Genomic DNA, 226941 nt, shown 5'->3' with positions numbered 1-226941 from the left:
CTCATGGGCTTCTTCGGCAAGGTGCCCCTCGCCCTCGCCGCCGGCCTCTCCGTCTCCGGAGTGCTCGCCTCGCAGGTCGCTCCCGTGATGACCTGGCCGCAGGCCATGGGCATGTGCGTGATGTACGGCGTGGTCATCATGTTGCTGGTCGTCACCGGCCTCCGCGAGATGATCATGAACGCCATCCCGCTGGCCCTCAAGCACGCGATCACCATGGGCATCGGCCTCTTCGTCGCCCTGATCGGCTTCTACAAGGCCGGCTTCGTGCACCAGGGCGAGGCGACCCCGGTCACGCTCGGCCCGGCGGGCGAACTCGCGGGCTGGCCGGTGCTGTTGTTCGCGGTGACCCTGCTCGCGATCTTCATGCTCCAGGCGCGCGGGGTCCCCGGCGCGATCCTGATCGGCATCGTCGGTGGCACGGTCCTGGCCGTGGTGCTCAACGCCCTCGACGTCATCGACCCCAAGCAGTGGGCGAGCGGCGCTCCCGAACTCCACGGCAGCGCGGTCTCGATGCCGGACTTCTCGATCTTCGGCAATGTCGAGTTCGGCGGATGGGGCGAGGTCGGCGCGATGACGGTCGGCATGATCGTCTTCACGCTCGTGCTGGCCGGCTTCTTCGACGCGATGGCCACGATCATCGGCGTCGGCACCGAGGCCAAGCTGGCCGACGAGCAGGGCCGGATGCCGGGCCTGTCGAAGGCCCTGTTCATCGACGGCGCCGGCGGCGCGATCGGCGGCGTCGCGGGAGCCTCGGGCCAGACGGTGTTCGTGGAGTCGGCGACCGGCGTGGGCGAGGGAGCCCGCACGGGCCTCTCCTCGGTCGTCACCGGCCTGTTCTTCGCGGCCTGTCTGTTCTTCACCCCGCTGACGGCGATCGTGCCGGGCGAGGTCGCGGCGGCGGCCCTGGTGGTCATCGGCGCGATGATGATGATGAACGCACGGCATGTGGACTGGGCGGACCGCGCGACCGCGATCCCGGTCTTCCTGACCGTCGTCATCATGCCGTTCACGTACTCGATCACGGCGGGTGTCGCCGCTGGTGTCATCTCGTACGTCGCGATCAAGGTCGCCCAGGGCAAGGCGCGGGAGATCGGGGCCTTCATGTGGGCCCTGACAGTGATCTTCTTCGTCTATTTCGCCCTCAATCCCCTTGAGAGCTGGATGGGCGTGCACTAGCCGCCCCCTTGCATACGACCGCTGTTGTGAAGGAGACCGAGAGATGCTGGACATCGCCGAAGAGCTGCACCGGTGGGTCGAGCAGGGACGCGACTTCGCCGTGGCCACCGTGGTGGCCGTCGGCGGCAGCGCCCCTCGCCAGCCCGGCGCCGCGCTCGCGGTGGACGCCGACGGCACGGCGATCGGCTCGGTCTCCGGCGGTTGTGTGGAGGGCGCGGTGTACGAGCTGTGCCAACAGGCGCTCCAGGACGGGGAGTCGGTCCTCGAACGCTTCGGCTACAGCGACGACGACGCCTTCGCGGTCGGTCTGACCTGCGGCGGCATCATCGACATCCTGGTCACGCCGGTACGGTCGGCAGACCCCGTCCGTGCGGCGGTGGCGGCGGCGCTGGCCGCGGGGGCCTCGGGCGAGGCGGCGGCCGTCGCGCGGATCGTGTCGGGCCCCTCGGACCTGATGGGCCGCGCGCTGCTGGTCCGTCCGGACGGTTCGTACGACGGCGGCTTCGGCGGCCACCCCGAACTGGACCGCACGGTGGCCGCCGAGGCCCGCGCCTACCTGGACGCCGGCCGCACGGGCACCCTGGAGATCGGCGAACAGGGGTCCCGCTGCGGGTCCCCGCTGACGGTCCTCGTGGAGTCCTCGGTGCCGGCTCCCCGGATGATCGTCTTCGGCGCGATCGACTTCGCGTCGGCGCTCGTGCGGGTGGGGAAGTTCCTGGGCTACCACGTGACGGTGTGCGACGCCCGGCCCGTGTTCGCGACGAAGGCCCGCTTCCCGGAGGCGGACGAGATAGTCGTCGAGTGGCCCCACGAGTACCTGGAGCGCACGGAGGTCGACGCCCGCACGGTCCTGTGCGTCCTCACCCACGACGCGAAGTTCGACATCCCCCTGCTCCGGCTGGCCCTCCGCCTCCCGGTCGCCTACATCGGCGCGATGGGCTCCCGCCGCACCCACCTCGACCGCAACGAACGCCTCCGCGAAGTCGGCGTGACAGAACTGGAACTGGCCCGCCTCCGCTCCCCGATCGGCCTGGACCTGGGCGCCCGCACACCGGAGGAGACGGCCCTGTCGATCGGGGCGGAGATCGTCGCCAACCGGCGTGGGGGGAGCGGGGTTTCGCTGACAGGGGCGCATACGCCGATCCATCACGACGCGACGTCTTCCGCGGTGGGGCGGATCGGGTCGGTGGCCTGAGGGGCTGTGGCGGGGGCGAAGGCCGCCTTGCGCGCCCACCCCGTCACGCCCACCGCAACAACCGGTTCACCGCCCGCCCGAACACATACCGAGCCACCCTCCGCACCACCGGATCCACCACCCCCGGCAGAAACCGGAACCCCAACTCCTCCCGCCACACCACCCGGCTGCGCCCGCCCGGCCCAGGACCCACCTCGATCTCGGCCCAGCCGGTGACCAGCCGGCCCCGTTTCTCCAGCCGGCACAGTCCGGCCGTACCGGACGCCGGCGGCCGCCACACCGTGACCTCCATGCGGTCGTCGAAGGTGAGCGGGCCGACCCCCGTGCGGGCCACGAAGACCGTGCCCACGCCCGTCGGCCCCGCGGTCTCCACCGTGACGCGGGTCAGCGGGACCACGTCGCCATGGCGGGGCCACTCCGTGAGGCGGCGCCAGGCCTCGTCGGTCGGAAGCGGTGGCGTGCGTTCGAGGAGAAAGGTGACCACGCGCCGATCTTAGGGAATCCGGCCAGCTCAGCGCCGTATTCATGGCGGGCTCACCTACGTGGCCCGGTCGGCGGTCGTCGGATGTACGGGAGGAACGGGCCGAACCCGGTGAACCGGCGACAGGCATGCCCGATGACGTCTATCGCATCCCTCCACCCGTACGGCACCATGAGCCCGACCCCGCACCACCGGCGGCCGGAGGGCGTTCCGTGGACCGTGAACTGCTGGGCAGACGCGATGAGTTGCAGCGCGACCCCTATCCGCACTACGAGCGCGCGCGGCACGCCGACGGGTTGACGTATGTCGACGAGCTGGACGCCTGGCTGGTCGCCCGGGACGCCGATGTGCGGGAAGTCCTCCGCCGGCCCGAGGACTTCTCGTCGGCCAACGCGCTCGTTCCGGACGTGCTGCCCTCGCCCGCCGCGCTCGCCGTCCTCGGCGGCGGCTTCGGCGGGCGGCCCGTCGTGGTCACCTCCGACGGCGCCCGGCACCAGGAGCTGCGCGCGCCGATCGTCCGCGGGCTCTCACCGGCACGGGTCGCCGCCGTCCTGCCGTACGCCGCCCGGCGCGCCGCCGAGCTGGTCGAGGGGTTCGCGAAGGACGGCGAGGTCGAGCTGATGTCGGCGTACGCGGGACGGCTTCCCGGCGATGTCATCGGCCGTGTCGTCGGCCTCGATCCGGAGGACGTGCCCGGCGTCGTGCACGGCGGCCACCGTGCCGAGGAGCTGCTGTTCCGTCCCCTGGAGGAGGCCGAGCAGATCGCCGCCGCCGAGGACGTCGTCGCGATGCAGCGCACGCTGGAGCGGTATGTGCGGGAACGGCACGCCGACCCTCGCGAGGACCTGTGCACGGAGCTCGTCGCCTCCGTGGCCGAACCCGGTGAACTCACCCTGGAGCACCGCCACGAACTCGTCGCCCACCTCCAGAACCTGCTGATCGCCGGGCATCTCACCACCACCGCGCTCATCGGCACGACGGTCCTGCACCTGCTGCGGCACCGGGCGCAGTGGGAGCTGTTGTGCGCCGAGCCGGAGCGGATACCGGCGGCGGTCGAGGAGGCCGCCCGTTACGACAGCGCCCTCCAGGGATTCCGCCGGGTCACCACCGGCCCCGTCGATCTCGCCGGTACGCAACTCCCGCCGGGCGCCACGGTGTTCGTGGCCTTCGGCGGCGCCAACCGGGACGCCGCCCGTCATCCGCGCGCCGACGAGTTCGACATCACCCGCACCCCGGCGCGCCACGTCGCCTTCGGGTTCGGTGTGCACGGCTGCCCCGGCTCCCAGCTCGCGCGTGAGCAACTCCGGCTCACCCTGGAGGAGTTGACCGGGCGGCTGCCGGGGCTGCGGCTGGCGGACGACCAACCGGTCGAGATGCGGCCCACGATGATCCACCGCTCCCCGTACCGCCTGCGCCTCACCTGGTAGAAGAAGCCCCGAAGGGCCTCAGCGGTACACCTTCCCCGGCTCGGCCTTCCCCGGGGCCAGCAGCTGGGGCACGGTCACGAACACATAGCCGCGCGCCTTCAGCGCGTCGACGATACCGGGCACGGCCGGGACGGTGCCGTCGTAGATGTCGTGCAGCAGGATGATCCCGTCCCGGGACACCTGGTCGAGCACGCGCTTTCGGATCAGCGCGGAGTCGTTCGTCGTGTAGTCCTTGGCGGTCACGCTCCACAGCACCTCCGCCATGCCCAGCTCACGGCAGATGCCGTGGACGGTGTCGTTCGTCCGGCCCTGCGGCGGGCGCATCAGTGTCGGTCTCTGCCCGGTGAGCCGCTCTATCTCCGTGTTGGGGCGCTCCAGCTCCTCGCGTATCTCCTCGGGCTTCAGCTTCGTCAGGATCTTGTGGTCCCAGGTGTGGCTGGCCAGCTCGTGGCCCTCGTCGGCCATCCGCTTCACCAGCTCCGGGTACTTCTCGATGTGCCGCTTGCCGAGGAGGAAGAAGGTCGCCGGGACCTGTCTCTCCTTGAGGATGTCGAGCAGCCGGGCGGAGTGCTCGCTCGGGCCCGCGTCGAAGGTGAGCGCGACGCACTTGGCCTCGCGGCAGTCGACGGTCCCGAACCGGGCCGCCTGGGCGGTGGCCGCGGCCTGGTTCCGAGCCGCGCTTGGCGCGGTCGTGTCGAGTGATCCGCAGCCGGTCAGCGACAGCGCCACAGCCGCTGCCCCCGCCATCAGCGCAGCTCGGAACCTGTTCCCCGTTTTGTTCATCTTCTTGGTCGCAGAAGGCATGCCGGGACTATACACAGCGATTATACTTGCAGTGTATAGTCTATTCGATCATGCCTTCCGGCTGCCTACTGGGCGTAGAACGTGGCGTCCGCCCGGTCCGTGGACGTGCTCGGCGTCTGCACGTTCAGCAGGTAGTTGTAGTGCCGCACATACCGGCCGGGGTAGTTGTACGACTCGTAGGAGATCCCCGCCGAGTCGGCCAGCCCGGCCCGCCGGTAGAAGCTGGCGTCCGAGGCGAAGGCCGACGTGCCGTCGTTCTTCTCCAGCCACACCTCGAAGTTCTTGTGCCGCAGGAAGTACCCGGGGAAGTTGGCCGACTCCAAGGAGACCGTGCCGGTGCCGGCCAGCCCGGTGACGACCCGGAACTGCGAGTCGGCGAGCGGCGAGACGTTCGCCTCGATACGGGCCCGGTACTCCCAGTGCCGGACGAAGCGGTCGGCGAAGTTGTACGACGAGAGGCGCTGCGGGGTGACCCCGTCGGCGACCGGGATGCCGAAGTCGGGGGTGCCGTCGGACTTCCAGTACACCTTCTGCACCCGGGTACGGCGGTTCGGGTCGTTCAGCGGGTCACCGCTGATGTCCTTGTAGCTGCGGTCGTGGTAGACGAGGATGTCCGACTTGCCGTCCTCGGAGACGGTGAAGGAGTTGTGGCCCGGACCGTACTGCGAGGTCGCCGCGCTCGACTGGAAGACCGGCGTCGAACTCTTCGTCCAGGAAGCGGGGTTGGTGAGATCGGCCGTCGCCGACGCGGTCAGCATCCCCAGGCAGTAGTTGGCGTCGGTGGCGCTCGCCGAGTACGTCATGAAGACCTTGGAGCCGTGCTGGATCAGCGCCGGCCCCTCGTTGACCTTGTACCCGATCGTCTCCCAGGACAGCGTCGGCTGCGAGAGCTCCGCCGGAGTCCCGCTGATCGTCCAGGGGTTGGACAGCTTCGCTATGAACAGACTGGTGTTGTTGTTCTCCGACGGGTTGCGCTGGGCCCACGCCAGATAGCGCACACCGTTCACGACGAAGGTCGTCGCGTCCAGCGAGAAGCTCTCCCAGGTGGTCTTGATCTGGCCCTTCTCGGCCCAGGTCGCGGTGAGCGGATTGGCGCCGGTGCCCTCCAGGACGTACATCCGGATCGCCCATATGTCACTGGTGGACCCGGCGGCGAAGTACACGTACCACTTGTCGTCGATGAAGTGGATCTCCGGCGCCCAGATGTGCGCGCCCATCACCCCGCTGGTGTGCTTGGTCCAGATGGTCACCTCGGAGGCCGTCGACAGGCCCTGGATGGTGGTGGCCCGGCGCAGCACGATGCGGTCGTACTCGGGGACCGTCGCGGTGAAGTAGTAGTAGCCGTCGGTGTGTTTGAAGATGTGCGGGTCGGCCCGCTTCTCGGCGATCGGGTTGGTGTAGGTCACGGCGGGGGAGTCGGGCACGGCGGCCTGGGCGGGGGCGGTGCCCAGGCATGCCGTGAGCGCCACCAACACAGCCAGCAGCAGACGAACGGCGTTGCGTCTCACGGGAGTTCTCCAGATGCGGGATCAGTGGGGGAAGGTCAGGTGGTCGGCACGAGGCGCCACTGCTGGCAGTTGTTGTTCAGCCAGGTCCACTGGCGTACGTCGGTGCCGTTCGCGGTGCCGCAGTCGGCCACGTCGGCGACCTTGCCGGTGGACTCGTTGACGATCCGGACGTAGTCGCCGCTGGCGGTGAACACGAGCCGGAAGCGCTGGCACTTGTTGTTCAGCCACGACCACTGGCGGATGTCCGCGCCGTCCGCACCCGAGCAGTCGGCGACATCGGCGATCTTCCCGGTGGCCACGTTGACCAGCCGGTTGGTGTCGTCGCCCAGGTCCTCCAGCCTCCACTTCTGGTTGGTCCCGCCGTTGCAGGTCCACTGGAAGATGTTGGTGCCGTCGGCGGTGCCGCCGCCGTTCACGTCCAGGCACTTGCCGCTGTTGCGGTTCACGAGGGTGTACGACGTCGGGGTCGCCGCCGTCTCCCCGGAGGGGCCGGGCAGGGTGGTGCCGAGGGCGACCGGGGTGCCGAAGTTCGGGGTGCCGTCGGCGTTCCAGGTGAACTTCTGGGCGCGGGTGGTCCGTCCGTTGCCGCAGCCGCCGGAGGAGGACGAGTTGGCGTGGTAGACGATCCAGTTCTCGGTGCCGTCGGGCGAGGTGAAGAAGCCGTTGTGGCCGGGCCCGTACACGCCGCTTGTGTCACTGCGCTGGAAGACCGGCGTCTGCTTCTTGGTCCAGGAGGCGGGGCTGAGCGGGTCGGAGCCCGTCAACTCCAGCTGGCCGAGCTTGTAGTCGGCGGTCTGGCACGAACTCGCGGAGTACGTCAGGAAGGTGCGCCCGTTCCGGTACAGCGGCTCGGGCCCCTCGTTGACGGGACTGCCGGACCGCTCCCAGTCCAGGGTCGGGCTGGAGATGATCGTGAAGGTGCTGCCGGCGAGGGTGTACGGATTGCTCATCGGCGCGATGACGAGGCTCTGTGTGCTCCCGTTGATGAACCCGCTGCCGACCAGGTACAGCTTGTCGTTGGCCTTCAGCACGCTCGCGTCGATCAGCCAGCCGCCCGGCGTGAGATTGGAGCCGGTCAGCGACCCCTTGTAGGTGTACGCCCCCATGGGATCGGTGCCGGAGCTCTCCAGCACATGCGTGCGCTGGGAGTCGCAGCAGGCGACACCGCTCTGGCCGGCCGAGTAGTACAGGTACCAGTGGCCGTCGAAGAAGTGCAGTTCCGGCGCCCAGATGTTGGTGTTGCGCGTCGACGTGGTGTCCGACCACACCTGCACGGTGGGCGCGGTGGCCAGGCCCGCCAGCGTCGGTGACTTGCGGATGCCGAGGACGCCGGTGAACGTCGTGGTGACCAGGTAGTAGTTGCCGTCGTAGTACTCCAGCCAGGGATCGGCGCCCTTGGCCGACTTCAGCGGATTGGTGTACGGGCGACCGTCCGCCGCCGACGCCGGCTGGGTCACCGACACCAGTGCGAGGAGGAGGGTCAGCACGCAGAGGAGCAGAGGTCTGCGGCGTTTCCCGAGGTGAGTCCGAACCATACGAGACCGTCCCTGTCCGTAATTTCGAACGTAGTTCGTTATGTCGGTCAGAAGATAGGAGTGGGCCATGTTCCCGTCAACGGTTTGGTCATCCGCGCCGCAGATGGTGCGGTGCACGTACGATCTTGAGCGCTGTCAGTGTCACCGGGAGGGGATCGTGTGAGCGCGCCGACCAGGCGGGTCGTGTTCGGGGCGGCCGGCGCCCGCCCCTGCACACTCGTCGTCTGCCGGGGCTGCTGCTGCGGCAGCGCGAGCAAGCACCCCGACGTCGACCATCAGTGGCAGCTCGACCGGTTGAAGGCCGCCGCCGCGGAGTCCGGCGGCCGACTCGCGGTCCGTACGACGGACTGTCTCGGCCCGTGCGACCAGGCGAACGTCCTCGTGGTCCAGCCCTCCGGCGAGGGCCGCCGCCGCGGCGGCCGCGCCACCTGGGTGGGCTGGTCCGGCGACGACGACTGCACGGACGACGTCCTGACCTGGGTGGCGGCGGGCGGGCCGGGCCTGGCGGAGCCCCCGGCCACGCTCGCGCTCCAGTTCATACGACCGCCCCGCCCCGAAGTCCGACGAGCCCGCCGCTGAACTCGCCCGGCAGGGCGGTCCGTGCCCCGCGGGCGCTCCCGAACTCCGCGCTCAGGGCGCCGGGTTCACCTCGGCCAGGGGCTCCAGGACCGGGTTGGTCAGGTGCTGGAAGATGATCGAGGTCCGGAAGCCGACGATCTCGCGCCGCTCGGTGAACCGTTCGAGCAGGAACGCGTGCAGACGCTCGATGTCCGGGGCCGTGACATGGATGAGGAAGTCGTCGCTGCCCGCCATGGTGTACACGGACAGCACCTCCGGCAGCCGGGACACCGACTGCTCGAACGCCGCCACCACCTCCCGGTTCAGCGGCCGCACCTGCGCCGAGACCATGGCCTGCACACCGCGGTTGAGCGCCGGCAGCGCGACCCGCGCGTGATAGCCGCGGATCACCCCGCGCCGCCTCAGCAGCCGGATCCGCTCCAGACAGGTGGACGGGGCGATGCCCACCTTCTGCGCGATGGCACGGTTCGATTGCCGAGCGTCCTCCTGAAGATGCCGCAGGATCGCCGTATCAAGTTCGTCCACGCTCGCCTCCACATCCCCGATTCCGAAGGAAGTTCGGCATGTTCCCCGTGACACGGAACATGAACCTAGCGTCCGGACCATGACGCAGACACTCGAACACGAAGAGGTGCGAATCCGCCGCGGCCCCCGCTCGGGGCTGGCCTTGATCGTCGCGATCCACTCCCGTGCCCTCGGCCCCGCCGTCGGCGGCTGCCGGATGCGCCACTACGACAGCTGGCGCGACGGACTCGCCGACGCGCTGCGGCTGTCCGAGGCGATGACCTACAAGTGCGCCGCGTCCGGGCTGGACTTCGGGGGCGGCAAGAGCGTGATCGTGCTCGACGGAGCCGAACGCGCCGAGCCCGCACCGGAGTTGCGTGCGGCCGCGCTGGCCGACCTGGGCGAGGTCATCGCGTCCTTCGACGGGTCGTACCGCACGGGGCCCGATGTCGGCACCTCACCCGCGGACATGGTCGCCCTGCGCCGCTCGACGCCGTACGTCCACTGCCTGCCCGAGGAGCACGGCGGCGCCGGTGACTCCGGTGTCCCCACGGCGATCGGAGTGCTGGCCGCCCTGCGCGCGGGCGCGGAGCAGGTGTTCGGGGCGGCGTCGTTCGCGGGGCGCACGGTCGTGGTGAGCGGCCTCGGTTCCGTGGGGAGCCGGGTCGCGGCGGGGCTCGCGGCGGACGGCGCCCGCGTGCTCGTCTCCGACGTGGACGGGACCAAACGGGACGCCGCCCGGCGGTCGGGGTTCGGATGGGTGGAACCCGGTGACGTGGCCGGTACGGCGGCGGACGTCCTGGTCCCGGCCGCCGTCGGGGGAGTGCTCAGCCCCGAGACGGCCGCCCGGCTCGACGTACGGCTGGTCGTGGGTCCCGCCAACAACCAGCTCACCGACGACACGGTCGCCGACGCCCTCGCGGCGCGCGGCATCGTGTGGGTGCCGGACTTCGTCGCGAGCGCGGGCGGGGTGGTGTACACGCTCGGCCGGGAGAGTGACGGCCTGGACCACGACGCCGCCGTACGACGGGTGGAGGGGATCGCCGACACCGTACGACTGCTGCTGAAGGGCGAGAACCCGCTGCGGGAGGCGAAGGCGCTCGCAGCCCGTCGGCTCCTGGCGGCGGAGCCGGCCTGACCTCTTTCGTCCGCAACGGGCGTCTGCGGGTGGGTGTGAAGGACCCCGGCGCGGACACTGCCCGCGCTGCCGGCGCGGTGTCGCCGGTCGCCGCGGGCTGGGGTCCTCAGCTCTCCACAGGGCGGCCGCGGGTCGTCAGGCCCGGCAGGACGAGGGTCAGCCAGCGGCTGCGCGCGGCGGGGCCCTGGTCGGCGGGGGCCGTCTTGAGGAGCAGGTAGAAGTCGTCGAGGGTGACATCGGGGTGCAGGTCGCCCTCGTCCCGCGCGGCGCGCAGGAGGTGCTCCAGGGCCGCCCTCGCGCGCTCCTCCTCGGCCGTCTCACCGGCCGCGCCCAGCGCGTGGGCGGCGGCCTTCACCGCCTGGTCGGTCGCCGACAGCTCCAGGAAGCGGTCGAGGAAGGAGGTCACCTCGTCCATGGCGCGGGCACCCGCGGTGAGCCGCTCGACCACGCCCTCCCCGTAGTCGGCCCACCGTCCGAGGTGATCGGTCACCACGGCCCCGACCAGGTCCGTCTTGGTCGGGAAGTGCCGGTACAGCGTGCCCACGGCCACCCCCGCCGCGGCGGCGATCTCGTCCATCCCCACGTCGGGCCCGTGCTCCGCGATCTGCTCACGGGCGGCGGCCAGGATCTTCTTCCGGTTGCGGACCGCGTCGGCGCGCGGCGCTCGGGCCTGGGACATGGGGCTCTCCGGAGGACATTTGCTGAAAGGTGAACCAGGGTTCATCATTAAGGTGAACCGAGATTCATCTTAACTCCGGGCCCTGCCCGCACGCACCGACAGGAGCACCCCATGCGCGTCATCGTCTTCGGAGCGTCCGGCATGATCGGACAGGGCGTCCTGCACGCCTGCCTCCACGAACCGGACATCACCGAGGTCCTGGCCGTCGTCCGCACCCCGCTGGCGGTCGAGCACCCCAAGCTCCGGCAGCTCGTCCACGCCGACTTCACCGACTACACCGCGATCCAGGGCGAGTTGAAGAACCTCGACGCCTGCTTCTTCTGCCTGGGCGTCACCTCGGTCGGCCGCGGCGAGAAGGAGTACACGAGGATCACGTACGACTACACGCTGGCCGCCGCCCGCGCGGTGAGCGCCGCAAGTCCCGACCTGACCTTCGCCTACGTGTCGGGCGAGGGCACCGACAGCACCGAGCGGGGCCGACTGATGTGGGCCCGGGTCAAGGGCCGTACCGAGAACGAGCTGCTGGCCATGCCGTTCGACGCCTACATGTTCCGGCCCGGCTTCATCCAGCCCCGCAACGGGGCCGTCGCCCGGGTCACCGTCTACCGCCTGCTGTACGGGCTCACGGGATGGCTGTATCCGGTGCTGCGCCGGCTGACACCGAAGCACGTGACCACGACCGAGCACCTGGGCCGCGCGATGATCGCGGTGACCCGGCTGAAGGGGCAGGGGCCGACCGTGCTGCACAGCCCCGACATCAACCGCCTCGGCGCCGAGCCGAATTGAGGTGCGCGAAGGGGCGCCGCCGACGTACCGTCCGACCGTGGATCACGATGACGGCTACTTCGCGGAACACATCGCGGCGACCTACGACGACCCCGCCTCGGACATGTTCCAGCAGGACACCATCGACCCGGCGGTCACCTTCCTCACGGACCTGGCGGGCGACGGCCCGGCGCTCGAACTCGGCATCGGGACCGGCCGGATCGCCCTCCCGCTGGCGGCCCGCGGCGTACCGGTGCACGGCATCGACCTGTCCCGCGCGATGGTCGAACGGCTGCGCGCCAAGCCCGGCGGCGACGCGATCGGCGTATCCATCGGGGACTTCGCGACGACGAAGGTGGACGGTACCTTCGCCGTCGCCTACCTGGTCTTCAACACGATCATGAACCTGACGACGCAGGAGGAGCAGGTGGCCTGCTTCCGCAACGTTGCCGCCCATCTGGCGCCCGGCGGCACGTTCGTCATCGAGGTCATGGTCCCCGAACTGCGGAAGCTGCCGCCCGGGCAGAACACCGTGCCGTTCCATGTCGGTGAGCGGCGACTGGGGTTCGACACCTACGACGTGGCCACGCAGCGGATGAGTTCGCACCATGTGAGCGTCGTCGACGGGCGCGGGACGTACGACGAGATCCCCTTCCGCTACGTCTGGCCCGCCGAACTCGACCTCATGGCACAGCTCGCCGGACTGCGGCTGCGCGAACGCTGGGAGGGGTGGACGAGGGCCCCCTTCACGAGCGACAGCTCCGGCCATGTTTCCGTATGGGAGAAACCCGCGCGCTGACCGCGGCGAATCCACCGGAACGAGAGGCCCGACGTGCGACTCCACACCCGTGAATGGGGCAACGGCGACAGAACCGCCCTGCTCGTGCACGGCATCATGTCCGACTCCCGCACCTGGCGCCGCGTAGGCCCGGCGCTCGCCGAGCGCGGCTACCGCGTCATCGCGGTCGACCTGCGCGGCCACGGCCTCTCGCCCCGCGGCGAGTACAGCCCGCGGTTCTTCGCCGACGACCTCGTCGACACGCTGCCGACGGGCGCCGACCTGGCCGTCGGGCACTCCCTGGGCGGGCTGAGCCTCTCCCTGGCCGTGGAGCGGCTACGGCCCCTGCGAGCGGTCTACTCGGACCCCGCCTGGTCCACCCGGGACCCTGAACAGCCCCTGGATCCCGAGGCGTTCGCGTCCGCCAAGAACCTCACCCGCGAGCACATAGCGCGGTTCAACCCGCACTGGGCCGCCGAGGACATCGACGTGGAGGCGGCCACACTGGCGGACTGGGACGCGGACACCTCGTACTTCCTCGACGGCCGCCCACTCACCGGCTTCGTCCCCGACCGCCCGGCCGTGCCCTCCCTGGTCCAGCTCGCCGACCCCAGTCACCTGGTCGGCGCCGACGACGTGGTGCGGCTGCGGGCGAGCGGTTTCGAGGTCCGTACGGTGACGGGGGCGGGGCACACCATTCACCGCGACGACTTCGACGGGTTCATGAAGTCCCTCGACGGCTGGATCTGACGGTCACGCGGACATCGCGGTGTCCCAGTCGAGGAGTTGGGGGAGGTCCTCCTCCCGGGGCCGGGGGACGGTACCGCCCCGGCCTCCGCGGGACAGGCTCCCGCTGACGGCCGTGTTGTGCTCCACGCGCGGCCGGCGCAGCGCCTCGTACAGGGCGAGCCCGGTGTCGGTGTCCGGTGTGTCGCGCAGCGACTTGGCGAGCACGACAGCGTCCTCCAGCGCCATCGATGCGCCCTGCCCGGTCGCGGGGGAGGCGGCGTGGGCCGCGTCGCCGACGAGCAGGGTCCGCGCGGAACGCCAGGGGGTGCCCGGGGGTATCTCGGTGGCGTTGGTGACCAGGACGTCATCGGCGGTCGCCGCCACGATGTCCGCGGCGGGGCCGGAGTCCTCGCGCAGCAGCGACAGCAGCGGGTCGCGCCAACCGCCGCGCGTCAGCTCCTCTGCGGTCAGCGGGTCGGCGGTGACGCGGGCGAACCAGTATGTCTCCCTATCGGGCGACACCGCGTATCCGAAGGCGGCCCCGCCGCACCGCACCATGGTGAACTGCTCCCCCTCGCCCGGCGGTCGGGCGTCGCGCGTGTAGCCGTAGAAGACACGCTGGGCCGCGTAGACGGGCCGTACCTCGGGTGCTATCGCCTTGCGGACGGTGGAGTTGAGGCCGTCGGCGCCGATGACGAGGTCGCCCGTCGCGCTGCTGCCGTCGGTGAAGCGGGCGGTGACGCTGTCGGAACCCTCCTCGACGGCGGCGAGCCGTACGCCGTGCCGGACGGGGACGCCCCGACGCGAAGCCTCCTTCTGGAGCGCCGCGTTGAGGTCGCCGCGGCGCAGACAGCGGAACCGCAGGAGCGGGTCGTCGGCCTCGCCGAGCGGGCCCCGGGCCACCTCGGCGCCCGTCGCGTCGAGCAGCCGCATCGAGCGCAGCGGGAAGCCGATCGCGGTGACCGCGTCGGTGGCGTCGATCTGCGCGAGCGCCCGCATGCCGTTGCTCGCCAGGGTGAGGAACGCGCCCAGATCCTCCGCCGAGTCGGGATGCGCCTCGTGCACTTCGACGTCGAAGCCCGCCTTGTGCAGGGCGAGCGCCGTCGCCGTGCCGCCTGTTCCGCCGCCGATGACCAGGATGCGCGCCATGCCACGACCGTACACGCCGGGGCCAACCGGGCGTCTGAGAGAGGTCAGGCCCGTCGTACGGGAGTTGGAGCACACCGACACCTACCCCGAGGCGCTCGTCGAGCGGATGAAACAGCTCGGCGTCCACGGGCTCGCCGTGCCTCAGTCGAGGTCGGGCTCCCGTGGGAGGACGCCACCCGCATCGAGGAACTCGCCTGTGCGCCGGTGCCGTTCGACCACCCCCTGTGGGTCGTCTTCCCAGTACCTGCTGGGCATGGCCAAGTTCGGCATCGACCCCGCCGTGCACGACCTGTCCGCGATCCGTGCCGTCGGCTGCACCGGCTCGACCCTGCCGACCTCCGCCTACCCCGAGGGGAGCCGCTACCACGACGCCTACTTCTCGGCGTACCCCGGAGTGTGGCGGCACGGCGACTGGATCACGCTCAGCTGGAGGTCCCGGTCAAGCGGCTGCTCCAGGGCGCCCCGCCCGAGCTGGTCGTCAACCCGGCCGCGGTGGACGCCCCCGAACTCATCGAGTACTACGCCCGCCTGGGCGAGCAGCGGCGCGTCGGCAGGGCCGGCGGGCATGAGGACGGCGCCCCTCGGCTGAAGCGAGACGACCCCGCCCGGGACGGGGTCAGCTCTCGCCGAACGCCTGGAGAATCCGCTCCGCGGCCAGCGTCGCCGTCAACTCGCCCTCCCTGACCTGCTGTTCGAGGACGGGGGCGAGCGCGCGTACCGACGGATCGGCGTGGAGCCGGCCGAGGAGTTCGTCGCGGACCATGTTCCACGTCCAGTCGACCTGCTGGTCACGGCGCTTGGCGGCGAGCCGTCCGGTGGAGTCCAGCAGCGTGCGGTGCTGTTCGAGGCGCTCCCACACGGTGTCCAGGCCCGTCGACTCCCGCGCACTGCAACTCAGCACCGGCGGCGTCCAGAACGCGTCCTTGCCGTGCATCAGCCGCAGCGCGCCCGCCAACTCCCGTGCCGCGGCCTGCGCGTCCCGCTGGTGCGGGCCGTCCGCCTTGTTCACGGCGATCACGTCGGCCAGCTCCAGGACGCCCTTCTTGATGCCCTGGAGCTGGTCGCCGGTGCGGGCGAGAGAGAGCAGCAGGAAGGAGTCGACCATGTTCGCCACGGCGGTCTCGGACTGCCCGACACCGACCGTCTCGACCAGGATCACGTCGTAGCCGGCCGCCTCCATCACGACCATCGACTCGCGGGTCGCCTTGGCGACCCCGCCGAGCGTGCCCGCGCTGGGGGAGGGGCGCACGAACGCCGCCGGATCCACGGCGAGGCGTTCCATCCGGGTCTTGTCGCCCAGGATGGACCCGCCCGTACGGCTCGACGACGGGTCGACGGCGAGGACGGCGACCCGATGCCCGAGCGAGGTCAGCATGGTGCCGAACGCGTCGATGAACGTCGACTTGCCCACCCCCGGCACCCCGCTGATGCCGATCCGCCGGGCCCGGCCGCTGTGCGGGAGCAGCTCGGTGAGCAACTCCTGTGCCAGCGCCCGGTGCCGGGGCCGGGTCGACTCGACGAGCGTGATGGCGCGGGCGACGAGCGCACGCTTGCCGTCGAGCACACCCTTCACATACGCGTCGACATCGATCACAGGTCGTGCCCGAGGTCGGCCGACAGTCGCTTGACCAGGTCGTACGCCGCGTCCGGGATCACCGTCCCCGGCGGGAACACGGCGGCCGCGCCCATCTCCAGGAGCGTCGGTACGTCCTGCGGCGGGATCACCCCGCCGACCACGATCATGATGTCCTCGCGCCCCTCCTCGGCCAGCTGCTCCTTGAGCGCCGGTACGAGGGTGAGATGGCCGGCGGCCAGCGAGGAGACGCCGACGATGTGCACGTCCGCCTCCACCGCCTGTCGGGCGACCTCGGCCGGCGTCTGGAACAGCGGGCCGACGTCGACGTCGAAGCCCAGGTCGGCGAAGGCGGTGGCGATGACCTTCTGGCCGCGGTCGTGGCCGTCCTGGCCCATCTTGGCGACCAGGATGCGCGGCCGGCGCCCCTCCTCCTCGGCGAACTCGGACACCAGGGCGCGGGTGCGGTCCACGGACGGGGACTCGCCGGCTTCGTTGCGGTACACGCCGGAGATCGTACGGATCTGGCTCGCGTGCCGCCCGTACACCTTCTCCAGGGCGTCCGAGATCTCCCCGACGGTGGCCTTGGCGCGGGCCGCGTTCACTGCCAGTTCCAGCAGGTTGCCCTCGCCGCCGGCGGCCCGGGTGAGCGCGTCCAGCGAGTCCTGGCACGCCCGCTCGTCGCGCTCCGCGCGCAGCCGCCGCAGCTTCTCGATCTGCTGGGTGCGCACCGAGGAGTTGTCGACCTTGAGGACGTCGATCTGCTCGTCGGTCTCCACGCGGTACTTGTTCACGCCGATCACCGGCTGCCGCCCGGAGTCGATACGGGCCTGGGTACGGGCCGCCGCCTCCTCGATCCGCAGCTTGGGGATGCCCGCGTCGATGGCCTTGGCCATGCCGCCCGCCGCCTCGACCTCCTGGATGTGCTGCCAGGCCCGGCGCGCCAGGTCGTACGTCAGCTTCTCCACGTACGCGCTGCCGCCCCACGGGTCGATGACCCGGGTCGTGCCGGACTCCTGCTGGATGAGGAGCTGGGTGTTGCGGGCGATGCGCGCCGAGAAGTCGGTGGGCAGCGCGAGCGCCTCGTCGAGGGCGTTGGTGTGCAGCGACTGGGTGTGGCCCTGGGTCGCCGCCATCGCCTCGACACAGGTGCGCGTGACGTTGTTGAAGACGTCCTGCGCGGTCAGCGACCAGCCCGAGGTCTGCGAATGGGTGCGCAGGGACAGGGACTTGGCGTTCTGCGGGTCGAACTGCTTCACCAGCTTCGCCCACAGCAGGCGTGCCGCGCGCAGCTTGGCGATCTCCATGAAGAAGTTCATGCCGATCGCCCAGAAGAAGGAGAGCCGGGGCGCGAACGCGTCCACGTCCAGCCCGGCTTCGCGGCCCGCGCGGATGTACTCCACCCCGTCCGCGAGGGTGTACGCCAGCTCCAGGTCGGCCGTGGCGCCCGCCTCTTGGATGTGGTAGCCGGAGATGGAGATGGAGTTGTAGCGCGGCATCCGCTGCGAGGTGTACGCGAAGATGTCGGAGATGATCCGCATCGACGGCGACGGCGGATAGATGTAGGTGTTGCGGACCATGAACTCCTTGAGGATGTCGTTCTGGATGGTCCCGGCCAACTTCTCGGGCGGTACGCCCTGTTCCTCCGCCGCCACGATGTACAGCGCGAGCACCGGCAGCACGGCGCCGTTCATCGTCATCGACACGGTCATCTTGTCGAGGGGGATGCCGTCGAACAGCTGCCGCATGTCGTAGATGGAGTCGATGGCCACGCCCGCCATGCCGACGTCACCGGTCACCCGCGGGTGGTCGCTGTCGTAACCGCGGTGCGTGGGCAGGTCGAAGGCGATCGACAGACCCTTCTGGCCGGCCGCGAGATTGCGGCGGTAGAAGGCGTTGGACTCCTCGGCCGTGGAGAAGCCCGCGTACTGGCGGATCGTCCAGGGCTGGTTGACGTACATCGTCGGGTAGGGGCCGCGCAGATACGGGGCCGCGCCCGGGTAGGTCGCCAGGAAGTCCAGGCCCTCCAGGTCCTGCCCGGTGTAGAGGGGCTTGACCGAGATGCCCTCGGGGGTCTCCCAGAGCAGGTCGTCGCCGCCGGCCGCCTTCTTGAGCGCCGCCTGCCACTCGTCGGTGCCGCCGGCGACAGCCGGGGTCCCCAGTTCGATCCCGGAGAAGTCGGGCACGGAGGGGGTGGTCATCGGGACACTCCCATGCGGTCGAGGGTGGCGGACAGGACGGCGACCGCGTCACAGCCCGCGAAGACGTACGAGTCGACACCGGCGTACTGCCCGGGCCGCCCCGCGAGGGACACATGCGAGGCACCGGCGGCCGTCAGCTCGGCCGCCACGCTCTCGGCCCGCTCCTCGTACAGGGCGTCGCTGGAGCACAGGCAGACCTCGCCGGCCCCGCTGTCCTCGAACGTGCCCTCGGTGACGGGCTCGATGCCGCCCGCCTGGAAGAGGTTGGCCGCGAAGGTCAGCCGGGCGGTGTGGGCGGCGGCCGGGCCGATCGTGGCCAGGAAGACACGCGGCCGGGAGCCGGTCGCCGCGAGGTGGGCGTCGGAACGGGCGCGCAGCGCCTCGTACGCCTCGTCGCGCCGGACCCGGGGCAGGCCCCCGGACGGCGGCTCGGGCGCGGGCTCGCGCACGACGGGCTTCTCGCCCAGGTGCGGGAACTCGCTGACGCCGGTGATGGGTTCACGCCGCTTGGCGAGCTTGGCGCTGCGCGCTGCCCAGGTCTCGGCGAGCCGGTCGCGCAGCAGTCCGGAACGCAGGGCGGCCGCCTGGCCGCCGGCCCGCTCGATCTCCTGGAAGAACTCCCAGCCCGCGTGGGCGAGTTCGTCGGTGAGCCGCTCCACGTACCAGGAGCCGCCCGCCGGGTCGATGACCCGGGCCAGATGCGACTCCTCGATGAGGATCGTCGAGGTGTTGCGGGCGATACGCCGCGCGAACGCGTCCGGCAGCCCGAGCGCGTCGTCGAAGGGCAGCACGGTCACGGACTCGGCGCCGCCCGCACCGGCGGCCAGCGTGGCGATGGTCGCGCGCAGCATGTTCACCCACGGGTCGCGGCGCGTCATCATCACCGGCGAGGTCACCGCGTGCTGGAGCTGCGCCCCCGCGCCCGGCGCCCCGCAGACCTCGGCGACCCGGGCCCACAGCCGGCGCGCGGCGCGCAGCTTCGCGATGGTCAGGAACTGGTCGGCGGTCGCCGAATACCGGAACTCCAGCTGCCCACAGGCCTGTTCGACGCTCAGTCCGGCCTCGGTCAGCGCCCGCAGATACGCCACCCCGGTCGCCAGCGAGGCACCCAGCTCCTGCGCGGCCGAGCCGCCGGCCTCGTGGTACGGCAGCGCGTCCACGGTCAGCGCCCGCAGGCCCGGGTACTCCTCGGCGCACTCGCGCGCGAGAGCGGCCACCGGCGCGAAGTCGTACGTCCGCCCGGTACGGGCCTCGTGGCCGAGCGGGTCGGCGCCCAGATTGCCGCGCGCCGCGTCCTTGGCGACGCCCCGCTCCTCGTACAGCCGCAGCAACTCCCGTGCGGCCGCCTCGAGTTCGGCTCCGGCGTCGAGGACGACCGGCGCCAGGTCGAGGTAGACGCCGTCGAGGACACGGCCCAGCGACGCCACCGGGATGCCGCTCTCGCCGACGCCCAGCCACAGGGAGCCGACGCCGTTCTCCAGATCGGCCAGGACCGCGGGGCCGTCGGCCGCCGTGTGCCGCTGTCGTACGTCCCAGCCGCCGACCGTGTTCCCCTCGGCGCGTCCCGCGCGGACGAAGGGGGCGAAACCGGGAAGGCCCGGCTCGGGCGCGGCATCGAGCGCGGAGTACAGAGGCCGGGTGCGCAACCCGTCCTCCAGCGCGGTGGACAGGGCTTCCTCGGCGGCGGAGCCCTCGACGTCCTTGCCCGACTTGCGCAGGACACCCGCCACGAGGCGCTGCCACTGCTCGTGGGGAACGTCAGGGAACTCACCGGCCAGCTCAAGCCCGTCGTCAGGCAGGACCGTCATGCGTCGGATGCTAGGCCAGCACACTCCAGCCGGAGCAGAGGAACGCCTGTGACGTTTCCCTCGCGGTCACTGTGACGCCGCCCACCCCTGGAAAGCGCCTGTGCCGATGTGGCGATATGGGGCGGTTCCAGAGCCGGTCCCGCCGCTCGGAAATGACGGACAAACCGCCGCAGACCGCCCCCGGGCCGGGCTGCCTACGGCTTGGGCGCTGGTTGTTCGCCCGAGCCACGGACGATCAGCCGGGTGGGCACGGTGATGGTGCGGGTCCGGGTGCGGTCGCCGTCGAGCCGGGTCAGGGCGGTGGTCGCGGCTGCCCTGCCGAGTTCTTCCGCGTCCTGGGCGACGGCGGTGAGGGCGGGTTCGAGTGCCTCGGCGAGCGATACGTCGTCGAAGGCGACGACCGCGACGTCCTTGCGCTTGCTGCGGGCGAGTTCCGCGACTATGCCCAGCGCCATGATGTTGTTGCCGGCGAACAGGGCCGTGGGGGGATCGGCCAGGCCGAGGAGTTGGGCGGTCGCGGCCTCGGCCCCTTGCTGGTCGTGGGCGTTGGCGACCAGCGAGCGGTCGTAGGGGATGTCGGCCTCCCGCAGCGCCGAGCGATAGCCCGCCAGCCGTTCGCGGCGGGTGTACAGCTTCAGCGGCAGGTCGCCGACGAAGCCGATACGGCGGTGTCCGTGGGCGATGAGGTGGGCGACGCCGTCGTGGGCGCCCGCGCGGTTGGAGCTGACGACGCTGTCCGTGGCGAGGCCCACTCCGGGACGGTCGAGGAAGATCACGGGCAGTCCCGCCGTACGGTGGGTCTTGAGATGGGTGTGGTCGGCGCCGACGGACGGAACGACGATCAGGATGCTGACGCGGCGGGCGAGGAACTTGTCCGTCAGGGCGCGTTCGCGCTCGGGGTCGTCCGCGGAGGAGCCCATGAGCAGGGTCAGTCCGCGGTCGCGGACCGTGTCCTCGATGCTGCGGGCCACGGCTCCGAAGAAGGGGTTCCCGAGGTCCGGGATGACCAGTCCGACCGTGGTGTCGGGTCCGCCGACGCGGATGTTGCGGGCCATGAGGTTCGGCTGGAAGCCGAGCTTGGCCACCGCGGCGAGCACTTGTTCCCTGGTCTGTGCGGAGGCGGGCCCGTCCTCGTTGAGGACGCGGGAGACCGTCTTGGCGCTGACGCCGACTTCTCGGGCGACGTCGGCCAGGGTGGGGCGGCGGCTGGCTGCCATGGAGGAAACCGTCTCCTGAGGGCTCTCGGTTCCGGCCGCGGCCTCGGCCGGAAACATGCGAGAGCCGGGTCGTGCTGTCAGGTGGCCTGGACTCCCGCGGCCTTCGCCGCCTCGGAATCCGCTACGACAGTATCTCCGGCCGCGTCGACGGTGAGAGCGCCGGTCATGATGGCGACGACCTCGGCCATGGAGTAGTCGGAGGGCTTGATCACGGCCGCGCGCCGGCCGAGGCGGTGGACGTGGATCCGGTCGGCGATCTCGAAGACGTGCGGCATGTTGTGGCTGATGAGGACGACCGGCATGCCCTTGTCCCGGACCCGGCGGATGAGGTCCAGTACCTGGCCGGACTCCTTGACGCCGAGCGCGGCGGTGGGTTCGTCCATGACGACGACACTGCGGGCCCAGGCGACGGACCGGGCGACCGCGACGGCCTGCCGCTGTCCGCCGGAGAGCGTCTCGACCGACTGCGTCAGCGAGCGCAGACCGATCTTCAGGTCGGCCATGTGCTCGGCGGCCTCCTGGCGCATGCGCTTCTTGTCGAGCATGCGGAAGACATTGCCGAGGACGCCGGGGCGGCGCAGTTCGCGCCCGAGGAACATGTTCGAGGCGATGTCCATGGAGGCGGCCACGGCGAGGTCCTGATAGACCGTCTCGATGCCGTGGGCGCGCGCACTTTGCGGCCCGGAGAAGGTGATGGGCTCGCCGTTGAGCCGGATTTCGCCCGCGTCGGGTGTCACCGCGCCGGTGAGGGCCTTGATCAGGCTGGTCTTGCCGGCGCCGTTGTCGCCGATGACGGCGAGGACCTCGCCGGGCAGCAGGTCGAAGTCGGCGCCGTCGATGGCGGTGACATGGCCGTAGCGCTTGACCAGACCGCGGGCCTGAAGGACGGGGGTGGGGGCGGAGGTGGCGGTCATCGGGCCTTCTTCCGGGAGAGCTGGTCGACGGTCACCGCGAGGATCACCAGGACGCCGGTGATCAGGGTCTGGTAGATGGACGCGACGCCCATCAGCTGGAGGCCGTTGCGGAAGACGCCCACGATGAGGACGCCGATGAAGGTGCCCAGGACCGAGCCGCGCCCGCCGAAGAGGCTGGTGCCACCGAGGACCACGGCGGTGATGCTGTCGAGGTTGTCGGTCTGGCCGGCCTGCGGGTCGCCGACTCCGGTGCGGGAGATGAGCAGCAGGGCGGCGATGCCGTAGAGGAGACCCGCCACGGTGTAGATGCCGATGGTGAGGCGGGAGGTGCGGATGCCGTTGAGACGCGCCGCTTCCTGGCTGTTGCCCAGGGCGTACACGTGCCGGCCCCAGCCGGTGCTGCTCAGCGCGTAGGCGAACAGCAGGAACAGGGCGATGGTGACGAGGGAGCCGTAGGTGATGTCGGTGTGGCCGAGCGGGAAGGTCTCGCCGAGGGCGGTCAGCGGGCCCGGCAGGTTGGTGACCGTCTGCTCCTCGGAGTAGATGTGGGTCAGCGCGAACGCCACATTGAGCATGCCGAGGGTGACGATGAACGGCGGCAGCGGGATCTTCTGCACCAACAGCCCGTTGAGCAGCCCGAATCCGCCGCAGACGCCGATGCCCAGAGCGATGGCGACGAGCGGGGGCAGGGAGCCCTCGGCGGCCATCTTGGCGATCATGATGCTGCCGAACGCCATCACGGCGCCGCACGACAGGTCGATGCCCGCGGTCAGGATGATCAGGGTCTGGCCGATGGCGAGCGTGCCGACGACCATGACCTGCTGCACGATCAGCGAGAAGTTCCCGCCGGTCAGGAACTGGTCGGTCGAGAAGGAGAAGAAGGCGCAGGCCAGGAGGAGGGCGACCAGGGGTCCGGTGGTCGGCGCCGTGAGCAGTCGCCGGGCCGTGGTCGGTGCTTTGAGCTCGGCGTACGGCGAGGGCGTGCCCGGGGGTGTGGTCGTGGCTGTCATGCGAAGTCCTTGTCGGAAGACAGAAGTCGTTGCCCGTCCTGGACGGAGGGCAAGAGGACGAGCGGGCGGCCGTCCCCCGGTCGGGGGGAGGACGGCCGCCCCGCTGAGAAGGGCATACGGATCAGGCGGCCGACTCAGCCCCAGCAGTTCTCCAGGCCGTAGGCCGTGTCCTTCGACGTGACGCCGTCCTGCGCCTTGTCGCTGATCAGGGTGACGCCCGTGTCGGTGTAACCGGACGCCTTCTTGCCGTCCTTGGCGTAGTCCACGACGGCCTTGACGCCCTCGGCGGCCATCTTCAGCGGGTACTGCTGCGACGTCGCGGCGATCTTGCCGTCCTTGACGGCCTGGGTGCCGGTGCAGCCGCCGTCGACGGAGACGATCAGTACGTCCTTCTCCCGGCCCTTGGCCTTCAGCGCGGTGTACGCGCCCAGCGCGGCCGGCTCGTTGATGGTGTAGACGACGTTGATGTCCGGCTCCTTCTGGAGACAGTTCTCCATCGCCGTCTGGCCCTTGGCCTGGTCGCCGCCCGTGTCCTGGGCGCACACGACGTCCTTGTCGGTGGCGCCGAAGCCCTTGAGGAACCCGTCGTGGCGCTGGATGCCGACGGAGACGCCCGGCGCGAGGTCTAGCGCGGCTATCTTCGCCGTCTTGCCCTTCATCGCGGCCTTGGCGTACTCACCGATCAGCTCACCGGCCTTGAGGTTGTCGGTGGCGAAGAGGGCGTCGACCGCGCTCTCCGGGTCGGTCGGGGTGTCCAGGGCGATGACCAGGACGCCCTTGGCGCGGGCCTTCTCGATCGCGGGCACGATCGCCTTCGAGTCGCTCGGGGTGATCAGGATGCCCTTGACGCCGGCGGCGACCATGTTCTCCATGGCCGTGACCTGACCGGCGTTGTCCCCGTCGAACTTGCCCGCCGCGGTGGACAGTTGGGCGCCGTTCTCCTTGGCGGCCTTCTCCGCGCCCTCCTTCATCTTCACGAAGAACGGGTTGGTGTCGGTCTTGGTGATCAGACCGACCTTGACCTCGCCCGAGCCGGAACTCGAAGAGCTCGATCCGGAGCCGGACCCGCAGGCCGTCAGGGTGAGGGCCGCGACGCCCGAGACCGCGGCGACTCTGAGGAGGGAGGAGGACAGGCGAGTGGTGCGAGACATGACGACTCCTGTGGGATAGCGAGCGGCACGGAGGTGGGATCAGAGCACGCCGCCCGGGGTGTCATCGTTGACTTATGTCATCGTTGACACTGCCTGGCGAGGATGATGGACTCCGTCTCCCGGAAACGTCAATGCCCCGCGCTTGTCACAAATCGGCAAACACCCGCGGCCGCCGCTCATCGTGGCTGCCCGGCAGCCGCCCTCCCGTGTGACCGGTGCGCCCGTACGTCCGTCAGACGTTCGTCAGAGGAGAGCCGCCCATGAGCCCGCGCCAGATCACCGTCCTGGGGGAGTGCGTCGCGGACGCGTTCACCGACCCCGCGAGCACCTCCGACGAACTTGCCCTCCGTGTCCTGCCGGGCGGCGGACCTGCGAATACGGCAGTCTCCCTGGCCCGTCTCGGCACCCCGGCGCGCTTCCTCGCGCGGCTGTCCGGCGACGTGTTCGGCCGCCTGTTCCGCTCCCACCTGGAGGCCTCCGGGGTGGACCTGTCGGACGCCGTCCAGGCCGCGGAACCCAGCACGCTCGCCGTGGCGGAACTGGACGCCCGGGGCCAGGCCCAGTTCTCCTTCCACGCCCAGAACACGGCCGACTGGCAGTGGACGGAGGAGGAGCTGGCGCGGGTGGACCTGTCCGGCACCGCCTGTGTGCACACCGGATCCCTGGCCCTGGTCCAGCAGCCCGGTGCGACGGTGGTCGAGGACTTCCTGGCGGCGGCCGCCCCGCACGCGACCATCAGCATCGACCCCAACGTCCGGCCGCTGCTGGTCCACCCCGACGTCTACCGCGCCCGCCTGGCGCACTGGTGCGCTCTCGCCGACGTGCTGCGGCTCAGCGAGGACGACCTGGCACTCCTGCTGCCGGGCACCCCGCCCGAGCAGGCCTGCGACATCTGGCACGCGGCCGGGGCACGGCTCGTCGTGATCACCCGCGGCGCCGACGGCGCCCTGGCCTCGCTCGACGGCGAACGGGTCCAGGTGCCCGCCGTCCCGACGAGCGTCGTCGACACGGTCGGGGCGGGCGACTCCTTCACCGCCGGGCTCCTGCACCACCTCGGCACTCATGGGTTTCTGGGCGGCCGGCTGCCGGAACTCCGTCTGGACGACGTCGCGGAAGCCTGCCGCTTCGGTGCCCGGGTCGCGGCCCTGACCTGCTCGGTCGTCGGTCCCAACCCGCCGTGGGAGAGCGAGCTGACGCAACTCGCCGAGGCCGACCGCGTGTGACGGGGGAGCGTGCCGCTCAACAGGGCATCGAGGCCGCACCGTTGACGCGTTGGCCGGATTGCCCCCATCATCGGGCCACTCGATGTCATCGATGACACAAGTCAACGATGACACGCCTTGTGGGTGCTGTGGACGACGGCATCGCCAAGGCGTCCCCTTTTCGGAGGCACCATGAGCTCTGGACGTGTATCCCGGCATGCCCGCGTACGGATGATCGCGGCGATGGCGACCGTCTGCGCCCTGTCCGCAGCCCCGCTCGCCCCGCAGGCCGTGGCCGCCGACACCCCGCCGTACTCCGAGACCTATCGGCCCCAGTTCCACTTCACCCCGGAGAAGAACTGGATGAACGACCCCAACGGTCTCGTGTACTTCAAGGGCGAGTACCACCTCTTCTACCAGTACAACCCCAGCGGCAACTCGTGGGGCGACATGTCCTGGGGCCACGCGGTCAGCAAGGACCTCGTGCACTGGAAGGAACTGCCGCTCGCCCTCTCGCACGACGACAACGAGATGGTGTTCTCCGGCAGCGCGGTCGTCGACCGGGACAACACGACCGGTTTCGGCACGAGGAAGAACCCGGCCATGGTGGCCGTGTACACCAGCTTCGACAAGGCCACGGGCGTCCAGGCGCAGTCGCTCGCCCACAGCACCGACCGCGGCCGTACCTGGACGAAGTACCAGGGCAGTCCCGTCATCGACATCGGCTCCAAGGACTTCCGCGACCCCAAGGTCCAGTGGCACGCGCCGACGAAGAGCTGGCTGATGACGGTGTCGATGTCCGCCGAGCACAAGGTGCGCTTCTACTCGTCCAAGAACCTCAAGGACTGGGAGCTGCAGAGCGAGTTCGGGCCGGCGGGCGCGACGGGCGGCGTGTGGGAGTGCCCGGATCTGTTCCCCCTCGCGGTCGACGGCGACCAGAAGAAGATCAAGTGGGTTCTGGTCGTCAACATCAACCCCGGTGGTATCGCGGGCGGTTCGGCCGCCCAGTACTTCGTCGGCGACTTCGACGGCAAGAAGTTCACCGCCGACGACAAGGGCGCCTACACCCCGCCCGCCGGCACGGTGGTGCAGGACTTCGAGGGCGCGGACTTCGGTACGTGGGCGACCACGGGCACCGCGTTCGGCACCGTGCCTGCGGCCGGGGCGGTGGACGGCCAGGGCACGGTCGACGGCTTCGACGGCAAGGGCCTCGCCAACAGCTTCCACGGCGGTGACGCGGCGACCGGCACCCTGACCTCGCCCTCCTTCACCGTCGACAGCAAGTACCTGAACTTCAAGGTCGGCGGCGGCCGGCACCCGCACGTGGACGGCACCGTCCTGGAGCAGGGCCCGCCGCCCGCGGGCACGGTCCTCGCCGACTTCGAGGGCGGTACCTACGGCGACTGGACGACGACCGGGGACGCCTTCGGCACCGCACCGGCCACCGGCACCCTCCCCAACCAGCAGGAGGTCTCCGGCTTCCTGGGCAGCGGCCTGGTCAACAGCTATCTGAACGGCGACTCCACCACCGGCACCCTCACCTCGCCCGAGTTCACCGTCGACAAGGACTACGTCAACTTCCTTGTGGGCGGTGGCAATCACCCCGCCGGCTCCGACAACCCGACCGCGATCGAACTGCTCGTCGACGGCCAGGTGGTCCGCAGCGCCACCGGACAGGACGGCGAGGCACTCAACTGGGCCTCCTGGGACGTCAAGGACCTCGCCGGCAAGAAGGCACAGATCAAGATCGTCGACGGCAACAGCGGCGGCTGGGGCCACCTCAACGTCGACCACATCATGCTCTCCGACACCCGGGCCCGGCCCGTCTCCCAGGAGACGTCCGTCAACCTGATCGTCGACGGAAAGGTCGTACGGAGCGCCACCGGCTCCAACAGCGAGACCCTGGACTGGGCCTCCTTCGACCTGCGCCCCTACGCGGGCAAGCAGGCGCGGATCCAGCTCGTCGACATGAACACCGCCGGCTGGGGCCACGTCCTGGCCGACCGGTTCACCGAAGCCGACACCGCCGCGAAGTCCGTCGTCCAGCGCGCCGACTGGGCCGACTACGGCAAGGACTACTACGCGGCGGTGTCCTGGGAGGACGCGCCCGACGGCAAGCGGTACATGATCGGCTGGATGAACAACTGGGACTACAGCGGCGCGATCCCCACGTCACCGTGGCGGGGCGCGCAGAGCATCCCCCGCGAGATGGCCCTGCGTACGGTCGACGGCCGGATCCGGCTGACCAGCAAGCCGGTCGGCGGCGTGGAGTCCCTCCGGAAGAAGCACCCGGCGACAGCGACCGGAGTCACGGTCAAGAGCGCCTCGAAGCCCCTGATCGGCCCCGCGGCCGACGGAAAGGCACTCGACATCGAGGCGACGTTCTCCCTCAAGGACGCCGAACGCTTCGGCCTGAAGGTACGCACCGGCGCCGGGGGACAGGAGACCGTCATCGGCTACGACGCCACGACCCAGGAACTGTATGTCGACCGCACCCGCTCCGGCGCCGTCGACTTCAACAGCACCTTCCCCGGCGTCCAGACCGCGCCGCTGAAGGCGAGGAACGGCAAGGTGAAGCTCCGGATCCTCGTCGACTGGTCGTCCGTCGAGGTCTTCGGCGGCACCGGCGAGGCCGTCATCACCGACCAGATCTTCCCCGACCCCGCCGGCCAGGGAGTGCGGATCTTCGCCGAGAACGGCTCGGTGAAGCTGGACAAGGCCGTCGTCTGGCATCTCGACTCCGCCCACGACTGACGCCCGCAACGGACAAGGACACGAGACCGTGAAGAAGACCCTGCTCGCCGAGTTCACCGCCCGCCAAGGGGCGGAGGACGAGGTCGCCCGCCTGATCCGGGACTACGCCCTGAAGGTGCGAGAGGAAGTAGGCAACCTCGTCTTCGACGTCTACACCAAGGCAGCCGCCCCGCGCGCCTTCTGGATCTTCGAGGTGTACCGCGACGAGGACGCCTTCCAGGCGCACCTGAAGGCACCGTACGGCGGCCCGTTCAACGCGGCGCTCGTCCCGCTGATCGAGGAAGAGGCCTCGGTGCTGACCTTCCTCGATCCGGTGACCTGACCTCACCGCTTGAAGATCGTTGGAGGCGTCGCGCTCCCCGTCGACGGCGGCCACGTCGCCCGACAGCGGCGTGGGAGCCGCCGTCACGCAACGGACGGTGGCTTCCCACGCCGGCATCGGGTATCAGCAGACGGCGAAGGGATCGACCCCGTCCCATGCCTCGCGCCGCGTGCCGGCGAGCCGGTCGTTCACCAGGCGCGGCTCGACGTCGAACGACAGGCACGTCCGGTCGCGAGGGGTGAAGGCCGGCCAGTGGGGCAGTGCCCGGGTCGCAGGCGTTCCGTGCTTGGCGAACGCGGCGAAGGAGTCGATCATTTTCGCGGACAGGGCCTTGGCGGTGGGGAGGTCGGCGGGTGCGGCGCCGGTGAAGTCGCCCTGGCCCCAGTTGCCGAAGGTGTACTGGACGTCGCTGCCGTGTGTGGGCCCGAAGGGGCCGGCCTGCGCGTAGTCGAAGGTGTACTGCCACACCTTGGCGCCGGCCCGGTGCGCGAACTCGGCCAGCCAGACCGAGGGCATCACGACGAACCAGCCGCTGAGGATGTCGTTGAGGGTGACGTGCCCGGGCAGGGCGGTGTCGTCGTAGACCTTCTGGAGGCGGTCCCAGTGCTTGCCGGTCGCCTGGCGGGCCAGGGTCTCGAAACGGGCGGAGAAGACGGGCGAGCCCATGAACGGCTCGGCTTCCATGTTGCAGGTGCCGATCAGCAGGTCGACGTCGCCGCCCACGGCTCCCAGCGGATGCTGGGGCAGCACCTGCCCGTCGATGACGTGACCGTACGGCTCCAGCAGGTGAGGGTCGTTCGCGGCCTGCACCGAGGCGTCGAGCAGTTCCGCGGTCGACACCTTCGTCAGGCGTGAGGTGTCCGTGGTCCCGAGGGAGCGCATGACCGCTTCCCGCGTCGCGGAGGCGAACTCGGTGGTGTGGCAGGGGCGCGGGCCGCCGCTCTGGATGATGGCGCGGTGGAACAGTCCGCGTGCCCGGGGGGTGCCGAGCAGCGCGCCGATGGACATGGCGCCGGCTGATTCGCCCATGACCGTGACAGCGCACGGGTCACCGCCGAAGGCGGCGATGTTGTCGCGGACCCAGCGCAGCGCGGCCATCTGGTCCAGCAGCCGAAGATTGCCCGAACCGTAGCGGTCCGGCTGGTAGAGGCTGCCGAAGGCACCCAGGCGGTAGTTGAACGTGACGACGACGCAGTCGCGCTGCGCGTAGTTCCCACCGTCGAAGGTCGGATCGTTGCCCGTCCCGGCGAGGAATCCGCCGCCGTGGATCCACACGATCACCGGCCGCTTCCCCTTGGTCGACGGGGACCAGACGTTGAGGTACAGACAGTCCTCGCTCTGGTTCGGGGTCTCCGGCAGGCCGGGCAGCAGCGGCACCTGCGGTGCGGCATGGCCGTACGCGGACGCGTCCCGCACTCCGGTCCACGACGCCACCGGCTGCGGCGGGGCGTAACGCCGTGCTCCGGTCGGAGCGGCGGCGTACGGCATGCCCTTCCAGACCAGCACGCCGTCGCCGCGCTCGACGCCGCGCACCTTGCCCGAGCGCGTGCCGACGACGACCGGCCGGGTGCCGGCGTCAGCGCGGGGACTCGCCAGGGCGTCGGCGGGGGCGACGACACCTGCCCCGAGCGCCGCGCCGACGACGCCCGCGCCTGCGATTCCCAGAAGCCCTCTACGGCCGAGATCCTGACTCAACGGGTACCCCTTCCCAGCGTGAGGCTGAGAGACGAAGACCGAGGCCGGCGGCACGACGAAGCGCGCCGACGACCCTATGATCGACGAGGCTTGCATGTCCCTCAGCCGAAAGGGAGGGAAGGATTCCTCCCCCTTTTGCCTGAATCTCAGGGCAGTCCCACGATGCTAGAGCCAGTCCCGCCGCTTGAAGATCACGTACAGGCTCACACAGACGACCCCCATCAGGCCGATCGCGAAGGTGGGTGGTGGCGGCACCGTCCGCGACGTCGGTCGTGGTCCGCCCGGTGGACCGCTGAACCCGTCTGTTCTTTCTGTTCCATTTCTCGTGCGTGATTCGGGGGCACTGTCATGAGTCCTGTCGTCGTTGCCGTGGTCGGAGTCGTCGTATTCCTCGTGCTGCTGGCACTGGTCGTGGTCACCCGCTACAAGGTGGCGGGGCCGAGTGAGGCGTTCATCGTCACCGGGCGGCGCGGCAAGAAGGCCACCGATCCGGAGACCGGCCGGGTGTGCTCCCGGCACATCCCGGTCGCGGTACGCGGCGCGGTCACGCTGCGCGGGAGGTCGGACCACGAGGTGATCGTGTGTGCCGCGGGGGCCGGACTGCCGGCGGTGGCGCGGGCGGAAGAGGCGCACGGGTGGCTCCGGGGCAGCGGCGGACGATCGCCGACCAGGCTTCCCGCACACCTGCCGGAAGGCCATCGGGCACTGGACACAAGTGCCCGTCATGTGCCGCCCTGGGTGAACTTCGGAATTCCCCTGTCTCCCTCGGCCATTGGCCGCCGGAGAACTCGTCGCGGGCGACCAGGGCGCCGCCGCCCGCCGGTGACCCTGGCCTCGATCGTGGCTCTGGGGAACCGAGTGACGGTTGCCGCGGGGGTAGGTGCAGGGCAGGTGGCCGCGCGTCACCACCCGGTGCGCAGCAGATGGTTGAGGAGCAGGGCGAGCACTGCCTGGGCGGCGAGCCAGGCGCGGGGGCGGGTCAGGAGGGCGCAGGAGGGGAGCAGCCACATGGCGAAGGGGAGCCAGATGCGTTCTGTCTCGGCCTTGCTCATGCCGGACAGGTCGGCGGTCAGGAGGGCGAGGAGGGCGGCGGTCACGAGGACGGCCAGGCGGACGTCGGTGTTGTGTCTGCGGAGCAGGGCCGCCGCCGTACGGCGCAGGGCCGCCGCCGTCGCCAGTCCCGTGATCAGGACCGTGCATGCGAGGTTGGCCCACACCCAGTAGCCGTACGGGCGTACGCCTCCCGCGCCCTGGTAGTAGCGCGTGACCAGCAGCCGGTACGCCTCCCACCAGTCGAACCCGGCGAGCGTGAACGCCGTCGGCACCACGGCCAGTCCGGCCAGGAACAGAAAGAGGAGGGCGACCGGTCGTTGCCGGACGCGGCGCCTGCCCAGCCACAGCACAGCCGCGCCGATGACAGCGATGAGTGTCAGGCCGTAGGAGAGGTAGCAGGTCAGCCCGAACAGCAGGCCCGAGCCGACCGCCCACCCGAGCGACCGCCCGGTGACCGCCAGCGCCAGCAGCGTCACCGACCACGCCGCCACGGCCGCGAAGTACGCGTCGGCCGAGGTGCCCATCCACACCGCCGCCGGAGCCAGGACCAGGAACGGCGCCGCCCGCCGCGCGGGATCCTCCCCGGCCAGCGCCCGTACCGCCACCAGCACGGCCACGCATGCCGTCGCGCCGACGACGATGCACCACATGCCGGCCCAGCCGCCGCCCCGCAGGCCGAGTCGGTCGAGGACGACGAAGGTGAGCGTGGCGGCCGGGGGGTGCCCGGCGACATGGGCGGGCCAGTTGTCGGGGGCGTCGATGAGGATGTGGTGGGTGAAGTCGCGCAGCGTGGCGGGGATGTCGTCGAAGCGGTCGATGACCTGGAGGTATTCGTTGCGGGTGGTCAGCTGCTCCGCGATGCCCCGGTGCCATCCGTCGATCAGGGCGAGGGAGAGGGTCCAGGCCATGGCCGTCGCCCAGGCGGTCGCGAGCAGACCCCGCCAGGGGAGGCGGGCGGCGAGCGCGGGGCCGTACGCCACGGTCGTCGCCGCTACGAGGACGGCCAGGGGAGTGCCGGGGCCGATGTGCGGGTCCCAGGTGGCGAGGACGGGCGGCCAGCCGACGCGCAGCCGGTCCTGGAGGGGGCGGCCGACCAGCGCGGCCACGACGACGAGCAGGGCGGCGGCCACGGCGGCGTACAGATCGCGGAGCTGGTCACGGGTCACAACGGCACGCTAGGCCGGGTGGCCGCATCCGAGCCGTCGTCAGGGCCGGACGTCAGCGTTTCGTCATGGGTCGCGGACCCGTTCACGGGGTGATCCGGACCTACGGTCGAGGCATGACACGGTCGCCCTTTTCGCCCGGCTTCTGGCGCAGCCCGCTGCGCGGTCCCCGGTTCACCTCGGTGCTCGGCCTCGTGCTGCTCGTCGGGATCACCGTGCTGTTCCTGACCGGCCTGGTCTCGTACGCCGCGTACAACCCGGATCTGTCGCCGGTGAACGACAAGACACCGGACAAGGGGATCCTCGGCTTCTACCTCTTCTCCTGGCCGACGAACCCGCACTGGCTGTACCGGCTCAACCAGGGCGTGCACGTCACGCTCGGCATCACGCTGATCCCGGTCCTGCTGGCCAAGCTGTGGTCGGTGATCCCCAGGCTGTTCGCGCTCCCGCCGGCCCGCTCGCTCGCCCACGCCCTAAAGCGGATCTCGCTGCTGTTGCTGGTCGGCGGGGCGCTGTTCGAGTTTGTGACCGGGGTGTTCAACGTTCAGCTGGAGTACGTCTTCCCCGGCTCCTTCTATCCGCTGCACTTCTACGGGGCGTGGGTGTTCTCCGCCGCGTTCGTCGCGCACACGATCCTGAAAACCCCGGCAGCCCTGCGGAACATCCGCCGACTACGGGATGGTGCCAACGACTTGACGGCCCCTCAGCCCGACCCGCCCACCGTCTCCCGACGCGGCGCCCTGTGGTTCGTCGGGGGCGGCTCGCTGCTGCTGTTCGCCACGACGGTCGGCCAGAGTTTCGACGGCCCGCTGCGACGCACTGCTCTCCTCGCCCCGCACGGCTGGGCCGAGCCCGGTAACGGCCCGAACGGCTTCCAGATCAACAAGACGGCCGCGTACGCCGGGATCGACGCGGCCGAGACGAGCGAGGACGCTTGGCGGCTGGTGGTCGTGGGGCGCGCGGGCACGGTCCGTCTCAGCCGTGCCGAGCTCCTCCAACTGCCGCTGCACAGCTCGGCGTTGCCGATCGCCTGCGTCGAAGGATGGTCGACGTCCGACCAGTGGTGGCGCGGGGTGCGGCTGCGCGACCTCGCCGCGCTCGTCGGTTACGACGACGGCGGTCCGCCGGACGTGTTCGTCGAGTCCCTCCAGCGCCACGGTGCTTTCCGCCGTGCCGCCCTGCGCGCCAACCAGGTCGCCGACCCGCGCTCCCTGCTCGCCCTGTTCGTCAACGGCGAGGCACTGTCCCCCGACCACGGCCACCCGGCGCGGATCATCGTGCCCGCCGCACCTGGCGTGCTGAACACCAAGTGGGTGGCCCGCATGACGTTCGGAGACCTGTGATGCTCCCGAGGATCCCAGTCGGCAGCCCCTTCCAGCTCTTGCTGCTCGCCGCCTCGTTCGCCCTTGCCGCCTACGCCGGTGCACGGCTCCTCGCCGACGACTGGTTCGGCGTCGCGCTGTGGTTCGTGGGGGCCGCGCTGCTGCACGACCTCGTCCTGCTGCCGCTGTACGCGGTCGCGGACCGGGCGGTCGTAGGAGGGCTCGGTGCGGCCGGGCGCCGGGAGTGGGCGCTGTACGTCCGCGTCCCGGCAGCCCTTTCCGGTCTGCTCCTGCTGGTGTGGTTCCCGCTGATCAGCGGGATGGTCGACCGGCGCTACCGCTCGGCCACCGGACTGTCGCCGGACGGCTTCCTCGCCCGCTGGCTGCTGATCACCACAGTGCTCTTCGGCGTCTCGGCGTTGCTGCTGGCCGCACGGGTGCGCAGGGCGGCGAAGCGGCGGCCGCCAACTGTCCACTGATGTACGACACTCCATCGCGCCCGGTCCGCGTACCGCAGCAGGGCCGGGGTGCCGAGGCGTGCCCATGGGAAAGCGCCCCCAGGGGCGAGGGTGATGTCGACGACCTGCACCTCGGCCCGCTCGTCGACGTCCACCGGCAGTGTCTCGGCGATCAACAAGCCGCCGGGGGGCAGGAGTTGGGCCACCCGGTCCAGCAGGGCGCGCGGATCGCCGCCGATGCCGACGTTGCCGTCCATGAGCAGGACTGTGTCCCATCGGCCCTCGCCGGGCAGTGGCTCGAAGACCGAGCGCCGCAGCGCCTGGCCGCCGAGCCGGACGGTGTTCTCGACGGCGGTCTGGCTGACGTCGATGCCGAGCACGGTGCGGCCCCGGGCGGCGAGTTCAGCGACCAGTCGCCCCGGTCCGCAGCCGACGTCCAGCACGGTGCCCTCGCAGCGGTCGAGGACGTCCAGGTCGACCGGGTCGGCGCGGGCGCACCAGCGTTCCACCTCCAGTGGCAGGAGCCAGCCGTCGGTGCGGCGCAGGAACAGGGGGCCGCGGCCGGCGCGCAGGGCGGTGGCGTAGGGGTCGGCGGTGGCCCATGCGGGCGTCGTGGTCATCGGTGGGCCGCCGCAGTGCAGCGGGCGAGCCGGGCGGCGAACCGGCCGTGCGGGGCGAGCGCGGCGACGGCCCGGGCGTCGGCGGCGGTGTCGACGTCCCGAAGCCGCGGCAGGTCCCGCACCCGCAGCCCCGCGCTCACGAGCCGCTCGCGCTGCAGGGCCCCTGTCACCGGCGTCGACATGGGCACGCCGAGCAGCAGGGCGGGATCGGGTTCGGCCAGTCCGAGGGCCCAGAAGCCGCCGTCCTCGGCCGGGCCGAAGTACGCGTCACAGTCGGCGAAGTCCACGGTCAGCAACGCCGACGTCACCTGCGGGGTGTCCATGCCGATCAGCAGGGCCGGCCCGTCGGCGCCCGCGAAGGCGTCCGCCAGCCGTTCGTCGAGACCGCCCGCGCATTGCCGTACGACATCGAAGCCGGGCGGGAGCCAGGGGCCGGGCGTGCCGTCCAGTACGAGGACCCGGCGGGAGGCGGGTGTGGCCGCCACGGTCCGCAAGGTGTCCGTGAGGGCGGCCTGAGCCAGTGCCGCCGCTTCCTGCGGGGTGAACGGCGGGGTGAGCCGGGTCTTGACCCGGCCGGGCAGTGGCTCCTTGGCGATGACGAGGAGAGTGGTCATCGTGCCGTCCCTTCGTTCAGGACCCGGCTCATGTCCCGTACCGCCTGCCAGGTGCCGCGCCAGGTGCCGGTCACCTTGGAGGCGCCGGTCCGGGGGAGATACGGGACATCGTGCTCGGCGATCCGCCAGCCCGCGTCGGCGGCGCGCACCACCATCTGCAGGGGGTAGCCGCTGCGCCGGTCGGTGAGGCCGAGGGCGAGCAGCGGCTCGCGGCGGGCGGCGCGAAGCGGGCCGAGGTCGTGCAGGCGCAGTCCGGTGCGGCGGCGCAGGAGCAGGGCGAGCGCGAGGTTCCCGGCGCGGGCGTGCGCGGGCCAGGTGCCCCGGCCGCGCGGGCGTCGGCGGCCGAGTACGAGGTCGGCGGCACCGTCTCGGATCTCCTGGACGAACGGCTCCAGCAGACCCGGGTCGAGGGAGGCGTCGCAGTCGCAGAAGCAGACGACGTCGGCGGTGGCCGCGGTGAGCCCGGCGTGGCAGGCGGCGCCGAAACCCCGCCGGGGCTCGTGCACGACGGTCGCGCCGAGCTCGCGGGCGATGTCCGCGGAGCCGTCGGTGGAGCCGTTGTCGACGACGAGGGCGCGCCAGTCTGCCGGGATGCGGGCCAGGACCCAGGGGAGGGCCTCGGCCTCGTCGAGACAGGGGAGCACGACATCCACGGTGTTCGTGTCGATGGTCACGACGTTCACCCTACGAACGCGAGCGGGACATATCGGACTCCGGCTCCTTACGAAACAGGGACGTCGAGGGCGGTGGGGGCCATCGGGGGCGGCGCGGTGCGACGCTGGACCCATGCAACAGTCGTACGAGGTCACGGGGCAGGCCGGGCGGGTCCTGGTCGTCGATGACGACCCCACGGTCGCCGAGGTCGTCGCCGGATACCTGGACCGGGCCGGGTACACGGTGGACCGGGCGGACGACGGCCCGACCGCCCTGACCCGCGCCGCGGCGCACCGGCCGGACCTGGTGGTCCTGGACCTGATGCTGCCCGGCATGGACGGCCTGGAGGTGTGCCGCCGGATGCGCGACCACGGACCCGTCCCGGTGATCATGCTCACCGCGCGCGGCGACGAGGACGACCGCATCCTCGGCCTGGAGGTCGGCGCCGACGACTACGTCACCAAGCCGTTCAGCCCGCGCGAACTCGTCCTGCGCGTGGAGTCGGTGCTGCGCCGCACCCGGCACGACACCGGCACCCGCCTGCTGAGCGCGGCCGGTCTGACCGTCGACCCGGCCGCACGTCGCGCCACCAAGAACGGCACCGAACTCGCCCTGACCCTCCGGGAGTTCGACCTGCTCGCCTTCTTCCTGCGGAATCCGGGACGGGCGTATGCCCGCGAGGACCTGATGCATCAGGTGTGGGGCTGGGACTTCGGCGACCTGTCCACCGTCACCGTCCATGTGCGCCGGCTGCGCGGCAAGGTCGAGGACGACTCGGCCCGGCCGCGGCTGATCCAGACCGTGTGGGGCGTGGGCTACCGCTTCGAGCCGGAGGGGGACTGAGGATGCGGGACACCCTGCTCATCGCCCTGTTCGCCTTCCTCGGCGCGGCCGCGGCCGGACTCCTCGGGGCCGGTGTCCTGTGGCTGCTGCGGCGCCGTTCCCTCACGGTCTCGCTGACCGTGGTGGCCGCGGTCGCCGTGACCGCGATGCTCGCCGGCACGCTGGCCGTGGCACAGGCGATGTTCCTGTCCGGACACGACCTGAGCGTGGTGACGACGGTCGTCGCGATGGCCGCGGTGGTCTCCCTGGCCACCGCACTGATACTGGGCCGCTGGGTCGTCGCCCGCAGCCGTGAACTCGCGGTCGCCGCCCGCTCGTTCGGCGACGGCGGCGATTTCGCCGCTCCCGTCGGCCCGGCCACCGCCGAACTGGAGGCGCTCAGCCGTGAGTTGGCTGCCACCAGCGCCAAACTGGCCGAATCCCGGGACCGTGAACGCGCGTTGGAGGCCTCCCGCCGTGAACTGGTCGCCTGGATCTCACATGACCTGCGCACCCCGCTCGCCGGTCTGCGCGCCATGTCCGAGGCGCTGGAGGACGGCGTCGCCACCGACCCGGACCGCTATCTCAAGCAGATCCGCACCGAGGTCGAGCGCCTCAACGGCATGGTCGGCGACCTCTTCGAACTCTCCCGCATCCATGCCGGCGCGCTGCCCCTGTCGCTCGCCCGGATGTCGCTGTACGACCTGATCGGCGACGCCCTCGCCGGCGCGCACCCGCTCGCCCGTGAGTACGGCGTTCGTCTGGTCGGCGACCATGTGGCCGCGGTTCCGGTGGAGGTCGACGGCAAGGAGATGAGCCGGGTCCTGGGAAACCTGCTGATCAACGCCATTCGCCGCACTCCTGCCGACGGCACGGTGGCCATTGCCGCCGAGCGCTCCCCGGAGGGCGTGGTGGTGTCGGTGACGGACGGCTGCGGCGGTATTCCGGAGGAGGATCTGCCGCGCGTCTTCGACACCGGCTGGCGCGGCACGGACGCCCGCACCCCGCCGGCGGGCGCGGGTCTGGGCCTGGCCATCGTGCGGGGGATCGTGGAGGCCCACGACGGGCGGGCCGCCGTACGCAACATCCCGGGCGGCTGCCGTTTCGAGGTGGTGCTGCCCGCGGCCGCTTCCTGAACGCGGGCAACACCACCGGCCCTACGCCCCCTGCATCCCGGCCCGCGCGAACTCCGCCATGCCCTCCTCGAAGCCGACCTGTGGTTTCCAGCCCAGCTCCGCCCGCAGGCGGGACGAGTCCGCGGTGATGTGCCGGACGTCGCCCAGCCGGTACTCACCGGTCACGACGGGCTCCGGCCCGCCGTACGCCGCTGCCAGGGTCCGGGCCATCTCTCCGACGGTGTGCGGATCACCGCTGCCGGTGTTGAACACCGTCAGCACACCAGCCCGCGCCTCGGCCTCCAGCGCGGCCACGTTCGCGGCGGCGACGTCCCGCACATGGACAAAGTCCCGCCGCTGCCGGCCGTCCTCGAAGACCCGCGGGGCCTCGCCGCGGGCCAGCGCGGACCGGAAGAAGGAGGCGACACCGGCGTACGGGGTGTCACGGGGCATCCGGGGCCCGTACACGTTGTGGTACCGCAGCGACACGGCCTGACCGCCCGTCACCCGGGCCCAGGCTGCCGCGAGGTGCTCCTGCGCGAGCTTGGTGGTGGCGTACACGTTGCGCGGGTCGACGGGAGCGTCCTCGCCGACCAGGCCGGGGGAGAGCTCCGACCCGCACACCGGACACGCGGGCTCGAACCGGCCCGCCTCCAGATCGGCGACGGCCCGCGGCCCCGGGCGCACGACTCCGTGCCGTCCGCACTCGTACCGGCCCTCCCCGTACACGACCATCGACCCGGCCAGCACGAGATGTCGTACGCCCGCCTCGGCCATGGCGGCGAGCAGCACGGCGGTGCCGAGGTCGTTGCGGGAGACGTACTCCGCCGCGTCGGCGACGCCGTTGCCGAGCCCCACCATGGCTGCCTGGTGGCAGACCGCGCCGACGCCGGCCAGGGCGCGGGCGACGGCGGCGGGGGCGCGGACGTCGTCGGCCGGGTCCTCCCGAACGTCGTACACGACGGGTTCGTGCCCGTGCGCCCGCAGCGCCTCGACGACATGGGACCCGATGAAACCGGCACCGCCGGTGACCAGTACTCGCATACGGCCACGCTAGGTCGGCGACCGCGCCGGACCCGGTGACCGGACCGGCACGTCATCACTCCGTAAGACGTCGGGAGCGCGTCGGAGGGGAGGCAAATCGGGCCGCCTGCGAGATGCCGCCGTACGCGCCCGTCCTCTTCGGCAAGGGAGACCGGCGTCCCGGCCCCATGGCAACCAGCGTTCCGAGTGGGCGCCGGCTGCCGCTTCGATGCGCCCAACCCGACTGGCAGTGAGGCCGGCTTCCCTCCAGGCGTAAGACTTCCGTCATCTTTCACGAGCCGTGCGAGGGCCGTCCGTTCCGTTGAATGGGCAGTGACAGGAAGCTTTAGGGAGGCGAGGCGGGGATGAGGCGGACGCAAAAGGCGCTGCGGGGGCGGCTGTTCATCGGTGGCCTGGTGGTGGCCGTCGCCGCGGTGGGGTTCGGGCTGTACTGGTTCCAGCCGTGGAAGCTGTGGCAGGACGAGACGGTGGACGAGGCGCTGCCCGGCGCCGTGGCGACCTCCGGACCTCCTGCGGCCGCGCCTTCCGCCACCGACTCCGTGGCTCCCGTGCCGCAGACGCTGGCGAGCGGTGGATTCATCACTCACGAACACGCCACGTCGGGCACGGTGAAGCTGGTACGGCTCGCCGACGGCTCTCACGTGGTCCGCCTGGAGGACCTCGACACGAGCAACGGGCCGGATCTGCGGGTGTGGTTGACCGACGCGCCGGTGAGGGAGGGGCGGGACGGCTGGCGTGTCTTCGACGACGGGGAGTACGTCAGTCTCGGTGAGCTGAAGGGCAACAAGGGCAGTCAGAACTACACCGTGCCCGATGACGTGGACCTGTCCCGCTACACCAGCGTCAGCATCTGGTGCGACCGTTTCGACGTCTCCTTCGGCGCCGCCGAACTCGCCCGAACCTGAAGGAGATTGACGGTCGTGCAGGCCCGGGGCACCTCCGGGCGTGTCCGGTGAGGCCGGCGCGAGAGCCCCTGTTGCGGTGACCGTGCACCAGGAACGCCTGGCAGTGTGGCGACCGCGGGGTGGACGTCGACGGTCCTCCCCGGCGTTCACCGACGGCCGTTCCTGGCTGTATCCGTCAAGCGCCTAGAGCCAGTCCCGCCGCTTGAAAATCACGTACAGACTAACGCAAACCACCCCCATCAGGCCGATCGCGAAGGGGTATCCGAAGCTCCAACTCAGCTCAGGCATGTCCTCGAAGTTCATCCCGTAAATAGTTCCTACGAGCGTCGGAGCAAACAAAATCGCCGCCCAGCTCGAGATCTTCTTGATCTCCTCGTTCTGCTCGAACCCCGCCTCCGCCAGCGCCCGCATCTCCGCGTTCTGCTGCTGGGTGACCAGCGTCGCGTTCACCGTGAGGATCTCGGTGAGGGCCAGGCGGAAGCCGTCGACGCGTTCGCTGGTGTGGGTGACGTGGTCGGCGACGTCGCGGAGGTAGCGCTGGAGCTCCTCGTCGGTGCCGTACTTGGAGAAGCCGGCCATCAGACCGTGCAGCATGCCGACCAGGGGGCGGGTGGCGCGCTGGAACTCGACCATCTCGCGGGAGAGTTCGTAGATACGGCGGGAGACCTCCGGGTCGCCGCGGAAGACCTCCGTCTCGATCTCGTCGACGTCGTTCTGGACCCCCGACACGACCGGCAGATAGCCGTCGACCACCGCGTCGAGGATGGCGTAAAGGACCGCCTCCGGGCCCAGCTTCAGCAGCTCCGGCGTCTCCTCCATGCGGCGGCGCACCGCCGACAGGTCGGGTGCCGCGCCGTGCCGGACCGTGATGACGAAGTCGGGGCCCACGAAGACGTGCAGCTCGCCGAAGTCGACCTCCTCGGAGGCGTCCAGATAGCGGGCGGCCCGCAGGACGACGAAGAGCGTCTCGCCGTAGCGCTCCAGCTTGGGCCGCTGATGGGCCTCCATCGCGTCCTCGACCGACAGCGGGTGGAGGTCGAACTCGGCGGCCAGGGAGAGGAGTTCGGCCTCGGTGGGGCGGGCCAGGCCGATCCACGCCATGCCCGAGGGCTGCTCGCGCAGCTCACGGAAGGTGTCGGCGAGGGTCGCGGGGGAGGAGACCCGGACCCCGTCCCGGTACAGGGCCGCCTGGACGATGCTCGCCTGCTCGGGTTCCGCCTCCGCCGCCTCGGACCGCCTCTCCGGCGGCTGCTCCGGTGCGGGAGGTGAGGTCAGGGCACGGCGCCAGGCGGACCTCCCCCGGCCCTTCGAAGTCGGACGGGCGCGGCGCTCGGACATCGCGGCTGCCTCCCGGATCGAGCCGACGGCTGGGTGATCACGGGCAGGATATACGGGGCATACGACGTCGGCGTGGCCGCGGAGGACGGGAAACGGTGAGAGTTGCGGACAGAAGGTGTCCGCAAGCCTCAGTAGCGTGGTTCCCATGACGAAGACGACGGCCCCCGTGCTCGACACCCGCGCCCTCAACCGCGCGACCCTCGACCGGCAGCTGCTGCTGCGCCGCGCGGACCTGCCCGCCAAGGCGGCCGTCGAGCATCTGCTCGGCCTCCAGGCCCAGAACGTCAAACCCCCGTACTACGCGCTCGCGGCCCGCCTCGACCACTTCACCCCCGAGGCGCTGTCCGCCCTGATGGCCGACCGCGAGGTCGTCCGCATCGTCACCATGCGCTCCACCATCCACACCCACACCGCCGACGACACCCTCGTCCTGCGCCCGCTGGTGCAGGCGGCTCGCGACCGCGAACTCACGCAGTTCCGCAAGGGACTCCAGGGGGTCGACCTCGACCGCCTCGCCGTCCTCGCCCGCGACCTCGTCGAGGCCGAGCCCCGCACCATGAAGCAGCTGCGCGAGGAACTCCTCGCCGAGTGGCCGGACGCCGACCCGCAGGCCCTCGCGATCGCCGCCCGCTGCAAGCTCCCGCTCGTCCAGGTCACCCCGCGTGGCCTCTGGGGACAGAGCGGACAGGTCGCCCTCACCACCGCCGAGCACTGGCTGGGCCGCCCCGCCGAACCGGCCCCGGCACCCGACGCGACCGTGCTGCGCTACCTCGCCGCGTTCGGTCCCGCCTCCGTCAAGGACATGCAGACCTGGGCCGGGCTGACCCGGTTGCGCGAGGCCTTCGAGCGGCTGCGCCCGCGGCTGGTGACCTTCCGCGACGAGCACGGCGTCGAGCTCTTCGACCTCCCCGACGCGCCCCGCCCCGCCGCCGACACCCCGGCCCCGCCCCGCTTCCTGCCCGAGTTCGACAACCTCCTGCTCTCCCACGCCGACCGCACCCGCGTGATCCCGCCCGAGTACTGGGGGCGCAGCTGGGTCGGGAACATGGCCTACAGCACCCTCCTCGTCGACGGCTTCCTCGCCGGGGTCTGGAAGCTGGAGGAGGACGCGCTGGTCGTCGAGCCCTTCGGCACGCTGACGAAGGCGCAGCGGGACGAGGTCACCGAGGAAGGGGCGCGGATGCTGGCCGTCATGCACCCGGGATCGTCGTACGACATCCGCTTCGGGACCGTCCTGCGGGAGCCCTAGCGGATGCGCGGACATGGATAGAGGGCGTTGCGGGCCGCTCGTGGAGGCCCGCAACGCCCCCTGGTTTTTCACCTGAGGGGTGCTCAGGAGATCTTCTGGGTCATGAGTTGACCTGCGTGGTCACCAGGCTGGAGAAGGTGGTCAGCCGGGTGTAGACACCCGGGTAACCGGCCTCCGCGCAGCCCTCTCCCCAAGAAGTGATCCCTGCCAGGACGCCCCCGATGAGCAGGGGACCGCCGCTGTCGCCCTGGCAGGTGTCTGTGCCGCCGGAGGTGTATCCGGCGCAAACCATGTCGGACGAGATGAAGTCCGAACCGTAGCTGCCGGCGCAGCTCGAGTCGGAGACGATCGGCACGGTCGCGGTGCGCAGCTGGTTGGACGAGCTGCCGCCCGACGACGTGGTGCCCCAGCCGAGGATGCGGGCCGTGGTGCCGGCCGCGTACACGCTGGTCTGGGACGAGGAGACGTACGACGCCGGGGTGTACGACATCGCCGTGGAGAGGGTCAGGACGGCCACGTCGTCACCGTTGGTGGCGTCCGTGTAGGACGGGTGGATCCAGATCCTGCTGACCCGGCTGACCGTGCCGTTCGTGCCGTTGAGGTAGGTGCGTCCGCCGACGACTCTCACGCTGCTGGTGGTCTCGCCGACCATACAGTGGGCCGCGGTCACGACCTTGGTGGCGGAGACCAGGGTGCCGCCGCAGAACTGGTTCTGCGAGGCGTCCGTGATCTGCATCATGAAGGGGTACGAGGTCGTCGTGGTGGTCGTACCGCCGACGATGGGCTGGGGAGCGGCGACGGCGGTGGGGGCGCCGAGCAGTGCTGTCGCGGCGGCGGCAGCGGTGGCCGCGATGAGCGCGGCGGTCTTCTTGGCGCGGTTGAGCCCGAACATGAGTCTCCTCAGTGGGGGGTTGCCGGTGGGGGTCGCGCGGGTGTGGGGGGTGGTGCACGGGGGTCGCGGGACCGACCCCCGTATGCCCGGGCGAGCGGCACGTTCATAACCTAGAACTCGGAAGTTCCCCTTCCCAATGAGGGAACCCCCTAAGGGAGTTGGACAGGGAAAACCCTCGATGGGAGCACGGCAAACCCACGCGGGTCAGTAAAACCCGCGGCTCCTCACTTGGTACGGCGCCCCGCCGCCAGTCGGACGATGTCCACCCGTGACCGGATCCCGAGCTTGCGGTAGACCCGGGTCAGGGTCGCCTCGACCGTCTTGACGCTGATGAACAGCCGGGCGGCTATCTCGCGGTTGGTCGCGCCCTCCATGACGAGCGCGGCGACCTGACGCTCCATCGAGGCGAGGCCCTCCAGGGCGTCCGCCGTCGGCGCGGGGGCGAGTGGCTGCGGTGCGACGGCCGGCTGGGCGGTCGCCGCGTCCACCTGGCGCAGCCAGGGCAGCGCCCGGCAGCGCCGGAACAGCCGCGCCGCCTCGTCGTACGACGTCGGCCCGGGCAGCCTGGTGCGCAGCTGGACCAGCGCGAAGGCGGTACGGGCCTCCTCCAGGCCGTAGCCCAGCTTGGCGAGCCGGTCCTGCACCGATGTCAACTGGGCGAGCGCGGCCTCGGGTTCGCCGCGCGCGGCCCGCACCAGGGCCTCCGCGCGGTCCACCACCGCGAGCACGCTCTCACGGCCGAGCCGCAGCGCCTGCTCACGGGTCACGTCGACGACGTCCTGCGCCTCGCGCAGCTCGCCGATCCGGACGAGGGCCTCGGCCAGGTCGCCCTGCCAGCGGCCGCGCGCCGGGTCGGTGATGCCGAGCCCGTGCTCCAGCTCCCGCACCCGGCGCAGCGAGCGAACCGTTCCTTCGGCGTCTCCGGCGACCAGCTGGGCGTATCCGAGGGCGGCCAGGGCGCGGGAGACGTACATCTGGTCGCCGTCCCGCTCCGCGTGCTCGACCGCCTCCCGGGCCAGCTCCAGCGCGCGCTCGACATCGCCGCCGGAGGCCTCGCAGAGCGAGGTGAGCACGGCGGAGGCCACCTCGCCGATGCCGGTGTCCCGGGCCAGCAGAAGGCTCTCCCGGGCGAGGTCGAGGGCGCGTCCGCAGTGCCCGGAGCGCAGTTCGGTCTCGGCGACCCCGCGCAGGAAGTGCACCTCGCTCTCGACCGCCCCGGTGCGCTGGACCTCGCGCAGCAGCGCGGTGACCGTCGCGCGCGCCTCGGACAGCTGGTCGCTCATGATCAGCCAGCGGAACCGCGAGTAGCCGGCCCCGTTGTGATGGCACGCCACCCTCGGGTCCTGGGGCTCCTTCAGCGCGCGTTTGATGGTCGCGGGGGCGTCCGGGTGGCCCATCAGGGTCTCGATCTGGGCCTGGACGGCGAGCGCCATCAGCTCGTTGTAGCGGTCGCCGGCCTGCTCGGCCAGCGCCGCCGAGTGCGCTGCCTCCTCACGGGCCTGGTCGAAGTCGCCGTCCACGAGCAGGGCCCGCCAGGTCAGCTGGTAGTGGATCAGGGTGAGCAGCTGCGGGTCGTCGCCCGCGTCGGCGAGGGCCTGCGGGAAGACCGAGTCGACCTCCGTCATGGCGTGGCCCGCCGTGTCGATCACGATGATCCAGGCTCGCACCCGGTCCGCGGGCACGGTCGCCCGGGTGAGCACGTCGCGGGCGATGTCCCGGGCGAGGTCCAGCTCGCCCGCGGTGATCGCGTCCTCGGCGGCCTGGAGCCGGCGTGCGTCGGGGTCCGGGGTGCCGTCGGACGGGGTGTGCCGGGCGGCGAGCAGTCCGAGGGAGGCGGCGACCGAGGGGGCTCCGCGGTCCCGGGCGAGGGCGGCGGCCTCGGCGAGGCTGTCGGCGGTCTCCTGGTCGGTGCCGGTGGTGGCCAGGGCGAGGTGCCGGGCGCGCTCGATGGGGTCGGAGGCCGCCTTGGACAGCGCGGCGTGCGCGGCCCGCCGCTCGTGCGCGGGGGCCTCCGCGTACAGCGCGGCCGAGATCAGCGGATGCGCGAACCGTACGGCGGGACCCTCGGGTTCGGTGGCCAGCAGCCCGAGCGCCGCCGCCTGGGCGGTCTCGGCCTCCGCGTTCTCGCGTCCTGCCGCGCGCAGCAGGGCGGGGGTGGGGCGGGCGCCGGCGCTGGCGACGAGGAGGGTGCGGCGGGCCTCGTCGGAGAGCATCTCCAGGCGGTTCAGGACGAGGGTGCGCAGTGAGGTGGGCACCGGCAGCGGCTCGCCCGGGCGGGGCGGGGTGGGGTTCTCGCTGAGGGCGCGGCCGAGTTCCAGGGCGAAGAGCGGGTTGCCGCCGCTGGTGCGGTGGATGTCGCGGACCGTGGAGCGGGGCAGGCCGGTGTAGCCGCGGTGGCCGAGCAGCTCGGAGACCTGGGTGCGGGTGAGCGGGTTGACGCGCAGGGCCAGGGTGTCCGGCGGGGACGCGCGTAGATGACGGTCGTACTCCTGGCCCTCGGTACGTACCGCGCACAGCATGCGCACAGGTGTCTCGCCGAGGCGGCGGGCGGCGAAGCCGAGGAGCTCGGCGCTGGCCGAGTCCAGCCACTGCACATCGTCGGCGACGATCAGCACCGGGCCCTCGGCGGCGAGCGCGCGCAGCGCGGAGAGCACCGCGAGGCGCAGGGCGAGGCCGTCGCGCTGGAGGGTGGACTCGCCGCGGCCGGTGAGCGCCGACTCCAGGGCGGTGAGCTGGGCCGCGGGCAGCTTGCCGGACACCTCGTCGAGGACCAGACCGAGCAGGTCGGCGAGGGCGAGGAAGGGGAGGTGGGATTCGGACTCGGTGGCCGAGCAGCGCAGCACGGTGCGGGCCGCGCCGCCGTTTTCCGCGGCCAATGCCCGCAGGACGGTCGACTTTCCTATTCCGGCGGGGCCGTGCAGGAGCACGCTGCCGCCCCGGGCGAGCTGCTCACGGGCCTGGCCGAACACCTCCTCCCGGCCGATGACCAGGTCGGGGCGGCATCTGGCAGGCTCCTTGAAGTCCCGTCGCACGGTCACCGCTCCCCTCGTGTGTCGTGTCCGGGCCAAATTCTAGGCAACGACTCTTTGAAATTCGGACCGCCGACGTGGTGAGGGAAATAACAACCTTGCAGCATGGAGAAATTCAAGGCGCCGCTCCATGAATCAATTGTCAACGGCGTGTTACGGCAGCATCCCCGCCCGGCGCGCCGCCACCACCGCCTCCCCACGCGTGTGCGCCCCCAGCTTCCGCATCGCCGAGCGCAGATAGCCCTTGACCGTCTCGGGCCGCAGCCCCAGCCGCTCCGCGGCCACCGCGTTCGTCGCGCCCGCGGCCACCCAGGACAGGACGTCCAGCTCACGCGGTGCGAGACCCACGTCCTCGGCCGGTGCCCCGGGCGCCAGGAGCCCGCAGGCGTCCAGCAGTTCCGCCCGGAGTGCCGGGTCGGTGATCCGCGGCGCCAGGGCCCGCAGCGCCGCGTGCGCCTCCCGCACCTGCTCCCGGCCCACCGGGTCGACCGTACGGGCCGCCCGCGAAGCCTCCACCAGCCCCCGCGCCTCGTCGCGCACCACCAGCGCCTGCTCCACGTCCCGCGCCGCGTCCACCGCCGCGCCCAGCGTGCGGTCGCCCAGCGGCTGGGCGGTCCGGAGCGCGCCGTAGAGCACGCCCCGCACCCGGCGTCGTACGACCACCGGCACCGCCACGATCGCCCGCAGCCCCTCGGCGGCGACCGGCAGGTCGTACTCGTGGCTGATCTGCCGTGAGGAGGAGTAGTCCGTCACCGCGCACGGACGGGCCAGCGCGACCGCCTTGCCGCCCAGACCGGTGCCGGAGACCACCGCGAGCGAGCGCAGCGCGGCCGTGGCCGTGCCGCTCAGTTCACTGATGCGCATCCGCGGCCGCCCCGGCTCCACCAGCCCGCCGAAGGCGACGGGCAGCCCCGTCGTCCGGCGCAGCCGCGCCAGCGCACCGCGAATCTCCACCGTCCCGCCCGTGTCCACCGCCACGCGTTCGTCCCTTCGCTGCAGCGCACACCCCCGTTCGGGGGTAGTGAGACCTGCATCACGGATTACACGATGGCAGAGAGCCGCCCGGCAATGGTCCGGCACAGAGGAGAAGACATGACGACGGCCGCCTTCCGCAGCGCGCGGGACTTCCTGTTGCAGCATCGCGAGGACTACGCGAAGGCCTACGACGGCTTCCGCTGGCCCCGCCCCGACCGCTTCAACTGGGCGCTCGACTGGTTCGACGTCATTGCCGAAGGGAACGACCGGACCGCCCTGCACATCGTCGAGGAGGACGGCGGCGAGATCCGGCTCTCCTTCGCCCAGCTGTCCGAGCGCTCGGACCGCGTGGCCAACTGGCTGCGCGCGCAGGGCGTGGGCGCCGAGGACCGCGTCCTCGTCATGCTCGGCAACCAGGCCGAACTGTGGGAGACGGCCCTCGCGGCGATGAAACTCCGCGCCGTCGTCATCCCGGCCACCCCGCTGCTGGGCCCCGCCGATCTGCGCGACCGCGTCGAGCGCGGCCGGGTCCGCCATGTGCTCGTACGGGCCGGGGACACCGACAAGTTCGACGACGTACCCGGCGGCTACACCCGGATCGCGGTCGGCGGCGCCCCTCAGGGGTGGCGGCGCTACGAGGACGCCTACACGGCGCCCGCGCAGTTCACGCCCGACGGCGAGACCCGGGCCGACGACCCGCTGATGCTCTACTTCACCTCCGGCACCACCGCCCGCCCCAAGCTGGTCGAGCACACCCACACCTCGTACCCGATCGGGCACCTGGCCACCATGTACTGGATCGGTCTGCGACCCGGCGACGTCCACCTGAACATCTCCTCGCCCGGCTGGGCCAAGCACGCCTGGTCCAACCTCTTCGCGCCGTGGAACGCGGAGGCGACCGTCTTCATCCACAACTACACGCGCTTCGACGCGGCCCGTCTGATGGCGGAGATGGACCGCGCGGGCGTCACGACCTTCTGCGCCCCGCCGACCGTCTGGCGCATGCTCATCCAGGCCGATCTGACCCAGCTGCGGACACCGCCGCGCGAGGTGGTGGCCGCGGGGGAGCCGCTCAACCCCGAGGTCATCGAGCAGGTGCGCAGGGGCTGGGGCGTCACCATCCGGGACGGCTTCGGACAGACCGAGACGGCCGTCCAGGTCTCCAACAGCCCCGGCCAGCCGCTGAAGACCGGCTCCATGGGACGGCCGAGCCCCGGATACCGGGTGGAACTGCTGGACCCGGTGAGCGGCGCGCCCGGCGCCGGCGAGGGCGAGATCGCCCTCGACCTCTCGACGCGGCCCGTCGGCCTGATGACCGGCTACCACGGCGACGCCGACCGTACGGCGGAGGCGATGGCCGGCGGCTACTACCGCACCGGGGACGTCGCCTCACGCGACGAGGACGGCTACCTGACCTACATCGGCCGCAGCGACGACGTCTTCAAGGCCTCCGACTACAAGATCAGCCCCTTCGAGCTGGAGAGCGCCCTGCTGGAGCACGAGGCGGTGGCCGAGGCGGCCGTCGTGCCCGCGCCGGACGAGCTGCGGCTGGCGGTCCCCAAGGCGTACGTCGTCCTCGCGGAAGGCTGGGAACCCGGTCCCGACACGGCGAAGGTGCTGTTCGAGCACTCCCGCCAGGTCCTCGCCCCCTACAAGCGCGTCCGCCGCCTGGAGTTCGCGCCGCTGCCCAAGACCGTCTCCGGCAAGATCCGCCGGATCGAGCTGCGCGAGGCCACGGCCGCCGGCTCGGACGCCGAGTACCGCGAGGAGGACTTCCGGTGAGCTCGTACAGCCATGGAACCAGTGAGACCGCACTGCTCGGCGACACGATCGGCGCCAACCTGGACCGGGCGGTGGCGAGTTGGCCGGACCGTGAGGCGCTCGTGGACGTGCCGTCGGGGCGGCGCTGGACGTATGCCCGATTCGCCGCCGACGTCGACCAGTTGGCGTACGCCCTGCTCGCGAGCGGTGTCGCCAAGGGCGACCGGGTGGGCATCTGGGCGATCAACTGTCCCGAGTGGGTGCTGGTCCAGTACGCCACCGCCCGTATCGGCGCGATCATGGTGAACATCAACCCGGCGTACCGCACCCATGAGGTCGAGTACGTCCTCAACCAGGCCGGGGTCTCCTTCCTGTTCGCCTCCCTCGGTCACAAGACCAGCGACTACCGGGCGATGGTGGAGGAAGTGCGGGGCAGCTGCCCGTGGTTGAGGGAGACCGTGTACATCGGGGACCCGGGGTGGGACGCGCTGATCGCACGCGGGACGCCGGCGCCGTACCCGGACCTGTCCTGCGACGACCCGATCAACATCCAGTACACCTCGGGCACGACGGGCTTCCCCAAGGGGGCGACCCTCTCCCACCACAACATCCTCAACAACGGTTATTTCGTGGGCGAGATGATCGCCTACACCGAGCAGGACCGGGTCTGCATCCCGGTGCCCTTCTACCACTGCTTCGGCATGGTCATGGGCAACCTCGCGGCCACGTCCCACGGTGCCTGCATGGTGATCCCGGCCCCCTCCTTCGACCCGAGGGCCACCCTGGAGGCGGTCCAGCGGGAGCGCTGCACCTCGCTGTACGGCGTCCCCACCATGTTCATCGCGGAGTTGAACCTCCCCGACTTCGCGACGTACGACCTCTCCTCGCTGCGCACCGGGATCATGGCGGGCTCGCCCTGTCCCGTGGAGGTCATGAAGCGAGTGGTCGGCGAGATGAACATGGCCGAGGTGTCGATCTGTTACGGCATGACGGAGACCTCGCCGGTCTCCACGCAGACCCGGCGCGACGACGACCTGGAACACCGCACGGGCACGGTCGGCCGCGTCCTGCCGCACGTCGAGGTGAAGGTCGTCGACCCGGCCGGGGTGACCCAACCCCGGGGCGTCGCCGGTGAGTTGTGCACCCGCGGCTACAGCGTGATGCTCGGCTACTGGAACGAGCCCGCAAAGACCGCCGAGGCCGTCGACGCCGGGCGCTGGATGCACACCGGGGATCTCGCGGTGATGCGCGAGGACGGGTACGTCGAGATCGTCGGCCGGATCAAGGACATGATCATCCGGGGTGGCGAGAACATCTACCCGCGCGAGATCGAGGAGTTCCTCTACGCCCATCCGAAGATCGCCGACGTCCAGGTGGTCGGCGTGCCCCACGAGCGCTACGGCGAGGAGGTGCTGGCCTGTGTCATCGCCCGCGACCCGTCGGATCCGCCCACCCTGGAGGATCTGCGCGCCTTCTGCGACGGCCGGCTGGCCCACTACAAGGTGCCGAGCCGGTTGCAGGTGCTGGAGTCCTTCCCGATGACGGTGTCCGGCAAGGTGCGGAAGATCGAGCTGCGGGAGAGGTACGCGGCGGGCTAGTCGCGCCGCATGCAGACCCTGGGCCACCGGTCGAGGCCGAGCTCCGCCTCATGGGCGCGGATCTTCCGCAGCTCTGGGGTGAGCTCGGCCTCTTCCAGTACGCGGAAGCCGAGGCGCTCGTAGTACGGGGCGTTCCACGGGACCTCGGTGAAGGTGGTCAGCGTGAGACCGCTCAGCCCCTCCTCGCGGGCGCGCTCGCCGGCGTACGAGAGGAGGGTCCGGCCGATGCGGCGGTGCGCGAAGTCGGGGTGGACCGAGATCTGCTCGATGTGCAGGGCGCCGTCGACGGGCTCGGCGATGAGGTAGCCGACGGGGCGTTCCTCGTCACCGTCGAGGGCGACCCAGGCCCGGCCGGCCCGGCGGTACCGCTCCAGGACGTCCAGGGACGGCGGCTCGGCGTCGGCGATCTCCACCATGCCGAGGCCCCGGAAGGGGGCACCGGCGGCGCGCTCGATGCCCTGGAGGGCGGGGAGTTCGGAGGCCGTGGCGGGGCGGATACGCATTCGGCGAGTATGGCGGAGGCGGTGGCTGCGGCGCGGTAGGGATTCCGGGGCGGCACCCTCCGCCCCGCCCAGCCCCCCGTCCTACGCCCCCGTGGAGTCCAACTCGTCCGCCAGACTGTTCACCGGCTGCGGCGTGCCCGTCAGGTCCAGCACGAACAGGGGGACTCTCAGAGAGTCGGCCACGGCTCGGGCCTCTGTGGCGTAGCCGGCCAGGGAGAAGTAGATGCAGGTCGCGGATTCCGTCATGGCTGTGAGCCAGAGGCATTCCACGTCTCGGAGGGACGCCGGGCGGACCGTCGGGTCGACCTGGGCCAGGAGGCCGCGGGCGGCCAGGCCGATGCCGTTCGGTGGGCGTTGGCAGGCGCGGCGGATGTCGCGGTAGCCGAGCCAGCGGAGGTACAGGGCGGCGGCCGTGACCGCGTCGCGCGCGGTGCGGATCGTCACGGGCTGGAAGGCCCGCCGCGGGGTCGGCTCGGCCCGCTCGACGGGGGCGCCCGCCGTGACCGGGATCCGCAGCACCGTCCCGCACGGGCAGCCCAGCTCCGGATGCGGCCACTCGCCCCGGCGGCCGCAGGCGGCGCACAGCACGGTGACCCAGTCGTCCTCCCAGGAGCGGTACGAGAGAGCCGTCGCCCGGGCACGCGGATCCAGCGGCGGCACCACGGGCGCGCCGCAGGCACACGGATACTCCGGCGCCGTGAAGACGTGCTCGCGCCGGCAGACCGGGCAGCGCACCGCCACGCTCTTGGACATGGAGTCATCGTCCTCCAGGAAGCCCCCGCTTGTCCGTCGCTTGACGACTCTTGACGACCTCCGCCTCCCCACCTACATTGCTTCCAGATAGTAGAAATTACTTTCCGCATTACGGAAGTACTCACGGCGGGGCGCGACGGGAGTACACGTCCGACAGCCGAAGCAGGAGTACTCAATGGCTCGTATGACCGCTGCCCGCGCGGCAGTCGAGATCCTCAAGCGCGAAGGCGTCAGCAACGCGTTCGGCGTGCCGGGCGCGGCGATCAACCCCTTCTACGCGGCGCTCAAGGCCTCCGGCGGGATCGACCACACCCTCGCCCGCCATGTCGAGGGCGCCTCGCACATGGCCGAGGGGTACACGCGGACGCACCCGGGGAACATCGGTGTCTGCATCGGCACCTCCGGCCCGGCCGGCACCGACATGATCACCGGTCTGTACTCCGCGATCGGCGACTCGATCCCGATCCTGTGCATCACCGGCCAGGCTCCGACCGCCCTGCTCCACAAAGAGGACTTCCAGGCCGTCGACATCGCCTCGATCGCGGGGCCGGTGACCAAGATGGCCGTCACCGTGCTGGAGGCCGCGCAGGTGCCCGGCGTCTTCCAGCAGGCCTTCCACCTCATGCGCTCCGGGCGTCCCGGGCCGGTCCTCATCGACCTGCCGATCGACGTCCAGCTGACCGAGATCGAGTTCGACCCGGAGACGTACGAGCCGCTCCCGGTCTACAAGCCGGCCGCGACCCGTGCCCAGATCGAGAAGGCCCTGTCCTTCCTCCTGGAGTCCGAGCGTCCGCTGATCGTCGCCGGCGGCGGCATCATCAACGCCGACGCCTCCGACCTGCTGGTCGAGTTCGCCGAGCTCACCAACACCCCGGTCGTGCCCACCCTGATGGGCTGGGGCACCATCCCGGACGACCACGAGCTGAACGCCGGCATGGTCGGCCAGCAGACCGGCCACCGCTACGGCAACGCCACGTTCCTGGAGTCGGACTTCGTCCTCGGCATCGGCAACCGCTGGGCCAACCGGCACACCGGCTACAAGCTGGACGTGTACCGCGAGGGCCGCACGTTCGTCCATGTCGACATCGAGCCGACCCAGATCGGCAAGATCTTCGCCCCGGACTACGGCATCGCCTCCGACGCCAAGGCCGCCCTCGAACTCTTCGTCGAGGTCGCCCGCGAGCTCAAGGCGGCCGGCAAGCTGCCCGACCGCTCCGCCTGGGTCGCCTCGCACCTGGAGCGCAAGGGTTCGATGCACCGCCGTACGCACTTCGACAACGTCCCGATGAAACCGCAGCGCGTCTACGAGGAGATGAACAAGGCGTTCGGGCCCGACACCCGCTACGTCACCACCATCGGCCTCTCTCAGATCGCCGGCGCGCAGATGCTGCACGTCTACAAGCCGCGCCACTGGATCAACTGCGGCCAGGCGGGACCGCTCGGCTGGACCATCCCCGCGGCCCTCGGCGTGGCCACCGCGGACCCGGAGACCCCGGTCGTCGCGCTCTCCGGTGACTACGACTTCCAGTTCATGATCGAGGAGCTGGCGGTCGGCGCGCAGCACCGCATCCCGTACGTCCACGTCCTCGTGAACAACGCCTACCTGGGTCTGATCCGGCAGGCGCAGATCGGTCTGGACATCAACTTCCAGGTCAACCTGGAGTTCGAGAACCAGAACTCGCCCGAGCTGGGCGTGTACGGCGTCGACCACGTCAAGGTCGCCGAGGGCCTCGGCTGCAAGGCCATCCGCGTCACCGAGCCCGACCAGCTGCTGCCGGCCTTCGAGGAGGCCAAGAAGCTGGCCGCGCAGTACCGGGTGCCGGTCGTCGTGGAGGCGATCCTGGAGCGCGTGACCAACATCGCGATGAGCCCCACCGCCGACATCAGCGCGGTGAAGGAGTTCGAGGACATCGCGACCGAGGACTGGCACGCGCCCACCGCGATCATCCCGATCAAGGCCTGACCGGGCGCACTGCCTCACAGCTGAAGGGGCGGACCGACCAGGAGGTCGGGCCGCCCCTTCAGCGTGTCCCCCGAGGGGCCCGCCGCCCCCGTGCCGGCGGGCCCGTGCAGAGGAGAATGTGCCCGTACCCAGGGGCGGTTGAAGCCCCCGGGGGCGGGTTCAGAGGTTGATTTGAGGGTTCCGTAGCCCGCGTACGCCCGGTGGCGTAGGCGGGCTCAGTGCTGTGGACGCTCGTGGTGTTCGGACAGGCCCGGCCAGTCGTCCGGGCCGCCGCCCTGCCATTCGACGATGTCGCTCACCTCGACCTCGACCACGTCGAGATCGGCGAGGCGCAGCAGTTCCACGACGTCGTCCAGATGGGAGGCGACGCCGAGGTTGTGGTCGTCCGCGGTGACCCGCCGGGAGCCGTCCAGGGCCGGCGAGTGCACCACGACATGCGGGTGGTGCGCGGGATGTGCCATGGCTCCAGGGTCCTGCGCGGACGCCGGGAACGCACCCCGGAGACGGCGAAGAGCGCCTGCCACGGGACCGTCCGTGATCAGGCGCTCTTCGGCTGTACTGGGACCGCGGCGGCGGCGACGGAGCCGGGGCGCCCTTCCCTCAGGTCGAGAAGGGGGTCCGGTCCTTCACCACCGCACTGGCTCGCACGCCGCCGCGGTCCGCACCCTGCCCGTGCCCCGTACCGAGGACCACCCCTCATCCGGGTCGCTCGGCCTCCGGGCGCGAGCAGGGAGCTTTTTCTGCTGGGAGGCTCAGTCCTCGCGCAGGGCGCGGACCGCCTCCTCCACGCGCTGGCCGTACTCAGGGTCGGCGGCGTGGAAGTGGGCCAGGTTCTTCTCGATCACGTCGTCGCGGGAGACCTGGGACAGGCCACCGGCGATGTTCGCGACCAGACGGGACTTCTCGTCCTCGGACATCAGGCGGTACAGCTCACCGGCCTGGAAGAAGTCGTCGTCCTTGGTGTGCTGCGGGGCCTCGTGCGTGCCCGTGTAGCCGTGGAGGGCCAGCGGCGCCGACAGCGGGCGGCCGGTCTCGGCGGGGCCGTCGTACGAGTTCGGCTCGTAGTTCTTCGCCGCGCGGCCCTGGGAGTTGGAGGCCATGAGGCCGTCACGGCCGTAGTTGCTCGCCACAGTCGCCCTGGGGGCGTTGACGGCCAGCTGGGTGTGATTGACGCCCAGGCGGTACCGGTGCGCGTCCGCGTAGGCGAACAGGCGGCCCTGGAGCATCTTGTCCGGCGACGGGCCGATGCCCGGCACGAAGTTGTTCGGGGAGAACGCGGCCTGCTCGACCTCGGCGAAGACGTTGTCCGGGTTGCGGTCCAGGACGAGGCGGCCCACGCGCTGGAGCGGGTAGTCCTTGTGCGGCCACACCTTGGTGAGGTCGAACGGGTTGAAGCGGTACTCCGCCGCCTCGGCCGCCGGCATGATCTGCACGTGCAGCGTCCAGGACGGGTTCACGCCCCGCTCGATGGCCTGGAGCAGGTCCGTCTGGTGCGAGTTGGGGTTCTTGCCCGCGAGCTCGGCACCCTGCTCGGCCGACAGCGACCGGACGCCCTGGTTCGTCTTGAAGTGGTACTTGACGAAGAAGGCCTCGCCCTCGGCGTTCGTCCACTGGTAGGTGTGCGAGCCGTAGCCGTTCATGTGGCGGTACGACGCCGGGATGCCGCGGTCGCCCATCAGCCAGGTGATCTGGTGCGTGGCCTCGGGGGCGTGCGCCCAGAAGTCCCAGACGTTGTCCGGCTCCTGCTTGCCCGTGAACGGGTCGCGCTTCTGCGAGTGGATGAAGTCGGGGAACTTGATCGGGTCCTTGATGAAGAACACCGGGGTGTTGTTGCCGACGAGGTCGTAATTGCCCTCCTCGGTATAGAACTTGACCGCGAAGCCGCGCGGGTCGCGCACCGCGTCCGCGCCGCCGAGCGAGTCGGCCACGGTCGAGAAGCGCAGGAAGACCTCGGTGCGCTTGCCGACGCTGCTCAGGAAGTCGGCGTACGTGAAGCCGGTGACGTCGTCGGTCACCTCGAAGTAGCCGTACGCGCCGGAGCCGCGGGCGTGCACCACGCGCTCCGGGATGCGCTCACGGTTGAAGCGGGCGAGCTTCTCCAGCAGGTGCTGGTCCTGGAGGAGGAGCGGACCGCCGGCGCCGGCGGAGGCGGAGTTCTGGTTGTCGGCGACCGGGGCGCCGGACTCTGTCGTGAGCACGCGCTGCGACATCAAGGACCTTCCGTACGAGAGTCAGCGGAGGCTTCGGAAAGGAACTTCCGCTTTGTGGAGCCTAGGTTTGGGACGATCTGGACGTCAACACTTTGTTGAAGATGTTCGGCCTTCTGTCGAAGGTGATTCCGGGCGGCGCCGCCGCTTGGGCGCGACAGGACAGGTGTCAGCGGCGGCGCCGCCCGGGGTCTTCGGTCAGACCTGGGCGCCGGAGAGGCGCTCCACGGCCCGGAGCAGTGCGGAGTGGTCCAGTCCGCCGTCGCCCTGTGCGCGCAGCGACGCGACCAGCTGGGCGACGACCGCGCCGACGGGCAGGGCCGCGCCGACGTTGCGGGCGGCGTCGGTGACGATGCCCATGTCCTTGTGGTGCAGGTCGATGCGGAAGCCCGGCTTGAAGTCGCGCTCCAGGAAGTTGTCCTTCTTGCGCGTCAGCACGGTCGAGCCCGCGAGGCCGCCGTTGAGGACGTCGAGGGCGGCCTTCAGGTCCACGCCGGACTTCTCCAGGAAGACCACGGCCTCGGCGCACGCCTGGATGTTCACGGCGACGATCAGCTGGTTGGCGGCCTTCACGGTCTGACCCGAGCCGTGCGGACCGCACAGCACGATGGTCTTGCCGAGCGCCTCAAGGATCGGCTTCGCGCTGTCGAAGTCGGCCTGCTCACCGCCGACCATGATGGACAGCACGGCCTCGATGGCCCCGGCCTCGCCACCGGACACCGGGGCGTCCAGGACGCGGATGCCCTTCTCCTCGGCCGCCTTCGCGAGGTCGACCGAGGTCTGCGGGGTGATCGAGGACATGTCGATCAGCAGGGCGCCGGACTTCGCGTTCTCCAGGATGCCGTTCGGGCCGTAGGCGATGGCCTCGACCTGCGGGGAGGCGGGCACCATCGTGATGACCACGTCGGCGTCCTTGACGGCCTCGGCGATCGAGGCGGCGGCCTTGCCCCCGGCGGCGGCCAGGCGGTCCAGCTTGTCCTGTTCCAGGGTGAAGCCGGTGACGTCGTAGCCCGCCTTGATCAGGTTCTCGGACATGGGGGAGCCCATGATGCCGAGGCCGATCCAGGCGATCTTGGGAAGAGTGCTCATGATGGGGTGCCTTTCGGGGAGGGGGTCAGTGGGACAGCCAGTCGAACGCCTCGGCGCTCGGGCGGTCGCCCGGCTTGTACTCGAGGCCGACCCAGCCGTCGTAACCCGCCTTCTTCAGCTGGTCGAGGAGGTCTTCGAGGGGCAGTGAGCCCGTACCGGGCGCACCGCGCCCCGGGTTGTCGGCGATCTGCACATGGCCGGTCTTCGAGGCGAACTCCTCGATCACCGCCGGCAGGTCCTCGCCGTTCATGGACAGGTGGTAGAGGTCCATGAGGAAGCGCGCGTTGTCCAGCCCCGTCGCCTCGTTGACCTTGTCGACGATCCCGACCGCGGCCGGCGCCGACACCAGGGGGTAGAGCGGCGACTCGGGCTTGTTCAGCGCCTCGATCAGCAGGATCGCGCCGATCCGGTCGGCCGCCCGCGCCGCGAGGACCAGGTTCTCCAGCGCGAGCGCGTCCTGCTCGGCCGGGTCCACGCCCTCGACGCGGTTGCCGTACAGGGCGTTGAGCGCCGTGGCGCCCAGGGACCGGGCGAAGTCCGCGGCCACGTCGATGTTGGCGCGGAACTTCTCGGACTCCTCGCCCGGGAGCGACAGGGCGCCGCGGTCCGGGCCCGGCAGCTGACCGGCGTAGAAGTTCAGGCCCGTGAGCTGGATGCCCGCGTCCTCGATCGCCTTCCTCAGGGCGTCGAGCTCGGACTGCTCGGGGGTGGGGGAGTCGACCCAGGGCCACCACAGCTCGACCGCGGTGAAGCCCGCCGCGGCGGCGGCCGCGGGGCGCTCCAGGAGCGGGAGTTCCGTGAAGAGGATCGACAGGTTGACGTTGAAGCGCTGCTCTGCGGCTGTGCTCGATTTAAAAGCAGGCATAGGGCCCGGCGCTCCCTTCCGTGTCGAGTGATTCCGTATTGCGGAAGTTCGTTTCTGCTTAATGGAAGATTGCCGTCGTGTGTCGCCGCTTGTCAAGAGGGGTCGGCACAAGTCGGTGCCGCGCGTTAGGTTGTGCGCGTGCGATTGAGAGTGGAGTTCACGACGGAGCCGTTCGACCTGGACGAGGCGCCCGCGCACGCGGTCGCGGCCCGTGAGGTGGTCGAGAGTGCCGAGCTCGACGCGGTGGACGTCGGCCCGTTCGGCAACACCGCGGAAGGCGGTGCCGACGCCGTGCTCACCGCTGTCGACACGCTGCTGCGCAAGTCCCTGGCGGCCGGCGCCACCCGGGTCTCGCTCCAGGTCAATGTGATCGGGGAGGGCGGGAAATGACCGGCACGGGGGACGAGCCCTTCATCACGGCCGTGAAGCCGCTGGTCGACGCCATGGGCGGGGAGATGGTCCCGCCCGACGAGGCCGGCCCCGACGATGTCGTGCTCGCCTGGGAGGGTGCCGACGTGGTCGCCGTACGCCTGCCGCAGCTCGCGGACTCCCTCGACCACATCCTCGCCGCCATGGAGCGCAAGCAGGGCAAGCCGCTGGCCGACCTGGACCGCAAGGCCAAGCAGGAGGTCGTACGGATATTGGAGGCGCGTGGCGCCTTCTCCGTACGGCATGGCGTGGAGACCGTGGCGAGCGCGCTCGGGGTGAGCCGCTTCACCGTCTACAACTACCTCAACCGGGACAAAGGGGTCTGACCCCGGGCTTCGCCGGTTTCGTAACCCCGAATTTTCAACAAAGTGTTGACGCGGTGTTTCGAAGGGCGTTAGCTAACGGAAGCCCGTTCAGTACGAAGGCCGTTCGCGGCCACGGAGGCTCCCGTGACTTCGACTTCCACGCCGCCGGGCCTTACCCGGTTCAACGCCCTTGAGGAGCACGCGGCCTTCGCCGTCCTCCACGAGGCGTGCGCCTCCACGGCATGGGCGAAGCGGCTGCTCGCCGCCCGTCCGTATCCCACCGTCGACGACCTCTACACCGCCAGTGACGCCGCCATGGCCGAGCTGACCACGGCGGACCTGGAGGAGGCGATGGCCGGGCACCCGCCCATCGGCCGCCCCAAGGAGGGCGACCCGACCTCGGCGCGGGAGCAGCGCGGCATGGCCGGTGCCTCCGAGGACCTCAAGGCGGAGATGCTCGAACTGAACCTGGCCTACCAGGACAGGTTCGGCCATGTCTTCCTCATCTGCGCCACCGGCCGGACCGGCGAGCAGATGCGCGACGCGGTCAAGGAGCGGATCGGCAACTCGCCGGAGCAGGAGCGGGAGATCGTCCGCACCGAGCTGGGCAAGATCAACCGTATCCGGCTCGCCCGACTCGTCGAAGAGGACTGACGCAGCATGAGCACCAGCACCACCGCCTCGGTGTCCACACACATCCTGGACACCAGCATCGGCCGCCCCGCACAGGGCGTCGCCATCCAGCTCGCGGCGCGCAGTGGCCGCGATGCCGAATGGCAGGCGCTCGGCGGCTCCGCGACCGACGCGGACGGGCGGTGCAAGGACCTCCCGGCCCTGCCGGAAGGGACGACACACGTACGGCTCGACTTCGCCGTCGAGACGTATTTCGAGAAGAAGCAAGCCGATGCGCAGCAGGACGCCCCCGCGAGTCGGGACAGCGGTGCCGTGTTCTTCCCCGAGGTGGCGATCACCTTCGCCGTGCAGCCCGGGGAGCACTACCACGTACCGCTGCTGCTCAACCCGTTCGGCTACTCCGTTTACCGAGGGAGCTAGCTAAATGCCCACGATCCTGGGACAGAACCAGTACGGCAAGGCCGAGAACCGAGTCGTAAAGATCACGCGGGACGGCGCCACCCATCACATCAAGGACCTCAACGTCTCGGTCGCGCTCTCCGGCGACATGGACGAGGTCCACTACTCCGGCTCCAACGCCAACGTCCTGCCGACCGACACCACCAAGAACACGGTGTACGCGTTCGCCAAGGAGCACGGCATCGAGTCGGCCGAGCAGTTCGGCATCCACCTCGCGCGCCACTTCGTGACCTCGCAGGAGCCGATCAAGGTCGCGCGGATCCGTATCGAGGAGTACGCCTGGGAGCGCATCGCCGCCTCCGACGCCAACTCCCAGTTCATCGGGGCGGACGAGGTCAAGCACTCCTTCGTCCGCAAGGGCCAGGAGACCCGGGTCACGCAGATCACCTACGACGGTGAGAAGTGGGAGGTCATCTCCGGCCTCAAGGACCTCGTCGTGATGAACTCGACCAACTCCGAGTTCTGGGGCTACGTCAAGGACAAGTACACGACGCTCCAGGAGGCCTACGACCGCATCCTGGCCACCCAGGTCTCCGGCCGCTGGCGGTTCAACTGGACCGACGACGAGCAGCGGATGCCCAACTGGGAGAAGTCCTACGAGCAGACCAAGAAGCACATGCTCCAGGCCTTCGCCGAGACCTACTCGCTCTCGCTCCAGCAGACCCTCTACCAAATGGGTTCGCGGATCATCAACAACCGCAGCGAGATCGACGAGGTCCGCTTCTCCCTCCCGAACAAGCACCACTTCCTCGTGGACCTGGAGCCGTTCGGGCTGAAGAACGACAACGAGGTGTACTTCGCCGCCGATCGGCCCTACGGCCTGATCGAGGCGACGATCCTGCGGGACGGCTGCGAGCCGAAGATCCCGGTGGACCTCACCAACCTCTAGCAACTCGACATCGGCACCCGCGGCCGGCGGGCTCGTGCAGCTCCCGGCCGCGGTACTCAAACTCCCGGGGTCCTGCCGTGCCCACTCCACATCAGCACACCCTCAGTACAAAGGGGCGAACCATGGCAGCAGCCCAGCGCATCGTCATCGAGAACTGTTCGATCGCGACCGTCGACGCCGACGACACCGAGTACGCGAGCGGCTATGTCGTCATCGCCGGCAACCGCATCGAGGCGCTCGGCGCGGGCAGGGCCCCCGAGGGCCTGGAGAACGTCGTACGCCGAATCGACGCCACCGGCCATCTCGTGACCCCGGGCCTGGTCAACACGCACCACCACTTCTACCAGTGGATCACCCGGGGCCTGGCCACCGACCACAACCTCTTCAACTGGCTCGTCGCGCTGTACCCGACCTGGGCGCGCATCGACGAGCCGATGGTGTACTCGGCGGCCCAGGGCTCGCTCGGCATGATGGCCCGCGGCGGCGTCACCACCGCCATGGATCACCACTACGTCTTCCCGAAGGACTCCGGCGACCTGTCCGGTGCGATCATCCGCGCCGCCCGCGAGATGGGCGTCCGCTTCACCCTCGCCCGCGGCTCCATGGACCGCAGCGAGAAGGACGGCGGCCTGCCCCCGGACTTCGCCGTGGAGAGCCTCGACGGCGCCCTCGCCGCGACCGAGGCGACCGTCAAGGAGCACCACGACGCCTCCTTCGACGCCATGACCCAGGTCGCCGTCGCCCCCTGCTCACCCTTCTCCGTCTCCACCGAACTCCTGCGTGACGGCGCCGAGTTGGCCCGCCGACTCGGTGTGCGCCTGCACACCCACGGCTCGGAGACCGTCGAGGAGGAGCAGTTCTGCAAGGAACTGTTCGGCATGGGCCCGACCGACTACTTCGAGTCCACCGGCTGGCTCGGCGAGGACGTGTGGATGGCGCACTGCGTCCACATGAACGACTCCGACATCGCCGCGTTCGCCCGTACGAAGACGGGTGTGGCCCACTGCCCGTCCTCCAACGCCCGCCTCGCCGCCGGTATCGCCCGCGTCCCGGACATGCTGAAGGCCGGCGTCCCGGTCGGCCTCGGTGTCGACGGCACCGCGTCCAACGAGTCGGGCGAGCTGCACACCGAGCTGCGCAACGCGCTGCTCATCAACCGCCTCGGTGCCCACCGCGAGGCCGCCCTGAACGCCCGCCAGGCCCTGCGCCTGGGCACGTTCGGCGGCGCCCAGGTCCTGGGCCGGGCAAGCCAGATCGGCTCCCTGGAGCCGGGCAAGCTCGCCGACCTCGTGCTGTGGAAGCTGGACACCCTCGCCCACGCCTCCATCGCCGACCCGGTCACCGCGCTGGTCTTCGGTGCGGCCGCCCCGGTCACGGCCTCCTTCGTCAACGGCCGCCAGATCGTCGAGAACAACCGTCTGCTGCACGTCGACGAGGACGCGATCGCGCGCTCCACGCGCGAGCAGGCACAGCGCCTGGCGAAGATCGCCGGTCACTGAACACCGTACTGAAGTACGGCACTTGACTCCGGCCGGGAGGGACGGCTCCTGGCCGGCAGCCGTGAACCCGAGCGGGGTTCATGGCGGCCGTGTCCGGGGCGTGCGCCACACGCGTGCGCCTCGGAACGGTCTCCGCACCTCCCGTACGTCCCCGTCCTCCGGTCCCGCACGACCGCGCACCACCTCCAAGAAACCCACGTCAGAGCCGACGTGTTAGCTGACCCGGAGGAACCGCCGTGACCGCCCACCCCGTGGACGAAAAGCTCCCCGCACTCAAAATGGCCACCACAGGCCTCCAACACGTGGCAGCCATGTACGCGGGAGTAGTCGCCCCGCCCCTGATCGTCGGCGCGGCCATCGGCCTGTCCGGCACCGAACTCACCTTCCTGACCGGCGCCTGTCTCTTCACCGCGGGCCTCGCCACCTTCCTCCAGACACTTGGCATCTGGAAGATCGGCGCCCGGCTGCCCTTCGTCAACGGCGTCACCTTCGCCGGCGTGGCCCCCATGACCGCGATCGTGGCGTCCACCGACGACAAGTCCGACGCCCTGCCGATCATCTTCGGCGCGGTGATCGTCGCCGGTCTCCTCGGCTTCCTGGCCGCCCCCTTCTTCAGCAAGATGGTCCGCTTCTTCCCGCCGGTCGTCACGGGCACGGTGATCACGCTCATAGGCGTGTCCCTGCTGCCGGTCGCCTTCGGCTGGGCGCAAGGCCCCAACCCCGCGGCGGACGACTACGGTTCGACCACCTACCTGGGCCTCGCGGGCGCGACCCTCGTCATCGTCCTGCTCCTGCGCCGCTTCACCCGGGGCTTCGTCAAGCAGATCGCCGTCCTCCTCGGCCTGGTGATCGGCACGCTGGTCGCGATCCCCTTCGGGGTCACCGACTTCGGGCCGGTCGCGGACGCGGACGTCGTCGGCTTCCCGACGCCGTTCCACTTCGGCGCCCCGCAGTTCCAGGTCGCCGCGATCGTGTCGATGATCGTGGTGATGGTCGTCTCGATGACCGAATCGACCGCCGACATGCTGGCGTTGGGCGAGATCGTCGACCGCCCGGCCGACGAGAAGACCATCGCGGCGGGCCTGCGCGCCGACACCCTCGGCTCCGCGATCAGCCCCCTGTTCAACGGCTTCATGTGCAGCGCCTTCGCCCAGAACATCGGCCTGGTCGCGATGACGAGGATCCGCAGCCGGTACGTCGTCGCCACCGGCGGCGCCTTCCTGGTGCTGATGGGCCTGTGCCCGATGGCCGCCTCGCTCATCGCCGTCGTACCGCGTCCGGTGCTCGGCGGCGCGGGCGTGGTCCTGTTCGGGTCGGTCGCGGCTAGCGGTATCCAGACCCTGGTCCGGGCCGGGCTGGACAAGGACAACAACGTCCTGATCGTGGCCGTCTCGCTGGCCGTCGGGATCATCCCGATCACCGCGCCGGAGTTCTACCACGCCTTCCCCGAGACGGCGAAGATCGTGCTCGACTCCGGAATCTCGACGGGCTGCGTGGCCGCGGTGGTGCTCAACCTGGTCTTCAACCACCTCGGCGAACAGCGCGACGCGCAGGACGTCACGCACCCGATGGAGGCGGGCGAGGAGATCGCGGCGGCGCACTAGCCGTCCGTGTGACTGTCCTCGTACACCTTCCACTTGAGCGGTGTGCCCAGGTCGAGACCGCCCTTCGTGAGAAAGACCCGTCGGGCGGTCTCGACCCGGCTCACGTCACTGTGAGTTTCTGAGGGCCGGGCCATGCCATCAGGTGGGCGAACAGCTCCGCCTGCTCGATCGCGTCGTCCAGCGCGTGGTGGGTGTGCCGCCGCTTCGAGAGCAGCTCGCGCGGCATGGCGCGCTTCGACACCGCCCGCAACGGCAGCCCGGCCTTCGTCGCATACAGCGTCTTCATGTCGACACAGCCCGAGTGCCCGAACGGGCTCGCTCCGGTGAAGCGGATCAGGTACCAGTACAGGAACATCCAGTCGTACGACGCCGGGTAGCCGCACATCACCGGCTGCGCGTCCGCGCTCACCTTCCGCACCCACCTGCTGAACTCCGCCAGCGCCACGGCCGGTTCGGCGCCCTTCGTCCGCAGCCGCTCCCGGTCGAGGCCGCTCACCGCCAGCGCCTCCGGCACGAACTCCTCGCTGATCGGCCGGAGTTCGCGGTAGAAGGTCCGGTGCCCGGGGTCGGCCGGGGTGAAGCCGTCGGCGTCCTGCACTCCGGCGACCGCGGCACCGAGGCTGAGCATGGAGTACGGGCCGGGGATCGGGCCGTCGGCCTCGATGTCGACGGAGATGTAGAGGCTGGGCTTGACGCGTCGTGCGGACATGGGACCGGAGCATCGCAGGTCGGAAGCGTCCGCCGCATCCGAATTCAGGGGCGCGGGTTCGCCTGGCAGGGGGTGGCCGCGGGAAGCCGGCCGGTGAAGTAGGAGCGGGGCGGGACGCCCATCAGGGCGCGGAAGTCGGACGTCATGTGCGACTGGTCGTAGTAGCCGGTGGCGGCGGCGAGTTCGGCCCAGGGCGCGGTCGTGGCACGGGTGAGGACCGCGTGCACCCGGTCGATACGGGCGTAGTGCTTGGGGGACAGGCCCACGCCCTCCGCGAAGAGGTTGCGCAACTGGCGCTCGCTGACGGCCAGTTCGCGGGCCACCTGGCTGACCTGCCCGGGCGCCCGGCCGATCCGTACCGACATCGCATCGACCCCGGCCCGCACCAGCTCGGTGCGGTCGGACGTCGCGGTGAGCCGGTCCGGCAGCACGTCCGCCAGATGGGCCACCGCCTCCTCGGGGGCCAGCCACCTCAGGTCACGGCCGAGTTCGCGTGCGGTGCGGCTCGGCAGCTCACCCAGCGGAACGACCTTCCCCACCAGCGCGACCGCCGGAACACCCAGCAGGGTGCGGGCCGTTCCGGGCGCGAGGCGCATCTCCACGCAGGAGGCCAGGGGCTTGCCCTCGTGGTACGAGGCCCGGACCCGGGGACCGACGGCGAGCACGTCACGGTGCCCGGTCACCCCCACGCGGACGACCACCTTCGTGACGGCGTCCGGGAGATGGACGAACGCCTTCTCGGGCGGGCCCACGGCGGCCACGGCGCTGATCCCGGCGATCCAGGGACGCAGCGCCTCGGGCAACGGAAGGGCCTGCTCGGCGCGGGAGTTCGTCACCCCTTCACCGTAGACGAGCCGCACGGCCCGGACGGCGGGCGAACCGTGCCGGAATTTCCAAGAGCCCGGGGTGCCGACGGGCTCACCGTAGGAGTCATGATCCTCGTCACCGGTGCCACGGGCACCATCGGAAGTGAACTCGTACGACAGCTCGCGGCGCGCGGCGAGAAGGTCCGCGCCCTGACCCGGGACCCGGCGAAGGCCCAGCTGCCGCCTGGGGTGGAGGTGGTACGCGGGGACTACCTCGACCCCGGCTCCCTGGAGGGGGCGACGGCTGGTGTCACGGCCGCGTTCCTGCTGGGCGCGCCCGGTCCGGGCTCGCGCCACGACCAGGCCCTGGTGGCTGCGGCCGGTGCGGCGGGCGTCGACCGGCTGGTGAAGCTCTCCGCGATCGGGACGGGCGATCCCGAGGTCGGTCCGTCCGGCGACTGGCATGTGCCCGGCGAGCAGGCGGTACGGGACAGCGGCACCGAGTGGACGATCCTGCGGCCCTCGTCCTTCGCCTCCAACACGCTGAGCTGGGCGCAGGCCGTCGGGCGGGGCGAGCCGGTGCCGAACATGACCGGTGACGGGCTCTCCGGGGTGATCGATCCGCGCGACGTGTCCGAGGTCGCCGCGCGGATCCTCGTCGACGGCGGCCACGGGGGACGGACGTACACCCTGACCGGACCTGAGGCGATCAGCGTCCCCGAGCAGGCCGCCGTGCTCGCCTCGGTCCTCGGCAGGCCGGTCGCGACCCGGGATCTCTCGCCGGACGAGACCCGCGACCACCTGCTCACCGTGTGGGGCTTCGACGAGGCGCAGGCGGCGGGGATCCTGGCGGGTACGGCCTTCGTGCGCGGGGGAGGCAACGCGGTCGTCACGGGGGATGTGGCGGAGGTGCTGGGGCGGCGGGCCCGGACGTATGGGGAGTGGGCGGAGGACCACGTGCGGGCGTTCGCAGCGGCGTGACAGGGCGGCGCGGCGGCGAGCCCCGTCAGGGGCGCGGGGAACTGCGCGACCAACCCCCACCGGCCTGCGGGCTCGCCGCCGACCTCCAATGAATCGGAGGCCGCATCGCCGGTAGCGCTTGCCCCAACCGCTCACTTCCGCCCCGGCCGCAATACCCCCGCCGTCAGCACCAGCGCCGCCACCGCAACCCCCGTCCCCACCCCGAACGCCAGCCGATACCCCTCGGCCATCGCCGCGAGGCGCCCCGTACCGCCCTCCACCAACCCCTCCGTCCGGCTCGCCGCCAGTACCGACAGCACCGCAAGACCCAGCGAACCACCCACCACCTGAGTGGTGTTGAACAGCCCCGACGCCAGCCCCGCGTCCTCCTCCCGCGCCCCCGACATGGCCAGCCCGGTCAGCGCGGGCATCGCCGCGGCGAACCCGGCGCCGAGCAGGAGCAGCGACGGGAGGACGTCGGTGACGTACGAGCCGTCGACGGGCGCCCGGCTCAGCAGGGCCATGCCGGCGACGATGAGGACGAGCCCGGCGAGCAGCACCCGGTACGCGCCGAACCGCCCGATGGTCCGCGCCGACAGTCCGAGCATCAGCGCCCCGATCACGATCGGCGCCGGCAGGAACGCGGTGCCGGTGACCAACTCGCCGTAACCCAGGACGCGTTGGAGATAGAGCGCGGCGATGAACTGGAAGCCGTACATCGTGGCGATCATCAGGATCTGCACGGCGTTCGCACCGCTCAGCATCCGGGAGCGGAACAGCCGCAGCCGCAGCAGGGGGCGGGCGGTCCGCGCCTGGCGGACGGTGAACGCCACGAAGAGCGCGACGGCGAGGGCGGCCAGCAGGAGCGTGGCGGTCAGATCGCGGTCGCCGGCGCCGACGATGGCGTAGACCGTGAGCATCAGGGCGCCGGTCACCAGCGCCGCACCGGGGTAGTCGGCGCCCTTGCCGAGTCCCTCCCCGCTGTCCGGGGCCAGGACACGGGTGGCCGCCAGCCAGGCGACGATGCCGATGGGGAGGTTGATCAGGAAGATCCAGTGCCAGTTCAGGACCTCGGTCAGCGCTCCGCCCAGGAAGGTGCCGAGGGAGGCGCCTCCGGCGCCGACCGCGCTGAACACCGCGATGGCACGGGCCTGTTCACGCGGCTCGGGGAACAGCGCGACCAGCATGCCGAGGACCACGGCCGAGGTCATCGCCCCGCCCACACCCTGCAGCGCGCGGGCCGCGATCAGCACTCCCTGGTCGGTCGCCACTCCGCACAGCACGGACGCGGCGGTGAACACGGCGAGCCCCGACGTGAACATCCGCTTGCGGCCCACGAGATCACCGAGCCGGCCGACGAGCAGCAACAGCCCGCCGAAGGCGATGAGATAGGCGTTGACGACCCACGCCAGGCCCGAGGCCGTAAAGCCGAGGTCGCTCTGGATGGCCGGCATGGCGACGGTGACGATGTTGCCGTCCAGGATCGTCATCAGTGTCCCCGCGCACAGGACGACAAGGGCCGTCCAGCGGGAGTACGTTCGCTGCGTTCGGTGCGGTGTCCGGCTACGGGACTCGATCATGGCCGTCATGGCGGCGCTGCCTCCGGTCTTCCCTTGGTGCACGACTTGTAACGGGGTTCATCGTGGGTGACCATGGAGGCCGGTCGTAAGGAGGCAGTCCGATGTCCCAGAGGAACACCGGTGTTACCGTCCAGGCAGTGAACGCGCACGCCTGCCCCGTCCGCGAAGTTCTTGACAGGGTCTCCGGCAAATGGAGCGTCCAGATCCTGGTGGCAGCCGCCCACGGCCCCATCCGCTTCACCGAGTTGGAGCGCAGCATCGAGGGCATCAGCCGCCGCATGCTGACCCTGACGCTGCGCAATCTGGAACGCGACGGCCTGGTGACGCGCACCGTCCATCCGACGGTCCCGCCCAAGGTCGAGTACGAACTGACCCCGGCGGCCCGGGAGTTGCACGAGACTCTGCAACGCCTGACCGACTGGGCCGAGCGCAACAGGGTCTACATCGCCGAGTCGCGGGCCGCCTACGACACCGAGCACCGGCCGGAGCTGGTCGACGCGTAGGCCCGTCTACGGCGTGACGCGACGGCCGGGATCCTGGTGCGCGGGCTTCACACCCGTCGTGGGGAGGCCAGCAGATACCGGGCCCTGGTCCGCGGCTCGGTGTACTCGCCGACCTGCCAGCCCGCCCCCTCCAACGTGGCCGCGCAGGCCCTGAGCGCGGCGGCGTCCGGCTCGCGCACGGCGACGGCCTCGGGCTGCGGGGTCACCCGCACCCGATACCCCTCGGCGTCCTCCCCGGTCGCCGGACGGTGCCCGGCCGCCTCCAGGGCGAGCGCGGCGGCCTGCACCAGATGGGTGCGCTCCCAGCCGCAGGGCCGGTCCGTGGCCCCGTCCGGATTCGTCATCCGGCGCAGCTCCAGCAGCCCCTGCCAGGCGCTGTGCACCTCTCGGACCCGAGCGGCACCGGCGGCCGGCGGATCCTCCTCCCCGCCGATGCGCGCGGCGAACACCCCGGTGGCCGAGGGCGCCTCGGGCTCCGGTGGGGGCGCCGCCGGTTCCGCCTCCCGTATCCGATGCCCGGCCGGGGTCAGGAAGTGGTCGTGGGGCGGCCGGGGGTGGCGGAAGGCGAGCCCGTGTCTGACGAGGGACGCGAGCTGTGCCTCCGTACCCCTGATCCGGCCCGTGACCGGGTCGGCGGCGTCGATGACACGCCGCTGTGCGGCTGTCGGCGGTCGGGTCACGGCGTGCTCCTCCCCGTCGGCAGGCTCGTGAGGCGGATGATCGCGGCGCGGCGATCACCCCACTCGAAGATTACGACGGGGGACTGACAACGCACCCGGGCGAAGCCGCGCTACGGTCCGGGCGGCCGCACATTCCACCCGGCCACCACCGGCCGACCGTGCTCGGTGCTCAGCCGGCACAGCGTCCCTGTCGCCAGCTGGAAGAGCGCCCCTCGCGACGCGGGCAGCCCGAGCCGCCGTGCCGTGAGCACCCGCAGGAAGTGCCCGTGGGCCACCAGCAGCACCACGCCCTCCGTGTTGGCGAGGGCCGCGTCCACCTTGGCCAGGACCCGGTCGGCCCGGGCGCCGACCTGTTCCGGTGTCTCCCCGGGATGGTCCGGCGGCCCCGGCGCGACCCCGTCCGTGAACAGGAACCAGTCCGGCCGGGTGCGCTGGATCTCGACGGTGGTGATCCCCTCGTAGCCGCCGTAGTCCCACTCCCGCAGGTCGACGTCGACCCGCGCGTCGGGCACCCCGATGAGCTCCGCCGTCTCGCGGGCCCGCTGGAGCGGGCTGACGAAGGCCGCGCCGATCCGGTGCGAGCGGATCAGCGGCACCAGGCCCCGCGCCTCCGCCCGTCCGTGCTCGGTCAGCGGCACGTCCGTCCATCCGGTGTGCCGTCCGGACCGCGACCACTCGGTCTCACCGTGCCGGACGAGAAACAGGTCACCCACGCCGTCCTCCTGCCATGCCTGTCAGCACGGTGTCACGCGGCGCGGGCGGCCCGCACGACGGACTCGGCCAGACGGCCGTTCTCGGGGGAGGCGCCCTCGCCGGACGGGAACGCGAAACGGCGCCGGGTGCAGGCGTACGCCACCCCGCTCCCCGGATCGGCGAAACCGAGCGAGCCGGTCGCGCCGCTGTGTCCGATCGCGTCCTCGCCGAGGAACGGGTACAGCCTGGTCAGATACTCGAAGCCGCCACCGTGCCCCGCACCTCGTACGACATCCCGCTTCCCCCAGTCGTCGATCGCGTATGGAAGCGATCAACCGGCGGCGGACGCCGGGCATTCCCTACTGCCGGTAGCCGCTCAGGAACCGCCCGATCCGGCCGATCGCCGCCTCCAGGTCGTCGGCGTGAGGGAGCGTCAGGATGCGGAAGTGGTCGGGGGTGGGCCAGTTGAAGCCGGTGCCCTGGACGACCTGGATCTTCTCCCGCAGGAGCAGGTCCAGGACGAACTTCTCGTCGTCGTGGATCTTGTACACCTTGGGGTCGAGCCGCGGGAACGCGTACAGCGAGCCCTTGGGCTTCACGCATGACACCCCGGGGATCTCGTTGAGCTTCTCCCAGGCCACGTTGCGCTGTTCGTACAGCCGCCCGCCCGGCACGGTCAGCTCGCGGATGGACTGGCGGCCGCCGAGCGCGGCCTGGATGGCGTACTGGGCGGGGGCGTTGGCGCACAACCGCATGGAGGCCAGCATGGTCAGGCCCTCCAGATAGTCCTTGGCGTGCTGCTTGGGGCCGGTGATCACCAGCCAGCCCGAGCGGAAGCCGGCCACGCGGTACGTCTTCGACAAACCGCAGAAGGTCAGCACGACCAGGTCGGGGGCGAGGGCCGCGGCCGAGTGGTGCACGGCGTCGTCGTAGAGGATCTGGTCGTAGATCTCGTCGGCGAAGACCATCAGGCCGTGCCGGCGGGCGAGGTCGAGGATGCCCTCGACGATCTCCTTCGGGTAGACGGCGCCGGTGGGGTTGTTCGGGTTGATGATCACGACGGCCCGCGTGCGGTCCGTGATCTTCGACTCCATGTCGGCCAGGTCGGGGTTCCAGTCGGCCTGTTCGTCGCAGATGTAGTGGACCGCCTTGCCGCCGGCGAGGGTCGTCACCGCCGTCCAGAGCGGGAAGTCCGGGGCGGGGATGAGGACTTCGTCGCCGTCCTCGATCAGCGCCTGCACGGCCATCGAGATCAGCTCGGAGACGCCGTTGCCGAGGAAGACGTCGTCGACGTCGACCTCCAGGCCCAGGGTCTGGTAGCGCTGGGCCACCGCGCGGCGGGCGGAGAGGACGCCCTTGGAGTCGGTGTAGCCGTGCGCCTGCGGGAGCATCCGGATCATGTCCTGGACGATCTCCTCCGGCGCCTCGAAACCGAAGAGCGCCGGGTTGCCGGTGTTCAGGCGCAGCACGCTGTGCCCCGCCTCCTCCAGTGCGTTGGCGTGCTCGATCACCGGGCCGCGGATCTCGTAACAGACCTCGCTGAGCTTGCTGGACTGCCGGAACTCCATGCGCTGCTGCCTCTCCGGTTTCTTGTGTTGCTTGGTTTTACCAAGTGGCAGCTTGGAAAGTCCAACGACTTGTCTAGACTGCGTCGCATGTCACCTCGCCGAAGCTACGACCAGTACTGCTCCGCCGCGCGTGCGCTCGACACCGTCGGCGACCGCTGGACCCTGCTGATCGTCCGTGAGCTGCTCGCCGGGCCGCGCCGCTACTCGGACCTGCACGCGGACCTGCCGGGCGTCAGCACGGACGTACTCGCCTCGCGGCTGAAGGACATGGAGCGCGACGGACTGGCCACCCGGCGCCGGCTGCCGCCGCCCGGTGCGGCGAACGTCTACGAACTCACCGGGCGGGGACGGCAGTTGCTGCCCGTGCTCCAGGCGCTGGGTGCGTGGGGCGAGGCGGAGCTCGGCGACTTGCGGCCCACCGACGCCGTACGGGCGCACTGGTTCGCGCTGCCGCTGCTGCGAGCCCTGGAAGGTGAGGGGCTTGTCGAAGTCCGGCTGGAGGAAGGGCACTTCCATCTGCACGTCGGCGCCGAGGACGGGCCGGTCTACGGCGACGGTCCGGCTCCCGGGGAGCCCGACGCGCGCCTCGTCCTGGACACCGGGACCTGTACGGCCATCAGCCGCGGGGAGTTGAGCCTGGAGGCCGCGCTCCGGGACGGTCGTATCGAGGTGACCGGCGACGGGACACTGGCGAAAGCCTTGAAGGCCCGCTGCTGAGCGGCAGCGGGCCTTCACGCACGACGTCGGGTCAGGCGCCCGGCGGCACCTGCCGCGGCCGTCCCGACCCGCGCGTCAGGGCGTAACCGCCGACCCCCGCGAGCGCGGCCAGCACACCGCCCAGCACGGTCCACACCCAGCGGTCCGACCACCAGCCCGAGGACCAGCCGTCCTCGGGCTCGATGGCGGACAGCACCGCCGACGACTCCGAGGCCTCCTCGTCGGACGCGGACGTGACCGCGATGCCCGGCACCAGCGGCTCGGCCAGCGAGCCGTCCACCGCCGCCGCGCCGCCGATGTCCTTGGAGCCGACCTGGACCGAGGTGTCGACCGGCTGGCCGAGGTCGGCCGAGGTGAGGCCGACGGCCGTCAGCCGGATGTAGTACGTCCCCGGCAGCGGGTCATTGGCCCACGGCTCCGACCACGCGCGGACCGTGCGCAGCACACAGGCCAGCTCCACGGAGGCCGCGTCCGCCGCGGCGGTGCGGGTCTGCGCGCCGTACTGGCAGGACTGGCGGCGGCGCAGTCCGTCGTACACGTCGATCTGCCAGGTCTGCGCGGCATGCGTCTCGGGCAGCTTCACCGTCGCCTCCACGGTGGGGCGCTGTCCGGCGTCCGCGGGGAACGACCAGTACTGGTAGTCGCCGGTGGAGCCGCTCGCCGTGGCCTGCTGTCCCTGTTCGATCTCGGTCGCCGTGCGGAACGACGTACCGGCCGAGGTGGGCGCGCCGTCGTCGGCGGAGGCCGAGGGGGAGGGCGACGAGTCGGCCGCCGCGGGGGCGACGGCCAGGCCGAGCATGAGCGCCGCGGCGCCCACCACACGTGTGATCCTCATCAGTTGGTCCTCCAGACCGCGACCCGCCAGCGCGACAGCCAGCCCCAGAGCACACCGGCGAGGAAGCCGGTGAGGATCAGTACGCCGAGCAGCCACCAGCCGCGTCCGAGCCCGAAGGAGGCCACGTCGCCGGCCGCCGACGGCGCGTCCACGACGTCCACGGTCAGTTCGAGCGGCAGACCGGGCGTGGTCTTCACGCCGGAGGCAGCCGAGAACGAGTTGGTGACCTGGAGGCACACGATCTCGGGGGCCGGCTTGTCGCTGTCGTCGCCGTCCCGCTCGGGCTTCGGATAGCGCAGCCCGGTGGAGATGACGTCCGTGCGCCCGTTGCCGGCGGCCTCGCCGCGCACGATCTCACGGCCGTGCACCGTGACGGCCCGCAGCAGTGTCCCGTAGTCGGGGTTCACGGCCCGGTCGGCCGCCACGCTCACCGAGGCGCGCAGCTCCTGCCCGTTGAAGACCTCGACCCGGTACCAGCGCTCCTGCCCGAACTCCTCGCGGTCCGTGTAGAGCCCGGACTTCAGGGTCGGCGCCTTCGCGCACTCGGCGGCGCCCTCGGTGGCCACCGGCGTCACCACCGGGTCGGCCGCCCGGTCCACCAACTGGTTGACCTTGTCGGTGAGTTCCTCGGTGTGCTCCACCGAGGTGTACGTCCCGCCGGTCGCCTCCGCGATGCAGCTCAGCTGCTGCCGCATCTTGGTGTTCGGGACCAGGCCGAGCGTGTCGATGGTCAGACCGATGCCCTTGGCGGCGATCTCGCGGGCCACCTCGCACGGGTCGAGCGGGGCGCAGGTGTCCTCGCCGTCGCTGATCAGGACGATCCGCTTGGAACCGGCGCCCTCGGTGAAGTCGTCGGCCGCCTTCAGCAGCGCGGGACCGATCGGCGTCCAGCCGGTGGGCGAGAGGGTCGCCACCGCCGTCTTCGCCTCGGTACGGTCCAGCGTGCTGACCGGATAGAGCTGCGCGGTGTCCTTGCAGCCGGTCTTCTGGTCGTCGCCGGGGTAGTTGGCGCCGAGGGTCCGGATGCCGAGCTGGACCTCCTCGGGCGTCGCGTCCAGCACCTCGTTGAAGGCCTGCTTCGCCGCGGCCATGCGGGTGCCGCCGTCGATGTCCGCCGTCCGCATGGAGCCGCTCACGTCGAGGACGAGGTCGACCTGGGGAGCGGCCGCGCCCGTGGGTTCGCCGGCGGCCGCCCCGGTCGGGAGGGCGATCCCGGCCGTGAGGGCGGCGAGCAGGACGCACACTCCTGCCGCCAGCCGTTTACGTGTGATCATCGGCGGATCCTATTGATCAGGAGTGCCGCGCTCCAAAACGGACCGGGTTCGGCAGCCGCGCCCACTGGTCACCGGGCGCCCCCGGAGACAGCCTCATCAGCGTCAACGCCTTCGCGGGCAGCGGGTTCCCGAGGAGCGCCGCCAGATCCGGCGTACGCGGAAGATCTGCTACGACGGTCTCCAGCGCCGCGCCCAACGCCCTACCCGAACCCGCCGTCCCCGCCAGGGCGCCGGCGACCAGCGCCCCGAACAGCTTGCGCCGCAGGGCGGTTTCGTCGTCCGTGACGATCCGGCCCGTCAACTCCGGTACCGGGAGCCCGTGCCGCGCCAGCCGTGCCGGGCTGACCCGGATGTCGGCCAGGTCGCGATAGACCAGCCGCAACGGGGCGCCCGTCGCGGACAGCACCACCAGGAGGTTCTGGCCGTGGGCCTCCAGTGCCACGCCCAGCTCCAGCAGCCGCAGCCCCGCCGTGAGCGCGAGCCGCGCGAACTCCGCCAGCCAGGCCGGGGATTCGGCGAGGCCGGTGGTGGCGAGCGCGGCCACCGGGACGACGCGCTCGCCGCTGCCGGCGTACACCTGCGGCGATTCGCGCAACACGGCGGCCAGGTCGGGGGAGTCGGCCGTCGCGGCGCCCAGGGTGCGGGTGAAGTGCAGCAGACCGTCCGTGTGCGCCGACAGGGTCTCCGCGAACGCCGACAGGGTCGCCGACAGGCCGATCGAGTAGACGGAGATGTCCCGCACGGAGGACGTCAGCCGGGCGCTCAGGGCCGTCTTCACATGCGGACCGCCGTCGGCCAGGGCCAGCGTGCGCAGGGACATCAGCGGATGCGCGGCGGGCCCCTCGTCGCCCGCCCGCTTCAGCACATGGGCCGCCTGCCAGGGATGCACCGGGACCAACAGCCGCTGCCCGTCCCGCATCCCCTCCGGCCACCCGCCGGTCACCAGACACTCGTCCGCCCTGACCGGCATCAGGCGCAACCCGACCAGCGGCCGGTGCTCGGGGCCGTACGCCAGCTGCTCGGCCACCGAGAAGCCGGGCCGGGAACGGCAGTTGGGGTGGTACGGATGCCCGTCGACCACCCGCTGCTCCCACTCCCAGTCGGACCCGGGCCAGTCGTTCGAGGGGTTCTCCTGCCCGGCCCGGGACAGCGCCAACGAGGCGACGCTGTGGCCGAGTTCCGCGGCGAAGGCCGTGGCGTGGGGTACGGCCAGATCGGTCATCAGCCGCGCCGGATCGTCGTAGGCCAGGTCGTCGAGCCGTACCTCGGTGACGTACGCGGCGGTGGCGTAGGGGTCGGGACGCGGGCCGTGCAGCCGGCGGCCGTCCGCCAGCCGCAGGGTGAGCCCCTCCCGGCCGCTCGCGCGGCCCGCGAGCCACGGCAGGGGCTCATGGGTCAGCGCCCGCCACAGGCGCGTCAGCACGGCCGCGCGGGCGCCGGGGAGCTCGGCCGTGTACCGCGGCGCGAGGTCGGGGCGCACTTCGGCCAACTCCGCGCTGACCTCGGCCTCGGCGGTGGGGGAACGGTGCACGGGCTGGCTCCTCGGGTACGAGTAGGACGTCACGGCGGGGGTGACGACATAGATACTGATCGTCTCCGCCCGCCCGTAGAGAACGAGTGAAACGCGTGGACCTCCTTCCCCCGGCCGCCGCCGACGCCTTGGCGGCGGCGCCGTTGCTCAACTGTCTGCTGCGCGAGGTCGCCGAGCCGCTCCCGGGCTCCGGCGAGCCGCGCACACACAGGTTGCCGAGCGGCCGACTGCTGCGGGTGCGCGGCGGACGGCGTCCCGCGGAGCCCGAGGTGCGGACCGGCGGCCACTGGCGCCGCATCGGCCACCCCGAACTCGTCAAGCTCGTCGCCGAGGAACTGACCCGCCACACCGGCCTGTCCAACCCCGAACTGCCCGCCGAGATGATCGACAGCCGGGACGCGGTGGCCGCGATCCTCGCCGCACGCGCGCGTGCCACGCCGCCCGCGGACCCGTACCTGCTCTCCGAGCAGTCCCTCCTCACCGGCCACCCCTACCACCCCGCCCCCAAGGCGCGCGGCGGCGGTCCGGTCGCCGGCTGGCTGCCCTACGCGCCCGAGGCGCACGCCCGCTTCCCGCTCACCCTGCTCGGCGTACGCGAGGACACGGTCGTGGACGAGGGCGACACCGCGGCCCTGGACGCGCTCGGTACGGCCCCGCCCGGCTACCGGCTGCTGCCCGCCCACCCCTGGCAGCTCGACCTCGTCGACCTCTCGGACGCCTTCGCCGACGGCCGTCTCATCCGCCTCGGCACCACCGGCTTCGACGCCTGGCCCACGGCCGCGATCCGCACCCTGTACGCCCCCGAGCGGGACCTGTTCCTGAAGTTCAGCCTGGACGTGCGCATCACCAACGACATCCGCCGCCTGTGGCGCCACGACCTGCTGAAACTCCGGGAGACCGACACAGCGGCGGCCCGGGCGTTCGCCGGTGGTCCGGCGGCCTGGCTGTCGGACCGCGGCTACCGCACCGCCGACTTCGCCTTCGAGGAGCTGGCGGTCCTGGTCCGCGACGGCTTCCACGGCCATGTCAGGCCCGGCGCCACCCCGCTGCTCGCCGCGGGCCTCGTGGAGGGCTTCGAGGGCAGCCCGGCCGGGGGCGAGGCCTGGTGGGAGGCGTATCTGCGCGCCGTCGTACCGCCCGCCCTCACGGCCTTCGCGGACCACGGCGTCGTACTCGAAGCGCATCTCCAGAACACGCTCGTCGCCGTCGACGCCGACGGAACACCCGTGCAGGCGCTGTTCCGGGACGCCGAGGGCGTGAAGCTGCTGTCGGACGTGGACCGGGCGGCCGGCTGGCAGCGGCTGGTCTACACGCTGGTCGTCAACCACCTGTGCGAGGTCGCGGCCGTCCTCGCCGAGCGCCATCCCGGTCTCGACCCCTGGCCCGCCGCCCGCCGCGAACTGGCCCGCCACGACCTCCCGGAGATCAGGGCCCTCCTCGCCTCGCCCACCCTCCCCGGCAAGACCAACCTGCTGCTGCGCTGGACCGGCGCCGACGGCGCGGACGCGCGCTACCTGCCCCTGCCGAACCCGCTGGCCGCCATCTGATCTGAATTACCCTGACCGGTGTGCTCCGCGATGTGACTGCTGTTCGATACGTGACCCCGCTGCGGTCCGGCGGCTCCGTGCCCGGAGTCGTCGAGGCCGACGACCTGGGGACGTACGTCGTGAAGTTCACCGGCTCCGCGCAGGGCTGCAAGGCACTGGTCGCCGAGGTGATCGTCGGCGAGCTGGCCCGCGCGCTCGGACTGCGCTTCCCCGAACTGGTCCTCGTGCACTTCGACCCGGCGATCGCCGACAGCGAGCCCCACCAGGAGGTGCGGGAACTCCACGGCGCCAGCGCGGGCATCAACCTCGGCATGGACTATCTGCCGGGCGCCGCCGACTTCACCCCGGAGGTCGCCAGGACCTTCCGGGTCGATCCCCTGGAAGCGGGCCGGATCGTCTGGCTCGACGCCCTGACCGTCAACGTGGACCGTACGGTCCACAGCTCCAACCTCATGGTCTGGCCCACGCTCGGCATCACGCCCCCGCGCCTGTGGCTGATCGACCACGGCGCCGCCCTCGTCTTCCACCACCGCTGGGACGCCACGGACCCGACGAAGCGGTACGACTTCCGGCACCACGCCCTCGGCCACTACGCCCCCGACGTGCGCGCCGCCGACGCGGAGCTCGCGCCAAAGGTCACCGAGGAGCTGCTGCGCGGCATCGTCGCCGAGGTCCCCGACGCCTGGCTGACCGACTTCGCGACCCCCGGCGAGGCACGCGAGGCCTACGTGACGTACCTCCACACGCGCGTGCGGGCCTCTGAGGCCTGGCTGCCCATGGACTTCCCCTCCCGGGAGGAACTCGCCGCGGAGGAGGCCCTCCGGGCGGCGAAGAACCAGCAAGGACGCCCCGCGTGGCTCAAACAGGTCCCCGACCTGCACGGCAAGCCCGCGGCCGAACAGGATTGGTCGGTGCACCTCGGATGAGTGGCCGTGTCGAGATCGAGTACTGCACCCAGTGCCGCTGGCTGCCCCGCGCGGCCTGGCTGGCGCAGGAGCTGCTCACCACCTTCGAGGCGGAGCTGACGGAACTCGCGCTGAAGCCCGGCAAGGGCGGGATCTTCGTCGTCCGGGTCGACGACGAGGTCGTCTGGGACCGCACGAAGCAGGGCTTCCCGGAGCCCACCGCGGTGAAGCAGGCCGTACGCGACCGAGTGGCCCCGGGAAGGTCCCTGGGCCACTCGGACAAGACCGCGCAGGCGGACGTCAGCCCTTGAGCTGCTCGTACGCGGGCAGCGTCAGGAAGTCCGCGTAGTCGGCGTCGAGGGAGACCTCCAGGAGCAGGTCGTGGGCCTGCTGCCAGTGGCCGGCGGCGAACGCCTCCTCGCCGAGCTCCGCGCGGATGCCGGCGAGCTCCTCGGCGGCGACCTTGCGGGCCAGCTCCGGGGTGGCCTTCTCGCCGTTCTCGAACTCGACGCCCGCGTTGATCCACTGCCAGATCTGCGAGCGGGAGATCTCGGCGGTGGCCGCGTCCTCCATGAGGTTGAAGATGGCGACCGCGCCGAGCCCGCGCAGCCAGGCCTCGATGTAACGGATGCCGACCTGGACGGCGTTGACGAGTCCGTCGTACGTCGGCCTGGCGTCCAGCGAGTCGATCGCGATCAGGTCGGCCGCCTCGACGTGGACGTCCTCGCGGAGGCGGTCCTTCTGGTTCGGCCGGTCGCCGAGGACCTTGTCGAAGGACTCCAGGGCGATCGGGACCAGGTCGGGGTGGGCGACCCAGGAGCCGTCGAAGCCGTCGCCGGCCTCGCGGTCCTTGTCGGCGCGGACCTTCTCGAAGGCCACCTTGTTGACCTCGGCGTCCCGGCGGGACGGGATGAACGCCGCCATGCCGCCGATCGCGTGCGCACCGCGCTTGTGGCAGGTGCGGACGAGGAGTTCGGTGTACGCCCGCATGAACGGGGCGGTCATCGTCACCAGGTTGCGGTCCGGCAGGACGAACTTGGCGCCGCCGTCACGGAAGTTCTTGACGATGGAGAACAGGTAGTCCCAGCGGCCCGCGTTCAACCCGGAGGCGTGGTCGCGGAGTTCGTAGAGGATCTCCTCCATCTCGTACGCCGCCGTGATCGTCTCGATCAGGACGGTGGCGCGGACGGTGCCCTGCGGGATGCCGACGTAGTCCTGCGCGAAGACGAACACGTCGTTCCACAGCCGGGCTTCGAGGTGCGACTCGGTCTTCGGGAGGTAGAAGTACGGACCCTTGCCGAGGTCGAGCAGCCGCTGGGCGTTGTGGAAGAAGTACAGACCGAAGTCCACGAAGGCGCCGGGCACTTGGGAGCCGTCGGCGGCGACGAGGTGCCGCTCGTTGAGGTGCCAGCCGCGCGGCCGCATGACGACGGTCGCGAGCTCGTCGTTCGGGCGCAGGGCGTAGGACTTGCCGGACTTCTCGTCGGTGAAGTCGATGGTGCGGGTGTACGCGTCGGCGAGGTTGACCTGGCCGAGGATCACGTTCTCCCAGGTGGGCGCCGAGGCGTCCTCGAAGTCCGCGAGCCAGATCTTCGCACCCGAGTTGAGGGCGTTGATCGTCATCTTGCGGTCGGTGGGGCCGGTGATCTCGACGCGGCGGTCGTTCAGGGCCGCGGGGGAGGGGGCCACCTTCCAGGAGTCGTCCGCGCGGATCGCGGCGGTCTCCGGAAGGAAGTCGAGCGTGGAGGTGCGGGCGATCTCGGCGCGGCGCTCCGCACGGCGGGCGAGGAGCTCGTCACGACGGGGCGTGAACCGGCGGTGCAGCTCGGCCACGAAGGCGAGGGCCGCGTCGGTGAGCACCTCCTCCTGCCGGGGCAGGGGCTCGGCGTCGACGATGGCCAGCGGGGACGGCGCTGGTGCGGACATGAGCTGTCACTTCCTTCAGCGTTGGCACCGGGTGCCACTCGAACCGGGTACGGCGAGGAACGCCCCTGGAGCGGGAGGGCGCTTCTGGTCAGTGGATACTAGTTTCCTCATTGTGGAAGTTCAATGGTTTGTTGATGTCGAGATTCTCCGAGTCGAGGCAACGTGGCGCTGAGTGCCACCTCGCTCACTCAAGGTGCTGCAGATCTTCGGCGGTGTCGATGTCGTAGGGCTGGGCGATGTCCCCGCACTCGACGAGCGAGATCCGTGCGGCGTGTTCCTTCAAGTACGCGCGTGCCCCTTGATCCCCGGTGGCAGTCGCGGCGATCCCCGCCCAGTGCGCGGACCCGAAGAGCACGGGATGCCCGCGTACGCCGTCGTAGGCGGCCGAGACCAGGGACTCCGGGGACGTGTACGCGCCGAGCACGCGCGCGTACGCCCCCGGGCCGATCCCGGGCTGGTCGACCAGCGACACGAGCGCGGCCCGCACGTCCGTGCCGGAGAACGAGTCGAGACCGGCTCGAAGCGAGGAGCCCATGCCCTGCTCCCAGTCGGGGTTGTCCACGAGCACACAGCCGTCGAGCCGCGCGGTCTCGCGGACGACGTCGGCGGCGGCGCCCAGCACCACGTGCACGCGCGTGCACCCCGCCGCGCGCAGCACGCCCACCGCGTGTTCGATCAATGGCCTGCCACGATGTCCGAGCAGGGCCTTGGGGCGCCCGCCCAGCCGCCGGCCGCCGCCCGCGGCGAGGAGCAGCCCGGCGACCTGGTGTGCGTTGTCCGTCATGCGTCCTGCATACCTGACGCCACGGGGCCCGGCCGGTTTCCGAGGGCTGAATTTCGGTCCGCGGAGTGGCGCGGCCCCTGCCGGTGGGCGTTTACTGACCCCCGTCCCCGGCGCCTGACCAACGCCACGGGGCTGTTCGGGCGGGATCACGACGTAGGGGCGCACAACGGCGTGCGAGGGGGGAGAGCTGTGTTGCGGAGCTTGGGACAGAGGCCGCCAGTGACCGGCAGCGACGAGGACCCCAGGGTGGCGGGCTTGCGGACCGCGGTGTCCCGGCTGCGCCGCGAACTCGCCGCGCATCCGGCCGAGTTCCCCGACCGGGGCATCGCCGAGGACGAGCTGGCGGCACTGGCCGCGATGACGATCGACGGCGCCCCCGAGATTCCTCGTCTGCGGCGGTCGCTGCTGCTGATCGCGGGGGCGATCGGATCGGTCAGCGCCCTGTCGCGGGGGCTGTCGGACGTACGGGACGCGGTGGAGCTGTTCGGGGAGCCGCGGCGCTAGGTCAGAGCGATCCGCGGTACGGGAACGGCCCTCGGTAGCCGCGGTCCGAGGCGCGGTGCTCGAACTCCTCGCACAGCCAGGTCTCCTGGACGAGCTCGGTCTGTGCGTGCCAGACCGCGAAGATGCCGTGCGGCCCGTGTTTGCCGTCCACCCGGCGGTACAGGTCCTTGGCGTCACGGAAGCAGGCCAGCCCCGCCATCATCGGGCTGCCGGCCGGGTTGTAGTCGGACCAGGCGCACGCGACGCAGGCGCGGAGCCGGGCCGATCGGGGCAACTCGCGCTGGAGGGCGTGCAGGACGTGCTCGAGGTCGCCCGGGCCGGCGACGCGGAACTCGTGTCCGTCCAGACGCAGGGTGGCGGTCAGCGTCTCCGTGTCCAGACCGCGTCCCGGGCCGGCGGGGCCCCCTAGCCGCAGGACGCAGCGCAGCACACCCTGTCGTACGCCGTCCCCCGCCACGTCGACGGGCATCGGAACCTCCCACTCCAGGAGGCAGGAGCACAGGCCGCCCTCGAAGAAGGAGAACGGGAACTCGGGCGGTTCACCGCCGAGGGCGCCGAGGTCGTCCATCGACTCGCCCTCGAAGCGGACGCCCCTGATCGTCGTACGGATCAGCTCCCGGCCGTCCGACTCGAAGACGATCTCCTCGCTGCCGTGCCGGTCGGTGTACCGGCCCGGCCAGGTCATTAAGCCGGTCATGCCGGGCTCTGGGTGGCCAGCGCCTGGGACAGCTCCCCGGCGACCTGCTGGAGCACCGGCACGATCTTGTCCGTGGCCGCCTCGGTGACCCGGCCCGCCGGACCGGAGATGGAGATGGCGGCGGCGGTGGGGGAGTCGGGGACCGACACCGCGAGGCAGCGGACGCCGATCTCCTGCTCGTTGTCGTCGACCGCGTAACCGAGCTGCCGTACGTCCGCCAGCGCCGCGAGGAAGCCCTCCGGTGTGGTGATCGTCTTCTCCGTCGCGGCCGGCATGCCGGTGCGGGAGAGCAGGGCGCGCACCTCGGCGTCGGGGACGTTCGCCAGGAGGGCCTTGCCCACGCCCGTGGAGTGCGGCAGGACGCGCCGGCCGACCTCGGTGAACATGCGCATCGAGTGCTTCGACGGCACCTGGGCGACGTACACGATCTCGTCGCCGTCGAGCAGCGCCATGTTCGCCGTCTCGCCGGTCTCCTCCACCAGCCGGGCCAGATAGGGGCGGGCCCAGGTGCCGAGCAGCCGGGACGCGGACTCGCCGAGGCGGATCAGACGCGGGCCAAGGGCATAGCGGCGGTTGGCCTGCTGACGGACGTATCCGCAGGCCACGAGCGTGCGCATGAGACGGTGGATGGTGGGCAGCGGCAGTCCGCTGCTCGCGGAGAGCTCGCTGAGGCCGACCTCGCCGCCCGCGTCCGCCATCCGCTCCAGCAGATCGAAGGCGCGCTCGAGGGACTGGACCCCGCCACTGGTGGACTTGGCGGAGTCGGTGGTGCTGGCGCTGGACGTCGGCACGGCGCGTTCCTTTCGGGGCGGGCGGGCGGAAAGGGCAGAAGCCTACCCGCCGGTCGGTTGACGACCCGCTGGTACGTAGCTACGTTCTGCCTGTCGGAATACTAATTCCGCTTTGTGGAAACGTCCAGAGTGTGGCGCGTCGAAGCCCTGGGGAGAAGTGTGCCCTTGACGGCGCGGAAGCGGGAGTGAAGACTCCTTCAACAGAACGTTGAATTCCGTTACGTGGAAGTAAATCCCGTTTCCCGGAAGTAACAACGGTGACAGAGAGGGGTCCGGGTGTCCGACGTAGAACTGGTGCTGCGCTCGACGCGCGTCATCACTCCGGAAGGGACGCGCGCCGCTGCGGTCGCCGTCTCCGCCGGGAGGATCACGGCCGTCCTGCCGTACGACGCCGCCGTCCCGGAGGGTGCCCGGCTGGAGGACGTCGGCGACCACGTCGTCCTGCCCGGCCTGGTCGACACCCATGTGCACGTCAACGACCCGGGCCGCACCGAGTGGGAGGGCTTCTGGACCGCCACGCGCGCGGCGGCGGCCGGCGGCATCACGACCCTCGTCGACATGCCCCTCAACTCCCTCCCGCCGACCACGACGGTCGACAACCTCCGTACGAAGAGGGACGTCGCCGCCGACAAGGCCCACATCGACGTCGGCTTCTGGGGCGGCGCCCTGCCCGACAACGTCAAGGACCTGCGCCCGCTGCACGAGTCCGGCGTCTTCGGCTTCAAGGCGTTCCTGTCCCCGTCCGGCGTGGACGAGTTCCCGCACCTGGAACAGGACCAGCTCGCCCAGTCGCTGGCCGAGATCACCTCCTTCGGCGGCCTGCTGATCGTGCACGCCGAGGACCCGCACCACCTGGAGGCCGCCCCGCAGCAGGGCGGCCCCAAGTACGCCGACTTCCTCGCCTCGCGCCCGCGCGACGCCGAGGACACCGCGATCGCCCAACTCATCGCCCAGGCCAAGCGGTTGGACGCGCGCGTGCACGTCCTGCATCTCTCGTCCAGTGACGCGCTTCCGCTCATCGCAGCCGCCAGGGCCGAGGGCGTCCGCATCACGGTCGAGACCTGCCCGCACTACCTCACGCTCACCGCCGAGGAAGTCCCCGACGGCGCCAGTGAGTTCAAGTGCTGCCCGCCGATCCGCGAGTCGGCCAACCAGGACCTGCTCTGGCAGGCGCTGGCCGACGGCACGATCGACTGTGTGGTCACGGACCACTCGCCGTCGACGGCCGACCTGAAGACGGACGACTTCGCCACGGCGTGGGGCGGCATCTCGGGTCTGCAACTGAGCCTGGCCGCGGTGTGGACGGAAGCACGCAAGAGGGGGCACTCGCTGGAGGACGTCGTCCAGTGGATGTCCGCGCGTACGGCCGCTCTCGTCGGCCTCGGCCAGAAGGGCGCCATCGAGGCCGGCCGCGACGCCGACTTCGCGATCCTCGCGCCCGACGAGACCTTCACCGTCGACCCGGCGGAACTCCAGCACCGCAACCGCGTGACGGCGTACGCGGGCAAGACCCTGTACGGCGTCGTGAAGTCGACCTGGCTGCGCGGCCGACGCATCGTCCAGGACGGCGAGTTCACGGAGCCGAAGGGGCAACTCCTCACCCGCGACCACTGATCAAGACCTCCGCACCCGCAGCGGCCGACTCCAGAAAGGCACATATCCCGTGACGGCGATTCCGAGCTTCACCGGTGACGCGAACCCGTACGGCGGTGGTGACCCGTACGCCGACTACCGCACCGCCGACTTCCCCTTCACCCAGTACGCCGACCTCGCCGCCCGGCAGCTCGGCGCCGGAGTCATCGCCGCCAACGACGAGTTCTTCGCCCAGCGCGAGAACCTGCTGCTGCCCGGGCCCGCCGAGTTCGACCCCGAGCACTTCGGGCACAAGGGCAAGATCATGGACGGCTGGGAGACCCGGCGCCGCCGCGGTGCCTCCGCCGGGCACCCGTGGCCGACGGCCGAGGACCACGACTGGGCGCTGGTCCGTCTCGGCGCGCCCGGCGTGATCCGCGGCATCGTCGTCGACACGGCCCACTTCCGCGGCAACTACCCGCAGGCGGTGTCGGTCGAGGGCACGTCGGTGGCGGGCTCGCCCTCCCCGGAGGAGCTGCTCGGCGACGACGTGAAGTGGACGACGCTGGTCCCGCGCACGGCGGTCGGCGGCCACGCCGCGAACGGCTTCGAGGTGGCGGTCGAGCAGCGCTTCACCCACCTCCGGGTCAACCAGCACCCGGACGGCGGCATCGCCCGCCTCCGCGTGTACGGCGAGGTGGTCCCCGACCCGCAGTGGCTCTCGGTGCTCGGCACCTTCGACGTGGTCGCCCTGGAGAACGGCGGCCGGGCCGAGGACGCCTCCAACCTCTTCTACTCCCCGGCCTCCAACACCATCCAGCCGGGCCGCTCCCGCAAGATGGACGACGGCTGGGAGACCCGCCGCCGCCGCGACCAGGGCAACGACTGGATCCGCTACCGCCTGGTGGCCCAGTCCCAGATCCGTGCGATCGAGATCGACACGGCGTACCTGAAGGGCAACAGCGCGGGCTGGGCGTCGGTGTCGGTGAAGGACGGCGAGACCGGCGACTGGACGGAGATCCTCCCGCGCACCCGCCTCCAGCCCGACACCAACCACCGCTTCGTCCTCCCGACCCCCGCGGTCGGCACCCACGCGCGCGTGGACATCTTCCCGGACGGCGGCATCTCCCGACTGCGCCTGTACGGCTCCCTGACGGAGTCCGGCGCGGCGGCGCTGACGGCCCGCCACCAGGAACTGGGCGGCTGACACCCGCACGCACGCGTGGGGCGCACCGGGCCCGACAGCGCCGGTGCGCCCCACGCGTGTGTCACGCCGCGTGGCCCCCGTCCACCGCGAACTCCGCGCCCGTGACGTAGTCGGCCGCCGCCAGGTACGCCACCATCGACGCCACCTCGTCGGCCGTCCCGAACCGTCCCAGCGCGGTCAGCGCCGACTGGTCGGCGGCGTACGGGCCGTCCGCCGGGTTCATGTCGGTGTCGGTCGGGCCGGGGTGGACGATGTTCGCGGTGATGCCGCGCGGGCCCAGTTCCCGGGCGAGGGCCTTCGTGAGGCCGACCAGGGCCGACTTGCTGGTCGTGTAGAGGGTCCCGCCGGGGCCCGGCACCCGCTGGGTCATACAGGTGCCGATGGTGATGATCCGGCCGCCGGGGCCCATGCGGGAGGCCGCCGCCTGGGAGGCCAGGAACACCCCGCGCACATTCACGGCCAGGACCCGGTCGACATCCACGAGGGACAGGCCCTCCAGGGGCCCCAGCACACCCACACCCACGTTGTTCACCAGCACGTCCAGCCCGCCGAGCGCTTCCACCGCACGATCCACGGCCCCCGCCGCCTCCGCCGCGTCCGCGGAGTCCGCCCGCAGGGCCACCGCACGGCGTCCCAGGGCCTCGACGGCCCGTACGACCTCCTCGGCCGCCTCCTTGCCGTTCTCGTACGTCAGAGCCACGTCCGCGCCCTCCCGGGCGAGCAGCAGAGCCGTCGCCGCTCCGATGCCGCGGCTGCCGCCGGTCACCAGGGCCACCTTGCCGTTCAGCGTCGTTGTCATGCCTCCATCCCAGCGGTCCGCACCCGCACGCGCTGGCGGCGAACGGACACCTAGCTCGGCCGGAACTCTTTCCTCCGGTTCCCGCGTTCTCCTGACGTGACCCTTCAGCAAGACATCGTCGGCAACGCCATGCAGATGGCGGTCGTCAGCCTCCAGCCCGGTCAGACCGTGTACTGCGAGGCCGGAAAGTTCCTGTTCAAGACCACGAACGTGACCATGGAGACCCGCCTGTCGGGCCCGTCGAACACCACCGGTGAGTCCCAGAGCGGCTCAGGCGTCGGCGGCATGCTCCGCCAGGCCATGGGCACCGCCATGCAGGTCGGTCAGCGCGCGCTCGCGGGCGAGTCCCTGGCGTTCCAGTACTTCACGGCGACCGGCGGCGAGGGCACCGTCGGCTTCGCGGGCGTCCTGCCCGGCGAGATGCGGGCCCTGGAGCTCGACGGCACGCGCGCGTGGTTCGCGGAGAAGGACGCCTTCGTCGCCGCCGAGTCCACCGTCGACTTCGGCATCGCCTTCCAGGGCGGCAGGACCGGCATGAAAGGCGGCGAGGGGTTCGTCCTGGAGAAGTTCACCGGCCGCGGCACCGTGATCATCGCCGGCGCCGGCAACTTCATCGACCTCGACCCCGCCGACTTCGGCGGCCGTATCGAGGTCGACACGGGCTGCGTCGTCGCCTTCGAGGAGGGCATCCGCTACGGCGTCCAGCGCGTCGGCGGCCTGAACAGGCAGGGACTCATGAACGCCGTGTTCGGCGGCGAGGGCCTCTCCCTGGCCACCCTGGAGGGCAACGGCCGCGTCATCCTCCAGTCCCTCACCATCGAGAGCCTCGCCAACGCCCTGAAGAAGGCCCAGGGCGGCGACAAGCAGGGCCCGACGGGCGGGCTGTTCTCCACCAACGTGGGCTGAAGCGATGAGTTGCGGGTGCGGGCGGGGTCTGAGCTGATGACAACAGACCCCACCCGAGAGAGAAGGCACCCGTCATGGGCAAGCTCGTCTCCCAGATCTTCGTCAGCCTCGACGGCGTCTACCAGGGCCCCGGCGGCCCCCAGGAGGACACCAGGGGCGGCTTCGAGCAGGGCGGCTGGACCGTCCCGTACGCGGAGGAGGACTTCGGCCGGTTCGTCGGCCAGGTCTTCGCCGACGTCGGCGCGTTCCTCCTCGGCCGTCGTACCTACGACATCTTCGCCGGGTACTGGCCGAAGGTGACCGACCCCGCCGACCCGGTCGCCTCGAAGCTCAACGCCCTGCCGAAGTACGTCGCCTCGTCCACCCTCAGCGACCCCGAGTGGGCCGGCACCACCGTGCTCGGCGGTGACCTCGCCAAGGAGGTCACCGCTCTCAAGGAGCGCACCGACGGCGAGATCCAGCTCCACGGCAGCGGAGCGCTCCTGCGGTCCCTGCTCAATCTCGACCTGGTCGACACCGTCCACCTGATCACCTTCCCGGTCGTGCTCGGCGCCGGCCGCCGCCTGTTCACCGAGGGCAGCCTGCCGACGGCCTTCACGCACCGAAGCGGGCTCATCACCTCCACCGGCGTCTCCATCCAGACGTACGACCAGGCGGGACGGCCGGAATACGGGTCGTACGAGCTCCCCGAAAACGCCTAGGCGAATTCCGGCCGCGCGGGTACGGTGATCGCTCCGTGTGCGAGCCACCGACGTCTCCACCTCACCGACGGAGACCGGGAGAGCCGCCCAGATGTCCTCGATCGCCGTACCGGGCGCCCTCGCGCCCCGCCGCACCTGGCTGACCGACCTGCCCGTCCTGCTCGTCGCGGTCGTGTGGGGCGCGAGTTATCTCGCCGCCAAGGACATCACCACCGCCCGCACGGTGATCGCGGTCCTGGTGCTGCGCTTCGCGATCGTGCTGCCCGCCCTCGTGGCCGTCGGACGGCGCTCGCTGCGCACCCTGAGCGTCGCGCAGTGGCGCGGGGCCGGGCTCCTCGGACTGATCCTCAGCGTGATCTTCCTGCTGGAGACGTACGGGGTCGTCCACACCTCGGCCACCAACGCGGGCCTCATCATCAGCCTCACCATGATCTTCACCCCGCTCGCCGAGGCCGCCGTCACCCGTACCCGCCCCTCACGGGCCTTCCTCGGCGCCGCCGCCCTCTCCGTGCTCGGCGTCGTCCTGCTCACCCAGGGCGGCGGCTTCACACAGCCCTCCCTCGGCGACCTGCTCATGCTGCTCGCGGCGCTGGCCCGCACGGTCCACGTCCTGGCGATGTCCCGGGTCAAGTCCGTCCAGGGCGCCGACGCGCTCTCCCTGACCACGGTCCAACTCGGCGCCGCCGTGGCGGTGTTCGCGCTCCTGGCGACCGGCGCCGACGCCACGCCCTGGCAGACGGCCGTGGACTTCGGGCCGCGCGAGTGGGCCGGGCTGCTGTTCCTGTCCGCGTTCTGCACGCTGTTCGCCTTCTTCGTACAGATGTGGGCGGTCCGCCGCACCTCCCCGTCCCGGGTCAGCCTGCTCCTCGGCACCGAGCCGTTGTGGGCCGCCCTGGCCGGCATCGCGCTCGGTGGGGAACGGCTCGGCGCGCTCGGCCTGGCGGGTGGCGCCCTGGTGCTTGTGGGGACCGCGTGGGGACGTCGGGCGGCAGGTTAACTCCGCGAAAACTCATCGGACTTGACGGGAAAAATCTCCGGAGTTGTCATTGACATGCCACTGTCTACGCGCGTCATCATGAGGGCATGAGATTCCCCCCACGAATCACCCGCATCGGCGCCACAGCCGCCGTCCTGTCCGCTCTCCTCGTCGGCGGAACCGTCGCCACGGCCTCCCCCGCGGCCGCCGCGGTCGGCAACGTCTGCTACAGCGCCCTGCCCTCACAGGCGCACGACACCCTCGACCTGATCGAGCAGGGTGGGCCCTATCCGTACTCCCAGGACGGCACCGTCTTCCAGAACCGGGAAGGTGTCCTGCCCAGCCAGTCGAGCGGCTACTACCACGAGTACACGGTCATCACGCCCGGATCGTCCACGCGCGGTGCCCGTCGTATCGTCACCGGTCAGCGGAGCCAGGAGGACTACTACACGGCGGACCACTACGTCACGTTCCGCCTGGTCAACTACAGCTGCTGAGCCGAGCCGAACCTCGTCGAAGCGCCGAGGAAAGGTGAGACCAGCCGGAGGTCCGGTCCGCGTTCAGCCGGACCTCCGGCTCTCCGCGGCGGCGAACAGCGCGATCGCCAGGACGACCAGGGCGACGCTCGCGTAGAGCTCGTAGCCGTCGAGGAAGCCGACCCGTTGTACGAGTCCCCAGTGCACATCGGTGAACTCGTGCACCAGGCCGGCGACGCCCTGCACCAGGGCGAGGAATCCGAGCAGTTCCAGCAGTTGCTTCATGTGCACACGCTCGCCCCGCGGACCCCCCACGGTCATCGGCCGCGGGGCGAGGCACGTGCGACGGAAGTCTGCGGTCCGCACGCAAGGGCCGCGCCGAAAGTAGGCGGCCCGCCGACTTTGGTCGGAGATCCCGTCCGCGCGGAGGTGACACGGGCCTCGCGTGCGTAGATTTGTCGACCGTGAGTGGAGACGAGCGCGTAGCGGTGCCCCAGGCGTTCACGGGGCGGCGCTGGCTGATGCCCTCGGCCGTCCTGAAGGAGCTCGACCCGGACGGCGAGCGCCCCGGGCGGCGGCCCCGGCGCACCGCGCGCGACTGGCTCGTCGACTTCAGCTGCTTCGCGGTGGCCGTGATCGTCGGCCTGGTCGGTGCGGAAGCGGTGACCTCCAACCCCCATGTCCCGGACGCGCTCGCCCGCCTCGACCAGGTCATCGGCGCGGTCGCCTGCGCCGCGGTGTGGCTGCGCCGCCGCTGGCCCCTCGGGCTGGCCGTCGCCTCGCTGCCCATAGGGCTTGTCTCGGACACCGCGGGCGGCTTCTGCATCATCGCCCTGTTCACGCTCGCCGTGCACCGGCCGTTCCGGTACGTCGCGTGGGTGGGCGGGGTCAACATGGCGCTGATCCCGCTCTACTTCTGGATCCGCCCCGACCCCGACCTGCCGTATCTCGTCGTGGTCCTCATCTTCGTGCTGATGACCGCGGTGGTGGTCGCCTCGGGCATGGTCGTGCGGTCCAAGCGGCAGCTCGTACTGAGCTTCCAGGACCGCGCCCGGCGCGCCGCGACGGAGGCCCGGCTGCGCGCCGAGCAGGCGCAACGGCTGGCGCGCGAGGCCATCGCCCGCGAGATGCACGACGTCCTCGCCCACCGGCTGACCCTGCTCAGCGTGCACGCGGGCGCGCTGGAGTTCCGGCCCGACGCACCCCGGGAGGAGGTCACTCGGGCGGCCGGTGTCATCCGGGAGAGCGCGCACGAGGCGCTCCAGGACCTGCGCGAGATCATCGGTGTGCTGCGGGCCGGGGACCAGGAGGACACGGGCCGTCCCCAGCCGACGCTCGCCGCGCTGGACGCGCTGGTCGCCGAGTCCCGTGAGGCCGGTATGAAGGTCGGCCTCGACACCCGTGTCACCGACCCCGCCGCCGTCCCCGCCTCCATCGGCCGCACCGCCTACCGCATCGCCCAGGAGGGCCTGACCAACGCCCGCAAACACGCCCCCGGCACCGAGGTCACCGTCTCGGTCGAGGGCGCGCCCGGCGAGGGCCTCACCGTGACCGTCCGCAACCCCGCACCCGAGGGCGAGGTGACCCCCGTACCGGGCTCCGGGCAGGGGCTCATCGGGCTGACCGAGCGGGCGTCGCTGGCCGGCGGGAGGCTGGAGCACGGTCCGGAGGACGGCGGGGGGTTCGGGGTGCGGGCGTGGCTGCCGTGGGCATGAACAGGGCCCCGCGCACCGGGTGTTCGCCCATCCGTGTGAACGTGCCGGTGAAAAGGGCGTGTTCGGCCGCTCCCATGTCCTGAACCCCTCCCGTTCCCACCCGCCGGGACGCGCCAGAGATCGCTAACCTGGTTACGCCATGCGGCCTTTGGGGCCGTTGAGCCACAGGGGCGGCGAGGCGGAGGCGTGGACGCGTGGAGGCGACACCGTACGACCTGAGCACACTGCTGTGGGAGATCCAGCAGACCATGAACACCGGCGGGCTCGACGGACAGGACCTGGGCCGGCTGAGCACCCTGGTCCTGGACAGGCTGGGCTGCCGTACGGCGACCCAGGCCTACGACCGGCTCTACGACGACTGGGCGGCCCTGCCTCCCGCCACCCTGCTGTCCGGGATGCGGGCCGGACAGGTGCTGAGCGTCCTGCCGTTGCTCCGCCTCGACCAGCCCCTCGCCGACGGTCGGCGCGAGGAGGAACTCTGGCGCGCGGCCCAGCGGCACGGACCGGCCGACGAGCAGTGGCAGGCCACCGTCCTCGCCATGAACGGCCTGTTCCCGCTCCAGCACGCCCGGGAACCCGCCGACCTGGAGGTGGCGCTCGCCCGGATCGAGACGGCACGCACGGTCCACCCCGACGGCACCCACGTACGCGCCAGGCTCGACCTCGCGCATGCCGGGATCCGCGCCCATCTCGCCCAGCTGAGCGGCGGTGAGGACGACTACGACGCCGCCGTGGACGACATGGCCCGCGTCGCCGCCTCACCGGCCCTGGACGAGGCGACCCGGCTGGCGATGGAGCCGCAGGTCGCCCTGTTCCGGGCCCAGCAGGCCGCCCGCCGCGAGGACGAACCGCTGCTCGTCGAGCAGATCCGGGTGCTGGAGGCCGCGCTCGCCCGGATGTCCCCCGACCACATGGACCGGCTCACGCTGGAGTCCAACGTGGAGGCGGCCCGCGGCTACCTGACGATCCTGCGCGGTCAGCGCAGCGGACGACTGGAACCCGCCCCGGAAGGCGCACAGCCCGCCGTGACGGTGGCCGAGGTGCGCCGGCAGATCGCCGCGCTGCCCCGCAACGCACAGGCCGACCGGCTCGGCGAGGCGGGCTTCAGCCGGGGCATGCGCGCGATGATCGCCCTGGACTACCACGGCATCCTCGAAGCCCTGGAGCTACGGGAGGCCGCCCTGGACCTCCTCGAACCCGACGACGACCGCTGGCTGCGCAACGCGGGCAGCATCGGCACCGGCCACTGCGCCGTCGTCGCCGCCGAGATCGCACCGCCGGCGCTGCGCCCCCACCACCTGGACCAGGGCATCGCCTGGCTGCGGCACACCCTGCGCCTGATGGGCGGCCCCCACCATCCCCTGTGGGGCGGCACGGCGCTGTCCCTGGCCAGGGCGTACCGCATGCGCGGCGAACTGCACCCGCCGAACTCCCGGACCCGGCACCGCAACGCCGAGGAGTCCCGCCGCGTGGGACTGGAAGCCCTGCGGGCCACCGCCCGGGGCGTGCTGCTCCAGTCCGGTACCGCACACGCCGCCGAGACCGGCCGGCGGGCGGGGGAGCAGGCCGTCGAGGTCGCCCGGTGGTGCGTGGCCGACGGAGCCCACACCGATGCCGTACGCGCCCTGGACGCGGGCCGCGGTCTGGTCCTGCACGCCGCGACCGTGGCGACGACGGTGCCCGACATGCTCGGCGAACTGGGCCGCCCGGACCTCGCGGACGAGTGGCGTGCCGCGGGGAGCGGGCCCGAGCCGGGAGAGGAGGCGCTCCTCACCGGAGGGCCGGCGGCGATGGGCCCGAGCAGCCGGTTGCGCCGCCGCGTCCTGGAGGCGCTGACCGCGTCGCCGGTCCGCCGACGGCTGCTGGAGACCCCCGAGCCCGAGGAGATCGGCCACGCCCTGCGCACCATGGGCCGGACCGCGCTGGTCTACCTGATGCCCGGCGAGGAACACGGCATCGGGGCCGCCCTGATCGTCTCCGCGGACGCCTCGGTCCAGGCACTTCCCTTGCCTCAACTCGACCTCGAAGCACCTCCGTTGGCCGACTACCGGACCGCCGGCACCCTCGGCCGCGACGCCGGTGGCCCGCCCACCACCGCCCACCCCTCGCCCCCACCCCGCCCCGACACCGGCACAGCCGCCCTGAAGCGGCTGTGCGACTGGGCCGGTACGGCGGTGATGAGGCCGCTGCTCAAGGTGCTCCCGCGCGGCTTCGGCCGGGTGCCCTCCGTGGTGCTGGTGCCCATGGCGGAACTCGGCGCCGTGCCCTGGCACGCGGCCCGCACGGGAGCACGGCGCCACGCCTGCCAGGACGCCGACATCTCCTACCTGCCGTCGGCCCGTCTGCTGTGCGAGATCGCCGCCCGCCCCGCCGTGGCGCCGCCCGCGGACCAGGCCCGCCAGGCTCTCGTCGTCGGCAACCCCACCCGCGACCTCCACCACGCCGGCGAGGAGGCCGAGGCCGTCCACCGCACCTTCCACCCGCACGGCGAACTCCTCGGCCCCGGCACCGCCACCCCCGCCGCCGTCACCGACTGGCTGCGCCGTCAGCGCGGCGGCCTGCTGCACCTCGCCTGCCACGGCGAGGTCCGCAGCGGTGAACGGCACAGCGCCGGACTCGTCCTGTCCGGCGGGCAGTTGGCCGCCGAGGAGCTGACCGAGGGGGCGAGCCGCTACGACGGACTGGACCTGGCGGTGCTCGCGGCCTGCCGTACGAACGTGTCCGGGCGGGGCTACGACGAGGCGTACAGCCTGTCCACCGCGTTCCTCGTCGCGGGCGCCCGCTCGGTCATCGGCTCCCTGTGGCCGGTGCCCGACGAGGCCACGTCCCTGCTGATGTACATGACCCACCACTACCTGAGCAGCGAGGGCCAGACGCCCGGACCGGCCCTGCGCAGCGCCCAGTTGTGGATGCTGAACGACCGCCGGGCCGTCCCGCCCGGGATGCCGTCCCGGCTGCGGGAGCGTGTCCACCGGATCAGGGCCGACGACCTGACGGCCTGGGCCGGCTTCACCCACCTCGGCTGGTGACACGCCTCCGGTTCAGGTCACCTCGGTACGCACCGCCACCTGGGCCGTACCCCAACGCCCCACACCGGGTGCGGAGTTGCCGGTATCCCGGCCGTCCGACGGTGTGGTGAACCGCAGCAGCCCGCCACCGCGGGGCATCGGTGCGCGAGCCCCGGCCTCGGGCGGCCAGGCGGGCAGCCGGAACGGGGCGAGATTGAGCTCCCTCTCGGCCACGATCACCTTGAGCCAGTCCCGCGCGAAGGCCCCCGGCACCACCGCCCGCCCCGGCGGAAGCCGCAGCCACACCGGCTCCCCGCGCCGGGCCGCCCCCGCCTTCCCGGCACCGATGAACTCACCCTCGTACAGGTGCGGCGACGAGCCGTAACCATCCGTCAGATCCAGCAGGACGCACCACAGTTGCCGGTCGGAGTCGTTGTGGACACGCACGGTCACCTGGGGCTCCCGGCCGTCCCGGGTGTATCCGCAGACGACCTCGCCGTCGGCCGCGTACCGCACGCCGCCCACCGAAGTCGGCTCGACGGTGACCCGCACCCGGGAGGACAGCCACGGATCGGGATTGGTCAGGTCCAGGATGCGATGCCAACGGGCGATGTGCGCAAGGCAGTCGACGACCCGGCCCGCGTCCGCGGCGGACCGCAGCGGCAGATCCGGCACGGGATGCCCGGCCCCGCCCGACACCCGCGCCCACCCGCCGCCCGCGTCGACCCGCAGGGGCAGCCCGTCCCCGCCGATCGCCAGCGACGGCTCACCTACCAGGGCCGTCGAGAGCAGCCGTACGGCCCCCGGTTCCCCGGCGAGCGTCACGGCGGCCGGCGTGAACGCCAGTGCGGACGGCGTCACCTCGAACACCGACTCCCGGTCGGCCGCGCTGGGTTGCCAGCCGACCGGTTCCACCAGGACGGACTCCGGCCGCAGTCGACGTACGACGACCGTGCGGGACGTGTCGTCGCCGAGCAGGGTGAACTCGGCGCCGGTCGCCCGCAGACCGTGTGCCTGGCCGCAGTCGACCTCCCAGCCGGACGCGGTGTGCCGCAGCAGGAAGGGCGAGGTCGCGAGGGCCTCGCCGACCAGGAAGCGGCCGTTCTCCGGGCCGCGCAGCTCGGGGTGCTGGCGGGGTGCGAGGGCGGCCTCGACCAGGGCGTGCACGGCGCCGTACGTCGCCGTGGGGCCCAGCCGGTCGAGGGTGCCCAGCAGGGCGTGGCTGAAGCGGCCGCGGAACCGTCCGTCGAAGTAGCCCTCGTGCGCGTACTCGTCCGGGCGGCACGCGGCGAGCAGCACATGCCGGCGCGGTCCCGGCCGTACCTCGCGCGTCACGGACGTACGCCACCACGGCCGCCAGTCCACGCCACGCCGGGTCTCCCGGGACGCGCCGCCCGAGTGACAGGAGTCGAGGACCGCGACCACATGGGCACCGCGGGCCGCGATCTCGTCGAGCAGCGGGCCGAGTTCGGCGTCCTCCAGCAGCGGCTGACCGCCCGCGTACAGGCTGTCGTGACAGACCAGCGCCTCCGACCAGCCGCTCGCCACGCGCGGATCGTCGGTGGGGCGGCGGCTGCCGTGCCCGCAGAACCACAGCAGTGCCGTGTCGCCGGGACCGCCGCGCCCGAGGTGGTCCCGGATGCCGGCCAGCACGGCCGCCCGGGTGGCCTGGGCGTCGTACAGCGTCCGTGTCTCGGTCGTCGAGCTCTGGGCACTGAGCCAACTCTCCGCCGCCCGCACGTCGTTGACGCAACCGCGCAGGGGTCTGCCGGGGTAGTCGTCGATGCCCACGAACAGGGCGTAGACGGTACGCATGAGCTGATCCTGCCTCATGACTCCGTGTGGTGACGTGAGTTGACTTGAGTGAACCGATCCGCTGACCTATGTGCAGCCAAGGCGTCACGAGTACCGGAAGGGACAGCAGCGTGAGTTTCGGGGGACCCGACAACCCTTATCAGCCGCCGTATCCGCCACCTCCGAGCACCGGGCCGTACATCCCGCCCCAGCCCTACCCGGATCCGCACCTCTATCCGAATCCGCACCCCTATCCGCCGTACGTCCCGCAGCCGCGGCCGTACGTCTCGCCGTGGGGGACGCTGAGCGGGCTGCGCGGCGCCGAATGGCCGCCCCTGCGCGACCTGTTGCGCGGTGGCCGGCCGCGGATCCACGGCTGTGTGTGGGCGTTCCTGCTGGTGCCGTGCACATGGTTCGTCGTGCCGTCCCTGATGGTCGGGTACGTGTTCGCCCGCTCCGCCCGCGTCAGGGCCCACCGCCTCTTCCCGCCGCGTGCGCACCGCCTCCACGACGACCCTCAGGTGACCCGCCTGCAGAAGGCGCGAGCCCTGAGCGCGGCCCTCATGACGCTGGCGCTGCTGGTCGTCTACGGCAAGCCGGAGGACTTCGGCGAGGCCCAGGAGCAGTACATGATGCGGCTCGTGGTCACCCCGCCGCTGCTGCTCCTGAGCGCCCCCGTGGTGATCGCGGTGCTGTTCCGGTGGGCATCGCCGCACCTGAGGCCGCACATGGGACAGCGGGTGCGCGCCGCCGGGAAGGCCGCCCTGTGGTACATCGGCGCGGTGACGGCGGTGCCCCTGATCATGGTGGGGATCATCATGCTCGAACGGGAGTCGGCGACCACCGCCGACTTCCCCTGGCCCACCGTCGCGCTCATGGTGCCCCTGGTCTGGCTGCTGTTCTTCCTCGTGTTCGCCACCGGGCCCGCCGTGCGCGGCGGGTTCAACGCCGCCGAGGTGCACGCCGCGCTGCCCGCCCTTCTCACCGGCGTCCTGGTCTGGGAGTTCGCGCTCATCAGCCTGGCCGCGGGCGGACTGCCGCCCGGTCCGCCCCTCGTGCAGTTCCTCGCGTTCCTGTGCGGCCCGGCCTCGGTGTGCGCGGTCGCCTGGTGGGAGATCCACCGGCTGCGGTCCCGGCACGGAGTGCGGCTGCGTGGCTGACGACAGCCGGTAGGACCCCGAAACCGTGATTACGTAAGCCCCATGACCGCGATCAGACTGCTCCTCGTCGACGACGACCCGCTGGTCCGAGCCGGCCTGTCCCTGATGATCGGCGGTGCCGACGGCATCGAGATCGTCGGGGAGGCCGCCGACGGCAAGGACGTCGACGCGCTCGTCGACCGCACCCGCCCGGACGTCGTCCTCATGGACATCCGGATGCCGTCCATGGACGGCATCACCGCCACCGAACGGCTGCGCACCCGGCCCGACGCGCCCCAGGTAGTGGTCCTCACCACCTTCCACGCCGACGAACAGGTCCTGCGCGCCCTGCGCGCGGGTGCCGCCGGGTTCGTCCTCAAGGACACCCCGCCCGCCCAGATCGTCGACGCGGTACGCCGGGTCGCGGCCGGCGACCCCGTCCTGTCGCCCACCGTCACCCGGCAGTTGATGCACCACGCGGCCGGCACCGCCGCCGACACCCGCCGCTCACGCGCGCGTGAGCGCATCTCCGCCCTCAACGACCGCGAACGCGAGGTGGCCGTCGCGGTCGGCCGGGGCCTGTCCAACGCCGAGATCGCCGCGGAGCTCTTCATGAGCGTGGCCACCGTCAAGACCCATGTCTCCCGCATCCTGGCCAAGCTCGACCTCAACAACCGGGTGCAGATCGCGCTGCTCGCGTACGACGCGGGGCTGCTGGACGAAGGGGCCGCGGAATCCGAGGGATCCGGGGAGGGCGGGCACTAGCGGGGCATGCCGCGCGTTCTCTGTGCGAGGGGAAGGGATCTTCATGGCTGAAGTGGTCGACTTAGGCGAGTTCGGCGAGGCGTTCCGCACGGACCCGCATCCCGTGTACGCGCGACTGCGTGAGCGCGGCCCGGTGCACCGGATCCGGCCGCCCGGCTCCGATCCCGGCTACTGGGCCTGGCTCGTCGTCGGGCACGAGGAGGCGAGGGCGGCGCTCGCCGACCCCCGGCTGTCCAAGGACGGCCGCCGGATCGGTGTGACGTTCCACGAGGAGGAGCTGATCGGCCGCCATCTGCTGGGCGCCGACCAGCCCGAGCACACCCGGCTGCGCGGCCTCGTCGCCCGTGCCTTCACGATGCGCCGCGTGGAGGAACTGCGGCCCAGGGTCCAGGAGATCACCGACGACCTCCTCGACGCGATGCTGCCCTACGGCCGCGGCGACCTGGTGCAGTCCCTCGCCTACCCCCTGCCGATCACCGTGATCTGCGAGCTCCTCGGCGTGCCAGAGATGGACCGCACGGAGTTCCGGAAGGTGTCGACGGAGGTGGTCGCGCCCACCAGCCCCGAGAACTCCTACGACGCCGTCGTCCGGCTCGACGCGTACCTGCGCGAGCTGATCGAGGACAAGCGGTGCGCGGGACCGGGCGACGACCTGCTGAGCGACCTCATCCGCGCCACCGCCGAGGACGGCGACCGGCTCTCCCCGCAGGAACTGCTCGGCATGGCCTTCCTGCTGCTGATCGCCGGCCACGAGACGACGGTCAACCTCATCACCAACGGCGTCCACGCCCTGCTCACCCACCCCGACCAACTCGCCGCCCTGCGCGCCGACATGAGCCTGATCGACGGCGCGGTCGAGGAGACGTTGCGCTACGAGGGCCCGGTGGAGAACGCGACGTTCCGCTACGCCGCCGAGCCCCTGGAGATCGCGGGCACCGCCATCGCCGAGGGCGACCACGTCATGGTCGGCCTGACCGCGGCCGACCGCGACGGCACCCGCTACCCGGCCCCGGACACCTTCGACATCCACCGCGATCCCCGGGGCCACCTCGCCTTCGGCCACGGCATCCACTACTGCCTGGGCGCTCCCCTGGCCCGCCTGGAGGCGCGTACGGCGATCCGGAGCCTGCTCGACCGAGCCCCGGACCTGGCCCTGGACGGGCCGCCGGGGGAGTGGCTGCCGGGGATGCTGATACGGGGGCTGCGGAGTCTGCCGGTGCGCTGGTAGGGCTGTGCAGGGGGCAGGGTCGTGGATCCGGAGGGCCGTTCAGCCCGGCAGTTCCGCCATCCGTACCGGCCGCCGCTCCCGTCGCGACACCTCGCACGCTTCCGCGATCCGCAGCGCCTGCAACGCCTCGCGTCCGTCGCAGGGGTTGGTCCGTTCGCCGCGGACCACCTCGACGAAGGCGTTCAGCTCGGCCTCGTAGGCCGGTCCGAACCGTTCCAGGAACCCCGTCCACGGCTTGGTCGCGGCCGGTGGGCCCGTCGGTTCGGTCGAGGCGATCGGTGTGCGGTCGTCGAGGCCGACGACGATCTGGTCCAGCTCTCCGGCCAGCTCCATCCGGACGTCGTAGCCGGCGCCGTTCAGCCGGGTCGCCGTGGCCGTGGCGAGGGTGCCGTCGTCGAGGGTGAGGACCGCCGCGGCCGTGTCGACGTCGCCCGCGTCACGGAACATCGGGGGCCCGGCGTCGGACCCGGCCGTGTACACGTCGACGACCTCCCGCCCGGTGACCCAGCGCAGCACGTCGAAGTCGTGGATCAGCGTGTCCCGGTACAGCCCGCCGGACAGCGGCAGCCACGCGGCCGGCGGCGGCGTCTGGTCCGAGGTCAGCGCCCGCACGGTGTGCAGCCGTCCGAGCCGCCCCGACCGCACCGCCTCCCGGGCGCCCGTGTACCCGGCGTCGAAGCGGCGCTGGAACCCCATCTGAAGAACGGTCCCGGCCGACTCGACCTCGCCGATCGCCTGGAGCGTGCCCGGCAGATCGAGGGCGATGGGTTTCTCGCAGAACACCGGCAGCGCCGAGCGTGCCGCGCGGCCGATCAGTTCGGCGTGCGCCGACGTGGCCGTGGTGATCACCACCGCGTCCACGCCCCACCTGAAGATCTCGTCCACCCCCGGCGCCGCCGTCTCCCCCAGCCGGTTCGCGAGCTCCTGGGCCCGCGCCCCGTCCGCGTCCGTCAGGATCAGAGAGCCGACATCGCGATGACGACTGAGTGTGTTCGCGTGGATGGTGCCGATCCGGCCAGTACCGATGACGCCGATGCGCATGTGAACAAAATGTGGCCGAGAACCCCACCCTGTCAATGCATATGTCCGGACAATCGAACTACACAACTTCCCGTCAACAGCGCGCGGAGCTACGCTCGGGCCCGTGCCGAAACCAGATGTGGACCCGACCGTGTCGCTCGAACTCAGTGTGGACCGGAGCAGCCCGGTGCCGTTGTACTTCCAGCTGTCCCAGCAGCTGGAGGCCGCGATCGAGCACGGCAGCCTCACCCCCGGCAGCCTGCTGGGCAACGAGATCGAGCTCGCCGCGCGCCTCGGCCTGTCCCGGCCCACCGTCCGCCAGGCCATCCAGTCGCTCGTCGACAAGGGCCTGCTGGTACGCCGCCGCGGCGTCGGCACGCAGGTCGTGCACAGCCAGGTCAAGCGCCCGCTGGAGCTCAGCAGCCTCTACGACGACCTGGAATCGGCGGGCCAGCGCCCCGCCACCAAGGTCATCGTCAACACCCTCGTCCCGGCCTCCGCCGAGGTCGCGGCCGCGCTCGGAGTGGCCGAGGACAGCGATGTGCACCGCATCGAGCGGCTGCGCCTCGCGCACGGCGAGCCGATGGCGTACCTCTGCAACTACCTCCCGACCGGCCTGATCGACCTGGACACCGGCCAGCTGGAGGTTACGGGTCTGTACCGGATGATGCGGTCCGCCGGAATCACCCTGCACAGCGCCCGTCAGTCCATCGGCGCGCGCGCCGCCACCGCCGCCGAGGCCGAACGGCTCGCCGAGGAGGAGGGCGCTCCGCTGCTCACCATGCAGCGCGTCACCTTCGACGACACCGGGCGCGCGGTCGAGTTCGGCACCCACACCTACCGGCCCACCCGCTACTCCTTCGAGTTCCAACTGCTCGTGCGGCCCTGACGGCCCTCCTCGGAGCCGCCCGGGTGTCGCCGCATTGGTCGCAATGTCCGGACAATGCGACCCGATGCACGGTCCCCGGTCACGGGGCCGGTTCATCGGCACCCTTTCGGGCGGCGAACGCGAGTGCGTGGGCGCTCGCGTGCGCGGCGCGATCGACGACAACGCGCCCGTACCCGGCAAAGCACAGGAACCGCCCCTTTGCTCCCCCGCACAGCACCCTTACTCACGGTGAGGCACAATCGGGCCTGATGAGCACCTACGGCAATTTCACGGCCCCGATCGGCTCCCGGCGTGCCCCCGTCCTCCGCACGGTCGGTACCAGGGAACGCCGCTCGCACCTGACCGCACCCCGCGTGCCGACGGTCGGTATCGACATCGGCGGCACCAAGGTGATGGCGGGCGTCGTCGACGCCGACGGCAACATCCTGGAGAAGCTCCGCACGGAGACCCCGGACAAGTCCAAGAGCCCCAAGGTCGTCGAGGACACCATCTGCGAGCTGGTCCTGGACCTCTCCGACCGCCACGACGTGCACGCGGTGGGCATCGGCGCGGCCGGCTGGGTCGACGCCGACCGCAACCGCATCCTGTTCGCCCCGCACCTGTCCTGGCGCAACGAACCGCTGCGCGACCGCCTCGCCGGCCGGCTCGCCGTGCCCGTCCTGGTCGACAACGACGCCAACTCCGCCGCCTGGGCCGAGTGGCGCTTCGGCGCCGGCCGCGGCGAGGACCACCTGGTCATGATCACGCTCGGCACCGGCATCGGCGGCGCGATCCTCGAGGACGGCCAGGTCAAGCGCGGAAAGTTCGGCGTCGCGGGCGAGTTCGGCCATATGCAGGTCGTGCCCGGCGGCCACCGCTGCCCGTGCGGCAACCGAGGCTGCTGGGAGCAGTACAGCTCCGGCAACGCGCTGGTCAGGGAGGCCAAGGAGCTGGCCGCGGCCGACTCCCCGGTGGCGTACGGGATCATCGAGCACGTCAAGGGGCAGATCGGGGACATCACCGGCCCGATGATCACCGAGCTGGCCCGTGACGGCGACGCCATGTGCATCGAGCTGCTCCAGGACATCGGCCAGTGGCTCGGCGTCGGCATCGCCAATCTCGCGGCCGCCCTCGACCCGTCCTGCTTCGTGATCGGCGGCGGTGTGTCGGCCGCCGACGAGCTGCTGATCGGCCCCGCGCGGGACGCCTTCAAGCGCCAGCTCACCGGCCGCGGCTACCGCCCCGAGGCGCGCATCGTCCGCGCCCAGCTGGGCCCCGAGGCCGGCATGGTCGGCGCCGCCGACCTCGCCCGCCTGGTCGCCCGCCGCTTCCGGCGCGCCAACCGGCGCCGGGTCGAGCGCTACGAGCGCTACGCCAAGTACACGGAGGCCCGCCGCACGACCCAGGGGCAGGCGTGAACCCGTCCGTGACCCCTTCGGTGCCGCGGCAGGGCGACTCCCCGGAGGAGCCGCGCCGGCCGACCGAGGACCGCCGCCACCGCAACCGCCGCCGGGCGCTCACCCTGCTCATCATCGTGCTGCTCATCGGCGTCCCGGCCGGCTATCTGGTGATCTCCGCCAACCAGAGCCGCAACAGCGGCAAGGACAAGGAGGCGAAGTACTCGGCGACCGGCCTCACCGCCGGCTGGCCGTCCAAGGTCCAGCGCCGCCTCTACCAGGTGCCGATCCCGCACCCCGCGGACCGGATCGCGTACTACGAGACCAACAACTGGAAGACCAGCCGCCTCTACGTCCAGTTCCGCACCAGCAGCGCGGGCCTCGACACCTTCCTCGCCGGCGTCGGCGTCAACCGCGACGACCTGAAGGCGGGCGACATCACCATCGGCGCCCGCGACCAGAAGATCACCGGCTGGAACTTCACCGGCCCCGGACCCTGGTCGGGCCTCGTCCACAAGCAGAAGAACCCGGCACCCACCCAGGACATCGTGGTGAACACCGCGGACCCGGCCAACCCGATGGTGTACGTCGTCTCCCGCACCGTCCCGTAGCGCGGCTGCCCGACCTCCCGTCACGGCGGCCCGGCCGGTCGCCGGAGCCGATTGTCAGACCCCGCCCGTAGAGTCGAAGACGTCTGATCCGACACACGGGAGGGGAGGTGGCAGGACGTATGGGTGACACGGTCGCGGTGGACGGGTCAGCGGTGGACGCGGTCTCCGTGCGACTCGCCGCCGTCTTCCTGCCCGCGCCCCTCCCGCGCGAGGGCCGGATGGCCTTCTGGGATCCCGAGGACGGGCCGCTGCCCGACGGACACACGGATCTCACCGTCGTACGACGGCACGGCGCCGGAGTGCGTCGCCGGACCGCCCCCGCGCTCGAACTGCCCCTGGCCGAGGCCCTGCCGCTCCTCGTGCGCGCCCGGCGCGACCCCGCCGCCCACCCCGCCACCGCCTGCTGGGGCGCCGCCGCCCTGCACGCGCTGCGGCTCACCGCCCGCGGCCGGCTGCTCCCCGGCCTGACCGCCACCGGCCACGACGCCTGGCGGGCCGGCCCCCTGGACCCGGACGACATCGCGCACCTGCGCGCGATCGCCGCCGCCCTGCCCCACGAGGGTCACGCGACCCCGCTGCCCGGCCCCGGCCCGCTCCGGCTGCCCGAACCGGAAGCGCTGATGCGCTCCTTCCTGGACGCCGTCGCTGACACCCTCCCGCGCACCCCGGCCGCGCCCCTCGCCTCCGGCAGGCCCTTCGCGGACCGCCGTCCGCAGCGGCTGCCCGGCGCACAGGACTGGGCCGCCGAGGTCGCCGCCGGCATGGACGCGGGCGTGCGGATCTCGCTCCGCCTCGACCTGTCGGCCTACGACCTCTTCGACGAGGGCGCCCGGGCCCGCAGCGCCGGTGCCGCGATCGTCCAGGTGCACAGCCTCGCCGACCCCACCCTCGTGGCCGACGCCGCGGCCCTGTGGTCGGGCGAGGCCGACGCGGTGTTCGGCCCCCGCGCACGCGTGGACGCCGCCCTCGCGGTGCGGCGCGCCGCCAGGGTCTGGGCGCCCCTGGACCGGCTCGCCGAGCAGGACGTGCCCGACGTACTGGCCCTGTCGGAGGAGGAGTTGGGCGATCTGCTCGGCGTCGCCGCGACCCGGCTCGCGGCGGCCGGGGTCGCCGTGCACTGGCCCCGCGACCTCGCCCAGGACCTGACCGCGGCCGCGGTGGTAAGGCCCGCGCCGGGCTCCGCCACCGACGGCACCGGCTTCTTCGAGAGCGAGGAACTCCTCCAGTTCCGCTGGCAGCTGGCGCTCGGCGGCGACCCGCTCAGCGAGGCCGAGATGGACGCGCTCGCCGAGGCCCACCGGCCCGTGGTCCGGCTGCGCGACCAGTGGGTGCTGGTCGACCCGGCGCTCGTCCGCAAGGCCCGCAAGCGCGAACTGGGCCTGCTCGACCCGGTCGACGCCCTGTCCGTCGCCCTCACCGGCAGCACGGAGGTCGACGGCGAGACGGTGGAGGCCGTACCGGTCGGAGCGCTGGCCGCGCTGCGGGACCGGCTGACGGCCGGGGTGCGGCCCGCCGAGCCGCCCCCGGGCCTGCACGCCACGCTGCGCGACTACCAACTGCGGGGCCTGGCCTGGCTGGACCTCATGACCTCCCTCGGCCTCGGCGGCTGCCTCGCCGACGACATGGGCCTCGGCAAGACGATCACGGTGATCGCCCTGCACCTGAAGCGCGCCCGCCGCGAACCGACGCTGGTGATCTGCCCGGCCTCGCTGCTCGGCAACTGGCAACGGGAGATCACCCGGTTCGCGCCCGGCGTCCCCGTCCGCCGCTTCCACGGCCCCGACCGCACCCTGGAGGACCTGGACGGCGGCTTCGTCCTCACGACGTACGGCACCATGCGCTCCACGGCGGCCAGGCTGGCCGAGCAGCGCTGGGGCATGGTCGTCGCGGACGAGGCACAGCACGTGAAGAACCCGTACTCGGCGACGGCGAAGGCGCTGCGCACCATCCCGACACCCGCGCGCGTGGCGCTGACCGGCACCCCGGTGGAGAACAACCTCTCCGAACTGTGGGCGCTGCTCGACTGGACGACCCCAGGACTGCTCGGCCCCCTGAAGTCCTTCCGCGCCCGCCACGCCCGCGCCGTCGAGAACGGCGAGGACGAGGAGGCGGTGGGGCGGCTGGCCCGGCTGGTCCGCCCCTTCCTGCTGCGCCGCAAGAAGTCGGACCCGGGCATCGTCCCGGAGCTGCCGCCCAAGACGGAGACGGACCATCCGGTCCCGCTCACCCGCGAACAGGCCTCCCTCTACGAGGCGGTGGTCCGCGAGTCGCTGCTCGCCATCGAGACGGCGGAGGGCATCGCGCGCCGGGGCCTGGTCCTGAAGCTCCTGGGCGCGCTGAAGCAGATCTGCGACCACCCCGCGCTGTATCTGAAGGAGGAGGCCAAGGCCGACCGTCTTGCGATCCGCTCCGGCAAACTCGCCCTGCTGGACGAGCTGTTGGACACGCTGCTGGCCGAGGACGGCTCGGCCCTCGTCTTCACCCAGTACGTCGGCATGGCCCGCCTCATCACCGCCCATCTGGCCGACCGCGCGGTCCCGGTGGACCTGCTGCACGGCGGCACCCCGATCCCGGAGCGCGAGCGCATGGTGGACCGCTTCCAGAGCGGTGCGACGCCGGTCCTGGTCCTGTCGCTGAAGGCCGCGGGCACGGGGCTCAACCTCACCCGCGCGGGCCATGTCGTCCATTTCGACCGCTGGTGGAACCCGGCCGTCGAGGAGCAGGCCACCGACCGGGCCTACCGCATCGGCCAGACCCAGCCGGTCCAGGTCCACCGCCTCATCACCGAGGGCACCGTCGAGGACCGCATCGCCGAGATGCTGGAGGCGAAGCGGGCCCTGGCCGACGCGATCCTCGGCTCCGGCGAGGCCGCCCTGACCGAACTGACCGACCGTGAACTGTCCGACCTGGTGTCCCTGCGGAGGACGTCATGACGGGCGGTCCGGCGGACGAGGCACGCCGGGCGCTGAGGGAGGCGCGGGAGCGCCGAGAGGCGGAGGAGCGCGGCTTCGGGCGGTCGGGGTCCGCGGACGAGGGGCTGGGGGAGCCTGTGCGGCGTGCGGCGCCGGTCGAGGGGGCCGCCGGGGAGCAGGGGGCCGCGGAGGACCCTGCCGTGTCGGGGACGGCGGAGGACATTACGGCGAACCCGACCGTTCCCGTGAGTTCTGCGGATCCGGAGCAGCAGGCCACAGCTCAGGAACCGGAGCGGCGTGAGGCACGGCCGGGTGATGCCGCCCGCGCCGCGCTGCGGGGTGCGCTCTCCGGTCGGCGCGGCGACACCGACGCCGACGGTGATCTGCGGCGCGTTGACACGGCTCATGCCGAGGCAGACCCGGCGACGCCCGCGTCGGCCGGGGGAGCGGTCCCGCCGACCGGTGCGCCAGATGAGGATGCCGACCGGCGCGGCGACGCGGCGACAACCACCCCGGGCGCCGGGGGAGGAGCCCGGCCCGCGGACCGGGTGCGTGAGGCCTTGCGGGCCGCCCGCGCCGAGGAGCGACGGAATCACACGGACGACACCGTCGGTGGGGCCCGGTCACGTCGTACGACTCCGCCCGCTCCCGCCGTCCGAGGCGGCACCGGTGGCCGTACCGCCGCGGAACGGGCGCGTGCCGTCAGGGAGTTGGCGGCCGACGCCTTTCGCATGCCCGACGACGGCGAGGAGGCCGTGGGGCGGGACACCGGCTCCACCGCCGGGCGACCGCCGTGGAGCGCGAGTGTCGACGAGGCGGCGGACCAGGGGAGTTCGGCCGAGCGGGACCCCGCTCCCGTCCGCACCTCGCAGGACGCGGGCCCCGCCACCACCCTCCAGGACACCTCCCCGCCCGCCGCACCCCGTCACCCCCGCTCCATGGCCGCCCCCGGCCGGGACGGTGAACTGCGCCGTACCTTCCCGGCGTTCGCGCCCCGAGCCACCGACGGCGACGGCGGGTTCGCCGAGACCTGGTGGGGCAACGCATGGGTGGACGCCCTGGAGAGGGGCGCGCTGGACGCCAAGCGGCTGGCGCGGGGGCGCGGTTACGCGGAGCAGGGGCATGTGGACGCCATCACCGTCACGCCGGGGCTCGTCCTCGCGTACGTGCAGGGCAGCCGGCCCCGGCCTTACCGGGTGCAGGTGCGGCTGCGGACGCTCGACGACGCCGACTGGGACAGGTTCCTGGACGCCGCCGCGGAGCGGACCGGGCACATCGCGGCCCTGCTCGACAAGGAGATGCCCCACGCCCTCGCCGAGGGCGGCGTCCCGCTGCTCCCGGGACCCGGCGACCTCGAACCGCAGTGCAGCTGCCCCGACCGCGGCCACCCCTGCAAGCACGCCGCCGCCCTCTGCTACCAGACCGCCCGGCTGCTCGACGCCGACCCCTTCGTCCTGCTCCTGCTGCGCGGCCGCGGCGAGCGCGAACTGCTCGACACGCTGTCCCGGCTGAGCGCCGCCCGCGCGGCCCGCGCCGCCCAGGAGAAGGGCCCGGCACCCCTGCCCGGCGTACGCGCCACCGAGGCCCTCGCCCCCCGCCGGCTCCCGCCCCTGCCGGCCCCGCTGCCGGTGCCCCCGCACCCCGAGCAGCCCCCGGTCTACCCGGCGGCCCCGGGCGGCCCGGACCCCTTCGCACTGGACCAGTTGGCGACCGACGCCGCCGGACGCGCCCACGCGCTGCTCAGTACCGGACGCGACCCGGTCGCCGAACTGACGCTGTGGCAGGACGCGGTACGGCTCGCCGCGGCCCGCCCCGGTTCCGGCCTCACCGCCGCCACCCGCTCGCTCTACGCCTCGCTCGCCGCCGCGGCCGACCGCACCCCGGCCGACCTGGCACGCGCGGTCGCCGCCTGGCGCCAGGGCGGGTTCGAGGGCCTCGCCGTCCTGGAGGAACCCTGGGACCCCCCGGCGGGCCGCTTCGACCGCGCCCGCCCGCTCCTCCTCGCCGCCGACCTCCCGGCCTTCCGCCCCTGGCGCAACCGCCTCACCCACCCCCGCGGCCATGTCCAACTCCGGCTGGGCCGCGACGGCTTGTGGTACGCCTACGAATCCGACCCGGGCGCCGACGACTGGTGGCCCCGCGGCACCCCCGACCTCGACCCGGTCGGCGCCCTGACCGGTCTGGGCGCCTCTCCCGAGGGCTGACGCGCTTCACACAACCACCACACACAGTTCGCACAGTGACCGCCGGGGAAGGTGAGTCATGTGCCACTAAAATGCCGCGATGTCGCCTTGCGGCACAGCAACTGACCGAAAACGAACGGGGGAAGCGGCATGGCTACGGGGGGATGGGGTCCCGGCACGGGACTGCCCGGCGGCAACGCACCGGGCGGACAGGGGTGGGGCCCGCCACCCGGACCGCAGGTCAACAACCCCTACGTACCCCCGCAGACGCCGCACCCCTACCCGCCGCAGAACCCGTACCCCTACGTGCCCCCGGCCCCCGCGCCCGGCCGTGCGCCGCGCCGCCGCAGCCGTCTGTGGTTCCTCTCCGCCCCCTACCTCGTCACCGCCATCCTCCGTTCCGCGCACCGCGTCGCCACCCGGCTCTTCGTGCAGGAGGGCGACGGCCGGATCGTGGACCGCACCGTGGACCGCGTCCAGGTGGCCCGCACGGTGCTCGGCGCGGTCGCCACGGCCGCCCTGTTCCTGGCCTACGGCGCGGAGAAGGACGGCTGGGAGGATGCGGCGACCGGTGGCGTCGCCAACATGATCATCGCCCCGGTCCTGCTGATCGTCGGCGGCCCGCTGGTCATCCTCGGCTTCGTCCTCTACGCGCCCCCGCACCTGAGGCCTCATCTGCGCTCCAGGCTCCATGCCCCGTTGAAGGCGGTCGGCTGGTACCTGCTGACCGTGATCGTCCTCGTGGGAACCCTCCTGGGAGTCGGTCAGGCGGCCAAGACCGACCTGCACGGGTGGCAGGGCTTTGTGGTGGGGCTCGCCGGGCTGGCCGTGCTGGCCTGGGGCATTCCCTTCTTCCTCCTGGCGTCGCTGTACTCCGCGCGCAGCGCCTTCAACACCGCCCACGTCCATCCGATGCTGCCGCCCGTGGTGACCGTGGTGCTGGTCTGGGTGCTCGCGGTCTTCAACCTGATCGACAGCGGCATGCCGGAGGGACCGCCGGTCGTGCAGTACTGCTCCCTGCTGGGCGGCCCGCTGTCGGTGACGGTCGTCTCGCTGTGGGAGATGCACCGCATGCGGGCCCGGTACGGCGTGACCGTCCGTGGCACGGCCCCCGCCCCCGTCCTCCGGTGAAGGCGGTGTGAGGGTTCACCGGCGATGTGAGGGAGCCAGGTGTGGGGACTGGGGGCCCAGGGGCCGTGTCCTCAGAAACGGCGGCTAGCGTGGAGCGGTGAGTGAGACGCAGACCCCCGCCCTCCAGTACCGCCTCGACGGCCCGGACGACGCCCCGGTCCTCATCCTGGGCCCCTCGCTCGGCACCACGTGGCACATGTGGGACCGGCAGGTTCCCGAGCTGGCCAAGCAGTGGCGGGTCTTCCGGTTCGACCTGCCGGGGCACGGCGGCGCGCCCGCCTACCCGTCGGGCGCGGTCGGCGACCTCACCGCCCGGCTGCTCGCCACCCTCGACCGGCTCGGCATCCACCGCTTCGGCTACGCGGGCTGCGCGCTCGGCGGCGCGGTCGGCCTGGAACTGGCCCTGCGCCACCCGGAGCGGATCGCCTCGCTCGCGCTGATCGCCGCCTCGCCGAGATTCGGGACGCCCGACGAGTTCCGGCAGCGCGGTGTGATCGTGCGGACGAACGGACTCGACCCGATCGCCCGTACCTCCCCCGACCGCTGGTTCACCAGCGGGTTCGCCGCCGCGCAGCCCGCGATCACCGACTGGGCCGTGCAGATGGTCCGCACCACCGACCCGGGCTGCTACATCGCCGCCTGCGAGGCTCTCGCGGCCTTCGACATCCGGGCCGACCTCGCCCACGTCGGCGTGCCCACCCTCGTCCTCGTCGGCTCCGACGACCAGGTCACCGGCCCGGCACAGGCCCGTACGCTCGTCGCGGGCATCCCCGACGCACGGCTCGCCGTGGTACCGGGCGCCTCCCACCTCGTACCGGTGGAGCAGCCCGCGGCCGTCACCGACCTGCTGGTCCGGCACTTCTCCACGGCCTGGCAGCCCGCCTTCGACTCCAGCACCGGCCAGACGGCCATCCCGGCCGCCCCCATCAAGCCGGTCCTGGCCGCCCCGCCGCAGCAGATCTCGCCGATCGCCGAGATCGCCCCCGCCGTACCGGCGCCCGTCGTGGGCGGGGGACGGCCCGACCCGTACGACGCCGGGATCAAGGTGCGCCGCGAGGTGCTCGGCGACGCGCACGTCGACCGGGCGCTGGCACAGGCCGACGAGTTCTCCGGCGACTTCCAGGAGTTCGTCACCCGCTACGCCTGGGGCGAGATCTGGGACCGCCCCGGTCTCGACCGCCGCTCCCGCAGCTGTGTCACGCTCACTGCCCTCATCGCGGGCGGCCACCTGGAGGAGCTCGGCTTCCACGTCCGGGCCGCGCTGCGCAACGGTCTCACCCCGGTCGAGATCAAGGAGGTGCTGCTCCAGGCGGCGGTCTACTGCGGGGTGCCGGCGGCCAACAGCGCCTTCAAGGTGGCCCAGCAGGTCATCCGCGAGGAGACGACGCCCGAGGAGTGAGCGCCTCAGCCTGGCAGCGGAACCACCAGGCTGAGCCGCCCCGGGGCCCCTTCCAGGAGGCAGGATGGAAGCCATGAAGCTCACGAAGATGTCGCACGCCTGTGTCCGCCTGGAGAAGGACGGCCGCACCCTCGTCCTCGACCCCGGCGGCTTCAGCGAGGCGGACGCCGCGGTCGGCGCGGACGCGATCCTGATCACGCACGAGCACCCCGACCACTTCAACGAGGAGCGGCTGCGCGCGGCCCTCGACGCGAACCCGGCCGCCGAGATCTGGACCCTGAGGTCCGTCGCGGAGAAGATCTCCAGTGCCTTCCCGGGCCGGGTGCACACCGTCGGCCACGGCGACACCTTTACCGCGGCCGGCTTCGACGTCCAGGTCCACGGCGAACTGCACGCCGTCATCCACCCGGACATCCCGCGCATCACCAACGTCGGCTACCTCGTCGACGGCGGCCGCGTCTTCCACCCCGGCGACGCCCTCACCGTCCCCGACCACACCGTCGAGACGCTGATGCTCCCGGTCATGGCCCCCTGGAGCAAGATCTCCGAGGTGATCGACTACGTCCGCGAGGTCAAGCCGCAGCGGGCGTACGACATCCACGACGCCCTGCTCACCGACCTCGCCCGCCCCATCTACGACAACCAGATCGGCGCCCTCGGCGGCTCCGAGCATCTGCGGCTGGCGCCGGGGGAGAGCGCGTCGCTGTGAGTGTCAGTGGGGCCCGGTAGGTTGTCAGACATGCGCATCGCGACCTGGAACGTGAACTCGATCACCGCCCGCCTGCCGAGGCTCCTGGCCTGGCTGGAGAGCAGCGGCACCGACGTGCTCTGCCTCCAGGAGGCCAAGCTGGCCGAGGAGCAGTTCCCGTTCGACCAGCTGCGCGAGGCGGGCTACGAGGCGGCGGTGAACGCGACGGGCCGGTGGAACGGCGTGGCGGTGATCTCCCGCGTCGGCCTGGAGGACGTCGTCAAGGGCCTGCCCGGCGACCCCGGCTACGACGGCGCCCCCGAGCCCCGCGCCATCTCCGCGACCTGCGGCCCGGTCCGCGTCTGGTCGGTGTACGTGCCCAACGGCCGCGAGGTGGACCACCCCCACTACGCCTACAAGCTCCAGTGGTTCGAGGCACTCAAGGCCGCCGTCGCGGGCGACGCGGCGGGCAGCCGCCCCTTCGCGGTCCTGGGCGACTACAACGTGGCGCCGACCGACGACGACGTCTTCGACGTGGCCGCCTTCGAGGGCCTCACCCACGTCACCCCGGCCGAGCGCGCCGCCCTCGCCTCCCTGCGCGAGGCGGGCCTGTCCGACGTGGTCCCGCGCCCTCTCAAGTACGACCACCCCTTCACGTACTGGGACTACCGCCAGCTCGGCTTCCCCAAGAACCGCGGTATGCGCATCGACCTCGTCTACGGCAACGAGCCGTTCGCGAAGGCCGTCAGCGACGCCTACGTGGACCGTGAGGAGCGCAAGGGCAAGGGCGCGTCGGACCACGCGCCCGTCGTCGTGGACCTCGACGTCTAGGTCCTACAGCAGACCGAGGTCCACGGACCCGGCGAGCGCCGCGAGACCCGCGTCCCCCGGATGCAGATGGTCCCCGCTGTCGTACGCGGGCAGCATCCGTGCCGGGCGGTCCGGGTCACGCACCACGCCGTCGAAGTCGAGGACGCCGTCGAACACACCGGCGTCCCGGATCCAGGCGTTCACCGCGCCCCGCTCGCCGTCGACGGCGGCCGTGCAGCGCGCCTCGCCCTCGCAGGGCAGGATCGTCGCGGCCAGCATCCGCAGCCCGCGCTCATGGCCCCGGTCGGCGATCTCCCGCAGGCCCGCGATCACCTCGTCCGCCGTGGCGCCCCACCGCACGTCGTTGACGCCCTGGAAGACGACCGCGGTACGTGCCGACGTCTGCGCGAGGACGTCCCGGTCGAAGCGGTGCAGGGCGCTCACCCCGCCGGTGTCCGTGGAGACCCCGTCACCGGGATAGCGGTCGGTGACCACACGGTTCGCGGAGATCCCCTGGTTGAGCACGCCGTAGTGCGGGACCACGTCCTGCGCCAGCAGCCGTGCGGCCAGCACATCGGGCCACCGCCGGTTGGCGTCGACCGTCGACCTGTCCCCGTCCGTGATCGAGTCCCCGAGCAGCACCACGGACCCCGGCCCGCCGCCCACGTCCACCCCGGTCAGCAGCGGCCAGCTGGTCAGCACGGTGGTGTAAGCCGTCGCCGAGCCGTCGGCGGTGTGGTCGCCCGCCTCGCTGACGTACGAGCGCTGCTGCGCGAGCCGGTGCACGGGCGCCGCCGTCACCGTCCCCGGCAGATGGAAGCTCACCAGCAGATTCGTGTCCGCGGGCACCGCGAAGTCGAGCGGATCGCTGAACGCCTGCGCCCCCGCGGGCACCTCGACACCCACCGCACCCCCGAAGGCGACCGGCACCGGCACGTCCCGCGCCGCCGCACCGGCCTCCTGGACCGCCACCGTCGCGCTCCCGATCCGCACGGGCGCCGCCGCGAAGGTGTTGTCGAACCGCAGCCGCACCCGCGGCCCGCCCACCGAGGTGTGCACCACGAGCCGCAGCGTCCGCTCATGCCACGGGCCCACGGCCGGATACCCGGCGGTCGCGGTCGCCCAACTCCCGCTCCAGCCCGGGGTGGTGGCCCGCACGGACACCGCGAACACATGCAGGGCGGGCGAGTCGGGCAGCCGTACCGAGGCGACCTGGCGGCCGCGCACGAGCGGGACCGTCACGACGTACAGCCGTGCCTTCTCGGTGAGTTGACCGTCCGGCGTGTTCACATGCGGCAGCGCCACCGCCTTCGTGGCGAGCGGACCGGTGCGCCAGTCGGGGGCGGTGAGCCGGTACGAGGAGCTGCCGCCGTTCGCGTACGACACCGTGCCCGAGCCCGTCACGTCGGCGCCGCCGGTGCCCGCCACCAGGAACGCGAGCGCGTCGCCCCGGCCACCGACACGCACCGACTGCCCTGCGGCCCGCACGTTGTCCGGCGCACCCGCCGCACGGCGTGGCCAGACCAGCCGCGCCCCCTGCACGGTCGGTGTCCGGCCGGGCGTCCAGCCCGCCGCCGTGAGGTCCTGGGCCGACAGGGAGGCGCCCGCCCCGTCGAAGTCCGCCTCGCCGGGCCGGGAGTCGTCGCTGACCGCGGTGTTGTCGAACAGCTGCTCCAGCGGCAGCGGTTCCGCTCTCTCCGTTCGCCGCGGGGCGGTCGCCTGCGCCGGGCCGGCCGGTACCAGGACCGCGAACAGGGCGAGAGCGAGCGCGGACATCCGTACACCTCGGCGCACCTGGTTCCCCCGTTCAGCACCGGTCGGGACGAGACGAAAGACGCTCCGTGAAGTTAGGGAGGCGGCGGTGGCGCGTCAACGCGCCATGCGCGAACTCGGCGTGAAGTCGCCCCGAATCGACTCCCGGCGCGCGCCTGTGGTGCTGGGGCGTGTGCCAATGACACGCTGGGCATATGAAGATCCCTTTTCTGGGCAACCGGCGCAAGGAGCCAGAGGCGCACGACGCCGAGGGCATCGCCGGGCTCCTCTCCGAATGTGAGCTGCTGCGCCACCAGGCGTACCGCAGTGGTGTCCAACTCGACGACACCGTCGCCTCGTTGGAGGCGCTCGACCAGCTGGTGCCGCGGTGGCGGGACGACGCGGAGGTGCTGGAGTGGCTCGGCAACGACGCCGGGCTGTATCTCGGGACGGTGATCGTCCGGACCGTGGAGGGGGCCCGCTGGGGGATTCGCTCCGACGGGCAGCCGGTGATCCGGCTCGCCTCCGGCCGGGAGTTCGATGTCGTCGCCGACGGTCATGAGTGGGCGGCGAGCGGGGTTCCCGAACTCTCCCAGCTGTACGCCGAGGTGGCGGAGGCCTAGTGCGGGACGTAAGCAAGGCGTAAATACGGCTAATGCCCGAAAAGTGCGTGTCGTGTATTAACTCCACTCTTGTCTGGATAGTTTGCGGCAATCGCGACACAGCTGAGAGTGGGTAGGGCTGGGCATGGCCGTCGATCCGTTGATCGAGCTGCGTGACGTCAACAAGTACTTCGGGGCACTGCATGTCCTCCAGGACATCAACCTCACGGTCGGCAAGGGGGAGGTGGTCGTGGTCATCGGCCCGTCAGGGTCGGGAAAGTCGACACTGTGCAGGGCGATCAACCGGCTGGAGACCATCCGGTCCGGTGAGATCCGGCTGGACGGACAGCCGCTGCCGGAGGAGGGCAAGGCCCTCGCGGCGCTCCGCGCCGAGGTCGGCATGGTCTTCCAGTCCTTCAACCTCTTCGCCCACAAGACGGTCCTCCAGAACATCTCGCTGGCCCAGACCAAGGTCCGCAAGCGCAAGAAGGACGAGGCCGACAAGCGGTCCCGTCAGCTTCTCGACCGCGTGGGCCTCGCCGACCAGGCGGACAAGTACCCGGCGCAGCTCTCCGGCGGCCAGCAGCAGCGCGTGGCCATCGCCCGCGCCCTCGCCATGGAGCCCAAGGCCCTGCTGTTCGACGAGCCGACCTCGGCCCTCGACCCGGAGATGATCAACGAGGTCCTGGAGGTCATGCAGCAACTCGCCCGCGACGGCATGACCATGATCGTCGTCACCCACGAGATGGGCTTCGCCCGCTCGGCCGCCAACCGCGTGGTGTTCATGGCCGACGGCCGCATCGTCGAGGACCGCACCCCCGAGGAGTTCTTCACCAACCCGAACAGCGAGCGCGCGAAGGACTTCCTCTCCAAGATCCTCACGCATTGACCCGGGGGGAGTACGACCCATGTACCGCACCACACGTGTGTCCGGACGTCCGAGGGCCGGCGTGCACCGCGGCAGGTCCGCCGTGTCGGGCGTCGATTACGATGTGCCGTTCATCCCCGTGGTGACGGTGATCCCGCCGGGGACGCTGCTGCCGGGTGGGGATCCCCCCACGGCCCCGAGACCGTAGGGGGTGGCAGCTCACAGAGCCATACCCGCCCGGCGCCGGCCGGAGATCACTGCTCGCGCAGCGGAATCGACACGTACGACGGGTCGTTCGACGGCGAGGAGAAGGTCAGCCGCGCGCCGGACGGGTTGTGCTCGATGTAGAGCGGGTCGACCGTGTCGACGACCAGGGCGAGACGGTGCCCTGCCGGGACGTCGTAGGCCGTGGAGTACAGCTCCAGGTCGACGCCGAACGGCTTGCCGGGCGTCTGCCCGTGGAAGGTGTACGGCGCGTTGCTGACCAGCTTGCCGAGGCCGAGCGGCCCCACGTCGTACAGGTAGGCGACGAGGGTGCCGCTCTCCTTGGTGGGAGTGAGAGTGGTGTGCAACTTGGCCGTGCCGCGCACCCGTTGGGTCGTCGCGTACTTCTCCGACTGCCACACCGCCGCCCAGGTGCGCGGGAGCAGCGGGATCGAGGCGACCGGGGGCAGCTTGGCCACCTGGTCGAGGATGCTGGACAGGAAGACGACCCCGCCGTTGGCGCCCGAGTCGACGTTGGTGTGGATCGTGGTGGTGCCGGACAGGGCGAGCTTCTTGCGGGTCGCGCCGACCGACTTCCAGTCCATGTAGCCCTCGTAGCCGCCCGTGGAACGGGACTTGAGCCGGACCGGCTGCTCGCGATCGATGCCGTTGTCCTCGCCCTTGAGGTAGTGGTCGAACCAGCGCTCGGTGTCGGTCCACACGTCGTTGGGCAGCCCCAGCAGACCGGTGAGCTCGGCGGTCGCGTGGTCGCCGGGGCGGAACTCCAGTCTCTTCGGGCCGGTGAGTTTCTCGTAGAAGTCGGCGTACTGGTTGGGCGGGAAGATCGTGTCGCCCCAGGCGTTGGCCATCATGACCGCTGCGCCGTTCTTGTTCAGCTGATCCACATATGTGGCGGCCGAACGTTTCTTCCCCCATTGGAGCATGTCCTGTTCCTTGGACAGGTTGGAGGCGTAGAAGTCGTCGAAGATCTCCCGGAGTTCGGCGCTCTGGCGCCCGGTGACCAGGCTCGCGCCGTCGAGGAGGGCCGAGGCCTGGACGTGCTGGGTGCGGCCGGAGTAGATCGAGTCGATCAGGTCGGCCCAGCCGCTGAGGGCGGCGACCGCCTTGACGCGCTTGTCCTGTGCGGCGGTGAGCAGGCTGATGCCGGCGCCGTAGGAGACACCGGCCATGCCGACCTGCTGCGCGTCGGCGGGGGTGTTGGCGAGCGCCCAGTCGATGACCTTGCGGGCGTCGGCTATGTCGGGAGGGCCCGCCACTTCTATCTCCCCGCCGGACTGCCAGAAGCCGCGCACGTTGTAACTGAGCACCACATAGCCGGAGTTCGCGAGTTTCTGGGCCTGGGCGAAGTACTCGACCTGGGGCAGGCCCCAGCTCGTGGGCAGCACGAGCAGCGGGTAGCTGCGGCTGCCGTCGGCGCCGGCCGGGGTGATGACGTTCGCCTTGAGGACGGTGCCGCCCTCGCCGCTGATGTCGACGAACCGCACGCCGTTGGCCGAGGCCTGTGCGGCGGGGGCCGCGCCGAGGACCCCACCGGCGATCAGGGTCGCGGAGACGGCGCCCACGGCGGTGGTGCGCAGGGCCTTGCGATGGTGTCCCACAGGTCACTCCTCACTCGTGTAAGTGCAAAGTGACCCGACGGTAACCTCGGGCTCTTACCGTAGGTAACCCGTCGGTAAGTTACGTGGGAGTAACGATTGTTGTCATGTGAATGAATTCAGGAGGCGCGGTGGGAGTTGCGGGGAGCTGCGGGTGTCGGCAGCGGTGCCTGCGCGGCCCGGGTCACGTCCGCGACCAGCTCGGCGACGTCCGGGCCGTACGCCTGTGAGTTGACCACCTTCAGCAGCAGGACGAACGTGTTGTTCCCGTACTTGCGTGACAGCCGCTCGTGATTGCGGGCGAGGTAGCGGGTCGCCGCCTGGTTGGTGATCGCGGTCTGGCCGCTGAACAGGAAGACAGGCCGGTTCAGGCCGGGTTGCCCCGCCGTGAGCCGGGCCAGCAGCACGTACTCGGACAGGCCCTTCTCCATGCGGTAACGCTCGCTGCCGATCTGGAAGGCCAGCCGGTCCGGGCCCGGTTCCGGATCGGTGTTCACCCGCACCCCGGGCAGCATGGCGTGCATATGGGCCGCCATGCGCCGGTTGGACCCCGGACCGCCGACGCAGAACTCCGTGCGCTCCCCGAAGCCCTGCCGGGCGGTGTCCTGGGTGATCACCTCGGCGTGCGCACCGCAGTCCTTGATGAGCGCGGAGAGCTCCAGGAGCGCGAAGACGTCGTAGCGGTGCACGGCGAGGTCGGGGCTGCCGGCGTCGCGATTGACGACGAGCAGGGACTCGGAGTTGTCCGGCAGCCCGAAGAACGCCTGCTTCCTGCGGAGTTTGCGCTTCCAGAGGTAGGTGCGGGCCACCCAGCCGAGGGCGGCACTGATGCCGGCCGCGACCACGCCCAGAACGATGTTGCGCACGTCGTCATTCATGGGCGCGCATGCTAGCGGGCCGACATTGCTGGTACGTACCGGTGTTCGAAGTGTGGCGTTCTCATGTCAGGTGCCCTGAATGGGGCTGTCGGGCCCCGGGTGTTGTGGTTACGCTGCGCGGACGGTCCCGGCCTGGAGGTACGCATGCGTCGCCCTGTCGCGCGGAAACTGTCGGTACTGGCGGTCTCGGCCGCCGTGGTTTCGGTGGGGGCGACGGCGCCGCCATCTGCTTCCCCACCCCAGAAGGTCCCCGTGGCCGTCGGATACGGCGGCGCGGTCGCCAGCGTCGACCTCGACGCCTCCTCGGCCGGTATCGAGGTGCTGAAGAAGGGCGGCAACGCGGTCGACGCCGCCGTCGCCACGGCCGCCGCGCTCGGGGTCACCGAGCCCTACTCCTCCGGCATCGGCGGGGGCGGCTACTTCGTCTACTACGACGCCAAGTCCCGCAAGGTGCACACCATCGACGGGCGGGAGACCGCGCCGCTGACCGCCGACGAGAATCTGTTCGTCGAGAACGGCAAGGCCATCCCGTTCGCCGACGCCGTCAGCAGCGGGCTGGCCGTCGGTACGCCGGGCACGCCCGCCACCTGGGCGACGGCCCTCGACAAGTGGGGCAGCAAAGGACTCGGCACGGTCCTGAAGCCCGCCGAGCGGATCGCCCGCGACGGATTCACCGTCGACGGCACCTTCCGCTCGCAGACCGCACTCAACGAGACCCGGTTCCGCTACTTCCCGGACACCGCGAAGCTGTTCCTGCCCGGCGGACAGCTCCCGGTCGTCGGCTCCACCTTCAAGAACCCCGATCTCGCCCGTACATACGAGGAGTTGGGCAAGAAGGGCGTCGGCGCCCTCTACCGCGGCGGCCTCGGCGACGAGATCGTCGACACCGTGAACGACCCGCCCGTGGACCCGGCCTCCGGCTGGAACGCCCGCCCCGGCGACCTGTCGGAGAAGGACCTCGCGGCCTACCGGGCGAAGCTCCAGGCGCCCACCAAGACCTCGTACCGCGGACTCGGCGTCTACTCCATCGCACCCTCCTCCTCCGGCGGCACGACGGTCGGTGAAGCCCTCAACATCCTTGAGAACACCGACCTTTCGAAGGCGAGCGACGTCCAGTACCTGCACCGGTACATCGAGGCCAGTCGGATCGCGTTCGCGGACCGGGGGCGCTGGGTCGGCGACCCGGCCTTCGAAGACGTACCGACGAAGGGGCTGCTGTCGCAGGAGTACGCCGACTCGCGTGCCGCCCTCATCAAGGACGACGCCGTCCTCACCAGCCCCGTCGCTCCCGGTGACCCGCGCAACCCCGGCTCCACCGGTACGGCGGCGCCGACGACGTACGAAGGCGAGAACACCACGCATCTCACGGTCGCCGACAAGTGGGGGAACGTCGTCTCCTACACGCTGACCATCGAGCAGACCGGCGGCAGCGGGATCACCGTGCCCGGGCGTGGGTTCATCCTCAACAACGAGCTGACGGACTTCTCCTTCGTGCCCGCGAACCCGGCCGTGCACGACCCGAACCTGCCGGGTCCGGGCAAGCGGCCGCGGTCCTCGATCTCGCCGACGATCGTGCTCGACCAGCACAACAAGCCCGTGGTGGCGCTCGGTTCGCCCGGTGGGGCGACCATCATCACCACCGTGTTGCAGACGCTGACGCGGTTCGCGGACCGGGGCGTGCCGCTCGTCGACGCGATCGCCGCGCCGCGGGTGAGCCAGCGCAATGCCGCGCAGACGGAGATGGAGCCCGCGCTGTTCAACGACACGAGCCCGGGCAGCCTGAGGTCCCAACTGGAGTCCATCGGGCACTCGTTCAGGCTGAACGCCGAGATCGGGGCGGCCACGGGCGTACAGCGGCTGCCCAATGGGAAGTGGCTCGCGGCCGCCGAGACGGTACGTCGGGGTGGTGGCTCGGCGCAGGTGGTGTACCCGGCGCGGTAGTCACAACTCGGGGGTGGGCATCTCCTCTTCCGTACGGAACTCGAGATGCCCGCCCTCCACGTCCACCCGCACCCGGCCGCCTTCCTGCACGCGGCTGTCCAGGAGCAGTCGGGACAGCTCGTTGTCGACCTCCCGCTGGATCGTGCGGCGCAGCGGGCGGGCGCCGTACTCCGGCTGGTAGCCGCGTTTGGCCAGCCAGTCGACCGCCGCGTCCGTGAAGTCGACCGTGATGCCCTGGGCGTGGAGCATACGGCGGGTCCGGTCCAGGAGCAGGTTGGTGATCCGGCGGAGCTGCTCCTCCGTGAGCTGGCGGAAGACCACGATCTCGTCGATGCGGTTGAGGAACTCCGGGCGGAAGTGTTCCCGCAGAGGCCGCAGGATCTGTTCGCGGCGGGCCTCCTCGTCGGCGTCGGCGCCGCCCGGCCCGAAGCCGATGCCGGCGCCGCGGCGGGTGATCGCCTCGGAGCCGAGGTTGCTCGTCATCACCACGACCGTGTTGGTGAAGTCGACCGTGCGGCCCTGGGAGTCGGTGAGGCGGCCGTCGTCGAGGACCTGGAGAAGGACGTTGAAGACGTCCGGGTGCGCCTTCTCGACCTCGTCCAGCAGCAGGAGCGAGTACGGGTGCCGACGGACGACCTCGGTGAGCTGCCCGGCCTCCTCGTGGCCCACGTATCCGGGCGGGGCTCCGACGAGCCGGCTGACGGTGTGGCGTTCCTGGTACTCGCTCATGTCCAGGCGGACCATGCGCTCCTCGCTGCCGAACAGCGCCTCGGCGAGGGCGCGGGCCAGCTCGGTCTTGCCCACGCCGGTCGGGCCGAGGAAGAGGAAGCTGCCGATGGGGCGGTCGGGGCTGGCGAGCCCGGCACGGGAGCGCATGACGGCCTCGGCGACCACGCTCACCGCCTCCTCCTGACCGACCACGCGCTGGTGGAGGTGCTCCTCCAGGCCGAGCAGCCGTTCCTTCTCCTCCTGGGTGAGGCTGGCGACCGGGATGCCCGTCTGCCGCGACACGACCTCGGCGATCGCCTCCGCGGTGACCTCCAGGTTCTGCCCCTCGTCGGCCTCGTCGTGCCCGGTGGCCTCGCCGATGCGCTGCTTCAACTCCGTGATGCGGTCGCGCAGTTGCATGGCCCGCTCATAACTCTCGTCGGCCACCGCCTGGTCCTTGTCCCGGGCCAGCTGCTCGACCTCGCGCTCCAGGGCCCGCACGTCGGTGCCCTTGGTGCGGGCGCGCAGCCGCACCCGGGCGCCGGCCTGGTCGATCAGGTCGATGGCCTTGTCGGGCAGACGGCGGTCGGTGAGATAGCGGTCGGAGAGCTCCACGGCGGCCACCAGCGCCTCGTCCGCGTAGCGCACCTGGTGGTGGGCCTCGTAGCGGTCGCTCAGGCCGCGCAGGATCTCCAGGGCGTCCGCGACGGACGGCTCCGGCACCAGGATCGGCTGGAAGCGGCGGGCCAGCGCCGCGTCCTTCTCGATCCGGCGGAACTCCTCCAGGGTGGTCGCGCCGACGATGTGCAGCTCACCGCGGGCCAGGGCGGGCTTGAGGATGTTGCCGGCGTCCATCGACGCGGCCTCGCCGCCACCGCCCGCGCCGACGACAGTGTGCAGTTCGTCGATGAAGACGATCAACTGGTCCGAGTGGGCACGGATTTCCCCCACGATGTTGGTGAGCCGCTCCTCGAAGTCGCCCCGGTAGCGGGTGCCCGCGACCACCGCCGTCAGATCCAGGGCGACCACGCGCCGCCCGATCAGCACGTCCGGCACATCGCTCTCGGAGATCCGCTGGGCGAGCCCCTCCACGATGGCGGTCTTGCCGACGCCCGCGTCACCGATCAGCACCGGGTTGTTCTTGCCGCGCCGGGAGAGCACCTCGATGGTCTGCTCGATCTCCTCGTCGCGGCCGATCACCGGGTCGATACGACCCTGCCGGGCCAGCTCGGTGAGGTCGCGGCTGTACTTGTCGAGGGTCGGGGTGCCGGTGGTGCGCGGCGCCTCGGGGTGTGGCTGCCCGCCGTCCGACGACGTCTCGGGCGGCAGGGGCGAGGGGGCGAAATGGGCCGAGTTGAGGATGTGCCCGGCCGCCGAGTCCGGGTTGGCGGCCAGCGCGCTGAGGACGTGCTCGGGGCCGATGTAGCCGGTGCCGCGCGCCCTGGCGAGGTCGTGCGCGTCCAGCAGGGCGCGCTTGGCGGCCGGGGTCAGCGAGAGCGAGGTCGGTGGCGGGACCTCACCCGGCGGGTGCTGCACCGGTCCGGAGCGCTCGTCGATCTCCTCGGCGAGTTCGTCGGGATCGGCTCCGGCACGGCTGAGCAGGGACCGGGTCGGCTCGGCGGACAGCGCCGCCCGCAGCAGATGCTGGGTGTCCAGGTCCCGGCTGCCGTGCTCGGCGGCGTACTGGGCGGCTCCCCGGACCAGCTCCCGGGCGGGCTGGCTCAGCAGCCGGCCGATGTTGATCTGCCGGGGTCCGGGCCGGGGTCCGCCGAAGAAGCGGGCGAGGAACTCGCCGAAGGGGTCGTAGCCTTCCGATCCATTGAAGCCGCTGGTCATGGCCGTTCCCATCCGGCATCCCCGCAGGGCCCGGGGACGCCCTCGCCGATCGACGTGCCGGGGTCGGGTAACCCGCGTGGAAGCCGGTTACACCTCTGGCCCGTCCTCGCCCGGGCGACCCACCTGTGCCGCGGGCCAGGTGTACTCGACCTCGTCCACCACGATGTCCGGGGCCAGCCGCAGCGGGCGCTCGGCCGTGCGCAGGCCGCCTTGGCGCTCGTAGAACACGATCGCACGATCGTTGCCCCGCAGCACCTCCAGGAAGACGTCCCGGCCCGGGTGCGTGGCGGCCGCCCACGCGAGGCCGCGACGCAGCAGGCTCCGGCCGAGGCCGGTGCCGACGCGGTCCGGGCGCACATGCAGGTTGTCGACGTGCACACGGCCGTCCGCCGCGGTGCACAGATACACGAAACCGTGCAGCTCACCGCCCTCGTCGGCGATCAGCAGCAGCCGGTCCGTGTCACCCTCGGCGAGCCCGGCCGTCCGCCCCCGCCACGTCTCCCGGTGCTCCTCGGCCACCGGACCGTGCAGATAGGCGGCGGGCAGGAGAGCGGCGTACGCGCTGCGCCAGCTGGCCGTGTGGAGGGCGGCGATACGGTCGGCGTCGGCGGTGGTGCCCCGTGCGATCAGCATGGGGCAGGGTAACTCCGGGGCGGGGCAAGGGTGTACGGGCTGCGAGGGTCGCGGGTTCGCACGGGCTGTGGACGTCCGCGGCCAGTCGGCCCGTACGTCGTGGGGGGCGGGGCCGTGAGGTCGTACGCCGTCGGGGGCGGGGCACGGTGACCTGTACGCCCCCGCGGATCCGCCGCCCGCAGATCCGCCGCCCGCAGATCCGCCGCCCCTCAGTCCGCCGCCCCTCAGTCCGCGCGCGCCGTCAGCACGCGCGGTCCCGCTTCCGTGATCGCCACCGTGTGCTCGGCGTGTGCCGCGCGTGAACCGTCGTTGGTGCGCAGGGTCCAGCCGTCCGCGTCCGCGTGGTAGCCGTCCGTGCCGCCGCCGATGAGCATCGGCTCGATCGCCAGGACCATGCCGTGGCGCAGCTTCATGCCGCGGCCGGGGCGGCCTTCGTTGGGCACCCCCGGGTCCTCGTGCATCCGGCGGCCGATGCCGTGGCCGCCGAAGCCGTCCGGGATGCCGTACCCGCCCTCGCGGCACACCGTGCCGATCGCGTGCGCGATGTCGCCGATGCGGTTGCCGACGACGGCGGCCGCGATACCGGCGGCCAGCGCCCGCTCCGCCGTCTCGATCAGGCGTACGTCGGCCGGGCGCGGGGTGCCGACCGTGAAACTGATCGCCGAGTCGCCGACCCAGCCGCCCAGTTCGGCGCCGAAGTCCATCGAGACCAGGTCGCCGTCGCGCAGCTTGTAGCGGGTCGGGATGCCGTGCACGATCGCGTCGTTCACGGAGGCGCACAGCACGGCGGGGAACGCGGTCGGCGCGAAGGAGGGCCGGTAGCCGAGGAAGGGCGAGGTCGCGCCGGCCTCGCGCAGCACGTCGTGCGCCACCTCGTCCAGCTCCAGCAGGGAGACACCCACGTCGGAGGCCTTGCGCACGGCCGTGAGGGCACGCCCCACGACCTGGCCGGCCTCGTACATGGCGTCGATCGATGTGTCCGTCTTCAGCTCCACCATGCCAATTACTATACCGGTATTAGAATGGTGTCATGGTGCGCACCCCACTGACCCCACAAGAGCGTGAACGCGGCGAGCGGCTCGGCCGGTTTCTGCGCGAGGCCCGCGGCGGCCGCAGCATGGCCGACGTCGCGGCGCGCGCGGGCATCTCCGCGGAGACGCTGCGGAAGATCGAGACCGGCCGGGCGCCCACGCCCGCCTTCTTCACGGTCGCGGCCCTGGCGGGAGTGCTGGGGCTGTCCATGGACGACCTCGTGGTGAGGTGTGTGCTGGTGCCTGTCTGACGACGGCGGGCGCACAGCGTCGGATCGTCCCGCCGGGGATCTTTGCGCCCGGTTCGAAAAGCCTCCGTAGCCGCGCCGTAACACAACTGGTGTTTTCTACGGACCGGAGTACTCCGGTCTGGCGGGAGTTGTGCGATGGCAGTGGAACAACTCCCGGGTCGGGTGCGGGAGTTCGCGAACTACCTGAACGGTCTGCTGGCGCGCCTGGACCAGGGCGGCGGCTGGTGCGCGGTGTTCTGGCAGCGCGACCCTGACGGCATGCGGGCCTGTCTCGAGGGGCTCGAAGTGCCGCCCTGGGACGTGGTGGAGGCACTGCTGCAGGATCTGGCCACCGAGTACGGCCCGGGCGCCGCGACCGCCGAGGCCGAACAGGCCCGGGCCCTGCACGCCGCGGCGCTGTCCGCGTTCGACGCCCGGCCCGGCGGCCGCGACGCCCTCGGCGACCGGCTCGACGTCATGCTCCGCGAACAGCGCTACGCCGCCGAACGCCAGGCGCAGCTGGGCCGTTCGCTGGCCGCCGCCACCTCCCAGGAACAGGCCGACGCCCTCCGCCTCGACCTCGCCTGGGCCCGTGACGACCACGAACGGGCGACCGTCCGGTGCGCGGAACTCCGTTCCCGGATACAGCAGTTGGACCACCGCTCGGCACAAGGCCAGGCCCACGCGATCCGCCGCGGACGCATCGGCGGGGTGTTCCGTATCGAGACCGAGTACGGCCCGGGCGACGCGGATGACGCCGACCAGCGGGGCGACCGGATCCCGGACATGCCGCAGCAGCGTGAGGCGGCTACGGCCGCGGAGGCGGCGGGCTGGCGCGAGGACACGCGGTGGGAGGGCGTCGGCTCGCACGACACTCCGGCCGTCTCCGATGGACCCGGGTGGGCAGCGACGCGCGACGAGGCCGGTCCAGGGCGCCCCGCCGCGGATGAGTACGAGGACACCGGCACCGTCGACGTGCCGCCATCCCCCGACCCCGAACCCACCCCCAAGCAGCGCAAACGCCGGCGTGGCAGCGCCCGCTTCGCCGGGATCGTCGAGGAGGAGACGGCCCCCGTCGTCGTACCGCCCACCGCCGTGCCCACCCTGCCCGCGCCCGCCGCCCGAACCCGCCGTACTCCGCGCGGCGCCCGGTTCGCCGGGGCCGCCGACGAGCCCGAGGCGCGGCCGGAGCCGCAGGCCGAGCCGGTGGACGAGGGGGCCGGGCGGGAGGTCGTGGAGACGGTCGAGACGCTGGTGCGGCTGCGCGCGGAGGGGCGCAGCGGCGAGGCCCACGCGCTGCTCGTCGAGGCCGCCTACTGGCCCGCGGCCCGTTTCCCGCGGCTCGCCGGCGAGCTCCAGCGTGCCGGGCTCGGGCACGACTGGGCGACCCTGCTGTGGGAGGCCGCCTCGCTGCCCGCCGAGCGGCTGGTCGCCGCGGCGGACGCGCTGGTCGAGGCCGGGCGCGGCGGTGACGGGGAGCAGATCCTGCGGCAGGGCGTGGCCCGGCCCGCCGAGGAGATCGGCGCCGCCGTGCTGGGCCTGGTCGCCGAGGGCCGCCGCCGTGAGACGCGTGCGCTGCTCGACGCCTACGTCCGGGTCCGCACCCCCGAGGAAGCGGCCCGCAGCGCCGCCCCCGGCCCGCAGACCCTCGTGCCGCTGCTGCTGGAGGCCGCCCGGGGCGTCTCGGAGGAGCGTCACTGGGACCTCGTCCACGCGCTGAGGGTCGCCGGTTTCACCGCCTGACGGGCCCGGCCGATCACCCACGAGAGTGTGAAACGTGATCGACTCCGCGGGTTAACGACGATGGTCTTGGCAAGGCTCCCGGAGAGGCTTACTTTCGACCCTCTACGGCCTGCATCTACGGGCGTAGAGGCTCTGAGGTCCCGTCGAAGGAGCAGCTCATGGCCAACGTCGTACGTGCCGCTCTGGTCCAGGCCACCTGGACCGGCGACACCGAGTCCATGGTGGCGAAACACGAGGAGCACGCCCGGGAGGCGGCCCGGCAGGGCGCGAGGATCATCGGGTTCCAGGAAGTGTTCAACGCCCCCTACTTCTGTCAGGTCCAGGAGCCGGAGCACTACCGCTGGGCCGAGCCCGTGCCCGACGGACCGACCGTGGTTCGTATGCAGGAGCTCGCCCGCGAGACCGGCATGGTCATCGTCGTGCCGGTCTTCGAGGTCGAGCAGTCCGGCTTCTACTACAACACCGCGGCCGTGATCGACGCCGACGGCACCTTCCTCGGCAAGTACCGCAAGCACCACATCCCCCAGGTCAAGGGCTTCTGGGAGAAGTACTACTTCAAGCCGGGCAATGTCGGCTGGCCCGTCTTCGACACCGCCGTAGGCAAGGTCGGCGTCTACATCTGCTACGACCGGCACTTCCCGGAGGGCTGGCGGCAACTCGGCCTCAACGGCGCCCAGTTGGTCTACAACCCGTCGGCCACCCACCGCGGGCTCTCCTCCTACCTCTGGCGCCTGGAACAGCCCGCCGCGGCCGTCGCCAACGAGTACTACGTCGCCGCGATCAACCGGGTCGGCGTCGAGGAGTACGGCGACAACGACTTCTACGGCACCTCCTACTTCGTGGACCCGCGCGGCCAGTTCGTGGGGGACACCGCCAGCGACAAGGAGGAGGAACTGCTCGTCCGGGACCTCGACTTCGACCTCATCGAAGAGGTACGGCAGCAGTGGGCCTTCTACCGGGACCGACGGCCCGACGCCTACGAAGGGCTGGTGCAGCCGTGACCGACAAGGACCTGCTGGGCCGCCACCGGGCCGTCCTGCCCGACTGGCTCGCCCTCTACTACCAGGACCCGCTGGAGATCACCCACGGCGAGGGCCGCCACGTCTGGGACGCCGAGGGCAACAAGTACCTCGACTTCTTCGGCGGCATCCTGACCACGATGACCGCGCACGCGCTGCCCGAGGTCACCAAGGCGGTGAGCGAACAGGCCGGGAGGATCATCCACTCGTCCACGCTCTACCTCAACCGGCCCATGGTGGAACTGGCCGAGAGGATCAGCCAGTTGTCCGGCATCCCGGACGCCCGTGTCTTCTTCACCACCTCCGGCACCGAGGCCAACGACACCGCCCTGATGCTCGCGACGACGTACCGCCGCAGCAACACGATCCTGGCGATGCGCAACAGCTACCACGGCCGCTCCTTCAGCGCCGTCGGCATCACCGGCAACCGCGGCTGGTCCCCGACCTCGCTCTCCCCGCTCCAGACGCTGTACGTCCACGGAGGCGTACGGACGCGCGGCCCGTACGCCTCCCTCAGCGACGACGAGTTCATCGCGGCCTGCGTCGACGACCTGACCGACCTGCTCGGCCACACCCGCCCGCCCGCCGCCCTGATCGCCGAGCCCATCCAGGGCGTCGGCGGCTTCACCTCACCGCCGGACGGTCTGTACGCGGCCTTCCGCGAGGTGCTCGCCGAGCGCGGCATCCTGTGGATCGCCGACGAGGTGCAGACCGGCTGGGGCCGCACCGGAGACCACTTCTGGGGCTGGCAGGCACACGGCCGGAACGGCCCGCCCGACATCCTCACCTTCGCCAAGGGCATCGGCAACGGCATGTCCATCGGCGGGGTCGTGGCCCGCGCCGAGATCATGAACTGCCTGGACGCCAACAGCATCTCCACCTTCGGCGGCACCCAGGTCACCATGGCGGCCGGCCTCGCCAACCTGTCGTACCTCCTGGAACACGACCTCCAGGGCAACGCCCGGCGCGTCGGCGGGCTGCTCATCGAGCGGCTGCGGGCCGTCGCCGCGCAGACTCCCGGCGTACGGGAAGTGCGCGGGCGCGGGCTGATGATCGGCATCGAGCTCGTCAAGCCCGGCACCGACCAGGCCGACCCGGACGCGGCGAGCGCCGTCCTGGAGGCGGCCCGCGAGGGCGGGCTGCTGCTCGGCAAGGGCGGCGGCCACAACACCAGCGCGCTGCGGGTCGCACCGCCCCTGTCCCTGACCGTCGCGGAGGCCGAGGAGGGCGCCGCGATCCTCGAGAACGCTCTGAGGAGCATCCACTAGCACCACGCTCAGCAAGGGAAACACCGTCATGACCACCACCTTGGACCACCTGGAACCGGCCCTGTCCGTCCGCCAGGTCCTCACCCTGGAACGGGTCCTCGCCGGGGAGCCCGAGGTGGTGGCCGGCGCGGCCCAGCTCGACCGGGCCGTGCGCTGGGTGCATGTCGCCGAGGCGCCCGACGTCGGCGTCATGCTCACCGGCGGGGAGATGGTCCTCACCACCGGGGTGCTGCTCGCGGGCGACGAGGGGGCGCAGGCCGAGTACATCCAGTCCCTGCACCGTGCGGAGGCGGCCGCGGTCGTGCTGGGCCTGGGGCGGGCGTTCCCGGCCCCGCCGGACGTGATGCGGCGGGCGGCCGAGCGGTGCGGGCTGCCCATGGTCGTCCTCCACCGGCCCTTCCCCTTCGCGGTGTTGACGGAGGAGGTGCAGTCCCGGCTGGTACGGCGGAAGTTCGCCGCCGTCAGCCTCTCCGAGGCCGTACGCACCAGTCTCACCGGACTCATCACGGCCGGGGCCCCGCTGCAACGGCTGCTCGACGACGTCGCCCGGCACAGCGCCTGCCCGGTCGTCGTCACCAACCTCGCCCACCGCGTCCTCGCCACGGCGGGGGAGCGGCCGGCCGTGGACGATGTGCTGCGGGACTGGGAGCGCATCGCCCGGCAGGCCGGCGGCAGCGAGGGGGACGGCTGGATCAGGGCCGAGCTGGGCGGGCGCGGGGAGCGGTGGGGACAGATCCTGCTGTGCGGATACCGCGGGGACACCGCCACCGGGCGGCTGCTCGCCGACCGGGCCGCCGAGGCGCTCGTGCTGCACCGCATGCTCGCCGGGAACTCCGCCCACACCTGGGAGGAGCAGTCCGCGCAGAGCCTGCTGACCGACCTGGTCAGCGGGGTCGTACCGGCCAGGCAGCTGCTGCCGCGGGCGCGGGCGGCCGGACTGCCCGTCAACCGGCGCACCTTCGTGCCGCTGGTCGTACGGGACGGCGATCCGGCCGAACTCGACCGCGTGCTACGGCTGTTGGGGCTGTCCGGGATCGTCGCCGAACTCGCTGACGGGGCGACCGCCGTGCTGCTGAGTCTGGCCCGGGACCAGGACGCCTCGGTGCTGACGGCGAACTTCGCGGCCCGGCTGCCGCAGACGGTGGTGGCGGCCGCCGATCCTCGTACGGCGTGGGACGACGTTCCCGCCGGGATGCGCGAGGCCCAGCATGTCGCGGACGCCGTCGCCTCCGGAGCGCTCGACCTCCCGGCCGTCGTCCGCCTCAAGGACGTTCATCTGCGCGGTCTGATACGGCTGTTGCGCGACGATCCGCAGGTGCAGTCCTTCGCGGAGCGGGAACTGGACGGGCTGCTGTGCGACTCGGGCACCGGGGAGGGGCTGCTCGCCGTCCTTCGGACGTATCTCGCCACCGGCCGCAACAAGTCCCGCACCGCCCAGCTCCACCACGTCTCCCGGCCCGCGCTGTATCGCCGGCTGGAAGCGATACAGGGGCGGCTCGGCGTGGACCTGGATGACTTCGAGCAGGCCGCCTCGGTGCACATCGCGCTCCTCGCGCACGACGCGCAACAGGGCTGAAACATGCCACGACCTGGGAAAACGGCGGTGAAACATGGGCCCACGAGAGGGTGACACCGTGGCACGCCGAACGTCCTCAGACGTGACACCGTGCAACTCAAAGCCTGCTTTCGGACTTCCTAGCCTTCTCGCACACCGAGCGACCGGAGGTCCCGATGAGCCGAGTGATTCGCGCCGCCCTGTTCCAGACCGCGTGGACGGGCGACAAGGAATCGATGATCCAGGTACACGAGCAGGCGGCCCGCGACGCGGCCGCGCAGGGTGCTCAGGTCCTGTGCTTCCAGGAGCTGTTCTACGGGCCCTACTTCTGCCAGGTCCAGGACAAGGCGTTCTACGAGTACGCCGAGCAGATCCCCGACGGGCCGATCGTCAAGCGATTCCAGGCGCTGGCCAAGGAGTTGGGCATCGTCCTGATCCTGCCGATGTACGAGGAGGAGCAGCCCGGCGTCCTCTACAACACCGCCGCCGTGATCGACGCGGACGGCTCGTACCTCGGCAAGTACCGCAAGCACCACATCCCCCAAGTGCCGGGATTCTGGGAGAAGTTCTACTTCCGCCCCGGCAACCTGGGATGGCCGGTCTTCGACACCAAGGTCGGAAAGATCGGCGTGTACATCTGCTACGACCGCCACTTCCCGGAGGGATGGCGGGCGTTGGGCCTCGCCGGTGCCGAGATCGTCTTCAACCCGTCGGCCACCTCGCGCGGTCTGTCCGCCTACCTGTGGCAGCTGGAGCAGCCGGCCGCGGCCGTCGCCAACGAGTACTTCGTCGGCGCGATCAACCGGGTCGGTGTCGAGGAGCTCGGCGACAACGACTTCTACGGGACGACCTACTTCGTCGACCCGGAGGCGCAGTTCGTGGGCGAGGTGGCGTCCGACAAGGAGACCGAGCTCGTGGTCCGCGACCTCGACCTCAACAAGCTCCGCGAGGTCCGCGACCGCTGGCAGTTCTTCCGCGACCGCCGTCCCGACGCGTACTCCCCGCTGACCGCTCCCTGACCGGCGTCGCGCATTCCCGCAGGCCCGGTACACGGGGGTCGGGCCTGCGGGGCCCGAGCAGTCTTGAGCAACGTCCGTCATAAGGAGAGGGAGCATGAGTCGTACCGTCATCCGCGGTGGCCTCGTCATCACCGCGTCCGACGAGATCCACGCCGATGTCCTGATCGAGGACGGCCGTATCGCCGCCCTCGCCGCCTCCGGCACCCCGGCCGCCGAGGCCTGGAGCGCCGAGCGGACCATCGACGCCACCGGCAAGTACGTCATCCCGGGCGGCGTCGACGCCCACACCCACATGGAGCTGCCCTTCGGCGGCACCTTCGCCTCCGACACCTTCGAGACCGGCACCCGGGCGGCGGCCTGGGGCGGTACGACGACCATCGTCGACTTCGCCGTGCAGAGCGTCGGCCACTCCCTGCGCGAAGGCCTCGACGCCTGGCACGCCAAGGCCGAGGGCAACTGCGCCATCGACTACGCCTTCCACATGATCGTCTCCGATGTGAACCAGGAGACGCTCAAGGAGATGGACCTGCTGGTGGAGGAGGGCGTCACCTCCTTCAAGCAGTTCATGGCCTACCCCGGGGTCTTCTACTCCGACGACGGCCAGATCCTGCGCGCCATGCAGCGCTCCGCCGAGAACGGCGGACTGATCATGATGCACGCCGAGAACGGCATCGCGATCGACGTGCTGGTGGAGCAGGCGCTGGCGCGCGGTGAGACCGACCCGCGCTACCACGGGGAGGTGCGCAAGGCCCTCCTTGAGGCCGAGGCCACCCACCGCGCCATCAAGCTCGCCCAGGTCGCCGGAGCGCCCCTGTACGTCGTGCACGTCTCGGCCATGGAGGCAGTGGCCGAGCTGGCGCGAGCGCGCGACGAGGGCCTGAACGTCTTCGGCGAGACCTGTCCGCAGTACCTGTTCCTGTCGACGGACAACCTCGCCGAGCCCGACTTCGAGGGCTCGAAGTACGTGTGCAGCACGCCTCTTCGCCCCAAGGAGCACCAGGCCAAGCTGTGGCAGGGCCTGCGGACCAACGACCTCCAGGTCGTCTCCACCGACCACTGCCCCTTCTGCTTCGTGGGTCAGAAGGAGCTCGGGCGCGGCGACTTCTCGAAGATCCCCAACGGTCTGCCGGGTGTCGAGAACCGTATGGACCTGCTCCACCAGGCCGTCGTGGACGGGCACATCAGCCGCCGCCGCTGGATCGAGATCGCCTGCGCCACCCCGGCCCGGATGTTCGGCATGTACCCGAAGAAGGGCACCATCGCCCCGGGCGCCGACGCGGACGTCGTCATCTACGACCCGCACGCCGAGCAGATCATCTCCGCCGAGACCCACCACATGAACGTCGACTACTCGGCGTACGAGGGCAAGCGCCTCACGGGCCGCGTCGAGACGGTCCTGTCGCGCGGCGAACTCGTCATCACCGAGCGGGAGTACACCGGGCACGCAGGGCACGGCACGTACACCCCGCGCTCCACCTGTCAGTACCTCAACTAGGAGTGGCGCACATGGACTTCGGACTCGTCCTGCAGACCGACCCGCCGGCCTCGAAGGTCGTCAGCCTGATGAAGCGGGCCGAGCGCAACGGCTTCACGTACGGCTGGACCTTCGACTCCGCCGTGCTCTGGCAGGAGCCGTTCGTGATCTACAGCCAGATCCTCGCGAACACCTCCAAGCTGACGGTCGGCCCCATGGTCACCAACCCGGGCACCCGCACCTGGGAGGTCACCGCCTCCACGTTCGCCACCCTCAACGACATGTTCGGCAACCGCACGGTCTGCGGCATCGGACGCGGCGACTCCGCGATGCGCGTCGCGGGCCGCACCCCGAACACCCTGGCCCGCATCAGCGAGGCCATGAAGGTCATCAAGGCGCTCGGCTCCGGCCAGGAGGCCGACCTCGGGGGCACGGTCGTCAAGTTCCCCTGGATCAAGGAGGACGCCCAACTCCCCGTCTGGATGGCCGCGTACGGCCCCAAGGCGCTGAAGATGACCGGCGAGGAGGCCGACGGCTTCATCCTCCAGCTCGCCGACCTCTACCTCACCGAGTACATGGTCAAGGCCGTCAAGGACGCGGCCGTCGCCGCCGGGCGCGACCCGTCCGAGGTCAAGATCTGCGTCGCCGCCCCGGCGTACGTCACCGCGGACGACTCGCCCGAGGCGCTCGCCCACGCGCGGGAGCAGTGCCGCTGGTTCGGCGGGATGGTCGGCAACCACGTGGCCGACCTGGTGTCGAAGTACGGCTCCGGCGGCGGCCTGGTCCCGCAGGAGCTCACGGACTACATCAAGGCCCGCGAGGGGTACGACTACTCCCACCACGGCCGCTCCGACAACCCCGACACCGCCTTCGTACCCGACGAGATCGTCGACCGCTTCTGCATCATCGGGCCCGTCGAGAAGCACATCGAGAAGCTCAACGCCCTGCGCGAGCTGGGCGTCGACCAGTTCGCCGTCTACGACATGCACGACGCGCAGGAGACCGTCATCGACGCCTACGGCTCGACGGTGATCCCCGCCGTCAACGCCTGACCCCCGCGGTCCCGTTCCACCCGACCCCCCACACCTTGTCCCCCCTCTCCTCCCCGCCGTCCCGGGGCGGAGAGGGGTGGCGGGGCCGGAGCACCTGCCCGCTCCGGCTCCGCCCAAGGCCCCCGCACGGCCTATCCCGTCCCGCTCTCATCGATTGGCCTGCCCATGACCGACACAGTCCCCACGGGGTCGCCGATATCCCAGTCCGCCGGACCCGACGGCCGGATAGAACTCAGCCCCGGGGCCTACCCCGCCGACAGTCCCTTCGCCAACGAGGACCTGCGTCCCGTACCGGTCTCCGAGCGCAAGTGGACGACGTACAACTTCGCGGCCCTGTGGATCTCCATGGCCCACTGCATCCCCAGCTGGACCCTGGCCTCGGGCCTGGTCGCGCTCGGCATGGACTGGAAGCAGGCCGTCTTCACGATCGCCCTGGCCAACATCATCGTGCTGCTCCCGATGCTGGCCACCGGGCACGCCGGACCCAAGTACGGCATCCCCTTCCCGGTCCTGGCCCGCGCCTCCTTCGGTCTGCGCGGCGCCAACATCCCGGCACTGATCCGGGCGGCGGTGGCGTGCGGCTGGTTCGGCATCCAGACCTGGATCGGCGGCAGCGGCATCTTCGCGCTGGGCTCCAAGCTCACCGGCGGGCACTGGGAGAACGCGGGGAAGATCGCCGGCAACCCGTGGCCGCTGTGGCTGTGTTTCCTGCTCTTCTGGGCGCTCCAGATCGCGATCATCTACCGCGGCATGGACTTCCTGCGGCACTTCGAGAACTGGGCCGCGCCCGTGGTGATCGTCGGCGCGTTCGTGCTGCTGATCTGGATCGCGGTCAAGGCCGACGGGTTCGGCGCGCTGCTCGACCAGCCCTCCAAGCTGGGCTGGGGCCCGGACTTCTGGCCGGTCTTCTTCCCGTCGCTCATGGGCATGATCGGCTTCTGGGCCACGCTGTCGCTCAACATCCCCGACTTCACCCGCTTCGGCGCCAGCCAGAAGGCACAGACCTGGGGGCAGTCCCTCGGCCTGCCCACGACCATGACGTTGTTCGCGGTCCTCGCCGTGCTGGTCACCTCCGGCTCCGAGGTCGTCTACGGCGAGGCCGTCTGGGACCCGGTCGCGCTGGCCGCCAAGACGGACAACGCCTTCGGTCTGCTCTTCGCGCTGTTCATCGTCCTGATCGCCACCATCTCCGTGAACATCGCGGCGAACGTGGTCTCACCGGCGTACGACCTGGCGAACCTGGCACCGAAGCTCATCAACTTCCGTACGGGCGCGCTGATCACGGGAGTCGTCGGCATCCTGATCTTCCCGTGGAAGCTCATCTCGACGCCCGAGTTCTACATCTTCACCTGGCTCGGCGTGGTCGGCGGTCTGCTCGGCACGGTCGCGGGCATCCTCATCGCCGACTACTGGATCGTGCGCAGGACGGTTCTGCACCTGGCGGACCTGTACACGCCCGGCGGACGCTACTGGTACTCCAACGGCTGGAACTGGCGGGCGATCGCGGCCTTCGTGGTCGGTGGCCTGCTCGCGGTCGGCGGCTCGTACTCGGGGGTCGGCGCGGACGGGTCCAAGACGGGGCCGTTCCCGACCGACGGACTGGTGCCGTTCCTCAAGCCTCTGGCGGACTACGGCTGGGCCGTGGGCCTGGGCGCCTCGATGGTGCTCTACCTCGCGCTGATGCTGCCGAAGGGCAGGGAGCAGGAGGGCATCAAGGCCTGACGGGCCGTTGCCGCAACGGGAGGGCGGCCGGTTCTACCGGCCGCCCTCCAGTGCCGCCACCGCGTCCTTCGCCGCCTTGATGGCGCCCTTGTTGATGACGTCCGTGTCGGGCGCCTTCTTCGACTCGAAGTCGCTGCCGTTGTAGGTGACGATCACCAGGGCGTTGGAGGCCTGGACGATGACCGTGCCCTCGCGGGTCTGCTGCTTGTCCTCGGTGGTGACGTTCACCACCGAGTAGCCCTGGTCGCCCAGGCCCGGCACATCCCCTCCGCCGCTCTTCTCCTCGATGCGTTCCTTGTACGACTTCTGCGCCGCTTCGTCCGAGTCCGTGATCTCGAAGGACACGTCGAGCCAGCGGTAGTCGTACCCCTTGAGCGCGTTCCAGGAGCACGTGCGGCGCAGCTTCGCGTCCGTCGACGGGATCTCCTTGCCGGCCGTCTTGGCGCCCGGAACCAGAGACTTGACGGTCTTCGTGGCGATGCTGCCGCACGGCGAGGGGGAGGCGGCGTACGCCTTCGAGGCGGCCGCCGTCGCGGGGGCCGAGGCGGACTGTGTGGTGCCGCCCTTCGACGCGGAGTCGTCGTCGGTGCTCGGGGCCGGGGCGGAGGACAGCGACCAGCCCGCGGCGGCGAGCACGACGACCGGGGACAGACGCGCGGTCAGGGCGAGCGGCAGAGGAAGGGAACGCACAGGCGCACTTTCCGTGGGGGACGGTGCGGAAGGTGTCCGAACTGCGGACGGGACGCCAGTGTCACACGACTCCCTGTGGGGCGGAAGTGCCAACTCGCTCCGTACATGTGCGGTGACTGTGGCCCGGTGTTGACGCGTCGTGTGTCCCGTTATGTCCGCACGGAGTTGCGGGTGAACGCCGATTCGATCCGGTCGACCGCCAGGAACGCCCCGTACGCGACGAGGCGCACCAGACGGTGGTCCGTGTGTTCGGGACGGCGCCAGGCGGCCACGTCCTCGTCCGTGATCCGGTACGGCGCGAGGGCGGCCAGCAGCGCGAGGCGGGCCCCGGGCCGCTCACGCCGGTCGGGGAAGGGGTCGGGGGAGAGGGCCGGGTGCGCTCCGTCCCAGTCCAGCAGCACCTCCTCCACGAGGTCCTGGTCCTCGGCGTCGAGCAGGGCACCACCCGTCATGGCCGCCCTCAGCAGCGCCGCGTAGGCGGGACCCACGGCCGTGCCGCCCGCCCACGCGGGGGACTCGCCGGGGTCGGGCAGATCGAGCAGCGCGAGTGCCGCACCCGGGCGGGCCGGGCGGCGTACGGTCCGGGCCAGCGTGCGGCCGACGAGACTGCGGACCGCGCGGAACCGCTGGGCGTTGCCCGGCAGCAGGTTCTCGGTCACCAGCGCGGAGACGATCCGGTTGATGAAGTGGAAGGCGAGCGCGGTCCCGAGGTAGCCGGGGGCGTGCTCGTCCGGGAACGGATACGGCTCGGGGCCGAGGCCGCCCGGTACGCGGGTCAGCTTTCCCCACTCCAGCACGCGCGCGTGCTCCTCGTTCTCGGGCCGCTCCCCGCGCGCGAGGCGCTCGGCCAGGGCGTGGTCGCCGGTGGCGTGCAGCAGCACGGTGTGCGCGTCCACGCCGAACGGGCACCGGTTGGCGAGCGACACCCCGAGGGCGGCCAGCTCCTTGCCGGTGCGGCCGCCGGGGCCCGCGATCAGCGACTCGCGCATCAACGCCCAGGCGGGGGCGAGGAGTTCGGGGGCGGAGGACAGGACCACGAAGGTGACCGGTTCGTCGATGCCGAACTCCCGGGCGAGCTGTTCGTAGACCTCGGCGACGCGACCGGTGGCCGCCTTGGGCGGCGGTGGCTCGGTGTAGCGGAAGGGTGTGGACATGGGAAGCAGCGTGCGCCGGGTGGAGGCCCCCGGTCGTCGTACGTCCGAAGGGAGTCGAGGCTGCGCCGGCGGGGCGGGACGGGCCCTCGGCGTACTGCGAGGGGAGTAGGCGCAGAGTTGTCCACAGGGCTGACGCGGGTGTCGGCACGGCCCTCTACTGTGCGGACATGGGCGGGCACATGGTCACACACAAGGGGCTTGCCGACGCGGCGCTGGCGGTCGTGGTCGGCGCGTTGGCGATGACCACGGTCGCCTTCGACGGGGACATGGGATGGCTGGACTACGGCCTGGTGGCGGTGAGTTCGGCCGCACTCGGCTTCTACCGGGCGGCCCCACGGGCGGTGCTGGCCGTCTCGACCGCCTTCGGCGCCGCCTACGTCCTGCACGCGCAGCCCGGACTGCCGGCCGCCCTGCCCGTCCTGGCCGCCGTGCACACGGCGGCACGGGTGGGGCACCGCGGCTGGGCCCTCCTGGCGAGCGGCCTGTACCTGACGGCGTACGTGGCGACGGGCCCGGCGACCCGGGACATCGTGGAGAACGCGGCGCTGCTCGCGGGCTGGTTCCTCTTCGCCGCGGTGACAGGGCTGGCCGACCGCAACTGGCAGGCGTATCTGCGCCAGACCGAACAGCGTGCCCTGGAGGCGGAACGCACCCGTGAGGAGGCGGCGCTGCGCCGGGCCGGCGAGGAACGCCTGCGGATCGCCCGCGAGTTGCACGACTCCCTCACCCACAGCATCTCGATCGTCAAGCTCCAGGCGGGCGTCGCCGTGCACCTCGCCCGCAAACGGGGCGAGGAGATACCGCCCGCCCTGCTGGCCATCCAGGAGGCGAGCGGCGAGGCCATGCGGGAACTGCGCTCCACGCTGGAGGTGCTGCGCACCGACGAGGTCGTCGGCACGCCCGCCCTGCTGGTGGAGCGTGCGCGAGCCGCCGGACTCGCGGTGGACCTCACGGTGACGGGCGAGGAGTGCGAGCTGGGCGCGACGGTCGAGAAGGCGGTGTACCGCACGGTCCAGGAGGCGCTGACCAACGCGGCACGGCACGCCGGGCCCGCGAAGGTGCGGGTGCGGCTCGCCTACGGGGAGGGCCAGGTGACGGTGGCCGTGGAGGACGACGGGAACGCCGCCCCGGACCGGCCGTTCGCGCCGGGCATCGGCCTGACCGGCATGCGGGAGCGCGTGACGGCGCTCGGCGGGACCCTGCACGCCGCACCGCGCACCGAGGGCGGCTTCGCGGTACGGGCCGAACTGCCGGTGGGGGAGGCCGGATGATCCGGGTGGCGCTCGTCGACGACCAGGCGCTGATGCGGGCCGGCTTCCGGGCCCTGCTGGACGCCGAGGACGGCATCGAGGTGGTCGGCGAGGCGGCCGACGGGGAACAGGGCCTGGCGCTGGTGCGGGCCGAGGTGCCCGACATCGCGCTGGTCGACGTGCAGATGCCGGTGATGACGGGCATTGAAGCCACGCGCCACATCGCCGCGGACCCCGCCCTGACCGGCGTACGCGTGGTGATCCTCACCAACTACGGCCTCGACAGCTATGTCTTCGAGGCACTGCGCGCCGGCGCCAGCGGCTTCCTCCTCAAGGACACGGACCCCGCGGACCTGTTGCAGGCGATCGACGTGGTGGCGGGCGGCGAGGCGCTGCTGTCGCCGTCGGTCACCCGCACCCTGATCGGCGAGTTCGTCTCCAGACCCCCGGACCGCGCCACCGCCCCCGGCCTGGAGTGCCTCACCCCGCGCGAACGCGAGGTGACCGCCCTGGCCGCGCGGGGGCTGACCAACGAGGAGATCGCCGCGCACATGGTCATCAGCCCGTTCACGGTCAAGACGCACGTCAGCCGCGCGATGACGAAACTGGCGGCCCGGGACCGGGCCCAACTGGTGGTGTTCGCCTACGAGTCGGGGCTGGTGCGGGCACGCGAGTGAATTCCCGTTGCGTGGCACGGGCACCGATCAGCAACCTGGGCCCATGACAGAGACGACACAGCCCCGGCAGCCCGCCGTCCGCGACGAGATCCTCGCCTACTACGCACGCGGCGAGGAGGACGCCCGCCTGCGGGACGGAGGCGCTTGCGCCGGGCGGCTGGAGTTCTGGCGCACGCAGGACGTGCTGCGCCGGCTGCTGCCCCCGGCACCGGCCCGGGTGCTGGACGTCGGCGGCGGCACCGGGGTGCACGCGGAGTGGCTGGCGCGGGACGGGTACGCGGTCGAACTCGTCGACCCCGTACCGCTCCACGTGGAGCAGGCGGCGCGGATCCCCGGCGTCACCGCCCGCCTCGGCGACGCCCGGGCACTGCCCGCCGCCGACACCGCCCACGACGTGGTGCTGCTCCTCGGCCCGCTGTACCACCTGCCCGAACGCGCCGACCGGGTCAGGGCGTTGACGGAGGCCCACCGGGCGGTCCGGCCGGGCGGACTGGTGGTCGCGGCGACCATCAACCGGTTCGCGGGACTGCACGACCTGCTGAGCAAGGAGCTCTACTTCGACCCGGCACAACGCGCCCGCACCGACGCGGTCGGCGACCACGGCCGGCACGGCACCGAGGGCGGCCTGTTCACCACCGCCTACTTCGCCCGACCCGAGGAGGCCCCCGCCGAGTTCACCGACGCCGGGCTCACCGTCGACGGCCAGTACGGCCTGGAGGGCGCCGCCTGGCTGATGGGCGGCGTCGAGGACTGGCTGGACGACCCGGCACGCCGTGAGGCCGTCCTGGCGGCGAGCCGACGCATCGAGTCGGAACCGACGCTGCTGGGGATCAGCGGACATCTCCTCACGGCGGGCACACGGCCCGCATAGCTTCCTTCGTACGATCATGGGGCCGCGGCCCCCGAGCGAGGAGTCTCCCGTGTTCACCACCCGACCCACCCTCCAGGGCACCTTCGGCATGGTGTCCTCCACCCACTGGCTCGCCTCGCAGTCGGCGATGGCCGTGCTGGAGGACGGCGGCAACGCCTACGACGCTGCCGTGGCGGGGGCGTTCGTGCTGCACGTGGTCGAGCCGCACCTCAACGGGCCCGCCGGGGAGGTGCCGATCCTGCTCGCCCCCGCCGGCGGCGAGGTACGGGTGCTGTGCGGACAGGGCGTCGCCCCGGCCGGGGCCTCCGTCGCGCACTACAAGGAGCTCGGGCTGGACCTCGTCCCCGGCACGGGCCCCCTCGCGGCCGCCGTCCCCGGCGCCTTCGACGCCTGGATGCTCCTGCTCCGCGACCACGGGACCAAGCCCCTCGCCGAGGTGCTCAGGTACGCCATCGGGTACGCCGAGGACGGCCACGCGCCCGTGGAGAACGTCGGGACGACCGTCGAGACCGTGAGGGAACTGTTCGAGACCGAGTGGACCTCGTCGGCGGAGATCTATCTGCCCGGCGGACAGGCCCCCCGGCCCGGCGGGCTGTTCCGCAACCCCGCGCTGGCCGCCACCTGGAAGCGGCTGCTCGCCGAGGTCGACGCGGCGGGCGACCGGGTCGCGCAGATCGAGGCGGCGCGCGAGATCTGGCGCTCCGGGTTCATCGGCGAGGCGCTCGTACGGCAGGCGCGGCGGCCCACCATGGACACCAGCGGGGAGCGGCACACCGGCACGCTGACGGCCGACGACCTCGCCGGGTGGTCCGCGACGTACGAGACGCCGGCGACGTACGACTGGCAGGGGTGGACGCTCTGCAAGGCCGGCCCCTGGAGCCAGGGCCCGGCGCTCCTCCAGCAACTCGCGCTGCTCCCGGCCGAGCTGCCCGCGTACGGGTCCGCCGACTACGTCCACCTGCTGATCGAGGGCTGCAAGCTCGCCATGGCCGACCGGGAGGCCTGGTACGGCGACGCGGCCGAGGTACCGCTCGACGAGCTGCTCTCGGACGCGTACAACGCGCAACGGCGGGCCCTGGTCGGCGACAAGGCCTCGTACGAACTGCGGCCCGGCGAGCCCGGAGGCCGCGCGCCCCGGCTGTCCGCGCACGCGCACGTGGTCGTGACGGACGACCCCGGCTTCAGCCCCATGGGCGCGGGGGAGCCCACCGTCGCCAAGGGCCCGGACTCCCCGGTGCCCGGCGAGCCCGACGTCACCGCCGACGGCACCACCCGCGGCGACACCTGCCACCTCGACGTCGTCGACCGCTGGGGCAACATGGTCGCCGCCACCCCCAGCGGCGGCTGGCTCCAGTCCAACCCCGTCGTGCCCGAGCTGGGCTTCCCGCTCGGCACCCGGCTCCAGATGACCTGGCTGGAGGAGGGCCTGCCGAACTCGCTGACGCCGGGCCGCCGACCCCGGACCACCCTCACGCCCTCCATCGCGCTGCGCGACGGCGTGCCCGTCATGGCCTTCGGCACGCCCGGTGGGGACCAGCAGGACCAGTGGCAGCTGCACTTCTTCCTCGCGGTCGCGCTGCGGTCGGCGGTGCGCGGGGGCCTGGACCTCCAGGGCGCGATCGACGCGCCCAACTGGCACAACGACAGCTTCCCGGGGTCCTTCTACCCGCGCGGCATGCGGCCGGGCAGTGTGACGGTGGAGGCCCGCATGGAGGCCGGGGTCGTCGAGGAGCTGCGGCGGCGCGGGCATGACGTGACGGTCGGCGACGCCTGGTCGGAGGGGCGGCTGTGCGCGGTCGCCCGGGACCCGGGGACGGGGATTCTGTCGGCCGCGGCGAATCCGCGGGGGATGCAGGGGTACGCGGTGGGCCGCTGAGCCCACGTCGGTTGGCCGGGCCCACGTCGGTTTCCCGGGTCCGCGTCGGGGCCTGGGTCCGCGTCGGCGTCGCTCCCGGCCGTTGATCCCATATCCCGGTATTCAGCGTGATTCCACCCACAGTCCACCCATCGGGTGGGGATTGTCAGTGGGGCGTGCTCTTATGGAGTCATGATCGAAGACACGGAAACCATCGACGAGTTTCTCGCCCGCCACTCGGCCGACGTGGAGGAGGCCCTCCGCAAGGCCGCCGCGGCCGAGATCATGCCCCGCTTCCGCCAGCTCGCCGCGCACGAGGTCGACCAGAAGAGCGGGCCGCACGACCTGGTGACGGACGCCGACCGGCTGGCCGAGCAGCACCTCACCGAGGCGCTCGCCACCCTCCTGCCCGGCTCCGTCGTGGTCGGCGAGGAGGCGGTGCACGCCAACCCGGCCTCGTACGAGGCGATACGGGGCGACGCCCCGGTCTGGATCGTGGACCCGGTCGACGGGACACGGCAGTTCGTGCGCGGGGAGGACGGCTTCAGCACCCTGGTCTCGCTCGCCCAGGGCGGCGTGCTGCGCGCCTCGTGGATCTACGCGCCCGCCCGTGACCAACTCGCCACCGCCGTACGGGGCCAGGGCGCGTTCCTCGACGGCGAGCGGCTGTTCGCCGGACCGCCGGAGCCCGGCCGGGACCTCGAAGTGGCCACCTCTCACCCGGACTACACGACGGACGACCAGAAGCGCGCCCTGCTGGGGCTGTGGACGGACGGCATCGCCCCGCGCGCCTGCGGTTCCGCGGGTCTGGAGTATCTCGCCATCGCCCGTGGCCAGTTGGACGGCACCGCGTTCTCCTGGGAGGCGGCCTGGGATCACGCCGCGGGCCTGCTCCTCGTCGAGGAGGCGGGCGGCGCCCATCTCACCGTCACCGGCGAGCCGTTCCGCATCACCGGTGGCAACGCCCTGCCGTTCACCACGGCACGGGACGCGGCGACGGCGCGGCGGATCGCGGGATTGCTGGCGGGCGGGGTCTGAGGCACGGCTCTGCGGGTGGGTGCGGCTGGGTTCCGAGGCGCGCACCGGCGGGTGGGTTCCGTGGTGTGCGACCCACGGTGACCGCCCGGACACCGCCCGCGCTCGAGTCCCCCGCGACCCGGGACTGAAGGTGCCCCGTCATATCCTGATCCAGTGGCCACCGGCTGACGAAGGGGTCCGAAGGTGTCGTCGATGCTTGACGCATGCGTGGTGGGTGCGGGACCGAACGGACTGACCGCTGCCGTGGAGCTGGCCCGCCGCGGCTTCTCCGTGGCCCTCTTCGAGGCGCGTGACACCGTCGGCGGGGGAGCCCGCACCGAGGAACTCACGCTGCCCGGCTTCCGGCACGACCCGTGCTCCGCGGCACACCCCCTGGGCATCAACTCACCCGCGTTCCGCGCCCTTCCGCTGGAGCGTTACGGCCTTGAGTGGCTGCACGCCGACCTCCCCATGGCCCACCCCTTCACCGACGGCACCGCCGCCGTGCTGTCCCGTTCGGTCGCCGAGACGGCCGCCTCGTTCGGGCCCCGCGACGCGGGGGCGTACCGCAGGCTGGTCGAGCCGTTCCTGCCCCGATGGGACACCCTGGTGCGGGACTTCATGTCGCTGCCGCTGACCGCGCTGCCCCGCGACCCGGTGACCCTCGCCCGCTTCGGCCTCGTCGGTCTGCCCCCCTCGACCTGGCTGCTGCGCCGCTTCCGCGACGAGCGCGCCAAGGCGCTGTTCGCCGGTCTGGTCGCGCACGTCATGGCGCCCCTGTCCGGCTTCGCCACGGGCGCCATCGGCCTGGTCTTCGCGCTCGCCGCGCATGCCCGCGGCTGGCCCGTCGCCCGTGGCGGCTCCCAGTCCATCTCCGACGCGCTCGCGGCCTACCTCAAGGACCTCGGCGGCGCCATCCACACCGACTACGAGGTCAAGCGCCTCGACGACCTGCCGCCCGCCCGCGCGTACATCTTCGACACCTCGCCCACCGCGCTGGCCCGTATCGCCGGCTTCGGCCGCTACTACGACAACTACCGTTACGGTCCAGGCGTGTTCAAGGTCGACTACGCGCTCGACGGCCCGGTGCCCTGGACCGCGCCGGAGCCCCGCACCGCCGGCACCGTGCAGATCGGCGCGGACGCCGCCGAGATCGGCACCGCCCTGCGCGCGGCGTCCCGGGAGGGCAGGGCCCCCGACAAACCGTTCATGATCACCGTGCAGCCCAGCGTGGTCGACCCCACCCGGGCCCCCGAGGGCAAGCAGGTCTTCTGGGCCTACGGCCATGTCCCCAGCGGCTGGACCGGGGACCTCACCGACGCCCTGGAGCGCCAACTGGAGCGTTTCGCCCCGGGGTTCCGCGATCTGGTCCTGGCCCGCGCGACCGCGGGCCCACCCGAACTGGCCGCCCGCAACGCCAACTACGTCGGGGGCGACATCGGCTCCGGAGCGGTCAGCGGACTGCAGATCCTGCTGCGCCCCAAACTCTCCCTGTCCCCGTACGGCACCCCGCACCCGGCCGTCTTCATCTGCTCGTCCGCCACCCCGCCGGGCCCGGGAGTGCACGGCATGTCCGGGCACAACGCGGCGAAGGCGGTGTGGCGGAAGCTGCGCCAGACCTGAGGGCGCGCCGGGCACGAGGAAGGCAGACATGACCACCATCACACTCGTCCAGGGCGACATCACCGGCGAGACCGCCGACGCCATCGTCAACGCGGCGAACTCCTCCCTGCTCGGCGGCGGAGGCGTCGACGGCGCCATCCACCGCCGCGGCGGTCCGGCGATCCTGGAGGACTGCCGCAAACTCCGCGCCTCGCACCACGGCAAGGGCCTGCCGACGGGCCGCGCGGTCGCGACCACGGCAGGCGATCTGCCCGCCCGCTGGGTGATCCACACCGTGGGACCCGTGTTCAGCCGGTCCGAGGACCGCTCCGACCTGCTCGCCTCCTGCTACCGCGAATCCCTGCGCGTCGCCGACGAACTCGGCGCCCGCACCGTCGCGTTCCCCGCCATCTCCACCGGCGTATACCGCTGGCCGATGGAGGACGCGGCCCGTATCGCCGTGGAGACGGTACGAGCGGCGGAGACGAGCGTCGAGGAGGTCAGGTTCGTCCTCTTCGACGAGGCCGCGTACGGGGCGTTCGCCGCAGCGGTCGGCTGACGCGGGCGCACGTACGCGACCGGGCCGCCCGGAGATTCCGAGCGGCCCGGCGGACGCAGCCGTCACTGCATCACCGGCAGCGCCGGCACCTCCGGCAGGCCGCCGCCGAGGAGCCCGGTGACCAGTCCCAGCACCGGGGACAGCAGGCCGGTGACCGCGCTCAGCACTCCGCCGAGGTCGAGCGAGGTCAACGCGCTGATCAGACCCTGGACCGCGGACGTGAGCGAGGACAGCAGATCAGCCACGGGGTCGGCCGCCGGGGCCACGGACCGGTCGGCGGGGCTGTCCAGATTCCGCAGACGCTCCTGGACGGTGGAGTTCCAGGCCCGCAGCTCCTGCGCGTACGCGGCCGCCGCCTCCGGGTCGAGCCGGGTGCCGTCCACCTCTCCGACGTCCGCGACCGTGTCGAGGAGGGGCGCCAGTGCGTCGTCGTGGTCGAGGAGCGTGTCCGTCTCGGCGCCGGAGCGCGGAGCGGCCTCGCTGATGCTCAGACCCGGCACTGCTCGGCCCGCGTCGCCGACGGCGGCGGCGGTGCCGGCCGGTCCGAGGACCAACGCGGCACAGACCAGGGGCGGCACGAGGAGGCCGCGGGAGACTAGGGCGCGCATGGAGTTCCTTTCGACGCGCTGGAAGCTGCTGCTCTTGCGCCCACGGTGGGAACCGCCCCGACACCCCGCAACCGATCCCACCGCCCCCACCCGCGCAAGCGCTCCGCCCAGGCGACGCTGACCAGGGACTTTTTCGCAGAACGCGGCTCCTTACGGGTGTCAGCGCCACGTTCCGCCGTCAGAGGGTGCCGCTCGGCCGTACACCGCCACGGGCACCGCGAGCAGCGGCAGCGACAGCACGGCCTCGTGCCGGCGTCTGCCGGGTCACCCCGCGTGCCAGGCCGCCCCGCGCAGCGACCGCAGCGTGTCCGGGTGCACCTCGGCTGTGCCCGCCGGATCATGGAACCCCCTGCCCCGGAGAACGGGAGGTTCCTGTGGGGTCGGACTTCCCCGTCCCACGGACCCTGCTGTCCGAGGACGTCGAGACGCTGCTGGCGGGCGCGACCGCGGAGCTGGGGCGTGAGTACCGCGTGCTGCGGGAGATCGTGGAGGGTGGGGCGGCGGCCGTGGCGGTCCTCGACACCCGGCTGCGCTATGTGTACGTCAACCCCCACATGGCCCGGATCGTCGGCGTACCCGCCGAGGACCAGCTCGGACGGACCCTCGCCGAGGTCGTACCGGGGGTGGAGCGGCCGGAGGAGGTGCCGCGGGCGGTGCTGCGGGACGGCCGGCCGCGCGACGTCCTCATCGCCGGGGACATGGGCACAGGTGCGTCCCGTCGGCCGCGGGAGTGGCACAGCACGTACCACCGGCTCCAGAACGAGCGCGGCGCGGTCGTCGGACTCGTGGCCATCGGCGTGGAGGTCACCGAGCCGCGCCGCTATCTCAACGAGCTGGAACGGGCCCACGGCCGAATGGCCATGCTGCACGCGGCCACCCTGCGGATCGGCACCACGCTCGACCTGGCGACCACCTGCCAGGAACTCGTCGACTTCGTCGTACGCGACCTCGCCGACGGGGCCTCGGTCGAACTGGTCGTGGAGAACGAGCCGGTGCGCTTCCCGCGGGCCCCAGCCGCCGGGATGATGCGGATGCGGCGGGCCGCCGTGAGCGCCCGGCCGGAACTCGCGGCGCGGCTCGGCGGGCTGGCGGGCCCGGACGACGTGAACGACCACGGGCCGACGTCCCCCATGCGCCGCTGCCTGGAACGCGGGCGGCCCTTCGTGACGAGCATGCCGACCCGGGTCCGGCCGAGGGGGCCCTACGCGGAGCGGCTGGAGCGCTACCGCGCCGCCGGGATCCACTCCACGCTGGTCGTGCCCCTGCGGACCGACTCCCGCAGCGTGGGCGTCCTCGCGATGGTCCGGGCGGGCTCCTCACCCGCCTTCACCGCCGAGGACGCCGTGGTGGCGCAGGAAATCGCCGGACGCGCCTCCCACGCCATGGAACGCGCCCAGCGCTACAACCGCGAGCACACCATGGCCCTGGAACTCCAGCGGGCCCTGCTGAGCGAGCCGACCCTGCCGCACCCGGACCTGGAGACCGCCTCCCGCTATCTCCCGGCCGACGACAGCGCGGTCGTCGGCGGCGACTGGTACGACTCGCTGGCGCTTCCGCACGGCCGCAATCTGCTGGTCATCGGAGACGTCATGGGCCACGGCGTCGAGGCCGCCGTCGCCATGAGCCACTACCGCTCCATGCTGCGCGCCCTCGCCTCCTCCGGACTGCCCCTGCACGAGATGCTCGCCGCCGCCGACCGCATGGTCGCCGGGTCCGGCTTCGAACGCGTCGCCACCTGCCTGCTCGCCCTGGGCGACCCGGCCACCGACACCGTCAGCTACGCCAACGCCGGCCACCTGCCACCCCTGCGCGTCCTGCCCGACGGCCGCGTCGAACTGGTCCCGCTCCCGGCCGGCCCACCCCTGGGCACCGGCATGGGCGTCTACGAGACATCCGTCCGCCCGGGCGTCCCCGGCGGGGTGCTGCTCCTCTACACCGACGGCCTCGTGGAACGCCGAGGCGAGGACATCGACGTCTCCCTGCACCGCCTGACACAACTGCGCCTCCAGCCCGGCGGAGGCCTGGACGAGATCCTCGACGGAATCCTGGCTCACGCGGCAGCGGGCCCGACCCACGACGACGTCGCCCTGTTGGCGGCCCGGGCCCGGGTGCGCTGAGCCGACGAGCGCGGACGGTATCCGGGCCGACGGTGCGGTGCCGGGTCCGGTCTCCCCGTGCGCCCGCCGTGGGATCGCCGGGTGGTCGGCCGAGGTGCTACGGCGGTGCCGTGCCGGGTCCGTGGTCTCGCCCTGCGCCCGCCCGCCGCGGGATCGCGCTCCGCGCCGAGTGGTCGGCCGATGCTCTACGACGGTGCCGTAGCCGCCCCCGACCCGTCAGCCCCGCCGCCCGCTTACCCGCCGCCGCAATCCCCACCCCACGGCCACCGCCGGCCCGCACGCCAGCAGCAGCGCCAACGCGCCGTACCCGTACGTCAAGGTCGCCGCCACGGCCACCCCCGCGACCAGCAACGGCCCGCCCGCGTCGCCCAGTTCACGTCCCAGCTCGGCCGCGCCCATGGTCTGCCCCAGCCGTTCCTGAGGGGTCGCCGAGGCGAGGGCCGCGAAGCCGAGCGGGGTGATCAGGCCTGTGCCCGCGCCGATGAGGGCCGCGGCGAGCAGTACGCCCGTCAGGCCCGGCAGCATCGCGCAGGCCAGGCCCGCCGCCGCGAGCAGCAGCCCCACGACGAGCCCGCCGCGCGCCGTGATGCGCCCCGCGTCCAACGCCCGCCCCGCCCGCGGCTGCACGACCGCCGCGCACGCCGCCAGCACCGAGACCGCCGCACCCGTCGCCACGGTCCCGAGCCCGGCCCGCGCCCCCGACACGGGAAGGAACCCGACGCCCACCGACAGCGCGGCGGTCGCCCCCGCGAGCGCGGCCGTCGGCACCAGGAACACCGGATCGGCCAGTCGTCGCGCCAGGTCGACGACCGTCTGCCGGGCCCGGGGGAGCGGCGGTACGACGGGTACGGCGACCAGCGCCCACACCGCCACGGACGCCCCCAGCACCGCCAGCACCGTGAACAGCAGCCGCAGTCCGCCCGCCCACACCAGCACCCCGCCCAGCAGCGGACCGAGCGTGTAGCCGATGGACTTGTAGAAGCCGTAACTCCCGAACGCCCGCCCGTGCTTGGCCGCCGGATTGAGCCGGGCCACCAGCGCGGAAGCGGGGGGGGAGAACGCCGAGGCGGCCGCACCCTGCCCGAGCCGCGCGGCCCACAGCCAGCCCGGACTGTCGGCGAGGGCGTACAGCGCGGACGCCACGGCGAACGCCACCAGCCCGCCCAGCAGCACCGGGCGCGCCCCGATGCGGTCGGCGATCGTGCCGAACACCGGCTTCAGCAGCACCTCGGCGCCGTCGTACAGCGCGAGCAGTCCGCCCAGCACCAGCAGCGAGGTGACCGCGTCCTCCGTGTCCCCGCCGAGGTTCGCGGCGATGCCGTGCGCCCCGAACGCGGTGGTGAAACCGGCCGCGTACAGCGGCCACATCCGGCGCGCGGGCGCCTCACTCGGTGGCGTCACTGAGACCGAGACGCAGGTGCTCCACGTGGTAGACGGCCTGGTCGAGCAGCTCGGCGACATGGTGGTCGTGCAGCGCGTACACGACCGACCGGCCGCGGCGCTCACCGACGACCAGACCGAGGTTGCGCAGCAGCCGCAACTGGTGCGAACACGCCGACTGCTCCATCCCCACCTCCGCCGCCAACTCCGTCGCGGGCAAGGGGCCTTCACGCAGCCGCGCGAGGATCAGCAGCCGGGAAGGGGTCGAGAGGGCCTGGAGCGTGGTGGCGACCTTCGCGACGTTGCCCGCGTCGAGGCGTACGCGCTCGTCGTCGGTGGTGGTGACGGCTCCATGACCCATGCGGGGTATCTTACTCATCGGACATGAACAGATGAATGAGTCTTCATGTGTTCCTGTATGGTGTGGCGCGTGTCAGTGACCCTTGCCCCCAGCCGTGCCCCTTCGTCCCGCTCGACGGCCCCTCGCCGCCGCACTCGTGTCCTCGCCCTGCCGGAGGCCCGGTGGGCGCTGGGCGCGACGGTGGCGTTCCTGGTCGGCCTGCTGCTGGATACCGTGGTCGGCAGTCCGTCGTGGGTGTACGGACTTCTGTATGCGGTCGCCTATGCGGCCGGGGGCTGGGAGCCCGCGCTGGAAGGCCTGCGGGCCCTGCGCGAGAAGACCCTCGACGTCGACCTGCTGATGATCGTCGCTGCCCTCGGCGCGGCGGCCATCGGACAGGTGCTCGACGGCGCCCTGCTGATCGTCATCTTCGCCACCTCCGGCGCCCTGGAGGCCCTGGCCACGGCCCGCACCGAGGATTCGGTACGAGGCCTGCTGGACCTCGCGCCCACCACCGCGACCCGCGTCACGGACACCGGTACCGAGGAGACGGTCCCGACCGCCGAACTCGCCGTCGGGGACGTCCTGTTGATCCGCCCGGGCGAACGCATCGGCGCCGACGGCCGGGTGCTCGACGGCACGAGCGAGGCCGACCAGGCCACCATCACCGGCGAACCGCTGCCGGTGCTCAAGCGCCCTGGCGACGAGGTCTTCGCCGGCACCCTCAACGGCACCGGCGCCCTGCGCGTCCGCGTCGAACGCGACCCCGCCGACTCGGTCATCGCCCGCATCGTCACGCTGGTCGAGGAGGCGTCCCGCACCAAGGCGCCGACCCAGCTGTTCATCGAGAAGGTCGAGCAGCGGTACGCGGTGGCCGTGGTGGCCGCCACGCTCGCCGTGTTCGCCGTGCCGTTGGCCTTCGGCGCCGACCTCACGGACGCGCTGCTGCGGGCGATGACCTTCATGATCGTCGCCTCGCCGTGCGCGGTCGTGCTCGCGACGATGCCGCCCCTGCTCTCGGCCATCGCCAACGCAGGGCGGCACGGTGTGCTGGTCAAGTCGGCCGTGGCGATGGAGCGGCTGGGGGAGATCGACGTGGCCGCGCTCGACAAGACGGGGACGCTGACGGAGGGGGCGCCCGAGGTGACGGAGGTACGGCCGCTGCCGGACTCCGGGCTGGACGCGGACGGGCTGCTCGCCCTGGCCGCCGCGGCGGAACACCCCAGTGAGCATCCGTTGGCCCGGGCGATCGTGGGGGCCGCGCGGGGGAGGGGTCTGCGGATCGCTGCCGCGGAGGACTTCGTGGCCGAGCCGGGGCGCGGGGTCACGGCGGTGGTCGAGGGGCGGGTGGTGAGCGTCGGGCGGGCGGAAGCTCTTGTCGGCGGGATGGGGGAGACGGGCGACTGTATGCACTCGGCCGTCGATGGTATGCACGATCTTGGCGATCGTATGCACGCCACCGCCATCGCTGAAGCCGCGGCCGCCAGGGCCGCCGCCGGCGGCGAAACCGTCGTCCTCGTCACCCGCGACCGAACCCCCGTGGGCACCCTCGCCCTCACCGACCGCCTCCGCCCCGCCGCCCCCGCCACGACCGCCGCCCTCACCGCCCTGACCGGCACCGCCCCCGTCCTCCTCACCGGCGACAACCCGTCCGCCGCCGCCCGCGTCGCCGAGGCCACCGGTCTGACCGACGTCCGCGCGGACCTCCTGCCCGAGGACAAGGTGAACGCCGTACGCGGTATGCAGGACGCGGGCCGCAAGGTGCTGTTCGTCGGCGACGGGGTCAACGACGCGCCCGCCCTCGCCGCCGCGCACGCCGGGGTCGCGATGGGACGTGCCGGGTCCGACCTGGCGCTGGAGACGGCCGACGCGGTGGTGGTGCGCGACGAGCTGGCGGCCGTACCCGCGGTCGTACGGCTGTCCCGGGCCGCCCGTCGGCTCGTGGTGCAGAATCTCGTCATCGCGGGGACGTGCATCACCGTGCTCGTCGTGTGGGACCTCGTCGGTCATCTCCCCCTGCCGCTCGGCGTCGCAGGTCACGAGGGCTCGACCGTGCTGGTCGGGCTGAACGGGCTGCGGCTGCTGCGCGAGTCGGCGTGGCGATCCGGGGCGGCGCAGGAAGCGTGAGGTTGATGTCGGATTCTCGCCAGCCCGGGCCCGGTGACTGCACCATGCTGGTCGTATGCAGAAGGGGATGCACACCCACACCGAGCGCTGCGTGCGCGCCGTCCAGTCCAAGGACGCCCGGTTCGACGGGTGGTTCTTCACGGCGGTCCTGACGACCCGGATCTACTGCCGGCCCAGCTGTCCGGTGGTGCCGCCCAAGCCGGAGAACATGACGTTCTACCCGAGCGCGGCCGCCTGTCAGCAGGCCGGCTTCCGGGCGTGCAAGCGCTGCCGCCCGGACACCAGCCCCGGTTCCCCGGAGTGGAACCAGCGCGCCGACCTGGTCGCCCGGGCGATGCGGCTGATCGCCGACGGCATCGTCGACCGCGAGGGCGTGCCCGGGCTGGCCGCCCGGCTCGGCTACAGCACCCGGCAGATCGAACGCCAGCTGCTCGCCGAGCTCGGCGCGGGCCCGCTCGCCCTGGCCAGGGCCCAACGCGCCCAGACGGCACGGCTGTTGATCGAGACGACCCCGCTGCCGATGGCGGAGATCGCCTTCGCCGCCGGCTTCTCCTCCATCCGCACCTTCAACGACACCGTGCGCGAGGTCTTCGCCCTCTCCCCGAGCGAACTGCGTGCCCGCACCCCCCGCAGGACCGCGGGGCAGACCCCGGGCGCCCTCACCCTGCGGCTGCCGTTCCGCGCCCCCCTCAACCCCGACAACCTCTTCGGCCACCTCGCGGCGACCGCCGTACCGGGGGTGGAGGAGTGGCGGGACGGCGCGTACCGGCGCACGCTGCGACTGCCGTACGGCCACGGCATCGTGACGCTCACCCCGAACCCCGACCACATCGCCTGCCGCCTCACCCTCAGCGACCTGCGCGATCTGACCGTCGCCATCAGCCGCTGCCGTCGCATGCTCGACCTCGACGCCGATCCGGTCGCGATCGACGACCAGTTGCGCACGGACCCGGTGCTGGCCCCCCTGGTCGACAAGGCTCCGGGGCGGCGGGTGCCGCGGACGGTGGACGAAGCGGAGTTCGCCGTACGGGCGGTCCTCGGGCAGCAGGTGTCCACGGCGGCGGCCCGCACCCACGCGGCCCGTCTGGTGACCGCGCACGGCGAGCCGCTGGAGGACCCCGAGGGCGGCCTGACCCACCTCTTCCCGTCCCCCGAGGCGCTCGCCGCCCTCGACCCGGAGTCCCTGGCGATGCCCCGCACCCGGCGCACCACCTTCACCACCCTTGTCTCCCAACTCGCCGACGGCTCGCTCAACTTGGGCGTCGAGGGCGACTGGACGGAGACCCGCGCCCGGCTCCTCGCCCTTCCCGGCTTCGGCCCCTGGACCGTGGACGTCATCGCGATGCGCGCCCTCGGTGACCCCGACGCCTTCCTCCCCACCGACCTCGGCATCCGCAAGGCCGCCCAGGAGTTGGGCCTCCCGTCGACCCCGGCCGCGCTGACCGCGCGAGCGGCGGCCTGGCGGCCCTGGCGGGCGTACGCGGTCCAGTACCTGTGGGCGACCGACAGCCACCCGATCAACTTCCTCCCGGTATAAGGACGTTCCGTGAGTTCAGCGAAACAGCACACCGTGATCGACAGCCCGTACGGCCCCCTGACCCTGGTCGCCACGGACGGCACCCTCAGCGGGCTCTACATGACCGACCAGCGCCACCGTCCGCCCCAGGAGAGCTTCGGCGAGCGCGACGACCGCCCCTTCGGTGAGCCGGCCGACCAGCTGGCTGCCTATTTCGCCGGGGAGTTGAAGGACTTCACCCTCGAACTCCACCTGGACGGCACCGCGTTCCAGCGCAGCGTCTGGCAGCAGCTGCTCCGCATCCCCCACGGCGAGACCCGCACCTACGGCGACCTCGCCGACGCCCTCGGCAACCCGGGCGCCTCCCGCGCGGTCGGCCTCGCCAACGGCAAGAACCCGATCGGCATCATCGTCCCCTGCCACCGCGTCGTCGGCTCCGACGGCAGCCTCACCGGCTACGGCGGCGGCCTGGAACGCAAGCAGCGACTACTGGACTTCGAGCGGGGATCGGCGCTGTTCTGAATCGGCCGACGAGGTGAGCCCGCGCCGGGGCGGAGTCATCCTCGGGCACTGCCTCATTCCCCGCCCCGGGTGCCGATGTCACGCAGCAGTTCGGGCAGCGCGGTGCCGATGGGTTCGCGGATGACCTCGTCGGCGCGTTCGTCGTACGGCGTCGGCTCGGCGTTGACGATGATCAGCCGCGCCCCGTGGTCGGCGGCGACACCGGCGAGACCGGCGGCGGGCTGTACTTGCAGGCTGCTGCCGACGGCGATGAACACCTGGCACGCCTTGGTGATCGAGACCGCCTCGCCGAGCACCACCGGGTCCAGCCGTTCGCCGAACATCACCGTCGCGGACTTGAGGATCCCCCCGCACTCCAGGCACGCCGGATCGTCCTCGCCGGCCTCGACCCGGGCGAGGGCGTCCGCCATGGGCCCGCGCGCATGACACTTCGTACACACGAAACTCCTTGCGGAGCCATGCAGTTCGAGCACCTTGCGGGCCGGCATCCCGGCCGCCTGATGCAGCCCGTCCACGTTCTGTGTGATGACCCGCACCGGCACCCCGGCCCGCTCCAGCTCGGCCACGGCGATGTGCGCGGCGTTCGGCTCGGCCCGGAGCGTGCGGTTCTCGCGCCGCATCTGCCACGAGCGGCGCCGGATCTCCGGATCGGCCATGTAGTACTCGTACGTCACGAGCTTCTCGGCCTCGGGATCCTTGCGCCACAGCCCGTTGGGACCGCGGTAGTCGGGGATCCCGGAGTCGGTGGAGATACCTGCGCCACTGAGAAGGGCGACGAGTGGCCTGTTCATGGGCCGACAATAGGACCGTAGCCCGTCCGCGGCGAAAGAATATCGGTCCGGCGGCCGACCCCGGACCTCAGCGTCGTGGCTGTTCGGAGGTTTCCTTACCGCGATTCTTGGGCGTCTCCACCCTGAAATCCTTGGGGACCCCTCCGAGGTCGGAGGACCTCTGCAAATACCGCCCAGCCGTTCATGAAGGTTCTCGGAACCGCGATCGCGCCGGCCGCGATGAAAAGATCTTGGACGGTGATGTCGAGAACCCGCGACCCGCTCCGTCCCAGGGGTGAACGCGACCACAATGGGCCGCACCAGTACCGAGGAGAACCACCATGGCCAAGTACCTGCTCCTGAAGCACTACCGCGGAGCCCCGGCCGCCGTGAACGACGTTCCCATGGACCAATGGACGCCTCAGGAGATCTCGGCACACATGCAGTACATGCGGGACTTCGCGGACCGGCTGGAGAAGACCGGCGAGTTCGTCGACGGGCAGGCGCTCGCCCCCGAGGGCGCGTGGGTCTGCTACGACGGCGAGGGCCGCCCGCCGGTCACCGACGGACCCTTCGCCGAGACCAAGGACGTCATCGCCGGCTGGATGGTGATCGACGTCGACACCTACGAGCGCGCCGTCGAACTGGCCGGGGAGCTGTCCGCCGCTCCCGGGGCGGGCGGGAAGCCGATCCACGAGTGGCTCGAACTGCGCCCCTTCCTGGCCGCGCCCCCCACCATCGACGAGTGCCATTGATGGACGAGGCCCTGCTGAGGAGCCTCACGCCGAGCGTGCTCACCGTCCTCGTCCGCCGCGGAGCAGACTTCGCGGCGGCCGAGGACGCCGTGCAGGACGCGCTCGTCGAGGCGGTCCGCGGCTGGCCGGCCGACCCTCCGCGCGACGCGAAGGGCTGGCTGGTCACCGTGGCCTGGCGCAAGTTCCTCGACGCCACCCGCGCGGACACCGCCCGGCGCCGCCGTGAGGACCGCCTCGACGAGGAGCCGGCGCCCGGACCCGCGCCCGCGGTGGACGACACGCTCCAGCTCTACTTCCTGTGCGCCCATCCCTCGCTGACACCGTCGTCCGCGGTCGCCCTGACCCTGCGCGCCGTCGGCGGCCTGACCACCCGCCAGATCGCCCAGGCCTACCTGGTGCCCGAGGCGACCATGGCGCAGCGCATCAGCCGTGCCAAGCGCACCGTCTCCGGCGTACGGCTGGACCGGCACGGGGACGTGGCCACCGTGCTGCGCGTCCTCTACCTGGTCTTCAACGAGGGCTACTCCGGCGACCTCGACCTTGCCGCCGAGGCCATCCGGCTCACCCGGCAGCTCGCGGCCGCCATCGACCACCCCGAGGTGGCGGGGCTGCTCGCCCTCATGCTGCTCCACCACGCCCGCCGCGCCGCCCGCACCGCGCCCGACGGCAGCCTGGTGCCGCTGGCCGAGCAGGACCGCGGCCGCTGGGACACCGGGGCGATCGCCGAGGGCGTCGAGATCCTCCAGCGGGCCCTGGCCCGCGACCGGCTGGGCGAGTTCCAGGCCCAGGCCGCCATCGCGGCCCTCCACGCGGACGCGCCCACCGCCGAGGAGACCGACTGGGTGCAGATCGTCGAGTGGTACGACGAGCTCGCCCGCCTGACCGACGGCCCCGTCGTCCGGCTCAACCGCGCGGTCGCCGTCGGGGAGGCCGACGGACCGCGCGCCGGTCTGGCGGCACTCGCCGCACTGGACGACTCCCTGCCCCGGTACACCGCGGTGGCCGCCTACCTCCACGAGCGCGACGGCGACCCGGCGACGGCGGCACGCCTGTACGCCGAGGCCGCCCACAAGGCCACCGACCTCGCCGAACGCGACCACCTGACCCGTCAGGCCGCCCGGCTCAACACCCTGCGGCGGCAGTGACGGACCGCCCCCCCCACGCCGGGTCAGACCCGGCTGGCAGTGACGGCCCGTCCCCCCACCCCGCGTCAGACCCGGTGCCCGTTCTCCAGTTCGGCCGCCCCCGCGCCGCCCGCGAGCACGTCCAGCGCGGCCAGCACCCGGCGGCCCAGAGCACCCGGCAGATACTCGGCCAGCTCCTCGCGCGGTACGAGCCGCCAGGACAGCAGCTCCTCCTCCTGGAGCCGGATCGCCTTGAGGTCGTCCTCGCCGAGCACCCCGCCGTCGTAGAGGTACGCCACCAGCGGCGGCCGTCCCGTCCCGTGCACCCAGTCCACCGCGAGCAGCCGGCCGAGCTCACGGTCGAGACCGATCTCCTCCGCGGTCTCCCGGCGGGCGCCCTGACGCGGGGTCTCGCCGTCGTCGGACTCGACGGTGCCGCCCGGGAGCGCCCAGCCGTCACGGTAGTTGGGCTCCACGAGCAGCACCCGGCCCGCCGCGTCCCGGAAGAGGGCGGCGGCACCGGCGAGGACGCGGGGCAGACCCGCGATGTACGTGGCGAAGTCAGCAGCGGTCATCCACGAAGGGTAACCAGACCTCCGCGCGGCGGGGAGAGCGCGCCGAAGCGCGGCTCCCACTCCCCGTGAGCCGTGGGGCCGTTGTCACTCGGCGCCCACCAACCGCAGGGTCCGCTCCGCCAGTTCACTGATCCGTACCCCGTCGAACCCGAACACCGCGCTGCGCACCGTGTCCTCCAGCGGCTCCTTCCACTGCGCCGGAATCGCCTCGGCGCCGCTCAGCACCCCGGCCACCGACCCGGCGGTCGCCCCGTTGGAGTCGGTGTCCAGGCCGCCGCGGACGGTCAGCGTGACCGTGCGGGTGAAGTCGCCGTCGCCGTACAGCAGCCCGGCGGTGAGCACCGCGGCGTTCGGGACGGTGTGGATCCAGCCCATCCCGGAGGTCTCCTCGGTCACCGTGGTGAGGGTGTCCTCCCAGGTCATCCGGGTGTCGTGGAGGGAGATCACCCGGCGCACGGTCCGGGCCAGCCGGCTGCTCTCCGGGATCACGGTCAGCGCCTGGTCCAGGGCGTCGCGCACGGTCGACGCGGTGAACGCCGCCGAGACCAGCGCGGCCGCCCACATCGCGCCGTACACCCCGTTGCCGGTGTGCGACAGCACCGCGTCCCGACGGGCCAGCGAGGCCGCGCGGCGCGGGACACCGGGACAGGTCCAGCCGTAGATGTCGGCACGGATCAGCGCGCCGATCCACTCCTGGTAGGGGTTGTCGTACGTCGCCGTCAGCGGCGGTTTCAGCCCGTTGGCGAGGTTGCGGTAGGCGGCCCGCTCCGCGGTGAACGTCTGCGAGTACGGCAGCCTCAGCAGCCACAGATCCCCGACCTGCTCGGTGCTGAAGGCGAAGCCGTGCGTCTCCAGCAGGTCCAGGCCGAGGATGGCGTAGTCCACGTCGTCGTCACGGCAGCTGCCGTGGATCCGGCCGCGTACGCACTGGCGCCACTCGGGGCGCAGCTCGAAGCCGTCGCTCTCGCTGGGCGGCTCGGGCAGATAGTCGGTCAGCGGCAGGGCGGCGGCCTGCCGCAGATAGCGGTCGATCCGGTCCCGCGTCCACAGGTCGCCCTGCTCGACCGGCTTGCCGAGCATGTTGCCCGCGATCCGGCCCAGCCAGCCCCCGAGAACGCGGTCGTCGAGCTCTGGTGCGGTGCCCACAGGGGTCATAGGACCGGTTTACCCGATTCCGGGCCACCGCACAGTGGGGCCGTAGCGGCTTCTCAGGGTCCGGGCGGGCCGTGACGGCGAGGGGTAGCTCCGGTTAAGGTCGCAGCGGCGCGACTGGCCTGACATGCGTGAGGCCTGGAGAGCAAGGGGAATGCAAGGTGGCTTTCGCTGCAGGCAACGGTGCCCAGAGGGTGCTCATCGCCGCGGACAAGTTCAAAGGCTCGCTGACGGCCGTGCAGGTCGCCGAGCGGGTGACGGCTGGGCTGCGCCGGGCCGTACCGGACCTCGACGTCGAGGCGCTGCCCGTGGCCGACGGCGGCGACGGCACCGTGGACGCGGCGGTCGCGGCAGGCTTCGAGCGGCACGAGATCAAGGTCGCCGGACCCCTCGGCCAGGAGGTGACGGCCGCGTTCGCGCTGCGCGGCGACACGGCCGTGGTGGAGATGGCGGAGGCCAGCGGCCTCCAGCGCCTCCCCAAGGGCGTCTTCGCCCCGCTGACGGCCTCCACGTACGGCTCCGGAGAGCTGCTGCGGGCCGCGCTCGACGCGGGCGCCCGCACGATCGTCTTCGGCGTCGGCGGCAGCGCCACCACGGACGGCGGCGCCGGCATGCTGACCGCGCTCGGTGCCCGGTTCCTCGACAAGGACGGCGAGCCGGTCGCCCCGGGCGGCGGCGGTCTCGCCGACCTCGCCACGGCCGACCTGTCGGACCTGGACCCGCGCCTCGCCGACGTCGAGCTGGTCCTCGCCAGCGACGTCGACAACCCGCTGACCGGCCCGAAGGGCGCCCCCGCGGTCTACGGCCCGCAGAAGGGCGCCTCCCCGGACGACGTGGCGGCCCTCGACGAGGCCCTCGCCCACTACGCGCGCGTGCTGGAGAACGCCCTCGGCGCCAAGGCCGCCGAGCACGCGGCCTCCCCGGGCGCGGGCGCCGCGGGCGGTATCGGCTACGGCGCGCTGCTGGTCGGCGCCCGGTTCCGCCCCGGTATCGAGGTCATGCTCGACGTCCTCGGCTTCGCCCCCGCGCTGGAGAAGGCCACCCTGGTCATCACCGGCGAGGGCTCCCTCGACGAGCAGACCCTGCACGGCAAGGCCCCCGCGGGCGTCGCCGCCGCGGCCCGCGCCGCGGACAAGGAGGTCGTCGCGGTCTGCGGGCGCCTCGCCCTGCCGCCGGAGGCCCTCGGCCGGGCCGGTATCCGTCGCGCGTACCCGCTCACCGAGATCGAGCCGGACGTGGCGAAGTGCATCTCGGACGCCGGGCCGATCCTGGAGCGGGTGGCGGAGCAGATCGGCCGGGACTTCCTGACCTGAGCGGCACCGAGCGGTGTTCATCGGCGGGGCGGCACCGAGCCTCGCCGGTCATCTGCGTGCCCCCGACAGGCGGTACGCGTCCAGCGCCAGCGTCATCTCGATCAGGTCCCGGGGCCGGGCCAGCGACCGGGACGTCAGCTGCTCCAGTCGTCGTAGCCGGTTGAAGACCGTGTTGCGATGGCAGTACAGCCGCCCCGCGGCCCGCCCCGCGGAGCCCTCGCACGTCAGCCAGACATCGAGGGTCTCCAGGAGGACCGCCCGGTCGGCGGGCTCCAGCGCCAGCAGCTCGCCGAACACGTCCGACACCAGCCGGTCGGCCAGCTCCGGCTGGCTCACCACCAGCGCCGTCGGCATGCGCTGATCCAGCCGTACGACCCCGGTCGCGTCCGGCGGACACGTCCGCAGCGCCAGTTCCGCGAGCCGCCGGGCCCGCCCCAGCTCGGCCAGCCCCGGCACCACCGGACTGATCCCGCCGGGCCCCGAGCACCGCCCGTCCAGCGCCCGGGCCACCCCGTCCAGGCCCTGGCCCGGGGTGAGCGCGACGACTCCGACCTCGCAGTCCGCCCGCATCCGCCAGATGAACCGGAACCCGGTCCCCTGCGAGGGCCGCACCTCGCCGTCGCGCCGCTCGGTCCGCAGCACCACCACCGCGTACGGCCCGTGCTCCGGCAGATCGAGACCCGCCGCCGCCCGCGCCGCGAGCCCCGGTGTCGCCTGTCCCTCCAGGAGCGCGTCGAGCAGCGCCTGCAACTGTTCGTCGGTCCGCCGCCGCAGCTCCGCCTCCGTCGCCCGGTACGCCTCCGACGCGGCCTGGGCCTGCGCGTCCACCGCCGACCACACCATCGTCGTCGACCGCATCAGCGCCGCCAGCCGCTCCGGCTCCCGCCCGGCCGCGCCCTCCACCAGCGCGTCCCACACCAGATAGCCGGCGTTGCGATAGGCGTGCACCAGCAGATCCAGCGGCAGCCCCTGGTGGGCCCGGCGCCGGCCCGCGTCCTCCGCGTACTCCAGATCGCGGCGCGGCGAGTCCCGGGGCGCGGAGAGCGTCTCGATGCCGATCCGGAAGGCCTCCTCCGCCTCCCGCCACTGCGCGTCGTGCGGGAGCACCAACCCGTACACGGGGGAGTGCTCGGTGAGTTGCCGTAGGTGCTCGTCGACGAGCTCGGGCACCCGTTCCAGCAGAGCCGTGCAGGACTCCGCGAGCAGCTTCCAGTCATGACCGGTGCGCGGCCGTCGCCCTCCCATGACCGGAGGATGTCACCGGGAAGCGGCCGCGCACAGGCCCCTGACACGCGGTCTTGTGCACGCGCACAACGCCCCGCCCGGCCCGCTGGGCACCCGCAGCGATTCCGCCGCGGGCCGTGGACGGACGCCCGCACCGGTGCTGGGGTGAGCGCCACACCGAGTGAGGACAGGGGGGAAGTCCATGGGGGGTTCCGGACTTGTGGTACGGGATCTGTCGGTCGGATACGGGCCTGTGCGCGCCCTGCGCCGGGTGTCGCTGGAGGTGCCCGAGGGAACCGTGGCGACGGTCCTCGGCTCCAACGGCGCGGGCAAGTCCACGCTGCTGCGGGCGATCAGCCGCACGCTCTCCTTCCACGGCGGCGCGGTCACCGAGGGCGGAGTGACCCTGGGCGACCGACGACTGGACCAGCTCTCCCCGGACCGGGTGGTCGCCGCCGGCGTCTCCCAAGTACCTGAAGGGCGCCGGGTGTTCGCCCGGATGACGGTCGCCGACAATCTGCGCGCGGGCGCCCTCGGCGGCAGCCGCGCGGGCCGGCCCAAAGCCCTCGCCCGCGTCCACGAGCTGTTCCCCGTCCTCGCGGAGCGCGCACAGCAGCGCGCGGGCCTGCTCTCCGGCGGCGAACAGCAGATGCTCGCCGTCGCCCGGGCACTGATGGCGGCCCCGAAGGTCCTCCTCCTCGACGAGCCCTCCCTCGGACTCGCCCCGCTCATGGCCCAGCGGATCGCCGACACCGTCCGCGAGATCAACGAACAGGGCACCTCGGTCCTCCTCGTCGAACAGAACGCAGCCCTCGCCCTACGGCTCGCCACGCGCGCGTACGTCCTCGAAGTCGGCGAAGTGACGCTGTCCGGACCGGCCGCCGAACTGGCCGCCTCCGACGAGGTCCGCCGCCGCTACCTGGGCGTGGTCGACGAGGACGCGGCGGCCGACGCGGAGAGCACGACCGGACGGACGCTCACCCGGTGGAAAGGGTGAGCGCCGCCATGGACACCCTCGACGTACGGAACCTCACGGTCCGGTTCGCCGGACTCACCGCCCTCGACGACGTGAGCTTCACCGTCCGCCCCGGCACCGTGCACGCCCTCATCGGCCCCAACGGCGCCGGCAAGTCCACCTGTTTCAACGTCCTGTCCGGGGTCTACCGGGCCACCGCGGGCAGCGTCCGCTTCGGCGACCACGAGCTCACCGGCATGCCCGCGCACCGCATCGCCGGCCTCGGTGTCGCCCGCATCTTCCAGAACCTCGCCCTGCCGCCCCTCGCCTCGGTCGAGGACAGCCTGCTCCTCGGCCGACACCGGCTGACCCGGACCGGCTTCCTGGCGGCGGGGCTCCGGCTGCCCTCGGCGGCCCGGGAGGAACGGGTCCACCGTGAACGGGTCCGTGAGATCGCCGAGTTCGTCGGCATCGCGGACTGTCTGGCACGGCCCGCGGGATCGCTCCCGTACGGGCAGCAGAAGCTCGCCGAACTCGCCCGCGCGCTCTGCATGGAACCGCGCCTGCTGCTTCTCGACGAGCCCGTCGCCGGGATGACCGCCGACGAACGGCGCCGGACGGCCGCCGTGATCGCGGGAGTCCGCGACGGTCTCGGTATCTCGATCGTGCTGGTGGAACACGACATGGGGGTGGTGATGCGGCTCGCTGACGCCGTGACCGTACTCGACTTCGGGCGCCGGATCGCCGACGGCGCCCCCGCCGACGTACAGAACGATCCGGCCGTCGTCCGGGCGTACCTGGGGGAGGCGTCATGAGCACCTTCGCCGAGATCCTCCTCAACGGTGTCTCGCTGGGCTCCGTGTACGCGCTCATCGCCCTCGGCTTCGTGGTGATCTTCCGGGCCACCGAGGTCGTCAACTTCGCCCATGCCTCGCTGCTGCTCGCGGGCGGCTATGTCACCGCGACCCTCCACGACGACCTCGGCTTCTGGCCCGCGCTGCTCGTCGGGATCGCGGGCGCGGCCGTGGTCGGCGCGGCGGTGGAGTTCCTGGTGATGCGGCGCTACCGGGGCTCCGACCACAGCGTCCTCGCCATCGTCACCATCGGGGTCGACATCCTGCTCACCACCGAACTGACCCGCCGGATCGGCACCGACGTACTGACGCTCGGCGACCCGTGGGGCGACGCGGTGCTCAGGCTCGGGCCGATCTCCCTCGCCCACACGCGGATCGCCGCGTTCGTGGCGGCGGCGCTGCTCATCACCGTGTTCCTGCTGGCCTTCCGGTACACCTCGTGGGGCGTGGCGATGCGGGCGGCCGCGGAGAGCGCGGAGACCGCCGCGCTGATGGGCGTACGGCTGGGACGGGTGTCGCTGGGCGCCTGGGCCGTGGCCGGGGGACTCGCCGCCGTCGCCGCGCTGTTCCTCACCGTCTTCCCGACGCCGGGGCTGGAACGGGCCACCTCGCTGGCCGCGCTCAAGGCCTTCCCGGCCGCGATCCTCGGCGGCCTCGACTCGACGACGGGCGCGCTGGTGGGCGGGCTGCTGGTCGGCGTCACGGAGTCACTGGCGACGGGCTACCAGAGCGACCTGACGTTCCTCGGGCGAGGCCTCGGAGACCTCGCGCCCTACCTCGTGATGGTCGCCATCCTGCTCATCCGCCCGGCCGGGCTGTTCGGGACGAAGGAGCTGGCCCGTGTCTGAGGTTCTCGGCCGCGACGAGGCCCGCGAGGCACCGACCGGCACCCGCCGCCGCCCCGCCTGGCTCACGCACCCCCGCTTCTACGTCCGGGCCGCGGGCGCCCTGGTCCTGCTGGCCCTGCCCTTCTACCTGGACCGCTTCTGGCTCCAGGCCGGCCTCTTCGCCATGGCCGCGGCCATCGGCGCGATCGGCATCAACCTCCTCACCGGCGCCACCGGCCAGCTCTCCATGGGCCACGCCTTCTTCCTCGCCGTCGGCGCCTACGGCTACTGCGTGTTCGCGGCGGACGGCGGCGACGGCCTGACCGGGCTCGGCCTGCCGACGTGGCTCGCGGCCGTGCTCGCGGTGCTGGTCGCGGGGGTGGCGGGCGGGCTGTTCAGCCCCATCTCCGGACGGCTCAGCGGCGCCTACCTCGGCATCGCCACGCTCGCGCTCGTCTTCATCGGACAGCACGTGATGTTCAACGCCCACGATCTGACCGGCGGCGCCAACGGCCGTGACGTACCGCCGCTGAACCTCTTCGGCCTCACCTTCGACGACCGTGAACTGCTGGTCGCCGCCGTGCCGTTCGGCTCGGCGGAGAAACTCTGGTACGCCGGTCTCGCCGTCCTCCTGGCCGGCGCGCTGTTCGCCCGCGGCGTCCTGCGCGGCCGTCCGGGCCGGGCCATGAACGCCATCCGCGACCACCGCATCGCCGCCGGCGTCATCGGGGTGCCGGTGGCCCGCCACAGAGCCGCCGTCTTCGTGCTGTCGTCGATGTACGCCGGTCTGGCGGGCGTGCTCCTCGCCCTGGTCTTCCAGCGGACCGTGCCCGACTACTTCGGCATCACGCTGTCCCTGGAGTACCTCGCCATGATCGTCATCGGCGGGCTCGGCTCGGTCTCCGGCGCGGTCGCGGGGGCCGTCTTCGTCACCCTGCTCCCGCAGCTGCTGACCCGCTACAGCGATGCCCTGCCCCTGGTCTCCGCCCCCGGCACGGGCGGGATCGCACCGGGCGAGGCGTCCCGGTACCTCTACGGCGCCGCCGTCGTGCTGGTGGTGCTGTTCCTGCCCGGCGGCCTGGTCAGGATGGCCGCCCGGCGTCGCGTCACAACCGAACCCGGGGAGAAACGATGAACACGACGTACGCGGCCAGGGCCGCCGCGGGCGCGCTCGCCGCACTGCTCGTCCTGGCGGGATGCAGCTCCAAGGCCAAGGACGACGACGGTGACAAGCAGTCCGCGGGCGGGGTGAAGACCGGCGACGGCATCTCCGGCAAGACGATCGCACTCGGCGCCCTCACCGACATGACCGGCGTCTACGCCACCCTCGGCAAGAGCGTCACCCAGGCCCAGCAGCTGTATGTGAAGCAGCTCAACGCCGACGGCGGTGTCTGCGGCTACAAGGTCCAGCTGACGGTCCGCGACCACGGCTACGACCCGCAGAAGGCCGTCTCCGGCTACACCGAGCTGGAGCCGAAGGTGCTGGGCTTCGCGCAGTTCATCGGCTCCCCGTTCGTCGCCGCGGTCAAGCAGCGCGTCGACGGCCAGGACAAGGGGCTCGTGCTGCCGCAGGCATGGTCGTCGGCGCTGCTCGGCAGCCCGTACATCCGGGTCATCGGCTCCACCTACGACATCGAGACGATCAACGCCGTCGACTTCCTGATCAAGGAGAAGGGCATCAAGAAGGGCGACAAGATCGGCCATGTGTACTTCGAGGGCGACTACGGCGAGAGCGCGCTGGTCGGCTCGAAGCACATCGCGAAGGAGGAGGGGCTGACCGTCGTCGAGCAGAAGATCAAGCCCACCGACAACGACATGACCGCCCAGGTCGCCGCGCTCAAGCAGGCCGGAGTCAAGGCGATCGTCATCAGCGCCGGTCCGCGCCAGGCGGCCTCGCTCGTCGGCGTCGCGGCGGCCGGCGGCTTCGGCGTGCCGATCATCGGCAACAACTCCGCCTTCGCACCCCAGCTCCTGGCCACCCAGGCAGGACCGGCCCTGATGAAGAACTACTACGTGGCCTCGCCCTCGCTCCCGATCGGCGCGGACACCCCGGAGGCGAAGAAGCTCGTCGCCGACTACCAGGCGGCCTATCCGAAGGACGCCCTCGACAACGGCATCGTCGCCGGCTGGACCGCGGTGTCGGCCTTCGGGGAGGCGCTGAAGAAGGCCTGCGAGAGCAAGGACCTCACCAGGGAGGGCGTCGACAAGGCCCTGCTGACCATCGACTCCTTCGACCTCGGCTTCGGCCCCGCCCAGGACTTCACCGACCCCAAGTCCCCCTCCTCCCGGCAGAGCGTGATCCTCCAGCCGGACAAGGGCGTCACGGGCGGCATGAAGGTCGTACGGGAGGCGGAGGCGTCCGAGGTGGCGGAGGCTTACACACCGGGGACCTGATGAGTGCCGGGTTCGGCAGCGCCCCTTGAGGGGCGCGGGCCCGCGGCAGCCACAACAGCGAGGGGTCCGAACCGTCAACCGGTTCGGACCCCTCGCTGTGATACGGCGGAGCCTACGGCAGCTGTGCCGCCCGTGCCTCGCGACGGTTGTCGCGGAAGTTGTTCACCCGGCGGGCCGTGGCGAACAGCGGGATGACCGCGCCCATGACCAGCTGGAGCGCACAGCCCGTCTGGAGGAGCAGCTGACCGCTCGGGGCGTCGAACGCCCAGCCGGCCAGCAGGCCCATCGCCGCGACGATCCACGCGAGCATCGCCACCGCGAGCCGGCCCCGCGGCTTCGGGTACTCGACGCGGCTCACCATCAGCCACGCCGTCCCCAGGATCGCCAGGAGCGTCGCCACGAAGGGCAGCTCCAGAAGCACGATCGAGACCACCGTCAGCGCGCCGAACGGCGAGGGCATGCCCTGGAACATGCCGTTCGGCGGTGTCACGCACGAGAAGCGGGCCAGTCGCAGCACGACCGCCAGCAGCACCACGATCGCCCCGACCGCGGCCACCCGCTGGTGCGCGTCGTCCGCGACCATGCCGTACACGAGGACGAAGTACGCCGGCGCCAGACCGAAGCTGATCAGGTCCGAGAGGTTGTCCAGCTCCGCGCCCATGGGGGAGGAGCGCAGCTTGCGCGCCACCAGGCCGTCGAAGAGGTCGAAGACCGCCGCACACAGCATCAGGATGACCGCCGTGGCCGCGCTGTGGCGGGCCATGCCGGTTTCCTGGCTGCCGGTGAGGTGCGGGATCAGGATGCCGGTGGTGGTGAAGTACACCGCCATGAAGCCGCAGGTGGCATTGCCGAGGGTGAGGGTGTCCGCTATTGAGAGGCGGAGAGAAAGAGGCATCTCCTCCTCGTCCTCGACCTCTTCGGCCTCGGGCACCCAGCCCGCCTGTGTCTCAGGATCAATCACGGTCAATGCGAGTCACCCCAGCCACGGTCTTCTGACCGACCTCCACCGCGACGTCCACACCCTCCGGCAGGTAGATGTCGACGCGCGAGCCGAAGCGGATCAGACCGATGCGGTCGCCCTGCTCGACCTTCGTGCCCTGCGGAATGTAGGGAACGATGCGGCGGGCCACCGCGCCGGCGATCTGGATCATCTCGATGTCACCGAGTTCGGTGTCGAAATGCCAGACTACGCGCTCGTTGTTCTCGCTCTCCTTGTTGAACGCCGGAACGAACCCGCCGGGGATGTGCTCGACCGACGTCACCGTGCCGGAGAGGGGCGCGCGGTTGACGTGGACGTTGAGCGGGCTCATGAAGATCGCGACGCGGGTGCGCCCGTCCTTCCACGGCATGATGCTCTGCACCACACCGTCGGCCGGCGAGATGACCCGGCCCTGGGCGATCTCGCGCTCGGGGTCGCGGAAGAACCACAGCATGCCCGCCGCGAGCGCGGTGGCGGGCACGGCGACGGCCTTGGCGGCGCCGGACTTGCGCGCGCGCACCAGGCTGAGGGCTGCGGTGGCGACGGTCGGGAGAAGCCACGGCGATGCTCCGCGCGCGAGGCGTACGCCGCCGACCTGGCTGTCGCGTGGTGCAGAGGTTTGGCTGTGGGGCATGGATGACCTTCGTAGCGGATGGCGCCGCGCTGTAACGGGGGACGGCGGCTTTCCCGGGATCGTACCGGTCGTGGGCCACAACTGGGCAAGCCAGGAAGCCGAGTCGGCGGCTGAAGAGTGTTGACGGGGTGTGACCTTCTTCTCCAAGAAAACACCCCGTATCCGGACAATCAGCCCTGGAATCGATACTCTTCGAGCAGCCTGCGACCGATGATCATTTTCTGGATCTCGGCGGTACCTTCACCGATCAGCAGCATCGGAGCCTCACGGTAGAGGCGCTCGATCTCGTACTCCTTGGAGAAGCCGTAGCCGCCGTGGATCCGGAAGGCATCCTCCACGACCTCCTTGCAGTACTCGGAGGCGAGGTACTTCGCCATCCCAGCCTCAAGGTCGTTTCGCTCCCCGGAGTCCTTTTTGCGTGCCGCGTTGACCATCATCGCATGCGCGGCCTCGACCTTGGTAGCCATCTCGGCCAGCTTGAACTGGATCGCCTGGTGCTGGGCGATCGGCTTGCCGAAAGTGTGACGCTGCTGGGCATACGAGACGCCGAGTTCGAAAGCACGCTGAGCGACACCGCAACCACGCGCCGCCACGTTGACGCGGCCGACTTCCACGCCGTCCATCATTTGGTAAAAACCTCGGCCGGTGACGCCGCCGAGCACACGGTTGGCCGGAATCCGCAGGCCATCCATGATCAGCTCGGTGGTGTCGACGCCCTTGTACCCCATTTTGTCGATCTTCCCGGGGATGGTGAGGCCGGGGCGGACCTCTCCGAAGCCGGGCTCCTTCTCGACGAGGAAGGTCGTCATCGACTTGTGGGGCTTGGCGGCCGCCTCTTCGGGAGTGAGTCCTTCGTCACTTCGGACGAGAACGGCGACCAGGCTTGACGTCCCACCGTTCGTCAGCCACATCTTCTGGCCGTTCAGGACGTACTCCTCGCCGTCCTTCACCGCCTTCGAGGTGATCGCCGACACGTCCGAGCCCAGGCCCGGCTCCGACATCGAGAACGCGCCGCGGATGTCGCCGGCCGCCATGCGCGGCAGGAAGTGGTCCTTCTGCTCCTGCGTGCCGTGCTGCTTGAGCATGTACGCCACGATGAAGTGGGTGTTGATGATGCCGGACACCGACATCCAGCCGCGGGCGATCTCCTCGACGCACAGCGCGTACGTCAGGAGCGACTCGCCCAGACCGCCGTACTCCTCCGGGATCATCAGGCCGAACAGGCCCAACTCCTTGAGGCCGTCGACGATCTGCTGCGGGTACTCGTCGCGGTGCTCCAGCTCGGTGGCGACCGGGATGATCTCCTTGTCCACGAAGTCGCGGACGGTGGAGAGGATTTCCTGCTGGATGTCGGTCAGACCGGCGGTCTGGGCGAGTCGCGCCATGACTACTTCTCCTGCTGCTTCAGCTCCGGGCGGCCGGGCTGCTCGCCGCCGCGCTCCTTGATGTAGGTCTCGGTCGGGACCATGACCTTGCGGCGGAACACGCAGACCAGCGTGCCGTCCTGCTTGTAGCCCTTGGTCTCGACGTAGACGATGCCGCGGTCGTTCTTCGACTTGGACGGCCACTTGTCGAGCACGGTCGTCTCGCCGTAGATCGTGTCGCCGTGGAAGGTCGGCGCCACGTGCCTGAGCGACTCGATCTCCAGGTTGGCGATCGCCTTGCCGGAGACGTCCGGGACGGACATGCCGAGCAGCAGCGAGTAGATGTAGTTGCCCACCACGACGTTCTTGCCGAAGTCGGTCGTCTTCTCGGCGTAGTTGACGTCCATGTGGAGCGGGTGGTGGTTCATGGTGAGAAGACAGAAGAGGTGGTCGTCGTACTCCGTGACCGTCTTCCCGGGCCAGTGCTTGTAGACCGCCCCGACCTCGAACTCCTCGTAGGTGCGTCCGAACTGCATCGCGCTCAGGCCTCCGGGATCTCGAACTTCGACGTGCGCTGCATGCCGGCGGCACGGCCCTTGCCCGAGATGACCAGCGCCATCTTGCGGCTGGCCTCGTCGATCATCTCGTCGCCGAGCATCGCGGAGCCCTTCTTGCCGCCCGCCTCGGACGTGTAGTAGTCGTACGCGTCCAGGATCAGCTCGGCGTGGTCGTAGTCCTCCTGCGAGGGCGAGAAGATCTCGTTGGACGCCTCGACCTGGCCCGGGTGCAGCACCCACTTGCCGTCGAAACCGAGGGCCGCGGCGCGCTGGGCGACCTCGCGGTAGCCGTCGATGTTGCGGATCTGGAGGTAGGGACCGTCGATCGCCTGGAGGTTGTTGGCGCGGGCGGCCATCAGGATCTTCATCAGGATGTAGTGGTAGGCGTCCGCCGGGTAGCCGGGCGGCTGCTCACCGACGACCAGCGACTTCATGTTGATGGACGCCATGAAGTCGGCCGGGCCGAAGATGATCGTCTCGACGCGCTGGGAGGCCGTCGCGATCTCGTTGACGTTGTTGAGGCCCTGGGCGTTCTCGATCTGCGCCTCGATGCCGATCTTGCCGACCTCGAAGCCCATGGTCTTCTCGATCTGCGTCAGCAGGAGGTCGAGGGCGACGACCTGCTGGGCGGTCTGCACCTTCGGCAGCATGATGCAGTCGAGGTTCTGGCCCGCGCCCTCGACGACGGTCACGACGTCGCGGTACGTCCACTCGGTGGTCCAGTCGTTGACGCGGACCACGCGCGTCTTGCCGGTCCAGTCACCCTCGTTGAGGAACTTCACGATGGTGTGGCGCGCCTCGGGCTTGGCGAGCGGGGCGCACGCGTCCTCCAGGTCGAGGAAGACCTGGTCCGCCGGGAGGCCCTGCGCCTTCTCCAGGAAGCGGGGGTTGCTTCCCGGCACCGCGAGACACGAGCGGCGGGGACGCAGACGGTTGACGGTCATGCGGGGACCTCCAGGGGGTCGAGCTTGTTCGCTTTCCGGATCTCGTCGACGATGCGGCCGATGATTCCGGTGATGTCGAAGTCCTTCGGGGTGAAGACGGCGGCCACTCCGGCGGCCCTGAGCTGCTCGGCGTCTCCATTCGGGATGATGCCACCGGCGATCACGGGTATATCTGTGGCACCGGCCACACGCAGTCGTTCCAGGACATCGGGCACCAGTTGGGCGTGCGAGCCGGACAGGATCGACAGGCCGACCGCGTGCACGTCCTCGGCGAGGGCCGCGTCCACGATCTGCTCGGGGGTGAGCCGGATGCCCTGGTAGACCACCTCGAACCCGGCGTCACGGGCCCGCACGGCGATCTGCTCGGCACCGTTGGAGTGCCCGTCCAGACCGGGCTTGCCGACCAGGAACCGGAGCTTGCCGACGCCCATGTCCTTGGCCGTCAGATCGACCTTGCGGCGGACGTCGGCCATGGCCGAGCCCTCCTCCGCCGGCACCGCCACCGGCGCCGACGACACCCCGGTCGGCGCCCGGAACTCGCCGAACACCTCGCGCAGCGCCCCGGCCCACTCGCCGGTCGTGACACCGGCGCGGGCGCACTCCAGGGTGGCCTCCATGAGGTTGCCGGTGCCCTTGGCTGCCTCCTTCAGCTTCTCCAGCGCCTTGCAGGGGCGCGGGTGGTTGAAGGGCGGCTGGTAGCGGGTGTCGCGCCAGTGCTGGAGCCCCGCGATCACCCGGGCCTCGACCGCCGGGTCGACCGTCTGGATCGCGGTGTCCAGGTCGGCCGTCAGCGGGTTGGGCTCGGTCGTCTCGAAGATGTTGACGCCGACGATCTTCTCCTGGCCGGACTCGATCCGGGCCCGGCGCTCGGCGTGCGAGGAGACGAGCTGCGACTTGAGGTAGCCCGACTCGACGGCGGCCATCGCGCCGCCCATCTCCTGGATCCGGTCGATCTCGGCGAGGGACTCCTCGACCAGCTTCTCGACCTTCGCCTCGATCACCTTCGAGCCCTCGAAGATGTCCTCGTACTCCAGCAGGTCGCTCTCGTGCGCCAGGACCTGCTGGATGCGCAGCGACCACTGCTGGTCCCACGGCCGGGGAAGGCCGAGGGCCTCGTTCCAGGCGGGCAGCTGCACGGCACGCGCGCGTGCGTCCTTGGAGAGGGTCACGGCCAGCATCTCCAGCACGATCCGCTGGACGTTGTTCTCCGGCTGGGCTTCCGTCAGGCCGAGGGAGTTGACCTGGACGCCGTAGCGGAAGCGACGCTGCTTGGGGTTCTCGATGCTGTAGCGCTCCCGCGTGATCTTGTCCCAGATGCGGCCGAAGGCGCGCATCTTGCACATCTCCTCGATGAAACGAACGCCGGCGTTCACGAAGAAGGAGATACGGGCGACGACATCACCCTTGCGGTCCTCGGGGATCTGCCCCGACGCGAACACCGCGTCCAGGACGGCGATCGCGGTCGACATCGCGTACGCGATCTCCTGGACCGGCGTGGCGCCCGCCTCCTGCAGGTGGTAGCTGCAGATGTTGATCGGGTTCCACTTAGGGATGTTGTTGACCGTGTAGCAGATCATGTCGGTCGTCAGACGGAGCGAGGGCCCCGGCGGGAACACGTGCGTGCCCCGCGACAGGTACTCCTTGACGATGTCGTTCTGGGTCGTGCCCTGGAGCTGGGTGATGTCCGCACCCTGCTCCTCGGCGACGACCTGGTAGAGCGCCAGCAGCCACATGGCGGTGGCGTTGATCGTCATCGAGGTGTTCATCTGCTCCAGGGGGATGTCCTGGAACAGCCGGCGCATGTCACCGAGGTGCGCGACCGGGACCCCGACCCGACCGACCTCGCCGCGGGCGAGGATGTGGTCGGAGTCGTAGCCGGTCTGCGTCGGCAGGTCGAACGCCACCGACAGACCGGTCTGGCCCTTGGCGAGGTTGCGCCGGTACAGCTCGTTGGACGCCTCGGCCGTGGAGTGACCGGCGTACGTGCGCATGAGCCACGGCCGGTCCTTCTCCCGCTTGCCTTCGGCGGGCTGACGCTCAGTCATCTATGACCCCGGGTGTCTCAGATGTTGCGGAAGCGGTTGATGGCGTCGAGGTGCGTGGCGCGCATCTCCTCGTCGCGCACGCCCAGGCCCTCCTCGGGGGACAGGCACAGCACGCCGACCTTGCCCTGGTGGAGGTTGCGGTGCACGTCGTAGGCGGCCTGGCCGGTCTCCTCCAGGGAGTACACCTTGGAGAGGGTCGGGTGGATCTTGCCCTTCGCGATGAGCCGGTTGGCCTCCCAGGCCTCGCGGTAGTTGGCGAAGTGCGAGCCGATGATCCGCTTCAGCGACATCCACAGGTAGCGGTTGTCGTACTCGTGCATGTAGCCCGAGGTCGAGGCGCAGGTGGTGATGGTGCCGCCCTTGCGGGTGACGAACACGCTCGCGCCGAAGGTCTCGCGGCCCGGGTGCTCGAAGACGATGTCGATGTCCTCGCCGCCGGTGAGCTCGCGGATGCGCTTGCCGAAGCGCTTCCACTCCTTCGGGTCCTGGGTCTGCTCGTCCTTCCAGAACTTGTAGCCCTCGGCGTTGCGGTCGATGATCGCCTCGGCGCCCATCGAGCGGCAGATGTCCGCCTTCTGGTCGCTGGAGACGACACAGATCGGGTTGGCGCCGCCGGCCAGGGCGAACTGGGTGGCGTAGGAGCCGAGTCCGCCGCTGGCGCCCCAGATCAGGACGTTGTCGCCCTGCTTCATGCCGGCGCCGTTGCGGGAGACCAGCTGGCGGTAGGCGGTGGAGTTCACCAGACCGGGAGCGGCGGCCTCCTCCCAGCTGAGGTGGCCCGGCTTGGGCATCAGCTGGTTGGACTTCACGAGCGCGATCTCGGCGAGGCCGCCGAAGTTGGTCTCGAAGCCCCAGATGCGCTGCTCGGGGTCGAGCATGGTGTCGTTGTGGCCGTCGGAGGACTCCATCTCGACGGACAGACAGTGCGCGACGACCTCGTCACCGGGCTTCCAGGCGTTGACGCCGGGGCCGGTGCGCAGGACGACGCCCGCGAGGTCGGAGCCGATGATGTGGTACGGCAGGTCGTGCCGCTTGGCCAGGTCGTTGGTGCGGCCGTAGCGCTCCAGGAACCCGAAGGTGGACAGCGGCTCGAAGATCGAGGTCCACACGGAGTTGTAGTTGACGCTCGACGCCATCACGGCGACCAGGGCCTCGCCCGGGCCGAGTTCCGGCACCGGGACGTCGTCCAGGTGGATCGACTTGCGCGGGTCCTTGTCGCGGGTCTGCAGGCCCGCGAACATCTCCGTCTCGTCCTTGTGCACGGTGATCGCGCGGTACGACTCGGGGAGCGGCAGTGCGGCGAAGTCGGCCGGAGTCGAGTCCGGCGACTGGATCGCGTCCAGGATGTCCTTCACGGTCACGGTGTTGCCTCCGGCGATACGCACCCTGAGGGAGGGGTGCTGAGGGTTACGTCGGTGCTGCTGAGGTTTTCTCGAAGTGCCGTCGGTTCGGCGAGGTGGTGCTTCGGCAGCGCTTTGTGGCGCGGGAGGTTGCCTGTGACGCAGGCGTCCGGGCGGGCAAGCCGATGACTTGTTGGGACAGCCGACGTACGAAAGGTCTCTGCACGCCGGCCGCCCGGACAACATCAACGTATGACACCGCGTGTCACGCCGCAAGGCACTGAGTGCCAGGAACTGCTCTCAGGTGAAATCTTTACGTAACAAATGAGCGATGATCGATCGAACGCGGCTTGAAATCCCCTGGAAATCGGGTGGAGGCGCACGAAAACGGCCACCCCGAGGGGTGGCCGTCATCACAGCGTTGCGGTAGTGCTCAGCGCTCCTTGAGCGCCTCCTCGATGGTCCGCATGACCTGGTCGAGGGGGGCGTCGGTGCGGGCGACCGTCACCAGGACCTCGCCGTGGGCCGAGACCGTCGCGGCGGCCGGCTTCGGCGTGGTGGAGCGTCCGGCCCCGATGCCGGAGCCGAACGTCTTGCGCACGATCCCGAAGGCGTGGTCCAGCTGCGCCTCCACGTCGCCCTGTCCGCCGGCCCTGAGCCACCGTCGCAGCACGTGGTTGTGGGCCGTGACGACCGCGGACGCGGCGACCTCGGCCAGCAGCGGGTCGTCGTTGGCGTCGTCGTCGTGCGCGTGCTCGTCGAAGTGGCCGAGGAGGTAGCGGGTGAACAGCCGCTCGTAGCGGGCCACCGACGCGATCTCCGCCTCGCGCAGGGTCGGCACCTCGCGCGTGAGCTTGTAGCGGGCCACCGAGATCTCCGGCCGGGCCGCGTACATCCGCATGACTTCCTTGATGCCGTTGCACACCGTGTCCAGCGGGTGCTCGTGCGGGGGAGCGGCGTTGAGGACGGCCTCGGCGCGGATCAGCGTGTCGTCGTGGTCGGGGAAGATCGCCTCTTCCTTGGAGCGGAAGTGGCGGAAGAAGGTGCGGCGGGCCACTCCGGCCGCGGCCGCGATCTCGTCGACGGTGGTCGCCTCGTACCCCTTGGTCGAGAACAGCTCCATCGCCGCTGCCGCCAGTTCTCGGCGCATCTTGAGCCGCTGGGCGGCAGCGCGACTGCCTGCGGCACTTTCCGGCGCGTCGGGCGTAGCTGGTGTACGTGAGGACTTGGCGGGCTGGGACATGACCCGAACGTACTGCATGTGCGCAGGTTGGCGCTCATGTCCCGGGTACCCCCCGCCCGGTGCGGGCAGGGGGGTTCCGTGCGGGTCGAGCAGTCCGCCCCAGTCCTCGGCGTCCTTGAACCAGTCGCCGGACGGCTCAGCGGCGGGCATATTCGCGGAAGCCACGGCCCGTCTTGCGGCCGAGGCAGCCCGCGGCCACCAGGTGCTCCAGGAGCGGGGCGGGAGCCAGGCCCGGGTCCCGGAACTCGCGGTGCAGGACCTTCTCGATCGCGAGCGAGACATCGAGCCCGACGACGTCCAGGAGCTCGAAGGGACCCATCGGGTAGCCGCCGCCCAGCTTCATCGCGGCGTCGATGTCGTCGAGCGACGCATAGTGTTCCTGGACCATCTTGATGGCGTTGTTGAGGTACGGGAAAAGCAGCGCGTTCACGATGAAGCCGGCTCGGTCGCCGCAGTCGACCGCGTGCTTCCTGATCTTCACGCAGACCTCGCGGACCGTGGCGTGGACGTCTTCGGCGGTGAGCACCGTGCGGACGACCTCGACCAGCTTCATCGCCGGCGCCGGGTTGAAGAAGTGCATGCCGATCACGTCCTGGGGACGCGAGGTGGCGCGGGCGCAGGCGACGACCGGCAGCGACGAGGTCGTCGTGGCCAGGACCGCGCCCGGCTTGCAGACCTTGTCCAGCGCCGCGAACAGCTGCTGCTTGACCTCCAGGTCCTCGGCGACGGCCTCGACGGCCAGATCGACGTCGGCGAAGGCGTCGTAGGAGCCCGCCGCCGTGATCCGGTCCAGGGTCTGCGCGGCGGCCTCGGCGGTCATCCGCCCCTTGTCGACGGAGCGCGACAGGGACTTGCCGATCCGGGCCTTGGCGGTCTCGGCCTTCTCCTCGCTGCGGGCGGCGAGGACGACCTCGTACCCGGCCTTGGCGAAGACCTCGGCGATGCCGGAGGCCATGGTGCCGGAGCCCGCGACACCGACGGAACGGATCGGACGGCCGGGGGTCTCGGAGCCCGCGGTGGCCGGGGTCAGGGTGTCCGCCACGACCGTCGCGCTGCCCGGAGCCTCGTACGAGTAGAAGCCACGGCCCGACTTACGGCCCGTCAGACCCGCTTCGCTGAGCTGCTTGAGGATCGGCGCGGGGGCGTGGAGGCGGTCCTGGGACTCGGAGTACATGGCCTCCAGGACGGTGCGCGCGGTGTCGATGCCGATCAGGTCGAGCAGGGCGAGCGGACCCATGGGCAGTCCGCAGCCGAGCCGCATCGCGGCGTCGATGTCCTCACGGGAGGCGTACTTCGCCTCGTACATCGCGGCGGCCTGGTTGAGGTAGCCGAACAGCAGCCCGTCGGCGACGAATCCGGGGCGGTCGCCGACCGCGACGGGCTCCTTGCCGAGGGCGAGGGCGAGATCGGTGACCGCGCTGACGGCGGCCGGCGCGGTCAGCACCGAGGAGACGACCTCGACCAGCCTCATCGCCGGCGCCGGGTTGAAGAAGTGCAGTCCGAGCACCCGCTCGGGACGCGCCGAGTCGGCGGCGAGCCGGGTGACGGACAGCGCGTTGGTGCCGGTCGCCAGGATCGTCTCGGGGCGCACGATCGCGTCGAGTTCACGGAAGATCTGGTGCTTGATCTCGTACGACTCCGGCGCCACCTCGATGACCAGGTCGGCGTCGGCCGCGGTGCGCAGGTCGGTGGAGGTGCGGACCCGGGCGAGGACGTCGGCGCGCTCCCGCTCGGTCAGCCGGCCGCGCTCCACGGCGCGGGCGGTCGAGGTCTCCAGGGCGGCGACGGCCTGGGCGGCCGCGGCCTCGCTGATGTCGATGCCGACGACCTCGCGGCCGGCCTTGGCGAGGACCTCGGCGATGCCGGTGCCCATCGTGCCGAGGCCGATGACGGCAATGGTCTGCAGCGGGGACAGAGGGGTGTCTGACAGGGGAGCGGCCATCGCGGGACTCCAGGAATGAGGGTGACGACTGGGAGCGCGACCCGGTACGCCCGAAGGCGCACCGGGTGCGTGGAAGATGCGGGTGTTGCCGGGCTGCAAGCGCACACGCCCGGTGGTGCGGTGCCGTCGTCACGGGCGTGCACACGCCCGGAGAACGGTGGAGCCGACCGGCCCTGTCCCGGGGCCACGTCGTACTGCGGTACCTGAGGTACCGAACCGACTGCTCTCGCGCCGGCTGCGTCACCAGGCCGGCGCAAGGAGTTCCGCGAGTGGGTAACTCGCTCGTCTGAGCTTAACCGGCGGGTAACGAGCGCGCTAGTCCCCGTGTTTGTGATGTACGTCCCGGGAGGTCGGCGACCGTCCTAGGCTGCCTGTCATGGACGAAGAGTTGCGATCACTCACGGAGCGCTTACGGCAGGAGTCGGGGGCGTCGGCGGCGTACGGGCGGCTGACGGAGACGAAGGACCTCGACGAGTTGGCGGACGTGCTGGTCGAGCCGGGGCAGCCGCTGTGGGCGAGGGAGCTCGCCGCGTTCCGGCTGGGGGTCGCGGGCGACGCGCGTGCCTTCGAGTCCCTCGTCCTGCTGCTCAACCACCGTGATCCGCAGCGCTGCGCCTCCGCCGCGTACGCCCTGGCCCGCCTCGGCGACCCGCGCACCGCCCGCGCGGCGGCCGCCCTCGCCACCAACGAACTGCGCGTCGCCTACGCCCTGCACCCGGTCCGGCTGCTGACCGAGCTGCGCGCTCCGGAGTCGGTGCCCGCGCTCGTCACCACGCTGGAGCGGCGGTTGCGCCCGCACGACCCCTACCGGCGGGTGGCGCTCGCCTGTGTGGAGGGTCTCGGGGAGCTGGGCGACGCCCGCGCGCGGCCGGTACTGAACGAGGCCCTGGCCCATCCGGTGCTGGCGGAGGCGGCGGTGCGGGCGCTGGGGCGGATCCCGAGGCCGCGCTAGAGCGTGCGCAGGTACCGCACCTCGGGCACCGCGACCCCGTCCACGTCGAAGGGTTCCTCGGCGCCGTCCGCCCGGAAGCCCGCCCGTTCGTAGAAGGCGCGGGCGCGGGTGTTGCCCTTGAGGACCCAGAGGTACATGCGTGGGTGACCGGCGGCGGTGCACTGCCGTACCGATTCCTGGAGGAGGGCGTGCCCGGTGCCGCTGCCGAACCGCTGCGCGTCCACGTAGATCGCGTACAACTCGGCGCCCCCGGTGCGCACTTCGCCGTCCCGGTACGGACCGTGCGCGGCCCAGCCCAGAAGTTCGCCGTCCTGTTCGGCGACGAGGTTCACCACGCTGCCGTCGGACTGCCGGAACCGTTTGCGGCGGCGCTCGGCGTCCTCGGACACGCTCAGCGCGTCCAGATACGGCTGCGGCATGAGCCCCCGGTAGGCGTTCTGCCAGCCCCGGATACGGATCTCGGCCACCCGGTCGCAGTCCGCGAGCGTCATCTCGCGTACCCGCGGACCGCTCACTGACCCACCACCGCGAACGCCTCGACCTCCATCAGGAATTCGGGCTGTACCAACGCCGCCACCTGCACCGCCGACGCGGCCGGCAGACGGTCGTCGGGTATGTGCTCGGCCCGGGCCGAGCGGATCGCCGGCATGTACTCCATGTCCGTGACGAAGTAGGTGAGCTTGACGACGTCGTCGAAGGCCGCGCCCGCGGCGGCCAGAGCGAGCCGCAGATTCTCGAAGACCTGGCGGGCCTGGGCGGTGGGATCGCCCTCGCCGACGAGCTTGCCGTCCTCGTCCAGGGCGAGCTGGCCGGAGATCGCGACGAACGTGCCGGTGCCCAGCACGACATGGGAGTACTGGGCGGCGGGGGCGAGCCCGTCGGGGGCGGGAATCCTGGTCAGCTCACTCATGCGTCCATGGTGGACCATGGCACTGACAACGCCCCCGACGGGCCGTCACACCGTGCTCGGCGGACCGCTCAGCCGCGGAAGCCGAGCATGCCGTGCAGTGTCGAGCCCCGCGCCGAGGCCGACGCCGAGCTCAGCGGCTTCGGGTCGGGCAGCGTGTCGCACACCGCGTCGACCTCGCCGCCACCGCGCGGCACCGTGCCGTCGGTGAGATACGCCGCCAGGTACTTGTCCAGGCAGGCGTTCCCGCTCAGCGTGATGCCGTGGTTCCCGCCGCCCTGCTCGACCACCAGGCTGGAGCCGCGCAGCAGACGGTGGACCGTCACGCCGCCCTGGTACGGGGTGGCCGCGTCGTCCGTCGCTTGGAACAGCAGCGCCGGAGGCAGCTTCGCGTTGGCCACGTTCACCGGCCGCAGCGAGTTCGTCGGCCAGAACGCGCACGGCGCGTTGTACCAGGCGTTGTTCCAGGTCATGAACGGTGCCTTCTCGTACACCGCCCAGTTGTCGTTGCGCCACTGGTTCCAGTCGCGTGGCCAGTCGGCGTCACGGCACTGCACCGAGGTGTAGATGCTGTAGCCGTTGTCGCCGGAGGCGTCGACGGCGGCGAAGTTCTCGTACGCCTCGACCAGCGGGTCGGCGTTCTTGTCGTTCACGTACGCCGCGAACGCCTCCGCCAGGTAGGGCCAGTAACCGTTGTAGTAGCCGCCCGGGATGAAGGTGTCCTCCAGTTCGGAGGCGCCCACCTTCCCGCCGGCCGGTGTCTTGGCGAGGGCCGCCCGCATCGCGTACCACTTGGCCTCGATCTTCGCCGGATCGGTGCCGAGCTTGTACGTGGAGTCGTACTTGGCGACCCACGCGAGGAACGCGCGGTGGCGGTCGTTGAAGGCGTAGTCCTGCGCGAGGTTGTCGTCGTACCAGACACCGGTCGGGTCGACGATCGAGTCGAGGACGAGGCGTCGCACCCGGTCGGGGAAGAGCTTGGCGTAGACCGCGCCGAGATAGGTGCCGTACGAGTAACCGAAGTAATTGATCTTCTTCGCGCCCAGGGCGGCACGGATCGAGTCCATGTCCCGGACGGCCTGGACCGTGTTGATGTACGGCAGCACATCGGCGTACTTCTTGCCGCAGGCCTGCGCGAAGGACTTGGCGCGCTGGAGGTTGGCCTTCTCGATGGCCGGAGTGCTCGGCACGGAGTCGGGGCGGACCGGGTTGAAGTAACCGGGCTTGCAGTCGAGCGCCGGTTTGCTCTTGCCCACACCGCGCGGGTCGAAGCCGATGACGTCGTACTGTGCCGCGACCGCCTTGGGCAGCGAGCCGGCGACGAATCCCGCGAGGGTCAGACCGCTGCCGCCGGGGCCGCCGGGGTTGACCAGCAGCGGGCCCTGGGACTTCTTCGCGGTGTGCGGAACACGGGACAGGGCGAGGGTGATCTGCCGCCCGTGCGGGTTGCGGTGGTCGAGTGGGACCTTGAGGGACGCGCACTGGAGCGTCGGGTAGTTCGTGGTGCCGCAGCTCTTCCAGGTGAGCTTCGCGGCCTGAGCGGAGTCCGCGGTGCGCGGAGTGCTCGCGTCGGCGGGCAGGGCCGTGAACGAACCGGCCACGACGACGGAAACGCCGCACAGCACGGCTGCGCGTTTTCTCATGGAGTCCTCCCAGGACGGAGGGTTTCGGGCCGCGGGTGTCACGGTCCACGCGGCATCGTCCCGGAAAGCGCGCCTGGAAGAACGGGTTCTGGCAAGACTTGACCCTATTGGGTCGTGGTTTGCCCCCGAACAATCTCAAATCAGCGTGAGTTGGGTTCCTTCGGACAGGTCGGGCGCGGACGGCTCGGGCTCGGGCAGGCGCCGGGGCATGACCGCGTCCGCGGGCCCGATGCCGTACTCCCGGGCCAACTCGTGGACCTGGCGGGTGATGCGGCGCTGGTACCACTTCGGCGCGTAGGAGCCGTCCGCGTACAGCCGTTCGTACCGGCGCACCAGATGCGGATGATGCCGGCCCAGCCAGGCCATGAACCACTCCCGCGCCCCGGGCCGCAGATGCAGCACCAGCGGGGTCACGGAGGTGGCCCCGGCGGCGGCGATCGCCCTGACCGTGGCCCGGAGTTGAGCCGGTTCGTCGCTGAGGAACGGGATCACCGGCGCCATCAGGACACCGCACCCGATGCCGTGCTCGGCCAGGGTCCGTACGACCTCCAGGCGGCGCTCCGGGGCGGGCGTGCCCGGCTCCACGGTGCGCCACAGCTCCGGATCGACGAAGCCGACCGAGACGGAGATCCCGACGTCCGTCACCTCGTGCGCCTGCTTCAGCAGGTCGAGGTCGCGCAGGATCAGCGTGCCCTTGGTCAGGATCGAGAAGGGGTTCGCGTGGTCGCGCAGGGCGCCGATGATGCCCGGCATCAGGCGGTAGCGGCCCTCGGCGCGCTGGTAGCAGTCGACGTTCGTGCCCATCGCGATGTGCTCGCCCTGCCAGCGGGACGAGCCGAGCTGGCGGCGCAGCAGCTCGGGAGCGTTGGTCTTGACGACGATCTGGGAGTCGAAACCGAGGCCCGTGTCGAGGTCCAGATAGCTGTGCGTCTTGCGTGCGAAGCAGTACACGCACGCGTGCGAGCAGCCCCGGTACGGGTTGACGGTCCACTGGAAGGACATCCGGGAGACCGCGGGCACCCGGTTGATGATCGACCGGGCCCGGATCTCGTGAAAGGTGATCCCGCTGAACTCCGGTGTGTCGAAGGTGCGGGTGACGACCGCGTCCGCGCCGAACAGCGCGGTGTCGTCGGCCCGGCTGTGGCCGGAGTCCGCTGTGAGGTTCTCCCAGCGCATGACGCCTCCTCGGTAGCACTGCCCACAGAATAGAACACATGTTCCCTTGATCGTGCGGGTGTGGGATGTGAAGGGTTTGCGGGGCCCCGATTTGGGCGGGCGGGGACCGGGGTGGTTGGCTTGCCCAAACCCCCGAGAAATCAGGTCCTGGAGGAAAAATGGCGCAGGTCGAGGCCACTACGGAGCGGGTCGTCGCGGCGGACGCGGAGAAGGTGTTCGACGCCCTCGCCGACTACAGCGGCACGCGCGCGAAGGTGCTGCCCCAGCACTTCAGCGAGTACGAGGTGCGCGAGGGCGGCGACGGCGAGGGCACCCTCGTCCACTGGAAGCTCCAGGCCACCAGCAAGCGGATCCGTGACTGCCTGCTCGAGGTCAGCGAGCCCACCGACGGCGAGCTCGTCGAGAAGGACCGCAACTCCTCCATGGTCACCACCTGGCGGGTCACCCCGGCCGGCGAGGGCAAGTCCCGCGTCGTCGTGAGCACCGTCTGGAACGGCGCCGGCGGCATCGGCGGCTTCTTCGAGAAGACCTTCGCCCCCAAGGGGCTCAGCCGGATCTACGACGAGGTGCTCGACAAGCTCGCCACCGAGGTCGAGAAGTAGAGACAAGTCCCCGGTGTTCGAGGGCTGTTGAGCCCCTCACCGGTTCGAGTGGATCTCCGTGCGCCGCTCCGTTCTGCCGTAACTCGTCGCGCTTGCTCGCAGTTGTCGCTTTACGCGGGAATTGTGAGGGTGCGACGAGGGGAGCGGCAAGGTGCGCGGGACCACTCTGGTGCAAGGCGGAACGCGGGACGAACCGGCCGAGCAACCCCCGCCGATCCCCGCCCCGGCACCCGCCCAGGCCGTCGAACTCGGCCCGCGCCGGGTGCGGTTGATCTTCTTCGTGCTCATGCTCGCCCTGCTCCTGGCCGCCCTGGAGCAGATGATCGTGGCCACCGCGCTGCCGAAGATCGTCGGTGAACTGCACGGCCTGGACAAGATGTCCTGGGCGATCACCGCCTACCTGCTGACCTCCACGATCGGCCTGCCGATCTACGGCAAGCTCGGTGACCTCCTCGGCCGCAAAGGCGTCTTCCAGTTCGCGATCGTCGTGTTCGTCGTCGGCTCCGCGCTCGCGGGGCGTGCCGAAACGATGGACCAGCTGATCGCCTTCCGCGCGGTGCAGGGCGTCGGGGCGGGCGGCCTCATGATCGGTGTGCAGGCGATCATCGCCGACATCGTGCCCGCCCGGGAGCGCGGCCGCTTCATGGGACTCATCGGTGCCGCGTTCGGCCTCGCCTCCGTCGCCGGGCCCCTGCTGGGCGGCTACTTCACCGACCACCACTCCTGGCGCTGGTGCTTCTACTTCAACGTCCCCTTCGGCGTCCTCACCCTCGTCGTCGTCACCGTCGTCCTCAAGCTGCCCAGGCCGACAACGAAGCCCCGGCTCGACCTCCTCGGCGCGCTGCTGCTCGCCGCCGCCTCCACCTGCCTGGTACTGCTGACCAGTTGGGGCGGCACCGAGTACGCGTGGGACTCGCGCGTCATCCTGGGACTCGGCGCGGGCGCGGTGGCCTCGACCGTGCTGTTCCTTCTCGCCGAGCACTTCGCGGCCGAACCCCTCATCCCGCTGCGGCTGTTCAGGGACTCGGTCTTCAACATCACCGGTCTGGTGGGCCTCGTGGTGGGCGTGGCGCTCTTCGGCGCCGCGAGCTACCTGCCCACCTTCCTGCAGATGGTGGACGGCGCGAGCGCCACCGAGTCCGGGCTGCTGATGCTGCCCATGATGGGCGGCATCGTCGGCGCCTCCGTGATCGTCGGCCAGCTCATCAGCCACACCGGCCGCTACAAGATCTACCCGGTCCTGGGCAGTGCCCTGTCCGTCTTCGGCATGTGGCTGCTGTCCCGGCTGGAGGCCGACACACCCCGGCTGCACTACAGCCTCTGGATGGCCGTCCTCGGCGCCGGCATCGGCATGGTGATGCCGGTCCTCATCCTCGCCGTCCAGAACTCGGTGCGCCCCGCCGACCTCGGAACGGCGACCAGCGCCAACAACTACTTCCGGCAGATCGGAGGCAGCGTCGGCGCCGCGATCTTCGGCACCCTCTTCGCCGACCGGCTCACCGACGCCCTCGCCGAACGGCTGCCCACGCGCGCGGGCGAGCGGCTGCCGGACGCCGAGTCCATCACCCCGCAGCTCGTCCACGCGCTGCCGCCCGAGCTGCGGGACCCGTACATCCGCGCCTACGCCGACGCCATGCCGCGGATCTTCCTCTACCTCGTGCCGGTCCTCGTCCTCGGCCTGCTCATCGCCTTCTTCCTCAAGGAGAAACCACTGGTGTCCCACAACGCCGCCGAAATCGAGCCCGCGCCCGTGAACGCCCCGATCCCGCAGGCCCGTACGCCCCACGTCGCCGGAATCCCCGTCTGCGGCACGGTCCAGCACCCCGACGGGACCGTCGTACCGCGCGCGGCGCTCACCCTGATCGACGTCGCCGGACAGCAGATCGGCCGCGGGGCGAGCGGCGAGGACGGGCGGTACGCGCTGTCGACGCCCGGCTCCGGGGCCTACGTCCTGATCGCCGCGGCCGGTGGCCACCAGCCGCAGGCGGTCTCCGTGACGGTCGGCGAGCGGCCCGTCGAACTCGATGTCGTCCTCGGTGGCGCCGGACGCCTCGCCGGAAGCGTGCTGACCGCGGACGGCACCCCCGTGCGCGACGCCACCGTCACCCTCACCAACGTCCACGGCGAGGTCGTCGCCACCACCCGCAGCGGCCGCGAGGGCGGCTATGTCATCACCGAACTCGTCGCCGGCGAGTACACCCTGGCCGCCAGCGCCCCCGCGTTCCGTCCCGCCGCGCTCCCCGTCACCGTGCAGGCCTCCCGGGAGACCCGGCAGGACGTCGAACTCGCGGGCGGCGCCGTGCTGCGCGGCACCGTGCGGGCCGGCGGCGGAAGGCCCGTCGAGGACGCGCGCGTGACGCTCCTCGACGCGGCGGGCAATGTCGTGGACACCCTCACCACCGGAGCCGACGGCACCTTCCGGTTCGTCGACCTGTCCTCCGGCGAGTACACCGTCATCGCCGCGGGCTACCCGCCCGTCGCCACCGTCCTCCAGGTCGCCGGCGGCGGCCGTACGGAACGGGATCTCCAACTCGGACACGAAGACTGAAAACCCGTCAGTAACCCCGACACGCCCCCAACCGGCAGGTTCCGCCCGGCCCGGGGGCGCGGGGGCGCGCGCGGTGGTGATTCGGCGGGGTCAATTCCCGCGTTGCCGCACATCACAACTCACCGCAGCCGTACGGTGGATTAGGCGGCACAGATCTTGCGGAGCCGTGGGAGAAAGGGCCTGGGCCATGGAAGACGGCACCGACCGTGGCACCGAGAGGGACACACCTCCTGGCCACGGAGCTGGGAACGGCGCGGCGGAACACGCCGCGACCGGCCGTATTCCGCTGGCCGTGGTCCTGGTGGACCGCGACGGCCTCGTGTCCCACTGGAGCCGCGGTGCGCGACGGCTGTTCGGCGCCGCCAAGGAGGAGGCCATCGGCCACCCGGCGGTCGACCTGCTGCCCGTCTCCGGCGCCCTGCCCGACGAGGAGGACCCCACGCCGTACGGCGTGTACGCCGCCTACGACGGGTTAGGCCCCGACCTCGAGTCCTCCCTCGACGGCAGGCTCTCCTACCCGGCCGCGGGCCGCGCCCGTCTCACCGTCTCCGAGCCCGACCGCCTGGACGTCCTGTGGTGGGCCTACCCCCTGGTGGGCCCCGGACGGGAGCGGCTCCTGGTGCTCGCCGCCGACGCGGGCGCCCTGCGGTCCGACGACCCGGACGACGACATCGCCGTCGAGCGGATCGCCCCCGCCTTCGCCCTGCACACCGACTTCCCGGGCGCCGAGGAACTGGCCCGCCGGCTCCCCGAGATCCTGCCCAGCATGAGTGTCGAGGAGAGCGCGCGGATCGTCGCCCAGATCCTCGAACTGGGCTATCCCGTGCTGGAGTTCAGCCAGAACGACCGGGTGCCCGTCACCCCCGACTGGGGTGTGCCCCGCCGTCTCGAACGCCGGGCGCGCCGTGAGCGGGCCGCGCGGGCCGTGGCCGAGGGGTTGCCCGTCCCGCAGGAACTCACCGACGAGGGCGAGGACCTGGAGTACGCCGCCGTACGCGAGCGCCTGGAGTTCCTCACCGAGGTCAGCGGGCGGATCGGCACCTCCCTGGACCTGTCCAAGACCATCATCGAGGTCAGCCGGGCCGTCGTGCCCCGCTTCACCGACGTCGCCGGCACCTATCTCCGGGAACAGGTCGTCGCCGGCGAGGGGTTCCCCGACGGTGTGCCGGACACCACCACCATGTGGCACCGGGTCGCCGTCGAGCACACCGACGAACCCGGCCGCTGGGACGACGTCGTGCCGGTCGGCGAGGCCATGCCGTTCCCGGCGCACACCCCGTTCTTCCAGTGCATGACCAGCGGCCTGCCCGTCCTCGTGCCGCGCATCAGCGAGCAGATGGGCCACGCCATCGCCTCGCAGTTCGAGAAGCGCGACATCCGGCCGCTGATCACGGGCCGTTCGATGCTGGTCGTACCGCTCAAGGCCCGCAATGTGGTCCTCGGTTTCATGATCCTGCTGCGGCACCCCGAGCGCGTCGAGTTCAACGACATGGACCGGGTCACCGGCGCCGAACTCGCCGCCCGCGCGGGCCTCGTGCTCGACAACGCGCGCATGTACACCTACCAGGAGTCCGTCGCCGAGACGCTCCAGGACAGCATGCTGCCGCACATCCCGCCGCGCATGGCGGGCTGTGACATCGCCACCCGCTATCTGCCGGGCACCCTGCTCGGCCGGGTCGGCGGTGACTGGTTCGACTCGGTGAAACTCCCCGGCGCCCGCACCGCCCTCGTCGTCGGCGACGTCATGGGCCACGGCCTCAACTCGGCCGCCATGATGGGCCAGTTGCGGACGGCGGTGCAGACCATGGCTGCCCTGGACCTGCCGCCCGCCCAGCTGCTGCGCAACCTCGACGACCTCGCCCAGCGCCTCGGCGACACCTACCTCGCGACCTGCCTCTACGCCGTGTACGACCCGATCGCGAGCGAACTCCACATCGCCAACGCCGGGCACATCCCGCCGGTGATCGTGCACGCCGAGGACGGCCGCAGCGAACTCCTCGACCTGCCCACGGGAGCGCCCATCGGCGTCGGCGGGGTGGCCTTCGAGTCGGTACGCGTACGCGTGCGGCCCGGCGACCGGCTCGTGATGTGCACCGACGGCCTGGTCGAGGTGCGTGGCGAGGACATCGGCGTGGGCCTCGCGACCCTGTGCGAGTCCGCCGCCCACCCGGCCGCCTCCATGGACGACGCCTGCGACACCATCATCCGCGCCCTCAACACGCGCGGCGGCCGCAAGGACGACGTCGCCCTCCTGATGGCCCGCCTCAACGGCATCGAGCCGGACGACGTCGCCGAGTGGCGGCTCTCCCCGGACCCGGTGGAGGTCGGCCGGGCGCGCTCCGTGGTGCGCGAACAGCTCCACGACTGGGACCTGGCCGGGCTCGCCGACACGGCCGAGCTGATGGTCAGCGAGCTCGTCACCAATGCCGTACGGCACTCCCACGGCCGTCCCCTGGAGCTGCGCCTCGTCCGCGGAGACACGCTGCTGTGCGAGGTGGACGACGACGACCACGATCTGCCGACCCTGCTGAGCGCCAAGCCCGAGGACGAGTTCGGGCGTGGCCTGCGCATCGTCTCCACCTTGGCCCGGGAGTGGGGCACCAGCCGGACGAAGGCCGGCAAGACCGTCTGGTTCGAACTGACGTTGCCGCGCCGCTGAGGAGCCCCCGGGGCGCACGGGGCGTGAGGGCGTACGCATGTCATACACGGCGTGAAGGAATGCGCCGCGCTTGTAGCCGTGACCAGGGCGCGATAGACCGTACTGGCCCGTCACTTGAGGCGGGCCATTGCCGCATCCTGGGGAGTTGGGCATGAGCGTGACGAGTCGGTACCGGGAGGCCTGGGAGAGCTTCTGGAGCGAAGCTCCCGACGGACAGGGGGCGGTGTTCTGGGACGCGGAGCCCGCGCTGACGGCCGGCCTCCACCTCGCCCTGTTCGAACCGCATGTGACCGCCCCCGCCCTGCCCATGGTCGACCTGGGCTGCGGCAACGGCACCCAGACCCGGTTCCTCGCCGACCGCTTCCGGCACGTCCTCGGCGTCGACCTGTCCGAGGCCGCCGTCGGCCGTGCCCGGGCCGCCGATCCGGCCGGCCAGGCCACCTACCGGGTGCTGGACGCCGTGGAGAAGGGCGAGGCGGAGTCGCTGCACGCGGAGCTCGGCGACGCCAACGTCTACATGCGCGGCGTGCTCCACCAGTGCGAGCCCGCCGACCGCCAACCTCTGGTGGACGGGCTCGCCGCACTGCTCGGCGAGAGCGGCCGGGGCTTCCTCGTCGAGCTGTCCGAGGCCGCCAAGCCGATCCTGATGGGCCTGGCCCAGCACCCCTCAGGCCCGCCGCCCAAGTTGGCGCCGATCTTCCGGCACGGCATCGCGCCTGGCGAGGTCTCCGACGACGCGGTCCCGGAGTATGTGCGCGCGGCCGGGCTCACCGTCCTGGCGAGCGGCGAACTGCCGCTCACGACCACGGAGTACGACCCCGACGGCACCCGGATCGAGCTGCCGTCGAAGTGGCTGGTGGTGGGGCGTACGGCCTGAGGGATCCGGGCACTGGTCTGAGCCGGTGACGGTTGTCCACAGGCCTGACGGGACGCGGCACAACCGCGTAGCGTGAGGCGGCATGAAGATCCTCATCAGCGCCGACATGGAGGGCGCCACGGGCGTCACCTGGCCGGCCGACGTGCTGCCGGGGACGCCGCAGTGGGAGCGGTGCCGCGCGATGTTCACCTCGGACGTGAACGCGGCGGTGCGGGGCTTCTTCGACGGCGGCGCCGACGACGTGCTGATCAACGAGGCGCACTGGACCATGCGCAACCTCCTCCTGGAGCGCCTCGACGACCGGGCGGAGATGCTCACCGGACGGCACAAGTCTCTGTCCATGGTGGAGGGCGTGCAGCACGGCGACGTGGACGGCATCGCCTTCGTCGGCTACCACGCGGGCGCCGGCGCCGAGGGCGTCCTCGCCCACACCTACCTCGCCAACTCCATCACCGGGGTGTGGCTGAACGACGTACGGGCGAGCGAGGGCCTGCTCAACGCGCACGTGGTCGCCGAGTACGGGGTGCCGGTCGTCCTCGTCACCGGCGACGACGTGGCCTGCGAGGACGCCCTCGGCTACGCGCCCGAGGCGCTGAAGGTCGCGGTCAAGGACCATGTCTCGCGGTACGCGGCGGTGTGCCGGACACCGGCCAGGACCGCCGCCGACATCCGCGCGGCGGCCAAGGAGGCCGCCGCGCTCGCGGTGCGTCACGAGCCGGTGCAGGCCGGGCCGTTCACCGTCGCCGTGGAGTTCGACGCCGAGCATCTCGCCCTGGCCGCGACCGTCGTGCCGGGGGTCGACCGGATCGGTGAGCGGAAGGTGGGGTACACGAGCGCCACCATGTACGAGGGAATTCGCACCTTCAAGGCGGTCACGACGATCGTCTCGGCCGCGGTGGAGGAGCAGTATGGCTGACGGACAGGCACTGGACGAGGTCGTGACGTTCACCTCCGACCTCATCCGTATCGACACCACCAACCGGGGCGGCGGCGACTGCCGGGAGCGGCCGGCCGCCGAGTACGCGGCCGCGCGGCTGGCCGAGACGGGCCTGGAGCCGGTGCTGCTGGAGCGCACCAAGGGCCGCACCAATGTCGTGGCGCGCATCGAGGGCACCGATCCCTCGGCGGACGCGCTGCTCGTCCACGGTCATCTGGACGTGGTGCCCGCCGAGGCCCGGGACTGGAGCGTGCACCCGTTCTCCGGGGAGATCCGCGACGGGGTCGTCTGGGGCCGGGGCGCGGTCGACATGAAGAACATGGACGCGATGATCCTGGCGATCGTCCGCGCCTGGGCGCGCGAGGGGGTACGGCCCCGGCGCGACATCGTCGTCGCGTTCACCGCCGACGAGGAGGCCAGCGCCGAGGACGGCTCCGGGTTCCTCGCCGACGAGCATCCCGGGCTCTTCGAGGGCTGCACCGAGGGCGTCAGCGAGTCCGGGGCGTTCACCTTCCACGACGGCGGCGGACGCCAGATCTATCCCATCGCGGCCGGCGAGCGGGGCACGGGCTGGCTCAAGCTCACCGCGCGCGGCCGGGCCGGACACGGCTCCAAGGTGAACAAGGAGAACGCGGTCACCCGCCTGTCCGCCGCGATCGCCCGCATCGGCGCCCACGAGTGGCCGCTGCGGCTCACCCCGACCGTCCGCGCCGCCCTCACCGAACTGTCCCTCCTGTACGGCATCGAGCCCGACCTGGACAACGTCGACCGGCTCCTGGAGAAGCTCGGCCCGGCCGCGAAGCTCGTCGAGGCGACCGTGCGCAACAGCGCCAACCCGACGATGCTGGACGCCGGTTACAAGGTCAACGTCATCCCGGGCGAGGCCGTGGCCCACGTCGACGGGCGGTATCTGCCCGGCGGCGAGGACGAGTTCCGCGCCACCCTCGACCTGCTGACCGGACCCGATGTGGACTGGGAGTTCCACCACCACGAGGTCGCGCTCCAGGCGCCGGTGGACTCGCCCACGTACGCGAGGATGCGGGCCGCCGTCGAGGAGTTCGCGCCCGAGGGGTACGTGGTGCCGTACTGCATGTCCGGGGGCACGGACGCCAAGCAGTTCTCGCGCCTCGGCATCACCGGATACGGATTCACACCGCTGAAGCTGCCGGAGGGCTTCGACTACCAGGCCCTCTTCCACGGGGTGGACGAACGGGTCCCGGTGGAGGCGCTGCACTTCGGCGTCCGGGTCCTGGACCGCTTTCTGCGCACGGCCTGAGCGACTGGGGGAGAAGTGGAGACGCTGGCGTACGGGTCCTGGCCCTCGCCGATCGACGCGGCACTGGCCGCCGCGCACGACGGGCATCCCGAGTTCGTGGGCTTCGTCGGCGACGAGGCCTGGTGGACCGAGCCACGCCCCACCGAGGGCGGCCGGCGCACGCTGGTGCGGCGGCGCACCGACGGTGTGACGGAGCCGGTGCTGCCGGCGCCGTGGAACGTCCGCAGCAGAGTCATCGAGTACGGCGGACAGCCCTGGGCGGGGACGGTCGTGGACGGCGAACCTCTCGTGGTCTTCGTGAACTTCGCCGACCAGCGGCTGTACCGGTACGCGCCGGACGGCGAGCCCAGCCCCCTCACCCCGGTGTCCCCGGTCGGCGGCGGCCTGCGCTGGGCGGACCCGTTGCTGCTCGCGGACCGCGGTGAGGTGTGGTGCGTGCTGGAGGAGTTCACCGGCGACGGGCCCGGCGACGTGCGCCGGGTCCTGGCCGCGGTGCCGCTGGACGGCTCGGCCGCCCAGGACCGGGACGCCGTACGCGAACTCGCCGACGCCCGGCACCGGTTCGTGACCGGTCCCCGGATCTCGCCCGACGGGCGCAGCGCGGCCTGGATCGCCTGGGACCACCCGCGGATGCCGTGGGACGGCACGGAACTGGTGCTCGCCGGAGTTCGGCCCGACGGCACGCTCGGCGAACCCCGGACCATCGCCGGCGGGCCCGAGGAGTCGATCGTCCAGGTGGACTGGGCCCACGACGGAGCCCTGCTGTACGTGAGCGACCGCACCGGCTGGTGGAACCTCTACCGCGACGGCGCACCGCTGTGCCCGCGCGAGGAGGAGTTCGGCGGCCCGCTCTGGAAGCTGGGCCACCGCTGGTTCGCCCCGCTGGAGAGCGGTCTGATCGCCGTCGTGCACGGCCGCGGCGCCACCGCGCTCGGGATACTGGACCCCGAGACCGCGGAGGTCGTCGACGCGGCGGGCCCCTGGACCGAGTTCGCGCCCACCCTCGCGGTGCACGGCGAGCGGGTCCTCGCCGTCGGCGCCAGCCCGCGCAGCGCCCACGAACTGGTGGAGCTGGACACCCGGACCGGCCGGGCCCGGGTGATCGGCGCCGGACACGACGACGCCGTGGACCCCGCGTACTACCCCGAACCGCAGATCCGCACCTTCACCGGACCCGCCGGACGCGACATCCACGCCCACATCTACCCGCCGCACCACCCCACCTGCGTGGCCCCCGGCGACGAACTGCCGCCGTACGTCGTCTGGGCGCACGGCGGACCCACCAGCCGCGCCCCCCTCGTCCTCGACCTGGCGATCGCCTACTTCACCTCGCGGGGCATCGGCGTCGCCGAGGTCAACTACGGCGGCTCCACCGGGCACGGCCGGGAGTACCGCAACCGACTGCGCGAGCAATGGGGTGTCGTCGACGTCGAGGACTGCGCGGCCGTCGCCCAGGCCCTCGCCGACGAGGGCACCGCCGACCGCGACCGGCTGGCGATCCGCGGCGGCAGCGCCGGCGGCTGGACCGCGGCCGCCTCCCTCGCCGCGACCGACGTCTACGCCTGCGGCACCATCGTCTACCCCATCCTCGATCTGACCGGCTGGGGCGAGGGCGAGACCCACGACTTCGAGTCGCAGTACCTGGAGACCCTGGTCGGGCCCCTCGCCGAGGTGCCCGCACGGTACGCGGAGCGCTCGCCCACCGAGCACGCCGACCGCATCACCGCGCCCTTCCTGCTGCTCCAGGGCCTGGACGACGTGATCTGCCCGCCCGTGCAGTGCGAGCGGTTCCTGGCCCGCATGGAGGGCCGGCGGGTGCCGCACGCCTACCTCGCCTTCGAGGGGGAGGGGCACGGGTTCCGCAGGGCGGAGACGATGACCCGGGCGCTGGAGTCCGAACTCTCCCTGTACGCCCAGGTGTTCGTCCTGAACCCGCCCGGCATCCCGACTCTGGAGCTCACCAAGTGAAGGACCTCGTCAGACCGGCCCGCCTCGCCCCCGGTGCCCGTGTGGCCGTCGTCGCGCCCAGCGGTCCGGTGCCCGAGGAGCGGCTCCAGGCCGGACTGGACGTCCTGCGCGGCTGGGACCTCGACCCGGTGGTGGGGCCCCATGTGCTGGAGCGGCACGGCGACTTCGACTACCTGGCGGGCACCGACGCGGACCGGGCCGCCGACCTCCAGAGCGCCTGGTGCGACCCGTCCGTCGACGCGGTGCTGTGCGCGCGGGGCGGATACGGCGTACAGCGGATGACCGACCTGCTCGACTGGGAGGCGATGCGGGCCGCCGGGCCCAAGGTGTTCGTCGGCTTCAGCGACATCACCGCGCTGCACGAGGCGTTCGCCGTCCGGCTTGGCCTCGCCACCCTCCACGGGCCGATGGCCGCGGGGGTCGACTTCATCAAGAACGCGCGGGCACAGGAGCACCTCAGGGCCACGCTGTTCGCACCGGAGTCCGTCCGCACGATCGCCTCCGGCGGCGGGACCCTGGTTCCCGGACGGGCGCGGGGCGTCACCCTCGGCGGCTGCCTGTGCCTGCTCGCCGCCGAACTGGGCACCCCGCACGCCCGGCCCTCCGCGCGCGGCGGGCTGCTGTGCCTGGAGGATGTGGGGGAGGAGACGTACCGCCTCGACCGCTACCTCACCCAACTCCTGCGCGCCGACTGGTTCGACGGGGTGCGAGGAGTGCTGCTCGGGTCGTGGCACGAGTGCGGTCCCTACGAGAAGGTGCGGGCGCTGGTCGCCGACCGACTCGGCGGGCTCGGGGTGCCCGTCGTGGAGGAGTTCGGGTTCGGGCACTGCGAAGGGGCGCTGACCATGCCCTTCGGAGTGACGGCCGAACTCGACGCCGACGCGCGCACGTTGACGCTCGACGAACCGGCCCTTCGCTGACCGGTCGTCAAGAAAACACCCGTCACGGTGATTGACCTCCTTTGACACGTGTCACACGCTGGCTACCGACCGGTTCCTACCGGTCGGTACGTCGGGTTGTCCTCAGCGTGGAGGTCTCGTGTCTCGTCGTGTGCTCGGATACAGCGTTCCGCTCGCTCTCCTGCTCGGTGCCACCGTCGTCACCCCCGCTCCCGCCACCGGCCAGTACACCGTCACCGCCCTGAAGTTCACCGTGCGGGCCGGTGATCGCACCTGCACGATCGACGCCGATCTGTACCGGCCCACCGGTGTCGGCCGCGCACCCGCCGTGCTGGCCACCAATGGCTTCGGCGGCAGCAAGTCCGACGGTTCCACGGACGGCATCGGCAAGGCCTTCGCCGAGCGGGGCTATGTCTCGCTCGTCTATTCCGGCCTCGGATTCGGTGCCTCCGGCTGTCTGATCTCGCTCGACGACCCGGACATCGACGGCACGGCCGCCTCGAAGCTGGTCGACTTCCTCGCCGGCAAGCGGGCCGCCGACGACGGCACCAAGGCCGACTTCGTCGCCCTCGACGGCAAGGGCGACCCGCGCGTCGGCATGGTCGGCGGCTCCTACGGCGGCGCGATCCAGCTGGCGACGGCCGCCGTCGACCACCGTGTGGACGCCCTCGTCCCGCTGATCACCTGGAACGACCTGGCGTACTCCCTCGACCCGAACAACGCCGACGCCCACGGCCCGGTGCCCGGCGCCTTCAAATGGCAGTGGGCCAACGGTTTCTATCTGATCGGCGAGAGTCAGCCGCTGACGGCGCCCAACCTCGACCCGTCCCGGATCAACTCCCTGGACTGTCTGCACTTCGTCACCGAGGCCTGCCGGACCATCCGCACCCTCAACTCCGGCAGCTACCCCGCCGACCGGACCGCCGAATTGCTCTTCTACTCCCGCAGTGTCTCCCCGGTCGGCTACCTCGGCCGCGTGAAGGCACCCACGCTGCTCGTCCAGGGACAGGCCGACAGCCTCTTCAACCTCAACGAGGCGACGGCGACGTACAAGACCCTCAAGGCGCAGGGCACCACGGCCAAGATGATCTGGCAGTCCTGGGGCCACAGCGGCGGCATGGCGGCGGGCGAGCTCGACCTCGGGCAGGGGAATCTGGAGTCCACGTACGTCGGCAAGCGGATCCTCGCCTGGTTCGACCGCTACCTCCGGAAGAACAAGGGCACCGACACCGGACCGGCCTTCGCCTACTACCGCGACTGGATCACCGACCCGACCGGCACCTACGCCACCGCCGACCGCCTGCCCGCACTCAGCCGGAAGCTGTACCTGTCCGGCGACGGCAAGCTCGTCGTCAACCGCTCCAAGGTGACCCGCGGCAGCCGGACGTACACGAACTGGCTCGTCCCCACCAGCCACTCCGAGAGCTCGCTGGCCGGGACGCTCGGCCTGCCCGACCCGGCGCCCTACGACACCGAGGGCACCTACCTCGGCTGGACCAGCGAGCCGCTCACCCGGACCACCGACGTCGTGGGCGCGCCGAAGGCCACCCTCAAGGTGGTCTCGCCGAAGGCCGAGCGGACGCAGCACTCCGGGGACGCCGCCGACAAGCTCGTCCTGTTCGCCAAGCTGTACGACATCGCGCCCGACGGCACCAGGACGCTGGTGCACCGGCTGGTCGCCCCGGTCCGGGTGCCCGACGTGACAAAGAGCTTCACCGTGACCCTGCCGGGGATCGTGCACCGGTACGAGAAGGGGCACCGGCTGCGGTTCGTGGTGGCGGCGAGCGACGACGCCTACGTCGGCAACCGGGGGATCAAGCCGGTGACCGTGGTCAGCTCACCCGGGAACACCGGGGTGCTGGAGCTGCCGGTGACCGGCGGCTGATTCACCCGGTGGGCGGCCCCGCCGCGCGGGGCGGGGTCCTCGGGCCCACCCTGGTCGCATGAGCCCGAAGACCTCGGAGAGCGGCAGTGCCACCAGCGGCAAGGGCGGCGCCCTGACGCCCGCCCGGGCGGTCGTCCTGCTGCTCGCCGTCCTCGCCCTGATCTTCATCTTCGAGAACACCCGCGCCACCAAGATCAGACTGCTGATCCCCGAGGTGACGATGCCCCTGTGGATGGCGCTGCTGGCCACCGGGGTCATCGGCGCCCTGTGCGGGGCGTATTTCATGAAGCGCCGGAACTAGTCCGTCGTAGGGTGGCGGGATGCCGCACACCGCATCCCGCTATCTCGTCGAGGGCCCCCGCGTGGGCATACGCCACATCGGCTACGAGGACGGCGCCGAGTTCACCGCCCGGGCCCGGGAGAGCAAGCAGCTGCACCAGCCCTGGCTGTTCCCCCCGGACAGCGCCAACGCGTTCACCGCGTACGCGGGACGGCTCATCGAGGACCCGACCAAGGCGGGGTTCCTGGTCTGCGAGAAGGACGGGGAGCACGGCGAGGGGGCCATCGCCGGGTTCATCAACATCAACAACATCGTCGAGGGCGCCTTCCTGAGCGGGGCGCTCGGATACGGGGCCTTCGCGCACGCCGCCGGGCGCGGTCTGATGCGGGAGGGGCTGGGGATGGTCGTGCGCTACGCCTTCGGCGGGATGCGGCTGCACCGGCTGGAGATCAACGTGCAGCCCGCCAACACCGCCTCCATCGCCCTCGCCCGCAGCTGTGGCTTCCGCCTGGAGGGCTTCTCGCCGGACATGCTCTACATCGACGGGGCCTGGCGGGACCACGAGCGCTGGGCCATCACCGCCGAGATGATCAGGAAGTGACGCCGATGCGGACGCGAGTGGTGCTGGACGCCCCTTCCAACCTCGGGCTGCGTCCGCCCGCGCCGGGCACCGTCCCGGGCTGCTACAAGCTCGCCGGTGCCCTGCGCGAGCAGCGGATCGTGCAGCGCCTCGGCGCCCTGGAGGGCGGGGTGGTCGTGCCGCCGCGCTACGACCGGGGCGACTGGCAGGAGGGCGACGGGGTCTTCAACGCGGCCGCCCTCGCCGGCTACACGGTGAAGCTCGCCGACCGCATCGAACGCCATGTGCGGGCCGGGGAGTTCCCCGTGGTCCTCGGCGGTGACTGCTCCATCCAGCTCGGCGCCTCCCTCGCGCTGCGCCGCCTCGGCCGGTACGGCCTGGCCGCCGTGGACGCCTCCGCCGACTTCCGCCACCCCGGCAACTCCGAGCGGATCGGCGCGGCCGGCGGGGAGGAGATGGCGCTGGCGACGGGGCGCGGCCAGGACGACCTGACGAACCTGGAGGGGCTGAAGCCGTACCTGCGGGACGAGGACGTACGGCTCTTCGGCAACCGTGACGCGTTCGAGGACGACCGCGGTGAACTCGCCGCCCTCAAGATCCCCGTCGTCACCGTCGGGGGCATCCGCGAATGGGGCGCGGACGCCCTCGCCCGGGCCACCGCACAGGCCTTCGAGATCCCCGAACTCGACGGATTCTGGGTCCACTTGGACGCCGACGTCCTCGACCCGTCCGTCATGCCCGCCGTGGACAGCCCCGACCCGGACGGACTCCTGCCCGACGAACTCGTCGCCCTGCTGCGGCCGTTGCTCGGCTCCGCGCACTGCGTCGGACTGAACGTCACCATCTACGACCCGGACCTCGACCCGGACGGCTCGGCGGGCGCCCTCCTCGCCGACATCGTCGTGTCCGCCTTCCCCGGACCCGCCGCCTTTGCGTAATCCTGACCCGTAGCGCCCCTGTTCAGCTCCCCGGCGAGCGGCTTCCATAGCGATCGTGACGACGATCCGACGTGAGGTACTGACGCTGCCCGCCGCGGAGTTGGGTCCCGACAACCCGCTGCCCCCGCTACGGCCGCTCGACGAGCTCCACCGCGTCGACGACCGCGACGACCTGCCGGCGCAGATGGCCCGGCAGATCGGCTACGAGCCCCTGCGCAGCCTGCTTCCCGTGCACCTGAGGGACGGCTACGACCGGGTGCGCGAGCCGCGCGGGATCGACGCCCTCGTGATCGAGAACGACCGGCTGCGGGCCACCGTGCTCCCCGGTCTCGGCGGCCGGATCGCCTCCCTCCTCCACAAGCCGTCCGAGCGCGAACTCCTCTACCGCAACCCGGTGTTCCAGCCCGCCGCCTTCGCCCTCAACGGCGCCTGGTTCTCCGGCGGCATCGAATGGAACATCGGCGCCACCGGCCACACCACCCTCGCCTGCGCACCCCTGCACGCCGCCCGCGTCCCCGCTCCGGACGGCGGCGAGATGCTGCGCCTGTGGGAGTGGGAGCGACTGCGCGACCTGCCCTTCCAGGTCGACCTCTGGCTGCCCGACGGCTCCGACTTCCTGTACGTCGGCGTCCGCGTCCGCAATCCGCACGACCGGCCGGTGCCGACGTACTGGTGGTCCAACATCGCCGTGCCGGAGCGGTACCGGGTGCTCGCACCGGCGGACGAGGCCTGGCACTTCGGATACGAGCGACGGCTGCGGACGGTGCCGGTGCCCTCGTACGAGGAGATCCGGCGACTCCCGCACGCGGCCGACTACTTCTACGACCTTCCCGACGCCCGGCGGCGCTGGATCGCCGCCCTCGACGAGGACGGGCACGGGCTGGTGCAGACGTCCACCGACGTCCTGCGCGGACGCAAGCTGTTCGTCTGGGGTTCGGGGCCGGGCGGCCGGCGCTGGCAGGAGTGGCTCACCGCACCCGGCACCGAAGGCTACTGCGAGATCCAGGCGGGCCTCGCCCACACGCAGTTGGAGCACGTACGGCTGGACCCGGAGAGCGAGGTGTCCTGGCTTGAGGCGTACGGGCCGCTGCACTCCCCGGCACAGGCGGGGAAGGCGGAGGAGCGGCTCGAAGCCGTCCTCCCGCGCGCCGACGTCGACGCCGCGTACGCCGCCTGGAAACCGCACGCCGACACCGAACCCGGCGAGATCCTGGCCACCGGATCCGGCTGGGGCGCCCTCGAAGTGCTGCGCGCCGACCGGAAGTTGCCCGGCACGCCCTTCGACGGCAGCACCCTCGGCGAGGCACAGGAACCCTGGCTGGAGCTGCTGCGGTCCGGCGCGCTGCCGGAGCCGCGCCGGGTGCGGCCGCCCGGCGAGACGCTCGTCGCCCGGCACTGGCGGGACATGCTGGAGACCGCGCCCGCCGGCCCGCACACCGAGTACCACCTCGGCGTCGCCCAGTGGCACGCCGGTGACCGGGCGCAGGCGGTGCGGAGCTGGGAGCGGGCCCTTGAACTCGCCCCGTCCGTCTGGCCGTTGCTGCGCTGCCTGGCCGTCTCCGACCAGGAGGTCGGCAACCGGGAACGGGCCGCCGAACGGTACGCCGAGGCCTTCGACGACCTGTGCCGGGAGCGGCGCGACGCGGGGGAGGCCTGGACGGCGGCCACGGCCGCGCTCGGGCGCGAGGCGATCGAGGCGCTGCTCGCGGTGGGGCGTACGCGGGACGCGCGGTCGGTGTGGGCGCGGCTGCATCCAGGGACGCGGGCGCGCGGGCGATTCCGGTTCATCGAGGCCGGGTTGCTGGTCGCCGAGGGCAGGCGGGAGGAGGCGCGGGCCGTGTTCGAGGAGGGCTTCGAGGTCGCCGACCTGAGGGAGGGCGCGGAGGCCGTCGGGCGGCTGTGGGAGCGGGTCAGCGACGAACCGCTCCCGGAGCGCTACGACTTCCGCATGCGGTGACCAGGCGCCTGCGCCCTTACGTCCGCCGGTCCACGTACTCGTACACCACCCCGTCCGGATGCACCGCGATCAGATTGCGCCCGCCCGGCGTCCCCACCGGTCCCGCGACGATGTGCGCGCCCAGTTCGGTCAGCACCTGATGGGCTTCGTCGACGTCCTTGACGGCGATCGTGGCCGCGACCTTGCGCAGGATCTCCAACTCCGCCTCGGGACCGCTCATCAGGAGGAAGCAGCCGACGGCGGCCACCTGCACCCCGCCGCGTTCGAAGCGGAGGGCCGGGCCGCCGGCCAGGCGTTCGTAGAAGGGGACCGCGGTCTCCAGGTCGTCGACGCAGACACGCAGCGTGGCTCCCAGAATGTCCATGCGGACGAGCCTAATGGGGGCGGCCGGGGCAGGAGATCGTTTCACGCGATCCCCGCACGCCGGCCGCCGGACGGGCGTTCCTCAGCGGCTCGGTGGGTCCTTCTCGGATCCGCGCGTGCTGCTGCTTACGCGGCGGTATTCGGCCGTGACGGACCGCGTTATGCGTACGGGTGTGCGGGTACCCGGCGGCCATGGACCGCTTGGATCATCTTGAGCATCTGGACAAGCACCTGGTCGAGGAGTTGGCCCAGGTGACGCGTGAGACCGTGCGCGAAGAGCTGCGCGAGCAGACGCGCAAGCAGCGCCGCAAGGCCATGCTGTACGCCGCGTCCGGCGCCGTCGCCCTCTACGCGGGCGCCGCCCTGGCCCTGGCGGTGGGGCTGGCCCTCGCCCTCGGACTGCCGGACTGGGCCGCCGCCCTGATCACCGCGGCGATCCTCGGGGCCGTCGCCTACGTACTGCGCGGCGCGGCCCGGCCCTCCGCGTCCCGGCCCGGACCGGAGGCCGCCGCGAGCCCCGACCATGTCGTCGGCGGCAGGTCACCGGCCACCCCGCCCGGCGGGACCGGCATGCCGTACCCGCCGATGCCGCCCGTCGCGCCCGACGGCGTGGCCGGAGCGCCCGGCCCCGGCGTACCGCCGCGCGCCGACGGCATCGACCCCGAGCAGCCGCACCACCGCGCGTGACGCGCGGCGCGACACCTGAGGAAGGCCCTGCCCCGATCGGGGCAGGGCCTTCCTGGCTCCGGCGTCAGGTCTGCTGGAGCTGCGGCAGCACCTTGGTGCGGTAGAAGTCGAAGAAGCCGCGCTGGTCGGGGCCGATCTGGTTGACGTAGATCCGGTCGAAGCCCGCGTCGGCGAACGCGGACAGGGCCGCCACGTGCTCGTCGACGTCGTCCCCGCACACCGCCTTGTCCCGCACCGACTCCTCGGTGACCAGCGGCTGGAGCTGCTCGAAGTGGCTCGGCGAGGGCAGGATCTGGGCCATCTCACCGGGCAGGAACTGATTCGCCCACAGCCGGTGCACGGTCCGTACCGCCTCCTCGCGATCCGTGCCCCAGCAGACCTTGGTCCCGCCGCTGACGAGCTTGGCGCCCCCGCCGCCCTTGCGGAACTGCGCCACCATCGACTCGTCCGGCGTCATCGTGATGTAGCCGTCGCCCACCCGCGCCGCGAGCGCGGTCGCCGCCGGGCCGAACCCGGAGATGTCGATGGGGACGGGCTCGTCGGGGACCGTGTAGAGGCGGGCGTTCTCCACCGTGTAGTGGGTGCCGTGGTGGTTGACCTCCTCGCCGGTGAAGAGCCGGCGCATGATCTGGATCGACTCCTCCAGCATCTCCAGACGGATGTGCGCGGGCGGCCAGACATGGCCCAGGATGTGCTCGTTGAGGGCCTCGCCGCTGCCCACCCCCAGCCGGAAACGGCCCTCCGTCATCACGGCCGTGGTGGCCGCTGCCTGCGCCACCACCGCGGGGTGCGTGCGTACGGTCGGGCAGGTCACCGCGGTCTCCACGGGCAGTGACACCGCCTCCGAGAGGGCGCCGAGGACCGACCAGACGAACGGGCTCTGGCCCTGGGCGTCGTTCCACGGGTGGTAGTGGTCCGAGATCCACAGCGAGCGGAATCCGGCCTGCTCGGCCATCCTCGCCTGTTCGACGAGATCCGCGGGGCCGAACTCCTCGCAGGACAGGAAGTAGCCGTACTCGGGCATGGGGGGTACCTCCGGCACCTCTCGACGGGCGGCACGGGACGCGCTCCGGGTACCCGTCCGGCAGGCCGGAAACCGCTGGACGTTTGGGCGACCCGGCCAGGGTTACGCGGAAGTCTCCCGAGGTACGTGACAGCCCCGGAGGCGCACTGTGAGTCGACCCCGCATCGTGATCGTCGGCGCCGGTTTCGCCGGGTACCGGACGGCCCGCACCCTGTCCCGGCTCACCCAGCACAAGGCCGAGATCACCCTGCTCAACCCGACCGACTACTTTCTGTACCTGCCCCTGCTGCCCCAGGTCGCCGCCGGCATCCTGGAGCCGCGCCGGGTCACCGTGTCCCTGTCGGGCACGCTGCCCGGAGTGCGCCTGGTGCTCGGCGAGGCCGACGGCATCGACCTGGACGGGCACACCGTGCACTACACGGACCCCGAGGGCGGCGTCGGCACGCTGCCCTACGACCGGCTGGTGATCGCCGTCGGCAGCGTCAACAAGCTCCTGCCGATCCCCGGCGTCGCCGAGCACGCGCACGGGTTCCGCGGGCTGCCCGAGGCGCTGTATCTGCGCGATCACGTCACCCGGCAGATGGAGCTCGCGGGCGATACGAAGGACGCTGCGGCCCGCCGTACGTTCGTGGTGGTCGGCGCCGGTTACACCGGTACCGAGGTCGCCGCGCACGGGCAGATGTACACGGACGCCCAGATGCGCGGACGGGCGTCGCGGGAGGGCGGGCGGCCGCGCTGGCTGCTGCTCGACACCGCGCCGCGCGTTCTGCCGGAGATGGACGAACGGCTCTCGCGGACCGCCGACCGGGTGCTGCGGCAGCGGGGCGTCGACGTACGCATGGGGACCTCCGTGAAGGAGGCCACGCACGAGGGAGTGCTGCTGACCGACGGGGAGTTCGTCGAGACGCGGACGCTGGTGTGGTGTGTCGGCGTACGGCCCGATCCGCTGGTCGAGGGTGTGGGGCAGCCCTTGGAGCGGGGGCGGCTGATCGTGGATCCGTACCTCCAGGTGCCGGGCCGGCCCGAGGTGTTCGCGTGCGGGGACGCGGCCGCGGTGCCCGATCTGAACGACCCCGGTTCCTTCACACCGATGACCGCGCAGCACGCCTGGCGGCACGGACAGGTCGCGGCGCGGAACGTGGCCGCGTCGCTGGGGATCGGCGACCGTCGCGCGTACCGCCACCGTGACCTCGGCTTCGTCGTCGACCTCGGCGGCGCCAAGGCCGCGGCCAACCCGCTGGGCGTGCCCCTGCCGGGACCGCTGGCCGGCCTCGTCACCCGCGGCTACCACCTCGCGGCGATGCCCGGCAACCGCGTCCGGGTCGCCGCGGACTGGCTGCTGGAGTCCGTACTCCCGCGCCAGGCCGTTCAGTTGGGCCTCGTACGGTCCTGGTCGGTACCGCTGGACACGGCATCGCCGGAACTGGCGCGGGTACCGGGCGGACCGGAGCGGAGGCCCGCCGCGAGCGCGGGTGAGCCGGCGCGGGACCGCCCTGGCGAGGAGCCCGCGAAGAGTGCGGCGAGCGCCGAACCGGCCGGGAACGGAGGGGCCGTCGAGCCCGCGAAGAACCAGCCCGGCGGCGAGCCCGCGAAGAACCAGCCGGGAGGTGAGCCCGCGAAGAACCAGCCCGGCGGCGAACCCGCCAGGAATCCCGGCCCCGCCAGGGCGCCAGCCCCCGACACCGCCCCCGTCAAGCGCCCCGACCGTCCCGCCACCCCCACCGAGGGAGACTCATGAACACCGCCGAACTCGTCGACCTGGGCCAGCAGTTGCGCGTGGACAGCGTGCGCGCGGCCGATGCCGCGGGGTCCGGGCATCCGACGTCGTCGATGTCCGCCGCCGACCTGATGGCCGTACTGCTCGCCCATCACCTCCGCTACGACTTCGACCGGCCCGCCCACCCCGGCAACGACCGCTTCGTCCTGTCCAAGGGGCATGCCTCGCCGCTCCTCTACGCCTGCTACAAAGCCGTCGGCGCGATCGACGACGCCGAACTGGCCACCTTCCGCAAGCTCGGCAGCCGGCTGGAGGGGCACCCCACGCCCCGGCGGCTGCCGTGGGTCGAGACGGCCACCGGATCGCTCGGGCAGGGGCTGCCGGTCGGGGTCGGGATCGCGCTCGCCGGCAAGCGGCTGGAGCGCACCGGCTACCGGGTGTGGGTGCTGTGCGGGGACAGCGAGCTCGCCGAGGGGTCGGTGTGGGAGGCCGCCGAGCACGCCTCGTACGAGCATCTCGACAACCTCACCGTGATCGTCGACGTCAACCGGCTGGGCCAGCGCGGTCCGACCCGGCACGGCCACGACCTGGACGCCTATGCCCGCCGCTTCCAGGCCTTCGGCTGGCACACCGTAGAGGTGGACGGCCACGACGTGGACGCCGTCGATCGCGCGTTCGGCGAGGCGATCTCCACCTCCGGACAGCCCACCGCGATCCTCGCCCGCACCCTCAAGGGCAAGGGCGTCGAGGCCGTCCAGGACCGCGAGGGTCTGCACGGCAAGCCGCTGCCCGAGGCCGAGGAGGCGATCGCCGAACTCGGCGGCCTCCGCGACCTCCGCATCCATGTGCACGAGCCGCCCGCCGCCCGCATGCTGCACGCCGTCCGCGCCGGACACCTCGAACTGCCCCGCTGGGACAAGGGATCCGAGGACGTCGCCACCCGTGACGCCTACGGCCAGGCCCTCGCCGCCCTCGGCACCGGCCGCGGCGACGTCGTCGCCCTCGACGGCGAGGTCGGCGACTCCACGCGCGCGGAGTTCTTCGCCAAGGAACACGGCGACCGCTACTTCGAGTGCTACATCGCCGAACAGCAGATGGTCGCCGCGGCCGTGGGACTCGCCGCGCGCGGCTTCGTGCCGTACGCCTCCACCTTCGCGGCCTTCCTCACGCGCGCGTACGACTTCGTGCGCATGGCCTCGGTCAGCGGCGCCGGCATCAACCTGGTCGGCTCGCACGCGGGCGTCGCCATCGGACAGGACGGGCCCTCGCAGATGGGCCTGGAGGACCTGGCGATGATGCGGGCGGTGCACGGCTCGACCGTGCTGTACCCGTGCGACGCCAACCAGACCGCGCACCTCGTCGGCGCCATGGCGGACCTGGAGGGCATCCGCTATCTGCGCACCTCGCGCGGCAAGAGCCCGGTGCTCTACGGGCCCGACGAGGAGTTCCCGGTGGGCGGATCCAAGGTGCTGCGCTCCTCCGAGCGGGACCGGCTGACCGTCGTCGCGGCCGGGGTCACCCTGCACGAGGCGCTGGCCGCCGCCGACGCGCTGGAGGGCCAGGGCATCGCCGTCCGGGTCGTCGATCTGTACTCGGTCAAGCCCGTGGACCGGCTCACCCTGCGCCGGGCCGCCGAGGAGACCGGCTGTCTGATGACCGTGGAGGACCACCACGAGGAGGGCGGCCTCGGGGACGCCGTGCTCGACGCCTTCGGCGACGGGCGGCCCGTACCGCGGCTGGTGCGCCTGGCGGTGCGCACGATGCCGGGCTCGGCCGCGCCGGACGAGCAGCTGCACGCCGCGGGCATCGACGCCGAGTCCATCGCGGCCGCCGCACGGCTGCTGGTGGAAGAGGCGATCGTACGGTGAGCGAGGACGCCACCCGGACGGTGCGGGCCGGACGCCGCACCGTCGAGGTGCACCGGCCGGAGAAGGTCCTCTTCCCCGGCGACGGGGCGGGCAAGGAGTACACCAAGTCCGACCTGGTCGACTACTACCGGGCCGTCGCCCCGTTCATGCTGCCGCATCTGCGGGGCCGCCCCCTGATGCTGGAACGGCTCCCGGACGGCGTCGGCGGCCCGAGGTTCATGCAGAAGAACACCCCGGACAGCTATCCCGACTGGATCAGCCGCGTCGAGGTGACCAAGGAGGGCGGCACCGTCCGCCACACCGTGTGCGACGACACCGCCACCCTGGTCTACCTCGCCGACCAGGCCTGTCTCACCCTGCACCGGTGGCTGTCCCGCGTCGGACGCGTCGAACGGCCCGACCGGATGGTCTTCGACCTCGACCCCTCCGGCGATGACTTCGCACCGGTCCACGAGGCGGCCTGGCTGCTGGCGGAGCTCCTCGACGAGCTGAAACTGCCCTCCGCGCTGATGACCACCGGTTCGCGCGGCCTGCACGTCGTGGTCCCGGTGAGCGGGCACCACGACTTCGACGAGGTGCGGGAGTTCGCCAAGGACGTCGCCGACACCCTCGTCGCCGCCCACCCCGAGAAGTTCACCACCGCCGCCCGCAAGAAGGACCGCGGCGAGCGGCTCTACCTGGACATACAGCGCAACGCCTACGCCCAGACCGCCGTCGTGCCGTTCACCGTCCGCCCGAAGCCGGGCGCCCCCGTCGCCACCCCCATGTCCTGGACGCAGCTCGACGACCCGGGTCTCGACGCCCGCCGCTGGAGCATCGAGGACGCCGTCGACCAGGCCCGCACCAACCCCTGGGCCGGGGTGATGACCAAGGGCCGCGCCCTTGGTCCCGCCCGGCGCAGGCTCAACGCGTTGCGCGGCTGACCCACGTGCGTCTCGAATGTTTGGCCGACGGACTTGAGGCCACCCGGAGTGAGAGGTGGCCATGTCTAACACAAAAAACACATCAAATACTCAGAATTCACAGGAATCCTCCAAGGAGGCGGAAAGCGACACGGCGGAAGATCGGCTGACCCCCATGCAGGTGCTGCGTCACGCGCGCACCCAGCTCGCGGAGCTCACCGGCATGTCCGCCGAGTCGGTGTCGTCCTTCGAGCAGACGGAGGACGGCTGGTCGCTGGAGGTCGAGGTCCTCGAACTCGTCCGGGTCCCCGACACGATGAGCCTGATGGCGAGCTATCAGGTCGACCTGGACCCGCAGGGGGAGATCACCGGCTACCGGCGCGTTCGCCGCTACGAACGCGGGCGGGCCGACTCACACAGGGCCGGCGGCCGCTAGGGGCCGCCGTTCCGTTTCCCGACACACCCACAGACAAGGAGGCGCGGTCGGCATGACCGTTGTCCCGGCACAACAGAGCGGCGGCTCGGGCGGCACCAGTGGCCTGTACGACGTTCTGGAACTGGTCCTCGACCGGGGCCTGGTGATCGACGTGTTCGTTCGGGTTTCCCTGGTCGGCATCGAGATCCTCAAGATCGACATCCGGGTCGTCGTCGCCAGCGTCGACACCTATCTGCGCTTCGCCGAGGCGTGCAACCGCCTCGACCTGGAGGCGGGCCCGCACCGCAGTCCCGGACTGCCCGACCTGGTCGGCGACATCACCGAGTCCGGCGCCCGAGGCAAGTCCAAGGGCGCGCTGACCGGTGCCGCGCAGACCGTCTCGGAGGCCTTCAAGCAGGCCCGCGAGGAGGGCGAGTCCCAGCCCAGGCCGCGCGCCCGCAAGTCGACCGCAGCGCGCCGGAAGGAGGAGCAGGAGTGAGCACGTATGTGTACGGCATCATCGACGGCTCCGGACCCTCGCTGCCCGCGGACCTGACCGGCGTCGGCGATCCGCCGCGGCCCGTGCGCGTCCTCACCGGGGGCGAGCTCGGGGCCGTGGTGAGCGACGCGCCCGAGGGGCTGCGGCCCAAGCGCAAGGACCTGCTCGCCCACCAGAACGTGCTCGCCGAGGCCGGCTCGGGCGGCTGTGTGCTGCCCATGCGGTTCGGCAGCGTCGCGCCCGACGACGAGACCGTCGTCAGCGTCCTCGGCGAACGCGCCGAGCACTACAAGGAGCGGCTGCGGGCGCTGAACGGCAGGGTCGAGTACAACGTCAAGGCCACGCACGACGAAGAGGCCGTACTGCACCGCGTGATGGCCGAGAACCCCGAGCTGCGCGCCCTCACCGAGGCCAACCGGCAGGCGGGCGGCGGTTCCTACGAGGACAAGCTCAGGCTCGGCGAGATGGTCGTCGCCGCCGTGAAGGCACGGGAGGCCGAGGACGCTGCCGAGGTGCAGCACGAGCTGGAGGCCTCGGCCAAGGCCGTGAGCGCGGGGCCCGAGTCCACCGGCTGGCTCGCCAACGTGTCGTTCCTGGTGGAGCGCGACGAGGCCGAGGCGTTCCTGGCCGCGGTGGAACAGGTCCGCAAGGCCCGCCCCCACCTGGAACTGCGGGTCAACGGCCCGCTGCCGCCGTACAGCTTCGTCGAGCCCGGCCCCGCCGAGCACGCGGGCAGCACGGCCGGCGCCGAGAGCTCCGAGGAGTGAGGACATGGGCCTGATCAGCGAAGTACTGCTGCTGCCGTTCGCCCCGGTGCGCGGTAGCGCGTGGGTGATCGGGCAGGTGCTGCACGAAGCGGAACGCATCTACTACGACCCGGCCACGATCCGGGCCGAACTCGCCCAGCTGGAACAGCGGTTGGAGTCGGGAGAGATCGACGAGGCGGAGTTCGACCAACTGGAGGACGAACTTCTGGACCGGCTGGAGATCGGCTCGCGCAATCGGGCCGGAACGGACGACTGGACATCAGGATGAACCGACTGGGACTGGGCCTCGCGGTAGGGGCCGGATACGTCCTCGGACGTACGAAGAAACTGAAACTGGCTTTCGCCATCGGCACGTTGGTGGCCGGCAAGCGGATGCAGTTGAGCCCGCGGGCGCTCGCGGACCTGGTGTCCGGACAGCTGCGGGACAACCCGCAGTTCAAGGAGATCGGTGACCAGCTGCGCGAGGACCTGCGCGGTGTCGGCAAGGCGGCCTCGGGTGCCATGGTCGAGCGGCAGATCAGCGCGATCGCCGACCGGCTGCACGGACGTACCGCCGAGGTCCGCGACCAGATCGCGGGCGTGGTGCCGGACACACCGGACCTGGGTCTCGACGAGGACGACGAAGAGGCCGAGGACGAGTACGAGGAGGAGGAGCCCGAGGAGGAGGAGCAGGAGGAGGAGCCCGAGCCGCGCCGCAAGGAGGCGCAGAAGCGGCCACCGGCGAAGAAGGCGCCGCCGGAGAAGAAGGCGGCCGCCAAGAAGACCGCCGGGAAGACCGCCCAGAAGGCTCCGGCCAAGAAGGCGGCGGCGAAGAAGCCCGCGGCCCGGAAGACCGCCGCCGGCGGAGCGCCCGCCAAGAAGACCGCCTCGGCCCGCACCGCCGCCCGCGGTGCCAGGTCAAGGGTGCCGAAGGGAGGCGGTGAGCGATGACCGAGACTGTCGGATCCGCGACCTCCGCAGCGAGTGGAGCGACGAAGAAGGCGGGCCCGCTCGGGGCCATCGCCCAGAGCGAGGCCACCGACCGGCTCAAGGCCGAAGTACAGGAGTACCTGGCCGCGCAGGCCCAGCGGCTGCTGATCGGCGCCGGACGCAAGCTCGGCGAGACCACGGTCAAGCTCAACGACATCGCCGACGGCAAGAGCCCCGGCTTCGCCAAGCTCGCCCTCGACGGCGGCCGCAAGATCGCCGAGGGCAAGGGACCGCTGCGCTCCGCCCTGGAGCTGGGCGCCTCCCGCGTCAAGGACAACGTGGTCAGCGCCTTCAAGGGGCTCGGCGGCAAGGGCAAGCGCAAGGGCGGGGCGGGCAAGAAGCCGACCGTCATCATGGAGTACGTCGACGTCGGCCTGCCGCTGCGCGCCGCCTACGACCAGTGGACCCAGTACCAGGACTTCAGCACCTTCGCGAAGGGCGTCAAGAGCGCGAACCGCGCCGACGACACGACCTCCGACTGGCAGATGAAGATCTTCTGGTCCAACCGCAGCTGGAAGGCCCACACCACCGAACAGATCCCCGACGACCGCATCGCCTGGACCTCGGAGGGCGCCAAGGGCACGACCAAGGGCGTCGTCTCCTTCCACCAGCTCGCCGACCGTCTCACCCGGGTCCTGCTGGTGATCGAGTACTACCCCAAGGGCCTCTTCGAGAAGACCGGCAACATCTGGCGCGCCCAGGGCCGCCGGGCCCGCCTCGACCTCAAGAACTACGTCCGCTTCGTCACGCTCAAGGGCGAGGTCGAGGACGGCTGGCGCGGCGAGATCCGCGACGGCGAGGTCGTCCAGAGCCACGACGACGCGGTCGCCGAGGAGGAGGAGGCAGGGCAGGAAGAGGAGGCGTACGAGGGCGAGGAAGAGCAAGCTGAGGAGGAGGGCCCGTACGCCGAGGAGGAGGACGAGAAGGAGGAGTACGACGAGGAGGAGCCCGAGGAGGGTGAAGAGGAGCCCGAGGGCGAGTACGAGGAGGACGGCACGGACGAGGAGGAAGGCGCCGACGAGGAGGAGTACGAGTACGCCGAGGGTGGGAGTCGTCGATGACGACCGCCGGACGGCTGCCCGAGCCCTATGGTCGCGGTGACAGCAGCGCGAACCTCGCCGACATCCTGGAACGCGTCCTCGACAAGGGTGTGGTCATCGCCGGCGACATCCGGATCAACCTGCTCGACATCGAACTCCTCACCATCAAACTCCGCCTCATCATCGCGTCCGTCGACAAGGCGAAGGAGATGGGCATCGACTGGTGGGAGGACGACCCCGCCCTCTCCACCCGGGCCCGCCGTGACGAACTCACCCGGGAGAACGCCGAGTTGCGCGAGCGGATCGCCCGACTCGAACCCGGTAGAGCCGAGAAGGAGACCTGATGACCGGACTGCGTTACGTGTACGCCGTCTGCCGGCCCTTCAAGGCGCCTCTGCAGTCCCAGTTGACGGGCGTGGCGGGCGATCCGCCCCGGCTGCTGGTCCACCAGGGCCTCGTCGCCGTGGTCAGCCACGTACCGGAGGGGGACTTCGCCGAAGGCCCGCTCCACGCGCACCTGGAGGACCTGGACTGGCTCAGCGACACCGCCCGCGCCCATCAGGGCGTGATCGACGCCCTCACCGTCGTCACGACGCCGCTGCCGCTCCGGCTCGGCACCGTCTTCCGGGACGACAGCGGCGTACGCACCATGCTGGAGGCCCGCGCCGCCGACTTCCGGCGCGCCCTCGACCGGCTGGAGGGGCGGGTGGAGTGGGGCGTCAAGGTGTACGTCGAGGCGGAGCCCCAGGCCGCCGCCGCACCGGCGGAGAAGGCCGCCAGCGGCCGGGACTACCTACGGCAGCGCAGCTCCCGCGTCCGGGCCGAGGAGGATGTGTGGCAGCGGGCCGAGGCATTCGCGAGCCGTCTGCACGAAACACTGTCCGGTTATGCCGAGGATTCCCGGCTGCACGCCCCGCAGAACGCCACGCTCTCCGGTGCGGCGGGCCGCAATCTGCTCAATGCCGCTTACCTGGTGCCGCGGACCGATTCCGAAGAATTCGTGGAACTCGTCGACCGGACGAAGGGTGAATCCCCCGGAATGCGCGTCGAACTCACCGGCCCATGGGCCGCCTATTCCTTCGCGGGGGAGAAACCGTGACCGTCATCGAACGCCGGGAGATCGCCCTGGTGGACCTGCTCGACCGGCTGCTGGCCGGCGGGGTCGTCATCACGGGAGACATCACCCTGCGCATCGCGGACGTCGACCTCGTCCGCATCGACCTGAACGCCCTGATCAGCTCCGTGAACGCCAATGTCCCGTCGCCGTGGGGAGACTCGTCGTGACGCATTCCCGCAACCGGCTCGACCTGGAGCCCGACACCGTCGAGCGCGACCTGGTCAAACTGGTGCTGACCGTGGTGGAACTGCTGCGCCAGCTCATGGAGCGCCAGGCGCTGCGCCGCTTCGACGACGGCGGGCTCACCGAGGAGCAGGAGGAACGCATCGGGCTCACCCTGATGCTGCTCGACGACCGGATGACCGAGCTGCGGGAGCGCTACGGACTGCGGCCCGAGGACCTGAATCTGGACCTCGGGCCGCTCGGACCGCTGCTTCCCCGGGAGTGAGTCACTCCGGACTATCCGGGGTTAATCACCATCGGTACCAGCGTCCCCTGCCTCCGCTCGCATTCGTGCTGCGCATCAGGAAGCCCAGCAGCCACAGCACGAGTACCGCGAGTGCAATCCACCAGAGAATCTTTACCGCGAACCCGGCGCCGAAGAGAATCAGCACCAGAAGCAGTACGAGCAGGATGGCAACCATAATGTGAACCTCCTGCTTTCCGGGTTTCCCGAAAGTGGGGATTCAGGCACTCTTCCTGCACAGGATTTCTCCGTGCAGAACGGCGAACCAGCCGTCCGGCTGCCTTCCCCACTCCCGCCAGGCCTGTGCCACGGCCGTCAGCTGCTCCGGCGTGGCATGGCCGCCCTCCGTGGCCCGCCCGGCGTACGCCGAGGCCACGGTGCGGTCCGCCCACAGACCGCTCCACCAGGCCCGCTCCTCGGCGGTGGAGTAGGTCCAGGTGCCGGAGGTGGCGGTGATGTCGGTGAGGCCCGCCTCCAGCGCCCAGGACTTCAGCCGGCGCCCCGCGTCGGGCTCGCCGCCGTTGGCGCGGGCCACGCGACGGTACAGGTCCAGCCAGTCGTCCATGCCCTGGGACGCCGGGTACCAGGTCATCGCCGCGTAGTCCGAGTCGCGCACGGCGATGAAGCCGTCCGGCCTGGTCACCCGCCTCATCTCGCGCAGCGCCTGTACGGGGTCGCCCACGTGTTGCAGCACCTGGTGGGCGTGGACCACGCAGAAGGTGTCGTCCGGGTACTCCAGGGCGTGCACGTCCGCGACCGCGAAGTCGACGTTCGTCAGTCCGCGCCCGGCGGCCGTGGCCCGGGCCTGTTCCAGGATGCCGGGCGCGTGGTCGACGCCGGTGACCTGGCCGTCCGGCACCAGTTCCGCCAGATCGGCGGTGATCGTGCCCGGGCCGCAGCCGATGTCCAGGATCTTCATGTGGGGCTTCAGCGAACCGAGCAGGTAGGCCGCGGAGTTGGCGGCGGTGCGCCAGGTGTGCGAGCGCAGCACCGACTCGTGGTGCCCGTGCGTGTAGACGGCGGTCTCCTGCGGTTTCGACATGGCTGAACTCCCCTGTTCGACGTCCTGTCGGCTGATCGACACGGTACGCCCGCATGTCGAATGATGAGACCCGCGTTTTATTATATGGACTGACGGACAGTCAGTTGCCGGGGAGCGGGCGGTACACCGTGAGCGCCTCGGGCAGCTTCTCCAGCGTCACCTCCCCTTCCACCTGGGTGACTTCACCGTCGTAGGCGAGCAGCGAGCCCGGTGCCACACCGGCCAGGTGGAGCCGGCTCACCTGGACCGCGGCGTGCACGGGGGAGCGGGTCAGCGGACCGGCGAGGGCGGCCGCCAGCAGCCGTACCGCGGGCCGGCGGCCGCCGTGCACCACCCGTACGTCGAGCTGTCCGTCCGCGAGATCGTGGCGGCGGCCCGGCGTCAGACCCACCCGGTGGTAGGTGCCGTTGCCGACGAACAGCAGCCACAACGGGTGCGCCCGGCCCCGGAACTCGGCCTCCAGCGGATGCCGGTCGGCGCGCAGGACGCGCAGCGCCGCGAGCACCCCGGCGGGCCAGCCGCCGATCCGGCGCGACCACCGGTCCCGCTCGCGCACCAGCTCCGGGTAGACGCCCAGACTGCAGGTGTTGAGGAAGATGCCCTCGGTGCCGTCGCAGGTGAAGCGGCCCGCGTCCACCCGCACGCCCTCGCCGCCCCGGACGGCCCTGGCCAGATCACCGGCGCTCTCCAGGCCCAGGTCGTAGGCGAAGTGGTTCAGTGTGCCGCCCGGCAGCACCGCGAGCGGCAGGTCGTGACGCAGGGCGACCTCGGCGGCGGCGTTCACCGTGCCGTCGCCGCCGCACACACCGAGCACCCGGGCACGGGCCGCCGCCTTCTCCAACTCGGCGCGCACGTCGGACGGTTGGCACTCCACGACCTCGCACCCCGGCAGCGCGTCCTGGAGGGCGTGCACCCGGTCGGCGCTGCCCGCGGCGCCGTTGGCCACCACGATCAGACCCTCGCCGTCGGGCAGCGCCGGCACCTCGGCCCGGGGCCGGGCGGGCGGCACGATCTGGGCCCGCGTCGGCACCAGACCCCGTACCGCGAACGCGGCGCCCACCCCGAGCGCCGCACCGGTCAGCACATCGCTCGGGAAGTGCACGCCCGTGTAGACGCGGGACAGCGCGACCGACCACGCGACCGGCGCCACCGCCGCGCCCCAGGCCGGCGACTCCAGGGCGACCCCGGCCGCGAAGGCGGCCGCCGACGCCGAGTGGCCGGACGGGAACGACGTGGTGATGGGCTGCCGCTTCAGCTGCCGCACCACCGGCACCGGGTCCAGGACGGGACGGGGACGGCGTACCGACCGCTTGCCGAGGGTGTTGATGGTCAGCGAGGCCAGGCTCAGCGAGGCGACACCGCGGGCGGCGGCACGGCGGGAGCGGGGCGTGCGGCTCGCGGCCATCGCGGCCGCCGCGGCGAACCACAGCACACCGTGGTTGGCGCTGCGGCTCAGCCTCGGCAGCACGGGTTCGGCGAGCGGCCAGTTCCGTGCGGCGGCGAACTCGAACAGGCGGCAGTCGAGGGCGAGCAGCGCGTCGCGGACGGCGTGCCGGCCGGGCTTCAGGGCGGTGAGGTCCACGTCAGGGGTCATGTGGTGGCGGGTACCCTGAAGTGGCCGTTTCTTGTGCGGAGGCGGACCCGACACCGGAGGCTTTCTGCATGCGCCTGCTCCTCGTCCGCCATGGTCAGACCCCGTCCAACGTCGACTTCCTGCTGGACACCGCAGCCCCGGGTCCGGGCCTGACCGCCCTCGGCGAACGCCAGGCGGCCGCCCTGCCCGAGGCCCTCGCCGACGAGGACATCGAGGCCCTCTACGCCTCCACGCTGATACGCACCCAGCTCACCGCCGCCCCGCTGGCCGCCGCGCGCGGCCTCGACATCGTGGTCCGCGACGGCATCCGCGAGGTGTCCGCCGGGGACCTGGAGATGCTGGACGGGCACTCGGAGGCGGGTCACACCTACATGGCGACGGTCTTCGCGTGGTCGGCCGGTGACACGGAGCTGCGGATGCCGGGCGGCGAGAGCGGCGCCGAGGCGCTCGCGCGGTACGACGCGGTGGTCGCCGAGGCCGCCGCCCTCGGGGTCGGCACGGTCGCCCTGGTCAGCCATGGCGCGGCGATCCGGATGTGGACCGCGGCCCGCGCCGCCAACATCGACATCGACTTCGCCGCCGCCCGTCCGCTCGACAACACCGGCGTGGTGGTCCTGGAGGGCTCCCCGGCCGACGGCTGGAAGGCCCTGTCGTGGGAGGGCGCGGTCGTGGAGTCCGCGGGACGCGGGACGCAGAGCGGGCCTGCGGGTCGGCCGCTGGACGAGGTCGAGTAGCCGGGGCGCGACGGAGCGGGGCCGCCGAGCGGGGCCGCCGAGCTGGCGGGGCCCGCAGCGGGCCCGCGGTGGTCGACCGCATACGGTCGACCGCATACGGTCGACTGCATACGGTCGGCCGGATACGGGCCGGTGCATATGGCTCCACAGATACGGCTGAGCTGCCACGGAGTCGGATATGCGTTTGCCCGGCCCGGCCCCCGACCCGCAGAATGCGGCCCCATGGGACATCTGGAAGCCGCACACCTCGAGTACTACCTCCCCGACGGGAGGGCGCTGCTCGGCGATGTGTCCTTCCGGGTGGGCGAAGGGGCCGTCGTGGCCCTCGTCGGACCCAACGGGGCCGGCAAGACGACCCTGCTGCGGCTGATCTCCGGAGAGCTGAAACCGCACGGCGGGACCGTCACGGTCACCGGCGGCCTCGGCGTGATGCGCCAGTTCGTGGGCTCCGTACGGGACGAGACGACCGTACGGGACCTGCTGGTGTCGGTGGCACCGCCCCGCATCAGGGAGGCCGCGCAGGCCGTCGACAAGGCCGAGCACCTCATCATGACCGTCGACGACGAGGCCGCCCAGCTTCAGTACGCCCAAGCCCTCTCCGACTGGGCCGAGGTGCGCGGGTACGAGGCCGAGACGCTGTGGGACATGTGCACCATGGCCGCCCTCGGCGTCCCCTACGACAAGGCGCAGTTCCGCGAGGTGCGCACCCTCTCCGGCGGCGAGCAGAAGCGGCTCGTGCTGGAGGCGCTGCTGCGCGGCAACGACGAGGTGCTGCTGCTCGACGAGCCCGACAACTACCTCGACGTACCCGGCAAGCGCTGGCTGGAGGAGCGGCTCAAGGAGACCCGCAAGACCGTCCTCTTCGTCTCCCACGACCGTGAACTCCTCGCCCGCTCCGCCGAGAAGATCGTGTCGGTGGAGCCCTCGCCGACGGGTGCGGACGCCTGGGTGCACGGCGGCGGCTTCGCCACGTACCACGACGCCCGGCGTGAACGCTTCGCCCGCTTCGAGGAGTTGCGCAGGCGCTGGGACGAGAAGCACGCACAGTTGAAGAAGCTCGTCCTGAACCTCCGTCAGGCGGCCTCCATCAGCCATGAGCTGGCCTCCCGCTACCAGGCCGCCCAGACCCGGCTGCGCAAGTTCGAGGAGGCGGGCCCGCCGCCGGAGCCGCCGCGCGAGCAGGACATCAAGATGCGGATCAAGGGCGGCCGTACCGGAGTGCGGGCCGTCACCTGCGAGGGGCTTGAGCTGACCGGCCTGATGAAACCCTTCGACCTGGAGGTCTTCTACGGCGAGCGGGTCGCCGTGCTCGGCTCCAACGGCTCCGGCAAGTCGCACTTCCTGCGGCTGCTGGCGGGGGACACCGTGGCGCACACGGGGGAGTGGAAGCTGGGCGCGCGGGTCGTTCCCGGGCACTTCGCCCAGACGCACGCGCACCCCGAGCTCCTCGGCCGCACGCTCCTGGACATCCTGTGGGCGGAACACTCCCAGGACCGGGGCGCGGCGATGTCCAGGCTGCGCCGATACGAGCTGACCCAGCAGGCCGAGCAGACCTTCGACCGCCTCTCCGGCGGCCAGCAGGCCCGCTTCCAGATCCTCCTGCTGGAGCTGGAGGGCGTCACGGCCCTCCTCCTGGACGAGCCCACGGACAACCTGGACCTGGAGTCCGCCGAGGCTCTCCAGGAGGGCCTGGAGGCCTTCGACGGCACGGTCCTCGCCGTCACCCACGACCGCTGGTTCGCCCGCTCCTTCGACCGCTATCTGGTCTTCGGCAGCGACGGCCGCGTCCGCGAGACACCGGAGCCGGTGTGGGACGAGCGGCGGGTGGAACGGGCGCGGTAGCTCGCGGGCCCCGGGGCCCGGATGTTCGTAGAGTGGGTACTCGAAGCCCATGAACGCACACGACGAGTGGGAAACCGCCATGACCGGAGTCGACCCCAGCAGGCTGGACGACCAGCAGCTCATGAAAGAGCTGGAGACCATCCACCGCACGCGCCACGACACCCTGCTCTACGCCTCGAACGACGCGCTGCGCGCCCACAACGGCCGGATGGCCGAGCTGGAGGGCGAGTATCTGCGCCGCAACCCGCGGCGCCTGGTCGCCTCCGGCCGCACCCGCGAGGGTGCCAGGGAACGCGGACGCGGGGAGTCGGCGACTCCCCGCGTCTGACGGCGCCGGCTAGTAGCGGGTCGGCGGCCGGTCCCAGTGCCGGTGCGCCGCGATCGCCTCCACGAAGGCGCGTACGAACTCCTCGCTCGCCGCTCCGGGCGAGGTGTCCGTCACGACACCCTGGTCGCGGACCACGCGGTGGAACTCCGTGGACACCTGGACACCCTCCGGTTCCAGGGCGGAGAGCACCCCCACGCCGGAGCCGAGCGCGCCCACCGGCTTGCCGTGCCGGTACGCGTCCCGGACGAACCGCATCGCGTCCTGGTCGGCGGTGAGCGGCGGGGTGCCGGTGGGGCCGCCCGGCAGCAGGACCGCGTCGTACAGCACGGAGGCGACGGTCGGCAGTGCGCGGTCGACCGTATACCGTTCGCCGTCGGCACCGGCGATCGTGCCGTCCGTCGCCGCCAGCGCCTCCACGATCGCGCCCTCGGCGGCCAGCCCCTCCCGCACCGACGTCACCTGTTCGGCGTCCACGCCGTCGGTGACCAGCACCGCGATCCGCCGGGTGCGGATCGAGCCGTCGCCGCGCAGGGACTCCAGGCTCAGCGCGGGGGAGAGCAGCTTGTTCGGCGCCTCGCCGGCCGCGGTCGGCTCCGGGACCCCGATGCCACGGGCCACCTGGACCGCCAACTCGCCGTCCACCTTGGCCAGTTCCTCGACGGTACGGGCACGGACGGTCATCGCGTCGACCTTGCCGAGCTCGAACCGGAAGGCCGCGACGATGTGCTGCCGCTCCCACTCGGTCATGCTCTTCCAGAACAGCGCGGGCTGGCTGTAGTGATCCTGGAAACTGGGGCTGCGGCGGCGGATCTTGGCACCGTCGACCCGCTCCGCGTAGTGCGTGTACGCGCCGCTGCCGGCGCCGGCGTGGGCCGGGCAGCCGCCGCCGATCGAGTTCGGGAAGTAGTTCGTGCCGCTGTGGATCGCGCTCTGGCCGTACCCGTCACGCTGGTTGGTCCGCACGGGCGCCACCGGCCGGTTCACCGGCAGCTGGGCGAAGTTGGGGCCGCCCAGCCGGATCAACTGGGTGTCCAGATAGGAGAAGTTGCGGGCCTGGAGCAGCGGGTCGTTGGTGAAGTCGATGCCGGGGACCACATTGGCCGTGTGGAAGGCGACCTGCTCGGTCTCGGCGAAGAAGTTCTCCGGGTTGCGGTCCAGCACCATCCGGCCGATCGGCCGCACCGGCACCTGCTCCTCGGGGATCAGCTTCGTGGCGTCGAGCAGATCGAAGTCGAAGGCGAACTCGTCCTCCTCCGGCACCAGTTGGACGCCCAGCTCCCACTCCGGGTACTCCCCGGCCTCGATCGCGTCCCACAGGTCGCCCCGGTTGAAGTCCGGATTGCGGCCCTGGCACTCCTGCGCCTCGTCCCACACCAGCGAGTGCACGCCCAGCCGCGGCTTCCAGTGGAACTTCACGAACGTGCCGCGCCCCTCGGCGTTCACGAACCGGAAGGTGTGCACACCGAAGCCCTGCATCATGCGGTAGCTGCGCGGGATCGCCCGGTCCGACATCAGCCACATGATCGCGTGCAGCGTCTCCGGCTGGAGCGACACGAAGTCCCACAGGGTGTCGTGCGCGGAGGCGCCGGTGGGGATCTCGTTGTGCGGCTCCGGCTTCACCGCGTGCACGAAGTCGGGGAACTTGATGCCGTCCTGGATGAAGAAGACCGGGAAGTTGTTCCCCACCAGGTCGTAATTGCCCTCCGACGTATAGAACTTGGTGGCGAAACCGCGCACGTCCCGCACGGTGTCCGCCGAGCCCCTCGGCCCCTGCACGGTCGAGAACCGCACGAACACCGGGGTCCGCACCGCCGGGTCCTGGAGGAAGGCGGCACGGGTGAACTCCGCGCAGGACTCGTACGGTTCGAAGTAGCCGTACGCGCCCGCGCCCCGCGCGTGCACCACCCGCTCGGGGATGCGCTCGTGGTCGAAGCGGGTCAGCTTCTCCCGGAAGTGGAAGTCCTCCATCAGCGTCGGACCGCGCTCGCCGGCGGCGAGGGAGTCGTCGGTGTGGTCGACCTGCACACCCTGGTCGGTGGTGAGCGGGCCGCCCGCCGGGTCGTCCGCCCGGAAGGCCTCACGCTGCTCCTGCTTGCGATCGCGCGGGGTGTCCATCAGAGGGCCTCCTTCGTGAACACGTCCAGGAACGTCTCGTCGAACGCCTTGAGGTCGTCCGGCTTACGGCTGGTGATGAGCTTGTTGGGGCCGTGGTCGCACACCTTGACCTGCTCGTCGACCCAGGTCCCGCCCGCGTTGCGGATGTCGGTCGCCAGGCTCGGCCAAGACGTCAGCACCCGGCCGCGGACCACGTCCGCCTCCACGAGCGTCCACGGGGCGTGGCAGATCGCGGCGACCGGCCGGCCCTGCTCGAAGAAGTCGCGCACGAAAGCGACGGCCTTCTCGTCCATCCGCAGGCTGTCCGGGTTGGCGACCCCGCCCGGCAGGACGAGCCCGCTGAAGGAGTCCGCCGTCGTCTCGCCCACCACCTCCTGCACGGGGAACGTGTCCGCCTTGTCGAGATGGTGGAACGCCTGGATCTTCCCGGGTTCCGTCGACACCAGCACCGGCTCGTGGCCCGCGTCCACCGCGGCCTTCCACGGTTCGGTCAGTTCGATCTGCTCGACGCCCTCGGTCGCGGTCAGAAATGCGATGCGCATGATGGTTCAACGACCTTTCCTGGAAAGCTGTTCTGCCGTCGCGGGCCCCGCCGCCTTGGGCCCGGTTGCCGGATCCCGGCTCACGCGGTGCCCCCGCTGCCCGGTGCGGCCCGGCTGCCCGGTGCGGTCCTGCTGATCTCGGCCAGCACCGAATCCGGGTTCTCCGCCTGGGCCAGATCACCGAGGCTGACCACACCGACCGGCAGCCCGTCCTCGACCACCGGCAGCCGGCGTACCGCGTGCGCCCTCATCAGCGCCGCCGCTGCCGCCACCGGATCGTCCGGGGCGACCAGCACCGGATCGGGGGTGCACACCGACAGGGCGCTCACCGCCAGCGGATCGGTGCCCTCGGCGACCGCCCGCACCGTGATGTCGCGGTCGGTGAGCACCCCCACGATCCGCTGCCCGTCGGCCACCAGGACGTCGCCGATGTCCTGTGCCCGCATCAGCTGCGCCGCCTCCACGAGCGAGGCGTCCGGGCGGACGGCGACCACGCCCGGAGTCATGACGTCCTTCACGAAATCGGCCATCGCTGTGGGCCCTTCCTCGGTCTTCGCGGCTGACGCCGCCCGCAGTACCCCGCGGCCCGGCCCCTATGCGCGGGGCCGCGTCAGCGCCTCGGCCAGTTCCTGGACGGTCGCGTAGCGCTCCTTGTGCGGCAGCCGCTCCACGGCGTCGACGAGGGTGTCCGGCGCGTACGCGCGGCGCAGCACGCCGGCCAGGTGGCGCGCGCTCGCCGGGAACGCGCTGCGGCTCAGATGCCGGGCCAGCTCCAGGCGGATCACTCCCAGCGACGCCCCGGAGCCGCCCGGTGCCACGGGCCCGCCCGCGATCTGCGGATCGTCGTCCGCGGTCGGCTCGGGGTCGTGCCACTCCTCGCTCCGGGTGGGGTGCCCGGACCTCAGCAGACCCTGTAGTTCGTGCTTCATCTCGTCGTCGCGGTGGACGCTCAGCCGATCGCTGCCTCGCTGCATGGCGCTCCTTCCAGATCTTCGGCGGTGGGCACCGCGTACCCGAGGACCGGACGCCGACACGGGGGTTTGTCCTCCGTTTCGGGGGAGACCCGGCCCGACGCCCCCCACGCGATCCCGGGGAGGGAAAACGCCATGGCGGTACTCGCTGTGCTCATCCCGCTCCTCATGCTCGGCGCGGTGCTGGCACTGGGCCGCTATGAGGAGCTGCTGCTGCCCGCGGAGCGCGAGGAGGCGGTCCCCCTGCCGCCCGCTCCCGCTCCCGGCCCGGCGGGAACTCCCGCACCTTCGCCACCGACCCCTGTGTGACCACCGAGCCGCGGTCCGCGTCGCCCGTCAGGACCGACGCGGCCGCCGACTTTGTCCGGCAGCGGCCGACGACCGCCCCGGGCCCTGGTTTGCCGCCGGAAGCCGGGGGCAGGCGCAGTGACAGTGCTTCGGACAGGAGGCACGTCCGTGGGAGAGGCTCGCAGCCGCCCCGGTCGTGTCCGACCGGCCGCGCTCCCACGGTGACCGTCCGACCCAGAGCATGACCAAGGGAGTTGCGACGCCACCATGTCCACCCGGATGAGCGCGAAGCACCACCCGCACGACGACGCCCCCGACACCGCGGAGGCCTTCCGCAGGCTTGCCACGCTGCCCCCGGGCCCGCAGCGCGACACACTGCGCGACCGGATCATCGAGGCCTGGCTGCCCATGGCCGACCGGCTCGCGGGACGCTTCCGCAGCCGCGGCGAGAGCTTCGACGACCTGCGCCAGGTCGCCGCCCTCGGCCTGGTCAAGGCCGTCGACCGCTACGACCCCGAGCGCGGCAACGCCTTCGAGAGCTATGCCGTGCCGACCATCACCGGCGAGATCAAGCGGCACTTCCGCGACCACATGTGGACGCTGCACGTGCCCCGCCGGGTCCAGGACCTGCGCAACCGCGTGCGCTTCGCCTCCCAGGACCTGTCGCAGACCATCTCCGGGCGGCGGCCCACCGTCGCGGAGATCGCCGCGCACGCGAGCATGAGCGAGGAGGACGTCCTCGTGGGGCTCGAGGCGCTGGAGAGCTTCACCGCGCTGTCCCTGGACGCGGAGCTGCCGGGGAGCGAGGACGGGTACTCGCTGAGCGACGCGCTGGGTTCGGCGGACCCGGCGCTGGAGACCGTGGTGGACCGCGAGGCCGTGAAGCCCCGGCTCGCCGAGCTGCCCGAGAGGGAGCGGGCGATCTTGTACATGCGGTTCTTCGGGGACATGACCCAGTCGCGGATCGCCGAGCAGCTGGGGATCTCGCAGATGCACGTGTCACGGCTCATCAGCCGGTGCTGCGGGCGGGTGCGCGAGCAGGTGATGAGGGACGGCGCGTAGCGCGTCGGGACGCCGGTCGATGTCACCCACTTGGCTGTGCGCGTCCCGCTAATGGGGTCCGGCCGCGCGCGGGGCCGGGTCCGGCGGGCTGTGATGGCTGCGTGCCCTCGCAGCCGCAGGCCTAAGGAGCCCACCCCATGCGCCGCACCGCCCGTGCCCTGTCCGTCGCCGTTCTGGCCGGAGTCGCCGTCGGCGTCGCCGTGCCGGTCGCCTTCGCGGACCCGGCCGCGGAGGTCAGCCCGAGCACCGTCCAGCCCGGCGCCAGCGTCACCGTGTCCGTCACCTGCGGCTCCACCGGCGGGACGGCGCCGGCCACCATCGAGGCCACCTCGCAGGCCTTCGAGGAAGGGACCGCGCAGCTCCAGTTGGTCCCCGGGAACGACGCCGCCGTGTCCGGGCCCGCCTACCGCGGGACCGCCCGGACGGCCTCCGCCCAGGACCTCGACGCCGGCGCCGACGCGGTCGGCGAGGACTCCGCGTGGACCGTCGACGGCACCTGTCCGGCCGCGCCCGGCGGACAGGGCAAGCAATGGAGCGCGACCTTGACGGTGACCCACGGCGGCGCGAGCCACGCGTGCACCGAGCCGCGCACCGAAACCTGCGCCGCCACCACGGTCCAGCGCGGTGTGCGGGCGGGCCAGGGCGGCGCCTTCACCGACTCCGTCCCCGCCCTGGTCACCGGCGGCCTCCTGATCGCGGGCGCCCTCGGCGGAGCCGTGTACCGGGTGCGCCGCAAGGAGCGCCGCGCGGACCTCTGAGCCGGGCGTGTGACCGGCGCAACTCGAGCGGATTCCTATCGGCGTACGCCACCCTGGGTACTCGCACTCCGAGGGCGCCGCCCCCGTCGTACGGAGGGAGAACCGGGGAGCACACCCGACGGCACCGCGACCCAGCAGCTCACCCGGAGGTACGGATGCGGCGGACGGATCCCGTAGGCCATGGCCCCGTCCGCTTCGGGCCGCCGCTGCCCGCCGACGGACTGCCGGTGCTTCCCGAACTGTCCGACGTGCTCGCCGCCGCGGCGCCCCTCGGCGGAAGCGAACCCGTCGGCGGCGGACCCGTTCTCCTGGACGCCGCCTGCGGCTACTGGGCCCGGCGTGGACTGCCCGCCGGGCCCGAGCGCGTGGTCGCGGCACCCGGCGCCCCCTCGCTGCTGCTCGCCCTGACCGCCGCCCTCGGCGGCGACGTCCTGGTGCCCCGGCCCTGCGCGGCCTGGTGGGCGCCGTACGCGCGCCTGTTGGGAAGACCCGTGTTCCATGTGGCGACACCGGCGGAGTGCGGCGGTGTCCCGGACCCGTACGCCCTGCTGGAGACCGTGCGCCGGGTCCGTGACGAGGGCGGCGACCCCCGGCTGCTCGTGCTGTCCGTCGCCGACGACCCCACCGCCACGGTGGCCCCGCCCGAGGTGCTGCACGAGGCCGTGGAGGCCGCCGTCGGCGAGGGGCTGCACGTGGTCAGCGACGAGACCTGGCGCGACACCGTGCACGACCCGCACGAGACCGTGCTGATCGGCCCCGCCGAGATGCTGCCCGAGCGGGTCACCGTCGTCACCGACCTGGCCGGCGCCCTGCTGCCGCCGGGCTGGCCCGCCGCCGTGGCCCGCTTCCCCGCGGGCGAGGCCGGCGACGACCTCCACGCGCGCGTGCTGGACGTCCTCACCGCCCTGGGCGCCCGCGTGGCCGCCCCCGTCGCCGCCGCGGCGGGGTACGCGCTCGCGGAACCCGAACCGGTCACCACGCGCGTGGCGGCCACCGTACGTCTGCACGCGCGCGTGGCCGCCGCCGCGCACACCACCGTCGTCTCGGCCGGCGCCCTGGCCCGGCCCCCGCAGGCCGGCCGGCATCTCTACGTCGACCTCGGCCCGCTGCGCGCCGCGCTCGGCGCGCACGGGGTGGGCGACGCACAGGACCTGGAGGAGTTCCTCACGGCCCGGCTCGGTCTGCCCGCCCCGGGCGGCCATCGCTTCGGCGACGACCTGGGCGCCCTGCGCGTGCGGTTGTCGACCGGTTCGCTGCTCGCCGGGACCGACGCGGAACTCGAGGAATGCCTCAGTTCACCCTCACCGTTGGAACTGCCACACGTGCAACGCGCGTTGATCACTTTGAAGTCGGTCTTCGACGACCTCCGCGATGACGCTCAGCGATGGGAGCCTCCTCGATGACGCAGCAGTCCGAGTCGACCAGCACGAGTACGACCGTCCGGGACACCGACGATCCGGCCGCCCTGTCACCCTTCGCGCCCCCCGTCCTGCCGCTCGCCGAACCCCGGCCGCTGGGCGAACGCCGGGTGTGGCCGCGGACCTTCCACGACCGTCTGACCGCCCCGCTGCCCGGCCTCAAGGCCATGGCCCGCTTCGCCCGCGAGGGCTCCGTGCGGCCGGACCGGGAGAGTCTCGCCGACATCCCGCGCCTGCCGTTCGAGCCCGGCCCGCTGCCCCGCGTGGACGCGCGCACCGTCGCCGTCTCCTGGGCCGGGCACGCCAGTTGGGTCGTGCGGATCGGCGGGCTGACGATCCTCACCGACCCCGTCTGGTCCCGCCGCATCCTCGGCACCCCGGCCCGTATCACCCCGGTCGGCGTCGCCTGGAGCGCGCTGCCCCCCGTCGACGCCGTCGTCATCAGCCACAACCACTACGACCATCTGGACGCCCCCACCCTGCGCCGACTCCCGCGCGACACCCCGGTGTTCGTACCCGCCGGACTCGGCACCTGGTTCCGCCGCCGCCGCTTCACCCGCATCACCGAGCTGGACTGGTGGGAGGCGGCCGAACTCGACGGCGTCCGCCTCGACTTCGTCCCCGCCCACCACTGGTCCAAGCGCAGCCTCACCGACACCTGTCGCAGCCTGTGGGGCGGCTGGGTCCTCACCGACCGCGACGGACAGCGCGTCTACTTCGCCGGCGACACGGGCTACGGCCACTGGTTCACCCGCATCGGCCACCGCTACCCCGGCATCGACCTCGCGCTCCTCCCCATCGGCGCCTACAACCCCCGCTGGTGGCTCAGCGACGTCCACTGCGACCCGGAGGAAGCGGTACGAGCGGCCCAGGACCTGGGCGCACGCAGGATGGCACCGATGCACTGGGGCACCTTCGTCCTGTCGGCGGAGCCGGTCCTGGAACCGCTGACCAGGGTGCGGGCGGCGTGGGAGAAGGCAGGCCTGGCACGGGAGGACTTGTGGGACCTCCCCGTTGGAGGATCCCGGGTGCTATGACCTGCCCAGGGGCGCGGGGAACTGCGCGACCAGCCACGACGCACCCGCGCCCCGCAACGCACATCAAGCGGCAGACCGAACCCGCCGCCACATACTCGGTGCCAGGCTGATGACGACAGTCAGCACGACCGCAGCCACCACCCCCTCCCAAGGCTCCTTGAACAGCGACCCACCCAGAATCCCGATCAACTGATACGTGACGGCCCACGCCAGACAGGCCGGCAGATTCCCCCGCACAAACCTCCGCAGCGGCCACTTCGCCATCAGACAGGCCAGCATCACGGGAATCCGCCCGGCCGGCACCAGCCGCGACAACACGAGCACCGCCACACCATGGTCGGCGAGTTTCTCCTGGGCCTGCGTCAACCGATCCTCCGGCGCCCGCGACCGAATCGCCTCCAGCCACCGCGACCCGTTCTTCGACCGCATCCCCCGCCGCCCCAGCCAGTACAGCGTCGCGTCCCCGAGGAACGCGGCGAGCGAGGCCGTCACGAACACCAGGGCCAGAGCGAAGGGCGCCGTCTGATGAAACGCCACCACCGCCGCCGAACTCACCAGCGCCCCCGTCGGCACCACCGGCACCAACGCCCCGATCAGCACCAGCAGAAACAACGACGGATACCCGAGCGCCTGCTGCGTCGACTCCGTCGGCGCGGTCGACACCGCCGCCAGCCAGCTCACCGGGCCACCTTGGGGCGCACACTCTGCCCGTGCCCCAGCAGATGCACCGTCACGCCCGGCGCACGCTCGGCCGCGAGCCGCACGAACTCCTCGCCGGGGGCGTGGAATTCATGGGGGCGCACGGCGTCCATCCCGATCGGCCAGTACGTGCCGTAGTGCACCGGCACCGCGCTCACCGGGTCGAGCCGGGCCAGCGCCTCGGCCGCCCGCCCCGCGTCCAGATGCCCTTCGCCCAGGTACGGCCCCCAGCCGCCGACCGGCAGCAGCGCCACGTCGACCGGTCCGACCTCCTTGGCCATCTCGTCGAACAGCCCGGTGTCCCCGGCGAAGTAGGTGCGCGCCTCGCCCTCGACGACAAAGCCGAGCGCGGGGGAGCGGTGCGGTCCCAGGGGCAGCCGACGCCCGTCGTGCCGGGCCGGGACGGTCCGTACGACCACGTCCCCGATCACCGTCTCGTCCCCGGGCGCCACCTCGTCGACCCGGAGATGCGCGAGCCGGCGCAGCCCCGGCACGGCCTGGCGCGCGCCCCGGGGCACGAGCAGGCGCGTGCCCGGCGCGAGCCGGGCCAGCGAGGGAACGTGCAGGTGGTCGGCGTGCAGATGGGAGACGAGCACCGCGTCCGCGCGCCAGGCCGCGGGCGGCGGCACCGCGCCGCGGCGGCGGCGCAGATGCGCGAGTCGGCGGGCGAACAGAGGATCGGTGAGCACGCGGACGTCCGAGTCCTCGACCGTGCAGGTGGCGTGACCCCACCAGGTGATCTCCACCGGCACCTCTTTGCCTCCTTCGCGCGACTCCCCGAAGCCTACGGGCAGGAGTAGGGTCGGCGGCGAAACCCGGAGGTGAGGGGGACGCCATGGGACCGGTGCGCGTCACGGCGATCGCGAGTCTGACGCCGTTGGAGGAACTGGAGGCGGATCCCTTCCTGGTGGACTCCCGCAGCCAGCACGCGATGTGCGCTCGCTGGGCGGCGGAGCGGGGCTACATCGTCGGCCGGGAACTCCTCGTGCGGGGTCTGCGCGCCGACCACTGCGTCCTGTGGGACGGCGTCCGCCCGGGCACCGACGTGTTCGTCGCGCCCAGCCGCCGGGTCCTGGAGAGCGCCCTGTCCTCCGTCGACGAGTTCGTCGCCGAGTGCGCACGTCGCGGGGTGCGGGTGGAGACGGTGGGGCGTGCCGAACCGTCGTACGACGCCCAGATGAAGGCCCGGATCCACCGCCGGCTGTCGATGCCGACCGCGGGCTACGACGGCCGCTGACCCCTCCCCGGGGACGCCGGGGTGCCCGTGCGCGTTATGACAGGGTGGGTGCAGGCCCGCACCGGCGACGGGCCGGGACGTGAGGTGTGCGGGGCGTGCGAGGCGGGCGTTGGCGGCGGGTCGCCAGTCAGGCGGGGCGGAGCGTCGCGGTGTGGGCGGTCTCCACGGTCACCATGCTGGTGCTCGCCGGCATCCTGCCGGAGTTCCAGCTCCGGTCCGCGGACGGGGACAGCGCCACCGACATCGCGGTCACCGCGGCCCTCGGCGCCGGCGCCTTCGGTGTCCTGTCCGCGTTGGTCTGGCCGCTTCTCGTACGGCTCCTGCTGCTGGTGCCGGCCCTGGTGCTCGGCCTGCTGGTCTTCGTCCTCAACGGCTTCCTGCTCCTGCTGGCCCTGCGGCTGAACCCGACCGAGCGCGGCGCGGCCGCCTGGGAGACCGCGGTCGTGGTGGCCGCCGTGATGTCGGCCGTCGCCTCCGCCACCGGCGCCGCCCTGGCCGTGCGCGACGACG

208 protein-coding genes and 2 pseudogenes (2 of these 210 running past the window's edge) are annotated in these 226941 nt (G+C 71.6%); 124 read left to right on the top strand and 86 right to left on the bottom strand.

Going from position 1 to position 226941, the window contains the following annotated elements:
* Both ACFY0U_RS06520 and ACFY0U_RS06515 read left to right on the top strand, forming a co-directional pair.
* Window positions 1-1176, top strand: partial view of an NCS2 family permease gene (locus ACFY0U_RS06520; RefSeq protein WP_388631152.1) — the 3' portion only. The gene continues 282 nt to the left of window position 1, outside the view; the window shows 1176 of its 1458 coding nt (coding positions 283-1458); its start codon lies beyond the left edge, outside the window; the stop codon is at window positions 1174-1176.
* A 43-nt stretch (window positions 1177-1219) separates the two neighbouring features.
* On the top strand, window positions 1220-2371 hold the full coding sequence (locus ACFY0U_RS06515) for an XdhC family protein (protein ID WP_388631149.1): 1152 nt from the start codon (window positions 1220-1222) through the stop codon (window positions 2369-2371).
* A 43-nt stretch (window positions 2372-2414) separates the two neighbouring features.
* Here the strand turns inward: ACFY0U_RS06515 and ACFY0U_RS06510 are convergent, their stop codons facing one another.
* Window positions 2415-2855 (bottom strand): SRPBCC family protein, encoded by a 441-nt coding sequence (locus tag ACFY0U_RS06510; protein WP_388631147.1) that lies wholly within the window; start codon window positions 2853-2855, stop codon window positions 2415-2417.
* Window positions 2856-3064: 209 nt separating this feature from the next.
* Between ACFY0U_RS06510 and ACFY0U_RS06505 the strand changes: the two genes are divergently transcribed.
* A complete protein-coding gene (locus ACFY0U_RS06505) occupies window positions 3065-4279 on the top strand; it encodes a cytochrome P450 (RefSeq protein ID WP_388631144.1) in 1215 nt (404 codons plus the stop codon).
* 18 nt (window positions 4280-4297) lie between these two features.
* Here ACFY0U_RS06505 and ACFY0U_RS06500 read toward each other — a convergent pair whose 3' ends face one another.
* The 3 genes from ACFY0U_RS06500 to ACFY0U_RS06490 all read right to left on the bottom strand — a co-directional run bounded on the left by ACFY0U_RS06500 (window position 4298) and on the right by ACFY0U_RS06490 (window position 8126).
* Window positions 4298-5083 carry a polysaccharide deacetylase family protein gene (locus tag ACFY0U_RS06500; RefSeq protein ID WP_388631141.1) on the bottom strand — a complete coding sequence of 262 codons (786 nt, stop codon included), beginning with the start codon at window positions 5081-5083 and terminating at the stop codon, window positions 4298-4300.
* A 65-nt stretch (window positions 5084-5148) separates the two neighbouring features.
* A complete protein-coding gene (locus ACFY0U_RS06495) occupies window positions 5149-6591 on the bottom strand; it encodes a family 43 glycosylhydrolase (RefSeq protein ID WP_388631138.1) in 1443 nt (480 codons plus the stop codon).
* Between the two features lie 35 nt (window positions 6592-6626).
* On the bottom strand, window positions 6627-8126 hold the full coding sequence (locus ACFY0U_RS06490; protein WP_388631135.1) for a family 43 glycosylhydrolase: 1500 nt from the start codon (window positions 8124-8126) through the stop codon (window positions 6627-6629).
* A 159-nt stretch (window positions 8127-8285) separates the two neighbouring features.
* On the opposite strand from ACFY0U_RS06490, the gene ACFY0U_RS06485 reads away from it, so the two are divergent.
* Window positions 8286-8705 carry a (2Fe-2S) ferredoxin domain-containing protein gene (locus tag ACFY0U_RS06485; RefSeq protein WP_388631132.1) on the top strand — a complete coding sequence of 140 codons (420 nt, stop codon included), beginning with the start codon at window positions 8286-8288 and terminating at the stop codon, window positions 8703-8705.
* A 51-nt stretch (window positions 8706-8756) separates the two neighbouring features.
* Here the strand turns inward: ACFY0U_RS06485 and ACFY0U_RS06480 are convergent, their stop codons facing one another.
* Entirely contained in the window at window positions 8757-9230 is a 474-nt protein-coding gene (locus ACFY0U_RS06480) for an Lrp/AsnC family transcriptional regulator (protein ID WP_388631129.1), read from the bottom strand.
* Window positions 9231-9309: 79 nt separating this feature from the next.
* Here ACFY0U_RS06480 and ACFY0U_RS06475 point away from each other — a divergent pair, with 79 nt between their 5' ends.
* A complete protein-coding gene (locus ACFY0U_RS06475) occupies window positions 9310-10347 on the top strand; it encodes a Glu/Leu/Phe/Val dehydrogenase dimerization domain-containing protein (protein ID WP_388631126.1) in 1038 nt (345 codons plus the stop codon).
* Between the two features lie 106 nt (window positions 10348-10453).
* Here ACFY0U_RS06475 and ACFY0U_RS06470 read toward each other — a convergent pair whose 3' ends face one another.
* A complete protein-coding gene (locus tag ACFY0U_RS06470; protein WP_388631123.1) occupies window positions 10454-11026 on the bottom strand; it encodes a TetR/AcrR family transcriptional regulator in 573 nt (190 codons plus the stop codon).
* A gap of 111 nt (window positions 11027-11137) precedes the next feature.
* On the opposite strand from ACFY0U_RS06470, the gene ACFY0U_RS06465 reads away from it, so the two are divergent.
* From ACFY0U_RS06465 to ACFY0U_RS06455, 3 genes are read left to right on the top strand one after another with little or no spacing between them, the layout of a single operon-like run.
* The gene (locus tag ACFY0U_RS06465; RefSeq protein ID WP_388631120.1) at window positions 11138-11812 is read left to right on the top strand and encodes an NAD-dependent epimerase/dehydratase family protein; all 675 of its coding nucleotides are present in this window, start codon (window positions 11138-11140) and stop codon (window positions 11810-11812) included.
* A 37-nt stretch (window positions 11813-11849) separates the two neighbouring features.
* The gene (locus ACFY0U_RS06460; protein ID WP_388631117.1) at window positions 11850-12590 is read left to right on the top strand and encodes a class I SAM-dependent DNA methyltransferase; all 741 of its coding nucleotides are present in this window, start codon (window positions 11850-11852) and stop codon (window positions 12588-12590) included.
* A gap of 33 nt (window positions 12591-12623) precedes the next feature.
* On the top strand, window positions 12624-13319 hold the full coding sequence (locus ACFY0U_RS06455) for an alpha/beta fold hydrolase (RefSeq protein ID WP_388631114.1): 696 nt from the start codon (window positions 12624-12626) through the stop codon (window positions 13317-13319).
* Between the two features lie 3 nt (window positions 13320-13322).
* Here the strand turns inward: ACFY0U_RS06455 and ACFY0U_RS06450 are convergent, their stop codons facing one another.
* The gene (locus ACFY0U_RS06450) at window positions 13323-14447 is read right to left on the bottom strand and encodes an FAD-dependent monooxygenase (RefSeq protein WP_388631111.1); all 1125 of its coding nucleotides are present in this window, start codon (window positions 14445-14447) and stop codon (window positions 13323-13325) included.
* Window positions 14448-14664: 217 nt separating this feature from the next.
* Here ACFY0U_RS06450 and ACFY0U_RS06445 point away from each other — a divergent pair.
* A pseudogene (locus tag ACFY0U_RS06445) lies at window positions 14665-15005 on the top strand (hypothetical protein); the annotation flags it as partial.
* Between the two features lie 58 nt (window positions 15006-15063).
* Here the strand turns inward: ACFY0U_RS06445 and meaB are convergent.
* The 7 genes from meaB to ACFY0U_RS06410 form a co-directional block, all read right to left on the bottom strand.
* Window positions 15064-16041, bottom strand: coding sequence for a methylmalonyl Co-A mutase-associated GTPase MeaB (meaB, locus tag ACFY0U_RS06440; RefSeq protein ID WP_388631109.1), 978 nt, complete (start codon window positions 16039-16041; stop codon window positions 15064-15066).
* On the bottom strand, window positions 16038-18221 hold the full coding sequence (scpA, locus tag ACFY0U_RS06435; RefSeq protein ID WP_388631106.1) for a methylmalonyl-CoA mutase: 2184 nt from the start codon (window positions 18219-18221) through the stop codon (window positions 16038-16040). The genes meaB and scpA overlap by 4 nt, the downstream gene beginning before the upstream one ends.
* Window positions 18218-20029, bottom strand: a complete 1812-nt coding sequence (locus tag ACFY0U_RS06430) for a methylmalonyl-CoA mutase family protein (protein WP_388631103.1) — start codon at window positions 20027-20029, stop codon at window positions 18218-18220. The genes scpA and ACFY0U_RS06430 overlap by 4 nt, the downstream gene beginning before the upstream one ends.
* Window positions 20030-20223: 194 nt before the next feature.
* Window positions 20224-21246, bottom strand: a complete 1023-nt coding sequence (locus ACFY0U_RS06425) for a LacI family DNA-binding transcriptional regulator (RefSeq protein WP_388631100.1) — start codon at window positions 21244-21246, stop codon at window positions 20224-20226.
* Between the two features lie 77 nt (window positions 21247-21323).
* The gene (locus tag ACFY0U_RS06420; RefSeq protein WP_388631097.1) at window positions 21324-22160 is read right to left on the bottom strand and encodes an ATP-binding cassette domain-containing protein; all 837 of its coding nucleotides are present in this window, start codon (window positions 22158-22160) and stop codon (window positions 21324-21326) included.
* Window positions 22157-23170 carry an ABC transporter permease gene (locus tag ACFY0U_RS06415; RefSeq protein WP_388631094.1) on the bottom strand — a complete coding sequence of 338 codons (1014 nt, stop codon included), beginning with the start codon at window positions 23168-23170 and terminating at the stop codon, window positions 22157-22159. Before ACFY0U_RS06415 ends, ACFY0U_RS06420 begins: the two co-directional genes overlap by 4 nt.
* Before the next feature lie 134 nt (window positions 23171-23304).
* Window positions 23305-24321, bottom strand: a complete 1017-nt coding sequence (locus tag ACFY0U_RS06410; protein ID WP_388631091.1) for a sugar ABC transporter substrate-binding protein — start codon at window positions 24319-24321, stop codon at window positions 23305-23307.
* Window positions 24322-24581: 260 nt separating this feature from the next.
* Here ACFY0U_RS06410 and ACFY0U_RS06405 point away from each other — a divergent pair, with 260 nt between their 5' ends.
* The 3 genes from ACFY0U_RS06405 (at window position 24582) to ACFY0U_RS06395 (ending at window position 28599) form a co-directional block, all read left to right on the top strand.
* Window positions 24582-25544, top strand: coding sequence for a carbohydrate kinase (locus ACFY0U_RS06405; RefSeq protein ID WP_388631089.1), 963 nt, complete (start codon window positions 24582-24584; stop codon window positions 25542-25544).
* Window positions 25545-25715: 171 nt separating this feature from the next.
* A complete protein-coding gene (locus tag ACFY0U_RS06400) occupies window positions 25716-28277 on the top strand; it encodes a GH32 C-terminal domain-containing protein (protein WP_388631086.1) in 2562 nt (853 codons plus the stop codon).
* A 28-nt stretch (window positions 28278-28305) separates the two neighbouring features.
* Entirely contained in the window at window positions 28306-28599 is a 294-nt protein-coding gene (locus ACFY0U_RS06395; RefSeq protein ID WP_388631083.1) for a putative quinol monooxygenase, read from the top strand.
* Window positions 28600-28722: 123 nt separating this feature from the next.
* Here the strand turns inward: ACFY0U_RS06395 and ACFY0U_RS06390 are convergent, their stop codons facing one another.
* The gene (locus ACFY0U_RS06390) at window positions 28723-30294 is read right to left on the bottom strand and encodes a carboxylesterase/lipase family protein (RefSeq protein WP_388631080.1); all 1572 of its coding nucleotides are present in this window, start codon (window positions 30292-30294) and stop codon (window positions 28723-28725) included.
* Window positions 30295-30642: 348 nt separating this feature from the next.
* On the opposite strand from ACFY0U_RS06390, the pseudogene ACFY0U_RS06385 reads away from it, so the two are divergent.
* Window positions 30643-30852: pseudogene (locus tag ACFY0U_RS06385) on the top strand (flotillin family protein); the annotation flags it as partial.
* A gap of 344 nt (window positions 30853-31196) precedes the next feature.
* Here the strand turns inward: ACFY0U_RS06385 and ACFY0U_RS06380 are convergent.
* Complete coding sequence (locus ACFY0U_RS06380; RefSeq protein WP_388631077.1) at window positions 31197-32513, bottom strand: hypothetical protein; 1317 nt, start codon at window positions 32511-32513, stop codon at window positions 31197-31199.
* A gap of 113 nt (window positions 32514-32626) precedes the next feature.
* Here ACFY0U_RS06380 and ACFY0U_RS06375 point away from each other — a divergent pair, with 113 nt between their 5' ends.
* Window positions 32627-33853 carry a molybdopterin-dependent oxidoreductase gene (locus ACFY0U_RS06375; protein WP_388631074.1) on the top strand — a complete coding sequence of 409 codons (1227 nt, stop codon included), beginning with the start codon at window positions 32627-32629 and terminating at the stop codon, window positions 33851-33853.
* A 313-nt stretch (window positions 33854-34166) separates the two neighbouring features.
* Here ACFY0U_RS06375 and ACFY0U_RS06370 read toward each other — a convergent pair whose 3' ends face one another.
* The 3 genes from ACFY0U_RS06370 to ACFY0U_RS06360 are packed head-to-tail and all read right to left on the bottom strand — an operon-like array spanning window position 34167 to window position 36198.
* Entirely contained in the window at window positions 34167-34910 is a 744-nt protein-coding gene (locus tag ACFY0U_RS06370; RefSeq protein ID WP_388631071.1) for a class I SAM-dependent methyltransferase, read from the bottom strand.
* Window positions 34907-35524, bottom strand: a complete 618-nt coding sequence (locus tag ACFY0U_RS06365) for a DUF2064 domain-containing protein (protein ID WP_388631068.1) — start codon at window positions 35522-35524, stop codon at window positions 34907-34909. The genes ACFY0U_RS06370 and ACFY0U_RS06365 overlap by 4 nt, the downstream gene beginning before the upstream one ends.
* Complete coding sequence (locus ACFY0U_RS06360; protein ID WP_388631065.1) at window positions 35521-36198, bottom strand: glycosyltransferase family 2 protein; 678 nt, start codon at window positions 36196-36198, stop codon at window positions 35521-35523. The genes ACFY0U_RS06365 and ACFY0U_RS06360 overlap by 4 nt, the downstream gene beginning before the upstream one ends.
* 112 nt (window positions 36199-36310) lie before the next feature.
* Here ACFY0U_RS06360 and ACFY0U_RS06355 point away from each other — a divergent pair, with 112 nt between their 5' ends.
* Together ACFY0U_RS06355 and ACFY0U_RS06350 are read left to right on the top strand one after the other, a co-directional pair.
* Window positions 36311-37021, top strand: a complete 711-nt coding sequence (locus ACFY0U_RS06355; RefSeq protein ID WP_388631062.1) for a response regulator transcription factor — start codon at window positions 36311-36313, stop codon at window positions 37019-37021.
* A gap of 2 nt (window positions 37022-37023) precedes the next feature.
* Window positions 37024-38136 carry a sensor histidine kinase gene (locus ACFY0U_RS06350; RefSeq protein WP_388631059.1) on the top strand — a complete coding sequence of 371 codons (1113 nt, stop codon included), beginning with the start codon at window positions 37024-37026 and terminating at the stop codon, window positions 38134-38136.
* A gap of 21 nt (window positions 38137-38157) precedes the next feature.
* On the opposite strand, the gene ACFY0U_RS06345 is transcribed toward ACFY0U_RS06350, so the two are convergent.
* On the bottom strand, window positions 38158-39159 hold the full coding sequence (locus ACFY0U_RS06345) for an NAD-dependent epimerase/dehydratase family protein (protein ID WP_388631056.1): 1002 nt from the start codon (window positions 39157-39159) through the stop codon (window positions 38158-38160).
* Between the two features lie 344 nt (window positions 39160-39503).
* On the opposite strand from ACFY0U_RS06345, the gene ACFY0U_RS06340 reads away from it, so the two are divergent.
* A complete protein-coding gene (locus ACFY0U_RS06340; RefSeq protein WP_388631053.1) occupies window positions 39504-40064 on the top strand; it encodes a DM13 domain-containing protein in 561 nt (186 codons plus the stop codon).
* Window positions 40065-40247: 183 nt separating this feature from the next.
* On the opposite strand, the gene ACFY0U_RS06335 is transcribed toward ACFY0U_RS06340, so the two are convergent.
* Window positions 40248-41402: a magnesium and cobalt transport protein CorA gene (locus tag ACFY0U_RS06335; protein ID WP_388631050.1), complete on the bottom strand. Its 1155-nt coding sequence runs from the start codon at window positions 41400-41402 to the stop codon at window positions 40248-40250.
* Between the two features lie 145 nt (window positions 41403-41547).
* On the opposite strand from ACFY0U_RS06335, the gene ACFY0U_RS06330 reads away from it, so the two are divergent.
* Window positions 41548-42651, top strand: a complete 1104-nt coding sequence (locus ACFY0U_RS06330) for a winged helix DNA-binding domain-containing protein (RefSeq protein ID WP_388631047.1) — start codon at window positions 41548-41550, stop codon at window positions 42649-42651.
* Window positions 42652-42751: 100 nt separating this feature from the next.
* Here ACFY0U_RS06330 and ACFY0U_RS06325 read toward each other — a convergent pair whose 3' ends face one another.
* The 3 genes from ACFY0U_RS06325 to ACFY0U_RS06315 form a co-directional block, all read right to left on the bottom strand.
* Window positions 42752-43543, bottom strand: coding sequence for a S1 family peptidase (locus tag ACFY0U_RS06325; protein WP_388631044.1), 792 nt, complete (start codon window positions 43541-43543; stop codon window positions 42752-42754).
* Between the two features lie 224 nt (window positions 43544-43767).
* On the bottom strand, window positions 43768-46581 hold the full coding sequence (locus ACFY0U_RS06320) for an AAA family ATPase (RefSeq protein ID WP_388631041.1): 2814 nt from the start codon (window positions 46579-46581) through the stop codon (window positions 43768-43770).
* A gap of 144 nt (window positions 46582-46725) precedes the next feature.
* A complete protein-coding gene (locus ACFY0U_RS06315; protein WP_388631038.1) occupies window positions 46726-47550 on the bottom strand; it encodes a response regulator transcription factor in 825 nt (274 codons plus the stop codon).
* Window positions 47551-47664: 114 nt separating this feature from the next.
* On the opposite strand from ACFY0U_RS06315, the gene ACFY0U_RS06310 reads away from it, so the two are divergent.
* Complete coding sequence (locus ACFY0U_RS06310) at window positions 47665-49329, top strand: AMP-binding protein (RefSeq protein WP_388631034.1); 1665 nt, start codon at window positions 47665-47667, stop codon at window positions 49327-49329.
* Window positions 49326-50906, top strand: a complete 1581-nt coding sequence (locus ACFY0U_RS06305; RefSeq protein ID WP_388631031.1) for an AMP-binding protein — start codon at window positions 49326-49328, stop codon at window positions 50904-50906. The genes ACFY0U_RS06310 and ACFY0U_RS06305 overlap by 4 nt, the downstream gene beginning before the upstream one ends.
* Here the strand turns inward: ACFY0U_RS06305 and ACFY0U_RS06300 are convergent.
* The gene (locus ACFY0U_RS06300; protein WP_388631028.1) at window positions 50903-51409 is read right to left on the bottom strand and encodes a GNAT family N-acetyltransferase; all 507 of its coding nucleotides are present in this window, start codon (window positions 51407-51409) and stop codon (window positions 50903-50905) included. The genes ACFY0U_RS06305 and ACFY0U_RS06300 overlap by 4 nt on opposite strands.
* An 81-nt stretch (window positions 51410-51490) precedes the next feature.
* On the bottom strand, window positions 51491-52162 hold the full coding sequence (locus ACFY0U_RS06295) for a hypothetical protein (protein WP_388631025.1): 672 nt from the start codon (window positions 52160-52162) through the stop codon (window positions 51491-51493).
* A 175-nt stretch (window positions 52163-52337) separates the two neighbouring features.
* Between ACFY0U_RS06295 and gcl the strand changes: the two genes are divergently transcribed.
* Window positions 52338-54125 (top strand): glyoxylate carboligase, encoded by a 1788-nt coding sequence (gene gcl / locus ACFY0U_RS06290; protein WP_388631022.1) that lies wholly within the window; start codon window positions 52338-52340, stop codon window positions 54123-54125.
* A 215-nt stretch (window positions 54126-54340) separates the two neighbouring features.
* Here the strand turns inward: gcl and ACFY0U_RS06285 are convergent, their stop codons facing one another.
* The 4 genes from ACFY0U_RS06285 to ACFY0U_RS06270 all read right to left on the bottom strand — a co-directional run bounded on the left by ACFY0U_RS06285 (window position 54341) and on the right by ACFY0U_RS06270 (window position 58286).
* Window positions 54341-54586: a hypothetical protein gene (locus tag ACFY0U_RS06285; protein WP_388631019.1), complete on the bottom strand. Its 246-nt coding sequence runs from the start codon at window positions 54584-54586 to the stop codon at window positions 54341-54343.
* Window positions 54587-54877: 291 nt separating this feature from the next.
* Window positions 54878-56335, bottom strand: coding sequence for a catalase (locus tag ACFY0U_RS06280; RefSeq protein WP_388631017.1), 1458 nt, complete (start codon window positions 56333-56335; stop codon window positions 54878-54880).
* A gap of 195 nt (window positions 56336-56530) precedes the next feature.
* On the bottom strand, window positions 56531-57421 hold the full coding sequence (locus ACFY0U_RS06275) for a 2-hydroxy-3-oxopropionate reductase (RefSeq protein ID WP_388631015.1): 891 nt from the start codon (window positions 57419-57421) through the stop codon (window positions 56531-56533).
* A gap of 25 nt (window positions 57422-57446) precedes the next feature.
* Window positions 57447-58286, bottom strand: coding sequence for a TIM barrel protein (locus tag ACFY0U_RS06270; protein ID WP_388631012.1), 840 nt, complete (start codon window positions 58284-58286; stop codon window positions 57447-57449).
* 138 nt (window positions 58287-58424) lie between these two features.
* Between ACFY0U_RS06270 and ACFY0U_RS06265 the strand changes: the two genes are divergently transcribed.
* From ACFY0U_RS06265 to ACFY0U_RS06235, 7 genes are all read left to right on the top strand, one after another.
* The gene (locus tag ACFY0U_RS06265; protein WP_388631009.1) at window positions 58425-58676 is read left to right on the top strand and encodes a hypothetical protein; all 252 of its coding nucleotides are present in this window, start codon (window positions 58425-58427) and stop codon (window positions 58674-58676) included.
* Window positions 58673-59041 carry a helix-turn-helix domain-containing protein gene (locus ACFY0U_RS06260; protein WP_361514653.1) on the top strand — a complete coding sequence of 123 codons (369 nt, stop codon included), beginning with the start codon at window positions 58673-58675 and terminating at the stop codon, window positions 59039-59041. The genes ACFY0U_RS06265 and ACFY0U_RS06260 overlap by 4 nt, the downstream gene beginning before the upstream one ends.
* A gap of 123 nt (window positions 59042-59164) precedes the next feature.
* Window positions 59165-59674: a 2-oxo-4-hydroxy-4-carboxy-5-ureidoimidazoline decarboxylase gene (uraD, locus tag ACFY0U_RS06255; protein WP_388631005.1), complete on the top strand. Its 510-nt coding sequence runs from the start codon at window positions 59165-59167 to the stop codon at window positions 59672-59674.
* Between the two features lie 6 nt (window positions 59675-59680).
* A complete protein-coding gene (uraH, locus tag ACFY0U_RS06250; protein ID WP_388631002.1) occupies window positions 59681-60073 on the top strand; it encodes a hydroxyisourate hydrolase in 393 nt (130 codons plus the stop codon).
* 4 nt (window positions 60074-60077) lie between these two features.
* Window positions 60078-61001, top strand: coding sequence for a factor-independent urate hydroxylase (pucL, locus tag ACFY0U_RS06245; protein WP_388630999.1), 924 nt, complete (start codon window positions 60078-60080; stop codon window positions 60999-61001).
* Window positions 61002-61123: 122 nt separating this feature from the next.
* Complete coding sequence (locus ACFY0U_RS06240; protein ID WP_388630996.1) at window positions 61124-62500, top strand: 8-oxoguanine deaminase; 1377 nt, start codon at window positions 61124-61126, stop codon at window positions 62498-62500.
* Between the two features lie 236 nt (window positions 62501-62736).
* The gene (locus ACFY0U_RS06235; RefSeq protein WP_388630993.1) at window positions 62737-64104 is read left to right on the top strand and encodes a nucleobase:cation symporter-2 family protein; all 1368 of its coding nucleotides are present in this window, start codon (window positions 62737-62739) and stop codon (window positions 64102-64104) included.
* Window positions 64105-64204: 100 nt separating this feature from the next.
* Here ACFY0U_RS06235 and ACFY0U_RS06230 read toward each other — a convergent pair whose 3' ends face one another.
* Together ACFY0U_RS06230 and ACFY0U_RS06225 are read right to left on the bottom strand one after the other, a co-directional pair.
* Window positions 64205-64813, bottom strand: coding sequence for a 3'-5' exoribonuclease domain-containing protein (locus ACFY0U_RS06230; RefSeq protein ID WP_388630990.1), 609 nt, complete (start codon window positions 64811-64813; stop codon window positions 64205-64207).
* Window positions 64814-64857: 44 nt separating this feature from the next.
* The gene (locus ACFY0U_RS06225; RefSeq protein WP_388630987.1) at window positions 64858-65649 is read right to left on the bottom strand and encodes a helix-turn-helix domain-containing protein; all 792 of its coding nucleotides are present in this window, start codon (window positions 65647-65649) and stop codon (window positions 64858-64860) included.
* 96 nt (window positions 65650-65745) lie between these two features.
* On the opposite strand from ACFY0U_RS06225, the gene ACFY0U_RS06220 reads away from it, so the two are divergent.
* Entirely contained in the window at window positions 65746-66600 is an 855-nt protein-coding gene (locus tag ACFY0U_RS06220) for an NAD(P)H-binding protein (RefSeq protein ID WP_388630985.1), read from the top strand.
* A 131-nt stretch (window positions 66601-66731) separates the two neighbouring features.
* Here the strand turns inward: ACFY0U_RS06220 and ACFY0U_RS06215 are convergent, their stop codons facing one another.
* Window positions 66732-68168, bottom strand: a complete 1437-nt coding sequence (locus tag ACFY0U_RS06215) for an MFS transporter (protein WP_388630982.1) — start codon at window positions 68166-68168, stop codon at window positions 66732-66734.
* A 92-nt stretch (window positions 68169-68260) separates the two neighbouring features.
* Here ACFY0U_RS06215 and ACFY0U_RS06210 point away from each other — a divergent pair, with 92 nt between their 5' ends.
* Complete coding sequence (locus ACFY0U_RS06210) at window positions 68261-68662, top strand: winged helix-turn-helix transcriptional regulator (protein WP_388630978.1); 402 nt, start codon at window positions 68261-68263, stop codon at window positions 68660-68662.
* Window positions 68663-68709: 47 nt separating this feature from the next.
* Here the strand turns inward: ACFY0U_RS06210 and ACFY0U_RS06205 are convergent, their stop codons facing one another.
* The 3 genes from ACFY0U_RS06205 to ACFY0U_RS06195 form a co-directional block, all read right to left on the bottom strand.
* Window positions 68710-69342 (bottom strand): hypothetical protein, encoded by a 633-nt coding sequence (locus ACFY0U_RS06205; RefSeq protein WP_388630975.1) that lies wholly within the window; start codon window positions 69340-69342, stop codon window positions 68710-68712.
* 110 nt (window positions 69343-69452) lie between these two features.
* On the bottom strand, window positions 69453-70055 hold the full coding sequence (locus ACFY0U_RS06200; protein ID WP_388630973.1) for a histidine phosphatase family protein: 603 nt from the start codon (window positions 70053-70055) through the stop codon (window positions 69453-69455).
* 339 nt (window positions 70056-70394) lie between these two features.
* Entirely contained in the window at window positions 70395-71603 is a 1209-nt protein-coding gene (locus tag ACFY0U_RS06195; protein ID WP_388630971.1) for a pyridoxal phosphate-dependent aminotransferase, read from the bottom strand.
* Window positions 71604-71690: 87 nt separating this feature from the next.
* Here ACFY0U_RS06195 and ACFY0U_RS06190 point away from each other — a divergent pair, with 87 nt between their 5' ends.
* The gene (locus ACFY0U_RS06190) at window positions 71691-72320 is read left to right on the top strand and encodes a winged helix-turn-helix transcriptional regulator (protein ID WP_388630968.1); all 630 of its coding nucleotides are present in this window, start codon (window positions 71691-71693) and stop codon (window positions 72318-72320) included.
* A gap of 31 nt (window positions 72321-72351) precedes the next feature.
* Here ACFY0U_RS06190 and ACFY0U_RS06185 read toward each other — a convergent pair whose 3' ends face one another.
* The 3 genes from ACFY0U_RS06185 to ACFY0U_RS06175 are packed head-to-tail and all read right to left on the bottom strand — an operon-like array spanning window position 72352 to window position 75960.
* On the bottom strand, window positions 72352-73155 hold the full coding sequence (locus tag ACFY0U_RS06185; RefSeq protein WP_388630965.1) for a hypothetical protein: 804 nt from the start codon (window positions 73153-73155) through the stop codon (window positions 72352-72354).
* The gene (locus ACFY0U_RS06180) at window positions 73155-74429 is read right to left on the bottom strand and encodes a VWA domain-containing protein (RefSeq protein ID WP_388630962.1); all 1275 of its coding nucleotides are present in this window, start codon (window positions 74427-74429) and stop codon (window positions 73155-73157) included. Before ACFY0U_RS06180 ends, ACFY0U_RS06185 begins: the two co-directional genes overlap by 1 nt.
* A gap of 16 nt (window positions 74430-74445) precedes the next feature.
* Window positions 74446-75960 (bottom strand): IucA/IucC family protein, encoded by a 1515-nt coding sequence (locus ACFY0U_RS06175; protein WP_388630959.1) that lies wholly within the window; start codon window positions 75958-75960, stop codon window positions 74446-74448.
* 86 nt (window positions 75961-76046) lie between these two features.
* On the opposite strand from ACFY0U_RS06175, the gene ACFY0U_RS06170 reads away from it, so the two are divergent.
* Genes ACFY0U_RS06170 through ACFY0U_RS06160 form a run of 3 tightly spaced genes read left to right on the top strand, consistent with a single transcriptional unit; the run spans window position 76047 to window position 78723 of the window.
* On the top strand, window positions 76047-77507 hold the full coding sequence (locus ACFY0U_RS06170) for an IucA/IucC family protein (RefSeq protein WP_388630956.1): 1461 nt from the start codon (window positions 76047-76049) through the stop codon (window positions 77505-77507).
* Window positions 77508-77527: 20 nt separating this feature from the next.
* The gene (locus tag ACFY0U_RS06165) at window positions 77528-78433 is read left to right on the top strand and encodes a HipA family kinase (RefSeq protein ID WP_388630953.1); all 906 of its coding nucleotides are present in this window, start codon (window positions 77528-77530) and stop codon (window positions 78431-78433) included.
* The gene (locus ACFY0U_RS06160) at window positions 78430-78723 is read left to right on the top strand and encodes a SelT/SelW/SelH family protein (RefSeq protein WP_388630950.1); all 294 of its coding nucleotides are present in this window, start codon (window positions 78430-78432) and stop codon (window positions 78721-78723) included. The genes ACFY0U_RS06165 and ACFY0U_RS06160 overlap by 4 nt, the downstream gene beginning before the upstream one ends.
* Here ACFY0U_RS06160 and aceB read toward each other — a convergent pair.
* Both aceB and ACFY0U_RS06150 read right to left on the bottom strand, forming a co-directional pair.
* A complete protein-coding gene (gene aceB, locus ACFY0U_RS06155) occupies window positions 78713-80338 on the bottom strand; it encodes a malate synthase A (protein WP_388630947.1) in 1626 nt (541 codons plus the stop codon). The two genes, ACFY0U_RS06160 and aceB, sit on opposite strands and share 11 nt — an antisense overlap.
* A gap of 184 nt (window positions 80339-80522) precedes the next feature.
* The gene (locus ACFY0U_RS06150) at window positions 80523-81122 is read right to left on the bottom strand and encodes an NTP transferase domain-containing protein (RefSeq protein WP_388630944.1); all 600 of its coding nucleotides are present in this window, start codon (window positions 81120-81122) and stop codon (window positions 80523-80525) included.
* 219 nt (window positions 81123-81341) lie between these two features.
* On the opposite strand from ACFY0U_RS06150, the gene ACFY0U_RS06145 reads away from it, so the two are divergent.
* Window positions 81342-81626: a DUF5955 family protein gene (locus ACFY0U_RS06145; protein WP_289917913.1), complete on the top strand. Its 285-nt coding sequence runs from the start codon at window positions 81342-81344 to the stop codon at window positions 81624-81626.
* Between the two features lies 1 nt (window position 81627).
* Here the strand turns inward: ACFY0U_RS06145 and ACFY0U_RS06140 are convergent, their stop codons facing one another.
* Both ACFY0U_RS06140 and ACFY0U_RS06135 read right to left on the bottom strand, forming a co-directional pair.
* Window positions 81628-82323, bottom strand: a complete 696-nt coding sequence (locus tag ACFY0U_RS06140; RefSeq protein WP_388630941.1) for a DUF6304 family protein — start codon at window positions 82321-82323, stop codon at window positions 81628-81630.
* Window positions 82320-83114, bottom strand: a complete 795-nt coding sequence (locus ACFY0U_RS06135; RefSeq protein ID WP_388630939.1) for an IclR family transcriptional regulator — start codon at window positions 83112-83114, stop codon at window positions 82320-82322. Before ACFY0U_RS06135 ends, ACFY0U_RS06140 begins: the two co-directional genes overlap by 4 nt.
* Before the next feature lie 276 nt (window positions 83115-83390).
* Here ACFY0U_RS06135 and allB point away from each other — a divergent pair, with 276 nt between their 5' ends.
* Both allB and alc read left to right on the top strand, forming a co-directional pair.
* Window positions 83391-84728 carry an allantoinase AllB gene (gene allB / locus ACFY0U_RS06130; protein ID WP_388630936.1) on the top strand — a complete coding sequence of 446 codons (1338 nt, stop codon included), beginning with the start codon at window positions 83391-83393 and terminating at the stop codon, window positions 84726-84728.
* 49 nt (window positions 84729-84777) lie between these two features.
* Complete coding sequence (gene alc / locus ACFY0U_RS06125) at window positions 84778-85893, top strand: allantoicase (RefSeq protein WP_388630933.1); 1116 nt, start codon at window positions 84778-84780, stop codon at window positions 85891-85893.
* Between the two features lie 61 nt (window positions 85894-85954).
* Here alc and ACFY0U_RS06120 read toward each other — a convergent pair whose 3' ends face one another.
* Window positions 85955-86692, bottom strand: a complete 738-nt coding sequence (locus ACFY0U_RS06120) for an SDR family oxidoreductase (protein WP_388630930.1) — start codon at window positions 86690-86692, stop codon at window positions 85955-85957.
* A gap of 96 nt (window positions 86693-86788) precedes the next feature.
* Here ACFY0U_RS06120 and ACFY0U_RS06115 point away from each other — a divergent pair, with 96 nt between their 5' ends.
* The 4 genes from ACFY0U_RS06115 to ACFY0U_RS06100 all read left to right on the top strand — a co-directional run bounded on the left by ACFY0U_RS06115 (window position 86789) and on the right by ACFY0U_RS06100 (window position 89772).
* Window positions 86789-87598: an AIM24 family protein gene (locus ACFY0U_RS06115; protein ID WP_388630927.1), complete on the top strand. Its 810-nt coding sequence runs from the start codon at window positions 86789-86791 to the stop codon at window positions 87596-87598.
* A gap of 74 nt (window positions 87599-87672) precedes the next feature.
* The gene (locus tag ACFY0U_RS06110; protein ID WP_388630924.1) at window positions 87673-88299 is read left to right on the top strand and encodes a dihydrofolate reductase family protein; all 627 of its coding nucleotides are present in this window, start codon (window positions 87673-87675) and stop codon (window positions 88297-88299) included.
* A 91-nt stretch (window positions 88300-88390) separates the two neighbouring features.
* Window positions 88391-89296: a DMT family transporter gene (locus tag ACFY0U_RS06105; RefSeq protein WP_388632371.1), complete on the top strand. Its 906-nt coding sequence runs from the start codon at window positions 88391-88393 to the stop codon at window positions 89294-89296.
* A gap of 86 nt (window positions 89297-89382) precedes the next feature.
* On the top strand, window positions 89383-89772 hold the full coding sequence (locus ACFY0U_RS06100) for a ribonuclease domain-containing protein (protein WP_388630921.1): 390 nt from the start codon (window positions 89383-89385) through the stop codon (window positions 89770-89772).
* 63 nt (window positions 89773-89835) lie between these two features.
* On the opposite strand, the gene ACFY0U_RS06095 is transcribed toward ACFY0U_RS06100, so the two are convergent.
* Window positions 89836-90036 carry a hypothetical protein gene (locus ACFY0U_RS06095; RefSeq protein ID WP_388630918.1) on the bottom strand — a complete coding sequence of 67 codons (201 nt, stop codon included), beginning with the start codon at window positions 90034-90036 and terminating at the stop codon, window positions 89836-89838.
* Between the two features lie 170 nt (window positions 90037-90206).
* On the opposite strand from ACFY0U_RS06095, the gene ACFY0U_RS06090 reads away from it, so the two are divergent.
* Window positions 90207-91466, top strand: coding sequence for a sensor histidine kinase (locus ACFY0U_RS06090; RefSeq protein WP_388630915.1), 1260 nt, complete (start codon window positions 90207-90209; stop codon window positions 91464-91466).
* Window positions 91467-91660: 194 nt separating this feature from the next.
* Window positions 91661-94495 (top strand): CHAT domain-containing protein, encoded by a 2835-nt coding sequence (locus ACFY0U_RS06085; protein ID WP_388630912.1) that lies wholly within the window; start codon window positions 91661-91663, stop codon window positions 94493-94495.
* A 12-nt stretch (window positions 94496-94507) separates the two neighbouring features.
* Here ACFY0U_RS06085 and ACFY0U_RS06080 read toward each other — a convergent pair whose 3' ends face one another.
* A complete protein-coding gene (locus tag ACFY0U_RS06080) occupies window positions 94508-96289 on the bottom strand; it encodes a caspase domain-containing protein (protein WP_388630910.1) in 1782 nt (593 codons plus the stop codon).
* Window positions 96290-96399: 110 nt separating this feature from the next.
* On the opposite strand from ACFY0U_RS06080, the gene ACFY0U_RS06075 reads away from it, so the two are divergent.
* Genes ACFY0U_RS06075 through ACFY0U_RS06065 form a run of 3 tightly spaced genes read left to right on the top strand, consistent with a single transcriptional unit; the run spans window position 96400 to window position 99400 of the window.
* The gene (locus tag ACFY0U_RS06075) at window positions 96400-97428 is read left to right on the top strand and encodes a hypothetical protein (protein WP_388630906.1); all 1029 of its coding nucleotides are present in this window, start codon (window positions 96400-96402) and stop codon (window positions 97426-97428) included.
* Between the two features lie 42 nt (window positions 97429-97470).
* Complete coding sequence (locus ACFY0U_RS06070) at window positions 97471-98172, top strand: response regulator (RefSeq protein WP_388630903.1); 702 nt, start codon at window positions 97471-97473, stop codon at window positions 98170-98172.
* A gap of 43 nt (window positions 98173-98215) precedes the next feature.
* Window positions 98216-99400, top strand: a complete 1185-nt coding sequence (locus tag ACFY0U_RS06065; RefSeq protein ID WP_388630901.1) for a cytochrome P450 — start codon at window positions 98216-98218, stop codon at window positions 99398-99400.
* A 39-nt stretch (window positions 99401-99439) separates the two neighbouring features.
* Here ACFY0U_RS06065 and ACFY0U_RS06060 read toward each other — a convergent pair whose 3' ends face one another.
* The gene (locus tag ACFY0U_RS06060) at window positions 99440-100441 is read right to left on the bottom strand and encodes a Gfo/Idh/MocA family oxidoreductase (protein WP_388630898.1); all 1002 of its coding nucleotides are present in this window, start codon (window positions 100439-100441) and stop codon (window positions 99440-99442) included.
* Between the two features lie 130 nt (window positions 100442-100571).
* Here ACFY0U_RS06060 and ACFY0U_RS06055 point away from each other — a divergent pair, with 130 nt between their 5' ends.
* The 9 genes from ACFY0U_RS06055 to ACFY0U_RS06015 all read left to right on the top strand — a co-directional run bounded on the left by ACFY0U_RS06055 (window position 100572) and on the right by ACFY0U_RS06015 (window position 112440).
* On the top strand, window positions 100572-101309 hold the full coding sequence (locus ACFY0U_RS06055; RefSeq protein WP_388632368.1) for a GntR family transcriptional regulator: 738 nt from the start codon (window positions 100572-100574) through the stop codon (window positions 101307-101309).
* Between the two features lie 248 nt (window positions 101310-101557).
* Complete coding sequence (locus tag ACFY0U_RS06050) at window positions 101558-102706, top strand: ROK family glucokinase (protein WP_388630895.1); 1149 nt, start codon at window positions 101558-101560, stop codon at window positions 102704-102706.
* Between the two features lie 8 nt (window positions 102707-102714).
* Window positions 102715-103296: a sugar kinase gene (locus tag ACFY0U_RS06045; RefSeq protein ID WP_388632366.1), complete on the top strand. Its 582-nt coding sequence runs from the start codon at window positions 102715-102717 to the stop codon at window positions 103294-103296.
* Window positions 103297-103415: 119 nt separating this feature from the next.
* Window positions 103416-106229, top strand: coding sequence for an SNF2-related protein (locus tag ACFY0U_RS06040; RefSeq protein WP_388630892.1), 2814 nt, complete (start codon window positions 103416-103418; stop codon window positions 106227-106229).
* The gene (locus tag ACFY0U_RS06035) at window positions 106226-108412 is read left to right on the top strand and encodes an SWIM zinc finger family protein (protein ID WP_388630889.1); all 2187 of its coding nucleotides are present in this window, start codon (window positions 106226-106228) and stop codon (window positions 108410-108412) included. The genes ACFY0U_RS06040 and ACFY0U_RS06035 overlap by 4 nt, the downstream gene beginning before the upstream one ends.
* 129 nt (window positions 108413-108541) lie before the next feature.
* Complete coding sequence (locus ACFY0U_RS06030) at window positions 108542-109522, top strand: hypothetical protein (RefSeq protein WP_388630886.1); 981 nt, start codon at window positions 108542-108544, stop codon at window positions 109520-109522.
* A 97-nt stretch (window positions 109523-109619) separates the two neighbouring features.
* A complete protein-coding gene (pcaC, locus tag ACFY0U_RS06025; RefSeq protein ID WP_388630883.1) occupies window positions 109620-110921 on the top strand; it encodes a 4-carboxymuconolactone decarboxylase in 1302 nt (433 codons plus the stop codon).
* A 73-nt stretch (window positions 110922-110994) separates the two neighbouring features.
* Window positions 110995-111630 (top strand): MBL fold metallo-hydrolase, encoded by a 636-nt coding sequence (locus ACFY0U_RS06020; RefSeq protein WP_388630880.1) that lies wholly within the window; start codon window positions 110995-110997, stop codon window positions 111628-111630.
* A gap of 30 nt (window positions 111631-111660) precedes the next feature.
* Window positions 111661-112440 carry an exodeoxyribonuclease III gene (locus ACFY0U_RS06015; RefSeq protein WP_307024093.1) on the top strand — a complete coding sequence of 260 codons (780 nt, stop codon included), beginning with the start codon at window positions 111661-111663 and terminating at the stop codon, window positions 112438-112440.
* A 3-nt stretch (window positions 112441-112443) separates the two neighbouring features.
* Here ACFY0U_RS06015 and ACFY0U_RS06010 read toward each other — a convergent pair whose 3' ends face one another.
* Complete coding sequence (locus tag ACFY0U_RS06010; protein WP_388630876.1) at window positions 112444-114195, bottom strand: SGNH/GDSL hydrolase family protein; 1752 nt, start codon at window positions 114193-114195, stop codon at window positions 112444-112446.
* A 191-nt stretch (window positions 114196-114386) separates the two neighbouring features.
* Between ACFY0U_RS06010 and ACFY0U_RS06005 the strand changes: the two genes are divergently transcribed.
* Complete coding sequence (locus ACFY0U_RS06005; protein WP_388630874.1) at window positions 114387-114794, top strand: DUF6278 family protein; 408 nt, start codon at window positions 114387-114389, stop codon at window positions 114792-114794.
* Between the two features lie 124 nt (window positions 114795-114918).
* Window positions 114919-115662, top strand: coding sequence for an amino acid ABC transporter ATP-binding protein (locus tag ACFY0U_RS06000; protein WP_388630871.1), 744 nt, complete (start codon window positions 114919-114921; stop codon window positions 115660-115662).
* A gap of 233 nt (window positions 115663-115895) precedes the next feature.
* Here ACFY0U_RS06000 and ACFY0U_RS05995 read toward each other — a convergent pair whose 3' ends face one another.
* Both ACFY0U_RS05995 and ACFY0U_RS05990 read right to left on the bottom strand, forming a co-directional pair.
* Window positions 115896-117464 carry a CocE/NonD family hydrolase gene (locus ACFY0U_RS05995; RefSeq protein WP_388630867.1) on the bottom strand — a complete coding sequence of 523 codons (1569 nt, stop codon included), beginning with the start codon at window positions 117462-117464 and terminating at the stop codon, window positions 115896-115898.
* A gap of 116 nt (window positions 117465-117580) precedes the next feature.
* Window positions 117581-118339, bottom strand: coding sequence for a hypothetical protein (locus ACFY0U_RS05990; RefSeq protein WP_388630864.1), 759 nt, complete (start codon window positions 118337-118339; stop codon window positions 117581-117583).
* Window positions 118340-118483: 144 nt separating this feature from the next.
* On the opposite strand from ACFY0U_RS05990, the gene ggt reads away from it, so the two are divergent.
* Window positions 118484-120280 carry a gamma-glutamyltransferase gene (ggt, locus tag ACFY0U_RS05985; RefSeq protein ID WP_388630861.1) on the top strand — a complete coding sequence of 599 codons (1797 nt, stop codon included), beginning with the start codon at window positions 118484-118486 and terminating at the stop codon, window positions 120278-120280.
* Here the strand turns inward: ggt and ACFY0U_RS05980 are convergent, their stop codons facing one another.
* The 3 genes from ACFY0U_RS05980 to map form a co-directional block, all read right to left on the bottom strand.
* Window positions 120281-122824: an ATP-dependent Clp protease ATP-binding subunit gene (locus tag ACFY0U_RS05980; protein WP_388630858.1), complete on the bottom strand. Its 2544-nt coding sequence runs from the start codon at window positions 122822-122824 to the stop codon at window positions 120281-120283.
* A gap of 87 nt (window positions 122825-122911) precedes the next feature.
* Window positions 122912-123457 carry a GNAT family N-acetyltransferase gene (locus ACFY0U_RS05975; RefSeq protein ID WP_388630855.1) on the bottom strand — a complete coding sequence of 182 codons (546 nt, stop codon included), beginning with the start codon at window positions 123455-123457 and terminating at the stop codon, window positions 122912-122914.
* A 224-nt stretch (window positions 123458-123681) separates the two neighbouring features.
* On the bottom strand, window positions 123682-124455 hold the full coding sequence (gene map, locus ACFY0U_RS05970) for a type I methionyl aminopeptidase (protein WP_388630853.1): 774 nt from the start codon (window positions 124453-124455) through the stop codon (window positions 123682-123684).
* Window positions 124456-124487: 32 nt separating this feature from the next.
* Here map and ACFY0U_RS05965 point away from each other — a divergent pair, with 32 nt between their 5' ends.
* From ACFY0U_RS05965 to ACFY0U_RS05925, 9 genes are all read left to right on the top strand, one after another.
* Entirely contained in the window at window positions 124488-124739 is a 252-nt protein-coding gene (locus ACFY0U_RS05965) for a helix-turn-helix domain-containing protein (protein WP_388630850.1), read from the top strand.
* Window positions 124740-124874: 135 nt separating this feature from the next.
* A complete protein-coding gene (locus ACFY0U_RS05960) occupies window positions 124875-126461 on the top strand; it encodes a hypothetical protein (RefSeq protein ID WP_388630847.1) in 1587 nt (528 codons plus the stop codon).
* Between the two features lie 158 nt (window positions 126462-126619).
* Complete coding sequence (locus ACFY0U_RS05955; RefSeq protein WP_388630844.1) at window positions 126620-127462, top strand: nitrilase-related carbon-nitrogen hydrolase; 843 nt, start codon at window positions 126620-126622, stop codon at window positions 127460-127462.
* Complete coding sequence (locus tag ACFY0U_RS05950) at window positions 127459-128748, top strand: aspartate aminotransferase family protein (protein WP_388630841.1); 1290 nt, start codon at window positions 127459-127461, stop codon at window positions 128746-128748. The genes ACFY0U_RS05955 and ACFY0U_RS05950 overlap by 4 nt, the downstream gene beginning before the upstream one ends.
* A gap of 28 nt (window positions 128749-128776) precedes the next feature.
* The gene (locus ACFY0U_RS05945; RefSeq protein WP_388630838.1) at window positions 128777-130324 is read left to right on the top strand and encodes a PucR family transcriptional regulator; all 1548 of its coding nucleotides are present in this window, start codon (window positions 128777-128779) and stop codon (window positions 130322-130324) included.
* A 155-nt stretch (window positions 130325-130479) separates the two neighbouring features.
* Window positions 130480-131322 (top strand): nitrilase-related carbon-nitrogen hydrolase, encoded by an 843-nt coding sequence (locus tag ACFY0U_RS05940; RefSeq protein ID WP_388630836.1) that lies wholly within the window; start codon window positions 130480-130482, stop codon window positions 131320-131322.
* Window positions 131323-131416: 94 nt separating this feature from the next.
* A complete protein-coding gene (hydA, locus tag ACFY0U_RS05935; RefSeq protein ID WP_388630833.1) occupies window positions 131417-132817 on the top strand; it encodes a dihydropyrimidinase in 1401 nt (466 codons plus the stop codon).
* A gap of 11 nt (window positions 132818-132828) precedes the next feature.
* Entirely contained in the window at window positions 132829-133848 is a 1020-nt protein-coding gene (locus ACFY0U_RS05930; RefSeq protein WP_388630830.1) for a TIGR03842 family LLM class F420-dependent oxidoreductase, read from the top strand.
* 165 nt (window positions 133849-134013) lie between these two features.
* The gene (locus ACFY0U_RS05925) at window positions 134014-135570 is read left to right on the top strand and encodes an NCS1 family nucleobase:cation symporter-1 (RefSeq protein ID WP_388630826.1); all 1557 of its coding nucleotides are present in this window, start codon (window positions 134014-134016) and stop codon (window positions 135568-135570) included.
* Window positions 135571-135603: 33 nt separating this feature from the next.
* On the opposite strand, the gene ACFY0U_RS05920 is transcribed toward ACFY0U_RS05925, so the two are convergent.
* Window positions 135604-136260 carry a hypothetical protein gene (locus ACFY0U_RS05920; protein WP_388630823.1) on the bottom strand — a complete coding sequence of 219 codons (657 nt, stop codon included), beginning with the start codon at window positions 136258-136260 and terminating at the stop codon, window positions 135604-135606.
* A 149-nt stretch (window positions 136261-136409) separates the two neighbouring features.
* Window positions 136410-137414 (bottom strand): DNA-binding protein, encoded by a 1005-nt coding sequence (locus tag ACFY0U_RS05915; RefSeq protein ID WP_388630820.1) that lies wholly within the window; start codon window positions 137412-137414, stop codon window positions 136410-136412.
* A 167-nt stretch (window positions 137415-137581) separates the two neighbouring features.
* Here ACFY0U_RS05915 and ACFY0U_RS05910 point away from each other — a divergent pair, with 167 nt between their 5' ends.
* The 7 genes from ACFY0U_RS05910 (at window position 137582) to ACFY0U_RS05880 (ending at window position 145245) form a co-directional block, all read left to right on the top strand.
* A complete protein-coding gene (locus ACFY0U_RS05910) occupies window positions 137582-138685 on the top strand; it encodes a histidine kinase (protein ID WP_388630817.1) in 1104 nt (367 codons plus the stop codon).
* Window positions 138682-139341 (top strand): response regulator, encoded by a 660-nt coding sequence (locus tag ACFY0U_RS05905; protein ID WP_388630814.1) that lies wholly within the window; start codon window positions 138682-138684, stop codon window positions 139339-139341. Before ACFY0U_RS05910 ends, ACFY0U_RS05905 begins: the two co-directional genes overlap by 4 nt.
* 43 nt (window positions 139342-139384) lie before the next feature.
* Window positions 139385-140212, top strand: coding sequence for a class I SAM-dependent methyltransferase (locus tag ACFY0U_RS05900; RefSeq protein ID WP_388630811.1), 828 nt, complete (start codon window positions 139385-139387; stop codon window positions 140210-140212).
* 49 nt (window positions 140213-140261) lie between these two features.
* Window positions 140262-142088 carry a gamma-glutamyltransferase family protein gene (locus ACFY0U_RS05895; RefSeq protein WP_388630808.1) on the top strand — a complete coding sequence of 609 codons (1827 nt, stop codon included), beginning with the start codon at window positions 140262-140264 and terminating at the stop codon, window positions 142086-142088.
* Between the two features lie 171 nt (window positions 142089-142259).
* Window positions 142260-143105: an inositol monophosphatase family protein gene (locus ACFY0U_RS05890; protein ID WP_388630805.1), complete on the top strand. Its 846-nt coding sequence runs from the start codon at window positions 142260-142262 to the stop codon at window positions 143103-143105.
* A 192-nt stretch (window positions 143106-143297) separates the two neighbouring features.
* Window positions 143298-144707, top strand: a complete 1410-nt coding sequence (locus ACFY0U_RS05885) for a phytoene desaturase family protein (protein ID WP_388630802.1) — start codon at window positions 143298-143300, stop codon at window positions 144705-144707.
* Between the two features lie 28 nt (window positions 144708-144735).
* Window positions 144736-145245, top strand: a complete 510-nt coding sequence (locus ACFY0U_RS05880; RefSeq protein WP_388630799.1) for an O-acetyl-ADP-ribose deacetylase — start codon at window positions 144736-144738, stop codon at window positions 145243-145245.
* 62 nt (window positions 145246-145307) lie between these two features.
* On the opposite strand, the gene ACFY0U_RS05875 is transcribed toward ACFY0U_RS05880, so the two are convergent.
* The gene (locus tag ACFY0U_RS05875) at window positions 145308-145853 is read right to left on the bottom strand and encodes a hypothetical protein (protein ID WP_388630797.1); all 546 of its coding nucleotides are present in this window, start codon (window positions 145851-145853) and stop codon (window positions 145308-145310) included.
* Window positions 145854-146227: 374 nt separating this feature from the next.
* Here ACFY0U_RS05875 and ACFY0U_RS05870 point away from each other — a divergent pair, with 374 nt between their 5' ends.
* Window positions 146228-147970, top strand: coding sequence for a SpoIIE family protein phosphatase (locus tag ACFY0U_RS05870; RefSeq protein WP_388630794.1), 1743 nt, complete (start codon window positions 146228-146230; stop codon window positions 147968-147970).
* A 216-nt stretch (window positions 147971-148186) separates the two neighbouring features.
* Here the strand turns inward: ACFY0U_RS05870 and ACFY0U_RS05865 are convergent, their stop codons facing one another.
* Window positions 148187-149338 (bottom strand): MFS transporter, encoded by a 1152-nt coding sequence (locus ACFY0U_RS05865; RefSeq protein ID WP_388632364.1) that lies wholly within the window; start codon window positions 149336-149338, stop codon window positions 148187-148189.
* Window positions 149339-149354: 16 nt separating this feature from the next.
* Window positions 149355-149711 (bottom strand): ArsR/SmtB family transcription factor, encoded by a 357-nt coding sequence (locus ACFY0U_RS05860; RefSeq protein WP_388630792.1) that lies wholly within the window; start codon window positions 149709-149711, stop codon window positions 149355-149357.
* A gap of 57 nt (window positions 149712-149768) precedes the next feature.
* Here ACFY0U_RS05860 and ACFY0U_RS05855 point away from each other — a divergent pair, with 57 nt between their 5' ends.
* Genes ACFY0U_RS05855 through ACFY0U_RS05845 form a run of 3 tightly spaced genes read left to right on the top strand, consistent with a single transcriptional unit; the run spans window position 149769 to window position 153855 of the window.
* Window positions 149769-151817 (top strand): heavy metal translocating P-type ATPase, encoded by a 2049-nt coding sequence (locus ACFY0U_RS05855; protein WP_388630789.1) that lies wholly within the window; start codon window positions 149769-149771, stop codon window positions 151815-151817.
* 55 nt (window positions 151818-151872) lie between these two features.
* On the top strand, window positions 151873-153354 hold the full coding sequence (locus ACFY0U_RS05850) for an AlkA N-terminal domain-containing protein (RefSeq protein WP_388630786.1): 1482 nt from the start codon (window positions 151873-151875) through the stop codon (window positions 153352-153354).
* Window positions 153355-153363: 9 nt separating this feature from the next.
* Window positions 153364-153855: a methylated-DNA--[protein]-cysteine S-methyltransferase gene (locus tag ACFY0U_RS05845; protein ID WP_388630783.1), complete on the top strand. Its 492-nt coding sequence runs from the start codon at window positions 153364-153366 to the stop codon at window positions 153853-153855.
* A 53-nt stretch (window positions 153856-153908) separates the two neighbouring features.
* On the opposite strand, the gene ACFY0U_RS05840 is transcribed toward ACFY0U_RS05845, so the two are convergent.
* Window positions 153909-154646, bottom strand: coding sequence for an NAD-dependent deacetylase (locus ACFY0U_RS05840; RefSeq protein ID WP_388630780.1), 738 nt, complete (start codon window positions 154644-154646; stop codon window positions 153909-153911).
* Window positions 154647-154966: 320 nt separating this feature from the next.
* Between ACFY0U_RS05840 and ACFY0U_RS05835 the strand changes: the two genes are divergently transcribed.
* Together ACFY0U_RS05835 and ACFY0U_RS05830 are read left to right on the top strand one after the other, a co-directional pair.
* Window positions 154967-155380: a YciI family protein gene (locus ACFY0U_RS05835; RefSeq protein ID WP_388630777.1), complete on the top strand. Its 414-nt coding sequence runs from the start codon at window positions 154967-154969 to the stop codon at window positions 155378-155380.
* Window positions 155380-156525 (top strand): RNA polymerase sigma factor, encoded by a 1146-nt coding sequence (locus ACFY0U_RS05830; protein ID WP_388632361.1) that lies wholly within the window; start codon window positions 155380-155382, stop codon window positions 156523-156525. The genes ACFY0U_RS05835 and ACFY0U_RS05830 overlap by 1 nt, the downstream gene beginning before the upstream one ends.
* Before the next feature lie 65 nt (window positions 156526-156590).
* Here the strand turns inward: ACFY0U_RS05830 and ACFY0U_RS05825 are convergent, their stop codons facing one another.
* Together ACFY0U_RS05825 and ACFY0U_RS05820 are read right to left on the bottom strand one after the other, a co-directional pair.
* Window positions 156591-157079 carry an NUDIX domain-containing protein gene (locus ACFY0U_RS05825; RefSeq protein WP_388630774.1) on the bottom strand — a complete coding sequence of 163 codons (489 nt, stop codon included), beginning with the start codon at window positions 157077-157079 and terminating at the stop codon, window positions 156591-156593.
* 84 nt (window positions 157080-157163) lie between these two features.
* Window positions 157164-158234 carry an ADP-ribosylglycohydrolase family protein gene (locus tag ACFY0U_RS05820; RefSeq protein WP_388630771.1) on the bottom strand — a complete coding sequence of 357 codons (1071 nt, stop codon included), beginning with the start codon at window positions 158232-158234 and terminating at the stop codon, window positions 157164-157166.
* A 191-nt stretch (window positions 158235-158425) separates the two neighbouring features.
* Here ACFY0U_RS05820 and ACFY0U_RS05815 point away from each other — a divergent pair, with 191 nt between their 5' ends.
* Window positions 158426-159544, top strand: a complete 1119-nt coding sequence (locus ACFY0U_RS05815; RefSeq protein WP_388632358.1) for a glycerate kinase — start codon at window positions 158426-158428, stop codon at window positions 159542-159544.
* Window positions 159545-159592: 48 nt separating this feature from the next.
* Here the strand turns inward: ACFY0U_RS05815 and ACFY0U_RS05810 are convergent, their stop codons facing one another.
* The gene (locus tag ACFY0U_RS05810; RefSeq protein ID WP_388630769.1) at window positions 159593-160789 is read right to left on the bottom strand and encodes a PucR family transcriptional regulator; all 1197 of its coding nucleotides are present in this window, start codon (window positions 160787-160789) and stop codon (window positions 159593-159595) included.
* A gap of 181 nt (window positions 160790-160970) precedes the next feature.
* Here ACFY0U_RS05810 and ACFY0U_RS05805 point away from each other — a divergent pair, with 181 nt between their 5' ends.
* From ACFY0U_RS05805 to ACFY0U_RS05785, 5 genes are read left to right on the top strand one after another with little or no spacing between them, the layout of a single operon-like run.
* Window positions 160971-161765: an ABC transporter ATP-binding protein gene (locus tag ACFY0U_RS05805; RefSeq protein ID WP_388630766.1), complete on the top strand. Its 795-nt coding sequence runs from the start codon at window positions 160971-160973 to the stop codon at window positions 161763-161765.
* 8 nt (window positions 161766-161773) lie between these two features.
* The gene (locus ACFY0U_RS05800; protein WP_388632356.1) at window positions 161774-162538 is read left to right on the top strand and encodes an ABC transporter ATP-binding protein; all 765 of its coding nucleotides are present in this window, start codon (window positions 161774-161776) and stop codon (window positions 162536-162538) included.
* Complete coding sequence (locus tag ACFY0U_RS05795) at window positions 162535-163425, top strand: branched-chain amino acid ABC transporter permease (protein ID WP_388630763.1); 891 nt, start codon at window positions 162535-162537, stop codon at window positions 163423-163425. The genes ACFY0U_RS05800 and ACFY0U_RS05795 overlap by 4 nt, the downstream gene beginning before the upstream one ends.
* Complete coding sequence (locus tag ACFY0U_RS05790) at window positions 163418-164539, top strand: branched-chain amino acid ABC transporter permease (RefSeq protein WP_388630760.1); 1122 nt, start codon at window positions 163418-163420, stop codon at window positions 164537-164539. Before ACFY0U_RS05795 ends, ACFY0U_RS05790 begins: the two co-directional genes overlap by 8 nt.
* Window positions 164536-165798, top strand: a complete 1263-nt coding sequence (locus ACFY0U_RS05785; protein WP_388630757.1) for an ABC transporter substrate-binding protein — start codon at window positions 164536-164538, stop codon at window positions 165796-165798. The genes ACFY0U_RS05790 and ACFY0U_RS05785 overlap by 4 nt, the downstream gene beginning before the upstream one ends.
* A 112-nt stretch (window positions 165799-165910) precedes the next feature.
* Here ACFY0U_RS05785 and pssA read toward each other — a convergent pair whose 3' ends face one another.
* The 9 genes from pssA to ACFY0U_RS05740 all read right to left on the bottom strand — a co-directional run bounded on the left by pssA (window position 165911) and on the right by ACFY0U_RS05740 (window position 176846).
* On the bottom strand, window positions 165911-166729 hold the full coding sequence (gene pssA, locus ACFY0U_RS05780; RefSeq protein ID WP_388632354.1) for a CDP-diacylglycerol--serine O-phosphatidyltransferase: 819 nt from the start codon (window positions 166727-166729) through the stop codon (window positions 165911-165913).
* Between the two features lie 22 nt (window positions 166730-166751).
* Entirely contained in the window at window positions 166752-167411 is a 660-nt protein-coding gene (locus ACFY0U_RS05775) for a phosphatidylserine decarboxylase (RefSeq protein WP_388632351.1), read from the bottom strand.
* Between the two features lie 170 nt (window positions 167412-167581).
* The gene (locus ACFY0U_RS05770) at window positions 167582-168796 is read right to left on the bottom strand and encodes an acyl-CoA dehydrogenase family protein (RefSeq protein ID WP_171144606.1); all 1215 of its coding nucleotides are present in this window, start codon (window positions 168794-168796) and stop codon (window positions 167582-167584) included.
* A 2-nt stretch (window positions 168797-168798) separates the two neighbouring features.
* Complete coding sequence (locus tag ACFY0U_RS05765) at window positions 168799-169311, bottom strand: MaoC family dehydratase (RefSeq protein ID WP_361514780.1); 513 nt, start codon at window positions 169309-169311, stop codon at window positions 168799-168801.
* Window positions 169312-169316: 5 nt separating this feature from the next.
* Entirely contained in the window at window positions 169317-170276 is a 960-nt protein-coding gene (locus ACFY0U_RS05760; protein ID WP_062716550.1) for a CoA ester lyase, read from the bottom strand.
* Window positions 170273-172321 (bottom strand): protein meaA, encoded by a 2049-nt coding sequence (locus ACFY0U_RS05755; protein ID WP_388630752.1) that lies wholly within the window; start codon window positions 172319-172321, stop codon window positions 170273-170275. Before ACFY0U_RS05755 ends, ACFY0U_RS05760 begins: the two co-directional genes overlap by 4 nt.
* A gap of 17 nt (window positions 172322-172338) precedes the next feature.
* A complete protein-coding gene (gene ccrA / locus ACFY0U_RS05750; RefSeq protein ID WP_388632349.1) occupies window positions 172339-173676 on the bottom strand; it encodes a crotonyl-CoA carboxylase/reductase in 1338 nt (445 codons plus the stop codon).
* Between the two features lie 418 nt (window positions 173677-174094).
* On the bottom strand, window positions 174095-174904 hold the full coding sequence (locus ACFY0U_RS05745) for a TetR family transcriptional regulator (RefSeq protein WP_388632346.1): 810 nt from the start codon (window positions 174902-174904) through the stop codon (window positions 174095-174097).
* A 136-nt stretch (window positions 174905-175040) separates the two neighbouring features.
* Entirely contained in the window at window positions 175041-176846 is a 1806-nt protein-coding gene (locus tag ACFY0U_RS05740; protein ID WP_388630749.1) for a 3-hydroxyacyl-CoA dehydrogenase family protein, read from the bottom strand.
* A 376-nt stretch (window positions 176847-177222) separates the two neighbouring features.
* On the opposite strand from ACFY0U_RS05740, the gene ACFY0U_RS05735 reads away from it, so the two are divergent.
* Entirely contained in the window at window positions 177223-177798 is a 576-nt protein-coding gene (locus ACFY0U_RS05735; RefSeq protein WP_388630746.1) for an adenylosuccinate lyase, read from the top strand.
* On the opposite strand, the gene ACFY0U_RS05730 is transcribed toward ACFY0U_RS05735, so the two are convergent.
* The 4 genes from ACFY0U_RS05730 to ACFY0U_RS05715 all read right to left on the bottom strand — a co-directional run bounded on the left by ACFY0U_RS05730 (window position 177795) and on the right by ACFY0U_RS05715 (window position 181524).
* Window positions 177795-178313, bottom strand: coding sequence for a GNAT family N-acetyltransferase (locus ACFY0U_RS05730; protein ID WP_388630743.1), 519 nt, complete (start codon window positions 178311-178313; stop codon window positions 177795-177797). The two genes, ACFY0U_RS05735 and ACFY0U_RS05730, sit on opposite strands and share 4 nt — an antisense overlap.
* A complete protein-coding gene (locus ACFY0U_RS05725; protein ID WP_388630740.1) occupies window positions 178310-178708 on the bottom strand; it encodes a RidA family protein in 399 nt (132 codons plus the stop codon). Before ACFY0U_RS05725 ends, ACFY0U_RS05730 begins: the two co-directional genes overlap by 4 nt.
* Before the next feature lie 68 nt (window positions 178709-178776).
* Window positions 178777-180348, bottom strand: a complete 1572-nt coding sequence (locus ACFY0U_RS05720; protein ID WP_388630737.1) for an alpha/beta hydrolase — start codon at window positions 180346-180348, stop codon at window positions 178777-178779.
* Window positions 180349-180483: 135 nt separating this feature from the next.
* Window positions 180484-181524 carry an Rv2578c family radical SAM protein gene (locus tag ACFY0U_RS05715; RefSeq protein ID WP_388630734.1) on the bottom strand — a complete coding sequence of 347 codons (1041 nt, stop codon included), beginning with the start codon at window positions 181522-181524 and terminating at the stop codon, window positions 180484-180486.
* A 158-nt stretch (window positions 181525-181682) separates the two neighbouring features.
* Between ACFY0U_RS05715 and ACFY0U_RS05710 the strand changes: the two genes are divergently transcribed.
* The 13 genes from ACFY0U_RS05710 to ACFY0U_RS05650 all read left to right on the top strand — a co-directional run bounded on the left by ACFY0U_RS05710 (window position 181683) and on the right by ACFY0U_RS05650 (window position 198930).
* Complete coding sequence (locus ACFY0U_RS05710; protein WP_388630732.1) at window positions 181683-182126, top strand: SRPBCC family protein; 444 nt, start codon at window positions 181683-181685, stop codon at window positions 182124-182126.
* A 151-nt stretch (window positions 182127-182277) separates the two neighbouring features.
* Window positions 182278-184674 carry an MFS transporter gene (locus ACFY0U_RS05705; RefSeq protein ID WP_388630729.1) on the top strand — a complete coding sequence of 799 codons (2397 nt, stop codon included), beginning with the start codon at window positions 182278-182280 and terminating at the stop codon, window positions 184672-184674.
* Window positions 184675-184861: 187 nt separating this feature from the next.
* On the top strand, window positions 184862-187333 hold the full coding sequence (locus ACFY0U_RS05700; RefSeq protein ID WP_388630726.1) for a SpoIIE family protein phosphatase: 2472 nt from the start codon (window positions 184862-184864) through the stop codon (window positions 187331-187333).
* 151 nt (window positions 187334-187484) lie between these two features.
* Complete coding sequence (locus ACFY0U_RS05695; protein ID WP_388630723.1) at window positions 187485-188210, top strand: class I SAM-dependent methyltransferase; 726 nt, start codon at window positions 187485-187487, stop codon at window positions 188208-188210.
* A gap of 82 nt (window positions 188211-188292) precedes the next feature.
* On the top strand, window positions 188293-189126 hold the full coding sequence (locus tag ACFY0U_RS05690; RefSeq protein WP_388630720.1) for a M55 family metallopeptidase: 834 nt from the start codon (window positions 188293-188295) through the stop codon (window positions 189124-189126).
* Window positions 189119-190423 (top strand): M20/M25/M40 family metallo-hydrolase, encoded by a 1305-nt coding sequence (locus ACFY0U_RS05685; protein ID WP_388630717.1) that lies wholly within the window; start codon window positions 189119-189121, stop codon window positions 190421-190423. Before ACFY0U_RS05690 ends, ACFY0U_RS05685 begins: the two co-directional genes overlap by 8 nt.
* A gap of 15 nt (window positions 190424-190438) precedes the next feature.
* Window positions 190439-192391, top strand: coding sequence for an LpqB family beta-propeller domain-containing protein (locus ACFY0U_RS05680; protein ID WP_388630714.1), 1953 nt, complete (start codon window positions 190439-190441; stop codon window positions 192389-192391).
* Window positions 192388-193311 (top strand): LD-carboxypeptidase, encoded by a 924-nt coding sequence (locus ACFY0U_RS05675; protein WP_388630711.1) that lies wholly within the window; start codon window positions 192388-192390, stop codon window positions 193309-193311. Before ACFY0U_RS05680 ends, ACFY0U_RS05675 begins: the two co-directional genes overlap by 4 nt.
* 118 nt (window positions 193312-193429) lie before the next feature.
* Window positions 193430-195175 carry a CocE/NonD family hydrolase gene (locus ACFY0U_RS05670; RefSeq protein WP_388630708.1) on the top strand — a complete coding sequence of 582 codons (1746 nt, stop codon included), beginning with the start codon at window positions 193430-193432 and terminating at the stop codon, window positions 195173-195175.
* A gap of 58 nt (window positions 195176-195233) precedes the next feature.
* A complete protein-coding gene (locus ACFY0U_RS05665) occupies window positions 195234-195476 on the top strand; it encodes a DUF1049 domain-containing protein (RefSeq protein WP_388630705.1) in 243 nt (80 codons plus the stop codon).
* A gap of 19 nt (window positions 195477-195495) precedes the next feature.
* Window positions 195496-196056, top strand: coding sequence for a GNAT family N-acetyltransferase (locus ACFY0U_RS05660; protein WP_388630702.1), 561 nt, complete (start codon window positions 195496-195498; stop codon window positions 196054-196056).
* A 5-nt stretch (window positions 196057-196061) separates the two neighbouring features.
* Window positions 196062-196973, top strand: a complete 912-nt coding sequence (locus tag ACFY0U_RS05655; RefSeq protein WP_388630699.1) for an arginase family protein — start codon at window positions 196062-196064, stop codon at window positions 196971-196973.
* A gap of 46 nt (window positions 196974-197019) precedes the next feature.
* On the top strand, window positions 197020-198930 hold the full coding sequence (locus ACFY0U_RS05650; protein WP_388632344.1) for a DUF5107 domain-containing protein: 1911 nt from the start codon (window positions 197020-197022) through the stop codon (window positions 198928-198930).
* A 16-nt stretch (window positions 198931-198946) separates the two neighbouring features.
* Here the strand turns inward: ACFY0U_RS05650 and ACFY0U_RS05645 are convergent, their stop codons facing one another.
* Window positions 198947-199294 (bottom strand): VOC family protein, encoded by a 348-nt coding sequence (locus ACFY0U_RS05645; protein WP_388630696.1) that lies wholly within the window; start codon window positions 199292-199294, stop codon window positions 198947-198949.
* Between the two features lie 191 nt (window positions 199295-199485).
* Here ACFY0U_RS05645 and ACFY0U_RS05640 point away from each other — a divergent pair, with 191 nt between their 5' ends.
* Window positions 199486-199980, top strand: coding sequence for a phage holin family protein (locus tag ACFY0U_RS05640; protein ID WP_388630693.1), 495 nt, complete (start codon window positions 199486-199488; stop codon window positions 199978-199980).
* A gap of 64 nt (window positions 199981-200044) precedes the next feature.
* On the opposite strand, the gene ACFY0U_RS05635 is transcribed toward ACFY0U_RS05640, so the two are convergent.
* Entirely contained in the window at window positions 200045-201004 is a 960-nt protein-coding gene (locus ACFY0U_RS05635; RefSeq protein ID WP_388630691.1) for a TIGR03557 family F420-dependent LLM class oxidoreductase, read from the bottom strand.
* A 148-nt stretch (window positions 201005-201152) separates the two neighbouring features.
* Here ACFY0U_RS05635 and ACFY0U_RS05630 point away from each other — a divergent pair, with 148 nt between their 5' ends.
* The 13 genes from ACFY0U_RS05630 to ACFY0U_RS05570 all read left to right on the top strand — a co-directional run bounded on the left by ACFY0U_RS05630 (window position 201153) and on the right by ACFY0U_RS05570 (window position 210746).
* Window positions 201153-202742: an FAD-dependent oxidoreductase gene (locus ACFY0U_RS05630; RefSeq protein WP_388630688.1), complete on the top strand. Its 1590-nt coding sequence runs from the start codon at window positions 201153-201155 to the stop codon at window positions 202740-202742.
* A complete protein-coding gene (locus ACFY0U_RS05625; protein ID WP_388630686.1) occupies window positions 202739-204589 on the top strand; it encodes a transketolase in 1851 nt (616 codons plus the stop codon). The genes ACFY0U_RS05630 and ACFY0U_RS05625 overlap by 4 nt, the downstream gene beginning before the upstream one ends.
* Window positions 204586-205512: a non-homologous end-joining DNA ligase gene (ligD, locus tag ACFY0U_RS05620; RefSeq protein ID WP_388630683.1), complete on the top strand. Its 927-nt coding sequence runs from the start codon at window positions 204586-204588 to the stop codon at window positions 205510-205512. The genes ACFY0U_RS05625 and ligD overlap by 4 nt, the downstream gene beginning before the upstream one ends.
* A gap of 61 nt (window positions 205513-205573) precedes the next feature.
* The gene (locus tag ACFY0U_RS05615) at window positions 205574-205927 is read left to right on the top strand and encodes a gas vesicle protein (RefSeq protein WP_388630680.1); all 354 of its coding nucleotides are present in this window, start codon (window positions 205574-205576) and stop codon (window positions 205925-205927) included.
* Between the two features lie 52 nt (window positions 205928-205979).
* The gene (locus ACFY0U_RS05610) at window positions 205980-206405 is read left to right on the top strand and encodes a gas vesicle structural protein GvpA (RefSeq protein WP_388630677.1); all 426 of its coding nucleotides are present in this window, start codon (window positions 205980-205982) and stop codon (window positions 206403-206405) included.
* Window positions 206402-207172 (top strand): GvpL/GvpF family gas vesicle protein, encoded by a 771-nt coding sequence (locus ACFY0U_RS05605; protein ID WP_388630674.1) that lies wholly within the window; start codon window positions 206402-206404, stop codon window positions 207170-207172. Before ACFY0U_RS05610 ends, ACFY0U_RS05605 begins: the two co-directional genes overlap by 4 nt.
* Window positions 207173-207176: 4 nt before the next feature.
* Window positions 207177-207440: a gas vesicle protein GvpG gene (locus tag ACFY0U_RS05600; protein WP_388630671.1), complete on the top strand. Its 264-nt coding sequence runs from the start codon at window positions 207177-207179 to the stop codon at window positions 207438-207440.
* Window positions 207437-208102, top strand: a complete 666-nt coding sequence (locus ACFY0U_RS05595) for a DNA primase (protein ID WP_388630668.1) — start codon at window positions 207437-207439, stop codon at window positions 208100-208102. The genes ACFY0U_RS05600 and ACFY0U_RS05595 overlap by 4 nt, the downstream gene beginning before the upstream one ends.
* On the top strand, window positions 208099-209202 hold the full coding sequence (locus ACFY0U_RS05590; protein ID WP_388630665.1) for an SRPBCC family protein: 1104 nt from the start codon (window positions 208099-208101) through the stop codon (window positions 209200-209202). Before ACFY0U_RS05595 ends, ACFY0U_RS05590 begins: the two co-directional genes overlap by 4 nt.
* A complete protein-coding gene (locus tag ACFY0U_RS05585) occupies window positions 209199-209525 on the top strand; it encodes a gas vesicle protein (RefSeq protein WP_388630663.1) in 327 nt (108 codons plus the stop codon). The genes ACFY0U_RS05590 and ACFY0U_RS05585 overlap by 4 nt, the downstream gene beginning before the upstream one ends.
* A complete protein-coding gene (locus ACFY0U_RS05580) occupies window positions 209525-210280 on the top strand; it encodes a GvpL/GvpF family gas vesicle protein (RefSeq protein WP_388630660.1) in 756 nt (251 codons plus the stop codon). The genes ACFY0U_RS05585 and ACFY0U_RS05580 overlap by 1 nt, the downstream gene beginning before the upstream one ends.
* The gene (locus tag ACFY0U_RS05575; protein ID WP_388630657.1) at window positions 210277-210465 is read left to right on the top strand and encodes a gas vesicle protein; all 189 of its coding nucleotides are present in this window, start codon (window positions 210277-210279) and stop codon (window positions 210463-210465) included. The genes ACFY0U_RS05580 and ACFY0U_RS05575 overlap by 4 nt, the downstream gene beginning before the upstream one ends.
* A complete protein-coding gene (locus ACFY0U_RS05570; protein WP_388630655.1) occupies window positions 210462-210746 on the top strand; it encodes a gas vesicle protein K in 285 nt (94 codons plus the stop codon). The genes ACFY0U_RS05575 and ACFY0U_RS05570 overlap by 4 nt, the downstream gene beginning before the upstream one ends.
* Before the next feature lie 25 nt (window positions 210747-210771).
* Here the strand turns inward: ACFY0U_RS05570 and ACFY0U_RS05565 are convergent, their stop codons facing one another.
* The 3 genes from ACFY0U_RS05565 to ACFY0U_RS05555 all read right to left on the bottom strand — a co-directional run bounded on the left by ACFY0U_RS05565 (window position 210772) and on the right by ACFY0U_RS05555 (window position 213400).
* Window positions 210772-210942 (bottom strand): hydrophobic protein, encoded by a 171-nt coding sequence (locus tag ACFY0U_RS05565; RefSeq protein WP_388630653.1) that lies wholly within the window; start codon window positions 210940-210942, stop codon window positions 210772-210774.
* Between the two features lie 42 nt (window positions 210943-210984).
* Window positions 210985-211806: a class I SAM-dependent methyltransferase gene (locus ACFY0U_RS05560; RefSeq protein ID WP_388630650.1), complete on the bottom strand. Its 822-nt coding sequence runs from the start codon at window positions 211804-211806 to the stop codon at window positions 210985-210987.
* Between the two features lie 100 nt (window positions 211807-211906).
* Entirely contained in the window at window positions 211907-213400 is a 1494-nt protein-coding gene (locus tag ACFY0U_RS05555; RefSeq protein ID WP_388630647.1) for a bifunctional phosphatase PAP2/diacylglycerol kinase family protein, read from the bottom strand.
* A 68-nt stretch (window positions 213401-213468) separates the two neighbouring features.
* On the opposite strand from ACFY0U_RS05555, the gene ACFY0U_RS05550 reads away from it, so the two are divergent.
* From ACFY0U_RS05550 to ACFY0U_RS05540, 3 genes are all read left to right on the top strand, one after another.
* A complete protein-coding gene (locus tag ACFY0U_RS05550) occupies window positions 213469-214134 on the top strand; it encodes a histidine phosphatase family protein (protein ID WP_388630644.1) in 666 nt (221 codons plus the stop codon).
* Window positions 214135-214356: 222 nt separating this feature from the next.
* Window positions 214357-215976 carry an ABC-F family ATP-binding cassette domain-containing protein gene (locus tag ACFY0U_RS05545; protein WP_388630641.1) on the top strand — a complete coding sequence of 540 codons (1620 nt, stop codon included), beginning with the start codon at window positions 214357-214359 and terminating at the stop codon, window positions 215974-215976.
* 49 nt (window positions 215977-216025) lie between these two features.
* Window positions 216026-216304 carry a DUF6158 family protein gene (locus ACFY0U_RS05540; RefSeq protein WP_388630638.1) on the top strand — a complete coding sequence of 93 codons (279 nt, stop codon included), beginning with the start codon at window positions 216026-216028 and terminating at the stop codon, window positions 216302-216304.
* A 9-nt stretch (window positions 216305-216313) separates the two neighbouring features.
* Here ACFY0U_RS05540 and ACFY0U_RS05535 read toward each other — a convergent pair whose 3' ends face one another.
* The 4 genes from ACFY0U_RS05535 to ACFY0U_RS05520 form a co-directional block, all read right to left on the bottom strand.
* Entirely contained in the window at window positions 216314-218419 is a 2106-nt protein-coding gene (locus tag ACFY0U_RS05535; protein ID WP_388630635.1) for a catalase, read from the bottom strand.
* Window positions 218419-218961, bottom strand: coding sequence for a type 1 glutamine amidotransferase domain-containing protein (locus ACFY0U_RS05530; protein WP_388630632.1), 543 nt, complete (start codon window positions 218959-218961; stop codon window positions 218419-218421). Before ACFY0U_RS05530 ends, ACFY0U_RS05535 begins: the two co-directional genes overlap by 1 nt.
* Window positions 218962-219041: 80 nt before the next feature.
* Window positions 219042-219491 (bottom strand): CBS domain-containing protein, encoded by a 450-nt coding sequence (locus ACFY0U_RS05525; protein ID WP_388630629.1) that lies wholly within the window; start codon window positions 219489-219491, stop codon window positions 219042-219044.
* A 63-nt stretch (window positions 219492-219554) separates the two neighbouring features.
* Window positions 219555-219935 carry a DUF2795 domain-containing protein gene (locus ACFY0U_RS05520; protein ID WP_388630627.1) on the bottom strand — a complete coding sequence of 127 codons (381 nt, stop codon included), beginning with the start codon at window positions 219933-219935 and terminating at the stop codon, window positions 219555-219557.
* Between the two features lie 132 nt (window positions 219936-220067).
* On the opposite strand from ACFY0U_RS05520, the gene ACFY0U_RS05515 reads away from it, so the two are divergent.
* From ACFY0U_RS05515 to ACFY0U_RS05495, 5 genes are all read left to right on the top strand, one after another.
* Window positions 220068-220241 carry a hypothetical protein gene (locus ACFY0U_RS05515; protein WP_388630625.1) on the top strand — a complete coding sequence of 58 codons (174 nt, stop codon included), beginning with the start codon at window positions 220068-220070 and terminating at the stop codon, window positions 220239-220241.
* 246 nt (window positions 220242-220487) lie between these two features.
* Complete coding sequence (locus ACFY0U_RS05510; protein ID WP_388630623.1) at window positions 220488-221282, top strand: RNA polymerase sigma factor SigF; 795 nt, start codon at window positions 220488-220490, stop codon at window positions 221280-221282.
* A 137-nt stretch (window positions 221283-221419) separates the two neighbouring features.
* A complete protein-coding gene (locus tag ACFY0U_RS05505; protein WP_388630621.1) occupies window positions 221420-222040 on the top strand; it encodes a hypothetical protein in 621 nt (206 codons plus the stop codon).
* Between the two features lie 155 nt (window positions 222041-222195).
* Window positions 222196-223443 (top strand): aminotransferase class I/II-fold pyridoxal phosphate-dependent enzyme, encoded by a 1248-nt coding sequence (locus ACFY0U_RS05500; protein WP_388630619.1) that lies wholly within the window; start codon window positions 222196-222198, stop codon window positions 223441-223443.
* Complete coding sequence (locus ACFY0U_RS05495; RefSeq protein ID WP_388630616.1) at window positions 223440-224495, top strand: MBL fold metallo-hydrolase; 1056 nt, start codon at window positions 223440-223442, stop codon at window positions 224493-224495. The genes ACFY0U_RS05500 and ACFY0U_RS05495 overlap by 4 nt, the downstream gene beginning before the upstream one ends.
* 63 nt (window positions 224496-224558) lie before the next feature.
* On the opposite strand, the gene ACFY0U_RS05490 is transcribed toward ACFY0U_RS05495, so the two are convergent.
* Window positions 224559-225176 (bottom strand): DedA family protein, encoded by a 618-nt coding sequence (locus tag ACFY0U_RS05490; RefSeq protein WP_388630614.1) that lies wholly within the window; start codon window positions 225174-225176, stop codon window positions 224559-224561.
* Window positions 225173-225946: an MBL fold metallo-hydrolase gene (locus ACFY0U_RS05485; protein ID WP_388630611.1), complete on the bottom strand. Its 774-nt coding sequence runs from the start codon at window positions 225944-225946 to the stop codon at window positions 225173-225175. Before ACFY0U_RS05485 ends, ACFY0U_RS05490 begins: the two co-directional genes overlap by 4 nt.
* 83 nt (window positions 225947-226029) lie before the next feature.
* Between ACFY0U_RS05485 and ACFY0U_RS05480 the strand changes: the two genes are divergently transcribed.
* Window positions 226030-226431: a hypothetical protein gene (locus tag ACFY0U_RS05480; protein ID WP_388630608.1), complete on the top strand. Its 402-nt coding sequence runs from the start codon at window positions 226030-226032 to the stop codon at window positions 226429-226431.
* A gap of 86 nt (window positions 226432-226517) precedes the next feature.
* A protein-coding gene (locus ACFY0U_RS05475) for a phage holin family protein (protein ID WP_388630605.1) crosses the window boundary here: on the top strand, window positions 226518-226941 show its beginning. The gene runs 1652 nt beyond the window's last position; the window shows 424 of its 2076 coding nt (coding positions 1-424); the start codon lies at window positions 226518-226520; the stop codon falls past the right edge of the window.

It is taken from the genome of Streptomyces sp. NPDC001536, assembly GCF_042894505.1.
GTDB lineage: Bacteria > Actinomycetota > Actinomycetes > Streptomycetales > Streptomycetaceae > Streptomyces.
The sequence above is the reverse complement of the archived record's forward strand: the minus strand, read 5'-3'. Positions and strand labels throughout refer to the sequence as shown.

Coding starts and splice junctions, on each gene's coding strand:
- ACFY0U_RS06515 (WP_388631149.1), top strand. CDS start 1,220: ATGCTGGACATCGCCGAAGAGCTGCACCGGTGGGTCGAGCAGGGACGC.
- ACFY0U_RS06500 (WP_388631141.1), bottom strand. CDS start 5,083: ATGCCTTCTGCGACCAAGAAGATGAACAAAACGGGGAACAGGTTCCGA.
- ACFY0U_RS06490 (WP_388631135.1), bottom strand. CDS start 8,126: ATGGTTCGGACTCACCTCGGGAAACGCCGCAGACCTCTGCTCCTCTGC.
- ACFY0U_RS06475 (WP_388631126.1), top strand. CDS start 9,310: ATGACGCAGACACTCGAACACGAAGAGGTGCGAATCCGCCGCGGCCCC.
- ACFY0U_RS06470 (WP_388631123.1), bottom strand. CDS start 11,026: ATGTCCCAGGCCCGAGCGCCGCGCGCCGACGCGGTCCGCAACCGGAAG.
- ACFY0U_RS06465 (WP_388631120.1), top strand. CDS start 11,138: ATGCGCGTCATCGTCTTCGGAGCGTCCGGCATGATCGGACAGGGCGTC.
- ACFY0U_RS06450 (WP_388631111.1), bottom strand. CDS start 14,447: ATGGCGCGCATCCTGGTCATCGGCGGCGGAACAGGCGGCACGGCGACG.
- scpA (WP_388631106.1), bottom strand. CDS start 18,221: ATGACCACCCCCTCCGTGCCCGACTTCTCCGGGATCGAACTGGGGACC.
- ACFY0U_RS06430 (WP_388631103.1), bottom strand. CDS start 20,029: ATGACGGTCCTGCCTGACGACGGGCTTGAGCTGGCCGGTGAGTTCCCT.
- ACFY0U_RS06425 (WP_388631100.1), bottom strand. CDS start 21,246: ATGGCAGCCAGCCGCCGCCCCACCCTGGCCGACGTCGCCCGAGAAGTC.
- ACFY0U_RS06420 (WP_388631097.1), bottom strand. CDS start 22,160: ATGACCGCCACCTCCGCCCCCACCCCCGTCCTTCAGGCCCGCGGTCTG.
- ACFY0U_RS06415 (WP_388631094.1), bottom strand. CDS start 23,170: ATGACAGCCACGACCACACCCCCGGGCACGCCCTCGCCGTACGCCGAG.
- ACFY0U_RS06410 (WP_388631091.1), bottom strand. CDS start 24,321: ATGTCTCGCACCACTCGCCTGTCCTCCTCCCTCCTCAGAGTCGCCGCG.
- ACFY0U_RS06405 (WP_388631089.1), top strand. CDS start 24,582: ATGAGCCCGCGCCAGATCACCGTCCTGGGGGAGTGCGTCGCGGACGCG.
- ACFY0U_RS06400 (WP_388631086.1), top strand. CDS start 25,716: ATGAGCTCTGGACGTGTATCCCGGCATGCCCGCGTACGGATGATCGCG.
- ACFY0U_RS06375 (WP_388631074.1), top strand. CDS start 32,627: ATGACACGGTCGCCCTTTTCGCCCGGCTTCTGGCGCAGCCCGCTGCGC.
- ACFY0U_RS06370 (WP_388631071.1), bottom strand. CDS start 34,910: ATGACCACGACGCCCGCATGGGCCACCGCCGACCCCTACGCCACCGCC.
- ACFY0U_RS06365 (WP_388631068.1), bottom strand. CDS start 35,524: ATGACCACTCTCCTCGTCATCGCCAAGGAGCCACTGCCCGGCCGGGTC.
- ACFY0U_RS06355 (WP_388631062.1), top strand. CDS start 36,311: ATGCAACAGTCGTACGAGGTCACGGGGCAGGCCGGGCGGGTCCTGGTC.
- ACFY0U_RS06350 (WP_388631059.1), top strand. CDS start 37,024: ATGCGGGACACCCTGCTCATCGCCCTGTTCGCCTTCCTCGGCGCGGCC.
- ACFY0U_RS06345 (WP_388631056.1), bottom strand. CDS start 39,159: ATGCGAGTACTGGTCACCGGCGGTGCCGGTTTCATCGGGTCCCATGTC.
- ACFY0U_RS06340 (WP_388631053.1), top strand. CDS start 39,504: ATGAGGCGGACGCAAAAGGCGCTGCGGGGGCGGCTGTTCATCGGTGGC.
- ACFY0U_RS06335 (WP_388631050.1), bottom strand. CDS start 41,402: ATGTCCGAGCGCCGCGCCCGTCCGACTTCGAAGGGCCGGGGGAGGTCC.
- ACFY0U_RS06330 (WP_388631047.1), top strand. CDS start 41,548: ATGACGAAGACGACGGCCCCCGTGCTCGACACCCGCGCCCTCAACCGC.
- ACFY0U_RS06325 (WP_388631044.1), bottom strand. CDS start 43,543: ATGTTCGGGCTCAACCGCGCCAAGAAGACCGCCGCGCTCATCGCGGCC.
- ACFY0U_RS06310 (WP_388631034.1), top strand. CDS start 47,665: ATGACGACGGCCGCCTTCCGCAGCGCGCGGGACTTCCTGTTGCAGCAT.
- ACFY0U_RS06300 (WP_388631028.1), bottom strand. CDS start 51,409: ATGCGTATCCGCCCCGCCACGGCCTCCGAACTCCCCGCCCTCCAGGGC.
- ACFY0U_RS06295 (WP_388631025.1), bottom strand. CDS start 52,162: ATGTCCAAGAGCGTGGCGGTGCGCTGCCCGGTCTGCCGGCGCGAGCAC.
- gcl (WP_388631022.1), top strand. CDS start 52,338: ATGGCTCGTATGACCGCTGCCCGCGCGGCAGTCGAGATCCTCAAGCGC.
- ACFY0U_RS06285 (WP_388631019.1), bottom strand. CDS start 54,586: ATGGCACATCCCGCGCACCACCCGCATGTCGTGGTGCACTCGCCGGCC.
- ACFY0U_RS06280 (WP_388631017.1), bottom strand. CDS start 56,335: ATGTCGCAGCGCGTGCTCACGACAGAGTCCGGCGCCCCGGTCGCCGAC.
- ACFY0U_RS06275 (WP_388631015.1), bottom strand. CDS start 57,421: ATGAGCACTCTTCCCAAGATCGCCTGGATCGGCCTCGGCATCATGGGC.
- ACFY0U_RS06270 (WP_388631012.1), bottom strand. CDS start 58,286: ATGCCTGCTTTTAAATCGAGCACAGCCGCAGAGCAGCGCTTCAACGTC.
- ACFY0U_RS06260 (WP_361514653.1), top strand. CDS start 58,673: ATGACCGGCACGGGGGACGAGCCCTTCATCACGGCCGTGAAGCCGCTG.
- uraH (WP_388631002.1), top strand. CDS start 59,681: ATGAGCACCAGCACCACCGCCTCGGTGTCCACACACATCCTGGACACC.
- pucL (WP_388630999.1), top strand. CDS start 60,078: ATGCCCACGATCCTGGGACAGAACCAGTACGGCAAGGCCGAGAACCGA.
- ACFY0U_RS06240 (WP_388630996.1), top strand. CDS start 61,124: ATGGCAGCAGCCCAGCGCATCGTCATCGAGAACTGTTCGATCGCGACC.
- ACFY0U_RS06230 (WP_388630990.1), bottom strand. CDS start 64,813: ATGTCCGCACGACGCGTCAAGCCCAGCCTCTACATCTCCGTCGACATC.
- ACFY0U_RS06220 (WP_388630985.1), top strand. CDS start 65,746: ATGATCCTCGTCACCGGTGCCACGGGCACCATCGGAAGTGAACTCGTA.
- ACFY0U_RS06215 (WP_388630982.1), bottom strand. CDS start 68,168: ATGACGGCCATGATCGAGTCCCGTAGCCGGACACCGCACCGAACGCAG.
- ACFY0U_RS06210 (WP_388630978.1), top strand. CDS start 68,261: ATGTCCCAGAGGAACACCGGTGTTACCGTCCAGGCAGTGAACGCGCAC.
- ACFY0U_RS06195 (WP_388630971.1), bottom strand. CDS start 71,603: ATGGAGTTCCGGCAGTCCAGCAAGCTCAGCGAGGTCTGTTACGAGATC.
- ACFY0U_RS06190 (WP_388630968.1), top strand. CDS start 71,691: ATGTCACCTCGCCGAAGCTACGACCAGTACTGCTCCGCCGCGCGTGCG.
- ACFY0U_RS06185 (WP_388630965.1), bottom strand. CDS start 73,155: ATGAGGATCACACGTGTGGTGGGCGCCGCGGCGCTCATGCTCGGCCTG.
- ACFY0U_RS06180 (WP_388630962.1), bottom strand. CDS start 74,429: ATGATCACACGTAAACGGCTGGCGGCAGGAGTGTGCGTCCTGCTCGCC.
- ACFY0U_RS06160 (WP_388630950.1), top strand. CDS start 78,430: ATGAGTGGCCGTGTCGAGATCGAGTACTGCACCCAGTGCCGCTGGCTG.
- aceB (WP_388630947.1), bottom strand. CDS start 80,338: ATGTCCGCACCAGCGCCGTCCCCGCTGGCCATCGTCGACGCCGAGCCC.
- ACFY0U_RS06150 (WP_388630944.1), bottom strand. CDS start 81,122: ATGACGGACAACGCACACCAGGTCGCCGGGCTGCTCCTCGCCGCGGGC.
- ACFY0U_RS06140 (WP_388630941.1), bottom strand. CDS start 82,323: ATGACCGGCTTAATGACCTGGCCGGGCCGGTACACCGACCGGCACGGC.
- ACFY0U_RS06120 (WP_388630930.1), bottom strand. CDS start 86,692: ATGACAACGACGCTGAACGGCAAGGTGGCCCTGGTGACCGGCGGCAGC.
- ACFY0U_RS06110 (WP_388630924.1), top strand. CDS start 87,673: ATGGGCAAGCTCGTCTCCCAGATCTTCGTCAGCCTCGACGGCGTCTAC.
- ACFY0U_RS06105 (WP_388632371.1), top strand. CDS start 88,391: ATGTCCTCGATCGCCGTACCGGGCGCCCTCGCGCCCCGCCGCACCTGG.
- ACFY0U_RS06100 (WP_388630921.1), top strand. CDS start 89,383: ATGAGATTCCCCCCACGAATCACCCGCATCGGCGCCACAGCCGCCGTC.
- ACFY0U_RS06095 (WP_388630918.1), bottom strand. CDS start 90,036: ATGAAGCAACTGCTGGAACTGCTCGGATTCCTCGCCCTGGTGCAGGGC.
- ACFY0U_RS06080 (WP_388630910.1), bottom strand. CDS start 96,289: ATGCGTACCGTCTACGCCCTGTTCGTGGGCATCGACGACTACCCCGGC.
- ACFY0U_RS06070 (WP_388630903.1), top strand. CDS start 97,471: ATGACCGCGATCAGACTGCTCCTCGTCGACGACGACCCGCTGGTCCGA.
- ACFY0U_RS06065 (WP_388630901.1), top strand. CDS start 98,216: ATGGCTGAAGTGGTCGACTTAGGCGAGTTCGGCGAGGCGTTCCGCACG.
- ACFY0U_RS06060 (WP_388630898.1), bottom strand. CDS start 100,441: ATGCGCATCGGCGTCATCGGTACTGGCCGGATCGGCACCATCCACGCG.
- ACFY0U_RS06050 (WP_388630895.1), top strand. CDS start 101,558: ATGAGCACCTACGGCAATTTCACGGCCCCGATCGGCTCCCGGCGTGCC.
- ACFY0U_RS06040 (WP_388630892.1), top strand. CDS start 103,416: ATGGGTGACACGGTCGCGGTGGACGGGTCAGCGGTGGACGCGGTCTCC.
- ACFY0U_RS06035 (WP_388630889.1), top strand. CDS start 106,226: ATGACGGGCGGTCCGGCGGACGAGGCACGCCGGGCGCTGAGGGAGGCG.
- ACFY0U_RS06030 (WP_388630886.1), top strand. CDS start 108,542: ATGGCTACGGGGGGATGGGGTCCCGGCACGGGACTGCCCGGCGGCAAC.
- ACFY0U_RS06020 (WP_388630880.1), top strand. CDS start 110,995: ATGAAGCTCACGAAGATGTCGCACGCCTGTGTCCGCCTGGAGAAGGAC.
- ACFY0U_RS06015 (WP_307024093.1), top strand. CDS start 111,661: ATGCGCATCGCGACCTGGAACGTGAACTCGATCACCGCCCGCCTGCCG.
- ACFY0U_RS06010 (WP_388630876.1), bottom strand. CDS start 114,195: ATGTCCGCGCTCGCTCTCGCCCTGTTCGCGGTCCTGGTACCGGCCGGC.
- ACFY0U_RS06005 (WP_388630874.1), top strand. CDS start 114,387: ATGAAGATCCCTTTTCTGGGCAACCGGCGCAAGGAGCCAGAGGCGCAC.
- ACFY0U_RS06000 (WP_388630871.1), top strand. CDS start 114,919: ATGGCCGTCGATCCGTTGATCGAGCTGCGTGACGTCAACAAGTACTTC.
- ACFY0U_RS05990 (WP_388630864.1), bottom strand. CDS start 118,339: ATGAATGACGACGTGCGCAACATCGTTCTGGGCGTGGTCGCGGCCGGC.
- ggt (WP_388630861.1), top strand. CDS start 118,484: ATGCGTCGCCCTGTCGCGCGGAAACTGTCGGTACTGGCGGTCTCGGCC.
- ACFY0U_RS05980 (WP_388630858.1), bottom strand. CDS start 122,824: ATGACCAGCGGCTTCAATGGATCGGAAGGCTACGACCCCTTCGGCGAG.
- ACFY0U_RS05975 (WP_388630855.1), bottom strand. CDS start 123,457: ATGCTGATCGCACGGGGCACCACCGCCGACGCCGACCGTATCGCCGCC.
- map (WP_388630853.1), bottom strand. CDS start 124,455: ATGGTGGAGCTGAAGACGGACACATCGATCGACGCCATGTACGAGGCC.
- ACFY0U_RS05965 (WP_388630850.1), top strand. CDS start 124,488: ATGGTGCGCACCCCACTGACCCCACAAGAGCGTGAACGCGGCGAGCGG.
- ACFY0U_RS05960 (WP_388630847.1), top strand. CDS start 124,875: ATGGCAGTGGAACAACTCCCGGGTCGGGTGCGGGAGTTCGCGAACTAC.
- ACFY0U_RS05955 (WP_388630844.1), top strand. CDS start 126,620: ATGGCCAACGTCGTACGTGCCGCTCTGGTCCAGGCCACCTGGACCGGC.
- ACFY0U_RS05945 (WP_388630838.1), top strand. CDS start 128,777: ATGACCACCACCTTGGACCACCTGGAACCGGCCCTGTCCGTCCGCCAG.
- ACFY0U_RS05940 (WP_388630836.1), top strand. CDS start 130,480: ATGAGCCGAGTGATTCGCGCCGCCCTGTTCCAGACCGCGTGGACGGGC.
- hydA (WP_388630833.1), top strand. CDS start 131,417: ATGAGTCGTACCGTCATCCGCGGTGGCCTCGTCATCACCGCGTCCGAC.
- ACFY0U_RS05930 (WP_388630830.1), top strand. CDS start 132,829: ATGGACTTCGGACTCGTCCTGCAGACCGACCCGCCGGCCTCGAAGGTC.
- ACFY0U_RS05925 (WP_388630826.1), top strand. CDS start 134,014: ATGACCGACACAGTCCCCACGGGGTCGCCGATATCCCAGTCCGCCGGA.
- ACFY0U_RS05915 (WP_388630820.1), bottom strand. CDS start 137,414: ATGTCCACACCCTTCCGCTACACCGAGCCACCGCCGCCCAAGGCGGCC.
- ACFY0U_RS05910 (WP_388630817.1), top strand. CDS start 137,582: ATGGGCGGGCACATGGTCACACACAAGGGGCTTGCCGACGCGGCGCTG.
- ACFY0U_RS05905 (WP_388630814.1), top strand. CDS start 138,682: ATGATCCGGGTGGCGCTCGTCGACGACCAGGCGCTGATGCGGGCCGGC.
- ACFY0U_RS05900 (WP_388630811.1), top strand. CDS start 139,385: ATGACAGAGACGACACAGCCCCGGCAGCCCGCCGTCCGCGACGAGATC.
- ACFY0U_RS05890 (WP_388630805.1), top strand. CDS start 142,260: ATGATCGAAGACACGGAAACCATCGACGAGTTTCTCGCCCGCCACTCG.
- ACFY0U_RS05885 (WP_388630802.1), top strand. CDS start 143,298: ATGCTTGACGCATGCGTGGTGGGTGCGGGACCGAACGGACTGACCGCT.
- ACFY0U_RS05880 (WP_388630799.1), top strand. CDS start 144,736: ATGACCACCATCACACTCGTCCAGGGCGACATCACCGGCGAGACCGCC.
- ACFY0U_RS05875 (WP_388630797.1), bottom strand. CDS start 145,853: ATGCGCGCCCTAGTCTCCCGCGGCCTCCTCGTGCCGCCCCTGGTCTGT.
- ACFY0U_RS05865 (WP_388632364.1), bottom strand. CDS start 149,338: ATGTGGCCGCTGTACGCGGCCGGTTTCACCACCGCGTTCGGGGCGCAC.
- ACFY0U_RS05860 (WP_388630792.1), bottom strand. CDS start 149,711: ATGGGTCATGGAGCCGTCACCACCACCGACGACGAGCGCGTACGCCTC.
- ACFY0U_RS05855 (WP_388630789.1), top strand. CDS start 149,769: ATGGTGTGGCGCGTGTCAGTGACCCTTGCCCCCAGCCGTGCCCCTTCG.
- ACFY0U_RS05850 (WP_388630786.1), top strand. CDS start 151,873: ATGCAGAAGGGGATGCACACCCACACCGAGCGCTGCGTGCGCGCCGTC.
- ACFY0U_RS05840 (WP_388630780.1), bottom strand. CDS start 154,646: ATGAACAGGCCACTCGTCGCCCTTCTCAGTGGCGCAGGTATCTCCACC.
- ACFY0U_RS05835 (WP_388630777.1), top strand. CDS start 154,967: ATGGCCAAGTACCTGCTCCTGAAGCACTACCGCGGAGCCCCGGCCGCC.
- ACFY0U_RS05830 (WP_388632361.1), top strand. CDS start 155,380: ATGGACGAGGCCCTGCTGAGGAGCCTCACGCCGAGCGTGCTCACCGTC.
- ACFY0U_RS05825 (WP_388630774.1), bottom strand. CDS start 157,079: ATGACCGCTGCTGACTTCGCCACGTACATCGCGGGTCTGCCCCGCGTC.
- ACFY0U_RS05820 (WP_388630771.1), bottom strand. CDS start 158,234: ATGACCCCTGTGGGCACCGCACCAGAGCTCGACGACCGCGTTCTCGGG.
- ACFY0U_RS05810 (WP_388630769.1), bottom strand. CDS start 160,789: ATGGGAGGGCGACGGCCGCGCACCGGTCATGACTGGAAGCTGCTCGCG.
- ACFY0U_RS05805 (WP_388630766.1), top strand. CDS start 160,971: ATGGGGGGTTCCGGACTTGTGGTACGGGATCTGTCGGTCGGATACGGG.
- ACFY0U_RS05800 (WP_388632356.1), top strand. CDS start 161,774: ATGGACACCCTCGACGTACGGAACCTCACGGTCCGGTTCGCCGGACTC.
- ACFY0U_RS05795 (WP_388630763.1), top strand. CDS start 162,535: ATGAGCACCTTCGCCGAGATCCTCCTCAACGGTGTCTCGCTGGGCTCC.
- ACFY0U_RS05785 (WP_388630757.1), top strand. CDS start 164,536: ATGAACACGACGTACGCGGCCAGGGCCGCCGCGGGCGCGCTCGCCGCA.
- ACFY0U_RS05775 (WP_388632351.1), bottom strand. CDS start 167,411: ATGCCCCACAGCCAAACCTCTGCACCACGCGACAGCCAGGTCGGCGGC.
- ACFY0U_RS05770 (WP_171144606.1), bottom strand. CDS start 168,796: ATGGCGCGACTCGCCCAGACCGCCGGTCTGACCGACATCCAGCAGGAA.
- ACFY0U_RS05765 (WP_361514780.1), bottom strand. CDS start 169,311: ATGCAGTTCGGACGCACCTACGAGGAGTTCGAGGTCGGGGCGGTCTAC.
- ACFY0U_RS05760 (WP_062716550.1), bottom strand. CDS start 170,276: ATGACCGTCAACCGTCTGCGTCCCCGCCGCTCGTGTCTCGCGGTGCCG.
- ACFY0U_RS05755 (WP_388630752.1), bottom strand. CDS start 172,321: ATGACTGAGCGTCAGCCCGCCGAAGGCAAGCGGGAGAAGGACCGGCCG.
- ACFY0U_RS05745 (WP_388632346.1), bottom strand. CDS start 174,904: ATGTCCCAGCCCGCCAAGTCCTCACGTACACCAGCTACGCCCGACGCG.
- ACFY0U_RS05740 (WP_388630749.1), bottom strand. CDS start 176,846: ATGGCCGCTCCCCTGTCAGACACCCCTCTGTCCCCGCTGCAGACCATT.
- ACFY0U_RS05735 (WP_388630746.1), top strand. CDS start 177,223: ATGGACGAAGAGTTGCGATCACTCACGGAGCGCTTACGGCAGGAGTCG.
- ACFY0U_RS05725 (WP_388630740.1), bottom strand. CDS start 178,708: ATGAGTGAGCTGACCAGGATTCCCGCCCCCGACGGGCTCGCCCCCGCC.
- ACFY0U_RS05720 (WP_388630737.1), bottom strand. CDS start 180,348: ATGAGAAAACGCGCAGCCGTGCTGTGCGGCGTTTCCGTCGTCGTGGCC.
- ACFY0U_RS05715 (WP_388630734.1), bottom strand. CDS start 181,524: ATGCGCTGGGAGAACCTCACAGCGGACTCCGGCCACAGCCGGGCCGAC.
- ACFY0U_RS05710 (WP_388630732.1), top strand. CDS start 181,683: ATGGCGCAGGTCGAGGCCACTACGGAGCGGGTCGTCGCGGCGGACGCG.
- ACFY0U_RS05700 (WP_388630726.1), top strand. CDS start 184,862: ATGGAAGACGGCACCGACCGTGGCACCGAGAGGGACACACCTCCTGGC.
- ACFY0U_RS05695 (WP_388630723.1), top strand. CDS start 187,485: ATGAGCGTGACGAGTCGGTACCGGGAGGCCTGGGAGAGCTTCTGGAGC.
- ACFY0U_RS05690 (WP_388630720.1), top strand. CDS start 188,293: ATGAAGATCCTCATCAGCGCCGACATGGAGGGCGCCACGGGCGTCACC.
- ACFY0U_RS05685 (WP_388630717.1), top strand. CDS start 189,119: ATGGCTGACGGACAGGCACTGGACGAGGTCGTGACGTTCACCTCCGAC.
- ACFY0U_RS05665 (WP_388630705.1), top strand. CDS start 195,234: ATGAGCCCGAAGACCTCGGAGAGCGGCAGTGCCACCAGCGGCAAGGGC.
- ACFY0U_RS05660 (WP_388630702.1), top strand. CDS start 195,496: ATGCCGCACACCGCATCCCGCTATCTCGTCGAGGGCCCCCGCGTGGGC.
- ACFY0U_RS05655 (WP_388630699.1), top strand. CDS start 196,062: ATGCGGACGCGAGTGGTGCTGGACGCCCCTTCCAACCTCGGGCTGCGT.
- ACFY0U_RS05645 (WP_388630696.1), bottom strand. CDS start 199,294: ATGGACATTCTGGGAGCCACGCTGCGTGTCTGCGTCGACGACCTGGAG.
- ACFY0U_RS05640 (WP_388630693.1), top strand. CDS start 199,486: ATGGACCGCTTGGATCATCTTGAGCATCTGGACAAGCACCTGGTCGAG.
- ACFY0U_RS05635 (WP_388630691.1), bottom strand. CDS start 201,004: ATGCCCGAGTACGGCTACTTCCTGTCCTGCGAGGAGTTCGGCCCCGCG.
- ACFY0U_RS05625 (WP_388630686.1), top strand. CDS start 202,739: ATGAACACCGCCGAACTCGTCGACCTGGGCCAGCAGTTGCGCGTGGAC.
- ACFY0U_RS05615 (WP_388630680.1), top strand. CDS start 205,574: ATGTCTAACACAAAAAACACATCAAATACTCAGAATTCACAGGAATCC.
- ACFY0U_RS05610 (WP_388630677.1), top strand. CDS start 205,980: ATGACCGTTGTCCCGGCACAACAGAGCGGCGGCTCGGGCGGCACCAGT.
- ACFY0U_RS05600 (WP_388630671.1), top strand. CDS start 207,177: ATGGGCCTGATCAGCGAAGTACTGCTGCTGCCGTTCGCCCCGGTGCGC.
- ACFY0U_RS05595 (WP_388630668.1), top strand. CDS start 207,437: ATGAACCGACTGGGACTGGGCCTCGCGGTAGGGGCCGGATACGTCCTC.
- ACFY0U_RS05590 (WP_388630665.1), top strand. CDS start 208,099: ATGACCGAGACTGTCGGATCCGCGACCTCCGCAGCGAGTGGAGCGACG.
- ACFY0U_RS05585 (WP_388630663.1), top strand. CDS start 209,199: ATGACGACCGCCGGACGGCTGCCCGAGCCCTATGGTCGCGGTGACAGC.
- ACFY0U_RS05580 (WP_388630660.1), top strand. CDS start 209,525: ATGACCGGACTGCGTTACGTGTACGCCGTCTGCCGGCCCTTCAAGGCG.
- ACFY0U_RS05565 (WP_388630653.1), bottom strand. CDS start 210,942: ATGGTTGCCATCCTGCTCGTACTGCTTCTGGTGCTGATTCTCTTCGGC.
- ACFY0U_RS05560 (WP_388630650.1), bottom strand. CDS start 211,806: ATGTCGAAACCGCAGGAGACCGCCGTCTACACGCACGGGCACCACGAG.
- ACFY0U_RS05555 (WP_388630647.1), bottom strand. CDS start 213,400: ATGACCCCTGACGTGGACCTCACCGCCCTGAAGCCCGGCCGGCACGCC.
- ACFY0U_RS05550 (WP_388630644.1), top strand. CDS start 213,469: ATGCGCCTGCTCCTCGTCCGCCATGGTCAGACCCCGTCCAACGTCGAC.
- ACFY0U_RS05545 (WP_388630641.1), top strand. CDS start 214,357: ATGGGACATCTGGAAGCCGCACACCTCGAGTACTACCTCCCCGACGGG.
- ACFY0U_RS05540 (WP_388630638.1), top strand. CDS start 216,026: ATGAACGCACACGACGAGTGGGAAACCGCCATGACCGGAGTCGACCCC.
- ACFY0U_RS05535 (WP_388630635.1), bottom strand. CDS start 218,419: ATGGACACCCCGCGCGATCGCAAGCAGGAGCAGCGTGAGGCCTTCCGG.
- ACFY0U_RS05530 (WP_388630632.1), bottom strand. CDS start 218,961: ATGCGCATCGCATTTCTGACCGCGACCGAGGGCGTCGAGCAGATCGAA.
- ACFY0U_RS05525 (WP_388630629.1), bottom strand. CDS start 219,491: ATGGCCGATTTCGTGAAGGACGTCATGACTCCGGGCGTGGTCGCCGTC.
- ACFY0U_RS05520 (WP_388630627.1), bottom strand. CDS start 219,935: ATGCAGCGAGGCAGCGATCGGCTGAGCGTCCACCGCGACGACGAGATG.
- ACFY0U_RS05515 (WP_388630625.1), top strand. CDS start 220,068: ATGGCGGTACTCGCTGTGCTCATCCCGCTCCTCATGCTCGGCGCGGTG.
- ACFY0U_RS05510 (WP_388630623.1), top strand. CDS start 220,488: ATGTCCACCCGGATGAGCGCGAAGCACCACCCGCACGACGACGCCCCC.
- ACFY0U_RS05505 (WP_388630621.1), top strand. CDS start 221,420: ATGCGCCGCACCGCCCGTGCCCTGTCCGTCGCCGTTCTGGCCGGAGTC.
- ACFY0U_RS05500 (WP_388630619.1), top strand. CDS start 222,196: ATGCGGCGGACGGATCCCGTAGGCCATGGCCCCGTCCGCTTCGGGCCG.
- ACFY0U_RS05495 (WP_388630616.1), top strand. CDS start 223,440: ATGACGCAGCAGTCCGAGTCGACCAGCACGAGTACGACCGTCCGGGAC.
- ACFY0U_RS05480 (WP_388630608.1), top strand. CDS start 226,030: ATGGGACCGGTGCGCGTCACGGCGATCGCGAGTCTGACGCCGTTGGAG.